The organism is Pseudomonas sp. LBUM1664 (genome assembly GCF_059695895.1).
This window is the reverse complement of the sequence record NZ_CP166791.1, coordinates 4,177,361-4,399,116: the sequence shown is the minus strand read 5'-3', so window position 1 is coordinate 4,399,116 and position 221,756 is coordinate 4,177,361. Positions and strand designations below refer to the sequence as shown.

At 59.9% G+C, this 221,756-nt stretch carries 232 protein-coding genes, 10 tRNA genes and 7 pseudogenes (3 of these 249 only partly in view); 148 read left to right on the top strand and 101 right to left on the bottom strand.

Annotation, left to right across the window (positions count from 1 at the left end; all coding sequences use genetic code 11):
* Positions 1-30 carry the 3' portion of a GlxA family transcriptional regulator gene (locus ACA047_RS20460; RefSeq protein WP_497352386.1) on the top strand. Its footprint begins 963 nt before the window's first position, so 30 of the gene's 993 nt are visible here — the last part of the coding sequence; its start codon lies off the left edge, out of view; its stop codon occupies positions 28-30.
* Here ACA047_RS20460 and ACA047_RS20455 read toward each other — a convergent pair.
* The 5 genes from ACA047_RS20455 to tam form a co-directional block, all read right to left on the bottom strand.
* Positions 1-901, bottom strand: partial view of an alpha/beta fold hydrolase gene (locus ACA047_RS20455; protein WP_497352384.1) — the 5' portion only. Its footprint begins 2 nt before the window's first position; 901 of the gene's 903 nt are visible here — the first part of the coding sequence; the start codon lies at positions 899-901; the stop codon is cut by the window's left edge — 1 of its three bases falls inside, at position 1. The two genes, ACA047_RS20460 and ACA047_RS20455, sit on opposite strands and share 32 nt — an antisense overlap.
* Before the next feature lie 28 nt (positions 902-929).
* Positions 930-1,307, bottom strand: coding sequence for a hypothetical protein (locus tag ACA047_RS20450; protein ID WP_497352382.1), 378 nt, complete (start codon positions 1,305-1,307; stop codon positions 930-932).
* Positions 1,308-1,578: 271 nt separating this feature from the next.
* Positions 1,579-3,402, bottom strand: a complete 1,824-nt coding sequence (locus tag ACA047_RS20445; protein WP_497352380.1) for a glycoside hydrolase family 15 protein — start codon at positions 3,400-3,402, stop codon at positions 1,579-1,581.
* Positions 3,395-4,195 (bottom strand): SDR family oxidoreductase, encoded by an 801-nt coding sequence (locus tag ACA047_RS20440; RefSeq protein ID WP_497352378.1) that lies wholly within the window; start codon positions 4,193-4,195, stop codon positions 3,395-3,397. The genes ACA047_RS20445 and ACA047_RS20440 overlap by 8 nt, the downstream gene beginning before the upstream one ends.
* Before the next feature lie 111 nt (positions 4,196-4,306).
* Positions 4,307-5,077: a trans-aconitate 2-methyltransferase gene (gene tam, locus ACA047_RS20435; RefSeq protein ID WP_497352376.1), complete on the bottom strand. Its 771-nt coding sequence runs from the start codon at positions 5,075-5,077 to the stop codon at positions 4,307-4,309.
* 145 nt (positions 5,078-5,222) lie between these two features.
* Between tam and ACA047_RS20430 the strand changes: the two genes are divergently transcribed.
* The 6 genes and pseudogenes from ACA047_RS20430 (at position 5,223) to ACA047_RS20405 (ending at position 12,486) form a co-directional block, all read left to right on the top strand.
* Positions 5,223-5,957 carry a thioesterase II family protein gene (locus ACA047_RS20430; protein WP_497352374.1) on the top strand — a complete coding sequence of 245 codons (735 nt, stop codon included), beginning with the start codon at positions 5,223-5,225 and terminating at the stop codon, positions 5,955-5,957.
* A 35-nt stretch (positions 5,958-5,992) separates the two neighbouring features.
* A pseudogene (locus ACA047_RS20425) lies at positions 5,993-6,110 on the top strand (hypothetical protein); the annotation flags it as partial.
* Between the two features lie 131 nt (positions 6,111-6,241).
* Entirely contained in the window at positions 6,242-7,576 is a 1,335-nt protein-coding gene (locus ACA047_RS20420) for a lysine N(6)-hydroxylase/L-ornithine N(5)-oxygenase family protein (RefSeq protein WP_497352372.1), read from the top strand.
* Positions 7,577-7,869: 293 nt separating this feature from the next.
* A complete protein-coding gene (locus ACA047_RS20415) occupies positions 7,870-11,142 on the top strand; it encodes a transporter substrate-binding domain-containing protein (RefSeq protein ID WP_497360464.1) in 3,273 nt (1,090 codons plus the stop codon).
* A gap of 180 nt (positions 11,143-11,322) precedes the next feature.
* On the top strand, positions 11,323-11,757 hold the full coding sequence (locus tag ACA047_RS20410) for a response regulator (RefSeq protein ID WP_497352370.1): 435 nt from the start codon (positions 11,323-11,325) through the stop codon (positions 11,755-11,757).
* Positions 11,758-11,871: 114 nt separating this feature from the next.
* Entirely contained in the window at positions 11,872-12,486 is a 615-nt protein-coding gene (locus tag ACA047_RS20405) for a response regulator (protein ID WP_497352368.1), read from the top strand.
* A 44-nt stretch (positions 12,487-12,530) separates the two neighbouring features.
* On the opposite strand, the gene ACA047_RS20400 is transcribed toward ACA047_RS20405, so the two are convergent.
* Positions 12,531-13,436 (bottom strand): LysR substrate-binding domain-containing protein, encoded by a 906-nt coding sequence (locus ACA047_RS20400; protein WP_497360462.1) that lies wholly within the window; start codon positions 13,434-13,436, stop codon positions 12,531-12,533.
* A 109-nt stretch (positions 13,437-13,545) separates the two neighbouring features.
* On the opposite strand from ACA047_RS20400, the gene ACA047_RS20395 reads away from it, so the two are divergent.
* The 3 genes from ACA047_RS20395 to ACA047_RS20385 all read left to right on the top strand — a co-directional run bounded on the left by ACA047_RS20395 (position 13,546) and on the right by ACA047_RS20385 (position 16,553).
* Complete coding sequence (locus ACA047_RS20395) at positions 13,546-14,412, top strand: pirin family protein (protein ID WP_497352366.1); 867 nt, start codon at positions 13,546-13,548, stop codon at positions 14,410-14,412.
* Positions 14,413-14,516: 104 nt separating this feature from the next.
* A complete protein-coding gene (locus tag ACA047_RS20390; RefSeq protein WP_497352364.1) occupies positions 14,517-15,959 on the top strand; it encodes a mechanosensitive ion channel domain-containing protein in 1,443 nt (480 codons plus the stop codon).
* A 153-nt stretch (positions 15,960-16,112) separates the two neighbouring features.
* Positions 16,113-16,553 (top strand): carboxymuconolactone decarboxylase family protein, encoded by a 441-nt coding sequence (locus ACA047_RS20385; protein WP_497352362.1) that lies wholly within the window; start codon positions 16,113-16,115, stop codon positions 16,551-16,553.
* Between the two features lie 12 nt (positions 16,554-16,565).
* Here the strand turns inward: ACA047_RS20385 and ACA047_RS20380 are convergent, their stop codons facing one another.
* Positions 16,566-17,330: an AraC family transcriptional regulator gene (locus ACA047_RS20380; protein ID WP_497352360.1), complete on the bottom strand. Its 765-nt coding sequence runs from the start codon at positions 17,328-17,330 to the stop codon at positions 16,566-16,568.
* Between the two features lie 95 nt (positions 17,331-17,425).
* On the opposite strand from ACA047_RS20380, the gene ACA047_RS20375 reads away from it, so the two are divergent.
* Entirely contained in the window at positions 17,426-18,547 is a 1,122-nt protein-coding gene (locus ACA047_RS20375) for an MFS transporter (protein ID WP_497352358.1), read from the top strand.
* Between the two features lie 78 nt (positions 18,548-18,625).
* Here ACA047_RS20375 and ACA047_RS20370 read toward each other — a convergent pair whose 3' ends face one another.
* Positions 18,626-19,777, bottom strand: coding sequence for an MFS transporter (locus ACA047_RS20370; RefSeq protein WP_497352356.1), 1,152 nt, complete (start codon positions 19,775-19,777; stop codon positions 18,626-18,628).
* 180 nt (positions 19,778-19,957) lie between these two features.
* Here ACA047_RS20370 and ACA047_RS20365 point away from each other — a divergent pair, with 180 nt between their 5' ends.
* Positions 19,958-20,950 carry a diaminopimelate epimerase gene (locus ACA047_RS20365; RefSeq protein WP_497352354.1) on the top strand — a complete coding sequence of 331 codons (993 nt, stop codon included), beginning with the start codon at positions 19,958-19,960 and terminating at the stop codon, positions 20,948-20,950.
* A gap of 73 nt (positions 20,951-21,023) precedes the next feature.
* Here the strand turns inward: ACA047_RS20365 and codA are convergent, their stop codons facing one another.
* The 5 genes from codA to ACA047_RS20340 all read right to left on the bottom strand — a co-directional run bounded on the left by codA (position 21,024) and on the right by ACA047_RS20340 (position 26,278).
* On the bottom strand, positions 21,024-22,271 hold the full coding sequence (codA, locus tag ACA047_RS20360; RefSeq protein ID WP_497352352.1) for a cytosine deaminase: 1,248 nt from the start codon (positions 22,269-22,271) through the stop codon (positions 21,024-21,026).
* Between the two features lie 14 nt (positions 22,272-22,285).
* Positions 22,286-23,557, bottom strand: a complete 1,272-nt coding sequence (codB, locus tag ACA047_RS20355; protein WP_497352350.1) for a cytosine permease — start codon at positions 23,555-23,557, stop codon at positions 22,286-22,288.
* 210 nt (positions 23,558-23,767) lie between these two features.
* On the bottom strand, positions 23,768-24,583 hold the full coding sequence (locus ACA047_RS20350; protein ID WP_497352348.1) for an alpha/beta fold hydrolase: 816 nt from the start codon (positions 24,581-24,583) through the stop codon (positions 23,768-23,770).
* Positions 24,584-24,758: 175 nt separating this feature from the next.
* Positions 24,759-25,115 carry a 6-carboxytetrahydropterin synthase QueD gene (gene queD, locus ACA047_RS20345; protein ID WP_003203918.1) on the bottom strand — a complete coding sequence of 119 codons (357 nt, stop codon included), beginning with the start codon at positions 25,113-25,115 and terminating at the stop codon, positions 24,759-24,761.
* A gap of 83 nt (positions 25,116-25,198) precedes the next feature.
* On the bottom strand, positions 25,199-26,278 hold the full coding sequence (locus tag ACA047_RS20340; protein WP_497352345.1) for a patatin-like phospholipase family protein: 1,080 nt from the start codon (positions 26,276-26,278) through the stop codon (positions 25,199-25,201).
* A 224-nt stretch (positions 26,279-26,502) separates the two neighbouring features.
* Between ACA047_RS20340 and ACA047_RS20335 the strand changes: the two genes are divergently transcribed.
* The 6 genes from ACA047_RS20335 to ctpM all read left to right on the top strand — a co-directional run bounded on the left by ACA047_RS20335 (position 26,503) and on the right by ctpM (position 32,533).
* A complete protein-coding gene (locus ACA047_RS20335; RefSeq protein WP_497352343.1) occupies positions 26,503-26,808 on the top strand; it encodes a PepSY domain-containing protein in 306 nt (101 codons plus the stop codon).
* Positions 26,808-27,119: a PepSY domain-containing protein gene (locus ACA047_RS20330; RefSeq protein ID WP_497352341.1), complete on the top strand. Its 312-nt coding sequence runs from the start codon at positions 26,808-26,810 to the stop codon at positions 27,117-27,119. The genes ACA047_RS20335 and ACA047_RS20330 overlap by 1 nt, the downstream gene beginning before the upstream one ends.
* Positions 27,119-27,787 (top strand): response regulator transcription factor, encoded by a 669-nt coding sequence (locus ACA047_RS20325; RefSeq protein WP_497352339.1) that lies wholly within the window; start codon positions 27,119-27,121, stop codon positions 27,785-27,787. Before ACA047_RS20330 ends, ACA047_RS20325 begins: the two co-directional genes overlap by 1 nt.
* Positions 27,784-29,097, top strand: a complete 1,314-nt coding sequence (locus tag ACA047_RS20320) for a sensor histidine kinase (protein ID WP_497352337.1) — start codon at positions 27,784-27,786, stop codon at positions 29,095-29,097. Before ACA047_RS20325 ends, ACA047_RS20320 begins: the two co-directional genes overlap by 4 nt.
* A gap of 269 nt (positions 29,098-29,366) precedes the next feature.
* Positions 29,367-30,683, top strand: a complete 1,317-nt coding sequence (locus ACA047_RS20315; RefSeq protein WP_497360460.1) for a Na+/H+ antiporter family protein — start codon at positions 29,367-29,369, stop codon at positions 30,681-30,683.
* 170 nt (positions 30,684-30,853) lie between these two features.
* Positions 30,854-32,533: a methyl-accepting chemotaxis protein CtpM gene (ctpM, locus tag ACA047_RS20310; RefSeq protein ID WP_497352335.1), complete on the top strand. Its 1,680-nt coding sequence runs from the start codon at positions 30,854-30,856 to the stop codon at positions 32,531-32,533.
* A 231-nt stretch (positions 32,534-32,764) separates the two neighbouring features.
* On the opposite strand, the gene trhP is transcribed toward ctpM, so the two are convergent.
* Positions 32,765-34,090 carry a prephenate-dependent tRNA uridine(34) hydroxylase TrhP gene (trhP, locus tag ACA047_RS20305; RefSeq protein ID WP_497360458.1) on the bottom strand — a complete coding sequence of 442 codons (1,326 nt, stop codon included), beginning with the start codon at positions 34,088-34,090 and terminating at the stop codon, positions 32,765-32,767.
* Positions 34,091-34,236: 146 nt separating this feature from the next.
* Between trhP and ACA047_RS20300 the strand changes: the two genes are divergently transcribed.
* Positions 34,237-35,298: an AI-2E family transporter gene (locus tag ACA047_RS20300; protein WP_497352332.1), complete on the top strand. Its 1,062-nt coding sequence runs from the start codon at positions 34,237-34,239 to the stop codon at positions 35,296-35,298.
* Here the strand turns inward: ACA047_RS20300 and ACA047_RS20295 are convergent.
* The 3 genes from ACA047_RS20295 to ACA047_RS20285 all read right to left on the bottom strand — a co-directional run bounded on the left by ACA047_RS20295 (position 35,295) and on the right by ACA047_RS20285 (position 36,080).
* A complete protein-coding gene (locus ACA047_RS20295) occupies positions 35,295-35,477 on the bottom strand; it encodes a hypothetical protein (RefSeq protein WP_186614868.1) in 183 nt (60 codons plus the stop codon). The genes ACA047_RS20300 and ACA047_RS20295 overlap by 4 nt on opposite strands.
* 88 nt (positions 35,478-35,565) lie before the next feature.
* Positions 35,566-35,760, bottom strand: a complete 195-nt coding sequence (locus tag ACA047_RS20290; protein WP_497352329.1) for a hypothetical protein — start codon at positions 35,758-35,760, stop codon at positions 35,566-35,568.
* A 244-nt stretch (positions 35,761-36,004) separates the two neighbouring features.
* Positions 36,005-36,080: transfer RNA gene (locus ACA047_RS20285), tRNA-Asn, on the bottom strand.
* A 233-nt stretch (positions 36,081-36,313) separates the two neighbouring features.
* Here ACA047_RS20285 and ACA047_RS20280 point away from each other — a divergent pair.
* Positions 36,314-36,541: a hypothetical protein gene (locus tag ACA047_RS20280; protein ID WP_497352327.1), complete on the top strand. Its 228-nt coding sequence runs from the start codon at positions 36,314-36,316 to the stop codon at positions 36,539-36,541.
* Positions 36,542-36,668: 127 nt separating this feature from the next.
* On the opposite strand, the gene ACA047_RS20275 is transcribed toward ACA047_RS20280, so the two are convergent.
* On the bottom strand, positions 36,669-37,865 hold the full coding sequence (locus ACA047_RS20275) for an amino acid aminotransferase (RefSeq protein ID WP_497352325.1): 1,197 nt from the start codon (positions 37,863-37,865) through the stop codon (positions 36,669-36,671).
* Between the two features lie 332 nt (positions 37,866-38,197).
* Between ACA047_RS20275 and uvrB the strand changes: the two genes are divergently transcribed.
* The 11 genes from uvrB (at position 38,198) to ACA047_RS20220 (ending at position 46,292) form a co-directional block, all read left to right on the top strand.
* Positions 38,198-40,213 carry an excinuclease ABC subunit UvrB gene (uvrB, locus tag ACA047_RS20270; RefSeq protein ID WP_497352323.1) on the top strand — a complete coding sequence of 672 codons (2,016 nt, stop codon included), beginning with the start codon at positions 38,198-38,200 and terminating at the stop codon, positions 40,211-40,213.
* Positions 40,214-40,457: 244 nt separating this feature from the next.
* On the top strand, positions 40,458-41,939 hold the full coding sequence (gene gltX, locus ACA047_RS20265) for a glutamate--tRNA ligase (protein WP_497352321.1): 1,482 nt from the start codon (positions 40,458-40,460) through the stop codon (positions 41,937-41,939).
* A 146-nt stretch (positions 41,940-42,085) separates the two neighbouring features.
* A tRNA-Ala gene (locus ACA047_RS20260) sits at positions 42,086-42,161 on the top strand.
* 79 nt (positions 42,162-42,240) lie between these two features.
* Positions 42,241-42,316: transfer RNA gene (locus tag ACA047_RS20255), tRNA-Glu, on the top strand.
* Positions 42,317-42,369: 53 nt separating this feature from the next.
* Positions 42,370-42,445 (top strand) — tRNA-Ala (locus ACA047_RS20250).
* A 77-nt stretch (positions 42,446-42,522) separates the two neighbouring features.
* A tRNA-Glu gene (locus tag ACA047_RS20245) sits at positions 42,523-42,598 on the top strand.
* Positions 42,599-42,781: 183 nt separating this feature from the next.
* Positions 42,782-43,321 carry a TetR/AcrR family transcriptional regulator gene (locus tag ACA047_RS20240; RefSeq protein ID WP_497352319.1) on the top strand — a complete coding sequence of 180 codons (540 nt, stop codon included), beginning with the start codon at positions 42,782-42,784 and terminating at the stop codon, positions 43,319-43,321.
* 28 nt (positions 43,322-43,349) lie between these two features.
* Positions 43,350-44,183: an alpha/beta fold hydrolase gene (locus ACA047_RS20235; RefSeq protein WP_497352317.1), complete on the top strand. Its 834-nt coding sequence runs from the start codon at positions 43,350-43,352 to the stop codon at positions 44,181-44,183.
* A 45-nt stretch (positions 44,184-44,228) separates the two neighbouring features.
* Positions 44,229-44,696, top strand: a complete 468-nt coding sequence (locus tag ACA047_RS20230; protein ID WP_497352315.1) for an acyl-CoA thioesterase — start codon at positions 44,229-44,231, stop codon at positions 44,694-44,696.
* 64 nt (positions 44,697-44,760) lie between these two features.
* Positions 44,761-45,720 (top strand): tRNA dihydrouridine synthase, encoded by a 960-nt coding sequence (locus ACA047_RS20225; RefSeq protein ID WP_497352313.1) that lies wholly within the window; start codon positions 44,761-44,763, stop codon positions 45,718-45,720.
* 119 nt (positions 45,721-45,839) lie between these two features.
* Positions 45,840-46,292: an Hsp20 family protein gene (locus ACA047_RS20220; RefSeq protein ID WP_497352311.1), complete on the top strand. Its 453-nt coding sequence runs from the start codon at positions 45,840-45,842 to the stop codon at positions 46,290-46,292.
* Between the two features lie 100 nt (positions 46,293-46,392).
* On the opposite strand, the gene ACA047_RS20215 is transcribed toward ACA047_RS20220, so the two are convergent.
* Complete coding sequence (locus ACA047_RS20215) at positions 46,393-49,671, bottom strand: EAL domain-containing protein (RefSeq protein ID WP_497352309.1); 3,279 nt, start codon at positions 49,669-49,671, stop codon at positions 46,393-46,395.
* A gap of 70 nt (positions 49,672-49,741) precedes the next feature.
* Entirely contained in the window at positions 49,742-50,632 is an 891-nt protein-coding gene (locus ACA047_RS20210; RefSeq protein WP_497352307.1) for a LysR family transcriptional regulator, read from the bottom strand.
* Positions 50,633-50,788: 156 nt separating this feature from the next.
* On the opposite strand from ACA047_RS20210, the gene leuC reads away from it, so the two are divergent.
* The 19 genes from leuC (at position 50,789) to ACA047_RS20115 (ending at position 69,816) form a co-directional block, all read left to right on the top strand.
* Positions 50,789-52,207: a 3-isopropylmalate dehydratase large subunit gene (gene leuC / locus ACA047_RS20205; protein WP_497352305.1), complete on the top strand. Its 1,419-nt coding sequence runs from the start codon at positions 50,789-50,791 to the stop codon at positions 52,205-52,207.
* 11 nt (positions 52,208-52,218) lie between these two features.
* Entirely contained in the window at positions 52,219-52,863 is a 645-nt protein-coding gene (leuD, locus tag ACA047_RS20200) for a 3-isopropylmalate dehydratase small subunit (RefSeq protein WP_497352303.1), read from the top strand.
* A gap of 155 nt (positions 52,864-53,018) precedes the next feature.
* A complete protein-coding gene (locus ACA047_RS20195; protein ID WP_497352301.1) occupies positions 53,019-53,783 on the top strand; it encodes a class I SAM-dependent methyltransferase in 765 nt (254 codons plus the stop codon).
* A 65-nt stretch (positions 53,784-53,848) separates the two neighbouring features.
* Positions 53,849-54,931: a 3-isopropylmalate dehydrogenase gene (gene leuB / locus ACA047_RS20190; protein ID WP_497352299.1), complete on the top strand. Its 1,083-nt coding sequence runs from the start codon at positions 53,849-53,851 to the stop codon at positions 54,929-54,931.
* A gap of 54 nt (positions 54,932-54,985) precedes the next feature.
* On the top strand, positions 54,986-56,098 hold the full coding sequence (asd, locus tag ACA047_RS20185) for an aspartate-semialdehyde dehydrogenase (protein WP_497352297.1): 1,113 nt from the start codon (positions 54,986-54,988) through the stop codon (positions 56,096-56,098).
* Positions 56,099-56,344: 246 nt separating this feature from the next.
* Positions 56,345-57,355, top strand: a complete 1,011-nt coding sequence (locus tag ACA047_RS20180) for an aspartate-semialdehyde dehydrogenase (RefSeq protein ID WP_497352295.1) — start codon at positions 56,345-56,347, stop codon at positions 57,353-57,355.
* Between the two features lie 209 nt (positions 57,356-57,564).
* The gene (locus ACA047_RS20175; RefSeq protein ID WP_497352293.1) at positions 57,565-60,162 is read left to right on the top strand and encodes a FimV/HubP family polar landmark protein; all 2,598 of its coding nucleotides are present in this window, start codon (positions 57,565-57,567) and stop codon (positions 60,160-60,162) included.
* A gap of 311 nt (positions 60,163-60,473) precedes the next feature.
* Positions 60,474-61,298 (top strand): tRNA pseudouridine(38-40) synthase TruA, encoded by an 825-nt coding sequence (gene truA, locus ACA047_RS20170; protein WP_497360456.1) that lies wholly within the window; start codon positions 60,474-60,476, stop codon positions 61,296-61,298.
* A 62-nt stretch (positions 61,299-61,360) separates the two neighbouring features.
* Complete coding sequence (locus ACA047_RS20165) at positions 61,361-61,984, top strand: phosphoribosylanthranilate isomerase (RefSeq protein ID WP_497352291.1); 624 nt, start codon at positions 61,361-61,363, stop codon at positions 61,982-61,984.
* 264 nt (positions 61,985-62,248) lie between these two features.
* On the top strand, positions 62,249-63,169 hold the full coding sequence (accD, locus tag ACA047_RS20160) for an acetyl-CoA carboxylase, carboxyltransferase subunit beta (protein WP_497352289.1): 921 nt from the start codon (positions 62,249-62,251) through the stop codon (positions 63,167-63,169).
* A complete protein-coding gene (folC, locus tag ACA047_RS20155; protein ID WP_497352287.1) occupies positions 63,166-64,473 on the top strand; it encodes a bifunctional tetrahydrofolate synthase/dihydrofolate synthase in 1,308 nt (435 codons plus the stop codon). The genes accD and folC overlap by 4 nt, the downstream gene beginning before the upstream one ends.
* Positions 64,457-65,101 carry an SPOR domain-containing protein gene (locus ACA047_RS20150; protein ID WP_497352285.1) on the top strand — a complete coding sequence of 215 codons (645 nt, stop codon included), beginning with the start codon at positions 64,457-64,459 and terminating at the stop codon, positions 65,099-65,101. The genes folC and ACA047_RS20150 overlap by 17 nt, the downstream gene beginning before the upstream one ends.
* Positions 65,102-65,190: 89 nt before the next feature.
* Positions 65,191-65,751, top strand: coding sequence for a CvpA family protein (locus ACA047_RS20145; protein ID WP_497352283.1), 561 nt, complete (start codon positions 65,191-65,193; stop codon positions 65,749-65,751).
* Between the two features lie 41 nt (positions 65,752-65,792).
* Positions 65,793-67,298, top strand: coding sequence for an amidophosphoribosyltransferase (gene purF, locus ACA047_RS20140; RefSeq protein WP_497352281.1), 1,506 nt, complete (start codon positions 65,793-65,795; stop codon positions 67,296-67,298).
* A gap of 57 nt (positions 67,299-67,355) precedes the next feature.
* Complete coding sequence (locus ACA047_RS20135) at positions 67,356-68,567, top strand: O-succinylhomoserine sulfhydrylase (protein ID WP_497352279.1); 1,212 nt, start codon at positions 67,356-67,358, stop codon at positions 68,565-68,567.
* Complete coding sequence (locus ACA047_RS20130; protein ID WP_497352277.1) at positions 68,564-69,337, top strand: SDR family oxidoreductase; 774 nt, start codon at positions 68,564-68,566, stop codon at positions 69,335-69,337. The genes ACA047_RS20135 and ACA047_RS20130 overlap by 4 nt, the downstream gene beginning before the upstream one ends.
* 103 nt (positions 69,338-69,440) lie before the next feature.
* A tRNA-Val gene (locus ACA047_RS20125) sits at positions 69,441-69,516 on the top strand.
* Positions 69,517-69,573: 57 nt separating this feature from the next.
* Positions 69,574-69,650 (top strand) — tRNA-Asp (locus ACA047_RS20120).
* An 89-nt stretch (positions 69,651-69,739) separates the two neighbouring features.
* Positions 69,740-69,816, top strand: a tRNA-Asp gene (locus ACA047_RS20115).
* 175 nt (positions 69,817-69,991) lie between these two features.
* On the opposite strand, the gene ACA047_RS20110 is transcribed toward ACA047_RS20115, so the two are convergent.
* On the bottom strand, positions 69,992-71,275 hold the full coding sequence (locus ACA047_RS20110; RefSeq protein ID WP_497352275.1) for an NAD(P)/FAD-dependent oxidoreductase: 1,284 nt from the start codon (positions 71,273-71,275) through the stop codon (positions 69,992-69,994).
* Between the two features lie 183 nt (positions 71,276-71,458).
* Here ACA047_RS20110 and ACA047_RS20105 point away from each other — a divergent pair.
* Positions 71,459-71,535: transfer RNA gene (locus tag ACA047_RS20105), tRNA-Val, on the top strand.
* 112 nt (positions 71,536-71,647) lie between these two features.
* On the opposite strand, the gene ACA047_RS20100 is transcribed toward ACA047_RS20105, so the two are convergent.
* The 5 genes from ACA047_RS20100 to ACA047_RS20080 form a co-directional block, all read right to left on the bottom strand.
* Positions 71,648-72,787 carry a tyrosine-type recombinase/integrase gene (locus tag ACA047_RS20100; protein WP_497352273.1) on the bottom strand — a complete coding sequence of 380 codons (1,140 nt, stop codon included), beginning with the start codon at positions 72,785-72,787 and terminating at the stop codon, positions 71,648-71,650.
* A complete protein-coding gene (locus ACA047_RS20095; protein ID WP_497352271.1) occupies positions 72,787-73,020 on the bottom strand; it encodes a hypothetical protein in 234 nt (77 codons plus the stop codon). The genes ACA047_RS20100 and ACA047_RS20095 overlap by 1 nt, the downstream gene beginning before the upstream one ends.
* Before the next feature lie 35 nt (positions 73,021-73,055).
* Positions 73,056-73,520, bottom strand: coding sequence for a hypothetical protein (locus ACA047_RS20090; protein ID WP_497352269.1), 465 nt, complete (start codon positions 73,518-73,520; stop codon positions 73,056-73,058).
* Between the two features lie 418 nt (positions 73,521-73,938).
* On the bottom strand, positions 73,939-74,250 hold the full coding sequence (locus ACA047_RS20085) for a hypothetical protein (RefSeq protein ID WP_497352267.1): 312 nt from the start codon (positions 74,248-74,250) through the stop codon (positions 73,939-73,941).
* Between the two features lie 46 nt (positions 74,251-74,296).
* Entirely contained in the window at positions 74,297-74,851 is a 555-nt protein-coding gene (locus ACA047_RS20080; RefSeq protein ID WP_497352265.1) for a hypothetical protein, read from the bottom strand.
* Between the two features lie 46 nt (positions 74,852-74,897).
* Here ACA047_RS20080 and ACA047_RS20075 point away from each other — a divergent pair, with 46 nt between their 5' ends.
* Complete coding sequence (locus tag ACA047_RS20075) at positions 74,898-75,431, top strand: hypothetical protein (protein ID WP_497352263.1); 534 nt, start codon at positions 74,898-74,900, stop codon at positions 75,429-75,431.
* Between the two features lie 90 nt (positions 75,432-75,521).
* Here ACA047_RS20075 and ACA047_RS20070 read toward each other — a convergent pair whose 3' ends face one another.
* Positions 75,522-76,160 (bottom strand): phiTE_072 family protein, encoded by a 639-nt coding sequence (locus ACA047_RS20070; protein WP_497352261.1) that lies wholly within the window; start codon positions 76,158-76,160, stop codon positions 75,522-75,524.
* Positions 76,161-76,207: 47 nt separating this feature from the next.
* Here ACA047_RS20070 and ACA047_RS20065 point away from each other — a divergent pair, with 47 nt between their 5' ends.
* Positions 76,208-76,855: an SLATT domain-containing protein gene (locus tag ACA047_RS20065; RefSeq protein ID WP_497352259.1), complete on the top strand. Its 648-nt coding sequence runs from the start codon at positions 76,208-76,210 to the stop codon at positions 76,853-76,855.
* On the opposite strand, the gene ACA047_RS20060 is transcribed toward ACA047_RS20065, so the two are convergent.
* Complete coding sequence (locus ACA047_RS20060) at positions 76,852-77,721, bottom strand: adenine nucleotide alpha hydrolase family protein (protein ID WP_497352257.1); 870 nt, start codon at positions 77,719-77,721, stop codon at positions 76,852-76,854. The genes ACA047_RS20065 and ACA047_RS20060 overlap by 4 nt on opposite strands.
* Positions 77,722-77,813: 92 nt before the next feature.
* Between ACA047_RS20060 and ACA047_RS20055 the strand changes: the two genes are divergently transcribed.
* Positions 77,814-78,002, top strand: coding sequence for a hypothetical protein (locus tag ACA047_RS20055; protein ID WP_497352255.1), 189 nt, complete (start codon positions 77,814-77,816; stop codon positions 78,000-78,002).
* Between the two features lie 385 nt (positions 78,003-78,387).
* On the opposite strand, the gene yejK is transcribed toward ACA047_RS20055, so the two are convergent.
* The gene (gene yejK, locus ACA047_RS20050) at positions 78,388-79,395 is read right to left on the bottom strand and encodes a nucleoid-associated protein YejK (protein WP_497352253.1); all 1,008 of its coding nucleotides are present in this window, start codon (positions 79,393-79,395) and stop codon (positions 78,388-78,390) included.
* 202 nt (positions 79,396-79,597) lie between these two features.
* On the opposite strand from yejK, the gene ACA047_RS20045 reads away from it, so the two are divergent.
* Entirely contained in the window at positions 79,598-80,167 is a 570-nt protein-coding gene (locus ACA047_RS20045; RefSeq protein WP_497352251.1) for a phosphatase domain-containing putative toxin, read from the top strand.
* Positions 80,168-80,406: 239 nt separating this feature from the next.
* On the opposite strand, the gene ACA047_RS20040 is transcribed toward ACA047_RS20045, so the two are convergent.
* The 10 genes from ACA047_RS20040 to ACA047_RS19995 form a co-directional block, all read right to left on the bottom strand.
* A complete protein-coding gene (locus ACA047_RS20040; RefSeq protein ID WP_497352249.1) occupies positions 80,407-80,640 on the bottom strand; it encodes a hypothetical protein in 234 nt (77 codons plus the stop codon).
* 69 nt (positions 80,641-80,709) lie between these two features.
* Positions 80,710-81,297 (bottom strand): hypothetical protein, encoded by a 588-nt coding sequence (locus ACA047_RS20035; protein ID WP_497352247.1) that lies wholly within the window; start codon positions 81,295-81,297, stop codon positions 80,710-80,712.
* A gap of 2 nt (positions 81,298-81,299) precedes the next feature.
* Positions 81,300-81,968 carry a lambda exonuclease family protein gene (locus ACA047_RS20030; RefSeq protein WP_497352245.1) on the bottom strand — a complete coding sequence of 223 codons (669 nt, stop codon included), beginning with the start codon at positions 81,966-81,968 and terminating at the stop codon, positions 81,300-81,302.
* Positions 81,965-82,945: a RecT family recombinase gene (locus ACA047_RS20025; RefSeq protein ID WP_497352243.1), complete on the bottom strand. Its 981-nt coding sequence runs from the start codon at positions 82,943-82,945 to the stop codon at positions 81,965-81,967. The genes ACA047_RS20030 and ACA047_RS20025 overlap by 4 nt, the downstream gene beginning before the upstream one ends.
* Before the next feature lie 55 nt (positions 82,946-83,000).
* Positions 83,001-84,140 (bottom strand): coiled-coil domain-containing protein, encoded by a 1,140-nt coding sequence (locus tag ACA047_RS20020; RefSeq protein WP_497352241.1) that lies wholly within the window; start codon positions 84,138-84,140, stop codon positions 83,001-83,003.
* Positions 84,141-84,182: 42 nt separating this feature from the next.
* Positions 84,183-84,332, bottom strand: a complete 150-nt coding sequence (locus tag ACA047_RS20015) for a hypothetical protein (protein ID WP_497352239.1) — start codon at positions 84,330-84,332, stop codon at positions 84,183-84,185.
* A gap of 79 nt (positions 84,333-84,411) precedes the next feature.
* Positions 84,412-84,549 (bottom strand): hypothetical protein, encoded by a 138-nt coding sequence (locus ACA047_RS20010; RefSeq protein ID WP_497352237.1) that lies wholly within the window; start codon positions 84,547-84,549, stop codon positions 84,412-84,414.
* Between the two features lie 214 nt (positions 84,550-84,763).
* Positions 84,764-85,009 carry a hypothetical protein gene (locus ACA047_RS20005; RefSeq protein WP_497352235.1) on the bottom strand — a complete coding sequence of 82 codons (246 nt, stop codon included), beginning with the start codon at positions 85,007-85,009 and terminating at the stop codon, positions 84,764-84,766.
* Positions 85,010-85,028: 19 nt separating this feature from the next.
* Positions 85,029-85,316, bottom strand: a complete 288-nt coding sequence (locus tag ACA047_RS20000; RefSeq protein WP_497352233.1) for a hypothetical protein — start codon at positions 85,314-85,316, stop codon at positions 85,029-85,031.
* Positions 85,317-85,554: 238 nt separating this feature from the next.
* The gene (locus ACA047_RS19995; RefSeq protein WP_497352231.1) at positions 85,555-85,761 is read right to left on the bottom strand and encodes a hypothetical protein; all 207 of its coding nucleotides are present in this window, start codon (positions 85,759-85,761) and stop codon (positions 85,555-85,557) included.
* A gap of 170 nt (positions 85,762-85,931) precedes the next feature.
* On the opposite strand from ACA047_RS19995, the gene ACA047_RS19990 reads away from it, so the two are divergent.
* Positions 85,932-86,468, top strand: coding sequence for a hypothetical protein (locus ACA047_RS19990; protein ID WP_497352229.1), 537 nt, complete (start codon positions 85,932-85,934; stop codon positions 86,466-86,468).
* Positions 86,469-86,997: 529 nt separating this feature from the next.
* On the opposite strand, the gene ACA047_RS19985 is transcribed toward ACA047_RS19990, so the two are convergent.
* A complete protein-coding gene (locus ACA047_RS19985) occupies positions 86,998-87,300 on the bottom strand; it encodes a hypothetical protein (RefSeq protein WP_497352227.1) in 303 nt (100 codons plus the stop codon).
* A gap of 48 nt (positions 87,301-87,348) precedes the next feature.
* The gene (locus ACA047_RS19980) at positions 87,349-87,840 is read right to left on the bottom strand and encodes an HNH endonuclease (RefSeq protein WP_497352225.1); all 492 of its coding nucleotides are present in this window, start codon (positions 87,838-87,840) and stop codon (positions 87,349-87,351) included.
* A gap of 436 nt (positions 87,841-88,276) precedes the next feature.
* Here ACA047_RS19980 and ACA047_RS19975 point away from each other — a divergent pair, with 436 nt between their 5' ends.
* Positions 88,277-88,594 (top strand): DUF1654 domain-containing protein, encoded by a 318-nt coding sequence (locus ACA047_RS19975; RefSeq protein WP_497352223.1) that lies wholly within the window; start codon positions 88,277-88,279, stop codon positions 88,592-88,594.
* Between the two features lie 49 nt (positions 88,595-88,643).
* Here ACA047_RS19975 and ACA047_RS19970 read toward each other — a convergent pair whose 3' ends face one another.
* The 5 genes from ACA047_RS19970 to ACA047_RS19950 form a co-directional block, all read right to left on the bottom strand.
* Entirely contained in the window at positions 88,644-89,147 is a 504-nt protein-coding gene (locus ACA047_RS19970; RefSeq protein WP_497352221.1) for a hypothetical protein, read from the bottom strand.
* A 538-nt stretch (positions 89,148-89,685) separates the two neighbouring features.
* Positions 89,686-90,192, bottom strand: coding sequence for a hypothetical protein (locus tag ACA047_RS19965; protein WP_497352219.1), 507 nt, complete (start codon positions 90,190-90,192; stop codon positions 89,686-89,688).
* On the bottom strand, positions 90,185-90,457 hold the full coding sequence (locus ACA047_RS19960; protein ID WP_497352217.1) for a hypothetical protein: 273 nt from the start codon (positions 90,455-90,457) through the stop codon (positions 90,185-90,187). The genes ACA047_RS19965 and ACA047_RS19960 overlap by 8 nt, the downstream gene beginning before the upstream one ends.
* Before the next feature lie 64 nt (positions 90,458-90,521).
* Positions 90,522-90,761 (bottom strand): hypothetical protein, encoded by a 240-nt coding sequence (locus tag ACA047_RS19955; RefSeq protein WP_497352215.1) that lies wholly within the window; start codon positions 90,759-90,761, stop codon positions 90,522-90,524.
* A 4-nt stretch (positions 90,762-90,765) separates the two neighbouring features.
* Positions 90,766-91,644: a LexA family transcriptional regulator gene (locus ACA047_RS19950; protein WP_497352213.1), complete on the bottom strand. Its 879-nt coding sequence runs from the start codon at positions 91,642-91,644 to the stop codon at positions 90,766-90,768.
* Between the two features lie 104 nt (positions 91,645-91,748).
* On the opposite strand from ACA047_RS19950, the gene ACA047_RS19945 reads away from it, so the two are divergent.
* From ACA047_RS19945 to ACA047_RS19900, 10 genes are all read left to right on the top strand, one after another.
* Positions 91,749-91,943, top strand: coding sequence for a Cro/CI family transcriptional regulator (locus tag ACA047_RS19945; protein ID WP_107323281.1), 195 nt, complete (start codon positions 91,749-91,751; stop codon positions 91,941-91,943).
* Positions 91,944-91,972: 29 nt separating this feature from the next.
* Complete coding sequence (locus tag ACA047_RS19940) at positions 91,973-92,173, top strand: hypothetical protein (RefSeq protein ID WP_497352211.1); 201 nt, start codon at positions 91,973-91,975, stop codon at positions 92,171-92,173.
* A 314-nt stretch (positions 92,174-92,487) separates the two neighbouring features.
* Positions 92,488-93,354 (top strand): BRO-N domain-containing protein, encoded by an 867-nt coding sequence (locus tag ACA047_RS19935; protein WP_497352209.1) that lies wholly within the window; start codon positions 92,488-92,490, stop codon positions 93,352-93,354.
* On the top strand, positions 93,351-94,181 hold the full coding sequence (locus ACA047_RS19930; RefSeq protein WP_497352207.1) for a DnaT-like ssDNA-binding domain-containing protein: 831 nt from the start codon (positions 93,351-93,353) through the stop codon (positions 94,179-94,181). The genes ACA047_RS19935 and ACA047_RS19930 overlap by 4 nt, the downstream gene beginning before the upstream one ends.
* Positions 94,178-94,891 carry a replication protein P gene (locus ACA047_RS19925; RefSeq protein ID WP_497352205.1) on the top strand — a complete coding sequence of 238 codons (714 nt, stop codon included), beginning with the start codon at positions 94,178-94,180 and terminating at the stop codon, positions 94,889-94,891. The genes ACA047_RS19930 and ACA047_RS19925 overlap by 4 nt, the downstream gene beginning before the upstream one ends.
* Positions 94,888-95,700 (top strand): hypothetical protein, encoded by an 813-nt coding sequence (locus ACA047_RS19920; RefSeq protein ID WP_497352203.1) that lies wholly within the window; start codon positions 94,888-94,890, stop codon positions 95,698-95,700. Before ACA047_RS19925 ends, ACA047_RS19920 begins: the two co-directional genes overlap by 4 nt.
* A 265-nt stretch (positions 95,701-95,965) precedes the next feature.
* Positions 95,966-96,436 carry a hypothetical protein gene (locus tag ACA047_RS19915; protein WP_497352201.1) on the top strand — a complete coding sequence of 157 codons (471 nt, stop codon included), beginning with the start codon at positions 95,966-95,968 and terminating at the stop codon, positions 96,434-96,436.
* Entirely contained in the window at positions 96,433-97,083 is a 651-nt protein-coding gene (locus ACA047_RS19910; protein ID WP_497352199.1) for a recombination protein NinG, read from the top strand. The genes ACA047_RS19915 and ACA047_RS19910 overlap by 4 nt, the downstream gene beginning before the upstream one ends.
* Entirely contained in the window at positions 97,080-97,625 is a 546-nt protein-coding gene (locus tag ACA047_RS19905) for a hypothetical protein (RefSeq protein WP_497352197.1), read from the top strand. Before ACA047_RS19910 ends, ACA047_RS19905 begins: the two co-directional genes overlap by 4 nt.
* Positions 97,626-97,830: 205 nt before the next feature.
* A complete protein-coding gene (locus ACA047_RS19900) occupies positions 97,831-98,028 on the top strand; it encodes a hypothetical protein (RefSeq protein WP_465159199.1) in 198 nt (65 codons plus the stop codon).
* A gap of 87 nt (positions 98,029-98,115) precedes the next feature.
* On the opposite strand, the gene ACA047_RS19895 is transcribed toward ACA047_RS19900, so the two are convergent.
* On the bottom strand, positions 98,116-98,343 hold the full coding sequence (locus ACA047_RS19895) for a DUF6555 family protein (protein WP_497352195.1): 228 nt from the start codon (positions 98,341-98,343) through the stop codon (positions 98,116-98,118).
* Between the two features lie 332 nt (positions 98,344-98,675).
* Here ACA047_RS19895 and ACA047_RS19890 point away from each other — a divergent pair, with 332 nt between their 5' ends.
* The 10 genes from ACA047_RS19890 to ACA047_RS19845 are packed head-to-tail and all read left to right on the top strand — an operon-like array spanning position 98,676 to position 105,167.
* Complete coding sequence (locus ACA047_RS19890; RefSeq protein ID WP_104902921.1) at positions 98,676-99,008, top strand: phage holin, lambda family; 333 nt, start codon at positions 98,676-98,678, stop codon at positions 99,006-99,008.
* A 57-nt stretch (positions 99,009-99,065) separates the two neighbouring features.
* Positions 99,066-99,296 (top strand): Acb2/Tad1 domain-containing protein, encoded by a 231-nt coding sequence (locus ACA047_RS19885; RefSeq protein WP_497352192.1) that lies wholly within the window; start codon positions 99,066-99,068, stop codon positions 99,294-99,296.
* On the top strand, positions 99,296-99,487 hold the full coding sequence (locus ACA047_RS19880; RefSeq protein WP_497352190.1) for a hypothetical protein: 192 nt from the start codon (positions 99,296-99,298) through the stop codon (positions 99,485-99,487). Before ACA047_RS19885 ends, ACA047_RS19880 begins: the two co-directional genes overlap by 1 nt.
* Entirely contained in the window at positions 99,484-99,735 is a 252-nt protein-coding gene (locus ACA047_RS19875; protein ID WP_497352188.1) for a hypothetical protein, read from the top strand. The genes ACA047_RS19880 and ACA047_RS19875 overlap by 4 nt, the downstream gene beginning before the upstream one ends.
* Before the next feature lie 9 nt (positions 99,736-99,744).
* Entirely contained in the window at positions 99,745-100,368 is a 624-nt protein-coding gene (locus ACA047_RS19870; RefSeq protein ID WP_497352186.1) for a putative metallopeptidase, read from the top strand.
* 32 nt (positions 100,369-100,400) lie between these two features.
* On the top strand, positions 100,401-100,877 hold the full coding sequence (locus ACA047_RS19865) for a DUF2280 domain-containing protein (RefSeq protein ID WP_497352184.1): 477 nt from the start codon (positions 100,401-100,403) through the stop codon (positions 100,875-100,877).
* On the top strand, positions 100,852-102,171 hold the full coding sequence (locus tag ACA047_RS19860; RefSeq protein ID WP_497352182.1) for a phage terminase large subunit family protein: 1,320 nt from the start codon (positions 100,852-100,854) through the stop codon (positions 102,169-102,171). The genes ACA047_RS19865 and ACA047_RS19860 overlap by 26 nt, the downstream gene beginning before the upstream one ends.
* A complete protein-coding gene (locus ACA047_RS19855) occupies positions 102,171-103,631 on the top strand; it encodes a DUF4055 domain-containing protein (protein ID WP_497352180.1) in 1,461 nt (486 codons plus the stop codon). The genes ACA047_RS19860 and ACA047_RS19855 overlap by 1 nt, the downstream gene beginning before the upstream one ends.
* Positions 103,549-104,661 (top strand): minor capsid protein, encoded by a 1,113-nt coding sequence (locus ACA047_RS19850; RefSeq protein ID WP_497352178.1) that lies wholly within the window; start codon positions 103,549-103,551, stop codon positions 104,659-104,661. Before ACA047_RS19855 ends, ACA047_RS19850 begins: the two co-directional genes overlap by 83 nt.
* Before the next feature lie 8 nt (positions 104,662-104,669).
* Complete coding sequence (locus ACA047_RS19845) at positions 104,670-105,167, top strand: DnaT-like ssDNA-binding protein (protein WP_497352176.1); 498 nt, start codon at positions 104,670-104,672, stop codon at positions 105,165-105,167.
* Here ACA047_RS19845 and ACA047_RS19840 read toward each other — a convergent pair.
* Positions 105,139-105,630: a hypothetical protein gene (locus ACA047_RS19840; protein WP_497352174.1), complete on the bottom strand. Its 492-nt coding sequence runs from the start codon at positions 105,628-105,630 to the stop codon at positions 105,139-105,141. The genes ACA047_RS19845 and ACA047_RS19840 overlap by 29 nt on opposite strands.
* A gap of 122 nt (positions 105,631-105,752) precedes the next feature.
* On the opposite strand from ACA047_RS19840, the gene ACA047_RS19835 reads away from it, so the two are divergent.
* The 15 genes and pseudogenes from ACA047_RS19835 (at position 105,753) to ACA047_RS19765 (ending at position 116,604) form a co-directional block, all read left to right on the top strand.
* Complete coding sequence (locus ACA047_RS19835) at positions 105,753-106,490, top strand: hypothetical protein (protein ID WP_497360454.1); 738 nt, start codon at positions 105,753-105,755, stop codon at positions 106,488-106,490.
* A gap of 3 nt (positions 106,491-106,493) precedes the next feature.
* A pseudogene (locus tag ACA047_RS19830) lies at positions 106,494-107,460 on the top strand (phage coat protein).
* A 51-nt stretch (positions 107,461-107,511) separates the two neighbouring features.
* Complete coding sequence (locus ACA047_RS19825) at positions 107,512-107,949, top strand: HeH/LEM domain-containing protein (protein ID WP_497352172.1); 438 nt, start codon at positions 107,512-107,514, stop codon at positions 107,947-107,949.
* 10 nt (positions 107,950-107,959) lie between these two features.
* Positions 107,960-108,337 (top strand): hypothetical protein, encoded by a 378-nt coding sequence (locus ACA047_RS19820; protein WP_497352170.1) that lies wholly within the window; start codon positions 107,960-107,962, stop codon positions 108,335-108,337.
* 2 nt (positions 108,338-108,339) lie between these two features.
* Positions 108,340-108,732 carry a hypothetical protein gene (locus tag ACA047_RS19815; RefSeq protein ID WP_497352168.1) on the top strand — a complete coding sequence of 131 codons (393 nt, stop codon included), beginning with the start codon at positions 108,340-108,342 and terminating at the stop codon, positions 108,730-108,732.
* A 1-nt stretch (position 108,733) separates the two neighbouring features.
* Entirely contained in the window at positions 108,734-109,390 is a 657-nt protein-coding gene (locus ACA047_RS19810) for a hypothetical protein (RefSeq protein ID WP_497352166.1), read from the top strand.
* Positions 109,387-109,806, top strand: coding sequence for a phage tail terminator-like protein (locus ACA047_RS19805; RefSeq protein WP_497352164.1), 420 nt, complete (start codon positions 109,387-109,389; stop codon positions 109,804-109,806). The genes ACA047_RS19810 and ACA047_RS19805 overlap by 4 nt, the downstream gene beginning before the upstream one ends.
* A 72-nt stretch (positions 109,807-109,878) precedes the next feature.
* Positions 109,879-110,526: a phage tail protein gene (locus ACA047_RS19800; protein ID WP_497352162.1), complete on the top strand. Its 648-nt coding sequence runs from the start codon at positions 109,879-109,881 to the stop codon at positions 110,524-110,526.
* A gap of 3 nt (positions 110,527-110,529) precedes the next feature.
* Entirely contained in the window at positions 110,530-110,910 is a 381-nt protein-coding gene (locus ACA047_RS19795) for a phage tail assembly chaperone (RefSeq protein WP_497352160.1), read from the top strand.
* Positions 110,911-110,957: 47 nt separating this feature from the next.
* Entirely contained in the window at positions 110,958-111,227 is a 270-nt protein-coding gene (locus tag ACA047_RS19790) for a DUF1799 domain-containing protein (RefSeq protein ID WP_122557064.1), read from the top strand.
* Positions 111,224-114,562 (top strand): phage tail tape measure protein, encoded by a 3,339-nt coding sequence (locus tag ACA047_RS19785; RefSeq protein WP_497352157.1) that lies wholly within the window; start codon positions 111,224-111,226, stop codon positions 114,560-114,562. Before ACA047_RS19790 ends, ACA047_RS19785 begins: the two co-directional genes overlap by 4 nt.
* A complete protein-coding gene (locus tag ACA047_RS19780; RefSeq protein ID WP_497352155.1) occupies positions 114,562-114,900 on the top strand; it encodes a phage tail protein in 339 nt (112 codons plus the stop codon). The genes ACA047_RS19785 and ACA047_RS19780 overlap by 1 nt, the downstream gene beginning before the upstream one ends.
* 9 nt (positions 114,901-114,909) lie before the next feature.
* Entirely contained in the window at positions 114,910-115,659 is a 750-nt protein-coding gene (locus ACA047_RS19775; RefSeq protein WP_497352153.1) for a phage minor tail protein L, read from the top strand.
* A gap of 2 nt (positions 115,660-115,661) precedes the next feature.
* Complete coding sequence (locus ACA047_RS19770; protein WP_497352151.1) at positions 115,662-116,426, top strand: C40 family peptidase; 765 nt, start codon at positions 115,662-115,664, stop codon at positions 116,424-116,426.
* Positions 116,427-116,451: 25 nt separating this feature from the next.
* The gene (locus ACA047_RS19765; protein WP_497352149.1) at positions 116,452-116,604 is read left to right on the top strand and encodes a hypothetical protein; all 153 of its coding nucleotides are present in this window, start codon (positions 116,452-116,454) and stop codon (positions 116,602-116,604) included.
* On the opposite strand, the gene ACA047_RS19760 is transcribed toward ACA047_RS19765, so the two are convergent.
* Positions 116,588-116,836, bottom strand: a complete 249-nt coding sequence (locus tag ACA047_RS19760; RefSeq protein WP_497352147.1) for a hypothetical protein — start codon at positions 116,834-116,836, stop codon at positions 116,588-116,590. The genes ACA047_RS19765 and ACA047_RS19760 overlap by 17 nt on opposite strands.
* A gap of 297 nt (positions 116,837-117,133) precedes the next feature.
* Here ACA047_RS19760 and ACA047_RS19755 point away from each other — a divergent pair, with 297 nt between their 5' ends.
* Positions 117,134-117,502, top strand: a complete 369-nt coding sequence (locus tag ACA047_RS19755; RefSeq protein ID WP_497352145.1) for a hypothetical protein — start codon at positions 117,134-117,136, stop codon at positions 117,500-117,502.
* A gap of 175 nt (positions 117,503-117,677) precedes the next feature.
* Here the strand turns inward: ACA047_RS19755 and ACA047_RS19750 are convergent, their stop codons facing one another.
* The 3 genes from ACA047_RS19750 to ACA047_RS19740 form a co-directional block, all read right to left on the bottom strand.
* The gene (locus tag ACA047_RS19750; RefSeq protein ID WP_497352143.1) at positions 117,678-118,400 is read right to left on the bottom strand and encodes an HIRAN domain-containing protein; all 723 of its coding nucleotides are present in this window, start codon (positions 118,398-118,400) and stop codon (positions 117,678-117,680) included.
* A 125-nt stretch (positions 118,401-118,525) separates the two neighbouring features.
* Positions 118,526-118,897, bottom strand: a complete 372-nt coding sequence (locus ACA047_RS19745) for a helix-turn-helix domain-containing protein (protein WP_497352141.1) — start codon at positions 118,895-118,897, stop codon at positions 118,526-118,528.
* A 5-nt stretch (positions 118,898-118,902) separates the two neighbouring features.
* Positions 118,903-119,205 (bottom strand): type II toxin-antitoxin system HigB family toxin, encoded by a 303-nt coding sequence (locus tag ACA047_RS19740; RefSeq protein ID WP_497360452.1) that lies wholly within the window; start codon positions 119,203-119,205, stop codon positions 118,903-118,905.
* Between the two features lie 117 nt (positions 119,206-119,322).
* Here ACA047_RS19740 and ACA047_RS19735 point away from each other — a divergent pair, with 117 nt between their 5' ends.
* Genes ACA047_RS19735 through ACA047_RS19725 form a run of 3 tightly spaced genes read left to right on the top strand, consistent with a single transcriptional unit; the run spans position 119,323 to position 120,647 of the window.
* Positions 119,323-119,724, top strand: coding sequence for a hypothetical protein (locus tag ACA047_RS19735; RefSeq protein ID WP_497352139.1), 402 nt, complete (start codon positions 119,323-119,325; stop codon positions 119,722-119,724).
* A 51-nt stretch (positions 119,725-119,775) separates the two neighbouring features.
* Entirely contained in the window at positions 119,776-120,384 is a 609-nt protein-coding gene (locus tag ACA047_RS19730; protein WP_497352137.1) for a tail assembly protein, read from the top strand.
* On the top strand, positions 120,381-120,647 hold the full coding sequence (locus ACA047_RS19725) for a hypothetical protein (RefSeq protein ID WP_497352135.1): 267 nt from the start codon (positions 120,381-120,383) through the stop codon (positions 120,645-120,647). Before ACA047_RS19730 ends, ACA047_RS19725 begins: the two co-directional genes overlap by 4 nt.
* Here the strand turns inward: ACA047_RS19725 and ACA047_RS19720 are convergent.
* Positions 120,604-120,849, bottom strand: coding sequence for a hypothetical protein (locus tag ACA047_RS19720; protein WP_497352133.1), 246 nt, complete (start codon positions 120,847-120,849; stop codon positions 120,604-120,606). The two genes, ACA047_RS19725 and ACA047_RS19720, sit on opposite strands and share 44 nt — an antisense overlap.
* Positions 120,850-120,979: 130 nt before the next feature.
* Here ACA047_RS19720 and ACA047_RS19715 point away from each other — a divergent pair, with 130 nt between their 5' ends.
* From ACA047_RS19715 to ACA047_RS19690, 6 genes are read left to right on the top strand one after another with little or no spacing between them, the layout of a single operon-like run.
* Entirely contained in the window at positions 120,980-124,543 is a 3,564-nt protein-coding gene (locus tag ACA047_RS19715; RefSeq protein ID WP_497352131.1) for a TipJ family phage tail tip protein, read from the top strand.
* 8 nt (positions 124,544-124,551) lie between these two features.
* Complete coding sequence (locus ACA047_RS19710) at positions 124,552-124,866, top strand: hypothetical protein (protein ID WP_497360450.1); 315 nt, start codon at positions 124,552-124,554, stop codon at positions 124,864-124,866.
* The gene (locus ACA047_RS19705; RefSeq protein ID WP_497352129.1) at positions 124,863-125,540 is read left to right on the top strand and encodes a hypothetical protein; all 678 of its coding nucleotides are present in this window, start codon (positions 124,863-124,865) and stop codon (positions 125,538-125,540) included. Before ACA047_RS19710 ends, ACA047_RS19705 begins: the two co-directional genes overlap by 4 nt.
* A gap of 21 nt (positions 125,541-125,561) precedes the next feature.
* The gene (locus ACA047_RS19700; protein ID WP_497352127.1) at positions 125,562-127,202 is read left to right on the top strand and encodes a tail fiber domain-containing protein; all 1,641 of its coding nucleotides are present in this window, start codon (positions 125,562-125,564) and stop codon (positions 127,200-127,202) included.
* 58 nt (positions 127,203-127,260) lie between these two features.
* On the top strand, positions 127,261-127,686 hold the full coding sequence (locus ACA047_RS19695) for a cell wall hydrolase (RefSeq protein ID WP_497352125.1): 426 nt from the start codon (positions 127,261-127,263) through the stop codon (positions 127,684-127,686).
* On the top strand, positions 127,683-128,195 hold the full coding sequence (locus ACA047_RS19690; protein ID WP_497352123.1) for a lysis system spanin subunit: 513 nt from the start codon (positions 127,683-127,685) through the stop codon (positions 128,193-128,195). Before ACA047_RS19695 ends, ACA047_RS19690 begins: the two co-directional genes overlap by 4 nt.
* A gap of 18 nt (positions 128,196-128,213) precedes the next feature.
* Here the strand turns inward: ACA047_RS19690 and ACA047_RS19685 are convergent, their stop codons facing one another.
* From ACA047_RS19685 to ACA047_RS19645, 9 genes and pseudogenes are all read right to left on the bottom strand, one after another.
* The gene (locus ACA047_RS19685) at positions 128,214-128,573 is read right to left on the bottom strand and encodes a response regulator (RefSeq protein WP_497360448.1); all 360 of its coding nucleotides are present in this window, start codon (positions 128,571-128,573) and stop codon (positions 128,214-128,216) included.
* Between the two features lie 1,031 nt (positions 128,574-129,604).
* Positions 129,605-131,152, bottom strand: a pseudogene (gene tnpC, locus ACA047_RS19680) (IS66 family transposase).
* An 81-nt stretch (positions 131,153-131,233) separates the two neighbouring features.
* Positions 131,234-131,569 (bottom strand): IS66 family insertion sequence element accessory protein TnpB, encoded by a 336-nt coding sequence (tnpB, locus tag ACA047_RS19675; RefSeq protein ID WP_201189253.1) that lies wholly within the window; start codon positions 131,567-131,569, stop codon positions 131,234-131,236.
* Complete coding sequence (tnpA, locus tag ACA047_RS19670; protein ID WP_207203826.1) at positions 131,566-131,898, bottom strand: IS66-like element accessory protein TnpA; 333 nt, start codon at positions 131,896-131,898, stop codon at positions 131,566-131,568. Before tnpA ends, tnpB begins: the two co-directional genes overlap by 4 nt.
* Before the next feature lie 324 nt (positions 131,899-132,222).
* Positions 132,223-132,432, bottom strand: coding sequence for a hypothetical protein (locus ACA047_RS19665; protein ID WP_497352121.1), 210 nt, complete (start codon positions 132,430-132,432; stop codon positions 132,223-132,225).
* A gap of 448 nt (positions 132,433-132,880) precedes the next feature.
* Positions 132,881-133,111, bottom strand: coding sequence for a hypothetical protein (locus ACA047_RS19660; protein ID WP_497352119.1), 231 nt, complete (start codon positions 133,109-133,111; stop codon positions 132,881-132,883).
* A 41-nt stretch (positions 133,112-133,152) separates the two neighbouring features.
* Positions 133,153-133,359: a hypothetical protein gene (locus tag ACA047_RS19655; RefSeq protein WP_497352117.1), complete on the bottom strand. Its 207-nt coding sequence runs from the start codon at positions 133,357-133,359 to the stop codon at positions 133,153-133,155.
* 585 nt (positions 133,360-133,944) lie between these two features.
* Positions 133,945-134,268: a DUF2388 domain-containing protein gene (locus tag ACA047_RS19650; RefSeq protein ID WP_497352115.1), complete on the bottom strand. Its 324-nt coding sequence runs from the start codon at positions 134,266-134,268 to the stop codon at positions 133,945-133,947.
* A 97-nt stretch (positions 134,269-134,365) separates the two neighbouring features.
* Positions 134,366-134,566 carry a hypothetical protein gene (locus ACA047_RS19645; protein WP_007895617.1) on the bottom strand — a complete coding sequence of 67 codons (201 nt, stop codon included), beginning with the start codon at positions 134,564-134,566 and terminating at the stop codon, positions 134,366-134,368.
* 1,101 nt (positions 134,567-135,667) lie between these two features.
* On the opposite strand from ACA047_RS19645, the gene ACA047_RS19640 reads away from it, so the two are divergent.
* A complete protein-coding gene (locus tag ACA047_RS19640) occupies positions 135,668-136,378 on the top strand; it encodes an AzlC family ABC transporter permease (RefSeq protein WP_497352113.1) in 711 nt (236 codons plus the stop codon).
* Positions 136,375-136,683, top strand: coding sequence for an AzlD family protein (locus tag ACA047_RS19635; RefSeq protein WP_497352111.1), 309 nt, complete (start codon positions 136,375-136,377; stop codon positions 136,681-136,683). The genes ACA047_RS19640 and ACA047_RS19635 overlap by 4 nt, the downstream gene beginning before the upstream one ends.
* A 62-nt stretch (positions 136,684-136,745) precedes the next feature.
* On the opposite strand, the gene ACA047_RS19630 is transcribed toward ACA047_RS19635, so the two are convergent.
* On the bottom strand, positions 136,746-136,952 hold the full coding sequence (locus ACA047_RS19630; RefSeq protein WP_497352109.1) for a hypothetical protein: 207 nt from the start codon (positions 136,950-136,952) through the stop codon (positions 136,746-136,748).
* Between the two features lie 443 nt (positions 136,953-137,395).
* Here ACA047_RS19630 and ACA047_RS19625 point away from each other — a divergent pair, with 443 nt between their 5' ends.
* Positions 137,396-137,959 (top strand): anti-virulence regulator CigR family protein, encoded by a 564-nt coding sequence (locus ACA047_RS19625; protein WP_497352107.1) that lies wholly within the window; start codon positions 137,396-137,398, stop codon positions 137,957-137,959.
* Between the two features lie 55 nt (positions 137,960-138,014).
* On the opposite strand, the gene ACA047_RS19620 is transcribed toward ACA047_RS19625, so the two are convergent.
* A complete protein-coding gene (locus tag ACA047_RS19620; protein ID WP_497352105.1) occupies positions 138,015-139,859 on the bottom strand; it encodes a sigma-54-dependent Fis family transcriptional regulator in 1,845 nt (614 codons plus the stop codon).
* A gap of 339 nt (positions 139,860-140,198) precedes the next feature.
* Here ACA047_RS19620 and ACA047_RS19615 point away from each other — a divergent pair, with 339 nt between their 5' ends.
* The 6 genes from ACA047_RS19615 (at position 140,199) to ACA047_RS19590 (ending at position 146,197) form a co-directional block, all read left to right on the top strand.
* Positions 140,199-141,293, top strand: a complete 1,095-nt coding sequence (locus ACA047_RS19615; RefSeq protein WP_497352103.1) for an ABC transporter ATP-binding protein — start codon at positions 140,199-140,201, stop codon at positions 141,291-141,293.
* Positions 141,293-142,402, top strand: coding sequence for an ABC transporter ATP-binding protein (locus tag ACA047_RS19610; RefSeq protein WP_497352101.1), 1,110 nt, complete (start codon positions 141,293-141,295; stop codon positions 142,400-142,402). Before ACA047_RS19615 ends, ACA047_RS19610 begins: the two co-directional genes overlap by 1 nt.
* On the top strand, positions 142,399-143,265 hold the full coding sequence (locus ACA047_RS19605; RefSeq protein WP_497352099.1) for a carbohydrate ABC transporter permease: 867 nt from the start codon (positions 142,399-142,401) through the stop codon (positions 143,263-143,265). Before ACA047_RS19610 ends, ACA047_RS19605 begins: the two co-directional genes overlap by 4 nt.
* A 10-nt stretch (positions 143,266-143,275) precedes the next feature.
* Positions 143,276-144,076 (top strand): carbohydrate ABC transporter permease, encoded by an 801-nt coding sequence (locus ACA047_RS19600; protein WP_497352097.1) that lies wholly within the window; start codon positions 143,276-143,278, stop codon positions 144,074-144,076.
* A 10-nt stretch (positions 144,077-144,086) separates the two neighbouring features.
* Positions 144,087-144,359: a DUF2160 domain-containing protein gene (locus ACA047_RS19595; RefSeq protein ID WP_497352095.1), complete on the top strand. Its 273-nt coding sequence runs from the start codon at positions 144,087-144,089 to the stop codon at positions 144,357-144,359.
* Between the two features lie 95 nt (positions 144,360-144,454).
* Entirely contained in the window at positions 144,455-146,197 is a 1,743-nt protein-coding gene (locus tag ACA047_RS19590; protein ID WP_497352093.1) for an ABC transporter substrate-binding protein, read from the top strand.
* A 142-nt stretch (positions 146,198-146,339) separates the two neighbouring features.
* Here the strand turns inward: ACA047_RS19590 and ACA047_RS19585 are convergent.
* From ACA047_RS19585 to ACA047_RS19505, 17 genes and pseudogenes are all read right to left on the bottom strand, one after another.
* Positions 146,340-146,432: pseudogene (locus ACA047_RS19585) on the bottom strand (alpha/beta hydrolase); the annotation flags it as partial.
* Between the two features lie 12 nt (positions 146,433-146,444).
* Positions 146,445-147,218, bottom strand: coding sequence for a carbohydrate deacetylase (locus ACA047_RS19580; protein ID WP_497352091.1), 774 nt, complete (start codon positions 147,216-147,218; stop codon positions 146,445-146,447).
* A complete protein-coding gene (locus ACA047_RS19575) occupies positions 147,190-148,368 on the bottom strand; it encodes a GNAT family N-acetyltransferase (protein ID WP_497352089.1) in 1,179 nt (392 codons plus the stop codon). The genes ACA047_RS19580 and ACA047_RS19575 overlap by 29 nt, the downstream gene beginning before the upstream one ends.
* A 5-nt stretch (positions 148,369-148,373) precedes the next feature.
* Positions 148,374-149,063, bottom strand: a complete 690-nt coding sequence (locus ACA047_RS19570) for an N-acetyltransferase (protein WP_497352087.1) — start codon at positions 149,061-149,063, stop codon at positions 148,374-148,376.
* Positions 149,060-150,964, bottom strand: coding sequence for a hypothetical protein (locus tag ACA047_RS19565; protein WP_497352085.1), 1,905 nt, complete (start codon positions 150,962-150,964; stop codon positions 149,060-149,062). Before ACA047_RS19565 ends, ACA047_RS19570 begins: the two co-directional genes overlap by 4 nt.
* Positions 150,965-151,137: 173 nt before the next feature.
* The gene (locus ACA047_RS19560; protein ID WP_497352083.1) at positions 151,138-152,442 is read right to left on the bottom strand and encodes an oligosaccharide flippase family protein; all 1,305 of its coding nucleotides are present in this window, start codon (positions 152,440-152,442) and stop codon (positions 151,138-151,140) included.
* Positions 152,439-153,443, bottom strand: a complete 1,005-nt coding sequence (locus ACA047_RS19555) for a polysaccharide deacetylase family protein (protein WP_497352081.1) — start codon at positions 153,441-153,443, stop codon at positions 152,439-152,441. Before ACA047_RS19555 ends, ACA047_RS19560 begins: the two co-directional genes overlap by 4 nt.
* Positions 153,444-153,455: 12 nt before the next feature.
* The gene (locus tag ACA047_RS19550) at positions 153,456-154,592 is read right to left on the bottom strand and encodes a glycosyltransferase (protein ID WP_497352079.1); all 1,137 of its coding nucleotides are present in this window, start codon (positions 154,590-154,592) and stop codon (positions 153,456-153,458) included.
* Positions 154,585-155,544 (bottom strand): glycosyltransferase, encoded by a 960-nt coding sequence (locus ACA047_RS19545; RefSeq protein ID WP_497352077.1) that lies wholly within the window; start codon positions 155,542-155,544, stop codon positions 154,585-154,587. The genes ACA047_RS19550 and ACA047_RS19545 overlap by 8 nt, the downstream gene beginning before the upstream one ends.
* Positions 155,541-156,911 (bottom strand): O-antigen ligase family protein, encoded by a 1,371-nt coding sequence (locus ACA047_RS19540; RefSeq protein ID WP_497352075.1) that lies wholly within the window; start codon positions 156,909-156,911, stop codon positions 155,541-155,543. The genes ACA047_RS19545 and ACA047_RS19540 overlap by 4 nt, the downstream gene beginning before the upstream one ends.
* Positions 156,908-158,008: a glycosyltransferase family 4 protein gene (locus tag ACA047_RS19535; RefSeq protein ID WP_497352073.1), complete on the bottom strand. Its 1,101-nt coding sequence runs from the start codon at positions 158,006-158,008 to the stop codon at positions 156,908-156,910. The genes ACA047_RS19540 and ACA047_RS19535 overlap by 4 nt, the downstream gene beginning before the upstream one ends.
* A complete protein-coding gene (locus tag ACA047_RS19530) occupies positions 158,005-159,597 on the bottom strand; it encodes a GumC family protein (protein WP_497352071.1) in 1,593 nt (530 codons plus the stop codon). The genes ACA047_RS19535 and ACA047_RS19530 overlap by 4 nt, the downstream gene beginning before the upstream one ends.
* Before the next feature lie 11 nt (positions 159,598-159,608).
* Positions 159,609-160,634, bottom strand: a complete 1,026-nt coding sequence (locus ACA047_RS19525) for a polysaccharide biosynthesis/export family protein (protein WP_497352069.1) — start codon at positions 160,632-160,634, stop codon at positions 159,609-159,611.
* Between the two features lie 20 nt (positions 160,635-160,654).
* Positions 160,655-161,299: a CpsD/CapB family tyrosine-protein kinase gene (locus ACA047_RS19520; RefSeq protein ID WP_497352067.1), complete on the bottom strand. Its 645-nt coding sequence runs from the start codon at positions 161,297-161,299 to the stop codon at positions 160,655-160,657.
* Positions 161,300-162,046: a sugar transferase gene (locus ACA047_RS19515; RefSeq protein ID WP_497352065.1), complete on the bottom strand. Its 747-nt coding sequence runs from the start codon at positions 162,044-162,046 to the stop codon at positions 161,300-161,302.
* Positions 162,043-162,207, bottom strand: coding sequence for a hypothetical protein (locus ACA047_RS19510; protein ID WP_497352063.1), 165 nt, complete (start codon positions 162,205-162,207; stop codon positions 162,043-162,045). The genes ACA047_RS19515 and ACA047_RS19510 overlap by 4 nt, the downstream gene beginning before the upstream one ends.
* Positions 162,204-163,568, bottom strand: coding sequence for a UDP-glucose dehydrogenase family protein (locus ACA047_RS19505; protein ID WP_497352061.1), 1,365 nt, complete (start codon positions 163,566-163,568; stop codon positions 162,204-162,206). The genes ACA047_RS19510 and ACA047_RS19505 overlap by 4 nt, the downstream gene beginning before the upstream one ends.
* A gap of 331 nt (positions 163,569-163,899) precedes the next feature.
* Here ACA047_RS19505 and ACA047_RS19500 point away from each other — a divergent pair, with 331 nt between their 5' ends.
* Positions 163,900-164,169: a hypothetical protein gene (locus tag ACA047_RS19500; RefSeq protein WP_497352059.1), complete on the top strand. Its 270-nt coding sequence runs from the start codon at positions 163,900-163,902 to the stop codon at positions 164,167-164,169.
* Between the two features lie 9 nt (positions 164,170-164,178).
* On the opposite strand, the gene ACA047_RS19495 is transcribed toward ACA047_RS19500, so the two are convergent.
* Positions 164,179-166,098, bottom strand: a complete 1,920-nt coding sequence (locus ACA047_RS19495) for an acyltransferase family protein (protein WP_497352057.1) — start codon at positions 166,096-166,098, stop codon at positions 164,179-164,181.
* A 248-nt stretch (positions 166,099-166,346) separates the two neighbouring features.
* Here ACA047_RS19495 and ACA047_RS19490 point away from each other — a divergent pair, with 248 nt between their 5' ends.
* The 4 genes from ACA047_RS19490 (at position 166,347) to ACA047_RS19475 (ending at position 170,779) form a co-directional block, all read left to right on the top strand.
* Entirely contained in the window at positions 166,347-167,015 is a 669-nt protein-coding gene (locus tag ACA047_RS19490; RefSeq protein WP_497352055.1) for an ABC transporter ATP-binding protein, read from the top strand.
* Positions 167,015-169,483: an ABC transporter permease gene (locus ACA047_RS19485; protein ID WP_497352053.1), complete on the top strand. Its 2,469-nt coding sequence runs from the start codon at positions 167,015-167,017 to the stop codon at positions 169,481-169,483. The genes ACA047_RS19490 and ACA047_RS19485 overlap by 1 nt, the downstream gene beginning before the upstream one ends.
* Positions 169,473-170,540 (top strand): lipocalin-like domain-containing protein, encoded by a 1,068-nt coding sequence (locus ACA047_RS19480; protein ID WP_497352051.1) that lies wholly within the window; start codon positions 169,473-169,475, stop codon positions 170,538-170,540. The genes ACA047_RS19485 and ACA047_RS19480 overlap by 11 nt, the downstream gene beginning before the upstream one ends.
* Before the next feature lie 65 nt (positions 170,541-170,605).
* Positions 170,606-170,779, top strand: coding sequence for a hypothetical protein (locus tag ACA047_RS19475; protein WP_497352049.1), 174 nt, complete (start codon positions 170,606-170,608; stop codon positions 170,777-170,779).
* Positions 170,780-171,301: 522 nt separating this feature from the next.
* Here ACA047_RS19475 and ACA047_RS19470 read toward each other — a convergent pair.
* The 7 genes and pseudogenes from ACA047_RS19470 to ACA047_RS19440 all read right to left on the bottom strand — a co-directional run.
* A complete protein-coding gene (locus ACA047_RS19470; protein WP_497352047.1) occupies positions 171,302-171,820 on the bottom strand; it encodes an Hcp family type VI secretion system effector in 519 nt (172 codons plus the stop codon).
* A 297-nt stretch (positions 171,821-172,117) separates the two neighbouring features.
* Positions 172,118-173,494: a 2-oxoadipate dioxygenase/decarboxylase HglS gene (gene hglS / locus ACA047_RS19465; protein WP_497352045.1), complete on the bottom strand. Its 1,377-nt coding sequence runs from the start codon at positions 173,492-173,494 to the stop codon at positions 172,118-172,120.
* Between the two features lie 87 nt (positions 173,495-173,581).
* The gene (gene glcF, locus ACA047_RS19460) at positions 173,582-174,802 is read right to left on the bottom strand and encodes a glycolate oxidase subunit GlcF (protein ID WP_497352043.1); all 1,221 of its coding nucleotides are present in this window, start codon (positions 174,800-174,802) and stop codon (positions 173,582-173,584) included.
* A 1-nt stretch (position 174,803) separates the two neighbouring features.
* Positions 174,804-175,862: a glycolate oxidase subunit GlcE gene (glcE, locus tag ACA047_RS19455; RefSeq protein WP_497352041.1), complete on the bottom strand. Its 1,059-nt coding sequence runs from the start codon at positions 175,860-175,862 to the stop codon at positions 174,804-174,806.
* Positions 175,862-177,361 (bottom strand): glycolate oxidase subunit GlcD, encoded by a 1,500-nt coding sequence (gene glcD, locus ACA047_RS19450; protein WP_497352039.1) that lies wholly within the window; start codon positions 177,359-177,361, stop codon positions 175,862-175,864. The genes glcE and glcD overlap by 1 nt, the downstream gene beginning before the upstream one ends.
* Before the next feature lie 82 nt (positions 177,362-177,443).
* The gene (locus tag ACA047_RS19445) at positions 177,444-178,373 is read right to left on the bottom strand and encodes an alpha/beta fold hydrolase (protein ID WP_497352037.1); all 930 of its coding nucleotides are present in this window, start codon (positions 178,371-178,373) and stop codon (positions 177,444-177,446) included.
* Between the two features lie 15 nt (positions 178,374-178,388).
* Positions 178,389-178,558: pseudogene (locus ACA047_RS19440) on the bottom strand (flavin-containing monooxygenase); the annotation flags it as partial.
* A 338-nt stretch (positions 178,559-178,896) separates the two neighbouring features.
* On the opposite strand from ACA047_RS19440, the gene ACA047_RS19435 reads away from it, so the two are divergent.
* Positions 178,897-180,135, top strand: a complete 1,239-nt coding sequence (locus tag ACA047_RS19435) for a M20/M25/M40 family metallo-hydrolase (protein WP_497352035.1) — start codon at positions 178,897-178,899, stop codon at positions 180,133-180,135.
* A 93-nt stretch (positions 180,136-180,228) separates the two neighbouring features.
* Here the strand turns inward: ACA047_RS19435 and ACA047_RS19430 are convergent, their stop codons facing one another.
* Positions 180,229-181,563 carry a substrate-binding domain-containing protein gene (locus ACA047_RS19430; RefSeq protein WP_497352033.1) on the bottom strand — a complete coding sequence of 445 codons (1,335 nt, stop codon included), beginning with the start codon at positions 181,561-181,563 and terminating at the stop codon, positions 180,229-180,231.
* Between the two features lie 130 nt (positions 181,564-181,693).
* Positions 181,694-182,506: an exodeoxyribonuclease III gene (gene xthA / locus ACA047_RS19425; RefSeq protein ID WP_497352031.1), complete on the bottom strand. Its 813-nt coding sequence runs from the start codon at positions 182,504-182,506 to the stop codon at positions 181,694-181,696.
* Positions 182,507-182,787: 281 nt separating this feature from the next.
* Between xthA and ACA047_RS19420 the strand changes: the two genes are divergently transcribed.
* The 7 genes from ACA047_RS19420 (at position 182,788) to ACA047_RS19390 (ending at position 193,799) form a co-directional block, all read left to right on the top strand.
* Positions 182,788-183,438 carry a GNAT family N-acetyltransferase gene (locus ACA047_RS19420; RefSeq protein ID WP_497352029.1) on the top strand — a complete coding sequence of 217 codons (651 nt, stop codon included), beginning with the start codon at positions 182,788-182,790 and terminating at the stop codon, positions 183,436-183,438.
* A 66-nt stretch (positions 183,439-183,504) separates the two neighbouring features.
* Positions 183,505-185,232, top strand: a complete 1,728-nt coding sequence (locus ACA047_RS19415) for an autotransporter assembly complex protein TamA (RefSeq protein WP_497352027.1) — start codon at positions 183,505-183,507, stop codon at positions 185,230-185,232.
* Positions 185,229-188,903: a translocation/assembly module TamB domain-containing protein gene (locus ACA047_RS19410; protein ID WP_497352025.1), complete on the top strand. Its 3,675-nt coding sequence runs from the start codon at positions 185,229-185,231 to the stop codon at positions 188,901-188,903. The genes ACA047_RS19415 and ACA047_RS19410 overlap by 4 nt, the downstream gene beginning before the upstream one ends.
* Positions 188,904-189,037: 134 nt before the next feature.
* Positions 189,038-189,511, top strand: a complete 474-nt coding sequence (locus tag ACA047_RS19405) for a MarR family winged helix-turn-helix transcriptional regulator (protein WP_497352023.1) — start codon at positions 189,038-189,040, stop codon at positions 189,509-189,511.
* Complete coding sequence (locus tag ACA047_RS19400; protein ID WP_497352021.1) at positions 189,508-190,980, top strand: efflux transporter outer membrane subunit; 1,473 nt, start codon at positions 189,508-189,510, stop codon at positions 190,978-190,980. Before ACA047_RS19405 ends, ACA047_RS19400 begins: the two co-directional genes overlap by 4 nt.
* Before the next feature lie 15 nt (positions 190,981-190,995).
* Positions 190,996-192,210, top strand: a complete 1,215-nt coding sequence (locus ACA047_RS19395; protein WP_497352019.1) for an HlyD family secretion protein — start codon at positions 190,996-190,998, stop codon at positions 192,208-192,210.
* Positions 192,211-192,269: 59 nt separating this feature from the next.
* Complete coding sequence (locus ACA047_RS19390; protein ID WP_497352017.1) at positions 192,270-193,799, top strand: DHA2 family efflux MFS transporter permease subunit; 1,530 nt, start codon at positions 192,270-192,272, stop codon at positions 193,797-193,799.
* A 49-nt stretch (positions 193,800-193,848) separates the two neighbouring features.
* On the opposite strand, the gene ACA047_RS19385 is transcribed toward ACA047_RS19390, so the two are convergent.
* Both ACA047_RS19385 and ACA047_RS19380 read right to left on the bottom strand, forming a co-directional pair.
* Entirely contained in the window at positions 193,849-194,613 is a 765-nt protein-coding gene (locus ACA047_RS19385) for a UDP-2,3-diacylglucosamine diphosphatase (protein ID WP_497352015.1), read from the bottom strand.
* Positions 194,610-195,113, bottom strand: coding sequence for a peptidylprolyl isomerase (locus ACA047_RS19380; RefSeq protein WP_497360446.1), 504 nt, complete (start codon positions 195,111-195,113; stop codon positions 194,610-194,612). The genes ACA047_RS19385 and ACA047_RS19380 overlap by 4 nt, the downstream gene beginning before the upstream one ends.
* Before the next feature lie 249 nt (positions 195,114-195,362).
* On the opposite strand from ACA047_RS19380, the gene ACA047_RS19375 reads away from it, so the two are divergent.
* The 3 genes from ACA047_RS19375 (at position 195,363) to ACA047_RS19365 (ending at position 199,049) form a co-directional block, all read left to right on the top strand.
* Positions 195,363-197,060, top strand: coding sequence for a glutamine--tRNA ligase/YqeY domain fusion protein (locus ACA047_RS19375; protein ID WP_497352013.1), 1,698 nt, complete (start codon positions 195,363-195,365; stop codon positions 197,058-197,060).
* Positions 197,061-197,081: 21 nt separating this feature from the next.
* Positions 197,082-198,464, top strand: a complete 1,383-nt coding sequence (gene cysS / locus ACA047_RS19370; protein WP_497352011.1) for a cysteine--tRNA ligase — start codon at positions 197,082-197,084, stop codon at positions 198,462-198,464.
* A 129-nt stretch (positions 198,465-198,593) separates the two neighbouring features.
* The gene (locus tag ACA047_RS19365) at positions 198,594-199,049 is read left to right on the top strand and encodes a DUF2214 family protein (protein ID WP_497352009.1); all 456 of its coding nucleotides are present in this window, start codon (positions 198,594-198,596) and stop codon (positions 199,047-199,049) included.
* A gap of 197 nt (positions 199,050-199,246) precedes the next feature.
* Here ACA047_RS19365 and csrA read toward each other — a convergent pair whose 3' ends face one another.
* The gene (csrA, locus tag ACA047_RS19360) at positions 199,247-199,441 is read right to left on the bottom strand and encodes a carbon storage regulator CsrA (RefSeq protein WP_497352007.1); all 195 of its coding nucleotides are present in this window, start codon (positions 199,439-199,441) and stop codon (positions 199,247-199,249) included.
* A gap of 247 nt (positions 199,442-199,688) precedes the next feature.
* Between csrA and ACA047_RS19355 the strand changes: the two genes are divergently transcribed.
* Positions 199,689-200,054, top strand: coding sequence for an SPOR domain-containing protein (locus tag ACA047_RS19355; protein WP_497352005.1), 366 nt, complete (start codon positions 199,689-199,691; stop codon positions 200,052-200,054).
* 77 nt (positions 200,055-200,131) lie between these two features.
* Here ACA047_RS19355 and ACA047_RS19350 read toward each other — a convergent pair whose 3' ends face one another.
* Positions 200,132-200,821 carry an endonuclease gene (locus ACA047_RS19350; protein WP_497352003.1) on the bottom strand — a complete coding sequence of 230 codons (690 nt, stop codon included), beginning with the start codon at positions 200,819-200,821 and terminating at the stop codon, positions 200,132-200,134.
* Between the two features lie 5 nt (positions 200,822-200,826).
* Positions 200,827-201,126 carry a DUF1654 domain-containing protein gene (locus ACA047_RS19345; RefSeq protein WP_134925028.1) on the bottom strand — a complete coding sequence of 100 codons (300 nt, stop codon included), beginning with the start codon at positions 201,124-201,126 and terminating at the stop codon, positions 200,827-200,829.
* 241 nt (positions 201,127-201,367) lie between these two features.
* Between ACA047_RS19345 and ACA047_RS19340 the strand changes: the two genes are divergently transcribed.
* From ACA047_RS19340 to ACA047_RS19305, 8 genes are all read left to right on the top strand, one after another.
* Positions 201,368-201,814: a hypothetical protein gene (locus tag ACA047_RS19340; protein WP_497352000.1), complete on the top strand. Its 447-nt coding sequence runs from the start codon at positions 201,368-201,370 to the stop codon at positions 201,812-201,814.
* 134 nt (positions 201,815-201,948) lie between these two features.
* Positions 201,949-202,905: a sugar ABC transporter substrate-binding protein gene (locus ACA047_RS19335; protein WP_497351998.1), complete on the top strand. Its 957-nt coding sequence runs from the start codon at positions 201,949-201,951 to the stop codon at positions 202,903-202,905.
* 58 nt (positions 202,906-202,963) lie between these two features.
* Positions 202,964-204,517: a sugar ABC transporter ATP-binding protein gene (locus tag ACA047_RS19330; RefSeq protein ID WP_497351996.1), complete on the top strand. Its 1,554-nt coding sequence runs from the start codon at positions 202,964-202,966 to the stop codon at positions 204,515-204,517.
* Positions 204,514-205,491 carry an ABC transporter permease gene (locus tag ACA047_RS19325; protein WP_053183546.1) on the top strand — a complete coding sequence of 326 codons (978 nt, stop codon included), beginning with the start codon at positions 204,514-204,516 and terminating at the stop codon, positions 205,489-205,491. Before ACA047_RS19330 ends, ACA047_RS19325 begins: the two co-directional genes overlap by 4 nt.
* A 3-nt stretch (positions 205,492-205,494) precedes the next feature.
* The gene (locus tag ACA047_RS19320; protein ID WP_497351993.1) at positions 205,495-206,514 is read left to right on the top strand and encodes a LacI family DNA-binding transcriptional regulator; all 1,020 of its coding nucleotides are present in this window, start codon (positions 205,495-205,497) and stop codon (positions 206,512-206,514) included.
* A gap of 24 nt (positions 206,515-206,538) precedes the next feature.
* Positions 206,539-207,453, top strand: coding sequence for a ribokinase (gene rbsK / locus ACA047_RS19315; RefSeq protein WP_497351991.1), 915 nt, complete (start codon positions 206,539-206,541; stop codon positions 207,451-207,453).
* The gene (gene rbsD, locus ACA047_RS19310) at positions 207,450-207,854 is read left to right on the top strand and encodes a D-ribose pyranase (RefSeq protein WP_497351989.1); all 405 of its coding nucleotides are present in this window, start codon (positions 207,450-207,452) and stop codon (positions 207,852-207,854) included. The genes rbsK and rbsD overlap by 4 nt, the downstream gene beginning before the upstream one ends.
* Before the next feature lie 30 nt (positions 207,855-207,884).
* Complete coding sequence (locus tag ACA047_RS19305; protein ID WP_497351987.1) at positions 207,885-208,913, top strand: nucleoside hydrolase; 1,029 nt, start codon at positions 207,885-207,887, stop codon at positions 208,911-208,913.
* Positions 208,914-208,961: 48 nt separating this feature from the next.
* On the opposite strand, the gene ACA047_RS19300 is transcribed toward ACA047_RS19305, so the two are convergent.
* Positions 208,962-209,159: a hypothetical protein gene (locus ACA047_RS19300; RefSeq protein WP_497351985.1), complete on the bottom strand. Its 198-nt coding sequence runs from the start codon at positions 209,157-209,159 to the stop codon at positions 208,962-208,964.
* 130 nt (positions 209,160-209,289) lie between these two features.
* Between ACA047_RS19300 and ACA047_RS19295 the strand changes: the two genes are divergently transcribed.
* Both ACA047_RS19295 and ACA047_RS19290 read left to right on the top strand, forming a co-directional pair.
* Positions 209,290-209,595 (top strand): hypothetical protein, encoded by a 306-nt coding sequence (locus ACA047_RS19295; protein WP_497351983.1) that lies wholly within the window; start codon positions 209,290-209,292, stop codon positions 209,593-209,595.
* A gap of 164 nt (positions 209,596-209,759) precedes the next feature.
* Positions 209,760-210,074 (top strand): I78 family peptidase inhibitor, encoded by a 315-nt coding sequence (locus tag ACA047_RS19290; protein ID WP_497351981.1) that lies wholly within the window; start codon positions 209,760-209,762, stop codon positions 210,072-210,074.
* Between the two features lie 68 nt (positions 210,075-210,142).
* On the opposite strand, the gene ACA047_RS19285 is transcribed toward ACA047_RS19290, so the two are convergent.
* Positions 210,143-210,355, bottom strand: a complete 213-nt coding sequence (locus ACA047_RS19285) for a cold-shock protein (protein WP_003179963.1) — start codon at positions 210,353-210,355, stop codon at positions 210,143-210,145.
* Positions 210,356-210,646: 291 nt separating this feature from the next.
* Positions 210,647-210,949 carry a hypothetical protein gene (locus ACA047_RS19280; RefSeq protein WP_497351979.1) on the bottom strand — a complete coding sequence of 101 codons (303 nt, stop codon included), beginning with the start codon at positions 210,947-210,949 and terminating at the stop codon, positions 210,647-210,649.
* A 373-nt stretch (positions 210,950-211,322) separates the two neighbouring features.
* Here ACA047_RS19280 and thrS point away from each other — a divergent pair, with 373 nt between their 5' ends.
* The 9 genes from thrS to ACA047_RS19235 all read left to right on the top strand — a co-directional run bounded on the left by thrS (position 211,323) and on the right by ACA047_RS19235 (position 218,787).
* Positions 211,323-213,245 carry a threonine--tRNA ligase gene (gene thrS / locus ACA047_RS19275; protein ID WP_497351977.1) on the top strand — a complete coding sequence of 641 codons (1,923 nt, stop codon included), beginning with the start codon at positions 211,323-211,325 and terminating at the stop codon, positions 213,243-213,245.
* On the top strand, positions 213,245-213,796 hold the full coding sequence (gene infC, locus ACA047_RS19270) for a translation initiation factor IF-3 (RefSeq protein ID WP_172604547.1): 552 nt from the start codon (positions 213,245-213,247) through the stop codon (positions 213,794-213,796). The genes thrS and infC overlap by 1 nt, the downstream gene beginning before the upstream one ends.
* Before the next feature lie 60 nt (positions 213,797-213,856).
* Positions 213,857-214,051 carry a 50S ribosomal protein L35 gene (gene rpmI / locus ACA047_RS19265; RefSeq protein ID WP_002553160.1) on the top strand — a complete coding sequence of 65 codons (195 nt, stop codon included), beginning with the start codon at positions 213,857-213,859 and terminating at the stop codon, positions 214,049-214,051.
* A gap of 28 nt (positions 214,052-214,079) precedes the next feature.
* Positions 214,080-214,436, top strand: a complete 357-nt coding sequence (rplT, locus tag ACA047_RS19260) for a 50S ribosomal protein L20 (protein ID WP_002553161.1) — start codon at positions 214,080-214,082, stop codon at positions 214,434-214,436.
* A 109-nt stretch (positions 214,437-214,545) separates the two neighbouring features.
* A complete protein-coding gene (gene pheS / locus ACA047_RS19255) occupies positions 214,546-215,562 on the top strand; it encodes a phenylalanine--tRNA ligase subunit alpha (RefSeq protein WP_497351974.1) in 1,017 nt (338 codons plus the stop codon).
* A gap of 36 nt (positions 215,563-215,598) precedes the next feature.
* Positions 215,599-217,977 carry a phenylalanine--tRNA ligase subunit beta gene (gene pheT, locus ACA047_RS19250; protein WP_497351972.1) on the top strand — a complete coding sequence of 793 codons (2,379 nt, stop codon included), beginning with the start codon at positions 215,599-215,601 and terminating at the stop codon, positions 217,975-217,977.
* 3 nt (positions 217,978-217,980) lie between these two features.
* Positions 217,981-218,283 (top strand): integration host factor subunit alpha, encoded by a 303-nt coding sequence (ihfA, locus tag ACA047_RS19245; protein ID WP_002553164.1) that lies wholly within the window; start codon positions 217,981-217,983, stop codon positions 218,281-218,283.
* Complete coding sequence (locus ACA047_RS19240) at positions 218,264-218,620, top strand: MerR family transcriptional regulator (protein ID WP_003179985.1); 357 nt, start codon at positions 218,264-218,266, stop codon at positions 218,618-218,620. Before ihfA ends, ACA047_RS19240 begins: the two co-directional genes overlap by 20 nt.
* Positions 218,621-218,710: 90 nt before the next feature.
* Positions 218,711-218,787, top strand: a tRNA-Pro gene (locus ACA047_RS19235).
* Positions 218,788-219,079: 292 nt separating this feature from the next.
* On the opposite strand, the pseudogene ACA047_RS19230 reads toward ACA047_RS19235, so the two are convergent.
* Positions 219,080-220,486: pseudogene (locus tag ACA047_RS19230) on the bottom strand (DEAD/DEAH box helicase); the annotation flags it as partial.
* Position 220,487: 1 nt separating this feature from the next.
* Here ACA047_RS19230 and ACA047_RS19225 point away from each other — a divergent pair.
* A pseudogene (locus ACA047_RS19225) lies at positions 220,488-221,597 on the top strand (efflux RND transporter permease subunit); the annotation flags it as partial.
* 29 nt (positions 221,598-221,626) lie between these two features.
* Here ACA047_RS19225 and ACA047_RS19220 read toward each other — a convergent pair.
* Positions 221,627-221,756 carry the final stretch of a LysR substrate-binding domain-containing protein gene (locus ACA047_RS19220; RefSeq protein WP_052965355.1) on the bottom strand. It continues 761 nt past the right edge of the window, so 130 of the gene's 891 nt are visible here — the last part of the coding sequence; its start codon lies off the right edge, out of view; the stop codon is at positions 221,627-221,629.

Genomic DNA, 221,756 nt, shown 5'->3' with positions numbered 1-221,756 from the left:
AGCCTTCAAGCAGATCCAGCAATGCCTTGAGTGTGGCCTCGGGGGCTTCCTGGGGAATGTTGTGGCCAACGCCGGCCAACATCCGGCGCTCGTAGAGACCGGTGAAATACTCGGCGTCTTCATCGTGTTCGGGGGCAGGTCCTACGCCATCATCGGCGCCGCACAAGGAAATGCTCGGCACGCTAATGGCCGGTTGCGCCGTCAATCGTTCCTCCATCCACGCCAGGGTCGGGTCACCCGGCGCGTACGTGAAACGATGGCGGTAGGAATGAATCACCACGTCGACAAAATCCGGGTTGTCGAAAGACGGGGCGCTGAGGGGATAGAGCGCCGCGCCGCGTTTCCAGGTTGGTGACCACAGGCGCCAGAGTAACTCACACAGTTCGCGCCGGTTTTGGGTCAGGCCTTCGACGCCGCGGGCGCAGTGGAAATAGTACTGGTACCACAGGCGATGTTCGGTTTGCGGATCCAGCGGTTGCGTTGATCGGGGAATATTCTGCACGTTGTAGCCGTCGCCGGTCACCAGGCAGCGAACGCGCTCGGGCCACAACGCCGCCACGATACACGCAGCCCGTCCACCCCAGTCGTAGCCGCACAACGCCGCTTGGGGGATGGTCAGCACTTGCATCAGGTCCAGCAGGTCCTGGGCCAACGCCGATTGCTGGCCAGAGCGCATGATGGTTGGGTTATTGAACCGGGTCGGGCCGTAGCCGCGCAGGTAGGGCACGATGACCCAGTAGCCGCGGCGGGCCAAGGCGGGCGCGATTTCGTCAAAAGCCCTGGGGTCGTAAGGGAAACCGTGCAGCAGGATGACCGGCTCGCCCGTGGCGGGGCCGTGTTCTTCGTAGGCGATACGCAGCCGCGGTGTCTGCGCGAAGTTGACCTTGGGGATTTGGTTCATCTCGGCCTCCGGCATCGCTCGGTTGCTGTCAGGCGGGTTCCTGATTCACGTATTTGGCCCGGTCCGGCGTGAAGGTCACGATCATGTTCGTGCTGGAGCAGGTGAGGGTGCGTTCCTGGGACAAATCGATGTCCAAGTCTTCACCGCGCAGGCCTTGCCATTGAGCGAGGTACTTGAGGCAGCCGAATTTTTCGCTTTTCTTCAGGCTGCGACTTACCCCCCCTTTCCAGCCCAGCACCGGCAACTCACCGGCCAGACAACGTTGCACCAGTTCGGGAAACTTCAGCGCCCGGTCGCGGCCGATTTCCCAGCATTTGATCAGGCCTCGGTCTTGGGCTTCCCAGAGGTCTTCGCGGGTCAGGCCTGTTCGGAGTGGGGTGGCGATGGGGCGTTTTATATGGGTCATGTCAGATCCTTGAGTCGGGTTTATCGGGCAGCTCCGCTGCACCCGTGAGTGAATCGATCTTAGGAGGGGTTTGCGGGACTGGCAACCTGTAAGGGGGTAGCGATAAATGGGGGGCGGATGCCAGGGATGCTTTTGTGGCGAGGGCGCTTGCTCCCGCTGGGTTGCGAAGCGACCCCCAGGCGTAGCCTGAAAGCATGCGACTGCTGCGCAGTCGAGCGGGAGCAAGCTCCCTCGCCACAGGGGACCGCGTTCAGGCTGAAGACAACCACGCTCAAGGCTCCCAATCATTTTTCTGCCCGCTCAATTTACGATCCAGGAAGCTCGCCGCGCTGATCAGCGCCAGATGGGTCAGGGCCTGCGGGGTGTTGCCCAGGTGGTAGCCGTGGCTGTCGAACTCTTCGGCGTATAACCCCACCGGGTTGGCGTAGCGCAGCAGTTGTTCGAATTCCAGTTGGGCTTTTTCCACGCGGCCGGCGCGGGCCAGGCATTCGACGTACCAGAACGAGCAGGCAGCGAATGAGCCTTCGATGCCGCTGAGGCCGTCGATGGGGCTGTCGTCGTTGCGATAGCGGTACACCATGCCGTCGCGCACCAGGCTTTTTTCAATGGCTTCCAGGGTGGAAAGCCAGCGTGGGTCGCGGGCGCTGACGAAACGCACCAGGGGCATCAACAGCATCGAGCCGTCGAGGGCGGTGCTGCCCAGGCGCTGGACGAAATGCTGGTGTTCCTCGTTCCAGAAATTTGTCCAGATGTCTTCGTAGATGGCTTGGCGGGTCTGGTCCCAACGGGCGAACGGCGCGGGCAGGGAGCGTTTGCCGGCCAGGCGGATAGCGCGGTCGACGGCCACCCAGCACATCAGCCGTGAATGCAGAAAGTGCTGCTTGTCGCCGCGCATTTCCCAGATGCCCACGTCCTTGTCCTGCCAGGTCTCGCACACCTGGCTGACCACCTCGACGGTGTGTTTCCAACCTTGATGGGAGATGGCTTCACCGTATTTGTTGACCAGGTACACCGCGTCCATCAGCTCGCCGAAAATGTCCAACTGCACCTGTTTGTAGGCCAGGTTACCGATGCGCACCGGCTGTGCATTGCCGAAGCCGCTCAGGTGCGGCAGCTCGGTTTCCGGCAGTTCCAGCCTGCCGTCCACGCCGTACAGGATGTTGAGTTTGGTCGGCTGATCACGGCTATCGCTGACCCGACCCCGCAGCCAGCGCATGTAGGCGTTGGCTTCCTCGACAAACCCCAGGCGCATGAACGCATAGACGGTGAACGAGGCGTCGCGGATCCAGGTGTAGCGGTAATCCCAGTTGCGCTCGCCGCCGCGTGTTTCCGGCAGGCCAAAAGTGGCGGCGGCGAGGATGGCGCCGTGTTTGCGCGAGGTCAGAAGCTTCAGCGCCAGGGCGGAGCGATTGACCATTTCTCGCCAGCGCCCCCGGTAGTTGGATTGCCTGATCCAGCCGCGCCAGAACGCCAGGGTCCGTTCCAGGCATAGTGCGCTGACGTCGCCCTGAAGCCGCGGGTCGTCGATGCCGCCAAGCAGGAACTCGGCGGTCTGCCCCTGTTCCAGGGTGAACTCGGCCACGGCCGCATGGCCATCCAGCGTCATGGCCTGATCGGAGCATAAGCGCAGGCTCGGTTGCCCCGGCGCTTCGAAACAGAGGTGGGTGCCGTCCTGGCGTGCGGTGGTGGCGGCTCGGGCGTAGTCGTGGCGCACCGCGCAGCGCATGCGAAACGTTGCACTGCCGACGGTCATGTGAACTTTGCGCATCAGCACCGGCAGATCGTCCTCGCTGTCGCCAATGGGCAGCAGGTCGGTGATGTCCACCACCGCACTGTCGCTCAGCCAGCGGGTTTGCAGCACGTTGGTGTCGGGCAGGTAGATTTGCTGGCGGCGGGCGTCAGGCAGGTCTGGGGCGAGTTGGAAGATGCCCGCCTGCGGGGTGTCCAGCAGCGCGCAAAAGATCGACGGGCTGTCGAATTCCGGCCAACAAAAAAAGTCGACGCTGCCCCGGTCGTTGACCAGGGCGGCGGTGCGCATGTCGCCGATGATGCCGTGGTTTTCGATAGGGCTTTGTGGTTCGTCGTGATCAGCCATTGCCGCGAAACCCCGGGTAAAGGCTCATCCCGCCATCGATGAACAACGTGGTGCCCACCACATAATCGGACAAGTCCGACGCCAGCCAGACCACCGCGTTGGCGACGTCTTCCACATCACCGACGCGACCGTAAGGAATCAACTCCAGCAGTTTTTGCCCCTGTTCGCCCTCGGTAACCTCATGGTTGATGGCCGTGCGGATGGCGCCGGGAGCGATGCTGTTGATGCGGACGCGCTGGTGGCTGGTTTCCTGGGCCAGGGTCTGCATCAGTTGATCGATGCCGCCCTTGGACGCGGCGTAATTGACGTGGCCGGCCCAAGGGATGCGCTGGTGCACTGAGCTCATGTGAATGATCTTGCCAGCGGCCCGGGACACGCCTTGGCGCACGCCCTGACGGGTGAAAATCCGCAAGGCGGCGCGGGCGCAGAGGAATTGGCCGGTGAGGTTGACGCCGATCACGGTGTTCCAGTCGTCCAGGCTCATGTCGACGGCGGCGGCGTCTTTTTGCAGGCCGGAGTTGGCCACCAGGATGTCCAGCGTGCCAAAGGCGTCCAGGGTCTGGGCGAACAGCTGTTCGACGTCTTGTTCCTTCGACACATCGGCACCGATGGCGATGGCGCGGCCGCCGTTGTCGTTGATCTCACCGGCCAGGTCTTTGGCCGGGCCGGCGCTGGAATGGTAGTTGAGCACGACGGCGGCACCGGCCGCCGCCAATGCCCTGGCCGAGCCTGCGCCGATGCCGGAACCGGCGCCGGTGACGAGGGCGACTTGCTGGGCGAGGGATATCTGCATGGGCTTAGCACCTTGTACGGGGGGCTTTACCTGCTGACTGGCGTGAGGCGTGGAGAGTTCACTTGGGTGAAACTGTCTTCACATTCCAGGCTTGTTTGGCCGATTATCGCCCTAGCGTGTCGCGACCATGAACACCCGCGGAAACGGCAGCAGCACCGTCCCGTCATCCAGGGCTGGATAAGCCTGTTCGACAGCCTTGAGATATTGCTCCAGATACTGCGCGCGCTGCGCCTCATCCAGCGGGTCGAGAAACGGCCGCAAGCCACTGCCCTTGAACCACTCCACCACGCCCGCAGCGCCACCGGCCAGTGGGTGATGGTAGGTGGTGCACCACACGTCGACGCGGGCGCAATGGGGCTTGAGGATTGAATAATAGGTGCTGGCATCCGCCACTTCTGTGCGGGTATCGGCTGCCCCGGCCAGTTGGCTGGCCCAAGGACCGTTGGCGGCGATTTCCCGCATCAAGCGGTGGGACGGCTGATGGAGGGTGTCGGGCATCTGGATCGCCAGGCTGCCACCTGGCGCGAGTTTACTCACCAGCGATGGCAGCAGGGTGGCGTGGTCGGGCAGCCATTGCAGCACGGCGTTGGCGAAGATCACATCGAACGGCCCGGGTTCGTTCCATCGGCCGATATCGGCGGTGTCGAACGCTACGGCGGGCAAGCGTTGGCGAGCGGCTTGGATCATGTCGCTGGAACTGTCCAGGCCACGCACCGTTGCACCGTTGAAGTGTTCCACCAGCAGTTCGGTGGAATTGCCGGGGCCGCAACCCAGGTCGATCACTGAGCGCGCCTCCACTGTGGAGATGGCGGCCAGCAGGTCCCGGGCCGGACGGGTGCGTTCCTGTTCAAACGTGACGTATTGCTGGGCAGACCAACTCATGGCGTTCTCCTTTGCGGTGGGCCGAGCCGAGAGGTCGCCATTATAAGGGGCGGGTGGCGGCATGGAACAAGTGCAGCGACTTTGACTAATTCGGCCTGTTGCAGCTTCGTTATCTTTCATACACGACCGATCGGAGAAAACCGCAGTGACCCAACTGACCCTGCTGTGCCTGCCGTATTCCGGCGCCAGCGCGATGGTTTACAGCCGCTGGCGGCGCAAGTTGCCCCAGTGGTTACAGGTGCAGCCGGTGGAGCTGCCGGGGCGCGGGGCGCGTTTCAACGAGCCGCTGCACACCGACATGGGCCCGTTGGCGATGCAATTGGCTCGGGAACTGCGACACTCGCTTGAGGCGCCTTACGCCCTGTTCGGCCACAGCCTGGGTGCGTTGCTGGCCTGTGAAATCGCCCATGCCTTGCGTGAGCTGGGTTGCCCGGAACCGGTGGCGCTGTTTGCCTCGGGCACCGCGGCACCGACGATGCGGGCCGATTACGACCGCGGCTTCGCCGAGCCGAAAAACGATGCCGAATTGATCGAACAGCTGCGCACCCTCAACGGCACCTGCGAAGAAGTGTTGGCCAATGAAGACCTGATGGCTTTGACCCTGCCGGTGTTGCGGGCGGATTTTCTGCTGTGCGGGCGCTTCCAGCCGCGGGTGCGACCACGGCTCAACTGCCCGGTGCATGTGCTTGGCGGCACTACCGACAAGGCCAGCACCGAGCAACTGATTGGCTGGAGCCGGGAAACCTCGGGCAGCTTCTCGGTGGACATGCTGGCCGGCGGGCACTTCTTTATTCATGAGCACGAGGCCAGGGTGCTACGGCTGATCAAGGATCAGTTGAGTGTGCATCATCGGCGCTTCGGGATGGCTATTGGCGCGTGAGCCCAACGGTCCTGGAGCTGCCGAGCGCATACCGAGTGGCTGAGCGCCTGGGTATTTCCCGGGCGCTGCTGGAAAAAACACATCGTCAACGCCATGAAGTATTGCCGCATTCGGGTGCGGCGGTGGGACGCTTGCCGGATGTCGTCACGCTGATCGGGCCGCGGTAAATTTTTCCCCATTGTCCTCGTTCCTCTTAACAGACGACTTGCCGGACTGCCAAAGGTCGGTCAGGTCACCACACGCTTTTCGCGCCCTGTTGAGGGCTTCTCCAGAGGACACTGGACATGACACAGGCAACCGCATCGCCCATCGTTCACGACTTGATCGGCATCGGCTTCGGCCCCTCGAACCTGGCGTTGGCCATTGCGCTGCAGGAGCGGGGCCCGGTTCAGGGCGAACTGGATGTGCTGTTCCTCGACAAGCAGGCCGACTACCGCTGGCACGGCAACACCCTGGTGACCCAGAGCGAGTTGCAGATTTCCTTTCTCAAGGACCTGGTGACCCTGCGCAACCCCACCAGCCCTTATTCGTTCGTCAATTACCTCAAGCACCATGGCCGTCTGGTGGACTTCATCAACCTCGGCACCTTCTATCCGTGCCGTATGGAGTACAACGACTACTTGCGTTGGGTAGCCGCGCAGTTCGCCGAGCAGAGTCGCTATGGCGAAGAAGTCCTGCGCATCGAGCCGGTGCTGCACAACCAGCAGGTCGAAGCCCTTCGGGTGATTTCCCGCGGCAGCCAGGGCGAAGAGTTCGTGCGCACCGCCCGTTCGGTGGTGGTCAGTGCCGGCGGTACGCCGCGTATTCCCGAGGCGTTCAAGGCCTTCAAGGATGACAGCCGGGTGTTCCACCATTCCCAGTACCTGGAGCGCATGGCGACCCAGCCGTGCGTGAACGGCCAGCCGATGAAGATCGCGATCATCGGTGGCGGCCAGAGCGCTGCGGAGGCCTTCATCGACCTCAACGACAGCTTCCCTTCGGTGCAGGTCGACATGATCCTGCGCGGCTCGGCCCTCAAACCGGCCGACGACAGCCCGTTCGTCAATGAAGTGTTCTCGCCGGAATTCACCGACCTGGTGTTCCAGCAACCCCACAGCGAGCGCGAGCGTTTGGTCAACGAATACCACAACACCAATTATTCGGTGGTGGACATCGACCTGATCGAACGCATCTACGGGATTTTCTATCGCCAGAAAGTCTCCGGCGTGGCCCGCCATGCGTTCCGTACCCTCACCACGATCGAGAAAGCCACGGCCACCGACGCTGGCGTGGAACTGGCGGTGCGCAATAACGCCACCGGCGAGTCAACCGTGCGCCGGTACGACGCGGTGGTGCTGGCCACCGGTTACGAACGGCAGATGCACCGCGCGTTGTTGGCGCCGCTTGCGCAGTACTTGGGGGATTTCGAGGTAGACCGCAACTACAAATTGATCACCGACGAGCGTTGCAAGGCGGCGATCTACATGCAGGGCTTTTGCCAGGCCAGCCATGGCCTGAGCGATACCTTGCTGTCGATCCTGCCGGTGCGCGCCGATGAGATCGCCGGCTCGCTGTATGAGCACGGGAAAAATCGCGGACAGGCCCACGCAGTACGCGACCTGAAGCTGGCCACAGCGTAGGAGCTGCCGAGCGAAGCGAGGCTGCGATCTTTCCCCTGACGCTTGAATCCCAAGCGAAAAGATCAAAAGATCGCAGGCTTCGCCAGCTCCTACGAATCCGCCCGCCAACCCGCCAGGAAATTCCTCAGAAACTTCCTATACTCATTTCACGCCTCTTGCATGTTTTACAGGCGTTTTGACGGTTCGCTGTTCCCTCGCTTTGGCAGCCGGAACCTATCAGCCGGTCACCCTGACTTGACGTGAAGTCGTTGGTGTTCCGGGCCGACTACGCCAAGCGAAACAACCTGATCCAAATGACGCTTTTACGCACAGGCCTGGCGGCGCTGTTGCTGGGCTCATTGAGTGTGGCGCCACAGGCTGGCGCGGTACCCGAGTCGCTGCACGTGCTCGGGCGCTCCAGTGTGAGCGACTATTCGGTGTCTTTGGAGGAAGCCGACTGGGCCTGGCTGCGTCACAAAGGCACGCTGCTGCTGGGCGCCTCGGCACCGGATTATTCACCTTTCGGCATGACCGGCAATGGCCGCGACTATGAAGGCCTGACCGCCGACTATGCCCAGTTGTTGGGGCAGTTATTGCACGTCCAGGTGCAGGTGCAGCGCTATCCGTCCCGTGCCGAATCGCTCCAAGCCCTGCGCGCCGGTGAGATCGACATGCTCGGCACGGCCAACGGCTTCGAGGCCAGCGAGCCTGGGTTGGCGATGTCCCAGGCTTACGCCGATGACCTGCCCACCCTGGTGGCCCGTGTCGACGACAGCCAGGACTTGCCCACGGACCTGGAGGGCAAGCGGCTGGCGATGCTTTATCACTACTTGCCGCCGGACACGGTCAAGGCGTTCTATCCCGATGCCTCCTTGCAGTTGTACCCCTCGACCTTGAGCGCCATCGGCGCCGTGGCGTTTGGCCAGGCCGACGTCTATCTGGGCGATTCCATCAGCTCCAATTACCTGATCAGCAAGAACTACCTGAACAATGTCCAACTGGCGGATTTCTCGCGCATGGAAGTGCAGCCGTTCGCCTTTGCGGTCAGTCGTGACAATGTGCGCCTGCTGCGCATGATCAACGCCGCGCTACAAGCCATTCCCGCCGGCGAACGCATGACCATCCTGCGGCGCTGGAGCGCTGGCGGCGCGAGCATGCCGGGTCAGCAAACGCTGCATTTCAGCGTCAATGAACAGCGCTGGCTGGATGCACATCCGCGAATCAAGGTGGCCATCAACGAAAACTTACTGCCGCTGACGTTCATCGATGAGCAAGGTCAGTTGCGCGGTATCAGCGCCGATGTACTGGCCAGGATCAGCTTGCGCACTGGCTTGAAGTTCGATATCCAGCGTGGCAACTCGGTTCAAGACCTGATCGAGCGGGTCAAGAGCGGCCAGGCCGACGTACTGGCGGCCTTCACACCCAGCACCGAGCTGGAGGATGAGTTGCGCTTTACCCGGCCGTACTTGACCAATCCGTTCGTGCTAGTGGCGTCTCTCAAGGCCAAGGCCCCGCTCACGCTGGACCAAATGGACGGCAAGCGGCTGGCACTGGTGCGAGGCAACGTGCTGCATGAATACCTGCTGGAACAATTCCCCCGGGTGCAGCTGGTACCGGCTGAAAACGTGCCCGACGCCATGGCCATGGTCGCTGCCGGCACGGTGGACGGCGCGGTCAATTCGCTGATCAGCGCCCGCTACCTGATCTCCCGTCAGTACCGTGACAAACTGCAAGTCACCAGTACCGTGGGCACCTTGCCGGCGCGTATTGCCCTGGCAACCAACCGGGGTGCGCTGGAGTTGTATTCGATCCTCGACAAGGCGTTGCTGAGCATTTCCCCTGAGGAAATGGACGAGCTGACCAACCGCTGGCGCAGTGAAGTGGTGATCGATGACAGCTACTGGCTGCGCAACCGCACCACCATCGTCCAAGGGTTTTCCATTGCAGCGCTGCTGTTGCTGCTGGCCTTTGGCTGGGTCGCTTACTTGCGGCGCCTGCTGGAGCAGTTGCGGCTGGCCAAGGAAAGCGCCGACGACGCCAATCGGGCCAAAACCACCTTTCTGGCGACCATGAGCCATGAAATCCGCACGCCCATGAATGCGGTGATCGGCATGCTGGAACTGGCCCTGAAAAAAGCCGAGCAGGGCGTCCCGGACCGGTTTGCCATTGAAGTCGCTTCGGGCGCCGCCCGCGACTTGTTGGGCTTGATCGGCGATATCCTCGACATCGCCCGGATCGAGTCAGGAAGGCTGTCGCTGGCGCCGCAGCGGGCCAACCTGCGGGAGCTGATCGAGTCGGTGGCGCGGGTTTTCGAAGGGCTGGCCCGGCAGAAACACCTGCGCCTGCAACTGGACCTGGACAGCGCGATCAACCAAGACGTATTGATTGACCCGTTGCGCTTCAAGCAGATCGTCTCGAACGTGCTGAGCAACGCGATCAAATTCACCGACCAGGGCCAGGTGCGCCTGAGTGTGCGAGCCGAACCAGCTCGTGCCGACGCGCGCCTGGGGATCTGTCTGCGAGTCGAAGACACCGGTAGCGGTATTTCGGTCGAGGACCAACGACGCCTGTTCAGCCCTTTTACCCAAGCCAGCAATGACACCCAGTCGGCCCGTAGCGGTTCCGGGCTGGGGCTGGTGATCAGCCGCACCCTGTGCGAAATGATGGGGGGCACCCTGACGTTGAGCAGTGTGTCGGGGGCGGGCACGCAGATCGAGATCCTGCTGAGCCTGCCCTTGCTCGCCGCTCTGACAGAAGCGCCGCTGGTCGAGGTCGAGGCGCTGATACCGGTCCGGGCGCTGAACATTCTGGTGGTCGACGACTACCCTGCCAACCGCCTGCTGTTGTCCCAGCAACTGAGCTATCTGGGGTATCGCGTCCAGGATGCAGAGGACGGTGTTCAGGGGTTGCGCGCCTGGCGCGCCGAACACTTTGATGTGGTCATCACCGACTGCAACATGCCGTTGATGAGCGGTTACGAACTGGCCCGCGCCATTCGCGACGAGGAGCGGGCGCGGGGCTTGTCGCCGGGCGTCATCCTGGGGTTCACGGCCAATGCCCAGCCCGAGGAAAAGCACCGCTGCGCCGAAGCCGGCATGGACGACTGCCTGTTCAAACCCATCAGCCTCAAGGAACTGAGTGCGCACCTGGCTTCGGTCGTGTCGGATCCCGTTGCGCCGCCCGACGACGTGGAGCCCCGCGCGTCCACCGACGATATGGACCTGACCAGCCTCGAGCAACTGACCGGCGGCGACACGGCCTCAATCAAGCAATTACTGGGGGAACTGATCAGCAGCAATGCCCAAGACGCCTCGCGACTGATGCGCTTGTTCACCCAGCACGATTTACCCGGGTTGGCGGACCTGGCGCATCGGATCAAGGGCGCGGCGCGGATCATCAATGCGCAAGGCCTGATCGCCGCCTGCGAGGCCCTGGAAAATGCTTGTCGGGGGCTCGACCCATCGTTGCTCGCCGAAGCGGTGGATGAGGTGCGCCAAGCCATGGAACACCTGGGCGACCGACTGGCGACCTATGTGGCGAGGGAGCTTGCTCCCGCTGGGCCGCGAAGCGGCCCCCTCGAGTCTTAGCGCGAATAGCCGCCGAGCTCGCCACAAGCTCTAATTCCCTTTAACTGATCGGCATTACGCCTTTTCCTCCGTTTTTTAGGAATCGTCCTACAGCGCCCCTCAAAACCTTCCTCTAGCCTGACGCCCCTTAACGTTCGCGAGCCGGTTCATACCTGTCGCGTTGCCATCGGGACGCCTGTCATGCCGAACAAAGCATTACGTATCATGATTGCCGACACACACCATCCTCATCGCGTAGAGCTTGAGCGCTTGTTCAATCAACAGGGCTATTTCCGGATTGCCCCCGTGAGTGATGTGCAGGAGCTGTTGACGTTGGTGGAGTACGGCAGCGAGCCGTTCGACCTGGTCGTGGTCAATGCCGGCCTGGCAAACGGGGCGTTGGATCTGCTCGGTTTTTTCCTCGATAACCCGCAGGTTCGGCACGGGATGATCTACAACTCGCCACAGGTCGGCCCGTCGTTGGTGACGGCCGCGCGTCGACCCAGCATGCACTTGAACCCTGCCCAACTGCCTGACCTCGCTTCACTTCGGCGCCTGATGGTGCAGGTTGATCATGAGGTCAGCGAGTCGACGCAACCCTGGGGAAGTTCTCTCAGGCGGGGCCACAGAGGTTGATACTGTCCGTTGGTCGGCACTGTCAGATCTGACAGGTGGCTTGGCCTATCGCTTGTGCAACATTCCGATGCATTAATGGCGTCGGCGTCGTTGGCATTCACCCGGGGAATTGCCTTGAAAGATATGTTGATCATAGATGACCACCCTGTCATACGAGGGGCATTGCGGCTTATTTGCCAGAACGAAGGGTTTACCCGCATCAGAGACGCCAGCGGCGTGATCGATGCCAAGGCCCTCATTAAAGAGGGGGTGCCAGACCTGGTGATCCTGGACCTGGTGATGAACGGTTTCGATGGGCTGGACCTGTTGGTCTGGATCACGGCCCAGTTCTCTAAATGTGGTGTGCTGGTGTTCACTTCCCAGGATGCGCAGCACTTCTGCAACCGTTGCATCTCGGCCGGGGCCAGGGGCTTTGTGACCAAGAAAAGCGACCTGAAGGAGCTGACCAAGGCCATCCATGCGTTGAAGTCCGGTTATTCCTATTTTCCTCAAATGCCCGTCAGGCTGGATCTTCACCAGCGCACTGAACAGCAGGCCCTGGAGAGCCTTTCCACCCGCGAGTTATCCATTCTTCGGATGCTGGCCATGGGCATGCGCGGCAAGGACATTGCCGAGGCCTTGTTCCTGAGTCCAAAAACGGTCAGCACCTACAAGACCCGCCTGTTGGAAAAACTCGGATTGAAATCACTGGTGGGCTTGTCGGATTTTGCCAAGCGCAATCATCTATGAATTCTTGCAAAGGCTCATCGCTGCTAAGACCATCTCCGCCCGGGTTAAGCCATATCACTCTGGCGGAATTCCTCGGCCAGAAAATCAATCAGGCTTCGAACCGACGGCAGCAACCCGCGACGTGAGGCAAAGATCGCATGAACGATCCCGCACTTTGGCGCCCAGCCCGGAACCAACTCCACCAGCCGTCCGGCAGCGAGGTCATCGCGCACCACCACGGCGGGCAGGTGGGCGATGCCAATCCCCGCCAACACGGCGTGACGCAGGGCCAGCAGGTCGTCGGTGACCATGCGCGGGGCATGGCGGATCAACGCGCTGGTGCCGTCCGGGCCGAATAATTCCCACTGATATTCACGCTGCGCCGCGCCCCAGTGCACGCTGGGCAAACCGTTGATATCAGCCGGGGAGGCCGGCGAGGACAAGCGTTCCTGGTAAACCGGGCTGCCCACCAGGCATTGGGTGCTGTTGCCCAGCACTTTCATCACCATGTCGGTGTTTTCCAGCGGCGGAAAACGCACCCGCAGCGCGATGTCGAAACCTTCATGGATCAGATCGACCCGGCGGTTGGTGCTCTCGATGAACAACTCCACGCGCGGGTACTGGAGCATGTAGCGGGTCAGCATCGGGCCGACCCAGCTGTTGAGCAGCGCCGTCGGACAACTGATGCGCACCAGCCCCTGGGGTTCGGAGCGGTTGCGTTCGATCACTTCGGCCGCACTCTCGGCCTCGACCCGCATCGCCAGGCAGCGCTGGTAGTAGGCCTGGCCTATTTCCGTCAACGAACAATGGCGACTGGTGCGATGAATCAACCGCACCCCAAGCCGTTCTTCCAATTGGGCGATGCGCCGGCTGAGCTTGGACTTGGGCATGTCCAGCGCCCGGCCGGCGGCCGCGAAACCACGGTGTTCGACCACTTGGGTGAAATAGTAAAGCGTGTTCAGGTCTTCGATGATCGTTCTCCTGGTAGAACGCTAAGGCTGATTTTTGCAGTCTAGCGCATCAAAGGTCCCGGTTTTAATCTGTGTCCATCGAATCGCAATACCAGATTGGAGACACAGCATGAAAAACATCATCGGCCTTTACACCAGCCCGCGGTCCCATTGGGTCGGCGACGGCTTTCCGGTTCGCACGCTGTTTTCCTACGACAACCTGGGCAAGCACATCAGTCCGTTCCTGCTGCTGGACCACGCGGCCCCAACCGAATTCTCACCCACCACCGAGCGTCGCGGTGTCGGCCAGCACCCTCATCGGGGCTTTGAAACCGTGACCATCGTCTACCAGGGCGAACTGGAACACCGGGACTCCACCGGCAGCGGCGGCAAAATCGGCCCCGGCGACGTGCAATGGATGACCGCCGCGTCCGGCATCATCCACGAAGAGTTCCACTCCGAAGCCTTCGCCCAACAGGGCGGGTTCATGGAAATGGTTCAGCTGTGGGTCAACCTTCCCGCCAAGGACAAAATGGCCCCGGCCGGCTACCAGACGATCCTCAAGGGCGACATTGCGAACATCGCCCTGAAGGACAACGCCGGCAGCCTGCGCCTGATTGCCGGGACCTTCGAGGGGCATCAAGGCCCTGCGAAGACCTTCACGCCCATCGACGTCTGGGACATTCGGTTGAACGCTGGAAAAAGCCTGACCCTCGACCTCCATGAGGGCCGCAACACCGCACTGGTGGTGCTGCGAGGCACGGTTCTGGTCAACGGTCGCGAGCGGGTCGAGGAGGGGCAGTTGGCCCTGTTCGACCGGGCCGGCGACCAGTTGAGCCTGCAAGCCAATAACGACGCGGTGGTGCTGCTGCTCAGTGGCGAGCCCATCGACGAACCCATCGTCGGCCATGGCCCGTTCGTGATGAACAGCGAGCAGGAAATCCACCAGGCCTTCAACGATTTCCACTCCGGGCGTTTCGGCCGGATGGACGACTGACGCGAATACCAGTCATCCCCGCTCCCACAGGGGTTTGCGGTGATCTCTACACAGTGTTCAATCTGTGCCAATCTTCGCCAATGTTCTTTCCTGGAGCTGTCCCGATGCTGTCTCTGATCACCGATCACCCGCTGCTCTGTGCCCTGGCGCTGCTTGTGCTCGACTTGCTGTCGTGGAGACTGGTCAGTGCGGATCGGACCTATTGGAAAATCGGCGGGCGGCTGGTGATTTTTTCGTTGTTCAGCGCGCTGCTGTTCAACGAAGGCCTCAACCCCATGGAGCCGGCGCAGTGGGTCGATGACGTGCCGCGACACCTGGCGGCCACCGGTCTGCAAATCGCCTGGTGGCTGTTCGCCGCGCGAACCCTGACGGTGATGATCGGCGCGGTGATGATGCAACGTGTCGGCCATACCGGGCGGTTGTTGCAGGATCTGCTCGGCGCGTTGATCTTCCTGATCGCCATCATCGCGGCACTGGCTTATGTGCTGGATTTGCCGGTCAAGGGCGTACTGGCGACGTCCGGCGCGATGGCGATCATCGTCGGCCTGGCCTTGCAGAGCACCCTCAGCGACGTGTTCTCCGGGATCGTGCTCAACACCACCAAGCCGTATCAACTCGATGACTGGATTTCCATCGACGGCACCGAAGGCCGGGTCACCGACATCGACTGGCGAGCCACGCGGTTGCAGACCGCCCAAGGCAGCATGGCGGTGATCCCCAACTCACTGGCGGCGAAGGCCAAGATCATCAACTTCAGTCGACCCAGCGATGTGCACGGGTTGTCCATCAGCATCCAGGTCAGCCCTCACGCGCGGCCACAGAACGTGATCGACGCGTTGGAGCGGGCGATGATCGGCTGTCGTTCTTTGCTCGCCAGCCCGGCCCCCTGCGTGACCCTCAAAAGCACCAGCAGTGACGGCGCGGAATACGAGATCAGCGGGTTCGTCGCGTCCATGGCCCAGAAGCGTGAGGTGCGCAACCAGCTGTACGACCTGGCGTTCCGGCATTTGCAGGCTTCGGGCATGAGCCTGTTGTCCACCAGCGAAAGCGCCTCGCCCATTGGTGTGTCGCGGCCCCGGGCGTTGCTGGAAAGCTCGAGCATTTTCTCCACCCTGCGCCAGGACGAGAAAGACACCTTCAGCCAGAACATGACGTTGCAGACATTCCGCGCCGGCGACATGATTTTGCCGGCCGGGGAGGTCAGCGATCACTTGTTCATCGTTGAATCCGGCGTGGTCAGCGTGACCCTGTTTCGTAACGGCCAGCCGTTCGAGGCCGGACGGATGGGGCCGGGTGAGGTCATTGGTGAAGCCGGGATCGTTTCCGACCAGGCCACGCTGGCGAGTTTTTCGGCCAAGACATTCTGCACCCTTTATCGCATCGAGCAGAGCTACCTCAAACCCTGCCTCGACGCCCGTCGCGACATCAACGACGCCATGAAAAACCTGCTGGACGTGCGCCTGCACCTCGCCCAGAACCTGACCCGCGACACCCCCAAACCGATCGCCAAGAGGCATTTTCTGCAATGGTTGCGCAGCCGGGCTTGACCGCTCTAGAGCAGGCACCTACCCCCACAAAGTAGATACCTAGTGTTCTCTACCAGCCTCCATTGGCCACCCAAACTTCCCAACAATTGGCTATTTGTCCAACGCCAGCGCAGGGCTAACGTAGCGCCACACCCCATTGTTCTGGAGTTCACCATGCAACCGCGTATCGATTTCTACACCGCTTCCCCTGACGCCTTAAAAGCCATGCTGGCCCTGGCAACCGCTGTCTCGAAACTGGGCTTGGAGAAATCCCTGCTGGAGTTGGTCAAGCTGCGTGCCTCGCAAATCAACGGCTGCGCCTTCTGCATCGACATGCACACCGCCGATGCCCGCAAGGACGGCGAGACCGAGCGTCGCCTGTACGCCGTGACCGCCTGGCGCGAAGCACCGTTTTTCACACCACGCGAACGTGCCGCGCTGGCCTGGACCGAGTCGCTGACACGCCTGAGCGACACCCATGCGCCAGATGCTGACTATGAACTGCTGAACCAGCATTTCACTCCCAAGGAAATGGTTGACCTGACCCTGGCGATCAACACCATCAATGGCTGGAACCGTCTGGCGGTGGGCTTTCGGAAAATGCCTGAGGAATGAGGCTGCGCGGCATCAGGCCAGATAAGCCCTTGGCGTGACACCGGTCATGTGTTTGAAAAAGGCGATGAAGGCGCTGTCGCTGGCAAAGCCCAGTTCAAACGCGCTGTAGCTCAGGCTACGACCGGTGGCGAGCAGCTCAATGGCGCGCATCAAGCGCCATTGCTGGCGCCACTGTTGATAACCCATGCCGGTGTCCCGTTGAAAAATCCTTCCGATGGTTCGGCCGCTGGCGCCGATTTGTCGCTCCAACCTATCCAGTGTCGGCGGTAAACGGTCCAGTGTCGCCAGCAGAGGTGCCAGGCGTTTGTCTTGAGGCAGCGACAGCAGCATCGGCTGTGGCGCCGCCTCGCGGATTTCGCTCAGGCACAACCCCAGCAAATGCGAGTTACGACCTTGCGCCCAGTCGCTGTCGAACGGCGCGTCGGTGATCGGTTCGAGTACGGCGCGCAGCAGCGGCGAGACGTCAATGATGCACACCTGTGACGGCAAGTCGGCGCATAGCGCTGCCGTCAGGTAGATCGATCGGTAATCCACGCTCTGTTGCATCACCGCGCGGTGTGGCGTCAGCGACGGAATCCAGGCGGCTCGCGATGGAGGCAGCAGGCACAACTGCTGCGCGAGGGTGATGCGCGCACAGCCTTGTCGTGTAAATAGCAGCTGCCCGCGCTGATGTTGGTGCAGGCCGGAGTCGTGATGACCCAATGTCGCCGCGATGCCGATAACCGGTGCGTCATGGCGGTCAGGGTCGAACCGGGCGTGGGAATCGAGCCAAGCCATAAGTTGTCCGATTTCAAGGATCAATTGTCAGACTTCGGATAATACGACAGTCATGGCTTCGTAGACTGCTCGCATCTCTTTGATCGAGCTTGCCCATGACTTTGCGACCTTTACTGAGCCTGTCGATTGCCCTGGTGATGTTTCCCCAAATTGCCCAGACCCTCTATAGCCCCGCATTGGGCGACATTAGCCTGGCCTTTGCCGTCAGCGCCGAAATGGCGGCGCAGATGCTATCCGTGTTTTTCCTCGGGTTCGCCCTGGGAGTGTTGGTGTGGGGGCGCGTCTGTGATCGCATCGGTCGTCGGCCCGCCATGTTGGGTGGGCTAGCGTTGTATGCGGCGGCGACGGTGTTGGGGTTGAGCGTCGACACCTTCAACGCCTTGCTGGCGGTCCAGGCTCTGGCTGCGTTTGGTGCGGCGGTCGGTTCGGTGGTCACCCAGACGGTTCTGCGTGATCGCTACCAGGGTGTGCAACTGGGCCAGATTTTCTCGGTGATTGGCATCGCCCTGGCGGCCAGCCCGGCGATTGGCTTGTTCAGTGGGGCCTGGCTCGTACGACTCTTTGGCTATCAAGGCGTACTCGGCGGCCTGTTGATGTTGTCGCTGATTCTACTGCTGTGGTGCGCACGATCCTTGCCCGAAACCCTGCCGGTCCGCCTCCCACCGCAACCCATGTCGAAGACGCTGTGGCGCATGTTGAAAGACCCGGCCATCTGGCGTTCGGCGTTTCTGGTGGCGGCCTTCAACGTTGCGCTGTTCAGTTACTACAACCTCGCTCCGTTCCAGTTTGAACGGCTCGGATTGAGCCCGGTTTTGTTCGGTTACAGCGGCGTGATTCTAGCGCTGGGTTCGGGCCTGGGGGCGTGGCTGAACAAGCGACTGCTTGCGCGGGGTTTTGACGGCCGTCAGTTATCGGCTATGGCGGCAGTGGTGCTGCTGATCGGTGGGGTGAGTGTTCAGGGCCTGCTCGGCAGTGGCGGCTTTGTTGTGGCGATGCTGTTGGTCGTGCTGGCGTTTGGTATGGCCATACCCAACGTGCTGGGCGCCGCGCTGGTTCGCTATGGTGACTGCCTGGGTACGGCCGGCGCGCTGTTTGGCTTGTTCTATTACGTATTGATCGGGGGGGCGTTGATGCTCGCTGCCTGGTGTCAGGCGCTGGGCTGGACCTTGATTATGTGCGGGATGCTGGCGGTGTGTTTGACGGTACGCCGGGCCTGAGCGTTTCGACGCCAAATCGCCGACGGGCAGTTCGCGACATGCCACGGTTTTGCAGGCTGACAAAGGGTTGCGGAAGGCTCAAACCTTCAACACTTTCCCGCTTATTGCCACCGCCACCAACGACATCGCAATCAACCCAAACGCAAAGCTCAAACTGCTGCCATGGGCGACAAACCCGATCATTGCCGGGCCGGCGAGGATGCCGGCATAGCCGATGGTGGTGATGGCCGGTACCGCGATGGCTTCAGGCATCAGGGTCTGTTTGCCGACGGCGGTGTACAGCACCGGCACGATGTTCGAACACCCGGCGCCCACCAACGCATACCCCAACAGCGCCGCTTGCCACATCGGTGCCAGGGTCGCCAGCAGGAACCCGGCGGCAGCGACTGCACCGCCGTAGATGATCACGCGTTTGGCGCCCAAGCGATGCACCACCGAATCACCGGTCAGCCGGCCGACGGTCATGGCCAGCGCGAACGCGGCATAACCCAGCCCGGCGTAGGCCGCCTCGACACCGCGCTCGGTGGTCAGGAACACGGCGCTCCAGTCCAGCACCGCGCCTTCGGCCAGGAACACGATGAAACACAGAATGCCGATAAACAGCACCACGCCGTGGGGAATGGCAAATGCCGGGCCCGAGCTTTCGCTGCCGTAGGGCAGCAAGTGCGGCGCAGCCTTGAACAGCGCCAGTAGCAACACGGCATTGACGACCAGCATCGCCGACAGCGGCGAAAGCCCCAGGCCGAGCAGGGCGCTCACTCCGGCCGCGCCAATGATCCCGCCGAGGCTGAACATGCCGTGGAAACCCGACATCATGGTTTTGCCACTGGCCCGTTCGACGATCACTGCTTGCAGGTTCACGGTCGAGTCCACGGTGCCGAGCCCGGCGCCAAACGCGAACAAGGCGGCCACCAGCCAGGGCAGCGACGTCATGGTCGCCAGCAGTGGCAATGCCAGGCAGATCAGGATCGTGCCGCCGCAGAGGACCCGCCGGCAGCCGAACCGCGCCGCCAGTGCGCCGGAAATCGGCATCGCCAGAATCGAGCCCACCCCCAGGCACAACAGCAGCAACCCGAGGGTGCCTTCGTCCAGGTTCGCCCGCACCTTGGCATATGGCACCAACGGCGCCCAGGCGGCGATACCGACACCGGCGATCAGATAGGCGATGCGTGTGGACATCTGTTCCAGGCGTCCGGGGATGAAGGTTGGCGCGGGCGTAATGGCAGTCATGAAACATCCTTTTGGCGCAGCGGTGCGGTGATGCGGGCAGGCCCCTATGCTTGCATATCCACTGACCGCACCGCGACCCCGAGGTGCCGGCCAAGGCATTTGTGTCGCGAGCAAGCTTTGCTCCCACAGCCTTTGGCAGCATAAAGTACCGGCTCTTGCTGGCTGATTCAGGGTGGGGCCATGACGCAGTTTTATGACGCGCGCGGCAATATTTATGGTGTTGTTTCACCGCAGCAGGTCCGTGCCCGTGGCATTGACTTGCCGCGCTCAGCTGCGCAAGCCGCGCAAACGCGCGAATCCTGGGCTACGGCTGCCGTGCATACCTTCTGCAGTTGGGCTGCGGGCGAAGTGCCGCCGGATGCCAAGGCCCATCGCAGCGATGGGTTGCTGATCGGCCCGTTCCAGAGCGAGGCGCCTTTTGATCTGCTGATCGTCAACACCGACGGTACCCTGGCCGAGCGCAGTGGCAACGGCCTGACGATTTTCTCCCAGGCCCTGCAAGAGCAAGGCTTGATGCCGGGTGATGGTGATTGCGTGTTGCAGGTTTATCACGACAAACACGAAGGCCTGTCACCGTTGCAAACTTCGGTTCGTGCCGCTGAGTTTGAGGGTGTGCAGGGTTTTTGGCTGGATCTGGGGCGACCGGCGTTCGGTCCCCAGGCTGTCGGTGCTCAAGACCTGGAAAAGGTGATTTTCAACCAGTGCGAAGTCAGTCGAGTGGCAGCGCTCCACGGGTTGAGCCCGGCGTGGGGCAACAGCCAGTTCGTGCGCATTGGCAATCCTCACTGTGTGACCCTGGTGAACGGCGTCGAGGCATTGCCGAGCAACCCGCAAATGCGTGCCACCGCGCTGTTGCAAAGCCTGACCCGTATCGCTTATGCAACGCCCGGTGGGGCCGGGATTCCGTGCCCGGCGGGTGTGAATCTGCAATGGGCCTGGCTTGAAGCCGAAGGGCGAATCGCTGCGCGGGTGTTTGAGCGGGGCGAAGGTCCCACCGCGTCCTCGGGCACCAGCGCCAGCGCGGTGGCCAGCGCCGCGTGGCGGGTGGGTTGGGTGTCGGCGGGGCCGGTGAGTGTCGTGATGCCCGGCGGTACTGCGCCGATCCTGCTGGAGGAGGAGTCTGGCGAGCTGGTACGGGTCAGCCTGTTCGGTACGGCGCGGCCTGCACCGTAGAAAATCTGGCAGTTCTGCGGCGCGGCCAATGACGTCTTCGCGAGCAAGCCCGCGTCCACAGGATGTGTGTGCCTCAGTCTAGCTGAGGCCCAAACTCCACCACCGGCATCTGCCGCTTCATCAACACTTCACCCTTGCGAATTGAGTAAAGCGGCAACCCTTGGCTGCGGATCACTTCGTAATCACTGTCGGCCGACAGGATCAGCAGGTTCGCCGGGCGGCCGGGCTCCAGCCCGTAGCGTTCGCCCAGGGCCATGGCCTTGGCGCTGTTGTCGGTAACCAGGTCCAGGGCGCTTTGCAGGTTGCGGTAGCCGAGCATGTGGCAGATGTGCAGGCCGGCTTCGAGTACCCGCAGAATGTTGCCGTTGCCCAGGGGATACCACGGGTCGACGATGGAGTCCTGGCCGAAGCACACGTTCATCCCGGCTTCGAGCAGTTCATTGACCCGGGTGACGCCGCGGCGTTTAGGGAAGTTATCGAAGCGCCCTTGCAGGTGGATGCTCTCGGTGGGGCAGGAGACAAAGCTGATGCCCGAGTGGCCGAGCAGACGGAACAGTTTGGCGCAGTAGGCGTTGTCGTAGGAGCCCATGGCCGTGGTGTGGCTGGCGGTGACCCGCGCGCCCATGTCGCGGCTGCGGGCTTCTTCGGCGAGCACTTCGAGAAAACGCGAGTGCGGATCGTCGGTTTCGTCGCAATGCACATCCACCAGGCAGCCGGTGCGTTCGGCCAGGTCCATCAAGAATTTCACCGAGCTGACACCCTGGTCGCGGGTGTACTCGAAATGCGGAATACCGCCCACCACATCGGCGCCCATGCGGATCGCTTCTTCCATCAGTTCGCGGCCGTTGCGGTAGGACTCGATGCCTTCCTGGGGAAACGCGACGATCTGCATGTCGATCAGGTGACGGCTTTCCTCGCGAACTTCCAGCATGGCCTTGAGGGCTGTGAGGTTGGGGTCGGTGACGTCGACGTGGGTGCGCACATGCTGGATGCCATGGACGGCGAGGGTCTGGATGGTTTTCTTGGCGCGAGTCTTGGTGTCTTCCTGGGTGATGGTGGCCTTGCGTTCGCCCCAGCACTCGATGCCCTCGAACAGCGTGCCGCTCATGTTCCAGCGCGGTTCGCCGGCGGTGAGGGTGGCGTCCAGGTGGATGTGTGGCTCGACGAAGGGCGGCACCACCAGATTGCCGCCCGCGTCGAGGTCTTCGAGCCCCAGGCTGGGCGCCTCGGTCTGGCGGGCGATGCTGGCGATCAGGCCGTTTTCCAGGTGCAGTTCATGCAAGCCTTCGCGGTTGCGCAGGCGGGCGTTGATGATGTGCATCAGGCGAGTCCTTTTCAAAGATCTTGTAGTGGTGCGTCGGCGGTGCGGGTACCCATTACGCCGATCAATAGCATATACGTTAGCGCGCCAGTGGCGATTCCTACCAGCGGCGCCACCCACGGCGAGTTGAACGCGGCGACGGTGCCAAGGCCATAGGCAAACAGCCCGGGCCAGTTGAAAGCCGGCAGTTGCGCCTCGGCCAGACGTGGATAGCGGCCGCGCCAGCGGAAAAAGAAATCAGCCATGATCACGCCGCCAATGGGCGGGATCACCGTGCCCAGCAGAATCAGGTACGGCACCAACAGATCGTACATGCCCAGCAGCGCCAGCAGCGTGCCGATCACCGCGCCGCCCAGGGTCACGATTTTGCGCCGACGGGTGCGCAGCAGGTTGCAGCCGGCCACGGCGAAGTTGTAGATGGTGTTGTCCTGGGTGCTCCAGATGTTGAGCAGCAGCATCGCCATCGCCGCCATGGCAAAACCCTGCAACAGCAGCACCTCGACCACGTCTGGTTGCTGATAGACGATGGCCCCGTAGGCGCCGATCAGCACCATCAAGCCATTGCCGAGGAAGAAGCCGATCAGGCTCGCCAGCACCGCGACCTTCGCCGAACGGGAAAACCGCGTCCAGTTGGTCGCCTGCGTGGCACCGCTGACGAAAGTGCCGAACACCAGCGTGATGGCCGTGGACCAATCGAGGCTGCCCGTAGGCACCACCGCCAGTAAGCCATCGAGGCCGCCGACCTTCACCGTCGCGACCCACATCGACAGCATCAGCAGCAACATCATGGCCGGCACCGCGATGTACGACAGGATTTCCAGCCCGCGATAGCCGACATAGGCCGTGGCACAGAATGCCAGGCCGAACAGCACCATCAGCCCTAGCACGGTGCCCTGGCTCAACTCGAAATACTTGCCCAATACCACCGCTGCAGTTGCGGTACCCCAAGCGTACCAGCCGATCTGGGTGAACCCCAGGATCAAGTCGCTGAGCTTGCTGCCTACCTCGCCAAAACAGAAACGGCCCATCAGCACCGAATTGAGCCCGCTCTTGAAGGCGATGTAACCCAGGCCCGCCGCGTAGAGGCCCAGCAGCAGATTGCCGATGACGATGACGGTGAGCATCTCGGCAAAACCGAACGCCACCCCCAGCTTGCCGCCGGCAAACATCGTGGCGGTGAAAAAGGTAAAGCCCAGCAGCACCATGGCCGTGGAGGCCAGGCCCTTGCGGGCATGCATCGGGACTTCGCTCAAGGGATAGTCGTTACCCGGATCGTTCTGAGTCATGTGGCGGTCCTTGCGGGAGGAGGGAGATAGCGCAAGCGTGCAGCGGCCGTGCCAAACGAGTGAACGCGAGGTTATTTATAGACAATCCGTGGGATTGGGTGGGCGAGGGGAGCGAAAGCGGTGCGGCGGTGGTTCAAGTTGGAACACAAATCTCACTGCATGTGAGGATCTCCTGTGGGGCAAGCCCGCCCCACAAGGGATACGGTTTCTTCAGGTCAAAAACCGCAACACCGCCGCCACGATGGCTTCTGGCGCGTCTTCCTGGACCAGGTGCCCAGCGTTAGGCACAGGGTGAAAGCGCGCGCCCGGAATCAGCTTTTGCAGGGCCTGGCCTCGTTCGATGGGGATCCACTGGTCGTCCTCGCCCCAAAGAATCTGCGTCGGGCAGCGCACAGTCGGGTACAGGCCTTCGACCTCGCGGGTGTAACGCTCGTCCATCTGCGCAATCTGCCGATAGAACGCCGCCTGACCCGTTTCGCCAAGCCACGGTTGTACGTAGGGCGCCAGTTCCGCGTCCGGGATATCCCGTTTGATGGCGCCGCGGATATAGGTCGGCACGATGGCCCGTTGAATGTAATCAGGCAGGCCACTGAAGGCCGTTTCATGCTGGCGCACGTGCTGCACAAAGGGTGAACCCCAAGGCGACAGGGCCACCGGATCGATCAGCGTCAGGCTGCGGTAGTTTTTGCCATTGAGCAGGTGCGCGCGCAGGACGGTAGCGCCGCCGAAGTCATGGGCCACCACGTCCGGACAGTCCAGGCCCCAGTGCTCCAGCAATTGCGCGAGCAGCTGGTTTTGCACGCCGAGAGACACATCAGCATCGGGTTGTGCGGATTGGCCATAACCCAGCAGGTCGAAGTAATGCACTTTGTGGGTGGCGAAGAACAGCGGGGCGATTCGGTGCCACACATAGGACGAGAAGGGTGTGCCGTGGACAAACACCAGCGGCGGGCCGTCACCGTGGACGGCGTAGCGAATCGGGTGCCCGTTGAAGTCGTATGCGTGATCCAGCGGCCAGTGGGTCATGATCGAAGCTCTGTCTGAAATGGCTCAGGGGATCATAGGCCAATACAGGCGAGACAGGAAAAACCCAGTTGTGGGAGTAAAACCTGTGGGAGCAAGGCTTGCCCGCGATGCAGGCGCCTCGGTTGCTAAGAGACCGCGTAATCTTCATCGCGAGCAAGCCTTGCTCCCACAGATCTTACTCGCCGTGATAGATGCAACCGCTGGTGCAAGTCTCATGGATGCGAATGGCACTGAGTTCCGGCAGCAGCGGCTTCAGCTCGTTCCAGATCCACTTGGCCAAGACTTCGCTGGTAGGATTTTCCAGGCCAGGGATGTCGTTGAGGTAGTTGTGGTCCAGGCGCTCGTAGAGCGGCTTGAAGATCGCCTTGATCTCCGAGAAGTCGCGGATCCAGCCGGTGTGCGGGTCGATGTCGCCGCTCAGGTGAATCGCTACTTTGAACGAGTGACCGTGCAGGCGGCCGCACTTGTGGCCGTCCGGCACGTGGGGCAGGCGGTGGGCGGATTCGAAGGTAAATTCTTTGAAGATTTCCACGGGTTCAGGCTCTTTAAGGTAGCGGTCGCGAAGCAGGCGGCGGAGTTTATCAGTTTGGTTCCGGCGTTGCGCGACCGTGCTGACTAAAGGGTCAGCAAACGCTCGCCCAGCCCACCACTGGCCGCAAGCTCGAGGAACTCGTCACCGAGTCGACGGCTTTCGTCCATCGCCGTGCGCCAGTATTTGCGGCGGCTTGGGTCATCACCCATGAAGCGCTTGAAGTCGTTACGGTCCGGCAGTTTGCCGAAGGGCAGGCGAGCCAGGTATTCGCGAGACGGCGCCAGCAACAGCACGTCCTGCAGGCGTTCGACGTTGCCCCGACGCCACGGCAGGCCCTTGTCGAACCAGCCGGGAATGATCCGGTCGGTGAAGTGTGGGTACAGCACGATGTCCTCGCCGCTGTAAGGCAGGTCAAGGTGGTAGTCCAGCAGGCCACCGTCGCGGTAGGTGCCGGCACCGGCGCCCGGCAGGTCGCGCACGCCTTCCATCACCATCGGGATCGAGCCTGATGCCAGCAGTGCCTGGCGCAGGTTGTTGGCCTGCAGCGGCACGAAGCGTGACGCAAAGTCATTCAGCGGATGTAGCGGTGGCGCCAGGCGCGGGTCGTGGACGATCAGCCGTTCGAAATGCCGTGACAACCGCGCGCGGCCTCGCAGGTTGTCGGCGATCACCGACGACAATCCCAGGCCCAGCCGCCCGCGATGATCCAGCGCCAGCAAACCGTGGCTTTTGACCACCATGATGTTGAGCCGGTAATGCGGGTTGTCGAGGATCGAGGCGTCGCGCCCTTCGAGCAGGTCATCAAGCATGCGTTGCGAACTCTGGCTGACTCCGGCCATGGTCACGCCTTTGGTAAAGCTTTGTTCGTTATACAAGGTGCCCAGGCGCCGGATCCCCTCGGCCGCATCCGGCAGGCAGGCGCTGGCGAAGCGCCAGGAACCCACCGACGCACCGATCAGTGAACGTTCCCGGGGCGCGGCGGGCAGCCACTCGCCGAACAGCGCCAAGTCCAGCCCCTGGATGCCCAAGGCCTTGGGGCCACCGGCGGCGCCCGGCAGGATGCCGACCTCAGCAGCGTTCAGGCCGCCCTTGCGAATTCGCGCAAAGGCACGGGGACCGGCCTTGAGGGTGAGGGCGGGAAACTTGATGTGGATGGCGGTCATACCGGTCTCGAATACGGGCAAGCGGCTGATTATAACGGCATCAAACCCCGTGGGAGCTTGCTCGCGATAGCGGTGCGTCAGTCTCATTGATGTTAACTGACAGACCGCAATCGCGAGCAGGCTCGCTCCCACAGGATTTTTGTCCCCGTGATGGCAATTCAGTTTCAGTTAAGTTCACCCCGATACAGTCCCCCCAGTGAAGACTTATGAAAAGGAGATAAACCATGAACCGCTTGCCTGCCTTTTTCATCGCGATGCTCATGGCCGTCAGTGGCCTGGCCCACGCACGAGACCTCGCCGACGACGAAGCCCGCAGACTGCAAGACGCTGGTACCATTCTGTCCGTTGAAAAACTCAATGCCGCTGCATTGGCCAAGCACCCTGGCGCTACCTTGACCGATAACGAGCTGGAAGAAGAGTACGGCAAGTACCGTTTTAAGGTGGATCTGCGCGATGCCAAGGGCATTGACTGGGACCTGGAACTGGACGCTGTCACCGGCATCGTGCTCAAGAATCATCAGGATACGTAATGAAGCTTAATTTATGCGCCCGCAGCCAATGGACGCTGGGGCTGCTGGCGTTCTGCTCGGTGGTCATGGCCCGCGACCTGGACCAGGACGAGGCCCTGCAATTGCGCCAACAGGGCGTGATCCTGCCGCTGGAGCAGTTGCTGCAACAGGCAATGGATCTGCACCCTGGCGCCAAACTGCTGGAGGCCGAGCTGGAGGAGAAACGCGGCGTCTATATTTATGAGGTTGAGCTGCTGGATACCGACGGCGTCGTGCGCGAACTGGACCTGGAGGCCGCGACCGGCCGTTTACTCAAAGATAAGGAAGACTGATGCGCCTGCTTCTGGTGGAAGATCACGTTCCCCTGGCCGACGAACTGATGGCCGGGCTTACACGACAGGGCTACGCCGTCGATTGGCTCGCCGATGGTCGCGACGCGGTGTATCAGGGCAGCAGCGAGCCTTATGACCTGATCATCCTCGACCTCGGCCTGCCGGGTGTGCCGGGGCTCGAGGTGCTGGCGCAATGGCGCGCCGGGGGCCTGAGCACTCCGGTGCTGATCCTCACCGCCCGCGGTTCCTGGGCTGAGCGTATCGAAGGTCTCAAGGCCGGAGCCGACGATTACCTGACTAAACCTTTTCATCCCGAAGAACTGCACCTGCGGGTCCAGGCGCTGCTGCGTCGCTCCCACGGCCAGGCCAACCAGCCGACGCTCCAGGCGGCCGGGCTGCATCTGGATGAAGGCCGGCAATGCGTGATTCGCGACGGTGCGGAGATCCAACTGACCGCCGCCGAATTTCGACTGTTGCGCTATTTCATGCTTCACCCCGAGCAAATTCTTTCCAAGAGCCATCTCGCCGAACACCTGTATGACGGTGAGACCGAGCGTGATTCCAACGTGCTGGAAGTGCACGTCAATCACCTGCGGCGCAAATTGGGGCGCAGCGTGATCGAAACCCGTCGCGGCCAGGGTTACCTGTTCGGCGGGCAGGCGCAGTGAGATCGATCCAGCGACGCCTGAGCCTGGGCCTGATCGGTGTGATGTTGGTGGTCGGTCTGGTCCTGGCGCAAACCAGTTTGTGGCTGTTCGAGCTGGGCTTGCAGCGTTACCTGGAAGCAGGGCTGCGCAACGACAGCGAGAACCTGCTGGTGGCCCTGGTGCGTGGCCCGCAGGGTTTGCAACTGGATGAGCGCCGCTTGTCGCCGGCTTATCAGCGACCGTTTTCCGGGCATTATTTCCGCATTGATTTTGCCGATGTGCACTGGCGTTCCCGCTCCTTGTGGGACCAGGAATTGCCCCGGCTCGACCATCCGGGCCTGCACAGCAACCTGCAGTTGGGGCCCGAGGGGCAGAAACTGCTGGTGCTGCGCACCGACTATCGGCGCCTGGGCCAGGCGATTTCCATCAGCGTGGCCCAGGACTACACGCCGGTGCGTGACAGTTTCCGGCGGATGCAGCAGATCGGCCTCGGTCTCGGGTTGGCGGGGCTGTTACTGATTCTATTGTTGCAGCGCATCACCGTGCGCCGCGCCTTGCGCCCGCTGGATAGGGCCCGGGAGCAGATTGCGCAGTTACAGCGCGGGCAGCGCTCGCAACTCGATGAACAGGTACCCCGGGAATTGGAACCGCTGGTGGCGCAAATCAACCATTTGCTGGCCCACACCGAAGACAGCCTCAAGCGTTCGCGCAACGCGCTGGGTAATCTGGGCCATGCCCTGAAAACCCCGCTGGCGGTGCTGCAGAGCCTGGCCTCGAACGAAAAACTCGATCCTTATCCGCAGTTGCGCAAGCTGTTGCTCGAGCAACTGGAACAGGTCCGGCAGCGCCTGAACCGCGAACTCAACCGCGCCCGGCTGTCCGGCGATGCCTTGCCCGGCGCGCACCTGGACTGCGATGCTGAACTGCCGGGGCTGCTGGCCACGCTGAACATGATCCACGGCGAACACCTGCAATTGAGCTACATCACCCCGCCAGGCTTGCACCTGCCCTGGGACCGTGAAGACCTGCTGGAGCTGCTGGGCAACCTGCTGGACAACGCCTGCAAGTGGGCAGACGCCGAAGTGCGCCTGACCGTGACCGAAACGGTCGAGGGTTTCAGCCTGGCGGTGGAAGACGACGGCCCAGGCATTCCCGAGGATCGCCGCGACCAGGTGTTCAGCCGGGGCACGCGGCTGGATGAGCAGACCGATGGACACGGCTTGGGGCTGGGCATTGTGCGAGACATCGTCGACACCTGGGGCGGGACGCTGGCGTTGCACGACAGCGAGTGGGGCGGGCTGAAGGTGCTGATCGAGTTGCCCAAGCGCTGAAGTGTGCACTAACCCTTTGTGGGAGGGCCACAGATCTTCAGTCTGACTTGGACCCCTGTGGGAGCTTGCTCGCGATGGCGTCGGGTCAGCCACATCAATGTCAACTGACAGACCGTTATCGCGAGCAGTCTCGCTCCTACATTGGTTTGTGGTGACTGCAAACCTTGTGAAAACCCGCTGTATGACGCTTGCAGCTTGCGGCCGCTTGCTGCAAAGTCGCGACCTTTTTGTCCGGTGGCTCTCCATCGCTGTGCTTTGAGGTAACGATGATAAATGCAGTAATTGCCGCGGTTGGCGTCATGCTGGTGCTCAGCCTGTCCCGCGTGCATGTGGTGATCGCGCTGATTATCGGCGCATTGGTGGGTGGCCTGACGGGCGGCCTGGGCATCGAGGCGACGCTCAAGGCGTTCAACGCAGGCCTTGGGGGTGGCGCGACGGTGGCGTTGTCCTACGCCTTGCTCGGCGCTTTCGCAGTGGCGATTGCCAAGTCCGGCATGGCTCACGCCCTGGCCGACAAAGCCCTGGCCTTGGTAGACCGCCAGGACGCCGCCGGTGGCTCTGGCGTCAAATGGGTTCTGATCGGCCTGCTGGGAGTGGTCGCGGTCGCCTCCCAGAATATTTTGCCGATCCATATCGCCTTCATCCCGCTGCTGGTGCCGCCGCTTCTCTATGTGCTGACCAAGTTGCAACTGGATCGCCGGTTGATCGCCTGCGTCATGACCTTCGGCCTGATCACGCCTTACATGTTCCTGCCGGTGGGCTTTGGCAACATCTTCCTCAACGAGATCCTGCTGGCCAACATCTCTCGTAGCGGTGTGGACGTCAGTGGCATCAACGTCACCCACGCCATGGGTATTCCGGCGCTGGGCATGGTGTTTGGCCTGTTGCTGTCGTTGTTCTCCTACCGCAAGAAACGCGTCTACGACCTGAAAAAAATCGCCCGGGTCGAGCAAGTGGCGGTGCGCTACAACCCGCTGAGCCTGATGGTGGCCGGGTTTGCGGTTGCGGCGGCGTTCGCGATTCAGTTACTGGTGGATTCGATGATCATCGGCGCCCTGGCCGGGTTCCTGATTTTTTCGTTATCGGGGGTGGTGCGCTGGCGTGAGGCCGACGACCTGTTCACCGAAGGCATGAAAATGATGGCGATGATCGGCTTCATCATGATCGCAGCCTCCGGGTTCGCCGAAGTGATGAAGGCCACCGGTGAAGTCCAGAGCCTGGTGGAAACCTCGGCGGCCTGGATCGGCCACAACAAGGGCGTCGGCGCGCTGATGATGTTGCTGGTAGGGCTGCTGGTGACCATGGGCATCGGCTCGTCGTTTTCTACGGTGCCGATCCTGGCGACGATTTTCGTGCCGCTGTGCCTGCAATTGGGCTTCAGCCCGCTGGCGATCGTCTGTATTGTCGGCACCGCCGGCGCCCTGGGCGATGCCGGCTCGCCTGCGTCGGACTCGACCCTGGGCCCGACTTCCGGCCTGAACATCGACGGCCAGCACCATCACATCTGGGACACCGTGGTCCCGACCTTCATCCATTACAACCTGCCATTGCTGGCGTTCGGTTGGGTAGCGGCTATGGTGTTGTAACTCAAGACCCAATCGCCTTCATCGCGAGCAGGCTCGCGATGGGGCCTGCAAATTCAGCGATCCTATTCACTGACCGCTCGCGCTAATCGTCTCACCTTGTCCTACAGTTTTGTCATGCCGTGCCGTTAATACAGCTAACCACGCCAATAACACCAACAAGAGTGAACAGCATGCGCCTGAGCCTGAAGGCTAAAGTCCTGTCCCTGGCAATACTGCCCGTATTGCTGTCCGCCGTAATCATCAGCTTGACCACGGCTTTCATCCTGGAGGAGCAGGCTAACAAAGAAGTCCAGCAGACTCGCGAGCGCTTGCTTGCCGACGCCAAGGCCACGCTACAGAACTACGTGGCGGTGGGACTGACCGCCATCAAGCCGCTGTACGATGCCGCTGCTGCGGGTGATACCGCGGCACGGGCCGAGGCGATCAAGCTGCTGTCGAGTGTCAGCTACGGCAAGGACGGCTACTTCTTTGGTTACGACTCCGAAACCGTGCGCCTGTTCAAGGCCAACAGCGCCGACGGCGTGGGCAAGAGTTTCAAGGACAACCGCGATCCGAACGGTGTCTACGTCAACCGCGACCTGGTGAAAGTCGCCAAGGAAGGGACCCACTATCTGGAATACAGTTCGCCACTGCCCAACAGCCAAGAGCTGGTGCCTAAGCTCGGCTACACCGAATACCTGCCCAAGTGGGACATGGCGGTCGGCAGCTCGGTGAACCTGGACGGCATCGAAGCCCAGGTGGCCCTGGTGCAAGCCAAGGTTCAAGAACGTCTGCAAGGTGTGGTGCTGAGCATTGTCGGTATCGCCGCCGTGGTATTGCTGGTGATTGCGGTGGTGGGGATGTTGCTGGCCAACGCCATCCTGCGGCCGCTGAACCTGATGAAAGACAATCTCGATGATATCGCAGCGGGCGAGGGCGACTTGACTCGCCGCCTGGCCATCACCAGTCAGGACGAACTCGGCCAACTGGCCGGCTCGTTCAACCGCTTCGTCGACAAGATTCACGGCCTGGTGCGGCAGATCACCGACATGACCTCGCAACTGACCGGGTTGGTGACGCAAGTTTCCGAACAGGCCCAGCGCTCCGAGCAAGCCATGGAGCGCCAGCGCCACGAAACCGATCAGGTCGCCACGGCCATCAACGAGATGTCTTCGGCGGCTCAGGAAGTGGCACGCAGCGCTCAGGGCGCCGCCGTCGCGGCCCAGCAGACCGACGAAGAAGGCCAGTCTGCCAAACGAGTGGTCGCCGGCAGCATCCAGCAGATTCATGCGTTGGTGAACGATATTCGCAGCAGCGGGGTGTCCCTGGACAGCCTGCAGCAGGATGTGGCCTCGATTGTCAGCGTGCTCGGGGTGATCCGTTCGATCGCCGAACAGACCAACCTGCTGGCCCTCAACGCCGCCATCGAGGCCGCTCGTGCCGGGGAGGCCGGGCGTGGTTTTGCGGTGGTGGCCGATGAAGTTCGGGCCCTGGCCAGCCGGACCCAGCAAAGTACCCAGGAAATCCAGGGCATGATCGACCGCCTGCAATCGGGTACCCATGCGGCGGTGGAAGCGATGCGCCGCTCCAGTGAAGCCGGCGAGGGCACTTCTGTGCGGGCCAACGAGGCCGGGGCGTCCCTGGACACCATGGCGCAGTTGATCGGCACCATCAATTCGATGAACGCCCAGATCGCCAGCGCTGCTGAAGAACAGACCGCCGTGGCCGAAGAAATCAACCGCAGCGTGCATCAGATCGCCGTGGCGGTGGACAGCGTTGCCGACGAAACCCAACTCGGCGCCCAGACCTCCCGCAGCCTGGCCGACCTGGGCCAGCGCCTGGGCAAACTGGTGGGGCAGTTCCGGATCTGATTCGTACAGGTTTCCCACGCAGGAGCGTGGGAATGATCAAGGCAAGGGAGCTGCCGAAGGCTGCGATCTTTCGCTCTCGATCCAGATGTTTTGCCTTGGGTAACCAGGCCCTATCGGGAAAAAAGGATCGCAGCCTTCGGCAGTTCCGGCCAAGGGTTGTAAGCCTATTAATGTAGGCGCTCAGAATCCGGTGTTAACCACCATTCCCACAGAGAAATAGCACTGCTGGCGCTATGGCTCCCCCACATCCCGCATCAACAATCCAAACCGTAGATCCACCGCATCCGGAATCGGCACATACACCACATGCCCATCTCCCGGCGCCACGTCGATGCTTTGGCCTTTGACGTTCTGCAACTGATGCAGGTCGAAGTGGAAGTTGCCCTTGGGGGTCATCAATTCCATGTGATCGCCCAGGGCGAAGCGGTTCTTGACCCGCACTTCGGCCAGGCGTTCGCGCCGCTCGCCGGTCAGCTCGCCGACGAACTGCTGGCGCTCCGATACCGAGCTGCCGTTCTGGTAGTTCTGATATTCATCATGCACATGGCGCCGTAGAAAACCTTCGGTGTAGCCGCGCTGGGCCAGGGATTCCAGGTTGGCCATCAGGCTGCGGTCAAACTCCCGGCCGGCCACCGCGTCATCGATTGCCTGGCGATACACCTGAGTGGTGCGTGCGCAATAGAAGTGCGACTTGGTTCGGCCTTCGATTTTCAAGGAATGCACGCCCATGCGGGCCAGCCGCTCCACGTGCTGCACCGCCCGCAGGTCCTTGGCGTTCATGATGTAGGTGCCATGCTCGTCCTCGAAGACCGGCATGGATTCTTCCGGGCGGTTGGCTTCCTGGAGCAGGAACACCTGGTCGGTGGGTGCGCCAAGGCCCAGGGTCGGCTCGGGTTGATAGGTGTGCACGATATCGCCCACGGTGTTTTCCACCGCTGGTTGCGCCGAGTATTTCCAGCGGCAGGCGTTGGTGCAACTGCCCTGGTTGGCGTCGCGCTTGTTCAGGTATCCCGACAGCAGGCAACGCCCGGAATAGGCCATGCACAGCGCGCCGTGGACAAACACCTCCAGCTCCATGGCCGGCACCTGCTCGCGAATTTCGGCGATTTCCTCCAGGGACAACTCCCGGGACAGGATGATCCGGCTCAAGCCCTGCTGTTGCCAGAACTCGACGCTGGCCCAGTTCACGGTGTTGGCCTGCACCGACAGGTGAATCGGCATCTGCGGGAAATGCCGGCGAACCAGCATGATCAGGCCCGGGTCGGACATGATCAGGGCGTCCGGCGCCATGGCGATTACCGGCTCCAGGTCTTTGAGAAAGGTACGCAACTTGGCGTTATGCGGGGCAATGTTCACCACCACATAGAAACGCTTGCCCATGGCCTGGGCCTCGCGAATGCCCAGGGCCAGGTTGGCGTGGTCGAATTCGTTGTTGCGCACCCGCAAGCTGTAACGCGGCTGGCCGGCGTACACCGCGTCGGCACCGTAGGCGAAGGCATAGCGCATGTTTTTCAGGGTGCCGGCGGGGGCGAGCAGTTCGGGGGCAACGAGGGGCATGGTGGCGTCGGATCGCAAAAAGCGGCGAGGGTACGCCACGGTCGGCCCGGCGGTATTGATCTGGATCAATGCTGGGCCGCAGATCAACGGCACTCCGGCAAGTCCTGGCTGACTAACCTTTATCGTGCCCCGGACATGGAAAGCAAATGAACCGAAAGAGTCTGCAATACAAATCCCAGATACTGCTGCTGATTATGGTCAGCATCGCCTTCATCTGGATCCTCTTGCCGTTCTACGGCGCGGTGTTCTGGGCGGTGATCCTGGGCATCGTCTTTGCCCCGATGCAGCGCCGCCTGCAATCTAAATTCGGCTGGCCGCGCAATGTCACCTCGCTGTTCACTTTGAGCATTTGCGTGGTGTGCGCGATTTTACCGGTGATCATCATCAGCACCTTGTTGGTCCAGGAAGGGGCAACGTTGTACAAGAGCCTGGAAAGCGGGGAGCTGGACATTGCCGATTACCTGGCTCGATTCAAGGACGCCCTGCCGCCGTACTTCCAGCACCTGCTGGACCGCTTCGGGCTGGGTAACCTGAATGGGTTGCGGGACAAGATCGTCAAGAGCGCGATGCAGGGCAGCGAATTCTTTGCCACCCAGGCGTTCAGTTTTGGCCAGGGCACGTTTCAGTTCCTGGTGAGTTTCTCTGTGATGCTTTATCTGCTGTTTTTCTTTTTGCGCGACGGCCCGGAACTGGTGCGCAAAGTGCGCATGGCCATTCCCTTGGCCGAGCACCAGAAGCGTCGCCTGCAGTTGAAATTCAACCGCGTGGTTCGGGCAACGGTGAAGGGCAACTTGCTGGTGGCGATCAGTCAGGGGGCTTTGGGCGGGCTGATCTTCTGGATCCTGGGAATTCCGACAGTATTGCCCTGGGCGGTGCTGATGGCGTTTCTATCGCTGTTGCCGGCCGTGGGTGCAGGCATCGTCTGGGTGCCGGTGGCGGTGTATTTCCTGCTTTCCGGGGCTATCTGGCAGGGTGTGGTGCTGACGCTGTTCGGGGTCTTCGTGATTGGTCTGGTGGACAATTTCCTGCGTCCGATTCTGGTGGGCAAAGACACGAAAATGCCGGACTACATGGTACTGGTCTCGACGCTGGGCGGGCTGGCGGTGTTCGGGTTGAACGGGTTTGTGATCGGGCCGCTGATCGCCGCGTTGTTCATGTCGTGCTGGGCGTTGTTTGTCGAAAGCACGCCTCGGATACAACTGCCTTAGGCCGTCAACACGTAGGGACCGATGCGTTGCGACAGGGCTTGGGCGGCGGGCAGAGAAGTCAGCGGGCCGCTGATGGTCACGCCGTCCTGCACCAGATACCAGCAGGCCAACAGACCGCGTTCCCTGAGCGGGGCGGGAACAGCACTGCCAATGACAGACATGATTTGAACCTTGGGCATGGGAACCTCCATCAATCGATGGAGTTACCTTACGACTCAGCCGGGGGGACGAAAAATCAACCGGCTCGATAGTAGGAATCGATGCCGCTCAGTCGACGACCAGGTCGAGCATGTGCACAACTTCGTGTTCGTTGAGTATGCCCTTGCGTACCAGGTTTTCCGCCAGCAGCGAAAGAAACTTGGCGCTGCGATGGCCTTCCAGGTGCTTGAGTTCAGTCAGCGCGTTGTACACCTTGCTGGAGGTGCACAGTCCGACAATGCGGTGGGGGTTTTGTGTTGGCATACCTTCGTCCTTGTTTTTATGGCTGTTGTTGGCGGACAGCGCGAGTTTGCGGCACTGTCATGACACCCACGTGACAGCTTGGGTTGTAGGAAAAAGAAAGCAGGATTCAGACCATAATGCCTTTTTGGCGCCGGATTATTGTTCCGGTAGCGATTTCGGGCAGGCTTACACAGCCATCAGCATGATTTTCGCCTACAAAAAAGCCCCTGAATCTTTCGATTCAGGGGCTTGATTTGCTGCTGTCTGGCTCCACGACCTGGACTCGAACCAGGGACCCAGTGATTAACAGTCACTTGCTCTACCAACTGAGCTATCGCGGAATGACGCGTATGTTACTGATTGGAAAAGAGAAGTCAAGCTTCTATTGCCGGGCGGCGGGTGTCTGATGCCCGTTGACGGTCAATCCACGATTGGCAGTTACCACAAGGGCAGGAGAGGGCTACCATGGTCCTCCGGAAGTGGCAGGATGCGCTGCCGGTCATTCGCCGAACAAGGTACGCGCCATGAACCACCTGTTACCGCTTCACACAGCCAGCCGCATCGAGGTGTCCCTATGAGCACCGCGCAGATCAGTTTGCCCAAGGGTGTGGGGCCTCACGCCGAGAAACTTTACGATGCCATCACCCAGGCCAGCACCGCCGATGAACTGAACCGTGCCGGTGGCAAGGCCGAAGGTTTTGTCCTGGGGCTGGAAAGCACCAAGGCTATCAAGAGTCAGGTCGCTGAATCGTTGTATGTCATCTACGACGATGCGGCGAACCAGCGGGCGACGGAGTTGTAGCTTCGACGAGAATGTTACGTCTAGTGCTTTTGTGGCGAGGGAGCTTGCTCCCTCGCCACAGGTTAGGCAGGCACAGGCCATAAAAAACGGGAAGCCATAGGCTTCCCGTTTTTCATTTCGCCGAGCTTCAGATCACCTGAACAATCGCCTTGGTCACTGCATCAATGTTGTTCTGGTTCAGCGCGGCCACGCAGATGCGGCCGGTGTCCAGGGCATAGATGCCGAACTCGTTGCGCAGGCGCATCACTTGTTCAACGGTCAGGCCGGAGTAGGAGAACATTCCGCTCTGGCGTGCGACAAAGCTGAAGTCGTGATGCGGAGCAGCCTTGGCCAGCATGTCCACCATCTGGTTACGCATACCGCGAATGCGCAGGCGCATTTCGGCCAGTTCCGCTTCCCACTGGGCCCGCAGTTCGGGGCTGTTGAGCACGGCGGCGACGATGCTGGCGCCGTGGGTCGGCGGGTTGGAGTAGTTGGTGCGGATCACGCGCTTGACCTGGGACAGCACGCAGGCACTTTCTTCTTTCGATTCGCTGACGATCGACAGGGCACCAACGCGCTCGCCATACAGGGAGAACGACTTGGAGAACGAGCTGGACGCAAAGAAGGTCAGGCCCGATTCGGCGAACAGGCGCACGGCCGCCGCGTCTTCTTCGATGCCATCACCAAAGCCTTGGTAGGCCATGTCCAGGAATGGAACGTGGTTCTTGGCCTTGACCACGGCCAGCACGTTTTTCCAGTCTTCCGGGCTCAGGTCCACGCCGGTCGGGTTGTGGCAGCAGGCGTGCAGCACAACGATCGAGCGATCGGGCAGGGCTTTGAGGTCTTCCAGCAGGCCGCTGCGGTTCACGTCATGGGTGGCGGCGTCGTAGTAGCGGTAGTTCTGCACTGGGAAGCCGGCGGTTTCGAACAGCGCGCGGTGGTTTTCCCAGCTTGGGTCGCTGATGGCCACGACAGCGTCAGGCAGCAGTTGCTTGAGGAAGTCGGCGCCGATTTTCAGTGCGCCAGTGCCGCCCACGGCCTGGGTGGTGATGACGCGACCGGAAGCGATTAGCGGAGAGTTCTTGCCAAACAGCAAGGTCTGGACCGCCTGGTCGTAGGCTGCAATGCCATCGATCGGCAGGTAACCACGGGAAACGTGCTGAGCCACGCGAATCGTCTCGGCTTCGACCACGGCGCGCAGGAGTGGAATGCGCCCCTCCTCGTTGCAGTAAACACCCACGCCCAGGTTGACCTTATTGGTACGGGTATCGGCGTTGAATGCTTCGTTGAGGCCCAGGATGGGGTCGCGTGGTGCCAATTCGACAGCGGAAAACAGGCTCATTATTGCGCGGCTCTGAATGGAGTGTGAGGGGGACGTGTCGCGCTCCAGCCGAATGCACTAGAGCGGTGCACAAACGGGGAGCTAGTATAAAGGCCATCACCGGACACGGCGACAGGCGATTCGACTTTTACGGTAAGTATTTCGATTTTTTTCGACCGTTAGTCCCCTCGCAGCGTCAAAGTCTTCAAGGCGTGTAGGACCTTCGTCTTGAAAGCGAAGGCATTCACCTCCACATTGTGTGCATCCCAGCTTTTTCCTCGGGCGACATCAGTCGTTTCGGTCTTTCTCATTCCTGTCGGCTGGCCGACAGGGGTGAACCCAGAGGTTATGTTATGTCTGAATTCCAGCTAGTTACCCGATTCCAGCCCGCCGGCGACCAGCCGGAAGCCATCCGCCTGATGGTCGAAGGCATCGAGGCCGGGCTGGCGCACCAGACGCTGCTCGGTGTGACTGGCTCGGGCAAGACCTTCAGCATCGCCAACGTGATCGCCCAAGTGCAGCGCCCGACCCTGGTGCTGGCGCCGAACAAGACCCTGGCGGCGCAGTTGTATGGCGAGTTCAAGGCGTTTTTCCCGAATAACGCGGTGGAGTATTTCGTCTCGTATTACGACTACTACCAGCCCGAGGCCTACGTGCCGTCGTCGGACACCTTTATTGAGAAGGACGCCTCGATCAACGACCACATCGAACAGATGCGACTTTCGGCGACCAAGGCGCTGCTCGAACGCAAGGACGCGATCATCGTCACCACGGTGTCGTGCATCTACGGTCTGGGCAGCCCGGAGACGTATCTGAAGATGGTGCTGCACGTGGACCGTGGCGACAAACTCGATCAGCGAGCCTTGTTGCGACGCCTGGCGGACTTGCAATACACCCGCAACGACATGGATTTCGCCCGTGCGACGTTCCGGGTGCGTGGCGATGTGATCGACATCTACCCGGCGGAATCGGACCTGGAGGCGATCCGCATCGAGTTGTTCGACGACGAAGTGGAGAGCATTTCTGCGTTCGATCCGCTGACCGGCGAAGTGATCCGCAAGCTGCCACGCTTTACCTTCTACCCCAAGAGCCACTACGTGACGCCGCGGGAAACCCTGCTGGGCGCTATCGAGGGGATCAAGGTCGAGTTGCAGGAGCGACTGGAATACCTGCGCTCGAACAACAAACTGGTGGAAGCCCAGCGTCTGGAGCAGCGGACCCGGTTTGACTTGGAGATGATCCTGGAGCTGGGCTACTGCAACGGTATCGAAAACTACTCGCGCTACCTGTCGGGCCGACCGGCGGGCGCGCCGCCGCCCACGTTGTATGACTATCTGCCGGCCGATGCCTTGCTGGTGATCGACGAGTCCCACGTCAGCGTGCCCCAGGTCGGCGCGATGTACAAAGGCGACCGTTCGCGCAAGGAAACCCTGGTGGAATACGGGTTCCGCCTGCCGTCGGCCCTGGATAACCGGCCGATGCGCTTCGACGAATGGGAAGGCGTGAGCCCGCAGACGATTTTTGTCTCGGCCACCCCCGGCAACTACGAGGCTGAGCATGCCGGCCGGGTGATCGAGCAATTGGTGCGGCCGACCGGGCTGGTCGACCCGCAGATCGAAGTACGCCCGGCGCTGACCCAGGTCGACGATTTGCTCTCGGAAATTAGCAAGCGTGTGGCGTTGGAGGAGCGGGTGCTGGTCACCACGCTGACCAAGCGCATGGCCGAAGACCTCACCGACTACCTGGCCGACCATGGTGTGCGGGTGCGTTACCTGCACTCGGACATCGACACGGTGGAGCGGGTCGAGATCATCCGCGACCTGCGCCTGGGCACCTTCGATGTGCTGGTGGGTATCAACCTGCTGCGCGAAGGCCTGGACATGCCGGAAGTGTCACTGGTGGCGATTCTCGACGCCGACAAAGAAGGTTTCCTGCGCTCCGAGCGCTCGTTGATCCAGACCATCGGCCGCGCGGCGCGTAACCTCAACGGTCGCGCGATTCTTTATGCCGATCGCATCACCGGCTCCATGGAGCGGGCCATCGGCGAGACCGAGCGCCGTCGCGATAAACAGATTGCCTTCAACCTCGCCAACGGCATCACCCCCAAAGGCGTGTTCAAAGACGTCGCCGACATCATGGAAGGCGCCACCGTGCCGGGCTCGCGCAGTAAAAAGCGCAAGGGCATGGCCAAGGCCGCCGAAGAGAGCGCCCGCTACGAAGCCGAACTGCGCTCGCCGAGCGAAATCACCAAGCGTATCCGTCAGTTGGAAGAGAAAATGTATCAATTGGCCCGGGACCTGGAGTTCGAAGCGGCGGCGCAATTGCGCGACGAGATTGGCAAGTTGCGGGAGCGGTTGTTGGCTGTCTGAGGTTTGCGGCGGCTGTAAGGGCCTCTTCGCGAGCAAGCCCGCTCCCACATGAACCAAGTTGCCTAAGTTGCACGCGGTCCCCTGTGGGAGCGGGCTTGCTCGCGAATGGGGCGCCTCGGTCTGGCAGACGGATCCTGGTATTAGCCCTACATCAGGTCCCTCTCACTGGAGCCCGCCCGCCATCGCCTGTTACCATTCGCCCCCTGTTTGATCTTTGCTTTTTATATTCTTTCCGAGACATGCCATGACCACCGTCCGCACCCGCATCGCGCCTTCGCCCACTGGCGATCCCCATGTCGGCACCGCTTACATCGCTTTGTTCAACTATTGCTTTGCCAAGCAGCATGGCGGTGAGTTCATCCTGCGGATCGAGGACACCGATCAGTTGCGTTCGACCCGTGAGTCCGAACAGCAGATTTTCGATGCCCTGCGCTGGCTGGGTATCAACTGGAGCGAAGGCCCGGACGTCGGCGGCCCGCATGGTCCGTACCGTCAGAGCGAGCGCGGCGATATCTACAAGCAGTATTGCCAGCAACTGGTGGACCTGGGGCACGCGTTCCCGTGCTTCTGCACCGCCGAAGAGCTGGACCAGATGCGCGCCGAGCAGATGGCCCGTGGCGAAACCCCGCGCTACGACGGTCGCGCGCTGCTGCTGTCCAAGGAAGAAGTCGCCCGTCGCCTGGCCGCCGGCGAGCCCCATGTGATCCGCATGAAGGTGCCGACCGAAGGCGTCTGCGTGGTGCCGGACATGCTGCGTGGCGATGTCGAGATCCCGTGGGATCGCATGGACATGCAGGTGCTGATGAAGACCGACGGCCTGCCGACGTACTTCCTGGCGAACGTGGTCGACGATCACCTGATGGGCATTACCCACGTATTGCGCGGTGAAGAATGGCTGCCATCGGCGCCGAAACTGATCCTGCTCTACGAGTACTTTGGCTGGGAACAACCACAGCTGTGCTACATGCCGCTGCTGCGTAATCCGGACAAGAGCAAGCTGTCCAAGCGCAAGAACCCGACCTCGGTGACCTTCTACGAGCGCATGGGCTTCATGCCCGAGGCGATGCTCAATTACCTGGGTCGCATGGGTTGGTCGATGCCGGATGAGCGCGAGAAATTCTCGCTGCAGGAAATGGTCGAGCATTTCGACCTGTCGCGGGTGTCCCTGGGCGGGCCGATCTTCGATGTCGAGAAACTGTCGTGGCTCAACGGCCAGTGGCTGCGTGACCTGCCGGTGGAAGAGTTTGCCGCCCGCGTGCAGAAGTGGGCACTGAATCCTGAGTACATGATGAAAATCGCGCCCCATGTGCAGGGCAGGGTGGAGACGTTCAGCCAGATCGCACCGCTGGCCGGCTTCTTCTTTGCCGGTGGCGTGACGCCGGATGCGAAGCTGTTCGAATCCAAGAAGCTCTCGGGCGACCAGGTGCGCCAGTTGATGCAACTGATCTTGTGGAAGCTCGAAAGCCTGCGTCAGTGGGAAAAGGACAGCATCACCGCAACCATTCAGGCGGTTGTCGAGCACCTGGAGTTGAAGCTGCGTGACGCCATGCCGCTGATGTTCGCCGCCATTACCGGCCAGGCCAGTTCGGTGTCGGTGCTTGATGCGATGGAAATTCTCGGGCCGGACCTGACCCGCTTCCGCCTGCGCCAAGCCATCGATCTGCTCGGTGGCGTGTCGAAGAAGGAAAACAAGGAGTGGGAAAAACTGCTGGGCGCGATTGCCTAAGCGGTCGAGGAGGCAGGACATACCCCGGTTTTCCGGGGTTTGTCGGTAAGTGATTGTTATCCCGGCAAAAAACTTTCAAATTTGTTAAAAATAAATTTGACAGCCCTCTGATACGCCCTTAAGATTCGCCCCGTCCTCAGCGATGAGGGGCTATAGCTCAGCTGGGAGAGCGCTTGCATGGCATGCAAGAGGTCGACGGTTCGATCCCGTCTAGCTCCACCAATTTACACTTCAAGGCCTGGCCACACGGGTCTTGAAGCGATCAACACTCAGCGTTGATCAGTTGTATAGAAGGGTTTGTGTCCCCTTCGTCTAGTGGCCTAGGACACCGCCCTTTCACGGCGGTAACAGGGGTTCGAGTCCCCTAGGGGACGCCAGTTTTACAGAAGCGATGTTGCAAGATGCCGCTCCGCCGCGAGGCGAAAAATCTGGGGCTATAGCTCAGCTGGGAGAGCGCTTGCATGGCATGCAAGAGGTCGACGGTTCGATCCCGTCTAGCTCCACCAATTTACAGGTTCAAGGTCTGGCCACACCGGCATTGAATCGATCAGTTCTCAGCGCTGATCAAGTACAGAAGGTTTGTGTCCCCTTCGTCTAGTGGCCTAGGACACCGCCCTTTCACGGCGGTAACAGGGGTTCGAGTCCCCTAGGGGACGCCACGATTACCCGCTCTGCGGGATTTTATAAGGGTCATTCAATTATTGAATGGCCCTTTTGTTTGTCTGGCGTTCGGCCAATTCCCTTATTCTCCTGAAAAGATGCTTCTGACCAGCGGTCTGAATTTCCGCTTGCAGAAAATTATTATGCATATAATATTTCAATCGTAATATTCGGAGGCGACGATGAGCGATAAAAAGGCACAAACCCGTGAGCGCATTCTTAAGGCCGCCAGCGCCGCGCTGATCCAGCGTGGTCCGGCCGAGCCGAGCGTGGGCGAGGTGATGGGTGCGGCCGGGCTGACGGTGGGTGGCTTCTATGCGCACTTCGAAAGCAAGGATGCCTTGATGCTGGAGGCGTTCAAGCAACTGCTCAGTCAGCGTCGCGGCTTGATCGCCGACATGGATGCCGGATTGAGCGGTGAAGAGCGGCGCACCCTGGCGGCGGCATTTTACTTGTCGCGCAAGCACCGTGACTCCACCGAACAAGCCTGTCCGATTCCGGCATCGATCGGGGAACTCGGACGGCTGCCGGATGAATTTCGTGAGGTGCTCAATGAGCATATCGAGCTGATGGTCGCGCAGTTGGCGGCCAGCCCGGAAGACGCCGACAAGGTGCTGGCGGACATCGCCTTGATGGTCGGTGGCCTGGCCCTGGCACGGGCGCTGGGCCCGGGGGAGTTGTCGGATCGTTTGCTGCGCGCTGCCAAGTCGGCGGTGCGATGAACTAAGGCGCAAGCCCTGGAGATGAGCAATGGACAGGTTGAGCTGGATTCGTGGCGTCAATGGCACGCTGGGCCGGTTGGCTCCACGGCTGGTGGCGAAGAAGATGCGGATGTTGTTCATGCGTCCCAGGAATTTGCAGCCACGGGACTGGGAACTGCCATTGCTGGCGACCTCCGAGCGCATCACCTTGCGTTTCGGTCTCTCGGCCTTGCGCTGGGGCAAAGGCCCGACCGTGCTGCTGATGCACGGCTGGGAAGGGCGACCCACTCAGTTTGCGGCGCTGATCACGGCGCTCGTGGGCGCCGGCTACACGGTTGTGGCGCTGGATGGCCCCGCCCATGGCCGCTCCCCTGGTCGTGAGGCGAATGTCTTGCTGTTCGCCAGGGCCATGCTCGAAGCCGCGGCTGAATTGCCGTCGTTGCAGGCGGTAATCGGGCATTCCATGGGGGGCGCCAGTGCCATGCTGGCGGTTCAGTTGGGGCTGCGTACCGAGACGCTGGTGAGCATCGCCGCACCCGCACGGATTCTCGGGGTCTTGCGCGGATTTGCCCGGCATATGGGCCTGCCGCCCAGGGCGCGTTCAGCGTTCATTCGCCAGGTGGAAAGCGATGTGGGTATGCCGGCCTCGAAGATGGACGTCTCGCATTATCAGTTGGATGTGCCGGGGCTGATCGTCCATGCCGAGGACGACACGTCGGTCTCGGTCGAGGAGTCGCAACGGATTCACGAAGCCTGGTTCGACAGTCGCTTGCTGCGGTTGTCACAGGGCGGGCACCAGCGGGTGCTGGCCGATCCTCGTGTCATTGATGGTGTGTTATCACTGCTGGCCGGGCGCAGCCTGCAAGCGCGGCAATCGGCCTGAGCATCCGTTACACTGCCTCGATCCAAATTCGACCGGGAGAGGGGCATGGGCTGGGATCGGGCAACGCCGTTCATCATTGATCTTCAAGTAAATGCCGAAGACATCGATGGGTTGGGCCACGCCAACAACGCGGTATACGTCACTTGGCTCGAGCGCTGTGCCTGGCGCCATTCCCAGCGCCTGGGACTGGATCTGGTGGAATACCGGCGGCTTGACCGGGCCATGGCGGTCGTGCGTCATGAAATCGATTACCTGGCGGCCGCCTATGAAGGCGACGAACTGCTATTGGCCACCTGGATCGTCGACTGGGACCAGCGGCTGAAGATGACCCGGCATTTTCAACTGATCCGTCCAAGCGACAACACCACCTTGTTACGCGCCCAGACCACTTTTGTTTGTATCGAACTGTCCACCGGCAGGCCCAAACGGATGCCGCCAGAGTTCATCGAGGGTTATGGCGCCGCGCTGAACCCTTGTGACAGCGAGTCCGTTCCCACCGGGGATGGGTGGTGAGTTCCGATGTGATGAGCAAAATCCGGTAAACTGCCGCACGTTTTTTCGTTGAGTGTGTTTTTCCATGCAAATTGCCCTGGCGCCCATGGAGGGGTTGGTCGACAACATCCTGCGGGACGTCCTGACCCGTGTTGGCGGTATCGACTGGTGTGTCACCGAGTTCATCCGCATCAACGACCGACTGCTCACACCGGCCTACTTCCACAAGCTCGCCCCGGAGTTGCTGACCGGCGCCCAGACTGCCGCCGGTGTGCCGTTGCGGGTGCAGTTGTTGGGTTCAGACCCGGTGTGCCTGGCGGAAAACGCCGCGCTGGCCTGTGAGCTGGGTTCGCAGGTCATTGACCTGAACTTTGGCTGCCCGGCCAAGACCGTGAACAAATCCCGGGGCGGGGCGGTATTGCTCAAAGAGCCGGAACTGCTCAACGAAATCGTCGAACACGTGCGCCGAGCGGTGCCCAGGCACATTCCTGTTACCGCCAAGATGCGCCTGGGGTTCGACAGCCCGGACGGTGCGCTGGTCTGCGCCACGGCCCTGGCCGAAGGGGGGGCGGCGCACATTGTGGTGCATGCGCGGACCAAGACCGACGGCTACAAGCCACCGGCCCACTGGGAGTGGATCCCGCGGGTTCAGGAGGTGGTCAAGGTGCCGGTGTTCGCCAACGGCGATATCTGGAGCGTGGAAGACTGGCGCCGTTGCCGCGAAATCAGCGGCGTCGAAGACATCATGCTCGGGCGCGGCCTTGTGTCCCGTCCTGATCTGGCCCGGCAGATTGCCGCAGCAAAGGCCGGTGAAGAAGTGGTCGAGATGTCTTGGGCCGAGCTGCAGCCGATGCTCCAGGACTTTTGGGTGCAGGTGGTCGAGCAACTGACGCCACGTCAGGCGCCAGGTCGATTGAAGCAGTGGCTGGCAATGCTGACCCGCAACTACCCCGAAGCGGTGGAGCTGTTTACCGCTCTGCGCCGGGAAACCGACCTGGACGCGGTGGGCCATTTGCTCGGCGTTCAACGCACCAAAGCGGCCTGAAAAAATTTCAAAAAAAGCTCTTGAAATGTTTTTGGCGGCCCCTAGATAGGGGTTACGCGATGCCGAATTCGGGTCGCGGAGACAAAAAACCTTGCTGAACTTTTCAGGAGATTTGAATCATGAGTACTGCATTTTCGTTGGCCCCTCTGTTCCGTTCCTCGGTGGGCTTTGACCGTTTCAACGACCTGTTCGAAACCGCTCTGCGCAACGAACCGGGCAGCAGCTATCCACCCTATAACGTGGAAAAATATGGCGATGATGAGTACCGCATCGTGGTTGCCGCCGCCGGGTTCCGGGAAGAAGACCTGGACCTGCAAGTGGAAAAAGGTGTGCTGACCATCAGCGGCGGCAAGCGTGAGGCCAGCAACGACAGCGTGACCTACCTGCACCAGGGCATTGCCCAGCGTGCGTTCAAGCTGTCCTTCCGGTTGGCGGATCATATCGAGATCAAGTCCGCCGGCTTGAGCAACGGTCTGTTGAGCATCGACCTGTTGCGGGTGATACCGGAAGAGGCCAAGGCTAAGCGCATCCCGATCAATGGGGTGCAGCAGCAACCCGCGTTGCAAAACTGATGCATCGCAACTGAAAAAGGGCGCCAATGGCGCCCTTTTTCATATCCCTCGCCACAACAATCGCCAGGCTTCACTTTTTCGCGCACGCGGTCCATCCCCATCACGGCAACAACCGCTCAAACGCATCCAGTGGCAACGGCCGGCTGTGCAGGTAGCCCTGGTACAAATGGCAATCGAGGCCCTGCAGGAATTGCAGTTGCTCCAGGGTCTCCACGCCTTCGGCAATCATTTTCAGGTTAAGGCTGCGGGCCATGGCGACGATGGCGCGGATGATTTCGGCGTCGTTGGGGTCGCTGGTGGCGTCGCGCACGAATGACTGATCGATTTTCAGCGTGTCCACCGGCAGGCGCTTGAGGTAGGTCAGCGACGAATAACCGGTGCCGAAGTCGTCCATGGCGAAGCTCACCCCCAGTTTCTTGAGCCGGCGCATTTTGCCGATGGTGTCGTCCAGGTTCTGGATCACGATGCCTTCGGTGATTTCCAGCTTCAACATGGAGCAGGGCAGGCCGTGGGTGGCGAGGCTGTTTTGGATGCGTTCGACGAAATCGCTCTGGCGGAACTGCCGCGGGCTGATGTTCACGCACAAGCTGAATTGCTGCGGATCGACCTTGCCCCTGGCGATCAGTTGCTTGAAGCCGTCGCAGGCTTCATCGAGGATCCAGGTCCCGACTTCCAGGATCAGCCCACTGTCTTCCAGCACTTTGATGAACTCGTTCGGCGACTGGGCCCCCAGTTCAGGGTGATGCCAGCGCACCAGGGCTTCGGCACCGATGATGCGGTTATCCCGAGCGTCGACCTGAGGTTGGAAATGCACGCTGAACTCGCCGCGGGCCAGGGCCTGGCGCAGGTCGGTTTCCATGCGCAGCCGTTCGCTGGCGGCTTTTTGCATGGTGGCATGGAACATCTGCGAGGTGTTGCGTCCCGAGTCCTTGGCGCGGTACAGCGCAATGTCGGCACGCTTGAGCAGGTCGGCAGGGGTGGAGCCATGGTCGGGAATCAGCGCCATGCCGATGCTCGGCGTGACTTGCAGCCGCTGGCCGTCGAGGAACATTGGTTCCGAGAGCAGGTCGCGCAGGGTGTCGGCCAGATGCTGCACTTGCGTGGTGACTTCGCAGCGGCTGCCTTCCAGGCCGCTGAGCAACACCACGAATTCGTCGCCACCCAGCCGCGCTACGGTGTCCTCCATGCGCACGCTGGCTTCCAGGCGCGCAGTGATGATTTTCAGCACCGTGTCACCCACCGGATGACCGAGGGAGTCGTTGATGTGCTTGAAGTGGTCCAGGTCGAGAAACAGCAGGGCGCCACGCAGGTTATGGCGCTTGAGCAGGGCGATCTGCTGGCTCAGCCGGTCCATCAGCAGTGCCCGGTTGGGCAGGTTGGTCAGCGGGTCGTGGTAGGCCAGGTGGCGGATCTGTGCTTCGGCGTTCCTTAGCAGGCTTACGTCCCGGGCAGTCAGCAGCAGACAGGCCGTTTCGTTGAGCGTAATGGGTTCGACCGAGACCTCCACGGTGAGAATCTCCCCACGCTTGTTGCGACCGAGCATTTCCTGATGGAGCACCCGGCCCTTGAGTTGCAGTTCGGCCAGCAAGGTCGTGCGCTGTTTTTCTTCGGCCCAGATTCCCACCTCATAAACCGTGTGCCCGATCACTTCGTCGGCGCGGTAGCCAGTCAGCCGGCAGAAGCCGTCGTTGACTTCCAGGTAGCGACCGCTTTCGCGCTCGGTGATGGTGATGGCGTCGGGGCTGGAGTGGAAAGCCTTGGCGAATTTCTCCTCGCTGGCCTTGAGGGCCGCTTCGGAGCGTTGTTGCTGAGTGATGTCCCGCAGGGTGGTGACAATGCAGGGCTGGTTGCCGACGTTGATCTGCCGGCTGGAGATCACGCAGGTCAGTGGATGGCCGTTTTTATGATGGACGACGATGGCCACGTTGTTCAGGGATCGCTCGCGGATCACCCGTTCAATGCGTTGCAGGCTGCTGCCGGAGGCATCCCAGAGGCCGATCTCGTCGGCGCTGCGGTCGATCACGTCGCTGGCCGCCCAGCCGAAGGTCTGGGTGAAGCTGGAGTTGATTTCGATGAACCGGCCACTGTCCTGATGCGTGACGCAGATCGGGTCGGGGCTGACCTGGAACAGGGTGGCAAATTTTTCTTCCGACGCCGCCAGGCTTTGTTCGCGTTCTACCTGGTCGGTGATGTCCAGCAAGGTGCCGGCCATACGTTGCGGGCTGCCGTCGTCGTTACGGTAGAGGCGGGCGCGGCTTTCCAGATAACGGGAGCTGCCGTCCGGCAGTTGTACGCGATAGGTCAACTGATAATTGCCCGCCGGGCCTTCGCGCAGGCTGCGGTAGGCATTGCGCATGTTGTTGCGCTCTTCCGTGGGCACCCCATCGAAAAACGAATCGAATGATTCGTGGAACGGCTTGGGCTCCAGGCCATGGAGCTGCGCGGCCCGGGCCGAGCCGTAGAGCATGCCACTGGGGATGTGCCAATCCCAGGTGCCCAGTTGCGCTGAGTTGAGGGCCAGGTCCAGGCGTTCCTGGCTGTCCTTGAGGGCCTGTTCGGCCAGTTTGCGTTCGGTGGTGTCGAGGAACGTGCTCAGCAGATAAGGCTGACCTTCCAGCTCGACTCTCTGGGAACTGAGAAGGCCACTGTGGATCTGGCCGTTGCTGGCCCGCAGTTCCACTTCCATGCTCGACAGTTCGCCCTTGGCCTTGATGGCCTCCACCAGTTTTACCCGCTGCCCGGGGTCGACCCACAAGCCCAGCTCCAGGGTGGTCCGACCAATCGCATCGTGCAATGGCCAGCCAAACAGGCTTTCGAAATACTGGTTGGCCTCGCTGATCAGCCCGTCTTCCTGACGCGTCAGCAGCACCATGTTCGGGCTCAGATGAAACAGTGTGGCGAAACGCTTTTCCGAACTGCGCAGCGCCTGCTCCCGCTCGCGCTGATGGGTGATCTCGCGGATCACCCCGATCATGCGGGGGCGACCGTGTTTGTCGGGCAGTACGCTGCCATTGATCTCCAGCCAGTGCTGGCTGCCGTCGGGCCAGACGATACGGTGGTGCATCGCCTGTTCCAGCGGCACACCGGCCACTGCCGCGTGAAAGGCGCGGATGGCTTTGTTCCGGTCTTCGGGCAGCAACAGGTCCAGGTAATCCACATCCGCCGGCAAGGGTTGGCGCGGATCGAAGCCGAACAGCGCCTGGGTGCCCCGGGACCAACTGATCTGCCCACTCTCGATGTCCCACGACCAGGCCCCCAGCCGTGCACCGTTCAGGGCGGCCAGCAACTGCGGCGCACTGTCCCAACTTTGCTCGGACCGTTTTGGGTCAAGCGCCTGAATGCGTGGCAGGGGGGGGAAATGGTCAGCGGGTTTGGGCATTATCTAAAGAGCCTTGGGCAGGTTTGGGCGTTAGGCACAGACGTAGCGGCTCTATTAGGAGTAGCACAACCTATGCCTTTGTCCCTGGCAGATCGATTTGTGCGTCCAGTAAGGACATGAAAGCCCGTGCAGCGTTCGACAACGTCCGTTCGGTATGCAAGATATAGCCTAGCTGGCGACTGAGCTGTATGCCCGGCAAAGGAATGCTTGCCACCTGATCATCGAGCATGGTGCGCGGCAGAACGCTCCAGGCCAGGCCGATGGAGACCATCATCTTTATGGTTTCCAGATAATTCGTGCTCATGGCGATGTTCGGCGTCAGGCCCTGGGCCTGGAACAGGCGTTGGACGATGTGGTGGGTAAAGGTGTTGCCACCCGGGAAAACCGCCGGATGCAAGGCAATGTCCGCCAGGCTGACTGCGTCGTTCTCCAGCAGCACATGTTCCGGGGCCACCACGAAATCCAGGGGGTCGTCCCACACCGGCGTGGCCCGCACCAGCGTGTGTGGTTCGGGAGCCAGGGTGATGACCGCCAGCTCCGCTCGGCCATGGAGGATTTCTTCGTAGGCCACTTCCGAATCCAGAAACTGAATATCCAGCGCCACCTGTGGGTAGCGTCGGGTGAACTCCCTTAATAAGGGCGGCAGACGATGCAGGCCGATGTGGTGACTGGTGGCGAGCGTCAGGCGCCCGGTCACTTCGCCGGTCAGGTTGGTCAGGGCGCGACGGGTGTCATCCAGCACGTTGAGGATCTGATAGGCCCGTGGCAACAGGGCCCGACCGGCTTCGGTCAGGCCCACTTCGCGGCCCAGCCGGTCGAACAGGCGCACCTTGAGCTGCTGTTCCAGCCCGGCGATGCGTTTGCTGATGGCTGGCTGAGTCAGGTGCAGGCGTTCACCGGCACCAGAGAAACTGCCTGTCTCGGCGATGGCAATAAAGGCATTGAGGTTGGCGAGGTCCATGGCAGTCTCGGTCAGATTCCAGTTGGTTATGCAAAGTATGAAAAATATGAATTTGAGTTATTTAATGTAACCCCATAGGATCAGCCTCACAAGCCAAGGGGTTATTGATTCCCTCAAGACCTGGGGCATAGAAACAAGCTGATGAGGAACCGTCTGATGGCCGGCAAAACGCTCTACGACAAGCTCTGGGATTCGCATTTGGTCAAGCAGCGCGACGATGGCTCGGCGCTGATCTACATCGATCGTCACATCATCCACGAAGTGACTTCGCCGCAAGCCTTCGAAGGTCTGCGTCTGGCCGGGCGCAAGCCTTGGCGCATCGATGCCAACATCGCGACCCCGGACCACAACGTACCGACCACGCCGGAGCGCAAGGGCGGCATCGAAGCCATTGCCGACCAGGTCTCGCGTTTGCAGGTTCAGACCCTCGACGATAACTGCGACGAATACGGCATCGTCGAATTCAAGATGAATGATGTGCGCCAAGGCATCGTCCACGTCATCGGCCCGGAACAGGGCGCGACCTTGCCTGGGATGACCGTGGTCTGCGGCGACTCCCACACATCGACCCACGGTGCTTTCGGGGCCCTGGCCCACGGCATCGGCACCTCAGAGGTCGAGCATGTGCTCGCCACCCAGTGCCTGGTCGCCAAGAAGATGAAAAACATGCTGGTGAGCGTCGAGGGCAAATTGCCGTTCGGCGTGACCGCCAAGGACATCGTCCTGGCCGTGATCGGCAAGATCGGCACTGCCGGCGGGAACGGCCACGCGATCGAGTTCGCGGGCAGCGCCATCCGCGATTTGTCCGTGGAAGGCCGCATGACCATCTGCAACATGTCCATCGAGGCCGGTGCCCGCGTTGGGCTGGTGGCCGCCGATGAAAAAACCGTGGAATACGTCAAAGGTCGCCCGTTCTCCCCGAAAGGTGCTGAATGGGACATGGCGGTCGAAGCCTGGAAGGACCTGGTGTCCGACCCCGATGCCAAGTTCGACACCGTGGTCGAACTCGACGCTACCCAGATCAAGCCGCAGGTCAGCTGGGGCACTTCCCCGGAAATGGTGCTGGCGGTGGACCAGAACGTGCCCGATCCGACCAAGGAAATGGACCTGGTCAAGCGTGACTCAATCGTCCGCGCACTGAAATACATGGGCTTGAGCGCCAACCAGGCGATCACCGACATTCAACTTGACCGCGTGTTCATCGGTTCCTGCACCAACTCGCGGATCGAAGACCTGCGCGCGGCGGCGGTGATCGCCAAGGGTCGCAAGGTGGCCTCGACCATCAAGCAGGCCATCGTGGTGCCGGGCTCGGGCCTGGTGAAGGCTCAGGCTGAAGCGGAAGGGCTGGACAAGATTTTCCTCGAGGCCGGTTTCGAATGGCGTGAGCCAGGGTGCTCGATGTGCCTGGCGATGAACCCGGATCGCCTGGAGTCGGGCGAGCATTGCGCCTCCACCTCCAACCGTAACTTCGAAGGGCGTCAGGGCGCCGGTGGCCGTACGCACCTGGTGAGCCCGGCCATGGCCGCGGCCGCCGCCGTCAACGGCCGTTTCGTCGACGTCCGCGAATTGATCTGAAGGAGCGCAGCATGAAAGCTTTTACCCAGCACACCGGTCTTGTCGCGCCTTTGGATCGTGCCAACGTCGACACCGACCAGATCATTCCCAAGCAGTTCTTGAAATCGATCAAGCGCACCGGCTTCGGTCCGAACCTGTTCGACGAGTGGCGCTACCTGGATGTGGGCCAGCCTTACCAGGACAACTCCAAGCGGCCGTTGAACAAGGATTTCGTGCTCAACGCCGAGCGTTATCAAGGCGCCAGCGTGTTGTTGGCCCGCGAAAACTTCGGTTGTGGTTCGAGCCGCGAACACGCGCCCTGGGCTCTGGAAGAGTACGGTTTTCGCAGCATCATCGCGCCGAGCTACGCCGACATTTTCTTCAATAACAGCTTCAAGAACGGTTTGCTGCCGATCATCTTGAGCGACGCTGACGTGGATGAGCTGTTCCAGCAGGTCGAGGCGAACCCGGGCTATCAACTGCAGGTCGACCTTGCGGCCCAGACCGTGACCCGTCCTGACGGCAAGGTGCTGAGTTTCGAGATCGACGCGTTCCGCAAGCATTGCCTGCTCAACGGCCTGGACGACATTGGTTTGACCCTGCAGGACGGCGAGGCGATTGCCACGTTCGAAGCCAAGCATCGGGCGAGCCAGCCTTGGTTGTTTCGGGATGCTTGATTGATTTGAGATTGATGTAAGTAGTGCTGGCCTCTTCGCGAGCAAGCCCGCTCCCACAGGGGGGTGTGAACGCCGCAAATCCAATGTGGGAGCGGGCTTGCTCGCGAAGATGGCAGTACTGACACCAAAAGACTACACCCCAAAAGGAAGTCCCCATGACCAGCACCGCCCACAGTCAGGTTGTACAAAAGCAATTCGGTGAACAGGCTTCGGCCTATCTGAGCAGTGCCGTGCACGCCCAGGGCACTGAGTTCGCGCTGCTACAAGCCGAGCTGACCGGTAGGGGCGATGCCCGTGTGCTGGACCTGGGGTGCGGCGCCGGTCACGTGAGTTTCCACGTGGCGCCGCTGGCTGGTGAAGTGGTGGCCTACGACCTGTCCCAGCAAATGCTGGACGTCGTGGCCGCGGCGGCGGTGGAGCGTGGTCTGGGCAACATCACCACAGTGCGCGGCGCCGCCGAGCGCCTGCCGTTCGCCGACGGTGAGTTCGACTTCGTGTTCAGTCGCTACTCGGCGCATCATTGGAGCGACCTGGGCCTGGCACTGCGGGAAGTGCGCCGGGTGCTCAAGCCGGGCGGGGCGGTGGCCTTCATTGATGTCCTGTCGCCGGGCACGCCGTTGCTGGACACGTACCTGCAAAGCGTCGAAGTGCTGCGCGACACCAGCCATGTGCGCGATTATTCGGCCGGTGAGTGGTTGCGCCAGGTCAGCGAAGCGGGGTTGCACACCCGAAGCACCACGCGTCAGCGCCTGCGTCTGGAATACCGCTCCTGGGTCGAGCGCATGCGCACCCCCGAGGTGATGCGTGCGGCGATTCTTGAGTTGCAGCGCTCGATGGGCGATGAAGTGCGTGAATATTTTGAGATTGAGGCCGATGGTTCGTTCAGTACAGATGTACTGGTGCTGTGGGCCGAGCGATAGCATTTTTCCCGGCCAGCCCAAGGTTAAAAAGCCTGGGGCGCGCCGACAGAGCAAATGAGGAAACCATGAGCAAGCAGATTCTGATTCTCCCAGGTGACGGCATTGGTCCGGAAATCATGGCCGAAGCGGTCAAGGTCCTGGAGCTGGCGAACGACAAGTACAGCCTGGGCTTCGAGCTCAGTCACGATGTGATCGGCGGCGCGGCCATCGACAAACACGGCGTGCCTCTGGCCGATGAAACCCTGGACCGTGCCCGCGCTGCCGATGCCGTGCTGCTGGGCGCCGTGGGCGGCCCGAAATGGGACAAGATCGAACGCGACATCCGCCCGGAGCGCGGCCTGCTGAAGATTCGTGCGCAGTTGGGCCTGTTCGGCAACCTGCGTCCGGCGATTCTCTACCCGCAACTGGCCGATGCCTCGAGCCTGAAGCCGGAAATCGTTTCGGGCCTGGACATCCTCATCGTCCGCGAACTGACCGGCGGTATCTACTTCGGCGCCCCGCGCGGTACCCGTGAGCTGGATAATGGCGAACGCCAGGCCTACGACACCCTGCCGTACAGCGAAAGCGAAATTCGCCGGATCGCCCGGGTCGGTTTCGACATGGCTCGCGTGCGCGGCAAGAAGCTGTGCTCGGTGGACAAGGCCAACGTGCTGGCTTCCAGCCAACTGTGGCGTGAAGTGGTCGAGCAGGTGGCCAAGGATTACCCGGACATCGAACTGAGCCACATGTACGTCGACAACGCCGCCATGCAACTGGTGCGCGCGCCGAAGCAGTTCGACGTGATCGTCACCGACAACATGTTCGGCGACATCCTGTCCGACGAAGCGTCGATGCTCACCGGTTCCATCGGCATGCTGCCGTCGGCCTCCCTGGATGCCAACAACAAGGGCATGTACGAGCCGTGCCACGGTTCGGCGCCGGACATCGCCGGGCAGGGCATTGCCAACCCGCTGGCGACCATTTTGTCGGTGTCGATGATGCTGCGCTACAGCTTCAACCGGGGCGACGTGGCCGATGCCATCGAGACGGCGGTCAGCGCAGTGCTGGACCAAGGTCTGCGCACGGGCGACATCTGGTCGGCCGGTTGTACCCAAGTCGGTACGCAGCAAATGGGCGATGCAGTAGTCGCCGCGCTGCGGAATCTGTAATCTTTCGGGCCCACCGCTCCGACGGTGGCCCACTTTTGTATAGGTGTAGTTGCGATGAAACGTGTAGGTCTGATCGGTTGGCGCGGCATGGTCGGTTCCGTGCTCATGCAGCGAATGCTGGAAGAGCAGGATTTCGATCTCATTGAGCCGGTGTTTTTCACCACCTCCAATGTCGGTGGCCAAGGCCCGTCCGTGGGCAAGGACACCGGTGTGCTCAAGGATGCCTACAGCATTGACGAGCTCAAGACCCTCGACGTGATCCTGACCTGTCAGGGCGGCGACTACACCAGCGAAGTCTTCCCCAAATTGCGTGAAGCCGGCTGGCAGGGTTACTGGATCGACGCCGCCTCCAGCCTGCGCATGCAGGACGATGCAGTGATCGTTCTCGACCCGGTGAACCGCAAGGTCATCGACCAGCAGCTGGACGCGGGCACCAAGAACTACATCGGTGGCAACTGCACCGTCAGCCTGATGCTGATGGGCCTGGGCGGCCTGTTCGAGGCCGGTCTGGTGGAGTGGATGAGCGCCATGACCTATCAGGCGGCTTCCGGTGCCGGTGCGCAGAACATGCGTGAACTGATCAAGCAGATGGGCGCGACCCACGCCGCCGTCGCCGATGAGCTGGCCAACCCGGCCAGCGCCATCCTGGACATCGACCGCAAGGTCGCCGAGGCGATGCGCAGCGATGCGTACCCGACCGAGAATTTCGGCGTGCCGCTGGCCGGCAGCTTGATCCCGTGGATCGACAAGGAACTGCCTAACGGCCAGAGCCGTGAAGAGTGGAAGGCCCAGGCCGAAACCAACAAGATCCTGGGTCGCTTCAAGAGCCCGATCCCGGTGGACGGCATCTGCGTGCGCATCGGCGCCATGCGCTGCCACAGCCAGGCGCTGACCATCAAGCTGAACAAAGACGTGCCGATCGCCGATATCGAAGGGCTGATCAGCCAGCACAACCCTTGGGTCAAGCTGGTGCCGAACAACCGCGAAATCAGCATGCAGGAGCTGAGCCCGACCAAGGTCACCGGCACCCTGAACGTACCGGTGGGCCGTTTGCGCAAACTGAACATGGGTTCGCAATTCATTGGTGCCTTCACCGTTGGCGACCAACTGCTGTGGGGCGCGGCCGAACCGCTACGCCGCATGCTGCGGATTCTGCTCGAGCGTTGATCGGTTGATGCTGTGAAAGAACCCGTGCCTTGTGAGAGGTGCGGGTTTTTTTATGCTGTCAGGGCAGATATCCGTGGCGAGGGAGCTTGCTCCCGCTCGGTTGCGCAGCAACCGCCAAAAATCTGGGGCCGCTACGCAGCCCAGCGGGAGCAAGCTCCCTCGCCACAAAGGTTCTGCTCGTTCAATTGCCTGCATACCTACCACCCGGTAAAGTGCCGCTCCCCACGTTTTACCTGAGGTAGACCCATGAGCCAGTCCTTTGATATTGCCGTGATCGGCGCCACCGGTACTGTCGGCGAAACCCTCGTCCAGATTCTCGAAGAGCGAGACTTCCCAGTTGGCAACCTGCACCTGCTGGCCAGCAGCGAATCGGCAGGAAGCTCGGTGATGTTTCGCGGCAAAAACGTGCGGGTACGAGAAGTCGACGAATTCGACTTCAGCAAAGTCCAACTGGTGTTTTTTGCCGCCGGCCCGGCGGTGACCCTGAGTTTCGCCTCGCGTGCCACGGCGGCTGGTTGCGCGCTGATCGATCTGTCCGGCGCGTTGCCGCCCGAACAGGCGCCGCAGATCGTGCCAGAAGCCAACGCCCAGGTGCTGGCCGGTTTGAGCAAGCCCTTTCAAGTCAGCAGCCCCAGCGCTTCGGCCACGGTGTTGGCGGTGGTGCTGGCGCCGCTGCACGAATACCTGGACTTGCAGCGCATCAGCCTGACCGCCAGCCTCGCCGTGTCCGCCCAGGGCCGCGCGGCCGTCAGTGAGTTGGCGCGGCAGACCGCCGAGTTGCTCAACGCCCGTCCGCTGGAGCCGAAGTTCTTTGATCGGCAGATGGCGTTCAACCTGCTGGCCCAGGTCGGCACCCCGGACGAGCAGGGTCATACGCAGCTGGAAAAGCGACTGGTTCGCGAGTTGCGCCAAGTGCTGAATCAACCTTTGTTAAAAATTTCAGTCACTTGCATTCAAGCCCCGGTGTTTTTTGGCGATAGCTTTAGCGTGACTGTGCAGTCTGCGCACGCCATCGACCTGGCGAAGGTCAATGCGGCCCTGGAAGCGGCGCCGGGTATCGAGCTGGTAGACGCGGGCGATTACCCGACCCCGGTGTGTGATGCAGTGGGGCAGGATGTGGTCTACGTGGGGCGTGTGCGCGGCGGCATCGATGACCCGGCGGAACTAAATATGTGGCTGACGTCAGATAACGTACGCAAGGGCGCGGCACTCAATGCTGTGCAGGTGGCTGAGTTGTTGATAAAAGACCTGCTGTAAAAGATACTTGGCAACAATTTGTCGAATGATTCTAGCTGAGCGCTATGCTTGGCCAGAGTGCTGAAGGCGAACCTCCCTCTGGGGGCTTTCCCGGGGCATGAGTGAAACGATCGCGCGCACCGTCGCTTCGGGGCTGCGCGCAATGCCTTACGGCAGCGGCATCAACACCTTCTCGCTGGCCGAGGAATGTTCAAACAAAGGAAGAGGCTATGGTTCAAGTTCGCAAACTGGTGTTAGCAATAGCGGCCGCCTCGGCGCTGTCCTCCGGTATGGCGCAAGCGCTCGGGCTCGGGGAATTGACCCTGAAGTCGACGCCGAACCAGCCCCTGGTCGCCGAGATCGAGTTGCTCGACGTCCAGCAACTGACCGCCGCCGAAGTTGTGCCGAGCCTGGCCTCGCCCGACGACTTCGCCAAGGCCGGAGTCGACCGCCAGGCCTTTCTCAACGACCTGACCTTCACTCCGGTGATCAACGCCAATGGCAAGAGCGTCCTGCGGGTGACGTCCAGCCGGCCGTTGTCTGAACCGATGGTCAAGTTCCTGGTGCAGGTGATGTGGCCCAACGGGCGTCTACTGCGCGACTACAGCGTGTTGCTCGACCCATCCAAGTTCTCGCCGCAGGCTGCTGACGCTGCCCGGGCGAAGCCACCCCAGGTGGTGTCCACGCCGGTCACGGGGGCTACCAAGCCGTCCCAATACACCACCACGCCGCGCGATACCCTGTGGGAAATCGCCGCCAAGGTGCGCAACGGCGGGTCGGTCCAGCAAACCATGCTGGCGATCCAGGCGTTGAACCCGAAAGCATTCATCAATGGCAACATCAACCTGCTCAAGACTGGCCAGGTGCTGCGCCTGCCGGATCCTGTGCAAAGTACCGCGTTGCCGCAACCCCAGGCCATCGCCGAAGTGGCGGCGCAAAATGCCGCCTGGCGCTCGGGACGTCAGGGCGTGGCGCGTGGCGGCCAGCAGCAGTTGGATGCGACCAAGCGTGGTGACGGCGCGCCAGCGCAGGCAGCCGGGCGCGATAACTTGAGCCTGGTGTCGGCCGAGTCGGCGAAGGCCGGCGCAAAGGGCAAGGGCAAGGGCGCTGCCGGCGATTCCCAGGCGCTGAGCAACAAGCTCGCGGTCACCCAGGAAAGCCTCGATTCGGCTCGCCGCGACAATGAAGAACTGAAAAGCCGCATGGCGGACCTGCAAAGCCAACTGGACAAGCTGCAGCGCCTGATCGAGCTGAAGAACAATCAACTGGCCAAGATGCAGGCCGAAGGTGCCGCTGTTCCACCGACTGGAGAGGCGCCTGCGGCGATGTCGGCGCAGTTGACCCCTGGGCCATCGGCACAAGCACCGACGACGGCACCAGAGGTGACGCCGCCTGTTGCTCCGGTCGAGCCAACGCCTGCGGCTTCCAATGAGCAAAAATACAACGACCTGCTGACCAACCCGGTCCTGCTGGGGCTGATTGGCGGCGGCGCGCTGGTCCTGCTGTTACTGCTGTTGTTGCTCGCCCGCCGCCGCAAGGCCCAGCAGGAAGCCGAGAGACACGTGCGCATGGCCCGAGCCCTTGAGGAGGAGGCCGACTTCTCCCCGGAGCTCGATTTGCCCCCGAGCAGCTTCGAGGGCATTGATGTACCCCCGCCAAGCGTAAAGCTTGAGCCCAAGCCTGCCCCAGCGCCGGTCCCCAAGCCGGCCCCGTTGGTTGCGCCTGTGATCGTCACGCCGCCCATCGCGGCGCCGTTGGTGGCTCCGGCCGCCGAGCGTTCCGACGACGTGCTGCCCCAGGCCCAGTCCCATATCGACCGTGGTCGCTTGAATCAGGCTGCCGACCTGCTTGAGCAGGGCATCAAGGCCGAGCCTCAGCGCAGCGACCTGCGCCTGAAGCTGATGGAAGTCTACGGCCAACAGGGAGACCGCGACGCCTTTGTCGCCCAGGAGCGTCAGCTGGTGGCCAATGGCGACAACTACGCTCAGGTCGAGCAGCTCAAAAGCCGTTTCCCAGCCATGGTGGTTGCCGCCACCGCTGGCCTGGCCGCTGCGACAGTGGCCGCTGAACTGGACGCGCAGTACGTCAAGGACCTGTTGGAAGACAAGCCCGCGACCGATGAAGAGCTGGACAACGCCTTCGACCTGAGCCTGGAGGATCTGGAAGCCTCGCCGGCCACGCCTGCACCAGAGCCCGTCGCCGAGCTGGACGCGTTCCCGGAAGACGATGACCTGAGTTTCGAGTCGGTGCTCAAGCAGCAGACCGAAGCCAACGAAAGCCTGGATGATCTGTCGGAGTTTGACCTGGACCTGGGCGCTGATGCCCCGGCTCCCGCCTTGGACGACGAAGACTTCCTGCTGGATCTGGATGACGACCTTAAGGGTCTGGATCTGGACGATGACATCAAGGGCCTTGACCTGGACTTGCCTGCGGCCCAGACGCCAGCCTTGACTGACACCCCGGCTGACGACCTCGAACTGCCGGCCGATTTCGATCTGTCCCTGGCAGACGAAATGGACGCACACGACAAGCCAAAGGATGCCTTCGAGTCCGAGCTGGAGGATGTCAACACTGAGCTGGATCGCCTGACCGACGACCTGAGCCAGCCGACCTTCACCGCCGAAGACGCCCTGGTGGGTGCTGAAGACGAACCGGACTTCGACTTCCTCAGCGGCACCGACGAAGTGGCGACCAAGCTCGATCTGGCCCAGGCCTACATCGACATGGGCGACAACGACGGTGCCCGGGATATCCTCGGTGAAGTCCTCAGCGAAGGCGATGCCACCCAGAAGAGCGAAGCACAGGAAATGTTGTCGCGTCTGGTCTGAGAGGATCGGGTTAACGAAAACGGCAGCCGATGAGGCTGCCGTTTTTGTTTGGGGCAGGGGAGGTAATGGCGTTTGGGCTGGCCCCATCGCGAGCAGGCTCGCTCCCACAACGGATTTGTGGTGAACGCAGGATCCATGAATACACCCGAGAATCCCTGTGGGAGCCGAGCTTGCTCGCGATGGCGTCAGTCCATTTGACACAGAGCCACCCGTTGCACTGGCATCCCACCCGGCGGGCCTTATAATGCCCGCCTTTGCGTACCTCAGCAGGCTGTAATTCCTTGGCAAACATAGACAACCCGGCCGCCGAAATGGCGGCCGACGGCTTTTTCCGAATCGCCTTGGGCGTTGAATACAAAGGCTCGCGTTATCGCGGCTGGCAGCGTCAGGCTTCCGGCGTATTGACGGTGCAGGAAACCCTTGAAAACGCGCTGTCCAAAGTCGCCGATTCGCCCGTGTCGCTGCATTGCGCCGGCCGTACCGATGCCGGCGTGCACGCCTGCGGCCAGGTGGTGCATTTCGATACCCAGGTCGAGCGATCAATGAAGGCCTGGGTCATGGGCGCCAACATCAACCTGCCCCACGATGTCAGTGTCAGCTGGGCCAAGGCGATGCCGGCGCATTTTCATGCGCGCTTCAAAGCCATTGCCCGGCGTTATCGCTATGTGATCTACAACGATCAGATCCGCCCGGCGCACCTGAACGAAGAGATCACCTGGAACCACCGCCCGCTGGACGTCGAGCGCATGGCCGAGGCCGCGCAATACCTGGTTGGGGTCCATGATTTCAGCGCCTTTCGCGCTGGCCAGTGCCAGGCCAAGTCGCCGATCAAGGAGTTGCATCACCTGCGCGTGACCCGTCACGGCAAGATGATCGTGCTCGACATCCGTGCCAGCGCGTTCCTGCATCACATGGTGCGCAACATTGCCGGCGTGCTGATGACCATCGGCGCTGGCGAGCGTCCCGTGGAGTGGATCAAGGAAGTGCTCGACAGTCGCATCCGCCGTTCCGGTGGCGTGACGGCGCACCCGTTTGGTCTGTATCTGGTGCAGGTCGAATATCACGACGAATTCGAGCTGCCACAGCGTTACATCGGGCCTCATTTCCTCACGGGCTTCTCGGAACTCGACGGCTGACGCCCTGCGCTGCATTTGCTACCATCCGGGACTTTCACGGACTTGCCTGAGGTTTAAACGACATGCCGGCCGTTCGCAGCAAGATTTGCGGGATCACCCGCGTCGAGGACGCGTTGGCGGCGGTCGAGGCCGGGGCCGATGCCATCGGGCTGGTGTTTTATGCCAAGAGCCCGCGAGCGGTGACGGTGCAGCAGGCGAGGGCGATCATTCAGGCCTTGCCGCCGTTCGTGACCCCGGTGGGCCTGTTCGTCAATGCCAGCCGTTGCGAGCTGGGCGAGATACTCGATGCGGTGCCGTTGGCCCTATTGCAGTTTCACGGCGACGAGACCCCGGCCGATTGCGAGGGCTGGCATCGTCCGTACATCAAGGCGTTGCGGGTCAAGGCTGGGGATGATATTGCGGCCGGTTGCGACGCCTTTGCCAGTGCCAGCGGCATTTTGCTGGACACCTATGTGGAAGGCGTTCCTGGCGGTACCGGCGAAGCGTTCGATTGGTCGCTGGTGCCCCAAGGCCTGAGCAAACCGATTATCCTGGCCGGCGGCCTGACGGCGCAAAACGTGGCTGAAGCCATTCGCCAGGTTCGCCCTTACGCGGTGGATGTGAGCGGCGGGGTGGAGCAGGGCAAGGGCATCAAGGATCCGGTAAGGATTCGCGCGTTTATGGCCGCTGTTCACAGCAGCCAGTAGTCAATGTGACGGCTGGCAGACTGCCGCCGTCCATACCTGCACTGTACAAAGCAGGCAGGCGCCGCCTCCGGGTGGGCCGATAGCGTAGTGGCAGTCGCGGTGCAGCGATTGCCGGGATGGCTGAGAACGTTAGGCTGCACGCAGGTCATGTTTCGCGCTGACCGTGGTGGCTTCTCGACCTCGCCGCACAATGAATTTAGCTCAAGGGCATACGCGGGGTCGCGAACCAAAGTGTTCGGGCCGCCGGTACTGGAGAAAGAAAGCATGAGCAACTGGTTAGTAGACAAACTGATCCCTTCGATCATGCGTTCCGAGGTGAAGAAAAGCTCGGTGCCTGAAGGTTTGTGGCACAAATGTCCATCCTGCGAAGCGGTGCTGTACCGTCCCGAGCTGGAAAAGACCCTGGACGTTTGCCCCAAGTGCAATCACCACATGCGCATCGGCGCGCGTGCCCGTATCGATATCTTCCTGGACGCCGAAGGCCGTGTTGAGCTCGGTGCCGACCTGGAGCCCGTGGACCGTCTGAAATTCCGCGACGGCAAGAAATACAAGGATCGCCTGACTGCGGCCCAGAAGCAGACCGGTGAAAAAGACGCCCTGGTGTCCGTGAGCGGCACCTTGCTGGGCATGCCGGTGGTGGTCTCGGCGTTCGAGTTCTCCTTCATGGGCGGTTCCATGGGCGCCATCGTTGGTGAGCGCTTCGTTCGCGCAGCTAACCATGCCCTGGAAAATCGCTGCCCAATGATCTGCTTCGCTGCTTCCGGCGGTGCGCGGATGCAGGAAGCACTGATCTCCCTGATGCAAATGGCCAAGACCTCCGCGGTACTGGCGCGTCTGCGTGAAGAAGGCATTCCATTCATCTCGGTGCTGACCGATCCGGTCTACGGCGGCGTTTCCGCCAGCCTGGCGATGCTGGGTGACGTGATTGTCGGCGAGCCGAAAGCCCTGATCGGCTTTGCCGGCCCGCGCGTCATCGAGCAGACCGTGCGCGAAAAACTGCCGGAAGGCTTCCAGCGCAGTGAGTTCCTGCTGGAGCACGGTGCAATCGACATGATCATCCACCGCCAGGAGTTGCGTCCGCGCCTGGGCAACCTGTTGGCTCAACTGATGGGCCTGCCGACGCCGAAATTCGTTGCCGCACCGATCGAGCCGATCGTGGTTCCGCCGGCGCCTGCTGGCCTATGACCCAACGTACCCTGGGCGACTGGCTTGCCTACCTCGAGCAGCTGCATCCATCGGCCATCGACATGGGGCTGGAGCGCTCGCAAGCGGTAGCGTCCCGCATGGGACTGGCCAAGCCGGCGCCTCGGGTAATCACCGTCACCGGCACCAACGGCAAGGGTTCGACCTGCGCCTTCGTGGCCTCTTTGCTGCGGGCCCAGGGGCTGAGTGTCGGTGTCTACAGCTCACCGCACCTGCTGCGCTACAACGAGCGGGTGCAAGTCAACGGCGTCGAAGCGTCTGACGCCGAGCTGTGCGAAGCCTTTGTCGCGGTGGAAGCCGGGCGGGGCGAGATTTCCCTCACCTATTTCGAGATGGGCACCCTGGCGGCGTTCTGGCTGTTCGCGCGCTCCGGTCTCGATGCCGTTGTGCTGGAAGTCGGCCTGGGTGGGCGGCTGGATACAGTCAACCTCGTGGATGCGGACATTGCGCTGGTCACCAGTATTGGTGTGGACCATACCGATTACCTGGGCGACACCCGCGAATCCGTAGCCTTCGAGAAGGCCGGCATCTTTCGCCAGGGCGCACCTGCACTCTGTGGCGACCTTAATCCCCCTCAGGCGTTGCTGGACAAGGTCCGCGAGTTGGCGTGCCCGTTCTTTCTGCGCGGGCGGGATTTCGATCTGGCAATGACCGAGCAGTATTGGCAATGGCGCGGCAGTGACGCCCAGGGCAACCCGGTGGAGCTGCGCGATCTGCCGCTGCTGGATTTGCCGATGGAAAATGCCGCACTGGCGCTTCAGGCTTACCTATTGCTGGGCTTGCCGTGGCACGCCGGGCAAATTGTCGAAGCGTTGCAGGCGACCCGCGTCGTCGGTCGTCTTGATCGTCGTCAGTTCGATTGGCAAGGCAAACGCCTGAATCTGTTGCTGGATGTCGGTCATAACCCCCATGCGGCGCAGTACCTGGCCGAGCGCCTGGCGCGGCGGCCGGTGGCGGGGCGGCGCCTGGCGGTGTTCGGGCTGTTGTCCGACAAGGATCTGGATGGCGTAGTCGACGCGTTGGATGCTAGTGTCCAGCACTGGGCGGTAACGCCGCTGGATTCGCCGCGCTCGCGTCCGGCTGCCGAGTTACAGGCCGCCTTGCAGCGTCGCGGTGCTTCGGTGCAAACCTACGGCAGCGTGGCCGCTGCGCTGGAAGGGCAGTGCGCCCTGGCGACAGCCGAAGACGAAATTCTGCTGTTCGGATCATTTTTTTGTGTTGCCGAGGCCCTTCAATGGCTGGCCCGGCGCTCCACGGAGGAGGCTGCAGATGGCATTGCTGGATAAAGCGTACAAGCAGCGCATGGTGGGCGCCCTGGTATTGGTGGCCCTGGCCGTGATTTTCCTGCCGATGCTGTTTTCCCGTCAGGATGAACAGCGCCAGATAACGGTCGAAGCACCGGCCGCGCCCCAGGCGCCGTCCGTGCCGGCTGTGCAGGTCGAGCCGGTGGCGGTGCCCGAGCCGCAGGCGCTGCCCCAGGAGCCGGTCCCGAGCGACGAGGAACTGGCCGAACAACCGGCGCCCTCCATGCCGATTACCCCTGCGCCTGCTCCAGCCGCACCGAGCAAGCCGTCAGTCGCCCCGGCTCCGGCAGCCAAGCCGGCCCCAACCCAGCCGATTACCGCCGCTACCACCAAGCCTGACACCACGCAAAGCCGCGTGGATGCCAATGGCCTGTCGGTCAGTTGGTCGGTGCAGCTGGCCAGCCTGACCAGTCGTGAAAGTGCTGAAAACCTGCAAAAAACCCTGCGCAGCCAGGGTTACAACGCCTACATCCGTTCCGCTGAAGGCAAGAATCGGGTGTTCGTCGGCCCGTTGATCGAGCGTGCCGAGGCCGACCGTCTACGCGACCTGCTCAGCCGTCAGCAGAACCTCAAGGGCTTTGTGGTACGTTTCCAGCCAGAGCGCGGTTAACAGCGATTTACCTGATTTGAATCACGCAGCTTACCGACAGCCCTGGGCTCTGCTAAAATGCGCCGCCTTATCCGTCTGTAGGCTGCACCGTGCCATTTACCTGGGTTGACTGGGCGATCGTTGCGATCGTCGCCATCTCCGCATTGATCAGTCTGAGCCGTGGCTTCGTCAAGGAAGCTCTCTCGCTGCTGACCTGGATCATCGCGGGAGTCGTGGCCTGGATGTTTGGTGGTTCGCTGTCCCAGTACCTCGCCGGATATATCGAAACCCCGTCGGCTCGCGTGATCGCGGGCTGTGCCATCTTGTTTATCGCCACCTTGCTGGTCGGCGCAATGATCAATTATCTGATCGGCGAACTGATTCGCGTCACCGGGCTTTCCGGGACGGACCGGTTCCTGGGCATGGCCTTCGGCGCGGCGCGTGGCGCGTTGCTGGTGGTCGTGGCCGTCGGGCTGTTGAGCCTGGGGCCGGTACAGCAGGATACGTGGTGGCAGGAGTCCCGGCTCGTGCCACAATTTCTATTGGTCGCAGACTGGTCCAAGAACCTGATTCTGGGTTGGAGCAGTCAGTGGCTTGCCAGCGGTATCAGCGTACCCGTTGAAATACCGTTCAAGGAACATCTCTTGCCGATGGCCAAAACGCCGCAGTAAGTGTTGTTCAGTTCAGATCCATTAAGTAGGGGTTGCGTCGCATGTGTGGCATCGTCGGTATCGTCGGTAAGTCGAACGTCAATCAGGCGCTGTATGACGCGCTAACCGTGCTCCAGCACCGCGGCCAGGACGCTGCCGGTATCGTGACCAGCCATGACGGCCGGTTATTCCTGCGCAAGGACAACGGCCTGGTGCGTGACGTGTTTCACCAGCGTCACATGCAGCGCCTGGTCGGCCACATGGGCATCGGCCATGTGCGCTATCCAACAGCGGGCAGTTCGACTTCGGCCGAAGCTCAACCGTTTTACGTCAACTCGCCGTACGGCATCACCCTGGCGCACAACGGCAACCTGACCAACGTCGAGCAGTTGGCCAAGGAGATCTACGAATCGGACCTGCGCCACGTCAACACCAATTCCGACTCGGAAGTAATGCTCAACGTGTTCGCCCATGAGCTGGCCCAGCGCGGCAAGCTGCAGCCTACCGAAGAAGACGTGTTCGCCGCCGTGACCGACGTGCACAACCGTTGCGTAGGCGGTTACGCGGTGGTGGCGATGATCACCGGCTACGGTATCGTCGGTTTCCGCGATCCCCATGGCATCCGCCCGATCGTGTTCGGCCAGCGTCACACCGACGAAGGCGTCGAGTACATGATCGCCTCCGAAAGCGTGTCCCTGGACGTGCTGGGTTTCACCCTGATTCGCGACCTGGCCCCGGGCGAAGCGGTCTACATCACCGAAGACGGCAAGCTGCACACCCGTCAGTGCGCGACCAACCCAAGCCTGACCCCGTGCATCTTCGAACACGTCTACCTGGCGCGTCCGGACTCGATCATCGATGGTGTCTCGGTCTACAAGGCCCGCCTGCGCATGGGTGAGAAACTGGCCGACAAGATCCTGCGCGAGCGTCCGGACCACGACATCGACGTGGTCATCCCGATCCCGGACACCAGCCGCACCGCGGCCCTGGAGCTGGCGAACCACCTGGGCGTCAAGTTCCGCGAAGGCTTCGTGAAGAACCGCTACATCGGCCGTACCTTCATCATGCCAGGTCAGGCTGCACGGAAAAAATCCGTACGCCAGAAGCTCAACGCCATTGAGCTGGAGTTTCGCGGCAAGAACGTGATGCTGGTGGACGACTCCATCGTGCGCGGTACCACCTGCAAGCAGATCATCCAGATGGCCCGTGAAGCCGGTGCCAAGAACGTGTATTTCTGCTCGGCGGCCCCAGCCGTGCGCTACCCGAACGTCTACGGCATCGACATGCCGAGTGCCCATGAGTTGATCGCTCATAACCGCACCACCCAGGACGTGGCCGACCTGATCGGCGCCGACTGGTTGATCTACCAGGACCTGGCGGACTTGATCGAAGCGGTCGGCGGCGGCAAGATCAAGATCGAGAAGTTCGACTGCGCGGTATTCGACGGCAAGTACGTCACCGGCGACATCGACGAGGCCTACCTGAACAAGATCGAAAACGCTCGTAATGATGCGTCCAAGGCCAAGACTCAGGCGGTCAGCGCGATCATCGATCTGTATAACAACTGATTAACGAACCGGCCCTGAGGGGCCGGTTTGCGTTTAACCGATTACAGGAGTGACAGCATGAGTCAGGATTGGGATGCCGGTCGGCTGGACAGCGACCTTGAAGGCGTAGCGTTCGATACCCTGGCGGTACGCGCCGGTCAGCACCGTACGCCGGAAGCCGAACATGGCGAACCGATGTTCTTCACCTCCAGCTACGTGTTCCGTACCGCCGCCGATGCCGCAGCACGGTTTTCCGGCGAGGTGCCGGGCAACGTTTACTCGCGTTACACCAACCCCACCGTACGGGCGTTCGAAGAGCGCATTGCCGCCCTGGAAGGCGCCGAGCAAGCCGTGGCCACCGCAAGCGGCATGGCCGCGATCATGGCCGTGGTGATGAGCCTGTGCAGTGCTGGTGATCATGTGCTGGTGTCACGCAGCGTCTTCGGCTCGACCATCAGCCTGTTCGAGAAGTACTTCAAGCGCTTTGGCGTGGAAGTTGATTACGTGCCCCTGGCGGACTTGTCCGGTTGGGACGCCGCGATCAAGGCCAATACTAAGCTGGTATTCGTCGAGTCGCCATCCAACCCGCTGGCTGAGCTGGTGGACATCGCCGCGCTGGCGCAAATCGCCCATGCCAAGGGCGCCATGCTGGTGGTCGATAACTGCTTCTGCACCCCGGCGCTGCAGCAACCGCTGAAGCTGGGCGCGGACGTGGTGGTGCATTCGGCGACCAAGTTCATCGACGGCCAGGGCCGTTGCATGGGCGGCGTGGTGGCCGGTCGTGGTGAGCAGATGAAAGAAGTGGTGGGCTTTCTGCGCACCGCTGGGCCGAGCCTTAGTCCGTTCAACGCCTGGGTCTTCCTCAAGGGCCTGGAAACCCTGGGCCTGCGCATGAAAGCTCATTGCGCCAACGCCCTGGCCCTGGCCGAGTGGCTGGAGCAGCAGGACGGCATCGAGAAAGTGCATTACGCCGGCCTCAAGAGCCATCCGCAACATGACCTGGCTGTGCGTCAGCAACGGGGTTTTGGCGCGGTGGTGAGCTTCGAGGTCAGAGGGGGCAAGGAGGGCGCCTGGCGCTTCATCGACGCGACCCGGCTGATCTCCATCACCGCCAACCTGGGTGACAGCAAAACCACCATTACCCACCCGAGCACCACCTCCCACGGCCGTCTGTCGCCGCAGGAACGTGAAGCGGCGGGTATCCGCGACAGCCTGATCCGCGTCGCGGTCGGCCTGGAAGACGTGGCTGACCTGCAAGCCGATCTGGCCCGTGGGTTGGCGGCCTTGTGATCGAGCTGGCAACGCCGCCCAGCGGCACCCATGGCCGGGTTGCACTGGTTACGGGCGCCGCTCGGGGTATCGGCCTGGGCATTGCTGCCTGGCTGATCTGTGAAGGCTGGCAGGTGGTGCTGACCGATCTGGACCGCGAGCGCGGCTCCAAGGTTGCTAAGACGTTGGGCGATAACGCCTGGTTCATCGCCATGGACGTGGCAGACGAGGCGCAAGTGGCCAGCGCTATCGCCGAGGTGCTCGGGCAGTTCGGGCGGCTCGATGCGCTGGTGTGCAACGCGGCCATTGCCGACCCGCACAACATCACCCTGGAAAGCCTGGATCTGGCTTACTGGAATCGGGTCCTGGCGGTGAACCTGGGTGGGCCGATGCTGCTGGCCAAGCATTGTGCGCCTTACCTGCGTGCCCACAACGGCGCCATCGTCAACCTGGCCTCGACCCGCGCCGCGCAATCGGAACCTGACACCGAAGCCTATGCGGCGAGCAAGGGCGGGTTACTGGCACTGACTCATGCCTTGGCGATCAGCCTTGGGCCGGAAATTCGGGTCAATGCCGTCAGCCCCGGCTGGATCGATGCTCGGGACCCGGTCCTGCGTCGTGCGCAGCCGCTGAGCGACGCCGATCATGCCCAGCATCCGGCGGGCAGGGTTGGCACGGTAGAGGACGTGGCGGCGATGGTGGCGTGGCTGCTGTCGCGCAATGCCGGCTTTGTCACGGGCCAGGAGTTCGTTGTTGACGGCGGCATGACCAAGAAAATGATTTATAAGTGAGGGCGGTCGCGCCCTTCGCTTGAAACTGTTTTGAAAAAACTTCAACCCTGCTATTGACTTAGCTTCGGTACCTGCGTAAATTTCGCGGCCTCAACGAAGCAAAGGGTGATTAGCTCAGCTGGGAGAGCGTCTGCCTTACAAGCAGAATGTCGGCGGTTCGATCCCGTCATCACCCACCATGTTTTTGAGAGTTTTGCGAAAGCAAAACGGAAGCTGTCAAAAGCCTCCACCGACGCGCAGCGGTAGTTCAGTCGGTTAGAATACCGGCCTGTCACGCCGGGGGTCGCGGGTTCGAGTCCCGTCCGCTGCGCCATATTTTCCGAAGCAGGTTTGCCTGGTTCGAGATTGAAATCCAAGGGTTTTGATCAGACGAGTTAACTGGACGCAAGTCCACAGCGATACGCAGCGGTAGTTCAGTCGGTTAGAATACCGGCCTGTCACGCCGGGGGTCGCGGGTTCGAGTCCCGTCCGCTGCGCCATATCTGCTTCGAGGCCCACTGAACGCCTTGAAGCTAAGAAGAAAGCCGAAAAGCTTCTTCTAGTCGATAGCAAAGACCCTGGTCGAAAGACCGGGGTTTTTTGTTTCTGTCGTTTGGCTTTTCCATCTTCCGCATCGCCCCCACTCATCGCGTGGGGGCTGGCGAATGGCGGGTCTCAGAACCCGAGCTTATCCCGCAACCCGTAATACCAGGCACCCATCGCCGCAAACGGCGTGCGCAACAGCTGGCCGCCGGGGAAAGGGTAGTGGGGCAGGTCGGCAAACGCATCGAAACGCTCGGCCTGGCCACGAAGGGCCTCGGCCAGGACCTTGCCCGCCAGGTGCGTGTAAGTCACGCCGTGGCCGCTGCAGCCTTGCGAATAATAAATGTTGTCACCCAGGCGCCCCACCTGTGGAAGACGCGACAGCGTCAGTAGGAAATTTCCGGTCCAGGCGTAATCGATCTTCACGTCCTTGAGCTGCGGGAACGCCTTGAGCATCTTCGGGCGGATGATCGCTTCAATATTCGCCGGATCCCGCGCGCCATACACCACGCCTCCGCCGAAGATCAGGCGCTTGTCACCCGTCAGCCGGTAGTAATCGAGCAAGTAGTTGCAGTCCTCGACGCAATAATCCTGAGGCAACAAGTTGCGAGCCAGCTCATCCCCCAGCGGCTCGGTAGCGATCACCTGGGTGCCGCAAGGCATGGATTTGGCTGCCAGCTCCGGCACCAGGTTGCCTAGATAAGCATTGCCGGCCACGATAATGAACTTGGCCCTGACCTTGCCCTGTGGCGTATGCACAACAGGGCTGGCGCCACGCTCAATGCGCACCGCCGGTGACTGTTCATAAATCACCCCGCCAAGGGACTCCGCGGCCGCCGCTTCGCCCAGCGCCAGATTGAGCGGATGAATATGCCCACCGCTCATGTCCAACATCCCGCCCACATACTGATCGCAAGCCACCACCTCGCGAATGCGGCGCTGATCCAGCAACTCCAGCTGGGTATGACCGAAACGCTCCCATAAACGCTTCTGGGACTCCAGATGGCCCATTTGCTTGGCGGTGAGGGCGGCGAATACACCACCGTCCTTCAAATCGCACTGAATCTGATACTTCGCCACCCGCTCGCGAATAATCCGCCCGCCCTCGAAAGCCATATTGCCCAGCAATTGCGCCTGCTGAGGCCCGACACTGCGTTCGATCACATCAATATCGCGGCTATAACTGTTAACGATCTGACCGCCATTGCGACCCGAAGCCCCAAAGCCCACCTTGGCCGCCTCAAGAATCGTGACCTTGAAACCGTTCTCCAGCAAAAACAGCGCAGAGGACAGGCCGGTGTAGCCAGCGCCGATCACACAAACATCGGTCTCAACGTCATCCTGCAGCGCCGGGCGCGACGGAACCGGGTTGGCTGACGCGGCGTAATAGGACTCTGGATACGGTGTGTTCGCCATTCTGCAACCTCTGTTTTATATTTTTTACGAATGCGCCGATCCTACCCGAGATAAAAATTGGCCGCCAGCCACCGCCAAATCTTCGTCGCATTGGCTAAATTAAATATTTTGCATATTCATAGGGTTAGGTGAAAAAAAGGTATTGACACCCCTTCGGAATTCCGTAGAATGCCGCCTCACAGCAGGCACGTAGCTCAGTTGGTTAGAGCACCACCTTGACATGGTGGGGGTCGTTGGTTCGAGTCCAATCGCGCCTACCAAACAAAATCCGCTCTGCTGGGCGGTCTAGAAGGGCTCACCGAAAGGTGGGCCCTTTTTTGCGTCTGGGGCTTGGGCAAACTTTGGGAATATTTTGGGCAAACGACCACCGGGTCATGCTTTCAGGTCGGCTTTCACCTTCATGTATACCACCGCCTCATCCCCGTGCCCGGCCTGGTAGTGCTCGGTCATTTTCACGTCGGCGTGACCCATCAGACTTTGAATGTACTCCTGCTCGAAGCCCTGTTGCTCGTATAGCCAAGCGCCTAGGGCACGGATCTCGTGAAAGGTCGGCCGCTCGCCTGCCGGGATGTCTGCGTAGGCCTTCGAGTCATCTCGCGCCTGGGCGAAACTCTTTGTCAGGTAGTCAGCCGTTACAGCGTTCCAATGAAGCTTCGCGTCGAGCTGTTCGCGCTTGCGTGCTTTCGGCGAATAGTGAATCAGATAGGGGCACACGACCGGTGAGCGCATGCATTCCGTTACTACTTCCCGCAGCGCCTGGCCCATAACGATCTCCAGGTGCACAGGCTTGCCATAGTTCTGCGTCTTCCCGGGCGACACCTTGATAGTATTCTGCTCGAGGTCCACGGCCGACTTCGGCCATATCACGATATCCTCCCGCCGCTGAAGACTCAGCAGCCCCAGCCGTATGGCGCGCTTGAGCCAGATCGGCGTACCCACGTAATTCAGAATCGTGTTCAGGCCCTCGACGGTGTGGCGCTGGCGCTTTTTCTCGGCTTCCTTCTTCACCAGGGTCAGTTCGGCGGAGTTGCGCTCGCACAGACCTTTGGCCACGGCGAAAGCGAAAATCTGAACGAGTAGCCCCCGGTGTTTCGTGTAGGCGTTGTTCTCGAAACCATCCAGGTACTCGGCCACCGTCAGCACATCCAACTGCCCCATCATCAGGTCGCCCAGATCCTCACGGTACCGGGCCAACTTGAACTTGATTTCCTTCAGTGTGCTCGCGGCGTAGGTCTTGGTGGTCAACCATTCCTTTTCGAAGCGCTCAAGGCAGCCGCTGAACTTCGGTGCGGCATCGCCAGTGATCATTGCCAGCAGCGAACCATCGTCGGCCAGCAGCGGAAGCAACTTGGCGTTAGCGGCATTTGCCAGCTTGATGGCCTCGGCCATCGGCTTGTTGATGCTGGTCTTCTTCCCAGTGATGGGGTTCTTGTACTGCCAGTATTTTCCGTTCGGGTACAGGTTCGCCGGCAGAGCTCGGTTCTTTACTGTTCTGGCGCGAGGGGGAGCCATCAGCCCACCTCCATCATCTTGGCAAGCAGTGGATCGTTCGAGCCCATTACCGCCGCCTGCAGGTCCACAAAGTACATCCCGCCTTTCACCTCTCCGATCACTTCGCCTTCCTCAATCCATTTTTTCAACTGTTGCACGCTCGGCTTGCCGCCGGCGTAGCGCAGCTTTCTGTACTCGCTCACCTCCATCAGGCGAGGGAGCTTTACTGTCATTTGGGCAATGACTTTTGCCATGATGATGCTCCGTGCCGCGTCGCGGCAGAAGGTGGTTATCGAGTGACTTTGGCGATTACCGCCTCGGCGTGAGCAAGGGCTGCGTGGTACTTGTCGAGCCGCGCCGCGCCGAGCTTTGCCAGTCCAACAAGACCGGTGAGGCTTTCGAGCAGTTCTTCCTGCATTGCGCGCTCCTCTCGGCCGATGTCCCAAAACCGCTGACCCCAGTGCCCGGCCGGCGGCGGGTTGGTGTTCTGCGCGCCGAGGGCCAAGGCCCCTACAATCGAATCACACAGGTCGCGCTTGTAGGCGTTGTCGCCGTAGATGCTGAGTCCCTGGCGGCGCAGGGCGTCGAGCGCGTTGTTCAGGTTTGCCTCGGGCGATGGCAGCACCAGGTCAAAGTCGGCCTTGCCCGGCCGGCAAACGATGAGAAACATTTCACAGTCGAGCGGCAGGTGTTGGGCAATATCGGAGATGGCCTCAATCGCTACTTCGCGCAGGGGGTACTTTTGATCGGACATACGGATTCCTCGCCCGTCGTTCACCGGCAGGCTGTAGGTGGATTGGGGTTAGGGTTTCTTGCGTTTTGGTGGGGAGGGCGGGAAGCCGAAGTACATGCGCCGCTTTCCGGTACCACCGCACTCGCGGCAACCGCCAGCTTTGTGGGTGGCATATCCGTGGCTACAGCTGGAGCAGTCACAGCTGCATCCCGAGCACTCGATGGTGCACTGGGCCTCTTGTTCGACTACACCGTCCCGGGTAATCAAGAAGCTGGAGCGTCGATCCAGGCGAAAGCCCGTGATTTTCTCGGCATCTTCATAAGTGGCAGGCTCCCTCCTAAACCCCCACTTCGCGGCTGGGTCATCAACGATGCGAGTTACCGTCCTCATGGCCTCGGCCCCTTCCAGACAAGCCAGGCCATGTAGAGCAGGGAGATGATCATGGCTTGACCCGCCGGGCCCACTGCACATACGGGCCGTCCTCGGTGTCGAAAATCCCGAGCAGGAACCACTCATACGCTGGCGGCGTTTCGGGTTCCCATCCTAGGCAGTGGTCGGCGTCGTCATCCCAATATGGATGGGCATCAATGTCGGATTCCATGTGCCAGCCGATCACTTTTAGACCTTGCGCGTCGAGCCACGCTTTGAAGGCCTCGATATTTTCGTCGAAGTCCGGGATGTCGGGATGATCCCACCAGCCGTTTTCATCGCGCACAACCTCTACAGGGCCAATCATCTTTACTTCAGGCATGACTTCGTCCTTGCCGCTATAGCGGCTGACTTTGAAGGGGAGGGGGTTACTGCTGAGGGTGACTCGCGTTCCAGAGCTCGAATGCTTCTTGCGTGGTGGCTGCAATGATCTTCTCGCCGCACACGTAGCAGCTGGCAACGCCGCCGGCTGCGCCGACATCGCCATGGCCTTTATGGCAGGGGTTCATGTGCCAGTCGTCATCGTTCTGCATTTCCGGGGCGGGCTGCTCGGTCGGTCTGAGGGCGGCGCGATGGCGTTGAATGGCATCACGCAGAACCTCCATGGACGGGATAGGCATTTCGCGCTCTGCCTCGATGAAGCATTCAAGGCGGAATAATGCAGACTCCAGAAGTTCATCCAGCTCATCAACCCGCTGATCCTGCACTGTGAGGCGCTGCTGGAGAGAGGCCTCGCGAGCTTTGATGTCTTCGAAGTGCAGCGCCAGGGTGCAAGCGAAGTCGCCGGCCAGGCGCTCACTGATGTACTGGCGGTAGTCGTGGCGCCTGAGGACGGTCTCGAACAGCCTGGCGATATACCCGCGCCCGCCGTCTGGCGTGTTCAAGTTGAATTGAGGCTCGGCCGGTTTGTTTTCTGTGGGCATGGGAATGCCTCCTCGATACAATTTCATCTCCACTCGGGAGACGATCATGGATAGGAACGAGCATTTAGGTTGGCTTCTGAACGATCTGATTTACGATTTGGTATCGCCGTCGAAAGTTCTTCGCGATTACCTGACGCAGTCCAACGTCAAGCCGGACAGCGATTTATTTCTCGCGATAGCTAGAATGACAAAAAGCTCAGCTATCCTCGCGCTTACGAAACTTCACGACGTTCTGAAAGACTATGGAAATGAGATTCGGGCTTATCCGGAAGACATTAGGGCTCAGGTGAAGCTGTTTCGTAAGTTCGCGGACGAGAAGCAACTTGTCCGGCTGCGAAACAAATTCATCGCCCATAATTTCGATGACTTCGAATCCTCCTCATACTCTGAAGGGGAAAAGCTTATGGATGCTTTATTCGGCCAGACTTTGTCTCAACATCTCGACTTCTTTGAATGGATTCATCCGGAGCATCCAGATCCCACGTTCGAGAAATACCATTTGTCATACCTCGTAACGCGGATGCGAGACCATGCGAAGACGATAGTAAAAATGACGCCCCGGTTACATCCGCCAAGCTAAAACCTGAGTCGCGCAGTCTGGCGACCATCGAGTGCAGGGGGAAGTCCATGTCCAGCATGTTGGTCATGGGACCGCTGAGGTAGATGCGCTTCATGCGGCCACCTGCTGCTGTTGGCGCAACGCTTGCTGGACGGCTTCGACAACCCGGCGCAGATACGTGAATTTGTGGTTCTCCTCGACCGCGTTCCCGTCGAGCGGGTAATGCCATTCCTCGCCGAACAGCTCCGTCAGCAACTCGCTTTGATGCCAGCATTCGCTGGCGCTCTCGATATTGCGCAAAACATCGATGTCGCACCAAAGCGAGCGCGCCTCTTCCTTGCTCAGCTCGCCCAGCTCCCAGTTGTGTCGCCCGGTCTGCTGCCGTCGGCGCTGGACGATGCATTTCTTGGCAAAAATGTGGAGCGCTTCGCCGCTGAACACGGTGGGGCTGATTCCGCGATCCAGGCAGTTCAGAACATAGTGCCAGTCGCATTTGGCGACAAACTCAGCGACGGTGCGCGGCCCCATGCCGCCCCAGTAGGCGTTCCAACTCCTGTCCCAACAGTTGATGGTGATCTTGCCCTGGGCGCTCTGGTAGTACGGGTCGGATTCTGTCGGGCAATCGCGGCGGCCGAAGTCCTCGAGGAACACGGTGATCGGGTCGAGCCGTGGAGCGCCGGTGATTACCAGCTTCGTTACTGTCGAGCGCTCAACCTTCAGCGGCTCGGCCGGTTTGTTTTCTGTGGGCATGGGGATACCTCGCGGATATGATGCGGGACTGGGAAAGGAGCTGCGAAATGGCGCAATCGGATAGTTTTAAAAATCTATATAAAAAGATGGATGCAACATCGAAAACGAGGTTTCACGCAGCGCGCAGGTTGAAGCTTCATGCCAAGCTTTCTACGTATACCGTCGTCGTTTTATCTTTGGTGCTGATTCTTGTGTCGCTGATGCAGGCTTATGATTTGGGAGTCAACATCACGAAGAAGGAAGTCGTTCTCCTCCAAGTGTTCGCCTCGATAGCGGTTTTGGTGTACTCGCTGCTTATGGAGAAAAACGATTTTTCAAGCCGTTCAGAGAAAATGTATTCGTGCGCTTCGAAGCTTGGAGAACTGAAACAAAAATCACACCCCAAGGCTAATGATGATGCCTTTGACAAAGACACGTATGACGCCTGCTGGAAGGAGTACCACGACGTACTAAAGCTCTATGAGACACACTCTAGCAACGATTTCAGAGGTGATTATTTGAGGGCGAAGCTGGAGATGCCGGAACATTACCCTATCGAAGGCCGGGCAAAGTTTTTCGCTGAATCGAAGGTTTGGTTTCTGTATTTGTTGGACTTTTTGGCCTATCCCATAGTTTTGGCTGTGCTTGTAACAGCGCTTTATTGGGTCTGGATTGGGTTTGGTTCGGCGCCTGTCGCACCACTCGCTGGCAGCTAATCACCACAAAAGCAGTCGATGTCTTCAGCGAGATAGTCGAAATCAAAGTCGGTCTGCCGGGATCGCTGCTCAGCAGACCAGCCCATCGTTTTATAGTCGACACGATCCTGCCGGAACACCTGGCCGAACCGCTCCTCAGTGCCTGACCACCAGATCACCCGCGACGGGTCATCCATGATGGTTTTGATCAGCTTGCCTTCGTTCTTCTTCCAGCACAGGTCGCAGTTGCCGAAGTCGGAATCCATTCCCAGATCGAAGGGCTGGGCCGCCCAGAACGCACCGACATCCTCCTTGGTGACACCAGCGGCATAGGACGGGCAGACGTTGTCCCAGCGGGTGCCGCCGCGATCATTAGCAGCCATCATGCGGTGGTAGCGCTTCGGTTCGTCGTACCTGATGCCGACGACGCAATCCCATTCGGTGTAGCCGAGGGCGCGCATGTGCTTCTCGCCGATCTTTACCTTCAGGTACGCGGTGCACATGTTGTTTGAGAAGTTCGGCAGCACCGGCGGCAGATTCTTCTCTGCTTTCCGGTAGGCAGCGTAATACTCGAGCATCATGGTGAAGGGCTCGCCGTTGCGGCTTGCCGTTTCGAAGTCGACCAGTTTGTACCAGGGCGCGTCGTCCGGCTGCCCATAAACCCGGCACCACTCCATCCATACGATGTTCACTTTCCAACGCTTGGCGATCTGGTCGATGAAGACCAGCGTTTCCTCGCGCTCCTTGCCTGTGTTCTGGAAGAACAGGTGCACGTCAGGCGGGAGGGTGCCGCCGTGTGCTTCGAGGATTTTGTAGACCATGTGCCCGCTGGTGCGACCACCACTGATGCCGATCTGAGCCGGGCCGGTGATCAGGTAGGGATTCATAATTGCTCCAGACAGCCGATTGCCTCGCCGGCTGGCGTGATTCGTAGTTAAGGGCTATGACTTGTTCAAACTCACACTGACCGGAGGCCGACATGAGACTGCAAAGCGACATAGATGCGCTCGCGGCAATAGAGGAAGACGCGAGAGCGATGCTGAAATGGGTAGGGCTGCCTGACGACACTCAGAAATTGGCGATGGTCGTGTTCCTTCGCCAGATCATTGATCTGGCGAACTACATTGCGTCGGCGGGGTTGCTTTATGAGGAGCTGGACTTCAGCTGATTCACAAGCAGCTCGCAGGTGCTGCGGCTGGCGTGATTCGAGTTTGTGGGCTATTGGTTGATGGCCGGTATGAGGCCGGAAGGAGATGTCTATGTGCGCAGAAGCAGTGGCACCAGTGCTTATCCCGAAGGAACTAACCCAGGGCAGAGAGGCATGGATTGACTATCCAGAAGGCGCCCAAAGTCCTGCCTTGCCTAAAACAGTGCGCGTACTCGTAGGCGGAGATGGGCGTTTTGAAGTCAAAGGCAACCTAAGCGGGCCTTTTCATAGCTGGGATGGCATTTATCGATTAGCCGCGGAGGTTGCCAACAACTGGTACGACCGAGAAGATGGCTAAGCTAGCGCCTCGCCGACCTCCGTTCAGAACGCGACGTTGCGGTGGGTGTCAGGCAGTTGCGCGCTTGAGCTGGTCGGTAAGCGCCACGGGTAGGCCGCGTAGGGTCAGCGTGCCACCTTTTTCATCGAACTCGATCTTCGACCCAAGCAGGTGTTGTTCGAAACTGATCGAAAGACCCTCGGCCCGGCCGGTGAAACGGCGGAATCTGTTGAGGGTCTTTTTATCGGCGGGGATGGTTGGTGACAGGCCATAGTCCTTGTTGCGGATAAAGTCGACGAACGCTTTCGGCTGGTCTTCGTCGATCAGTTCAGACAGTTCATCGAGGGTGATCGGCTCGCCCAGCTTGGTCTGGGCCATCGAGTAGCTGACCAGGGTGCTGGTTTTTTCGCGGGCTGACTCTTCGCCCAGATCTTCGCTTTCAACAAAGTCGCTGAACGCCTTGAGGAGGGTTCGGGTTTCACCTGGGCCGTCGATCCCTTCCTGGCAGCCGATGAAGTCGCGGAAGTACTCGCTGACCTTGCGACCCTGCTTGCCTTTGATATACGAGATGTACTGGCGTGACTGCGGGTTGTTCTTCCACTCGCTGAGGTTGATCCGCGTTGCCAGGCGTATATGGTCCAAGTCCAGGCGCTTGACCGTCATCAGACCCAGCTCTTCGGTCATGGTCACCGCCTCCGTTTCCTGCACCAAGGCAATGACCAGATATTCGGTCAGGCCTTGCTGGTAATGACAGAAGAGCGCGTGGCCGCCAGTGGTCAGGTTGGATTCTTCCATGAGCTTTGTCAGGTGCTCGACGGCAATGCAGCTGAACTTAAGGAAGCTGGAACCTCCGGCCAGGTACTTGCCAAGCCAACCGCTGAGTGGGTGCGCACCTGATTCCATATGAAAGAAGCCCCAGGCTTTGCCGGTGGTGGCGTTGTAGCTTTCGTTGAACTGGCTCATCAGATCATCGCGGGCCTGGCTCTCGACCTGCTCGGCGGCGCCGAGGAAAAGAACTGCAGGACTGCCGTCTGGCTTCTTGTCGATCTTATGGATTGCGCTGTGGAGTACAGGCATTGCGTTTACCTCAGATAGGCGCCGCCCTCCGTGATCGGATGCGACAGATGTGCTCTTGAAATACGTATCAGGCGACCAGTGGTCGATTTAGTTGCTTATAAATTTGACGTTGCAAAAAACCGTTTCTAGGCTGAGCTTCGACACCCGAAAATAACCAAGTGGTCTTTGATTTAAACTAATAAATTTAAAGGGAGTTAATATTATGGATGTTAAGGTTAATACGCTAAAAGGCTATGTTGGTAATATGCCAAGCGGTAGTGGGCATGTATTCGAAAACTGGGTCGCGTCGGCTGCTAATAGCACTAAGGTCTACAGAAGTTCGCAGCCTTATTATAATGGTGAGGACTCGGAGCAAGTGTTCGACCCAAATGCCGTAAAAGTTCTTAAGGATCACAGAATAAATCTTATTGTGAGTTTGAATCATAAAGGGCTAGCGAAAGGGCAGAAAGAGATTTTGGATGCTAATAAAATTTCCTATTGCTATCTGGGTGTCGAAGACTATCAAGCTCCGACAGTTGCACAGCTAGAAAAGGGTTGCCAGGAAATATCCAAAAATCTTAGCGCTGGCAATGCGCTGGTTTATTGCGGGTATGGCCAGGGAAGAACGGGAACTATGATGACTGCATATCAAATCTATAGCACTCAAAAATGCACTACAAAGCAGCTGGATGAGTTTATTAAAGCATCTACTGCTGAGACTAAAGAGCAGGAAGCTGCTCTTCGTAATTTCTATAAAAAGCTATACCCAAATAGTTCATTGTTAGAAGCTTGATCCCTAATACCACGCAGTGGTAATGATGTTTATTTGATCCGGATATATGGGTTTTTACTTGTATGTCTGGATCTTGATTGGAGGGTTGCTAAAGGAACAAGGTCTATGGGTGGGGCCTCTTTTTCAGCAATAATCTCGTCCCCAGGATCGCTCTTTAGCTCAGCCAGGCTCTCACTATTAAATTTCCGCGACACCTTTTCGGGTATCTCGCAAGGTGTCGTGACACACTTCAGCATCTGCTAGGCACTCTCGAAGTCGGCGGCGATCAGGTTTCTCAGCAGCCGCTGGTGGATGTCCTGCTGGTTGTTGATGCCGTGGGTCTTCATGACCCGCTGAAGGTCCGGCTTGAATACCCCGGCCACCTCAACCGTGAATTTCTCGATGCCCAGGGCAGAGGCCTTCGCCGCTGCTTTTTCGCGCTTGCGGCGTTGCTTGAGCGCTTCCGCCGTCGGCTGTTTCACTTCCTCGGCCATGGCCTGCTCCTTTGATGCCGCTGGCCGGCAAGTCCGGCCAAGTCTGTCGTTTGCGTTGTTGGGTGCGAGCTACTCGACGCATGAAGTACATCCGCGCCGCGCTTTCGGGTAGTCGATACCGTGCTCCTTCAGTATTCGCTCCAGGGTCTTGTTAGCGATGCCCAGCTTCCCACACGCCTGGCGCCGGGTGATGCCGATCTCCATAAAGGCCCTGATGCGCTCGGCGAACTTCGCGTCTCTGGCCCTCATTTGCTCGGTTCGATGGGCGTCGTTCGCACCGCCGCGCTCCGGCCGCTTGAAATTCAGGTCATGATCCTGAGCAATGTTGTAGAGCTGCCGCCGCCCGATGCCTAAGGCCTCCACAATCTCTGACTGAGTGTGCGTAGGCGCCATGCTTCGGATTTTCTCGGCCAGTTGCATGCGCTTCTGGTGGCGGATATCTGCCGGGGTGAGCGGTTTCGGCTCAACCTTGCGCCGAACGAATGGCTTAGGCGCCGGCGGCATCTGGTTGCTGTAGGTGATCGGTTTTGGCTTGTAGCCGATGGGCTCGGCCTCTTCGATCTTCCCGCCTGCGGCCAGGTACTGCTCAGCCTGCGCCGCCAGCTCTTCGCGTGCCGGCCGAAGGGCTTCGACCATGCTGAGGTGGTTGCTGATCATGATCAAGCTCCTAATCTATGGGCTTGCGCCCGCGCTTTGTCGGCGACCTCATCAACCATCCGGCCAAGCTCCAGATTGAACTGGACCAGCTCTTGATGAAGCATCGCGATGTACTCGTCATCGCGCTTAATGGTTTCGATGTACAGGCGGCAGTCTTCATCTTGGCGCGGATCGAATGACAGGAAATCCCACCATTCCCGGCCTGTGACGAACATGCAGCCCTGAACCTGCGGCTTATGTTCCTCGGGCATGCCTTCGAGCCAGGTGCGAACGTGGACGGCCTCATTGAATGGACATTTCGACTCAATGCCCCCGTCTTCACCAATCAAGCCGTCCGGCGAACAGCCCAACCAGTCATACTTTGGGTGGACCACAAAGCCCGACTTGATGACGTGATTTCCGGTCAGGATTTCGTAAAAGTCATGACTCGACTGCTCAACCTCGGTGCCCCAGGCCATCGACTTGCTGCTGACCGAATGTTTCGATCTGTTAGCCAGCCGTTCAAATGCCAGTTCGCGCATATAGGTGGTGCGGGCAGCAAGTGGTTTGCGCTTGCCGTGCTTGTCACGATCTCCCCAAGCAATCACATCCTTGAACCTGCTTGCTGTTAGGCGACCGCTGCGGTCTTGATGCCATTTTTCGGTGCGCTGAAGCTCTACAGGGGCACTCATTGATTGCCGTCCTGCAGATCGCTGCCGGCATTGGCGCTTGAGCCTTCGTTGAGGGTTGTGAACTCCGCCTCGATTGTCTGTGCAATCGACTTCAGCTCCCCGTGACGAGTCACGCCAATAGCGCCGCGCTGCTGCGGCTTGAGCGCTTTCCAGGCCTTTTCGTAACCCTCAATACCCTGCTCCTGAGCGATCTTTTTCAACTGCTCGAATAGGTCAGTGGTTGCGTCGGCTGTATCGCCCTGAGGAACTGACGCGGCGCCCACGTCCGCTGGCTTTTCGTTGGTAGATCTCGGGGTAACGTCTGTTTCAGGAAGCGCGTAGCCGTCGTCCAGCTCGTCGCGTGTGTACACGCCCAAGATCACGTCAGGGCAATACAGGCGAGCCCATTTTTTGAGGGCCAGGTACGCGATCTGCTGCTTTGGATCGTCCGCCCATAGCGTCGAGTTCCGTGTTCGCGCTTGAGTCATCAAGGTGGTCAGTTCGCGGGGAGAGTCCTCGCCCACGAACGTAGCCCAAACGCGGACCCCAAGCCCTTTCTCGTCGTTTATGTTCCAGTTTGGGACGCGGTATTTCTTCGGCTGCCCGTGGTCATCCACTTGCTTTTTGCTTTCGATTTCACGGAAGTTTCCAATGATCTTGTCCCAGTCGCCAAACCAGTCGTAATGGATTCGATCAAGGGTCGGCGCTCGCGTAGTGATGACCGCATTGACCAGCTGTGCTTCATAGCTGAGCTGGCCGCCGTTGACGATGAACGTCTTCTGCGCCACCTGGAAGGGGTTCATACCCCATTGCATGGACTGCATGATCACCGCCATGCAATCAGCAGTGTTGCCGTGAAAATGCTTCGGCAGGGTGGTTTTGCCGCCTGCCATGATGCCCGCGAGTTCAGTCATTGACTGCATGCTGTCGCGATTAAGGATTAGGCCCGTCGGGCTGGTGTCCATCGGTACGGTAGCAATCTGGGTTTGAGCGTTCATTCCAAACTCCATAGCCGACGACTTTGGTCGGCCTCCGGGGTGATTTTGTGGGTGATTAGAACGACAGGGTGCGCAGCCAGGCCGAAGCCTCGTCATTGGTGACGCAGAAGGCCATGGCCACGACCTCGACCACTTCGCTGGCGCTCGGCATGTTCGAGTCAGCGGATACTGCTGCTACTGGAGCTGGGTCAACTTCCGCCACAACTGCTGACGCTGCGTCGGCAACCACTGGAGCCGCAGCGACATCTGCAGCCGAAGCAGGTGCGGCAGCCAGTGCGCGCAGGCGGGCAAGCTCTTCTTGGTCGCGCTGGTATTGTGCGTCACGTTCGCGCTGCTGACGCTGCTGACGCTGCTGCGCTTCCATATCACGGCGCTGTTGATCCAATTCGTCTTGCTGTTGCTTCAGGCGACGACGGTCTTCCTCAGCGCGCTGCTTGCGCAGTTCTTCAGCTTCAGCGTCGGCAATGCGTTGCTTCTCGCGCAGCTCTTCAAGCTCTTTCTGTTGAGCCGCCAACTTGGTGGCAGCTTCTTCGCGGTCAACAGCAGACCTGTGCAGCGTTTCAAGCTGTTCAATAGCATTGTCGCGAGCAATCGTGCCTTCAGCTTCGAACTCGGCATATTCCTCTTGCAGGATTACCGACTCCTTGACGCTCTGCAGGATGCTCGCAACGTCGGCGGCGCTTCGACTTGCGTATGCAGCGGCGACGGAGCTGAATCGGGTAATTTTTGCCCGGATGGTTTCCACACGCTCGGCCTCGACACGCTCGCGCTCGGCCTTGGCGTCAGCTGCGCGCTTTTCTTCGGCCTTGATGGCTTCGTCGATAGGAGCCTCAATCGCCAGAACTCGATCTTTCAGTGCCTCGCCAAACTCTTTAACCTGGTTGACGCGAGCCTGGGCTTCTTTGACTTTCTGCTGATACGGAACGAGAGCTGTTTTGGTGGTGTTCGCTAAGGCGTAGCGCACATCGCGGATATCAACTCGAACTTCTTTCGCACTCGCCAAGCCCTCACTGGTGGAGCAATCGACGACGAGCTTCCCGTAACTGGTTTCCAAGCGGACGATCTGTTCCTCGTGCGGCCGATATTCGGCGATATCGGTGACGGCAACCGTTGGCGCCACAGAGTTGTTTGCGGCTTCAGCTACGTTCATTTCGATGGATTCCTGCAACGGTGCTTGTTGGGTTTTTGCGGACATGACTGTTCCTTGCCGCGTGGTGCGCAGCGATTGAATGATTGGTTATTGAGTGATGCGGTCGGCGAGGGCGCTGAGCAGCATCATGAAGGTGCAGAAGGTGATGGCCGAGAACGACCCGCGCCAGATCAGGATGCGCCTGGCGCGTTGCCTGGCGGTCACCGCAGCGCCCTGGACAGCTGAGGTGGCTGGCACACGCCGGTACGTTCCTGAACAACGGTGTAGGCCAGCATGGTCGTCAGTACGGCAGCAGCAGCGATCCAGTAGAGGGCTTTCATCGGAACAACCTCGCGATGAGCATTCCGCGCCGCGTCTCAATTTTGATGCGGACCGGCAAGTCGGCGACCAGAAAAAAGCCCTGTCGATGCAGGGCTTCCGTCATGGCTTTTGCGTTTCGAGCGATGATCGTCATACTGCCGCTCCTGGTAAGAGTTCGATGTACCGGGTTAACTCGGCAGCGCGAATTTGCTTGAGGTAGCAGTCGCGCTCGCTGCAGGTGATGGCAGACAGTTCCGCTGCCAGAAAGGCAGCCATGCGCGCTCTGTCTGCGGTTAGCACGGGAAGCAAGGATGTCGGGATAGCAGACAGTTCAAATTCAATGCGGTGAGTTGCAATGGAGTGAGCGTTCACGGTTTTTTTGCCTCCAGGCCCCAAAATTCAGCGATCTGATCCACGGCTGCGTTGATGCGAATCGCGAGAGCTTTCTTGTGTGCCGCTTCAAAAGCTCGCTGCTCATCCCTAACCTTGGCTTGAGCCTGCAAGGAGTCGTAATCGTGATAGATGTCTTTGTGGGTAGGCCGCGGGCGACCCATTTCGTCGAAATGCCGATCCCATGCCCTGGCCTGGGCACTATCTGCATAGCTGGTTGCCATGGTCGCCTCCAGGGTTGCGTTATTCGGTTCCTGTCAGCCACTCAGAGCCTTTAGCCTCGGAGAGCCACTGGCGAAGCGTGCCAAGTGGCCAGCCATCCTCGTCAGTCCACGGCTTGTCGAGAAGATCGCCGGATACTTCTTCGCAATCATTTGCATCGATATCATCGAAATCCCGCTCGCACGTCTCGGCGTGAAGTCTGATGGCTTCTTCGGCGGTGCTGGCTGCGTAGTAGTCGTGCTCTTCCACGATGAAAACGCGAAGCTGTTTGACGATCGGCTGACCGTCCAATGTCATCTGTTCGCTCATGGCGACCTCCAGTGTTTGGGGTTAGGCGGACTTGGTGTTTGCGATCTTGTTCCAGCGAACAACAACTGCTGATTCCGAACAGGCGTGCTGAACTTTGAATTCACACTCTCGGCACTGAACCCAACTTCCCCCTTGTGCGCTATCCACATCGAGGTCATCGCTATTGCACTCCGGACAAGGCTTAGGCTTTGGCTCGCTCATGACTCTCTCCATTCGTTGGTTCACCCGGTTAGGCGGGCTATTCGTGGTGACCTGTAAACGGGTTGAAGCGGTAAGCGCCGTCCTCGGATACAGCAGGGCGAACACCGTTTTCATCAGCGCCATCGGTTGTTTTAGGTTCGTCACAGTCGATGCAGTTGTCGCCTCGCTTGTCGTCCGCATGGATGACCCGGTTGCAGGTCAGGCAATGGCCGAACTCGGGAGGATCTGGTGGTTGGAAGTTCATGGTTCTCTCCTTTGGGTTCACCTGTATTCGTCAACACTCATGCCTCCCGCTGGTTGCCGATGGACGCGGGGTGAGTGCTGACGGGTAGAGGTGGGGAAGGTTGTTGGATGCAATGAACTACTGACGTCTATAGGCTTCTAAATTAATTCATCCATATTTGGTGAGCGGCTGTGTCTAAGATCATTACCGAGAAGACCAGTACGCATGAGTCTCTTCCGACTGAGGCATTAGTATTCGGAGCTCCGAAAGACCGTCTCGACTTCTATCGCCGAGAAATTCAGTACGAAACCACTCTGCTATCGAATCGAACAAATGCGAATCTGACGGCGCAATCGTTTTTGGTGATTGCGTTCGCATCCTCAATGGCCAACGTCAACCCGGAATGGGGCAAGATCTTCACTTTGGTTGTGCCTTTGCTGCTGGCGTTACTCGGAATTGTGAGTTCGCTGAATGCACGAACAGGGATTCGAGCTGCTTACGCAATAATTGATCACTGGCATTTCAAGCAAAGCAATCTTTTGCGCAGCGAGCCTGCAATGGGGCTTAACTATGATGATTCGCCCCTGTTCTGCGAAGCGGAATCCAGTCAAAAGGGGTATATCAAATCCCTTCAGTTCTCTATGAGAACCCCATGGCTTTTTGTGATTTTCTGGGTAGTTCTCGCAAGCTTTGGTATTTATATCCAGTTCTCGAATCCCGGTTTTTAAGTTGGGCTCGCCGCCTGGTGATTACCCAGTCGCGAGACTGGTGTGGCACCTGCTAATGCGCTCTTTTTGGTTTGATAGGGAAGGGTGCAGGCGCCCGGCACTGCCCGGGATGTGTCGAGTCTGGCCAGCTATGCCCTCGGACTCGCCTGCGGTGTTCGTCTTCGTTTTGGTTTGGCCTACCTTTCGGCTTATGCGCGGTGACATCGTCGACCCTGCTTCCCGCTGCCTGTCAGGGTGTTGGGTGCAGCCTTCAGGCTTGCTGCGCCACACAGGTGGATCGCTCAACTACTTCATGGCCGTATCTCCTAATCGAGGTTTCAACTGCGGCGGTGCGCTCTGGCAGTTGGGGGCAGGTGGGCGGTTATAGACCGCGATTTCATCCGCATCGGGGTGTGATCTGCATGACGTTTGCCCGACATTGCTCTCACGCAGCCTGACGGTACTCAGCTCACACTCCGATACGGCCTGGGCATGCCTTCCGGCGCCAGGGATCGGGCAGTTAACGACAGGCTGTCGTGGCGCTGGTTGTTCAGATGATCGCCGTCATGGTCTTGGAGCCGTCACCATGTTGGGTCGTAAACATCATCGGGGCTGGCCGGCCGCGGCGCCGAATAAAGGCATTTGCTTGGGCAAACAATTCGTTAGGAACGCCGTCGCCATCAGGCAACAAGGTGTTGCACACCAAGCCAGTGCAGTCCTCACCGTTCGGACCTTCTCCGTCATGCCCAATGGCAAAGCTGGCCATCATTGCAATGCCGTTTTCCTGACAGATTGCGATGATCTTCTGCATCAGAGGACTAATCTCTGCGTCGTAAATCTCTTCTTTGTTCATGACCTTGCTCCGGTTGTTTTCCCAATGCACCCGGGTAACCAGGTGCAGTTATTCGTGTCTGGCGAATTCACCGTGTAGCTGGGTTCGTAGTTTAATTGCGGCTGATTCCGCATCATCGATATCGATGTAGTAGCCGCCTTGGTGGATGATTCCCGCCGACCTTATCTGGACATGCCAGCGAGACATCGCGGCGCACCAGCTCACCCCCTTAACGCCAGAGCGATTCGATTTTCGAAGTGGTTGGTTCTGCTGGTTCTGGGAGTCGGTGCATACGCGCAAGTTGCTGATGGAGTTGTTCGCTCGATCCGCATCCACATGGTCGATAGGCCCGGTCGGCCATTCCAAATTGTGGATAAACCAGGCCAGCCTATGGGCGAGGTACTGAACGCCATCAATCTTTATGCGGGTATAGCCATTGCTTGATGCGCAACCTGCTGGGGATCCCGCAGCAGAACCATTCCTGCGCGCCAATTTCCAAAAAAACTGTCCGCTCCCAGGGTCGTACCGCAGCAACTCGTTCACTCTTTCCAGAGTCAGCATCTCTTTCGCCTCATCCGTTGATTTCCAATGCCGCCTCATCGAAGCGGCATCAGTAAATCTGTGGGTGTTTCATCTCCACCACGCGCATCGCCCGATTCATATCTCTGGCCAGGTCACACATTTCGTGTCCGGTGTTCTTCCTGGCTGGCTTGCGTGGTTTCGCGTACTCACATGTGGGAGTACGGCAGCTACCAGAGGCTGCATGGACGACGGTTTAGCTTTCTCACCACCGGGTTGGCCGGTACGTCGTTGGGTCACGTCAGAGTTTTAAAGAGCGGCGGGACTGTTGAGGCCCTGGCGAGTCGCTGTGGCGTCTCGATGGATGTAGTTAACCATCGGTATATTTTAACGTCAATACCGATAGTTAATTTATTTTCTCCTGCCGTGAGATATGCTCCGCAACAACTGGATATACGTACAGTAGCAGGGGAGTGGAATGGCAAAGGCGAAGAAGCAGTCGACACCGGAAAAAAAACAACAAATTAGCGGGATAGAGCGGCTTGGCCTACGCGTCTCATCGATGATCAATCACCCGGTGGCGCAGGCTCAGCGCTGGGTGACAGTCCATCGCCTGGAAACAGACGGAGACCGGGAGTGGGAAGAGGTGCTGAGTGTGATCGCTGATACCGACGAGCTTGAGATGACGCTCAATGACGACGGCAGCGTGACGGTGAGGTGGGAGCAGCAGGAGGTCCAGGCAACGGGGAGGGGAGAGGTAGAGTTTGAGCCAGAAGAAGAGGCGGCGCCGTTCTGACGGGCATGAAAAAGCCCGCGCTGGACGGGCTTAGATATTGATGAAAGGTCTAGTTTGAGAACTTCACCTCGGTCGCCAGGGCCTCTTTCGCTGCCTGGTATGCGGACTTAGCCTGTTGGTCTGTGGTGCGGTAGGGGCTCATGGTGGTTAGGTAAGCCGACCATTTCGCATACAGGTCCTTGCTCAATTCAGCTTGCTTAGCTGGCACCTTGGCTGCCTTCAGACGATTCACAGCCTCGTCGCCCTGAGACCTGGCATGCTTGAAACAATCCATTAGCGAGTTGCTGTACTCGGCGATCAGTGGGCGATTGCTATACCGAACCGCATAGTTCCCTGTCGTTGCCTCAAGGTCGCACTGCCATGCTGGGAGATCTAGCTGACGAGAAAAGTTGATTGCCTCAGGCGACTTCGGGTCATATTTGAAATCGATGGGCTTAAACGCGTGCGGCGCTTTGGCAATAGCTACAGGAGTTGGAGCCCTTTGTTGCGGCGCTACGCAGCCAGCTAAGGTCGTCGTCAAAGCAACAAGTAGAGTGCAGGTTTTCAAGCGCATGGTATCCCTCCCGTAATTGAGCCCGCACTTTATCATCCGTGGCTTACGGCCTCCATTGGTCTAAAGCCCGACTTGATACTCGCCATCACGACTACGCTGAATGAACCCATAACCGCGATAGAGGCCCCAATGAGAGAGGCGCAGCGAAGACTGACCTTGACAGCTTGGCGCGAGCTTTCTGCATTGGCTGGAAGTCGAATGGACGCAGAGGATAAATACTTCGAACTGCTGAGGCGGGCCGACGCCATGGAGCGAGCGTACCTCATCACCAGTGATGAGTGGAGAAGGCTTGTGCAGCACGCGGGAGCATTGCTTTGCAGCACTGCACATTGTATGGGCGGGCCGGGGTAGGCCAGAGACAAGAAGCCCGGCTCTGGTATGGCGTCATACGATTAAACCGCAGACAAAGAAAAGCCCGCGATGGGGGGTAGCGGGCTTAAAGGTATTATCGCTAGGAGCTGGAATGACTATAGGCGCCCGACTGTGAAAGCTATGTGAAAAGTCAGATACAAGAAGCCCGGCGCTGGGCCGGGCTGTTTTACGATCCAGATTTAACTGCGGGCGGTGAGGTTGTCGCCGGCGAGCTCTTGCTGGCTTCCGGTGTGACCGTTTCTGAAGTCGGTGTCGGCGCACTTTTGCCTAGCTGAAAAGCACTCAACATATTCGATGTGAGAGCCGTATTGAATCCAGCCACGCCGAGCACTATCGCGAGCACAGTCGAGACTGCAGTCACGATCAAAGTGGTTTTCATTGAGCTGATGCTAGTCTTCGTCTCCCCGTTGTCCTTGCCGATTTGTGCAAGAACACCGTCAAGGCGCTTATCTCGCTCAGTCTGAGCAGACAGAAAGCCTTCTATTTTCGCAGACACAGATTCCACTCGAGCATCCATCTTGGCCTCGATGGTCTCGATCTTTGCGTTGAATTCTTCGCGAGTTATGTCGTTCATGGCCTCAGTATGGCCGCTGGGTGTTGCTCTGTCATCCTTGACATATTTTGTCCTTGGGAGGTGAAGGTCGCCGAAAAGCCTACCGTCGTAGTTATTCATTTTTTTCTTTGCTCGGATTCTGGGCGACCCAGTCGGCTATAAATTTTGCTCGGTGCTCTCTCACGAATCCACAATTGCTGCATTCCAGGGCGAGATTATAAGCCGGCTCCTCACCAAAGGTGACCTGAAGCGGCATGAGAAAGACCTCTGTACTTTTCTCATCAGCAAAGGGAACAATCCACTTTGGATTGCCGCAGCAAGGACACTTTGCATTATCGGTTTTGTCTACCAAAAATCTGATGGCGTCTTCGAACAATATTTTCATCACAATCCTTTTTGATGCACTAAAAAATTAACCGCTACAGCACTCGCCACGCCAAACCACGCGCCTATTCAGGCTTGCTTCGATTTATCTGTCCGGCCTTCACCTCATCCGCATAACCCGCCAGCCTATCCTCGGTATCCGGAAAGCTCGCGATGATCGTGAGCAGCTCTCTGGCATCAGCCTCAAATCCTGCGTCGGACAGCCGTATCGCCATCTTCAGCAGATCGACGCCCGACCACTTGAGCAGGGCCGCAGCCTCTTTCAGGTCGCGGCGCAGTTGTTGGTTGGGTTTGGTCAGGGCCATGGCGTTACACCGGTTGTCCATTCCATACGTAAAGCACCCGAGCCAGGATGTGGGTGTCGTCCACTCGTATGTCCTCGGGGTCGTGGCGCTTGTTGTCCGAGATCATCTTGAAGCGATCCTTGCCTTTCTTTTGCAGGCGCTTCACGTACAGCATTTCGTCGTGGGAGAAGAGGTAGATACCGTCGCCTGTGAATTCCCGGATCGTGATGTCGACGAGCAGGGGGTCGCGATCCTTGATCGTCGGGGCCATTGACTGACCCCAGCCAGTGATCATTTTGAGGTGGAAGTGCTCTTTGAACGTGACGCCCATCTCGCGCAAATGTTTCGGGCTAACCCTTATGTCCTGAAGCATTTCCGGGTATTCGTGAGGGATCTGCCCGCCGCCCATTGCAGCGCGAACGTCGTAGTGCGCGATCCATACCTCGTCACCCACCGCACCAGGTCGGTAGTAGTCAATTTCGATAGCGTCGCCATCCTCAGCCTGGGCCACGGCCAGTAATCTTCTGCGAGCATCTTCAGAAAGATTCTTCCCGCCGCGACTTAGCATTTCTCGGACGACGTCGGCCGCTGTTCCGCCAAGCGTGTCGCTGACATTGTCCGCCCGCGCAACTGGCGCGCTGGTCAAACTGCGAATCTCTTTCGCCAGGCGCGGGCTGAACGCTTCTACCGGCTCCTGAATCATGCGGGCCAAAACCGCCGCAAACTGGGCGTTCAGCGGGTTGATTCCTTTGAAATACAGGTTCACCGCAGCGGGCGTCATGCCGGCCGCATCTGCAATTTTCTTCTGACTTAGCTTTAGCTCGTTTTTCTTTGAGAGAAACAGAGCGTGCGCGGCTTCGCACTCGGCCAGGCGGTCAGGAGGCAGGATTCGTTTTTTCGTCATCGCGCGAATGTATACCAACGGTTAAAAATAAGAAGAAACCATCGGTATTGATTAAAAATTAACAGATGGTTAATATCAGCCTCATCTACAACCGAGGCTTGATCATGAACGAGACCCCCCTCGACAAGTTTGTTGCTGAAAAAGGGCAGTCCGAAGCCGCGAGGCTTCTTCGTGTCACCGCCCCGGCAATCCACAAAGCGCTCATCGCGAAACGAGACATCCGCGTCTTGGAGCTGCCTGACGGCACCTTCCAGGCACAGGAGCAGCGCCCGTTTCCGTCCCAGAAATCCGCAGCTTAATCCAACTCAACAGCCAGGAGCATCGAAGCATGTACATGGACCCCAATCAAAAGCGCGCCATCGCGGTGAAGGTTCGATTTGAACCAGTGCTTGATCGGATTCTGCGTAAAGCCGCAACGAAAACTCGCATGCAGCACGCGACCTATCTCTACGAAATCGTCGAGTGGGCCGTGGCCAACGGCGTGATCGAAGAGCTGATGCAGGACAAACAAGAAGATATCGCGGGCTGAAGCCCCTTTGGAGGGCCGAATGACCGTAGAGCTTGAAAGGCTGCCTCCGCAGACGCGGCAGAAGGTAGAGGAGTTGATGCGAGTAAACGGCTGGAGCTTCAGTCGTGCCATCAATGAAATGACGGAAACCGCCATTGCCTGTGGCGCGCTTTCGGAGGTTGGAAGGAAGAAGGCCAAGGTCCTTCAACTGGTGACCCCAATGAGGGCCTCCGGCAGGGACTCTTAAGGGTAATCCAGAGGGCCTCTGCCAAATCCGAGACGAAAAAAAGCCGGGGTAGTGACCCGGCTCTCTTAAAACGCTTGTGGAGCAAATCATGCACCAATCCAACCAAACGATCAATACCCCGGCCAATGTCGCGACACGTTTTGCTGAATCTGAAAACGTGTCGCGGATTAAACCTGTCACTCCTTTCGACTTTCACGGCTTCCCTGTTCGGGTAATTGACGACGGACACGGTGAGCCTTGGTTCATTGCCAAGGACATCGCCGAAGCCTTGGGATACGCCAACACTTCGAAGGCGATCAACACTCACTGTAAAGCGGTCAATACCTGCCATACCGAAATGGGAGGTCAGGTCCGGGCAGTGCAGATCATCCCGGAGAGAGACCTTTACCGACTGGTGATGAAGTCCAAGCTGCCCGCTGCCGAGCAATTCGAAGAGTGGGTGGTGGGACAGGTACTGCCAGCCATTCGAAAGACCGGCTCCTATACGGCGCAGGAAACGAATAACTCCAAGGTCATCGGAGAGCTGGCGATCCTTGAATGCTTCGACCGCCTACTGAAGCCAGCGCCGTCCAGCAAGATGATGATGCTCGCCAAGATCGCCGCAAACAACGGTCTCGATGCCAAGTTTCTCCCCGGCTACGCCATCGACGCCGCGCCAGACGCCACCGGCGGCTCCTCGATGGAAACCAAGCCCATCACCGACCTAATCAAAGAAAACGGCATCGCCAGTACGGCGACAGCCTTCAACCGCCTGCTGGCTGCGAATGGCTTTATCAAGAAGTGTCAGCGCAATAGCACCAAGCGCGGAGTCGTCGACTTCTGGTCGGTGACTGATAAGGGCCTTCGCTACGGCAAAAACCTGACCAGCCCAAACAATCCACGCGAGACCGCGCCTCATTGGTACGTCTATCGCTTTCCTGAGCTTGCCGAGCTTGTCGGCAAAGGACGTCCATGATGGCCCGCATCCGCACTGTGAAGCCGGAGTTCTGGTCGAGCGAGCAGGTTATGTCCTGCCGCCCGATGGCCCGGCTGTTGTTTATTGGTCTCTGGAATTTCTGCGATGACGGCGGAAACCATCCGCTTGCACCGAGAACCATCAAGGCCCTGGTTTTCCCTGGCGACGACATCACCACTGAAGAGGTGAATGGCCTGCTCGGTGAGTTGGAAGGTGCTGAGCTGATCCAGAGCTACTGGGTGACCGGGAAGAACTACTTCCACGTCCGTGGCTGGAAGCACCAGAAAATCGAGAAAAAGAACTTCAAATACCCAGGCCCGCCGTCTGAATTCGACGACCAGTCGGAGAGTGGTCGCCGACAATTCGCCGAGGAGTCGTCGATTGATCGTCGACCGGTAGACCCCGGAAGGGAAGGGAAGGGAATAGGAGAAGATCAACACAACTCTCTATACGCGAGCGGTGAAAATTCGACCAATTCAGCCAGTGCAGATTTTGCACCAGTTGCCCCGGAGCCAATCGACCCAAAGTCTCCACGGGAAATGACCCTTGATTGGAAACCTGATCACAAGACCCTGAAGGCATACGCCTTCCGTATGGCTATGCCTGTCGAAGCGTTCACCGACGAAGCCACAGCCACGTTCGTCTGCCACTACTCGGCATCCGGCCGCATCGAGACCGAAGCGTCTTGGGTGAGCCTGCTGGTGAAGTGGGTGAAACGCGACACGGCATCTGCCAGCAACGTTCGCCAGTTCCCTGTGCGCCGCCAGTCAAACGAGCCTGACTTCGACAGTAGTACCTGGGCTGAAAACCTTGTGGTGAGCCCATGAAGCCCGTCAACCAGCTTATGGCAACCATGGGCAACCTGCCGCCAGCCAATCACGCCCAGACGCTCCAGGTGACGCCAGAGACGGCAGAAGTGGTGAACGGTCTGTTCCGCCGGCTGCGCGGGATCTTCCCGGCCTGGCGCCAAGCCTGGCCGTCCACGGAAGCCTTGGACGCTGCCAAGGCCGAATGGATCAAGGAGTTCGCCGCCGAGGGTATCCGCACCCTGGAGCAGATCGAGTTCGGTATTCAGAAGTGCCGCAAGCTGAAGAAGCCCTTCGCCCCGAGCGTGGGGGAGTTCATCGCCATGTGCGTGCCCAGCCCTGAGGACTTCGGCATGCCAGTTGCCGCTGACGCATGGCTTGAGGCTCTGCTGGGTACCTACAGCCACGAAGCGGTGAAGTTGGCCGCCGAAGCCACCGGCATCTTCGACCTGCGCGCCGCCAAGCAGGAGGACAAAAACCTGCGTGCCCGGTTCGAGCGCAACTACGAGGTAATCCTGCGCCGCGCCCAGGCCGGTCAGCCGCTCGACGGCAAGATCGCCACCGGCATAGGCCACGACAGCCAGAAAACCGAACTGCAGCTTGCCGAGGAATACGCCAACCAGCGCCAGGCCCGGCTACTGGAGATCCAGGCCATCCCATGCAGCGGTGCGGCGGCACGGGCGCAACTCATGGCCAAGTTTGGCAAGAAGACCAGGGAGCAACGGACATGACCGACAAAAACCGTAACGCATTCGAGGCGTACTTCCGCGCTTGCGCTATAGCGAATGGGCAGACTGAGGCTTCCATCGTTAAGGCGCTTGAGCGCGCCGAAGATGGCACGTACATGCGCGCCCTGGCCTATGACGGCTGGTGCTACTGGATGGCCGCGAAGGATTTCAAAGCAATCGATCCTCAAAGCAAGCCGAGTGCTTCGCGGGGCCTCGACGCGTATTACTACGGCTTCGCGCCCACCGGTTGCGACCTGATCGACTCTGTTCTTGAGTCGGTGGCGACTGCCGGTAGCGGCTACCACCACACAGAAGACTGGCGCGAAGAGTACGACGACGGTGGTTCGCCGCTGAGCAATATGCAGAAAGCTGCAGACGAGGCGGCGGCCGCAGTCCTGGCCCTGATCGCCGAGAACGAACGTCTTGTCCGCCGCGGCCAGATGCTTGCGGAGGTTGGTTGCGAGTATTGCGGTGGCAGCGGATGGGTTCACCGGATCGACGGGGAGTGCCTTGTGGCTTGTGATAGTTGCCCGGCTTACGAGCTGAACTGTGCCAAGCACGAGCTGAGCCAGCTCCAGGCCGAAGTCGCCGGCCTCAAGACCGGCTACGAAGCCTACGAGCGGGTGAATGCTGGGCTGAAGGCTGAGGTGGAGCGGCTGACCGCTCACATTGCCGATGGCATGGACTGTAAGGCCGTAGTGATTCAGGGAATGGCACGCCTAACAGCCGAGAACGAGGCGCTGCGCAAAGAGCGCGACAAGCTCGCCGAAGACAATCAGGGTCTGCTCGAAGACTTCGCGGGGTGCCTATGACTGACTTGAATCAACTTTCACCAGCGGCGCGCTCTGCTGCGATGCGCGGCGGTACTGCGGACTGGGGGCAAGTTGGCGGCCTACCTGAACAGATCCGGTACATGGAACTGCGACCAAAGCGTCCAGGGCGCAAACCCAAATGCCATTGTGGCTGCGGGACACCGAAAACACATCTTGGCATGGCCAATGGCGTTTGCTTAACGAGTGGCTGCGAGCTGTACGTCCGTCGTTGGGTGAAAACTGCTGGTATTCGGAGGGCGCAGCCATGACCGACAAAATCTCAGTCAACTGCCAGGCCAAACTCTCCGAGGCCATTACCAGCCTGACCGCGATGTACAAGGCGAAGAAATTCGTGGTGGTCTCCCTACGCCCAGGCAAGGACCGCACGCTCGACCAGAACGCCCTGTGGTTCGCGATGTACAAGCGCATCGCCGAGATGACCCAGATCGGCGACCCGGCCGATGCTCGCCGCTACTGCAAGCTGCACTTCGGCGTGCAAATTCTGCTGAACGAGGATTCGGGGTTCCAAGCAGCCTGGTACCGGGTCATGCGCCATCTGCCCTACGAGGAGAAGCTGGCTATGATGGGCGAGTGCAAGCTGTTCGGCCCTGACGGGTTTCCGGTCACCAGCCTGTTCAATCGCGCCCAGGGCATCCAGTACACCGACCGCATTGCCGCGTACTTCACCGGCCAGGGTGTTGTGTTCACCGATCTGCTGAGCGAGGAGGCGGCATGAGCCTTTCCGTCAAGCAGCCCCGCCCGAAGAAATGTCGGGTCGAAACATGCAGGGCCTCATTCGTCCCTCAGCGTCTCGGACAGGCCGTATGCAGCCCGACCTGCGCGATTCTCGATGCTGCCACGAACCAAGTGAATCAGCAGAAGGCACGAAAGTCCCTGGCCCAGGTCGAGCGCCGGGAGATCAAGGTCCGCAAGGAGAAGCTGAAGAGCAGGGCGGATCACCTGAAGGACGCCGAGAAGGCCGTGCGCGACTACCGGCGCACCTACGAGCTGAGCATCGGAAGTGGGTGCATCAGTTGCGGCGAATCGCAGGAGTCGATTCTGGCTGCCCAAGGCTGGAAGGTAGGCGGCGCATTCGACGGAGGGCACTTCATGGGCAAAGGCGCCCGCCCAGAGCTCAGGCTGACGCCGTCCAACATATGGCTTCAATGCAAAGCCTGTAACTCGGGCTCCTACATGCATGCACGCAAGGGCTACACCGTCTCCCAAGGCTTCCGGTCTGGGTTGATCGCCCGTATCGGCCTAGAGGCGGTGGAAGCGCTGGAAGCCGACCATGAGCCGCGCAAGCACACCGTCGAAGAATTGAAAGCAATCACCGCCGAATACCGGGCGAAGACCAGAGAACTGAAGAGGGCGGCAGCATGACCTATCGCAACGTTGTTTCAGCAGTAGTTCGGGCGCTGGCCGCCGAGACAATAACGTCCGCCGGCGGCTGCGACTTTGAGCCTAAGGTGCAATGCGCCAAACAGAAGGGGGAGATCGTCGGCAAGGAGGCGGCGTTTCTCCAGGACTGCTGGGTGTTCGGTAGGTTGCACAAATCGCTCACCCCAGCGCACTGGCGGGCGCTGGTGGCGAAGTACTCCACCCACGAAGAGCGCAAGCACGGCGCCATCCTGGAGCTGCTCAACTCGGTCCGCACGCCTGCGCCGAAACGCTTTCGGGAGTGTGCGGTACTGACCTGGGCCATTCCGCAGGTTGCAGGTGCAGAGGGCAAGCGTTCCGCCGCGGTGCTGCCGGCCGCCTGGTACGACATTACAAACTGGGACAACGACGGCAAACCGGAATCCACCCGCTACCGGTGGCGCTCGTCGATCCGAAAGGCACTGGATGACCAGGTGAACGAGGCGCTGACCGCTGCCCAGGAGCTGCTCGATGCGGAGGGGCTCATCGAAAGTTGCGCTGCGTAGCAGCTAGCCATTGCAATGAGTGAGAAAGTGAGAGAATATTTACCCATCCTGTCGATCTTGCGCGTTAGGGATTGACACTAAAAAGCCTCGCCACTGTGCGGGTTTTTTTGCTTTGCGCCGTTCGTCCAGTGTTCGGCACTCGCTGCGACCTGCCGACTCCCATGTTTAAGCGCGGATATTCCGAGCGTTTGAACGGAGAGTCAGCATGGACATTGATAAGAGTGCGCCAGGCAACATTTCTCAACAGGAAGTGACCCGCGGCACGGATAACGAGACAGGGCACGATCCGAGGCGTGACGAGGACAAGACTTCGCTGCCGCCCGACGACGATGCACCTCTTGAAGAGGATATGTCTGATGTGGACGCAGCCGATTCAGTAGCGAGCGAACACCCAGACAACTGATGAATTTCACGTCAACAAACCCGGCCACCGCGCCGGGTTTTTTATTCGCAAAATTTGCGTGTTAGAACTGCGGCAGCGCCCCCGGTTTTATCCGGCTTTATTCCAACGAACCTGCGTAACTCCCAGCTTGTCAGCAATTTTTAATATTGAGTCCCGAGACAGACCTATCGGTATCCAATATTCAGGGCCCTCACCGGCATGTCTTGCAGCCATGCGAATTGCATCGTCTTCGCTGAATGCCGTTGCACTCGTATAGAAGTGCTCTGGCTCCCCATTGCGTAGGTAATGGATTTTATAGGGTATTAAATTTGCCATTAGAGCCTCTTGGCCTAAGCCATACCCAAAAGGGTCGATCCTAGAAACTGGAATTCAGAGAGGTCTGTCGGATGGTGATACCGAGAGAAATCGTGATGCCTGAACTGCGGACGCTGCGTTATGTGATCCCTTTAAAGTTCGACTAATTAGCCCTCCAATCGTTCGATCTATCAATTTGATGCTCATTTTTGAGGCTTTAGCAGTCGCTGAGGTCCTTTCGTTTTCGGCCCCGCCACACCCTTTGCTCTTAGCTGGGAGTGCAGTTGGGGCTGATTCAAATCTGCAGGTCATGGCCTGTCATATTCATAACTCCCTGACGGGGAGGAACCGAGATGTCCAACATGCCAGACAAACCAGACACATGGGCGATTGCGCTTGCGTGGTTGAGCCAGCATTCGCCAATCCTCTATGCCGCTGCGCTGTCCTGCGCTATGGCCGTCCTGCGCATCACCTACGGCGGCGGCACACGGCGCCAGATGCTGGTGGAGGGCGCGATCTGTGGCGGCCTTACCTTGACCATCATCAGCGGCCTGGACTTCTTCGGTCTGCCCCAGAGCATGGCCACCTTCGCAGGTGGCTGGGTTGGCTTCTTGGGTGTGGAGAAGATCCGTTCGATTGCTGACAGGGTGACTGACTTCAAGCTGCCCAGTCGCAAGGTCGATTAATCCGCGCCACGTTTTCGAATGCGCCCAATCGTGGCGCGCAAACATGAGGAATCACCCATGGACAACCAGCACAAGAAGATCACCGGCTACCGCGACCTGACCCAGTCCGAGATCGACGGCATGAACTCCATCAAGGCGCTGGAGGCCGACACCGGAGAGCTGTTCAAGCAGGTCGGCCAGATTGAAGGTGTCGACCCTCGACTGCTGGCACTGGCTAAGACCAATCTGCAGCAGGGCTTCATGTGGTTCGTGCGCTCGATCGCCAAGCCAGCCGATCCGTTCAGCTGATGAACAATGTCACCCGCCTGCGCCACGCGCTCCCCATGGGCCAAGACATCAACACTGCGGTGACCACGCTCGACAAGGCCATCGCCGATGCGGTGGACACTGCCAAGGCTGCTGGGTTACCTCAAGGCCTGATCGTTGGCTTGCTCCACGGGCACGCCCATGCACAAACCCACCAGATGGTGCGCCAATGACCATGAAAGTAGTCGAGTTCAAGCGCGAGGGCTGGCGCGACGCAGCCAAGACCCTGCGCAAGATAGCTGACGACCTCGATGCCGGTGAGCATCCTGAGTGCACCGTAGGCGCCTTGACGCTGATCGGTGCGAAGGGAGAGGTGACCGTGTTCGGCCTCGGCCCTAAGTGCGACGACCTGCAGTGTCTGGGTGCAATGCGCCTGGGTGAGCAGAGGCTGATTGATGTGCTGCTCGACATCGAAGATTGAGGGTTGCGAATGGACAGGCCGATGCCACCCGAGTCGCTGCTCGAACTGTCTGACCTCGCCGACTTCGGCATCCGCCTGAAGCCCGCGCCTGAAGTGTTGGAATGGCTCCAAGCCGAGATCCTTGCCGACACCGGCAGCATTCACAACGAAGACCATGCCCATCTCCTGGATGCAGACATCCGGGTGATGTGGGCCTCGTCGAGTTTCGAGAAACAGGGGCGCACAGTCCTGGGCCAGGCTGAGCAAGTAGCATTACGCGCTGGTGGTTGGCAGAAGGCCCGGATGGAACAACAGATGGGTGACTGGTTCGGCGAAGTGCCGACCTACATCATCACTCTGGCTGCCGACTACTGCGCCCAATGCTCCGACACCGAATTCTGCGCCCTGGTTGAGCATGAGCTGTATCACATCGCTCAGGCGAAGGATCAGTACGGCGCACCCAAGTTCACCCAGGAAGGATTGCCCAAGCTTGAGATGCGCTCACACGACGTTGAGGAGTTCGTCGGAGTGGTCCGCCGCTATGGTGCGAGCCCTGACGTTCAAGCGTTGGTGGATGCTGCAAACAGTCCTGCTGAGGTGGGGAATTTGAATATTGCGAGGGCCTGCGGAACCTGTCTGCTCAAGTCGGCCTGATTCCATGACAGGTATTGACGGATGACAACCATATGGCAGTACTACGAAGCGAGGTTAAAGCCTTCATCGTTCAGGCTCTGGCCTGCTTCGATACGCCATCCCAAGTGGTAGCAGCGGTCAAGACGGAGTTCGGGATAGAGATAACCCGCCAGCAGTGCGAAACGCACGACCCAACAAAGTTTGCCGGGCAGAAGCTTGGCAAGAACTGGGTTGACCTGTTCCACGCTGCTCGCAAGCGATTCCGCGAAGAGACAACCGAAATCCCGATCGCCAATCGCGCTTACCGGCTTCGCGGCCTTGGGCGATTGGCGGAGAAGGCCGAGAACATGCGCAACCTGGCACTGACAGCTCAGTTATACGAGCAGGCCGCAAAAGAAGTTGGTGACGCCTACGTGAATCGCCGACTCGAACTTGAAAAGCCTCTGGGCTCCCACGCGGACCAGCAGCACGCCATTGCTGAGTACACCCTGGAGCCTGACGAGAATGTTCCCGCTACCCCGTACCTTTGATCCACCGGTAAAGCTGACGCCGAAGCAGGCGAACATTTACTGCTGGGGCTTCCAGCCTGAGGCGCGATTCCGCGATGCGGTGTGTGGTCGCCGGTTCGGCAAGACGTTCCTAGGCAAGGCTGAGATGCGCCGCGCTGCCCGGCTCGCTGCTGAGTGGGGAGTTAGTGTCGAGGATGAGATCTGGTATGGCGCGCCGACCTTCAAACAGGCCAAACGCGTGTTCTGGCGGCGGCTGAAGCAGGCCATCCCTGAAGCATGGCGTGCGCACCGCCCGAACGAGACGGAATGCTCGATAACGCTCAAGTCCGGCCACGTCATGCGCGTTGTTGGGCTCGACAACTACGACAACCTGAGGGGTTCCGGTCTGTTCTTCGTCCTGGTGGACGAGTGGGCCGACTGCCCGTGGGAGGCGTGGGAGGAAGTCCTGCGGCCGATGCTCTCGACCTGCCAATACACGATTCCAGGCATTGGCATGCGTAAAGGCGGTCATGCGCTGCGCATCGGCACCCCGAAAGGCTTCAATCATTGCTACGACACGTACCAAGACGGTCGGCCAGGTCATGAGCCTGACCACAAGAGCTGGCTCTATACCTCACTCGACGGCGGCAACGTCCCGGCTGATGAGCTGGAGGCGGCCCGGCGCAAGATGGACCCCCGAACTTTCCGGCAGGAGTACGAGGCCAGCTTCGAGAATTACCAGGGCGTCGTTTACTACACGTTCAACCGTGAGGCGAACCACACCAGCGAAACCATCAAGCGCGGCGAGGCGCTGCACATCGGCATGGACTTCAACGTCATGAAGATGGCGGCCGTAGTGCATGTCATCCGTGACGACCTGCCGCTGGCCCTCAGTGAGTTTTTCGATGTGCGGGATACGCCGGAGATGATCGAGAAGATTAAGCTTCGCTTCCCTGACCACAGCATTGCGATCTACCCGGACGCCAGCGGCCAGAACACCAGCAGCAAGAGTGCGAGCGAGTCGGACCTTTCGTTGCTCAAGAAGGCCGGTTTCACGGTGATCGTGGACTCGACCAATCCCGCGGTGAAGGACCGGGTCAACGCGATGTGCGCCATGTTCGCCAACACGTACGGCGAGCGCCGCTACCGGGTGAACGTGGACCAGTGCCCGAAGTACACGCAGTGCCTTGAGCGGCAGGTCTACAACGACAAGGGCGAGCCCGACAAGAAGGCCGGCTACGACCACCTGGTGGACGCTCCCGGCTACTTCATTGCCAAACGCTACCCGATCAAAACAAGCACAGGCGGAACGCGCCGCATTGGAGGATTGGCATAATGCCGGTGCAATCGACAAGCCCCGACTACGACGTGCACATCGTCGAGTGGGAAATGATGGACGACGCGCTCGAGGGCGAGTGCGCGGTCAAGCGCAATCCGCGCAACCTGCCCAAACCTAGCGGCATGACCGAGGCTGAGAAGCTCGACGGCGTGGGCAACAAGTACCTCTACGAGAACTACACGGCCAGGGCTCAATACGAGCACTGGGTGCGCGACTCGTTGCGGTCCATGATGGGCCTGGTCTCCCGGTTGATTCCGGAGATCGAACTTCCTGCGGGTATGCAGGGGCTGGAGGAGAGCGCCACATCCGACGGATTTGGGCTCAAGCAACTGTTCTTCCGAATAGTCCGCCAGGCTATTTCCCATGGACGGGTGCCGCTGGTAGTGAACATCGATGAGCGCGGTGAGCCATATTTCTCAACTTATGCCACTCGCAATGCCATCAACTGGAAGGTCGGCAGCCAGGGCGGGCGGCAGGACTTGATCCTGGGCGTGTTCCGCGAGTTCCGGGACGACAAAGAGGATGAGTATGACCACGACTGCAAGCTGGTCTTTCGCGTCTTCAAGATGATCGGCGACGTTTGCCACAGCGAAGTGCTGGGTGAGGTGGGCGAGGTCATCGAGGAGCTGAGGCCGCTTGGCACCACCGGCACTGATAACCGCCTCGTCAAAGGGCTTTCCTATCTGCCCGTGATCTATTGCGGCTCGACGGACAACTCGCCCGAAGTGGACGAAGTGCCGCTGCTGACCATGGCGCGCGCCGCGCTGAAGTCGTACCAGCTCAGCGCCGACTACTTCACGGCGTTGCACCAGACCAGCCACCCGCAACCGTGGGTTTCTGGGCTTGATGATTCGGTAGAGCTGAGTGTTACTGGCCCATCGGCCGCATGGGATCTTGGTCCAAATGGCGCATGTGGCTATCTGGAGTTCCAGGGCGCCGGCATTGAAGCTGTCCGCAAGGCCATGGACGATCAGAAGAACGCCGCGCTCGAGGCCGGCGCGAAGGTCATGGACGTAGGCGGCACGGAATCGGGCGAGGCACGAAAAACCCGTCAGAACGATCAGCACGCCACGCTGCACAGCATTGTCATCACCGTGGCCGAGGCGCTCGAACAGGCCTTGCGGTACGCCGCAGAGTGGAAGGGCTACGACCCCAAGCAGGTCACGTTCAAGGTGACGCCAGAGTTTGTGATGCCGGAGGTGGATGCCCAGGTGCTTGCCGAGCTGCTCAAGGGCGTTATGGCGGGCACGATCAGTGCTGACACGTACTGGCAGTACCTCACGACCGGCAAGCTGCCGGAGCGCCCATACAACGAAGAAGCCGACCTGATCAGCGACGAGCGAGAATCAGCCGGCATCAACTTGGACAAAGACGATGTCGACGACAAACCTGGCGCAGGCGGACAGCCAACTTCTGGAGCAGACGACCCGTCACTCGGTGATGATCGAGCGGCTTAAGGCCGGTGAGGTCAAGAAGTTTGAGAAGTACCTGCGCCAGATCGACAAGCTGGTGCGGGACCAGCTGACGCGCAAGGAGCTGACCACCTACAGCCGGGAGCGCCTAGAGCAGTTCCTGGCCCGGGTGGACGGCAAGCTTCTGGATATCTACAAGGCCTACGGCGACCTGGTGCAGGCTGACATGGTCGATATCGCACTGTATGAGGCGACCTTTGAGGCCAACAGCCTGAGCAATGCGCTGTCGATTGATGCCGTGGTGCCGACAAACACGGTCATCCGCGCTGCGCTGTTCTCCTATCCGTTGCAGGTGAAAGGCGTCGACGGCGGGAAGCTGTTGAAGAGCTTTGTCAGTGGATGGACTCGCACCGAGACGATGCGGGTCACGAATACCATCCGGCTCGGCTTCGGCCAGGGCCAGACCAACGCGCAGATCATCCAGGCGATTCGAGGTACTGCGGCGCAGAACTTCACCGATGGCGTCCTGGCGGTGAGCAACCGCAACGCTGCCTCTGTTGTGCAGACAGCAATCCAACATGTGGCCACGACGGCGCGGATGGAGACGCTGAAGGCTAATAGCGACGTGGTGCTTGGCTACCGCTGGGTATCGACGCTCGATCGCAAGACCTCGCAGCAGTGCAAGGGCCTGGATGGCATGCGCTTTGACCTGGGCAAGGGGCCGCTACCGCCGGCGCACATCAACTGCCGGTCAACTACTGTGCCGACAACAAGGCTTTCGGAACTGTTCGCCAAGGACGCCACGCGCGCTTCGGTGGGTGACAACGGCGGAGCCCAGGTCGACGCAGGGCTGAACTATTACGAGTGGCTGGCAACGCAGCAGGCGAGCTTTCAGGATCACGCCCTCGGGTCGGTTCGGGGTAAGTTATTCCGTGATGGCGGCCTGACGCCGGAGAAGTTCGCCAAGCTGCAGCTCGACAAGTCCTTCAAGCCGCTGACCCTTGCGCAACTGAAGGAGGCAGAGCCTGACATGTTCACTCGGGCAGGCGTTACACTCGGCGCTCCACCAGGTTGAGAAAGCCGATGCAGATCATCGTTGAGGACGGGAAGGGCAGACCTGACGCCAACAGTTTCGTGCCGCTGGAGAAGCTGACCTTCTACCGCGACTACTACGGGTTCCGGATACCTGAGGCTGAAGGTGATCAAGTCGAACTGCTGCTGCGCGCTGCGTCCGACATCAACGGTCGTCAGTGGAAGGGTAGAAAGGCCAATCCTGATCAGGCCATGGCCTGGCCGCGGTGTGACTGCAAGATTGAATACCAAACGCTCTCTGAGACATTCGTGCCCTTTGAGCTTGAATGGGGCCAGGTGCGGCTGGCGGTTGAGTTGTACGCCGCCGAGCATTGCTTCCAGATCGAAGAGCCGACTCATTGCATTGAGCCGAACGGCCGGCGTACGCGGCTCAACCGGGATACGCCCGGCCTGCGCATGCGGCCGCCGCCATACGCGCCTAGCAGGACGCAGTTTGCCGATTATCTGGTGATGCGCGGCCTCAGTATCGTACGAAGCCAGGTTCAGTAATGGCAGTAATCACATCGTCATCAAGGATTCGACCGCGATGGTATCGATGAGGTCTGTTTAGTCTTTCCAGTTCATCAAAGTGCCTCTTTGTGGCGTTTCTGTTGATGATGAACTGTTTATGAATGATCAGAAACTTATCGTGTGGCTCTGCTCTGGTATTGATCAGCTGGCTACCGGTGGTCACGAAGATTTCTACGTCGCACGGAGACTTGTCGCTGTTGATTTCTTCAAGTCGGCTGTAATGATGCGTCGTCGCGTCAGTACTCATGATGTACTCGCCGCCCTCTACAAAGCCCATATGCTCGAATTCTCCAAGCACATCGGTGCCCTGGAACATGAGAACGTGACCTTCATCGTGAGTACGCCCGACGATGAGTCCACCATCTCGACCGTCGACGATCCAACCGTTGATAAAGCTCCTGACGAACTCGTCCTGCGACATTGAATATCGTTCTTCGCTCATAACCGTTTTCCTTAGTTGAGTGATCAGCGGCCAGCAAACATTAGCAAAATTCCAAGCCTCGGCCATGCCGGGGTTTTTTTATGCCTGCAAAGCGGGCCGACCAAACCCAAGGGGTGCACCAAGTGGCAGACGAAAACCAGATTGATCTTGAAGACCCGGCCGTTCAGACCGCCATTGCAGCCGCTGTTGAAGCCGCGACTCAGGGTCTCAAGAACAAAAACACCGAGCTGCTTGGCTCGCTCAAAACCACCAAGACCGAACTGGAAGGCTTTAAAACCCAATTCGAAGGCCTGGATATCGACGCCGTGAAGGGGCTGCTGACCAAGGTCGGCCAGGATGAGGAAACGAAGCTGATCGCCGAGGGCAAGCTCGACGAGGTCATCACCCGTCGCACCGAGCGCCTGCGCACCGATTACGACAAGCAGCTGGCCGCCCAGAAGGCCCGTGCTGACAAGGCAGAGGCCTTTGCCGCGAAGTACAGCGACAAGGTGCTGGCCGACTCTATTCGCGCCGCAGCCATCAAGGCTGGTGCTCTCCCCGAGGCCGCCGAGGACATCATCCTGCGCGCCCGGGGCACTTTCAAACTCAGTGAAGACGGGGAGGCGATCGCCACCGACCGTGATGGCGAGGTCATCTACGGTAAGGACGGTAAAACGCCTCTGTCACCGCTCGAATGGGCGGAATCGCTGCGTGAAACAGCAACACACCTGTGGCCAAGGGCTCAGGGTACCGGGCAGACCGGTGACAACGGTGGCAAGGCTACCAAAAAGTGGGGGGAGCACACCGAGCAAGAGCGCGCCGCGCTGGCCCGGGACAACCCCGAAGCATACAAGCGACTCAAAGCCACTCAAGGAACCTAATCCATGGCCACTACTCAACTCGCCGACATCTTCGTCAGCGACTATTACGCCGACCTGGCGCCGGTCAATTCTCCTGAAAAGACCGCTGTTTTCGAATCGGGCATCATCGTTAAATCCCCTGAGCTGGATGCGATCGCCTCCAACGGTCAGGGCACTGCTGAGATTGCCTACTGGCAAGACTTGGACGCAGACGAAGAGCCGAACATCTCCAACGATGACCCGGATGATCTGGGTCTGGTCGGCAAGGCAGAAATGGGCAGCATGCGTGCGCGCACTCTGTACCTCAACAAAGCCTATGGCGTAGCCGACCTCACTACCGAATTGGCCCGCACCGAGCCAATGCAGCACATCCGTAACCGCTTCGGCACATCGCTGGCAGCGTTACCTGCTCGGCGCTGCTCGCGGCATCATCGCCTCGAACATCGCCAATAACGCAGGGGATATGGTCGTTGATGCTGGCGCAACCATCAGTGCCGGCGCTTTCCAAGATGCCGCTTTCACCTCTGGCGATGCTGCCGATGTCTTCTCCGCCATTGGTGTGCACTCGGTTGTCATGAACCAGATGGTCAAGCAGGACCTGATCGAGTATCTGCGCGACTCCGACGGCAAGATCATCCTGGCGACCTACCTGGGCAAGCCAGTGTTCATGGACGACAGCCTGGTATACGGGGCTGGTCGCTTCCTGTCCGTGTTCTTCGGTCAAGGCGCGTTCGGTTACGGCGAAGGCAACCCGGCGAACCCGGTTGAGCTGGAGCGCAAGCCTTCTGGTGGTAATGGCGGTGGCGCCGAGGTCCTCTGGGAACGGAAGACCATGATCTTGCAGCCGGCTGGTTTCAGCTGGAAAGGTGGCGAGAACCGCAACCTCAGCCCGACGGCGACCCAGTACGCGGCCGCAGCCAACTGGGAGCGCGTCTTCGACCGCAAGCAGGTTCCTTTCGCTGCCGTGATCAGTGGCACCGTCACCCCGTAACTCAGCCTCGGCAGGGCGCTTGATTGCGCCCTGGCCGACACGGAGAGAATCATGAAGGTTATTTACACCGACAAGTCCGGCAATGAGCCTGGGGTTTGCTATCGCCTGCTCAGTGAGTTCTTCGGAGTGATCAGCGCGGCGACTGATGTATTCGTCCAGGGTGATAATCCCAACATCATCGAGGCGTACAAGCGGGCAGGCATCAAGGTCACAGGAGCGGATGCTGATGGCCTGCGCCTCGACGGCCCGACTGTTGCTGAATACGTTGCTGCCGGCTACAAGGCTAGCGCCTATCCACCAGAGGGCTATGCCTCGCGCAGCACTCCCGAGGAAGTCGCGGACGTGTTAAACGCTGAGCAGGATCTGCCTGAAACCGACCCTCTGAAAATGAAGGTCCCTGAGCTGAAAGAGTGGTTGACCAGTAAGGGCATCGCTTTCGAATCATCCGCGCTGAAAGAAGACCTGCAGGCATTGGTGCCGAAGGAATAAGGACAAGCACATGACCGACTTCATCACCGTTGCCGATGTTGACGCCTTGTTGGGTCCTGACTGGGCCGGCACCGGTGATCCGGTCCTTGCTGTGGCTATGGCAAACGCCTGGCTCACGGCCAAGATTAATCGACCCGTTGCAGACCCGGTACCCGACGCGATCAAGCTGGCCGGCGCCCAGGTCGCCAAAGAAGCGGCGGCGGGCAAGCTGTACACGGCGACGCAGAAGGAAGTGCAGAGCACGACGGTCTCCGCGCAGACCGGGACGTCGGTGAGCAAGACCTACGTGTCTGGCTCTGCCGATCAGTCGGCGGGCGTTAACTTCGCTCTGGCCTTGCTGGCGCCTTGGATCAAGCGCTCCGGTGTGATGATGCTGAAAAGGACCTGACCATGGGCATGCGCGAAGAGATCCAGGCCGAACTGGCAGAAGCTTTCGACGACCCTGATGGCCTGGCTGATGCGGTCAAGCCAGTGGTAGGCGTACGCAAGGTGACGGGCGAGTATGACCCTGAGCTGGGGGGCGAAACGCCGGAGACCACAGTGACGTACACGGGGCGCGGCGTTCTGGGCAGCTACCTATCCAAGGAAATCGACGGCTCGCTCATCCAAACCACCGACAAGAAGCTGCTGGTGCTGCAAAACGAGCTATTCGTCTCGGAGGCAGGCGTACCGACGATGGTGCAAGCTGCTCCGGCCATTGGCGACATTATCAACGGCCTGCGGGTGATGAATGTGTCCGCCGACCCCGCAGACGCAACGTGGACGGCACAGCTGAGGAAATGACATGGCGAACAAATACGCGAGCATGAACGGCAGTTTCGCCGAGAACATCCGCGACTTCGCCGAGCGCGCCCAGGCCGGTATCGACTCCACAATCCGAGAAATCGTGATCGAGATCGGCAGCAGCGTTATCCGCATGTCACCGGTGGGCAATCCTGAGATCTGGGCGGCGAACGTCGTTCACCGCCAGGCAAACACCCGAGCTGCCGATGACTACGACTTCAAGGTCGCGGTTCGCAATACGATCATCAACCTCAACGAATCAAACTTCACGAAGGCCGGCAAGCTGCGGCGCGGCGTGAAGTACGCCAAGCCTCTGACCAAAACCGAGCGCGACCAGAACTTCAACGTGAACGGCTTGGTTGCCGGCAAGGACTATGTCGGCGGGCGCTTTCGGGGTAACTGGCAGTTTTCAATAGGCACACCAGCGGAAGGCACGCTTGATCAGGTGGATCCAGCCGGCGGCGTGACCCTGGCAAAATTGCGGCTGCAGGTCCAGGCGCTCACGGCGGGCGAGACTGCTTACATCGTGAACAACCTGCCCTACGGTGTTCCACTGGAATATGGCCACTCCAAGCAAGCTCCCGGCGGAATGGTCCGAATAACCCTGGCCCGCTTCCAGCAGATCGTCGACGAAGCCACAAGGAACAACCATGTATGAGTCATGCCATTATTGCCTCGATCTACGAGGCTAAGCTGCTTGCCTGGTGCAAGGCACGGGCGGAGCCGATCAAGGTTGTGTTCGAGAACGTCCAATATGACCCGGCGGACGGCGAGACCTACCTTCGGGCATTTGCGCTCCCAGGCGATACCGCGAGCAGCACGCTTGCCGGCGACCATCGCGCTTTCATCGGGGTCTACCAGGTCAGCATTGTGGCTCCGGCGAATTCCGGGAAGACAAAGACGAACCCGCTTGTAGCTGAGCTGACCGAACTGTTTCCGCTGTACGCGAGAGACACGAAGGCAGGCGTCACCGTCGTCACGATGTCACCCGTTGACCCTGGCCCTGGAATCCCCGATCCGCCTGCGTTCACCGTGCCTGTGTCGTTTGAATACAGAGCAGATATCGTCACCTGATTACGCCCGTTGGGCAAACCCCGAAACCCGCCTCTGTGCGGGTTTTGTCATTTCTGAAAAGAGGAAACACCCATGCAAATGCCCAACGGCGCCACTCTTGAGATCGCGTCCATCTACGGCACGGCGATCCCATTCACCGCTCTGACCAACGCCAATCCAGCCGTCGCGACCGCTGCGGCGCACGGCCTGGCCGAGGGCGACATCATTGCCGTAAATTCTGGCTGGACCCGCCTGGATGGTCGCGGAGTTCGAGTTGGGGAGATCGCCAGCGGCACGTTCGCGCTGGAGGGCGTCAATACGACCAGCATTCAACAGTATCCTGCGGGCTCGGGGATTGGTTCCGTTCGCGAGGTGACAGCCTTCACCGAGATCTCGCAGATTACTGAGATGAATTCCAGTGGTGGTGATCAGCAGTTCCTGACCTTCGGCTTCCTGGCTGACGACGATGATCGCCAGATGCCGACCACCAAGAACCCAATCACGCTGACATTCACGGTCGCTGACGATCCCTCCAAGCCATATGTGGCTGTATGCGAGGCGGCGGACGACGACAAGCAGGCGCGCCTACTCCGCCTGAACCTGCCGGGCGGCAGCAGCATCATTTACAACGGCTACGTGTCCATCACGTCGACGCCAACCATGTCCCGCAACAACCTGATGACCCGCGTTATCAGCTTGGCGCTGACAGGTCGTCCAACCCGTTACGCGGCTTCGGTGTAACTCATGGCCAAGTTCAAGTTGATTCAGAAGCCGACCTTCAAGGCGCCGGTGATGATCCAGCGGGCGGGCTACAGCGCCGAAAAGGTGGAGTTCGAGTTCAAGTATCTGGACCGTACCGCGCTGGCTGAGTTGTACACCGGTTGGAACGAGCGGCACGACGAACTGGGCAAGAAGGTCGGCGACATGGATCTCAAAGCTTTCACCGCCGCCCAGATCGCCCTGCAAGCCGACCAGCTGCTGGATGTGGTGGTGGGCTGGGATATTGAAGAGGAATTCACGCCTGAAAACGTGCGCATCCTCGTCAACTCGATCAACTCGGCCCCGAAGGCGGTGCTGAATGCCTACGCCGAAGCCTTCAGTGAGGCTCGCCTGGGAAACTCCTAAGCGCCTCCCGCGCCCTGTATGAGCCTGGGCCATCAGATGCAGACCTGATGGCCTTCGGTTTGTCTCGCCAAGACATTCCCGACAAGGAAGTTGGCATCTGGCCCGACAACTGGGATGCCTTCAAAGTCTTCGAGGCCATGAGCACCCAGTGGCGCACAGGCGCGTGCGGCGCAACAGGCATGGACTACAGCGTTCTTTCCGGCGTGATTCGGATGTGCGGCGTGCCGATCAGCCAGCGACAAACCATTTTCAGCGACTTCCGGCGTATGGAGGCTGAAGCCCTGCAGGTGATGGCGGAACAGAGAGAAAACAAATGAGCACCAACTTCGCTTCCCTGGGCATTGCGGTCGAGTCGTCGCAAGCCGCAAAGGCTGCTGATGATCTGGATAAGCTGGTTGACTCGGCAGAGGATGCCCAGAAGGCCATTGATGACCTGGGCAAAACCGGCGAGGGCCTGGCCAACACCGGCAAGAAGATTACACAGGCTGAAGCCGAGGTAGCGCAGGGGATCGACAAGTCCACGGTCGCCAGGGAGCGGCAGTCCGGGGCAAGCCGGAAGGCGACCGAAAGCGCTGCGGCGGAAATCACGGTTATCAGCCAGCTCGATAAGGCGATGACTGGCAACATCGACAGTATTGAATCGCTTGTGCAGGCCGAGGGGTTGCTGGAGCGCGCTCGCAAGGGCGGCCTGGTCACTATTGAGGAGCAGGCGAAGTACCAGGATCAGTTGGGCAAGGCCTACGACAAGATTGAGAAGGCCGAGGCTAAAGAGCTTGCCCAGAAACAGAAGCTGATTGAGGCGGAAAATCGCCAGATTGAGGCGCTAAAACGGACGGTCAACGGGATTGACCCCGTAACCGCAAAGCTGGCGAAGCTGGAGGCTCAGGAGAAGGCGCTAAATGACCTGCATAAGGCGGGGCAGATCGACGCGGAACGCTACAACGATGCGCTGGCGAAGATTGGTAAGGACCGATCTGGACTGACGGCAACAGAGACTGCCTTCGACAAATTGAAGCTTGGTACCCGCCAGGCGCAAGAAAACGTCATGCAGCTCACCAACGCCCTACAGTCGGGGGATTGGGGGAGCGGAGCACGCGCGGTTGCCCAGTTGGGGGCCGGTGCCGGAGCGTCGGCGAAAAGCATGGCCGCCATGTTGATACCTGCCGGCCTGTTGGTTGCTGTTCTCGGGTCTCTTGGTTACGCCTATCTCGATGCAATGAAGCAGGCGCGCGAGTTCAATGCTGCAATCAACGGTGGCTCGAACGACGCAGGGCAAACCATTGGCAGCTTGAAGGAGATGGCAGAGGGGGCCGGACGTGTAACCGGGAACCTATCAGGTGCACGGGAGGCGGTCGTATCGCTCGCCTCTGGAGCTGCCACCAGCGGCACGCAGATGCGCAATCTTGCGGAAGCCGCCGCGGCGATCAGCGAGATTACTGGGCAGGGCGCCGGCGAGCTTGCCAAGTCCTTTGCTACCGCCGGCGATACAGCCACTGAGGCCGCCGGCAAGATTAGCAGTCAATATGGCCTGCTGACGCTTGAGCAGTACCAGGTGATTAAGAGTATCGACGATCAGGGCGATCACCAGCGCGCACTTGATGTGTTGAGCGAAGACCTGAATCAGTCGGCCTTGGAGCGACTGAAGACATACCGCGCTTCACTTTCTGACGTCGAGCGCGACTGGGACGATATCAAGACCGCCATCAAAGGCGCCTACGCGGCCGTTCGGTCTGAAGTCTTTCCTGACCTGGCCAAGCAAATCGAGATCACTCAACGGGTACTCGACACGCGGAAGGGCGGCGGCATATCTGGTGCGATCTCCAACGGACTGAGCTCTCTCAACTCGGCGCTGGGACTGGGCACCGGTGAGCATGACGATTCAACGCCGGCGCTTGAGGCGAAGCTCGCAAGCCTCAAGGCTCGGCAAGCAGCGAGCGAAAGCCTTACGGCCTCTACCGGCGAAACAACACACGCGAACAAAGAGCTGATTGCCGCCCAGAAGGACTTGGACGCTCAACTCGACAACATCAACCCTTTGACCAAGCGTTCGTCAGAGCTGAAAAAGCTGAATGATCGTTTTACGACGCTGTACCAGAACGCTGAAAAAACTGGGCAGAAGTCGCCATTGCTGGACGGTGTCAGCTTCGATGGCAAGAAGTTCTCCGGCGGCGCTTACGACACACTGCTGAAGGGGCTGGAAGACAAAAACAAAGATCCGAAAGCCGCATCTACCCAAGTCGACCTGACCGCCTTCAACAGCGCCAAGAACAATCTGTCCGACATCGTCACTGACTACCGAAACGCCCAGAAGGAACTGGAGGCGCAACAGAAGGCCGGCGTGGTTTCGCTGTCGGACTATGCCAAGCAGCGGTCGACGTTGATTGCCCAGGAAAAGGACGATGTAACTGCGGCCTACCAGGCTGAGATTGATGCCCTGGAAGCGGCCAAGGCTAGAAAGACCACGACCGCAGCCCAGAGCATTCAGCTTGACCAGAAGATTGCCGACGCAAGACAGGCGATGATCAAGGCTCAGAAGGATGCCGATAGCCAGCAGGAAGTTCTGGCGACCGCCGAGAAGGGCCGCTTGGCGCAGATGACAGCCGCCTCTGAGGCATATGTAAATCAGCTGGAACATCAACGTGCCGCACTGGAGGCTTCTGGCTCCCGCGCAGCAAATGGGCTGGGCCTGGGAGACCGCCAAGCGGCATTGCAAGGCAACCTCGACGCCACTACGGACAAGTTCAACGACGAGCGCGCCAAGCTACTGGATCGACGCAAGACTGCACCCGACAAGTACAGCCAGGAAGACTACATGCGCGACCTGGCCAGCCTGGAGGATGCAGAGAGGAAGTACCGCGACACGGTGGTCGACAACTACGACAAGATGTCGACCGCCCAGGGCGACTGGCGTAGCGGGGCCACTTCGGCTTTCCAGAACTACCTGCAATCTGCCAACGATGTTGCTGGACAGACGAAGAGCCTGTTCACCAATGCCTTTTCCAGCATGGAAGACGCGGTCGTCAACTTCGCTGTGACTGGTAAGGGCTCGTTTTCGGACTTCACTAAGTCGATCTTGGAAGACATGGCACGGATCGCCACCCGACAAGCCAGTTCAGCGTTGTTGAGCAGTCTCGTCGGCGCGGCCACCAGCTACTTCACCGGTAGCGGTAGCGCAGCATCGGCGGGCTCAACCCAGGCCGGGTACTCCGGCGACCTCTCTGGATTCACCCCTGGCAGCATTCAGGCCAAGGGTGGAGCATGGTCATCAGGCGTGCAGATGTTTGCTAACGGCGGCGCGTTCACCAACAGCGTCGTCAGCACTCCTACCGCCTTCGGCATGGCCAACGGCAAGACCGGGATCATGGGCGAAGCCGGAGATGAGGCAATCATGCCGTTGACCAGAACCGCCGGCGGCGAACTTGGCGTGCGAGCTGTTGGATCTGGCAATAGCGGGGGAGGAGGGAATACCTACAACTTCCCGGTATCCGTGTCGGTTCAGACGTCAGGCGATGGCGGCGCGACCAGTACGGAGGACACAACCCAACTGGGCAAAGGCATTCAGCAGGCCGCCAAGGTTGAGGCTGAAGCGGCAATTGCCAAAGGCTTGCAGCCAGGTGGTTCTATCTGGCGCGTTATCAATGGGAGGGGTTAATGGCGATTGAAACTTTCATCTGGCCCACCCAGCACAGTGACGCACCCGAGATCACCTACCGGGTACGTACCGCTCAGTTCGGTAATGGCTACAAGCAGACCTCCGGCGACGGGCCGAACAATAAGGAGGACTCCTATCCCATTACCTTCAGCGGTTCGAAGGCCAGGGTGCTGGAGATCATGGACTTCCTCGACCGACACGCCGGCGCGAATGCCTTCCTCTGGACAACCCCGCTCGGTCAGTTAGGTCTGTTCACCTGCGTTAACCCAGTCCCAACCCCAGTCGGGGGCGGCGTTTTCAAGCTCACGGCCACCTTCACCCGGGCCTTCCAACCATAAGGGGCAATCATGCCGCTGATCAGTGACATCCAGGTTCTTGAACCTGGCAGCGAAGTGCTGCTCTTCGAACTGGACGGCTCCGACTATGGCGCGGACGTGCTGCGCTTCCATGGGCATGCGATCCCGCACACGGCGGCGGAGCTGATTGCCGCCGGCGCCGATGCCGACCAACTGCCGGCCAAATCAATCTGGTGGCAGGGTAACGAGTACGGCGCCTGGCCCATGCAGATTGAGGGCATCGAAACCAATGGCGACGGCACAGCTGTACGGCCAACTCTGTCGGTAGGCAACGTCAACGGCAGGATCACGGCTCTATGCCTGGCCTTCGACGACTTGCTCGAGTTCAAGCTGACGATGCGTCACACGCTGGGCACGTACTTGGATGCTGAGAATTTCCCCGGTGGGAACCCAACGGCAGATCCAACCCAAGAGACCATCGAGGTCTGGTACGTCGACCAGAAGACGAATGAGGACGGGGAGACGGTGACGTGGGAGCTTGTCAGCCCGGGCGACGTCGGTAATGAGTCAATCGGCCGTCAGGCCACGACACTTTGTCACTGGTGCCTCACCGGCGGTTACCGAGGGCCGAACTGTGGCTACACCGGGCCGTACGTCACAAAGGACGGCGTTGTCACGGATAACCCTGAGCTGGACGAGTGCGATGCCACTCTGGGCCGAGGCTGCATTCCTCGATTCGGCGATGGCAACCCGTTGCCGTTCGGCGGCTTCCCCGCTGTCTCCCTGATCGCCCGGAGCTGACCATGCGCAAACACATCTTGAGCGCGATCCAGGCTCATGCGGCGGCCGAGTACCCGAAAGAGTGCTGCGGGCTTCTGCTGGCCATGGGTCGCAAACAGCAATACTTCCCTTGCAAGAACACTGCGACTGAGCCGAGCGAAGAGTTTCGCATCGATCCAGAGGAATACGCAGCAGCAGAAGATCTGGGCGAGATCATTAGCATCGTCCACTCCCACCCGGACGCAACCAGCCGGCCATCGCCGCGAGATTTGGCGATGTGCGAAGCGACGGCCATGCCCTGGCATATCCTGAGCTGGCCGGAGGGCGACTTGCGGACGGTGGTGCCAACGGGCGATACGCCGCTGCTGAAGCGGCCCTTCGTCCACGGTGCCTGGGACTGCTGGCAGGTTTGCGCCGACTGGTACAAGCGCGAGTGGGGACTGGAGTTCGAAGCCTTCAAGCGCGCCGACGGCTGGTGGGAGAGCAAGGACAATACGAGCCTGTACGAGGCGAACTACGAGGCCGCCGGCTTCTACCGGGTCGATCAGCCGCAGCGCGGTGACATGATCGTGATGGAGGTGGGCAGGACGGTTCACCCGAACCACGCCGGGATTTTCCTCGGGGCCGATCCGTCGCTTCCTGGCGAAGATGCCGCGACCTTCGGCCCTGGGCCATTCCTCCTGCATCACCTGTACGGGCGGCCGAGCGAGATCATCGTTTTTGGCGGGCCGTGGCTCGACCGGACGCGCCTGATCCTCAGGCACAAAAATGCACACCAAGCCACATGACGCGGCATAGCCGCAGGAGAAATACATGCAAAAAAAAGAGGTTGTGCGTTCGAAAGGTAAGCCGGACAACGCGGAATTGGTATCCAACACTGCCCTACGTGACGATTGGAGGGTGGTCATGGCGAGCCACCCCCAAACCGGTTTCTATTACGCGGCCGGCATCAAGCTCGACCGGTAATTGCCAGAGACAGGTTATCGAGGTAGCTATCGTGCAATGCTTTATCGATACCCTCGTAACTTTCGGCCTTCAAATTTTTAAGGTCTTGGGAAATTGCGTTCGCTATTGCGTCATTGCCAGATGCCAAGCGCCGTCCGAGTATTGCTGCAGCATTCATGTTGAACACAATTGCCGTTTTCAGTGCTAGCTCCAGCTCGGCAAGACGCTGATCTACTGTTTTTTGCTCGCTCACATCGACCTCCTAGGTCATAAACGCGCCGAAATTGGCGCAATCCCAGTCCTTGGGCTTGCAGGCGAAGGACTGGGAAATCCATTGCGTGGAGGCAGGAGGCTACTACGGAGGGTGGCTTGGCGTTACTGGTTTTATATCCACGGTGGGGGCGCCCCCCCGGTTGCCAAATCTTGAGGGTGGTCTATGTTCTTTGGGTGATGTTCAAAGCGCGCATTAGATATGCATTAGCTAATTAACGCCCGCTTCGATCGTATTAATGAGATGTTTCAGGCCGATTCGAAAATCAAGGAAGTTAAAATGGCTTATCGAATGAAAGTTTCCCATTGGATGTCTCTGTCTGAGAAGTTACAAATCGCAGGTATGGAGTATCTATTCAAGCCTGGAGATAACAATGGGTTCATATACGAGAAGGGTACCGTTGATGGGCTGGAGAAATTTCATATACATACAATTGAGCAGCTTGACCAGGACACGGATGAAATGGTTTTTCAGCGTCTTTTACCTAAAAGTAGCAACTCCCGAGTTGGTCAAGAAATGATTGACCTTGCAACAATAAATTCGGAAGGTTGGCATGCTGCCTGCCATGGCATGAACTCCTCAACTCTCAGGGCGGTCATCGCGTTAAGTGCTATTTTTATTTCTTATGGTTTGAAACAACCAGCATAATCGCCGAAAGGAAATGCAGGTAATTGCCAGGTCACTTTTTCGTTTCTGTCCGGTGGATGCTACATTGCCCGCATCTTCAACAGGAGTGACCCAATGAGATTTTCGTAGGCGCGGTTGCGCGCTTGAGCAAGATGAGGAGGCGCTAACCCCACAGGCCGGGTCGTTGCTTTTCTGCTTAGGATTTCGGCAGGCTCAGCAACACGCCAACCATCGGGCGATCTCCCCAGCCACCAGAAAGTTTGGCTTTGGTTTGGAATCTCCAAACGCCGGCGACGCCCATGTCGGCGACCTGTTGATGGAAATCTGCTGCTGCGTCGCGCGGTAGATATCCGACCTTCGAGCCTTCGATATAGACAGCGCAAGCGTTATGGTCGTAGGGGTTATCCGGCTCGGCAACAATGTCCGCCACGAAGTCATTGTCAGTTGCCATGTGCCGACCGTTACGTAATTTTCGAAGGGCTGGCTGGTAGTGGGATTCACCAACGACGTCGAATGCACACGCATGTCCACCAGTAATCTTTCCGGTTAGCGGTGGCAGATCTGCCTCAGGTGGAGTGGCATTCTTGGCGCGCTTCTTTTTCGGTTCCGCTGCTACAGGTTCAGCTGGCGGTTTTCGCGGCGCTGCAGTTGACCGTAGAGCCTGGATATCGGAAGTTCGATCTCCCGAAGGTTGAGGGTGTTGAGCGTTGGCGGTGGCGGCCAACCTGACGGCCCTTGCGTGACCTATCTTTAGGAGTCGAGTCAGCTCGTATGGCGTTTTGGGGCCGGTAATGGCTACCAGGTTCTTGGCTTCCACGAGTAAGTCGTCGTCCAGATCATCAGTTGGCGAGCCGGGGGCCGAATCGGCAGCTGTTGGCGAGCTTGAGCTCAGCGAGAAGATACGTCTCCACCACGACATTCAACGCTCCTTTTAGCGGTCCGGCATGCGGTCGCAAAAAGCTCGGCTGGCCGGGCTTGAGTCATTCGATTAAGTTGAGGGGTATTGACAATGGCAACCCCCCCTCTCTTATTCGTCGGCTGGTGTCAGGCGACTTTTACTGGCCTTATCAGGCTTTCAGCTGGAATGCCGAACATATCGTGAAGCTTCCAAATCATAGGCAAAGTCAAAGAGCGCTTGCGATTTAGAACCTCGTATACGCGGTTTGTTTTGCCGATAGCGGGGGCCAGGTCGGCCGCAGTGAGGCCGGATTGCTCCATGCGAAATTTGATGGCTTCAATTGGGTCTGGCAAATCAACCGGGAAGTGCTTGGTTTCGTAGGCCTCGATCAGAGTGATCATGACTTCGAAAGCATCGCCTTCCGGGGTGCCAAGCTCAGGCTCATTCTCGAACAGAGGAGAAATCTCTTTGAGAGCTACTCGGTATTCTTCATCGGTGCGGATTGGGCGAATGTTCATAATGGTTACTCCATCTCCACGGTGTTTGCGTCGATCTTGTCGTACTGCTGATGAGTCCCGACAAACTTGATGTACACAGCGCCGAAGCGGTAGGCAATGGCGACCACGAGACGGTAGTCGTTACCCTTGATGTTGAATACCACGCGGCGACTCTTGAGAATGCTTGCGTTACCGTATTGCGCCTTGATGTCGCTTGGGCTGGTCCAGGTGGCTTTCTTGGCATCGTCAAGCCACGCCTTAAGCTGCTGCTCGGAATCTGGGTATCTCTCCCAGAAGGCTTTCAGATGGCTGATGGCGATAATTCTCATGGGTGAGAATATAGTCCCATGGTGGGACTTGTGCAAGCTTTCACAAGCAAAAGCTTGCAGCCCTGCCGGGCGTCCTGTTTCTGATATCTTGGCGCCATCTTCCACAGGAGTGACCCCATGAGATTTTTCGTAGGCGCGGTAGCTGTTGCTTTGCTGGCGGGGTGTGCGACTTCGCCAGTATCGGCCGATAAAGCCGACCCAGTCCCAAGCGGTAGGCTTTATGCCTTCAGTGGGAAGTCCGAGTCGCTGCTGCTTGTAACCCGCGACAGCGGCCTTTATGGGGCTGGATGCAACTACCGGCTTTACATTGATGGGACCCTGGCGGCGGAATTCGCTTCAGGCGAAGTAGCCCGGTTTGGGTTAAAAGCGGGCACGCACATCCTTGGCGTGAAGCCTAGCGCTGCCTGCGGCGGGTGGGGTTTGGTCGAGCGTGAGGTCGATGTAAAGGCCGGCGAAACGATCAGGCGCCGAATTACGCTTTCGGGTGACTCATTCGATATTTCACCAACGGCTATTTGAAACCATTCTTCAGGCCCGCTTCGGCGGGCTTTTTTGTGCTCGGAGGAAAACATGGCTGCCCTGGCTATTGCGTACAACCCAATGACTACGATCCTTCTATCAGGGTCGCTGGCAAAGAAATTCGGCCGAGCTCATTGCCGACAAATAGATAGTCGGCAGGTTTGGGAGGCTTTCAGGGCGCTGAAAGCGACCGTTGAGGGTTTCGAAGATGAAATCCGACGGCTTGACCGGCTCGGCATGCGATTTGCCATATTTCGAAATAGGAAGAATGAAACTGTAGACGCGTTTGATTTAGGCGGTACCCGAGAGATTAGAGTCGTCCCAGTGGTCTCCGGCAGTAAGCGCGCAGGACTGATGCAGACGATATTAGGTGTAGTGCTGATCGCTGTCGGCTTCTTCGCCTACGGCTCAACAACCGCCCAAGGTGCGGCGCTTATAGCAGGCGGTATAGCCTCAACCGCTGGCGGCGTAATACAGATGCTGAGCCCGCAGCAGAGCGGCCTATCTCAGAGCGCGTCCCCCGACAACGCACCGTCCTACGCCTTCGGCAGCGCCAAGAACACCACGGCCAGCGGCAACCCTGTCCCCATCTGCATCGGCGAACGCCGGTGGGGCGGCATGATCATCAGCGCGAGCATTTATGCGGAGGATAAGACGTGACCGAAGTTACCTACAGCATCACGATCCACGACCTGCAACGGCTTGAAGGCGGATTGATTTGCGGCGACGAAGCGGTGGTTGCCGTTCTGGATAATGGGCATGAGATCCATCGAGAGCGTTTCATTGGCAAATGCACATCGCCAAGCGGCTATACGCGGAAGTACCACGGCAAGCCTGGTCTTACCGCCGCTCTGATCTCTGGCAGCTGCCGCATGGGTTTCAGTTTGAGTGACCCGCCAAAGGCTGCTCCCCGCCACCCATAAAATCGTCCGAACCCAGCCGGTGAGAACCGTATTCGACTCGATACCCCGGGCCGCGAGATGCCGCTTCTGACTCGGCCGCATCCTTTGAAGCATAGATATCGACGAACCGCCATGGTGAGTTTTGCACGACACCCCAACCCAATACCCAGCCTGCTTTATCTGGGTCTTTCGGAAGGTTTTTAGCGAGGCTTCTGATTGACATGACCGCTCCTTGGTTTTGAGAAGGCATAACGCTACTACCGCATTGAGGCCGAGCGTTACTGGCATTTCATCCACCCTGGACAGATACCCACACCGCCCATGAGGCGGTTTTTTTTCGCCTGGAGGAAAGCATGGGCGCAGCACAGAAGATCGACATCAGCGGCGAGAAGAGCGGCAGCAGCAAGACTAAATCGCCGGTAGAGGCCAGCGACAACCTGCGCTCTACCAACGTTGCGAAGCTGCTCATTGCGGTCGGCGAGGGCGAGTTTGAAGAAGCACCCACCGCGGCGAACATCTACCTCGACAACACCCCGATCAACGACGCCAGCGGCAACGTCAACTTCCCCAACGTGAAATGGGACTGGCGCTCGGGCTCCGTCGACCAGACCTACATCCAAGGGATCCCGTCCGTTGAAAACGAGACGTCCCTGAACATCGAGCTTCGCAGCGATACGCCGTGGGTTCGGTCGGTCACGAACATCCAGTTGTCGGCGGTGCGAGTTCGGTTCGCCTGGTCAGCCCTTCAGCGGCAGGACGACGAAGGCAACATCGGCGGCTATCGCATCGAATACGCAATCGACGTGGCCACTGATGGCGGCGCCTACCAGCAGGTGCTGAGCGAAGCCGTGGACGGCAAGACGACCACGCGTTACGAGCGCTCCCGCCGCATCGATCTGCCCGAGGCCACCAGCGGCTGGCAGATCCGTGTCCGCCGTATCACCCCCAACCAGAACAGCAACAAAATCGCTGACACCATGCTGATCGCGGGTTTCACCGAGGTGATCGACGCGAAGCTGCGTTACCCGAACACCGCGTTGCTCTATATCGAATTCGACGCCGAGCAATTTACCAACATTCCGGCCGTCACCGTGAAGTGCAAGGCGCGGAAGTGGCAGGTCCCGAGCAACTACGACCCGATCAGCCGCACCTACACCGGCACCTGGGACGGCAGCATGAAGTTGGCCTGGACCAACAATCCGGCATGGATCACCTACGGCATTTGCACCGAGGACCGTTTCGGCCTGGGCAAGCGCATCAAGTCGTTCATGGTGGACAAGTGGGAGCTGTACCGGATCGCCCAGTATTGCGACCAACTGGTGCCAAACGGTCTGGGTGGGACTGAACCGCGTTTTCTGTGCGACATGAACCTGCAGGGCAAAGCCGATGCCTGGTCGTTGCTGCGTGATATCTCCGGCATCTACCGGGGGATGACTTATTGGGCCCAGGGTCAGTTGATCATGCAGGCAGACATGCCGCGTGCTCAGGACTTTGACTATGTCTTCACCCGGGCGAACGTCATTGACGGGAAATTCTCGTATGGCAGCGCCTCAGCGAAGACCCGGTACACCCGGGCTCTGGTCAGTTATGACAACCCGGCGAACAACTACGACACTGACGTCATTCCGTTCGCCGACCTGGACCTCCAGCGTCGTTTTGGCGACAAGCCAACCGAGCTGAGCGCCATTGGCTGCACCCGCGCTTCTGAGGCCCAGCGCCGTGGTAAGTGGGCGATCCTGAGCAACAACCTCGACCGGACCATTTCGTTCAAGACCGGCATGGAGGGTGTGATCCCTCTGCCGGGCCACATCATCCCCGTGGCTGACTCGCTGCTGGCTGGGCGGGAGGTTGGCGGCCGGATCTCTGCCGTCGCCGGTCGTGTCGTGACACTGGACCGTGACACCCAGGCCAAGGCGGGCGACCGCCTGATCATCAACCTGCCTGGCGGACGCGCTGAAGGGCGCACCGTTCAAAGCGTGGCCGGCCGCGCCGTGACTGTGACGGTCGCCTATAGCGAAACGCCGCGGGCGCAGCTTCAGTGGGCGCTCGACGCTGATGATCTGGCGATTCCGCTTTACCGGGTACTGACGACCAAGCGCACCACCGAGGGTGATTTCGAGATCTCTGCGCTGCAGTACGAGCCGAGCAAGTTCGCCTTCATCGACACCGGGGCGCGACTGGAAGATCGGCCGATCAGTGTGATTCCGATCACCGTTGTTCCGGCGCCGACCAGCGTCACCATCACATCGAACTCCGTTGTGTCCCAGGGCATCGCCGTCGCCACTATGACCATCACCTGGCCTGCCGTTCAGGGGGCCGTGGCCTATGACTTGGAATGGCGCAAGGACAGCGGCAACTGGATCAAGGTCCAGCGCACGGGCACCACCGGTGTCGACGTGGTCGGCATCTACGCAGGCGCCTATGTGGCCCGCGTGCGTGCGGTGAGCGCTTTCGACATCTCGTCGATCTGGCGCAACTCCGTACTGACCAATCTCAAGGGCAAGGAAGGCCTGCCGCCGGCTGTCACCAGCCTGACGGCAACTTCGCTGCTGTTTGGTATCAGGTTGAAGTGGGCGTTCCCTGCGGGCGCAGCGGACACCCAGCGTACCGAGATCTGGTACGGCCCGACCAATGTCCTGGCGAACGCCACGAAACTGGCCGATCTGGCTTACCCCCAGAGCGACTACAGCATGCAGAGTTTGCTGGCAGGCGTGACGTTCTTCTTCTGGGCGCGTCTGGTGGACCGGACCGGAAACATTGGTCCCTGGTATCCAGTTGGCAATGGGGTAATGGGCCAGGCCAGCTCTGAGGCTGGGCCGATTCTTGACTTGATCGCCGGTCAGATCGGCGAAACGGAGCTGGGCCAGGATATCGTCGATAAGATCAATCTGATTCCAGGCCTTCAGGAGCAAATCGATGTGCTCGACGACATCCTGCTCTATGACCCTGACAAGCCCTATGTAAAAAATGACATCGTTCGTCAGGGTCAGCGGCTGTACCAAGCGCTATCCGCCGTACCGATCAATACGCCTCCGCCAAACGCCACCTACTGGCTGGACGTGGGCCAGTCGGTCGAGACGGCCAACGGCCTGGCGCAGCAGGTTGCGACCAATACCGCTGACATCAGCGAAATCGACGGAGTTGTAACCGCCCAGGCCACGGCCTTCGAGGCGCTGCGCGCTTCCTCTCGCGACGACAACGGGGAGGGCGACCTGGCCGACGCGATTAAGGGGTGGATCAGCACGGCGGCAATCGCCCAGGAAACCAGCGTTCGGGCTTCCGAGAGTGAGGCAACGGCCCAGCGGCTGACCACATTCGATGCGCAGATCGGGCAAAACGCCGCGAACCTCACCACGCTTGAACAGGTGGTGGCCACAAACGAATCGGCTACTTCGACGAAGATCGATCAGCTGAGCGCAACGGTAGGCAGTAACTCTGCGACGATTCAGCAAACCGCGCAGGCCCAGGCGTCTACTGATGGAAAGCTGTCGACGATCTGGTCCGTGAAGATGGAGCTTTCTTCGAGCGGGCAAAAGTATGCAGCTGGATTCGCATTGGGGCTCGAAACAGGGCCTGGGGGAACAACTTCAAACTTTGTGGTGAGAGCAGACACGTTCGCAGTTATGAACCCCAACGCTCAGAACCCTGAGTTATTTTTTGCGATAACTGGCGGTCAGACTTTTGTTCGCTCTGCCTTCATCGAGAACGGCAGCATCACGATGCTGAAGATCGGCCAGTACCTGCAATCCGACAACTACGTGGCCGGCTCGCAGGGCTGGCGCCTGGATAAGGCTGGAAACCTGGAGTTCAACGGTCCGGCCCCGGGTGGTGGGCGCCTGACGATGACCAATCGCGCCATCAAGGTCTATGACCAAAACGGCGTCAAGCGGGTACAGCTTGGAGATCTCGACGCATGAGTCATGGGATGCGGATATGGGGCGCAGATGGTGCGCTCCAGCTGGATGAAAACTCATTCACGATGCGGGTGGTGCTTTCAACGCTGGTCACGTTTCCAGATAGCACTAAGGCGATACAGTCGTTCTCTGTCCCAGGCTGCACCCCTAATAACTCGGTGGCAATCGTTATACCAAACGGCTCTTACAATCAGAGCACCGCTTATCAGTTTGAAACGGAAATGGTTACGGGGGAGGCGCGTGTTTATAACTACACGCGCACCTTTGAGGCCAGTCTTTCTACATCAGGAACCATGCGGCTCATGGTTATAAGGTTTGCCACATGACGTACGGCCTCACTTTTACAAACAACAGTAACGAAGTAGTTATTGATTCTGAATTCGCGAGGCTAAACGTTATTTGTAGTGGGCGTTATGCTCCGACTGAAGAGTTCAATCTTGGCTCAACAACTAATTTTCCTATGGTTATCACAAGTGTTGAACCGCCGCTTGTGTTCTGTAGGCCAGATAGTGGCGGCGCCGCTGGCCTCACAGCAATGCAGGTTAATGGGTCCGCTGGGAATTGGACGGGTTTCTATGTTCGGGCCTATAGCGACTTGACGGCTGAACCAAACGGCAGATACTTCGCTGCCACCTTCGGCGCCCAACCGGTAGCGTCTTTCGGCATGAGGCTTTGGGATGGATCGTCGAAACTGTTGTTCGATTCAGGAACTCCGAGCGCTCTCTTCGTAAGGGCGTTTCAAAGTTGGACTTATCAAAGAAACGAGCTGACTGATACAGGAACATATCGAAATTTCTACACTATCCTGTTTTCCTTTCCCGAGAATGAATACCTGCTGATCAATACTTTCAGCATGAGGATGGTGACCGGGGCAGGATCTGGACGAAGCGTGAAAACGTTGTGGGATTTTCCAAATGGAGTCCTATACGCCGTAACTGATGGGTCTTCAAATCCATTCGCCTTTTTCATGCCCGCCGTTTTCGCAAAACTTACCGCTTAATTAATTTCAAAGGAATAAACCATGCCCTGGTACAAATCGGGAACGGTCTCTGTCACCCTGAATTCCAATGTCGTTACCGGCTCAGGAACTGCGTTTATTGCGAACTGCCGCGTCGGCGATGCATTCCGTGGCCCAGATGGCCGGTGGTATGAAGTCACCAACGCGTCGAGCAATACGGCGCTTTCCATCGATCCAGCATACCTTGGTGCAACCGTGTCCGGCGGCGGTTACGCACTGGCGCCAATGCAGGGCTACGTCAAGGATTCTGCGGATGCGTTGCGGGCGCTGGTCAACACCTGGGGGGCGCAGCTCGCAGCCCTGGGCACCACGGGCAACTATGATGTCCTGCCGGTGAGCAAAGGCGGCACCGGTGGCACGAGCCAACCCACTGCGCGCAGCGGCCTTGGTCTTGGAAATGCCGCTGTTGCGACTTTGCAAACCAGCCCGTCGGACACCACGGCAGGCCGGCCTATGACGCCTGGAGCCTTTGGCATTGGGGGGGCGACAATACCGATCCTAGAATCCGACCTTGATGTCGAACGGGTGAATGGTCGCTACAACGTTCAGGCGAGCAATGCGGGTAAACTCCCGGTAAACGCAAACGGATACCTTACGCACTGGAACAACCCTAGTACGGGCTACGCTTTCCAGACATTCAGGCCGGTGACCGGAACACGGGAGTACACAAGAACACAAGTCGCAGGTACTTGGGGCGCCTGGGTTATTGATGCTCAAGGTGTAGTGCCTGTAGTTCAGGGTGGTACCGGTGGTACCGATCAAGCCACTGCTCGTACTGGTCTAGGGTTGGGAACCGCGGCTACGCAGAACACTGGTACCTCCGGCGCGACAGTCCCACTGCTAAACGGTACCAATAGCTGGAGTGGTGCCCAAACATTTTTAGGGGTCAATACTTTCGGGGCCACAGGTGCAGCACCCGTAATGGGCGTACAAGTTTCGTCTACTCAAGGCCGCATATACATGATGCAAGAAACAGCCCTGAGTATGCTAGCGTCCGTAAACAGCCCCAACTCTGCTTTCCAGCCCCTGAAGATAGCCAGCAACAATACTTTCCCACACGCGGATAACTACGCAAACTTCGGGAATGGAACGTTCAGATGGGCTGGTATATTCGCCGCATCAGGCACAATCAACACTTCGGACGCCCGGGAGAAAACGGAAGTCGCCCCGCTCACCGAAGCAGAGTTGTCTGCCGCTAAGGTATTGGCAAAAGAAGTCGGCACTTATAAGTGGCTGGCCTCTATCGACAGTAAAGGCGATGAAGCGCGCATGCACGTCGGTATGACCGTGCAGCGCGTAATGGAAATAATGAGTTCGTACGGGCTTAACCCGCTTGAGTACGCGTTTATTTGTTACGACGAGTGGCCAGGAAGGGAAGAGCTGTTTACTGAGACCGCAACTGGAAACGTGTATTTCCAAGGAGAATTGGTGGCGTCTGACGTTGACTTATCCACCTTTGAACCGTACGCAAGTGACGATGCGTACACGTGGGAAGAGACGTCGCGAGTAAAGCTGGTAACGCAGGAAGCTGCACCAGCTGGTAATAGGTACGGCTTCCGTTACGACCAACTAGCCCTTTTCATTGCCCGTGGACAGGAAGAGCGCATAGCTCGCCTTGAGGCGCGGCTGATTCCTGCCGCGTAAACGATCCACCGTATGACGGCCCGCCATCGAGCGGGATTTTTTTGCCTGGAGAAAAGTGATGACTGCAACCGAGAAGGACCGCGACATCCTCGCGCGCACGCTGTACGGCGAGGCCAGGGGGGAGGGATTGGCCGGCCAGATCGCCGTGGCCTGGACCATCCGCAACCGTGTGTTCGACGGCAAGGATAAGTCCTGGTGGGGAGAGGGCTACGCCGGTGTATGCCTGAAGCCGTACCAGTTCAGCTGCTGGAACAAGAACGACCCGAACTATCCCTACCTGAGTGGCGCGAAGGAAATCCCACCGAAGCAGTTCGCCCAGGCCCAGCGAGCGGCCGACCTGGTGATCTCCGCCGCCGAGCCAGATATGACTCGCGGGGCGACCCACTATTACGCGACCACCATGCCGAAGCCGCCGGCCTGGACCAAGGGCGCCACGCAAACCTTGCGTCTGGGCAATCACATCTTCTTCAAGGATGTGCCATGAGTCCCGCGGCGCTGAAGGCGCTGGCCGTTGGTGTGCTGGTGCTCCTGCTACTCGCCGTGGGCGTGACCTGGAAGGTCCAGGACTGGCGATACGGCAAGCAGTTGGCAGAGCAGGCCGGCCTGCACCAATCCGACCTCGACAAAATCAGCAGCGCGGCCGCCGCCCAGGTCCAGGCGGAGCAGGGCAAGCGACTGGCGCTGGAACAGCGGCTGTCGACCAGCGAACAAACCCACCACAAGGAACTGAGCGATGCTCAAAATAATCAGGCTCGCCTCCGTGATCGCCTTGCCACTTCTGATTTACGGCTGTCAGTCCTCCTCGACGAGGATTCAGCCGGTAGCAACGCAGTGCCTGCCACCACCAGCACCGGCGGCGTGGTTCATGGAAGGGCAAGAGCCCAACTTGACCCAGCGCATGCTCAACGAATTATCGCCATCACCGACGACGGCGACCGGGGGCTGATCAAGCTGGCGGCGTGCCAGGCGTATGTGAGGGAGCTGTACAGGTAATTTGGCCGAGGAACCACGCTATAGCAGGGATTCCTTCAGTCCTAGCACTGGGGGGCGGCTGGCGAAGAGAGCAATTGCGATGCTCGACTCTAACTGATCCAGCGTGAAGGGTTTATGCAGATAAATCGCGGACGGTGGGATTTCCGTTTCATTTATGGGATAGCCAGAAGTGAGAATCGCAGGTGTAGATGGCCAGGTCTCTTCTATTGCGCGAAGGAATTCAGACCCTGTCATCCCTCCAGGGAGCCCGTAGTCCGCAATGATCAGAGCGCAACAACCTTTGATCTTTTTGAGGTGCGTCAGTGCTGAGACTGCATTGTCGAAAACGACCGAGGAAAAGCCAATCTCAGTTAGTATTTCCTCTAAAAGCGTCTGGATCAGTGTATGCGTCCGGGCATCCCGTCTTGCACCCTGGGAGAGCAGGAAAACAGAGGTAACACATGGGTCAGTTCGTATAATTACATTAGACGGTGTTTTAACTGATTTCTGTCCCCCAAATTTGGCACTGATTCGAGAGTGTTTTCAGCCACCCTCCATCGGTTTGCCGGAATTCAATTGGCCATGTTTTAGCTTTGGCTTGGCCCCCCTTGCGTGACCAGGCAACCGGAGCCCCATGCTGGTTTGACCAGTGCAGGCGTGAATGAACCTGAATTGGGTCCATGTGCGCCACGACAATATCGCCTTCGGTGCGATATGAGTGCTGATCTGGGTTGTGTCGGGGCGTTAGGGGTGGCGTCCGGGTTGAGATGGTGTGGCGTAGGTGCGTCTACGGTGCTTTCAGTTGAAAGTCGTCGAGAAATAGACGGTGTTTTTTAGGTGCGGATTAGGGCTCGCTGAGTGCTCAGTGGGTGCTTATAAGGGTTGGGTGAGTGTGGTGCGGGGCGTTCCTGGGTTTATATGGATCGGTGATGGTGCCGGTCGGGGCAGAGCGCGCACCCAAAGCACCCAAACTGCCAAGAAGGATGTTGACGGAGGGAAGCCTGCTCGGTTCCCTCCGAAAATAGCTGAGTTGTCCGAGAATTTTGCGGAACAGTTTCGTGTGTCGATCATCACGAGAGGCGACACGTTGCTGCACCTGATTGACCACTACATACGGCGAACCTTCGACAACGGGCGGAGGATGCCGCCTCAAGTTTGCAAAAGGCTATCGACCTCTTCCCCGTTGTTAGCGAAGGGCTTCGCTACCCCGTCAAGGTCACCAGGAGCGCCGGGAAATCTCTACCTTGCGCTCAGAAGCAAAGGTGGTGGCACAGACTCGTTGGCCTGGCTGATGGAAATCGAAACGGGGCAGCTATCCGCATATTGATTCCATTGATTGGCCAGGCGGGTGCAGAACAGATGCTCGATGCGCTGAATAAAGTGCAGGAGGTTTCGGATGAAAGTGCGGCCGGGCATACCGTCTTGCGCAACTAAACCGGTTGCCATCTATGCGGCAGCAGTTCGGCAATCGCACTCGCCCGCTGCGTCGGCAGGCGCGTGAGGACGTCCTTCAAATAAGCATACGGATCATGTCCGTTGAGCCGTGCCGATTGGATCAAGCTCATGATCGCGGCTGCACGTTTGCCACTGCGCAGTGACCCAGCGAACAGCCAATTTTTGCGACCTAACGCCCATGGCCGAATCTGGTTCTCGGCCCAATTATTGTCAATGGGTACGGCACCGTCATCGAGATAGCGCGACAGCGCCGTCCAACGTTTGAGGCTGTAATCCAGAGCCTTGCTAATAGCCGAGCCGTCGTGCACGAGCTGGCGCTGGGCGATCATCCAGGCATGCAAAGCGTCCATCACCGGTACGGCTTTTTCTTGCCGTATTCGGCGGCGTAAATCCGGTTCCAGGTCGCGGACTTCATGCTCTATTTCGTACAGCCGCTGGATGTACCTCAAGGCCTGCTCGGCAAGCTGGCTCTTGTTGGTGGCGTGCAGCTCGAAGAACTTGCGCCGCGCATGAGCCATGCAGCCGATCTCGGTCACGCCGAGTTCAAAGCTGGCCTTGTAGCCGCCAAAATCATCTCAGACCAGCTTGCCCTTCCAGTCTTGCAGGAAGTTGCGGGCGTGTTCTCCGGCGCGGCTAGGGCTGAAGTCGTAAACCACCGCCGCCAATTCCGAGAACTGGCTGGTGGCGTAGGCCCAGACATAGGCTCGATGGGTTTTCTTCGCACCCGGCGTGAGCATCTGCACCGGCGTTTCATCGGCGTGGATTACGCCATGTTCGAGGACAGTATTACGCAGGGCATCGACCAGCGGCTGTAACTGCACGCCACAGTTGCCGACCCATTGCGCCAGGGTCGAACGCGCGATAGCCAAACCGGCTCGACCAAAAATCGATTCCTGGCGATAGAGCGGTAGATGGTCGGCGAACTTCGCGATCATGACGTGGGCCAGCAGCCCCGCGGTCGGGATGCCTTTGTCGATGACCTGCGCCGGAACCGGTGCCTGGATCAGGGTTTCGCACTGATCGCAGACCCACTTGCCACGGATGTGCCGCTCAACGGTGAACACGCCCGGCGTGTAGTCGAGTTTCTCGCTGACATCCTCGCCGATACGCTTGAGAGCGCAGCCGCACTGGCAATGGCTGTTGTCGGGTTCGTGGTGGATCAGAGTGCGCGGAAACTGCGGCGGCAAGGCGGTGCGTTTAGGTTTTTGCCGAACCTCGGTCGAAGCGGGAGCAAGTTTCAGCGCTTCAAGTTCAGCCTCGATGGCCGCAATGTCGGTGTCGATCAGGTCATCGAGCAGGCTGGCTTGATCCGGGCTCAGTTGCTCGCTGCGCTTGGCAAACTTGAAGCGCTTGAGTTGCGCAATCTCGTGGGTCAGCTTTTCGATAACCGTTTGGTCGCGGTGGATCTTCTTACCCATTGTCTCGATTTTCTGATCGAGACTCTCGACACGCTGCATCAACTGCGCCGCCAGAGCACGCAGTTGTTCAGGGTTTAGTTGGTCGAGATTGGGCAGTGAAGTCATGCCGCCGATTTTGCCAGAGCAGGCTAAAACCGACGATAGGCTCATCGGACAATTGCACGGCCTGGGTGGCCATGGCAGGTGTTATACGATGGAAATCGCGCTGCCAGGCCCGACTCTTTGCCAAGGCAAACCCAGCACCAGGGCATGTAGCTGTTCGGCACCCAATTCTATCTGAGAGCCGTGTCGAGAACCCGGCCAGAAGAACTTGCCTTGATGCAGGCGGCGCGCTACCAGCCAGATACCCAACCCGTCGTGCACCAGCACCTTGATGCGCGTGGCGCGGCGATTGGCAAACAGATAAGCACAGTGCGGCTGCGCCGCACCGAACACTGCAACCACCCGCGCCAGCGCGGTTTCGGTGCCGGCGCGCATGTCCATCGGCTCGGTGGCGAGCCAGATGGAGTCGATGCGGATCATCGCAACAGGTCTCGCAGAAAGGTGGCGCAGGCAGCGGCGCTTTCGGTCGGCCAGTTCACTTTCACGGTGCCGCGCGGGTGTGGGATTTCGAGGCAGATAGTCGATGACGCGGCTTGCGAATTTGCTCCGGCTAACTGCAAGGGCAGCGGAATGAAAGCAGGTTGCAGCGCCATGGCTTTCTGCGTTTGCACTCGAATCCATTTATGGACGAGGTTCGCGTTGAGGCTGTGGCTCAGCGCAACGCTGGCAATCGAGGCCCCGGGCTGGGAGCACTCTTGAATGACCTGGGCCTTGAAGGATTTGGAGTAGGAACGGCGTTGTGGCTGCATGAAAGACCCGCTTAAAAGGCTAGAAATGGTGTCCACTTAAATCAGGTGGACACCATCGCCTTTGGCGTCGGGGTCAGGAAGGTGTGTTGGCCGGACGCATACGGATCAGTGGATTGTCTTCAACGACAATTACGTCTCCAGAGGCATGCTGTAGCTCATTCCAATTTACCTTCATCCCAAGGATTCCTTCTCCAACTGTCCTGGATTGAGATTTTCCAGTGTAAGCGCTTTTAAGCGGCGGGATAGGGGGCTTTCTGACGAGTTGGTGAGGATGCAGAGAAATACCGTTTGGGTAGCCAATGTGCCAGCTTTCGCCTATTGCGGTCACTCCGGTGTCATCAGGACCGCAAGCGCCATCTTGATGAACTCCTCGTTCTTATCGATGGTGTTCAGGGCGCCCCGCACGTTGTCGGCGACCTCGGCGGAGCCATGCTGCCCCACCCAGTTGGAAAGCTCCATGACGGCCGCCTCAAGGGCAAGCTGGTTCTCGTTGATTTTGTAGAGCAGGGAAGGGAGCAGGTCTGAGTTTGGCATAGACGATTCCTCCGTGGATGAAGAATAGCGTAGCAGTGCAGGGGTGGGATGTTCGGTCGGCAGGACGCCGGGGGAGGGCGCTAAATCTGTCTAATACCAGCTCTGCCTTGCTCGGTTTTATTGGTCCGAAAGGCGCTTAAATCGTGGTGGCGTTTTAGACAATCTTCAATGCATACCCTTGAAATACGTGACCTGTAGGCCTTTTCCGCTTCTACTGCTGCATTACTGAGGTGTGATCTTGTGCTGGACTTTCGTTCGGTAGGACGCCGGAGATGGCTGGGCCAATTTATCGGGGAATGACGGAGTGCAGCGGGGAATCCTTGGGGCCGGGCCTTTGAATTCAAAGGCCGATCCCCCGGGAGAACCCATGTAGACGTCATAATTGAATGTCGCGTCTACTCACTCGAAGGGGTGTAGTCGACCTCAAGCTAAACCACCAAAGCGTGATTCAGCGTGATTCTGATTTTACCGGTTGTCCACATTTTCTACATGTTGCTTGAGTTATGTTTGGTTCCGTTTTACCGCCACCGGACCAGCTTGTTTCAAAATGCTGAAAATCTACTCTGCTCTGCCAATACGAGCCACCCCAGCCAGAGCCCTTATCAAGAACTTTCTGTTCTTCCTCAATTCGGCAGCCTTCACATGTAAGTTTGTGAATTGTTTGGTCGATGACTCCCATGTTTTCTCCTTGATTTCTTAACTACTATTGGCCGATTGCAGTCACTCTGGCGTCATCAGGACCGCTAGCGTCATCTTCATGAATTCCTCATTTCGGTCGATTGCGTCCAGGGCGCTGCGAACGTTGTCGGCGACATCCGCCGCGCCGCGCTGCTCAACCCAATTCGTGAGTTCCATGATGGCGGCTTCCAGGGCGCGCTGGTTCATTGAGCTTGAACAGCAGGGAGGGAGTAGGTCTGGATTTGGCATGAGCTTTTCCTCCGTGGACGAGGAAAGCGTAGCAGTCGGTAAGCTAGTCTGGATGGGGGTTATTCAGTCGGCAGAAAGCCAGGGAAGGGGGAACCACTGTAGGAATATACAACGCTAAGCTATTGATTCTTATAGGGTGATATGTCGGTTTTCAACCTGTCGTAAAACTACTATTTTCCTTTATAGATCAATTGCTTGCGTAGGTTTCGTGGTCACCTTGACATGGTGGGGGTCGTTGGTTCGAGTCCAATCGCGCCTACCAAACAAAATCCGCTCTGCTGGGCGGTCTAGAAGGGCTCACCGAAAGGTGGGCCCTTTTTTGTTGTCTGCGATTTGCAAAACTTTTGCAAAACCCCACCTCACAACGCCAATTCGGCGCCCAGCCGCCTTTCGGCAAGCTTGGCTGTACGCTCCTCCTGTGCCAGCCATGCCAGATCTACGTTATTCCACTGGCCGGCAAGTCCAGCCAGGTCTGTCATTTGCGTTGTTGGCTGCCTGGCGCAAACTGCGCAGGAACCAGGAATCCGGATAGATGCCCAGAAGCGGCTCGAGGGCGGGGCGTAGAGAAATCCGGAAGGAGAGCGCTCAGTAAGACGACACTATCGCCAAGGCCAGCTGCTGATCAGTCATGTGCGGCTGACTATAGGTCGACTGATAGTACCGAACTGCTTGCTCAAATTGAGAGCCACGGATCTCGCCATCTGAGCCTATGAAGGCAAGCGAATCAGCCTTGGCAGGCTTGAAGTTTTTTGCAGCTAGCGCAGAAAGTCCGGTTGTTCCTGAAAGGAGGAATGTTGGAGCCAGCGTTATCATCATCATCGAGTTTTGATACGAGCCCTTATCTTCTGCAACGGCTTGAGCGCTGGTCAATGCCAGGATGGCAATACCCAGTGTTTTCAATGAATCCATTCCTAACTGCTTCCCTGAGGCTTGGTTTTGACGGCGCAACGATAGCAGAGTAGGGCACCTATCAGAACCAAGAGTCCGACGCTGGGCCGGGCACGTTTCAATGAAGAACCCTGCGGCTCTCTCCAATCCTAATCCGATCGAGCGCCCTGTTTAAAGCATCTAAGGCATCGAGTAGGGCTTTCGCCTCAGCTTCCCGACCATCGCCCCAGAGGCGCTCGGCCATTTTGTTCAGTGCCTGGATAGAGCGCTCAATGTCAGCAGCTGTCGCTGCTTTGCTTTCCTGATGTTTCTTTGGCATTGATCAACCCTTCCTCGGGGCATTGCTTCATTGCTTGTTCACCCTGGCGCCGAAGTCAGCATCTGTGCTTCAAGTGCGATGCCTGTTTTTACGAAAGGTAATCTTCAGCCAAGAATTAATGAGTCCTCATCGAATGAGCTTATTGATGAGGTCGATAGAGAGAGTAGGCTTCGCGAAATTCGCGTGAGTAATTTTAGGAAGTTGCTCGACGTTATCTCTGTACTTAAACCAACGGGTGGAACTCTTGTAGATGTTGGCTGTGTGCATGGCTGGTTTGTAGAAACAGTCATGCCTAAATTTGACGTACTTGGAATTGAGCCAGATGTGGGGGTATTTAAATCCTACGCTGGGGGAGCTGGGAACTCTATCGAAGGTCGTTATCTATTGCATGATCGCTGCATCTCTGCCGATTCTGCGTCTCCTGCCAAGCGACATTATCTACATCGTTGCCGAAAAGGCGTAGGGCGTCCACCAGCCCCAAAACAGGGCCGCTTCGCGCCCCAGCGGGAGCAAGCTCCCTCGCCACGGGTTATTGCTCGCCGCTATTGCTCTTAACTGACCGGAATGAGTCTGTATGCTGGGCTTTTTTTTGTTTCTGCCTTACGCCTCCGGCTTGCCTGGAGGCGCGCACCTGGCATGAAATTTTTCCTGTTTTGATCAACCCAACAGACCCCGATAGAGGTCGTCATTGGTCGGCTATTCGTCTAGAACGGGGGGTTTGGGCGTCTCAAGGGTTGCCTCACAGGTTTATGGCGACTACCCTGAAAATGTTCGGATTGTTACAAACAATTTTCGGTGTGACGATTTAAGGTCAACCAACTTAAGGACGAGGTGAAAAATATGTTTTCTCATGAGGGCATTGCGATAGAGGTGTTGCTGTTCATTTTCGGCTCGGTTGGATTGCTTTTGGTGCTGTGGTTTTTTCATGCCTACTTTGAGCGAAAATCTAAAAAAGTTGTAAAAAAACAATATTATCGTAGTCAGAACGGTTAAGTGTTGAGTCGACGGGGGGGGCGAAGCCCATGCCAAGGTTTCTCCCGCAGACGCCAAGGCCGCATACTGTCGGCCTTTTCCACGGCCGATATTTTAAGAGGCGATGTCTTGTCGAACGTTGAACCGCATCTGCATGAATTGAAGCTGGATCACATTTATGACGGTTTCAAACAGCTAATCCCCATTTCGCTTTTTGTCATTGTGTTCGGGGTCGCTTTTGGTTTGGCTGCTGCGCAAACAGGTTTGAGTGATGTGTCAGCCGTTCTCATGAGCACCTTGGTATTCGCTGGTGCCTCACAATTTGCCGCGCTGGATTTGTGGGGCCAGCAAGTACCGATCGTTCCGCTGATCATCACTGTGTTCGCCATCAATGCCCGGCATCTGTTGATGGGCGCGACGCTCTACCCTTGGTTACGGGAGTTACCGGTGGCTAAACGCTACGGCGTGATGCTGGTTGTCTCGGATGCGAACTGGGCCATGGCGATGCAGGCATTAAGCCGTGGGAAGCCGGGGCTTGGGCTTTTGTTCGGGGGAGGTCTTGCGCTCTGGTTAGCCTGGATACTGGGCAGTTGGCTGGGGCTTCATTTTGGCAGTGCCATTAAAAATCCCGTCAGTTTCGGGCTCGACATGGTGATGGGGTGTTTCTTGTTGGCGATGGTCGTGGGTGGGAAGAAGAACCTGCGCATGTTCATTATCTGGACGGTGGCGGCCTGCTCTTCGCTGATGGCTTACTGGTATTTGCCGGCGAACAGTCATGTCGTGGTTGGCGCTTTGGCGGGCGGTATTCTGGGCGCAGTGTGGATGGAGAAGAAACAATGACTATCGAGACGGCAGGTTATGGCACGCTGGTCATCATATTGATCATGGCCATCGTGACACTGGCGACTCGGTGGGGTGGCGTTTTCGTGATGTCGTTCGTGCCAATCAACTATCGGGTACAGCAGTTCATCACCGCCATGTCTGGCTCGGTATTGGTGGCAGTCCTGGCCCCGATGGCGGTTAAAGGTGATAACGGCGCTCGGCTGGCGTTGCTGGCCACGGCAATCATCATGTTGATACTGAAAAAGCCTCTGCCAGCGATTGCGGCCGGAATACTTGCAGCCGCTTTAGCCAGGCAATTTTGAAACGCGAGTCATCTCGAGTCGCCCGCTCACAAGCGGGCGATGAGTTCCAATCAACGCTCAGGTCAAAAATTCAGAGCAACTGCCTCCCCGAACGAGTGATCCTGTACCCCGGCCATAAAGTGCAGCGGCATCTCCTGTTTCGACTCAACCGGCGTCATTTCAAAACTGCCAACTATCTGGCCGTGAAGTGCACTCAACCGGGTCGACTCCTCTTCCTTTGCCTTTGCCATTCTCGCGTGGTTCGCTGCGATTTCGTTGAGAGTTGACACGGTACATCTCCGTTTGCTGACCAAGCATTGATTAATTTGTCGCCGCGTCAGAATTACGTTGTTCTGGGCTGCTAAGACAGGCCAGTGCAAACCCTAAGCCAGACGTGGCCGCGTAATACTCGCTGCGGCTCACAGCCGACGAATGGCGGCGCAGAGCGTTCATCAGGCGCCCAGACACTCAACGACAGCGGCAACGTTTCAACGATGCCTCAAGAATAAGTCACTGATAATACAAGCCGACACACCCGAATCCGGGGGCGGCCAGCCGTGAGAGGAACATTGAAATGAAAAAGGCCAGGTAATCCTTGCGCATAGGGCTCATTGATAGCGTTTTTTACAGAGCGGGCATCTGGGCAAATGAGCGACGTGCAACATGATATGGAACTAATATCACCGGCAGCCTCTATATTCGCAGGGATATCCCTTTTTTGAGAGAACCACCAATGTTCAAATCGCGCTCGTTGATTGCTGCGGTTACCTGCTTCGCCCTTGTGGCGGGGTCGGCGTCTGTTGTTGCAGACCCGGGTAACGGCAATGGAAACCCTGAATACGATCAAGGTCAGGGTCCCGGTCAAGGTCCTGGGCAAGGTCAGGGGCAAGGTCAGGGGCCTGGACAAGGAGGCAAAGGTGGGCCGGGCAACCAGGGTGGTCAAGGAAATCCCGGCAATATGGGTCACCAGGGCGGCAAGGGTAACGGCCCCGGTGGCGGTGGCGGCGGGGGTGATCGGCATAACGGCCCCAGTATCGACCGGGGCGGCGTTGTCGGCATGATCGGCGGCCATCGTGATTATTGGAAGCCCGGCCCGCCGCTGGCGCCGGGTGTCCGGAAAAACCTCGTTCGCGGCAAGCCGATGCCACCAGGTATCGCCAAGAGGCTGGACCGGCGCATGCTGGGGCAGTTGCCGCACTACGATGGTTACGAGTGGCGCCAGGCGGGCCCTGACTTGATTCTGGTGGCGATCACCAGCGGCATCATCTATGAAGTGTTTAGCGGTGCCTTCAATTAAGTAAGACACCGTTCAAGTGATGCACACAGCAGCCTCTTCGGAGGCTGTTTTTGTATCAGTTTTCGAGCTGTCGCAGACGCTTGTACAAGGTGTTTCGGCTGACTCCCAGCCGTCGCGCCAGGTGCGAAATATTCCCGCCCACCGCTTGCAATTGGCGGTTCAGATCCTCGGCATCGTTTAGGTCCACCGTCAGCGGCTCGGGCGTTTCCAACGGTTCCATTTCAAGGTCGACAAAGAAATCATCGGGCAAGTGTTCTGGGCGGATAGGCTGTTCCTCGGCCATCGCCAGGGCCACTTGCAACACGCTGCTGACCTGCCGCAGGTTGCCCGGCCACGGGTGGCGTTCGAACAGTTCCAGTACCTCGCGGCTCAGGCCGGCCCATTGGGTCGGTTCGCGGTGGTGTTCCCAGAGGCGTTTGAACAGGGCCTGCTTGTCGCTGCGTTCGCGCAGGGGCGGCAGTTCCAGAGTCAGGCCGCCGATGCGGTAGTAGAGGTCTTCGCGGAACCGGCCCAGTTGCACCTGTTCGCGCAGCGAGCGGTTGGTGGCGGAGATGATGCGAATGTCCACCGGGAACAGCTCGGCGCTGCCCACCGGTTGCACGCAACGCTCCTGCAATACCCGCAGCAGCCGGGCCTGGGTCGGCAGGGGCATGTCGCCGATTTCATCGAGGAACAGCGTGCCGCGGTCGGCCTTGCGAATCAGGCCGATGCTGCCTTTCTGGTTGGCGCCGGTGAAGGCGCCTTTTTCGTAACCGAACAATTCCGATTCCACCAGCTCGGCGGGGATCGCCGCGCAGTTGACCGCAATGAACGGCTGCTTGCAGCGGGAACTGGCCTGGTGCAAGGCTTTGACGAACACTTCCTTGCCTACGCCGGTCTCGCCGTGGATCAGCAGCGGGATGTCCTTTTCCAGTAAACGCTCGGCCTGGCGCACGGCTTTTTCCACGCGGCTGTCGCCGAAGTGCAGGGTGTTGAGGCTGATGACGTGGCTGGCGGGAGTCGGCGCGGGCGCTGGTTCAGTGAAGACGCGCGCCTTGATCGACACCAGGTTCGGGCGCCTGAGCACGCACTGGAAACGATTGCTCCCGGCCGCTTGCAGGGCGAACGGCAGGCCGTCGGGCTGGTTCAGCAGCTCCAGCAACGAGACCTTGAACAGGCTCTCGATGCTGATCCGCGACAGGCTCAGGCCCAGCAGGTTGTCGGCCCGGCGGTTGGCTGAGAGGACCTGACCGCTCTCATCGAAAATCAGCAGCCCGGCCCATTGGCTGTCGAGGTTGTTCAAGCCGGTGTTGAAGGTCAGTTGGAAGTGTTCACCGCGAAACAGGTTGAGGATCAGCCGGTTCTCCACGGTCTGGCTCATCATCTTAACCATGCCCAACGTATGGGAGGGCGGCAGGTAGCTGTCGCTGGAGACGTCCAGCACCGCGATGACCTTGCGCTCGACGTCGAAGATCGGCGCGGCGGAGCCGGTCATGAAACGGTTGGCCTTGAGGAAGTGTTCGTCGTGCTCGATGTGCACCGCCTGCTCACAGGCCAGTGCGGTGCCGATGGCGTTGGTGCCGGTGCAGCGCTCCATCCAGCTCGCCCCGGCGCTGAAGCCATGGGCCAGTTTCGGCTCGATGAAACGTTGAGTGCCCCAGGAAGTCAGCACCTGGCCCTGGTTGTCAGCCAGCATGATCAGGCAATTGGAATTACTGAGGATGTTCTCGTAATACGGCAGGACTTCCTGGTGGGTGGTCTGCACCAGTGAATGCTGGCTCTCCAGCAACTGGGCGATGCCTTCGGCGGGCAACTGATCAAAGGCCGGCGGGCTCTGATGGCTCAGTCCAAAAGCGCGACAACGGGACCAAGAGGCTTGGATGATGGCCTCGTGGGACAAGGCTGGAGCAGGTGCGGCCATGGGGCACTCTCGCAGATGCTGTTTTTATTGTTGTGATAAGTCTCGCACATTACTCCTTGTGCTGGGGCAGGCCTAAATCCACTTAAAGCACAGACCTTTGTGGGAGGAACCAAGTCAGGCTAGCCGAAAACATCCATTCAGTGTTGTTCAAATTTGTTCATTGTCAAGTTGTTCACTGTTCAATTGTTCATTTCTGGTTGTTCACTTCTGTTCATCAACGAATGTCAATTTTCCTGAAAATGAAATAAAAGCCAGCCTTATCAATGGCTTGTGATTTATGGCACGGCTTTCGCTTTGAAGCTCGGGTCGCTTGACTCCAAATAATAAAAAGGCCGAGCCATGTCATTAAAGCTTGAGCACATCTGTCGCACCGTCGAAGGCCAGACCTGGGTCGACGATGCCAATCTGAGTTTCGAACCCGGATCCTTCAACGTTCTGTTGGGCCGCACGCTGTCCGGCAAGACCAGCCTCATGCGGCTGATGGCCGGACTGGACAAGCCCGATAGCGGTCGCATCCTGATGAACGGCGTCGACGTCACCCAGCGCCCGGTGCGGCTGCGCAATGTGTCGATGGTCTATCAGCAGTTCATCAACTACCCGACCATGACCGTTTTCGAAAACATCGCCTCGCCGCTGCGCCAGGCCGGTGTGTCCAACGAGGTGATCCAGAGCAAGGTGCTGGAAACCGCCAGGATGCTGCGGATCGAGAAATTCCTGCAGCGCCATCCGCTGGAGTTGTCCGGCGGCCAGCAGCAGCGCACGGCCATGGCCCGGGCGCTGGTCAAGGACGCTGAACTGATCCTGTTCGACGAGCCGCTGGTGAACCTGGACTACAAGCTGCGCGAAGAGCTTCGCCAGGAAATGCGCGAACTGTTCCAGGCGCGCCACACCATTGCCGTCTACGCCACCACCGAGCCCAACGAAGCCCTGGCCCTGGGCGGCACCACGACGATTCTGCATGAAGGTCGGGTGATCCAGAGCGGCAAATCGTCTTCGGTGTATCACCAGCCGCAAACCGTGCTGGCCGCCGAGCTGTTTTCTGAACCGCCCATCAACCTCATGCCGGGACGCATCGTCGGCAATGAAGTCAGCTTCGCCAATTTCGTGCACTTCCCGCTGAACGTCGACCTGCGTCCAGTGGGCGAGGGCGAGTTCCGCTTCGGTGTGCGCCCCAGCCATATCTCCCTGGTGCCGAGCAACGACGACGACCTGGAACTGGCGGTGACCGTCGAGGTGGCGGAGATCAGCGGCTCGGAAACTTTCCTGCATGTGCGCAACGAGCATTTCCTGCTGGTGCTGCATTTGCCTGGCGTGCACGAGTACGACGTGGACGCGCCGATCCGCATCTACATTCCGACCCATAAACTGTTTGTCTTCGATGCTCAAGGCAAGCTGGTCCAGGCCCCGAGCCTGCGTATTGCGAGGGTTGCCTGATGGCTGAAATTCGTTTGCAGAACCTCGCCCACAGCTACACCAGCACCCCGGCGGGCCCAGAGGATTACGCAATCCGCGAGATGAACCACATCTGGGAGCAGGGCGGCGCCTATGCATTGCTCGGGCCCTCGGGTTGCGGGAAATCCACCTTGCTCAACATTATTTCCGGACTGCTCAGCCCCTCCGAAGGGCAGGTGATGTTCGACAGCAAAGTCGTCAACGACCTGACCCCGGAGCATCGCAACATTGCCCAGGTGTTTCAGTTCCCGGTGGTGTACGACACCATGACGGTGTTTGACAACCTGGCTTTCCCGCTGCGCAACCAGGGCATGGCCGAGGCGAAAATTCGCACCAAGGTGCAGGAAATCGCCGAAGTCCTGGACTTGCAGAGCCTGCTGGACAGAAAGGCCCGCAACCTCACCGCCGATGAAAAACAGAAAGTCTCCATGGGCCGTGGGTTGGTGCGCGACGATGTGTCGGCGATCCTGTTCGATGAACCGCTGACGGTGATCGACCCGCACCTGAAATGGAAACTGCGGCGCAAGCTCAAGCAGATCCACGAGCAGTTCAACATCACCATGGTCTACGTCACCCATGACCAGTTGGAGGCGTCCACCTTCGCCGACAAGATCGCGGTGATGTATGGCGGCCAGATCGTGCAATTCGGCACGCCCCGGGACTTGTTCGAGCGCCCGAGCCACACCTTTGTCGGCTATTTCATTGGCAGCCCGGGGATGAACCTGATCGAGGTCACGGCGCAACCCGGTGGCGTCGGTTTCGGATCGACCCATTTGCCCCTGTCCTCGACCTTGCAACAGCGCATCGTCGAGGCTCAAGGCAAGAGCCTGAAGGTCGGTATTCGTCCGGAGTTCGTTCACGTCTGGGACGGGCCTTACGACGACGCGATGCGAGCCGACGTCGTACATGTCGAAGACCTGGGCACCTACAAGATCCTGACCCTCAAGCTCGATGGTGCGCCGATCAAGGTGCGTCTGGCCGAAGACAAACCGGTGCCGGAAGGCACGGCATACATCAGTTTCCCGGCCCAATGGCTGATGGTTTATGCCGACGAATACTTGCTGGAACCGTTGAACGAGGTGCAGCCATGAACAAGGTGCAGAACAACAAGGCCTGGTGGCTGGTGTTACCGGTGTTTTTGCTGGTGGCCTTCAGTGCGGTGATCCCGATGATGACCGTGGTCAACTATTCGGTGCAGGACATCTTCGACCAGTCCAGCCGCTACTTCGTCGGCGCCGACTGGTACAGGCAAGTGCTGCTGGATCCACGGCTGCACGACTCGCTGTTGCGCCAGTTCATCTACTCGGCGTGCGTGCTGCTGATCGAAATCCCCCTGGGCATCGCCATCGCCCTGACCATGCCGACCAAGGGCAAATGGTCGTCCCTGGTGCTGATCATCCTGGCGATTCCATTGCTGATTCCATGGAACGTGGTGGGCACTATCTGGCAGATTTTCGGCCGCGCCGACATCGGTCTGATGGGCTCGACGCTCAACGCCATGGGCATCAACTATAACTATGCGGCCAACACCATGGACGCCTGGGTCACGGTGCTGGTGATGGACGTCTGGCACTGGACTTCGTTGGTCGCGCTGCTGTGCTACTCGGGGCTGCGGGCGATTCCGGATGTGTATTACCAGGCCGCGCGGATTGACCGGGCTTCCAGCTGGGCGGTGTTCCGGCACATCCAATTGCCGAAGATGAAGAGCGTGCTGCTGATTGCCGTGATGCTGCGCTTCATGGACAGTTTCATGATCTACACCGAGCCGTTCGTGCTCACGGGCGGCGGGCCGGGTAACGCCACCACGTTCCTGAGCCAGACCCTGACGCAGATGGCCATCGGCCAATTCGACCTGGGCCCGGCGGCAGCGTTTTCCCTGGTGTACTTCCTGATCATTCTGTTGGTGTCGTGGCTGTTCTACACCGCCATGACTCACTCCGACGCCAACCGTTGAGGCCCGCACGATGAGCAAGAAAAAGCTGATTCCGTTGCTGATCTACATTCTGTTCCTGCTGGTGCCCATTTACTGGCTGCTGAACATGTCGTTCAAGAGCAACACCGAGATCCTCGGCAGCCTGACCCTGTGGCCCCAGGATTTCACTTTCCATAACTACAAGGTGATCTTCACCGACCCGAGCTGGTACACCGGTTATCTGAACTCGCTGTACTACGTAAGCCTGAACACGGTGATTTCCCTGAGCGTGGCACTGCCGGCGGCCTATGCGTTTTCCCGCTATCGGTTCCTGGGAGACAAGCACCTGTTCTTCTGGTTGCTCACCAACCGCATGGCGCCACCTGCGGTGTTCCTGTTGCCGTTTTTCCAGCTGTATTCGTCCATCGGGTTGTTCGACACCCACATCGCCGTGGCCCTGGCCCATTGCCTGTTCAACGTACCGTTGGCGGTGTGGATCCTCGAAGGCTTCATGTCCGGGGTGCCGAAAGAAATTGACGAGACTGCCTACATTGACGGCTACAGTTTTCCCAAGTTTTTCGTGAAGATTTTTATCCCATTGATCGGCTCCGGCATCGGTGTCACGGCGTTTTTCTGCTTCATGTTTTCCTGGGTCGAACTGTTGCTGGCCCGGACGTTGACCTCGGTGAATGCCAAGCCGATCGCGGCGGTCATGACCCGTACCGTGTCGGCATCCGGTATCGATTGGGGCGTGCTGGCGGCAGCGGGGGTGTTGACCATCCTGCCGGGCATGCTGGTGATCTGGTTCGTTCGCAACCACGTGGCCAAGGGCTTTGCCCTGGGCCGGGTCTGAGGAGTCGATGATGGAATGGATGAACTGGACCGCCCCCACGGCGGCCTTCTTTGGGGGCATCGCCTTGCTGTTGGCAGGCATGACCACGTGGGAACTGCGTTCGCCGAGCATCCCTCGGCGCGGTTTCTTGCCGATTGTCACCACCCGTGGCGATCGGTTGTTTATCGGTCTTCTCGGTAGCGCCTACTTGCATCTGCTGGTAATCGGCGTGACCGACTGGAGCATCTGGATAGCGTTCGCGTTGTCTTTGGTGTGGCTGTTGGCAGTGATGCGGTGGGGCTAAGTGGCCTGTGTGGCTAATTCGTGCACTCAAATTAACCGTACAGGCCACGTCGAAGGTTCGACGATCAGGCTCTTAAACCCAAACAGGAGGTCTCTATGTTCGATAAAAACAATAAGCTGCGACATAGCGTTTCATTGGCAGCGATGCTGGCACTCAGCGGGCTGAGTGCTGCGGCCTGGGCCGACGCCTATGAAGACGCGGCTAAAAAATGGATCGGCAGTGAATTCAAGCCGTCGACCCTGACAGCTGAGCAGCAGCTCGAAGAACTGAAGTGGTTCATCAAGGCGTCCGAGCCGTTTCGCGGTATGAAAATCAACGTGGTGTCGGAAACCCTCACCACTCACGAATACGAGTCCAAGGTGTTGGCCAAGGCCTTCGCCGAAATCACCGGGATCCAGCTGACCCACGACCTGCTTCAGGAAGGCGACGTGGTGGAGAAGCTGCAGACCCAGATGCAGTCGGACAAGAACATCTACGACGGCTGGGTCAACGACTCGGACCTGATCGGTACACATTTTCGCTACGGCAAGACTGAATCGATCACCGACCTGATGGCCAACGAAGGCAAGGCCTACACTTCGCCGACCCTGGACATCAAGGACTTCATCGGCATCTCCTTCACCACTGCGCCGGACGGCAAGATCTATCAACTGCCTGACCAGCAGTTCGCCAACCTGTATTGGTTCCGCGCCGACTGGTTCGAGCGTCCGGACCTGAAGGCCAAGTTCAAGGAAAAATACGGCTACGAGCTGGGTGTCCCGGTGAACTGGTCGGCCTATGAAGACATCGCCAAGTTCTTCTCCGAAGACGTCAAGGAAATCGACGGCAAGCGTATCTACGGCCACATGGACTACGGCAAGAAAGATCCATCCCTGGGCTGGCGCTTCACCGATGCCTGGTTCTCCATGGCCGGTGGCGGCGACAAGGGCTTGCCCAACGGCTTGCCGGTGGACGAGTGGGGCATTCGCGTCGAAGACTGCCACCCGGTCGGCTCCAGCGTGACCCGCGGCGGCGATACCAACGGCCCTGCGGCCGTGTTCGCAACCACCAAATACGTGGAATGGATGAAGAAGTATGCGCCACCGGAAGCGGCGGGCATGACCTTCTCTGAATCCGGCCCGGTGCCGTCCCAGGGCAACATCGCCCAGCAGATTTTCTGGTACACCGCCTTCACCGCCGACATGACCAAACCGGGCCTGCCCGTGGTGAACGCCGATGGCACGCCGAAATGGCGCATGGCGCCTTCGCCACGCGGTCCGTATTGGGAAGAGGGCATGAAGCTGGGGTATCAGGACGTGGGTTCCTGGACGTTCATGAAGTCCACGCCTGAGAAACAGAAACTCGCGGCTTGGCTTTATGCGCAGTTCGTGACCTCGAAAACCGTGTCGCTGAAGAAAACCATCGTCGGTCTGACGCCGATTCGTGAGTCGGACATCAACTCCCAGGCCTTGACCGACCTGGCGCCGAAACTCGGTGGCCTGGTGGAGTTCTACCGCAGCCCGGCCCGTGTGCAATGGACCCCGACCGGGACCAACGTGCCGGACTATCCGCGTCTCGCGCAGCTGTGGTGGAGCCACATCGCCGAAGCCGCCAGTGGCGAGAAGACTCCGCAACAGGCGCTCGACGGCCTGGCCAAGGATCAGGACGCGATCATGACCCGCCTGGAACGCTCCAAGGCCCAGGCCACCTGCGCCCCGAAAATGAACCCCGAGCGCGACGCGCAATACTGGTTCGACCAACCGGGCGCACCGAAACCGAAACTGGCGAACGAGAAGCCTAAAGGCGAAACGGTGAACTACAACGAACTGCTGAAATCGTGGGCGGCGGCACGCAAGTAAACGCCCGAACGACGAAACGCGAACGGCACCGAAAGGTGCCGTTTTTTTGCCTGCACTGTGGCAAGGAATTGGAGTTGAACACCCCGAAAAACTGTGGGAGCGAGCCTGCTCGCGATGACGGCAGCACATTCAAGACCGATGCAAGCTGACCCACCGCTATCAACTGGCCGATCAAATTCCAGCGAACTTCATGCAAGTAGAGAATCGTCGGTGCATTTTTGCGTTCGGCCGGCCACTGCAAATCCTCTTATTCGGCCAACACCAGCCCCGCGTTGCTATACGCCACCTTCGGCACGCCCGCCAGGCGCTTGTGCAGCACTTGGGTGAGTGAGGTCCCTGAGGCCAGGCTGAGATCGCCAAAATCCCCGTCCAGTTGCGATGGATGAGTAATCACTTCAAGCGAGCCGTGTTCCGGTGGTGCGGCGTGCTGCAGGTCGGCGGGTGTGCAGACGTAATCGGCTGTCGAACCACACAGATGGCGCAGGCGACGGTTGAGCAGAGTCTTGAAGAGGCGCTTGGGCATGGTCAGGTTGGCCCCCAGGTTACGCGCCAGTCGTAAGGGCACGCGGTGCCGGGCGGCGAAGCGGGCCACCAGTTCGCCGATGGGCCAGATGTTGTGCACGTGTTGATGGGAGTCGAGATGGCTGGGGCGCAGGCCGTGGTCCAGGCAGCGTTGCCATTGGGCTTGGATTTCGTTTTGCAGGGCCGTCAGGTCCTTTGCGCCGAGGCGTAAACAGTAACGCGACACGTTGAGGTCGAACTCGCCGTTGGCATTGCAAAACGCCGGTCGTGATGCGATCGCTTGGCTCAGTGGTGCGCCGTAGGTGAGGTTCAAATGCAGGCCGACGCGCCCATTGAGCAGCGGCTGCCGGGCCAGCTCACAGGCTTGCTCAAAAGCCGGCATGTTGGCCATGACCGTGGCAGAACTGATCACGCCTGCCTCGAAGGCCCGCAGGATCACTGCATTTTCGCTGAGGTTGAGCCCGAAATCGTCAGCGTTGACTATCACTTGGCGAGGCATACACGTTCTCCGGGCTCTCGAGGATAGAGGATGAAACCGTTGTCGCGGTTGGTTCGCTTGGACGCTTGCCACGCCATGGCTTGAGGCTTTTCCATAGCCGCAAGGCGAACCCCAGCGCCAGGCCACTGGGCTGCCACGAATAAAAACTCCAGCGCCAGTGCTCCAGTTGTCCGGTCATGCGTTCATGTAACTGGTGGCTGGAATTCTCCAGGCTGACCCGCGACGCATCAACCCAATGCCAGTTGTGGTCCAGCCCCCAGCGAATCCATTCTTCGAGCAGTACTCGGCCGCTGCCCAGGTCGGCATGCTGCGGCAGGAACGCCAGGTTGTAGTCGTACAGCCGTCCCTGGTCCAGCAGGCCCAGGCGGTAGCTGATGCAGTGTCCTTCCAGCTCCATCATCACCACCCGCACCAGGCCTTTGTCGGCGAGGGCGGTGAAGGCGTGGTTCATCCATTGCCGACGCCTGGGATCGGCGAAGATGCCGACGCCTTCTTCACCTTTCCAGCTGGCGGCCTCGACTTCGGCAAGGGTTCGCAACAGCGGCCCCATGCTGATGCCATCTGGCGTCACCCGGCGGATCTGGGCACCGCATGCGGTGATCCGTTTGCGTGCCCGACGCAGCTTGTAGCGCGGCGCGCCGGAGATTTCCTGACGGTCACTGTCGCTGATCAAATGCACTGGCACCCGGCAACTGAGCCGCCGTTCCCCAGTGGAACTCAACGCCATCCAGGCGCTGAGAGCGCTTTGCTCACCGACCGGTTCGGACACTTCATTCAATTGAAGCAACGCGTGGGGCAGGTGCTGACGGATCTGCATCAGCGCCTGGCGCATGTCGTCGGCGTCCAGTCGCACCAGCAATGCGATGCGGTCGGCCATTGGATAGCCCAAATGACGTAACACCCGAAACCGCAGCCCTCCGATACGTTCACGACCCGATACCAACGGCAGGCACAGGCGCAGCGTCTGGTCTTGCCAGCCGAGCAACACATGCAGTTGCTGATCGGGCAGCAGCGCAAACTCCGCCGCTTGCAGCCAGGCCAGGGTGTTGAACGGCGTTGTATCGGCCACTTGGGTTCGCAGCTGCTCATAAGCCGTTATCGGAAACTGCGCCGCGCTCAAGGAACGGTGCCACTGGAATCGGATCGCCATCGGCATCAGTCCGTCGTAGCTGTTGCAGCCGGCGGTGCCGGTTTGCGAAAGATGTCCAGTATCGAGCCGGTGTAGAGGGTGTTGCGGAAAAAGCGCCAGCGGCCAAACAGGCAATACACATGGGTGATCTGGCCACGCTCCAGATAGTCCATGCGCAGGTGCATCTTGACCGCTGCAATGTTCTGTCGATCGCAGACATCGACTACTTTATTGCAGCCCTTGTCCGCCATGATTTTCCATAGGTCCAGTTGCATGATCTCCGACATCCGGGTGCCCCAGTAGGCATGCATCACTTCACCGCCGAACTCGAAAAATTCCCCCGGCTTGATCGCAAACCGACAGCGGTAGAAATGGCGGTCGAAATAATCGCGGGTGCTACCCAAGATAAAGACCACGGTATCGCCCTTGTCGTCCAGGTACATGATCCCGGTGTGGCCTTCGGCAGCCAGTTCGCGCATGGTTTCGACGCGGTCGCCAAAGTGGGTGGCGAAGGCATCGGCGTTGTGAGTGGTGATGAATTCGCGGCGCAACGGTGAGTGGGGTTTGAAGTCGTGCGGTCGCAGCGGGCTGACCAGATCGCGCTCGAACCACACCAATTGTGAGTGGGAAAATACGAAGCGGTTGAACAACTGTTTGAGGACGGTGCGCAAGCCTTTCTTCTGAATGCGATCAAGCAGTTTTTGTAGAAGGTTCATGGCGCTACTTCCTGACGGGCGGTTTGGGGGAAAAGAAGGGGCCATGACGTACTCCAACTCAGGGCAAACAGGGTTTCCCCTGGCAGGAAAAAACGGATCTGTCCGTCTTTGCAGATGAACGGAGCGCTACGGCTGTGGTTGTCCGGGCCGAAATACACCAGGTCGACCGGTTCCTGCGGGCAGAGCGCGCCGTCGAGGCTGACCTCTTGCGTACGAGTGCCTTTGTTCACGCCCAGCAGGCTACGTCGTGTGCCAGTGGCCATGGCCAATACGTCGACTTCGAAGGCATCGTTATCCAGGCGCAGTACCTGGTCGAGCCAGTGCTGCTGGATGAATTGCTGGGCCAGGCCCACCGGTTTGAGTTCGAAGCGCTCGTTTGCCAGGACGCGAATCATGCCCTTGGGGTAGTCCGTTTCGTCGGCGGCCATGAACCAGTTGAGCATGTCCAGCAGGCCGTCGGCAGAGGCATTGATCACCACGGACGTCCACCACAGGGCTGCGTAGTGGGTTTCTTGGTCGTAGGGGCTCAAGCTTGAGCCGCTGGACATGTTGGTCTGGTCCAGCAGCAAGGCCTTGCGCGGCCGGCCCTTGTTATCCAGGCCCACCAGGCCGGCGGCCCGGCGCACGCTGGAACGGTAGGTTCGGGTGGCCAGCAGGTCGCGGACCATCCATTCATGCCAGGCCAGGGCGTCGATCTGGTTGCCGGATTTGGCCAGCAAGCGCCGCGCCCAGTCGATGCCGCGCCTGTTGGCGGCGTGTTCGGCAAAGGGGCCATTCATGAATCGGGAACTGGCCGGTATGACGATGCGAACCCCTGCGCGGGCGTTGGCGGGGTTGGCGCGGACCTGGCCGACCATGCTGTCGAACAGTTGCTGGTAGCTGGCGAAGTCGGCGTAGTTGAGATTCGGCTCATCGGCGAAACTGAGGTAGTGGATACCTCTGCCGCCCAGCGCGCGAGTCGACGCGAGCCAGGCCTGCAAACCTTTATTGCTAATCCGGTCGGCCCGCAGGTCGGCCTTGCGTTGGCTGCCGGCCAGCAGGGTGATGTCCCGGGTGATGCCGAAACGGTCCTGATACAGACGCCGGAAATGATCTTCGTAGTTTGGCCTGTCGGCGGTGATATCGACCACGCTGTAATAAACAGCCGCCTGGGGTTTAAGGGCATCGAGTGCGGCGTAGCTCGACGGCGGAGGCATCTCGTAGGGAAGGGCGATTCCCAGCTTTGGTGTCGGTCCGAGAACATTGCTGTAGAGAGTCAGATGGGTCTGCCCCGGGTTCTGGCGCAGCGGTTGCAGTTGCGCCGGGTCCTGGGCGAACAGGTTGGCGGTGCCGTCCAGCCAGAAAGCAGCCTTGCCATTGCCCTGTAAGTGGAGGCGCCAGATTTGCTCGACGTTGGCGACGGGCAGTGCCACTTGATCGAACTGCCAATAGGCAGGATACGGCTTGAGGTCCAGTTGCAACTGTTTGCCGTCTGCCACGCGTTGGGCTTGCAGGCCTTGCACACCGCCGTGGAACTTGCCCGCCAGCACTGCCCGCTCGCCCGCCGCGATCTTGAAATACAGCGCATCGCCGTCACGGGCTTCGACACTGAAGTGCACCTTGGCCGGAGCGAACAGGGCCAGGGTGTGCGCATCGTGCTCGACGGTGTAGCGGCGGAAACTGTAGCCGGGAATTTCCAACCGATAGCTGGCGGCCCCTGGTAGCAACGGCCACTGCTGTTCGCCACTTTCCTGGGACGCCTTGATCAAGCGCTCACCCGCCAGGCGCCCTTGGCCGTCCAGCAGGTACAGGTGTTCTGCGTTGGCGTCGGCCTGCCAGACCGGCACCCAGCGCACGGTCACGCGGTCGGGGCGGTCGGTCTGCAGGTACAGACTGCCGTCGCGAATGCCCGCCCATTCCATGGATGCGCCATGGGCCGAAGAAGCCAGGCCCCAAAGGCACAGGCATGCGCCCAATGTCCACCACTGCCTGCCCTTCTGTGTCCAGGTCGATCTCATCGAGAGCAGGCTCGCTCCCGCAGGGTCAGGTGATTTCCTTGTGCTGGCGATGGCGGGTTGACGAGTGATATAGGCATTCATGTGGATTTCCCCTGCAGAATTTTGCGCATTGGCAACAGGTCGCTGGGCAGGATGATCAGCGTCTTCCACAGCGCCACGCCACTGAGGTGGCAATACATCGCCAGCATCGCCAGGGTCACCCCTAGATAGGCGATCGAAGAGGCGGCGGCGGCTCCGACGATGCCGTAGCGTGGAATCAGGATCAGGTTCAATGCCAGGTTCACTAACGCGCCCCAACCCATCAGCAACGAAACACTGCCGGGCCGGTTTTTACCCAGCAGATCCAAGCGCAGGATGCTCGCGTAGCACAGCCCGAACAGCCCCGGCAGCAGCGCCAGCAAGGCGGGATAAGCCGGTTGGTAGGCGACGCCGAACAGCGTGACGATCAGCCATTCACCAATCAGTGCCATGCTCAGGCAGGCGGCGAGCATCACCGTGGCGGTCAGGCGCAGGGCCATGGGGGTCAGGCGCTTCATTTCGGTTTCTTGTTGCAACAGGCGTTTCATCAGCGGCGTGGTGACGGCTTCTGGCACGATCAACAGCAGTTCGGCGGCGGCGCTGGCCATGGCGTAGTGACCCAACGCGGTGCTGCCCAGCAGGGCGCCGATGAACAGGTAGTCTGAGCGCAGCATCACTTGCTGGAACAGCAGGTCCGGATGGCTGCGGGCACCGTAGCGCAGCAGTTCGCGCTGGCTGGAGCGATCCCATTGCAGGGTCACCTCCTGATTGCGTCGCAGCCAGACCCAACCGGCCAGCACCACCAGGCTCAGGCCCGCCAACCAACTGATCAGCGCTGCTTCCAGGGCTTCGTCTTTCCACATCCAGAACAACGCCAGGAACAGCACCAGCGGCGCCAGGGACTCCATCAGCCGCAAGGCATTGAAGGCCACCACGCCGCCGGAAGCATTATGCAGCGTCAGCAGGCCGCTCTTGAGCACGGCCAACGGTACGGCCAGCAATAGCAGCCAAGCCAACAACCCCAACTGTGTGGTGATGTCCAGTTCACCGCCGAACTCGCGCACCAGCGCCACCAGCAGCACCGTCAGTAAACCGGCCAACAGGCAACCGAATACCAGCACTTGGCTGAGCAGCAGCCCCATCGAGCGCTGCTGCGCTGCCTGATAACCCACGGCGGCATTCAGGCCGCCGCTGGTGCCGGCGCTGATCAGGTCAGGCAGGGCGCTCAGCAATGCAAACAGCCCGCGTTCGCTGGGCCCCAGAATCCGTGCCAGCAACACGTTGCGCAGCAGGCGCACGCCGATCATCGCCAGGCGCGTGCCCACGCTCAGCACCAGGTGTTTGAGGTACTGGCCGCGGCTCATGGGCGTGCTCCTCGGCGAATGCGCCAGGCCAGCAACTCTGGGTAATGGGCGCTGCGTTGACTGACGCCGAAGCGCGGCAGGTTCAACGGATCGCCGTCGTTGCGATACAGCCCGGTCTCGGCGCCCAGGGCAAAGGGAAAGCCGTGGGCCGCCACCTGCTGGCGAACCCGGGCGTCGTGATTGCCGTTGGGGTAGCAATACACCGGCAGCGGTTGCGCGCAGCCGTTTTCCAGGGCCGCGCGGCTGCGGGTCAGTTCTTCGTGCAGGTGCTGGTCGTCCAGCCCGGTGAGAATGGCGTGGCTGGCGCCGTGAGGGCCGAAGCGGATCAGTCCGGAATCTTCCAGCATGCGTACCTGAGACCAGTCCAGCGCTTGAGGTTGGGCGGCAGCCGGGCAGACTTTGGTGAGGTCGTTCAAGACCTGCGGTTCGAGGGTCTTGAGGCTTTGCAGGTAGTGCACCAGCGACAGGCTGCGACGATGGACATCCAGGTCGTCGAGCATCACCGGTAACGGCCTGCCGATGTGTTGCAAGTGCTCGATCAGCGTATACCGCGCCGCTTTGCCGTGGCTGCCCCAGAGGGTCTCGCCGATGCTTTCCCACCAGAAGTGCTGGCGGCTGCCGATGAAATCGGTGGACAAAAAAATACTCGCCGGCACCTGGTATTGGCGCAGCAAGGGAAAGGCGTTCATGGCGTTGTCGCGCCAGCCATCGTCGAAGGTCAGGGCTACCCGTGGGCGGTCCGGAACGCTTTCGGGATCGGCCAGCAGCAGGGTCATCAGGGGCACGCATTCGAAATGCCGCAGCAGCCAGATCAGCAAGTGCTCGAAGGCTTCGGGGCCCACGCACAATTCGTTGCGATGGGGCAGTTCGGCGGCGCGATCGTTGCTCAGGACCCGGTGCAACATCAGGATCACACCGCTGCCACGTAACGGGTTGCGGCCCAGGGGGGTGTTCAGGTACAGCCAGCCGCCGGTGCGCTTGAAGACGTGTTTGATTGACATCGGCCATCCTCCTTAACGGTTCTGCTCGGGGTTCCATTGGCTGTAACGCTGGCCCCGCAGGAACTGCCACAGCCCGATGCTCATGCCCGCCAGCGTGACCAGGACGAACGCGGCCAGGCGAAAGGGCTTGGGCAAACGGTGACCCACGTCCATCAGCCCGGCCAGCGCCATGGCGTAACCGAGCAGTTGCGCCACCAGGCTCAGGCGATAGAACCCATGGGCGTTCCACAGCCATGCATTGCTGAGCAACAGCGGCAGCAGCAACACCGGCGTCAGGCGGCGAATCAGTTTGTGGCTGATCAGCCCGATGGCGTAGAGCCCGTAATGCAGGGGATTGAGCAGTTCCCGGCGCTGGGCCAGGCTTTGCAGCCCACCGACGGTGACCCGCTGGCGCCGGCGAAACTGCTTGTCGGCCTCGTCCACACCCTGGTCGGTCACCCGGGCCCGTGGCGCATAGACGATGGACTTGCCCGCCGCCGGCGCGCAGGTGCTGAGGAAAAAATCGTCGTTGACCTGCGCCGGTATTGGCTCAAACAACGCCCGGCGCAGGGCCAGCAGGGCGCCGTCGGCAGAGACCAGGCAATCGGTACGGCTCTCCACCCCACGCAGCCAACCTTCGTAATGCCGATACAGGCTGTCGCCCAGGCTCAGGCCCTTGCCCGGCACAGGGATTTCCATGTGCCCGGCACAGGCGCCGACTTCCGGATCGCCCAACGGCGCGAGCAAATGGCCGAGGGTATCGGCGGCCCATTGGTTGTCGGCGTCGGTGAACACCAGGATTTCGCCGCGGCTGTGGGTCACCGCTGTATTGAGGGTGGCAGCCTTGCCTTGGCGTGGCAGGTCGAGCACGGTGATGCGCGGATCGATCACCTTGCGCGCGCAGGCCACCGTGTCGTCACTGGAACCGTCGCTGGCAAGAATGATCTGCAGCGAGCGCGCCGGATAATCCTGGGCCAGCAAGGTGTGCAGTTTCGCTTCGATGTGCCGCGCCTCGTTGTGCGCGGCGATGACAATGCTGATGTCCATCGGCAACGCCACGCCGTAGCGCCGGACCGGAAACAGCGGCATCAGCAGGCTTAACATCAGGGGATAACCGAGGTAGGCATACACCGGCAGCAACAGGCACAACCAGTAGATGAGTTTAGCCACGGGCAGGTCTCCTGATGTTCCAATGACAAAAGTTGAGAAGCAAAGCCGCGCCGGTCAGGTGCAGTCGTATTCCATGCAAGGCCCACAATTGCAGCGTCAGGCGCGGGTCACGCCGACTTTGGCGCGAGCTGAGGAGGAGGGGCGGCAACGAGGTGATCAGCAACAGCATCAGGCCAGGGCGCGGGTGGCCCTGAAGCAGGGCGAGCAGTGCAAGAAGATCCAGCCCCCAGGTGCCGATGGACAGCGCCGGAAAACGCAGCAGGCGCAGGCTCGGGCCGTGGCTGCGCAGCAATTGCAGATGGCTGCCCTGGCGCCACAATTCCTTGCTTATCCACTCGCGCCAACTGCCTTCATAGCCCCAGTGCAGGGCCACGCTTTCATTGACCAACAGCAATTGCGCACCGGCCTTGCACAGGCGCAGGGAGAGATCTTTGTCTTCGCCGGTGCGCAGGGTTTCGTCGAAGCCGCCGACCCGTTCAAACCACGAACGATGCATTAACAGATTGGCGCTGGGCAGCCACTGCACTCGGTGCAAGCGGTGGGAACCCGGACGCTGGCTACGCCGCTGCCAGGCTTCGGCGAACCACGGTGCCTGCTTGGGGGTGTCCAGGTCCAAGGCCAGCACATCGCCCTGGTGGCCCTCCAGTTCCAACAACAGCTTGAGCCAGTTGGCGGGCATTTCTATGTCGGCGTCGATGAACGTCAGCCATTCACCGCTGGCGCTGGCTGCACCGCGGTTGCGCAGGGCGCCGATGTGCACGCCGGGCACGATCAGCACCCGAGCTCCCAGTTCGCTGGCGATTCGCGGGCCATGGTCGTCGGACCCGTTGTCCACCACGATCAACTCGCATTCCAGTTGCGCCTGGCGGGCGGCTTCTTGCGCCGCCAGCAGCGTACGGCCGATGTGCCGGGCCTCGTTGTACATTGGGATCACAATGCTGACGCGGCTCATGGGCGGGGCCCCCGTGGCTCGGTCTGTTCGGCTTCGTTGCGTAACACGCTGGTGAGGGCGAGCGTGATCCACAGCAACTTATGGTTCTGGGCGCTGAGGAACATCAAGAACAGCGTCAGCGACAGGAAACTCACGCCCAGGTGCGTCATCAGGTCCGCCTGCACCCAGTCCCGGCGCTGCAGCCAAAGCCGGCGAGCGCGTAGCAGGTTGTACAGGCCCAGGCCAAGCATGCCGACGAACATCAGCCCGCCCGGGATGCCGATTTCACTGAAGATTTCCAGGTAGGTGTTATGGGCCTGGCGATACAGATTCTCCGGCTTGCCATTGACCGAGAACGTCTTGGCGTAGCCGGTGGGTGCGTAGTGCTGGGGAAAAGTCCCCGGGCCCGTGCCGAGCACCGGGTTTTCGCGGATCATCTGGCTGCCGACCACGATGTACGAGGCGCGGCGGCCCAACGACTCATCCTTGCGGGCAGTGGCGCCGGCACTGAGGAAACTCAACGATTCGATGTGCGCCACATAGCTGGCCGGCATTACCGCGATCACCAGGGGAATCGCGATCGTCAGCCCAAGCATGGCAAAGCCCAGATGCCGTGGTCGGATACGTGGCAGTTGTGCGCGATAGTGATAGAGGCCGATCAGCAGGCTGAGCAACAGCACCACCAGCCCGGAACGCGAGTCGGTCTTGATCATGCCGCTGAGTAACAGAATTAAACATCCGCCCCAGAACAACCGGTGCAACAGGTTCCGGCTGCGCACCACTAGCAGCAGCGCCAGCGGCACGGTAAAGGCAATCAGCAGGGCAAAGGTGTTCGGGTCTTCCAGCAGGCCGGACGCACGGCCCTGTTCCTGGTATTTGGTCGAAAACATCGCTAGCAAACAGGTGGTGGTAACGCTCAACGTCAGTAGACGACAGAACATATCCAGATTCAGTTCGCGACCGACCAGCAGGGTGATCACGAACAGAATCAGCCCCACCCCTAATTCGCGAAATTGAGTCAAGGACTCGCCCATGTCCTCCGACAGCAACAAGCTCAGGCCATACAGCGTCATGAAGCCGATCAGCGGGCGCCAGATATTGCTGCGCAAGCGCGCCCCGGGAATCTGGTGCAAGGACAACTGCAGCATCAGGATCAGCACCATTGCCAGGCCGAAGAACTTGTTGGCGGAAAAGGCGCTGCCCGTGAACAGACCTTCGAATGGCACCATCGCAGCGATGCCCAGCAAGCCCCAGCCGGGCTTGCGATACAACACGGCGACGCCCACCAGGCCCAGCACCGCCCCCGGCGCCAGGTACGGATAAGGGCTGGCCAGCAACATCAGGCAGACCAGGCCCAGCAGACTGACAATCGAGAGCGGGACAATCATGAGTGAGCCTCCCGTGCCGTGCGGATGTAGAGCTGCGACCAGCGTTCGGCCAGCGCTCGAAGGTCGTAGCGGTCCCGTTGGGTGCGGCGAGCGTTGTCAGCCAGGATTCGCGCCAGGGCCGGTTCGCTGAACAGCGTTTCGATCTGCGCAGCCAGTCCGGTGCTGTCGGCCGGTGCCGCGAGCAGGCCGTTGTGGCGGTCCTGCAGTACATCGGGAATGCCGCCGACGCTGAACGCCACCACCGGCACACCGGCTTGCATGGCCTCGAGCAGAATCATTGGCGTGCCTTCGGTACGTGAGCTGATCACCAGTGCATCAAGACTGCGCCACCAGGCGTTCATGTCGGTCTGATAACCGGGCAGTACGATGCGCCGTTGCAGTCCGGTTTCGACAATGCGCTTGAGCAGGGCCTGGCGTTCCGGGCCGTCGCCGAGCATCACCGCGTGCAGCGATGAATGTCGCTGGCACAGGGGAATCATGGCGTCGAGGAACAGATCCGGACCTTTTTCACTGCTCAAACGGCCGACGTAGCCGACCCGCCAGCGCTGCCCGTCGTCGCGATGGACCAGCGGTGCCGTGGGCGTCGGCAGGCCGTTGGGGATCACATCGAGTTTTTCCGCCCGTACACTGGCCTGGCGGTGCAGCGCGGCGATGCTTTCGGCCACGCAGACCACCCGCTTGACCGATGCGGTGCGGCACAGTTGCAGGCTCAGCCACGTGTAGAAACGCTGCTTGGGGCTGCGCGGCGTAAAGCCGTGTTGGGTAATGACCAGTGGCAGGCGCAGCAGCGTGGCAGCGGCCCAGCCGAACAACAGGCCTTTGAAGTTGTGGGTGTTGATCAGTGGCCGCTGGTCCCGTCGTCGGCGCAAGTGCCGCAACAGTTCGGCCCAACTGTCGCAGTGGTGGCAATCGACCCCGGCCTGGCGAAAGCGCGTGATCAAGTCCGGCGGCGCCGCCAGGAACAGCACCAGGTGCTGCCCCGGCGTGGCCTGGCAATGATCGAGCAACATCCGCTCGGCCCCATAGAAACCGCCGCTGTCGAGCAAATGAATGATCGACGGGACGCTGCTGTGGGGCGGGCCGAAGGGGGCGTTCAATTGCGCACCCAATGGACAAGACTGGGCAGGCTCCAGTTGCGGTGTGGGTTGGTTTGGTCGGGGGACTGTTCGTTGATCACCAACAGCACCGGTACATCCAGTTGCTGGCCAATCTGCGCCGGATGTTTGAAGCGATGGTCAAAGAACTCACGCACGTAGACCAGGGCGATCGCCAGCAGCAAACCGCTGAACAGGCCGAACGCAATGATCAGCATCGGCTTGGGAAATGCCGGGGCGGTCGGTTCGAACGGCGGGCTCAAGATCCGGGCGTTGGACAGATCGTTGTCCAGCGAACGGGCGGTGCTGGCTTCGGCGAACCGTTGAGCGTAGGTGGAGAACGCTGCATGCAGGGCGTCGATCTCGGTGTCCATCTGCCGCAGTTTGCTCTGGGTTTCCTGCAACTGATGGATGCGTTCCTTGAATGCCGCGATGCGCTCGGTCTTCTGATCGATCACCGAGCTGACCACTGCCAGGTCATTGCTGCGTTCCTGGATCCGGTTGCCCACTACTTTCAGGAACTGTTGGCGGGTCCGGCCAATTTGTTCCCGGGCCAGGAGCATCGGTTCGCTGCCGGGCTGGAAGATCGCCAGGTCATTTATGTAGTGGCTGACCTGGCCGGTCAGTTGCTCACCCAGTTGTTTGATTTCCCGGTCTTCGAAGGCAATGTTGTCCACGGTGGTGGTGAAGGTGAAAGGGAAGGTGTAGTCGGCGCCCCGAGAGCTGTTCGCCGCCGCCAGGCTGGTCTTGAGGTAATCGAGCCAGCGCTGGCTTTGCAGCAGGCGATCCTGGTACTGGTTCAGGGCCTGCTCTTCGGTGTTGATGGCATTGAGGCGGAAGGTGATTTCTTCTTTGGGGTCAGACGAGCTGGCGCCTTCAAGCAATGCCAGGCGCGAGCTTTCCAGGCCGTCGAGGCGCGTCTGGTATTGGGTTTTCTTCTGTTCGTAGAAGGCCTGCGGTAGATCAATCGATTGCAGGTTCTGGCGGCCAGTGAGGTAGTTCTGCAGCAGTTGCGCCACGAAGCGGGTGCCCTGGGCCGGGTCGCCGAAGCTATAGACGATGGAAATGACGTTGGAGCCGGGCAGGGTCTCGATCTTCAGGTTCTGGATGGCTTCTTCGGTCAGTGTGTCGAGCGTCGTGTCGCGCACCGGATCGACCTCCAGTCCCAGGCTATCGCGCAGCGGGTTGACGACATATTTGCGCAGCGGCGTGGTGATGTAGCGACTGAGCGGATCGCCCACCCATTTGTCGAAGATACCGGGGCTGGGGGTGTATTCGTCCTCCTCGCGCAGGGCGCTGATGGTCTGCCGGACCAGTGCCGGCGAGCGCAGGATATTGGTCTCGGTTTCCATGTCCGCCAGCGACGGTGGAATGAAGGTGGCATTTTCCTGGTTCAGCGACGTGGTGGCGTCGCCCTGGGAGAGTTTTTTCGACTGCACGATGACCTGGGCGGTGATATCGAAGCTCTGCTTGAGCATCAACGGCAACACCAGGGCGATCACGGCGAAGATCAGGAAGATGCGCTTCACCCATTGCTTATTGGCGAAGAAAATCCTGAAGAACTCATGCAGATAGTTTTCCTTGGGGTTCATGATCCGTCTCCTCAGTTGTTGTCGCCGCCTTTGTTGTCGACGCGGTAGCTGAAGCTGAGCCCCATGCCCTGGAACAGCACCACGTCGGCCAGTTGCCGGGCCAGTTCTCCGGCGCTGGCAAGTTTTGTTTTGGGCACGTAGAGCATGTCGTCCGGTTGCAGGTAGGCGATTTGTGTCGCGTCACCGCCCAGCGCTTTCTCCACGTCATAGTTGCGCGCTTCAACCTGATTGCCGTTGCGGCGCATGATCACCACCGAGTCGAGCCGCGCCTTGATGTTCGAACCACGGGCCATGGTCAGTGCTTCAAGGACCGAGACCGGTCGCCGGATCGGATAGGAGCCGGGTTGGGCGACTTCGCCGAGTACAAAAATTTCGTTGCCGGCGGTGGACTTGAGCAGCACGTCGACGGTCATGTGCCCCGGCAGTTGGGCGTAGCGCTCATTGAGGAAGGTTTCCAACTGATTGACGGTCATGCCTTGCAGCGGCACGGAGCCGATTTCGGGAAAGCTCGCATAACCGTCGTTGCCCACGATGATCTCCCGGCCCATGCCGGTAGCCGGATGGGTCAAGGTGTTCTTGAGGTTCGTCTCGTAGGTCAGCGGGCTGGTCACCAGCACCGTCAGTTGGTTGCGATTGGGCTGAAACAGCATTTTCTGATCATAGGCACGCTGCACCGCCAGGCGGGCTTCGTCAGTGGTCAGCCCGGCGACCTTTACCGAGGTGTTGGCTCCCGGCAGTTCGATGGTGCCGTCGGGCAGCACCAGTTGCGTGCCGTTGAGCTGGCTGGCGGCGGTGAAGTTCAGGGCAACCTGGTCGCCCTGCTGCACGCGATAGGCCTGGGAGCCGCTGGTACTGATGTGAAAGATCACATCCAGCACGTCCTGGGGCCGCAGGGTCTGTTCGACCCGTGGCATGTCGGTGGCCTGGGCGTTGGCCGATGCGGCCGTGAGGATCTGCACCGGCATCGAGCGGGTGTCGGTGTTGCTGGAGCAACCGGCAAGCGGCAGCAACAGCAGGACAAGCAATCTGGCGTTCATCTCGTCATCCTTTTGCAGGCTTACAGGTTGTTGTAGAGCCACTTGGGCATGTAGTACTTGCGGCGGTTGAACACGCTGCCCACCACTTTTGCTCCGGCCTGGGACAGGCGCTGACGGGCGGCCTGGGCCACTTCCCAGCGGGTGTCCTCGCCGCAGACCACCAGCACCACGCCGTCCGCCTGAGTACTCATGACCAGGGTGTCGGAGGCCGAATACACCGCGTCGGCGTCGATCACCACAAAGCGGTACTGCGCCGCCAATTGCTTGAACAATGGGCGCATTCGCTCGGGGCTCAGGCGTTCGGCATTGCGGCCCAGGCGGCCATGGGGCAGCACGTCGAAGGGCAGGCTGGAGCTCTGCACCAGGCAATCCTGCAGCAAGGGTGGCGTGACGCTGTTGAACAGCAGATCGCTGAAACCGCGTTCCTTGTGCAGCGACAGTTGCTGGCTGAGGTTGTGGGGTGATTGGCTGGCGTCCACCAGCAGCACCCGGCCACTGCTCATTTGCGCCAGTTGGCTGGCCAGTGCCATGGCGCTGGTGCTGGTTCCGGTGCCGGTGTTGGCGGCCGTCAGAAGAAGGATCCGCAAAGAAGGGTCGAGCACGGTCGAGGTCAGGTTGGTCTCGCTCGGGCTTGCGATGGTCAGGATATTCGTTGAACCGTCCATTTAACTCGCTCCGTGGCCGCTGAACACTTTGAAAGGGGTAATCATCAGGATCTTCAAATCCAGCAACAGGCTTTGTTGGGCGATGTAGCTGAGGTCCAGTTGCACGCGCTGGTCGAAGTCGATATTGCTGCGTCCCGAGATCTGCCACAGGCCCGTCAGGCCGGGGTAGATGCTCAGGCGTACAAGGTGGTTGTCCTTGTAGCGATAAGCGTTGAACGAGGTCGGTCGCGGGCCCACCAGGCGCATGTCGCCGATGACCACGTTGATCAGGTTCGGCAGTTCGTCGAGGCTGCTGCGGCGCAGGAACCGGCCGATGGGGGTAATGCGCGGGTCGTTGTCGATCTTGAAATCGATGGCATCGACGCCGTGCTTGTTGAGATGGCGCAGCGACTCCTTGAGGGCCTCGGCGTCGGCAACCATGGTGCGGAACTTGTACATGCCGAAGACGCGGCCGCGGTAACCGGTGCGCTTCTGCACGAACAGCACCGGGCCGGGGCTGGAGAATTTGACCAGCAGTGCCAGACCCAGCAGCAGCGGGCAGAGCAGCAGCAGAGTCGCCAGTGCGCCGAGGCAGGCCACCACCCGGTTGGTGCGCGAGACGGTCCAGGGGCGACCGCCGTCGCGACCGGTTAACCAGCCACGGCCTTGGCGGTGGATGGCCGCGTCCAGGCGTCGGCGATGCTCGGGATCGACACGTTTGTCGCGTCCGAAGACGTTGATCGGAATGTCTTGCTCATGGCGGGTCATAGACTCCTCCGCTGAAGTTCAGCCGCAAGCGGCGCGTGGGCGTTAGGCAGTGAGTAGTAATCGAGGAACCAGTCGATGAAGCAGCCCAGGCCGTGGTGCGGCAACCGCAGCACGCAATGGGCACCGATGAAACCGGTCGCGCCGGTCACCCGGATAGTCACGCCTGGGGCCCTGGCACAGGGGGGGCTGGCATGGTGTGCGGCAGGCCGATGCCGCGATACAACAGCCCGGCGGCAGCCACGTGTTCGGGGTTGTACAAGTTGCGGCCATCGATGATGACCCGGGCGCGCAATTTGTTGGCCAGTAGGTCCAAGTCCACCACGCGAAAGTTTTTCCACTCAGTGCAGATCACCAGGGCATCGGCGTCTTCCAGGGTGTCATCGCGGGTCGCGCACAGGTTCAGGTCTTTGCGATAGCCGTAGAGGCGCCGGCATTCGGACATGGCTTCCGGGTCGTAGGCCTGCACCCGGGCACCTTCACGCCACAGCGCTTCCATCAGGTAACGGCTGGGGGCTTCGCGCATGTCGTCGGTGTTGGGTTTGAAGGCCAGGCCCCAGATGGCAATCGACTTGCCGGCCAGACCGTCAGGGAACTGCTGCGTCAGTTTCTCGAACAGGATGTGCCGCTGGCTGTCGTTGATGTCGGTGACGCTGCGCAACAGGCGCAGCGGCATGCCGTTTTCTTCGGCGGTGTGCAGCAAGGCGCGCAAGTCCTTGGGAAAGCACGAACCGCCGAAGCCGCAGCCGGGGTAGATGAAGTGATAACCGATGCGCGGGTCCGAGCCGATGCCCTTGCGCACCGCTTCGATGTCAGCGCCCAGCCTTTCAGTGAGGTTGGCCAGTTCGTTCATGAAACTGATGCGAGTGGCAAGCATGGCATTGGCGGCGTACTTGGTCAGTTCCGCGCTGCGGTTGTCCATGAACATCAGCTTTTCGTGGTTGCGGCAGAAGGGGGCGTAGAGCTCGCTCATCTGATCGCGGGCCAGCGGGTCAGCGGTGCCGACGATGATTCGGTCCGGGCGCATGCAGTCGGCCAGGGCGCTGCCTTCCTTGAGAAACTCGGGGTTGGACACCACGCGCACGGTGAGTTTTTTCAGCCCCCGGCGCTCAAGGACCTGGCGAGCGCATTCGGCCACTTTGTCGGCCGTGCCCACCGGCACCGTGGACTTGATGATCAGGGTGCGGTCGCTGTCCATGTAATCGGCGATTTGTCGGGTAACCGCCAGCACATGGCTCAGGTCTGCCGAGCCGTCTTCATCGGCGGGGGTGCCGACGGCGACGAAAATCAGTTCCCCATGGTTAACCGCATCGCTGGCCTGGGAGCTGAACAACAATCGCCCGGCCTTGATGTTGTCTTCGAGTAACCCAGACAGCCCCGGCTCGCTGATGGTCGGTACCGCTTGCTGCAGTTGCCGGATCTTGTTCGGGTCGATGTCGATGCACAAAACGCGATGGCCGACATCAGCCAACGCGGCGGCCTGAATCAGACCTACATACCCTGTACCAAATACGCTCACGTCCATTTTCGGCGCGCCTCGTAAACCGATTGATGTAACTCGGGTGAAACTGTTCAGAGGGGTATAGCGCAGCTTCAAAAAAACGTGTCAGCAAACTGACAGTTGTCATTGTTTCCAAAACTCGACTCGACTGGGCCTTTTGATATCAAGTCATTGACAGACTTGGATAAGTGCCGTTTTTAAAGGGCTATGGCGGGGTTTAAATATACGATGAACGGTATTTATCCATAGATTTTTACGTTTTTGATGCGTCAAATGTGTCATTTTCGGGGTAACTTTTTTTTGACGCGTTGGCCGTTCGTCCCCCTTTTCTGCGCCTTGGAAACCTATTGTCAGTTTGCGCAAACAAACCTCTCTCCAACGCCGCTATACCGTCGAAAGGCATGACCCGATACGTCAAGGAATTGCCGTTGGTGCTGTCCCGGGGGAGTACGACCCGGCTGGAATCGAAGCGATTTATGGCAAGTCTTCAAGCCAGTCGACCGAAGACGCCTTCACCTTCAACCACCGTTTTAATGTGCGGCTAGGCGTGACGCCCGAATGGAAATACATCGGTCTGAAGCGCATTGCCATGCTGGCGCAGGCCGAGAGGGCGCAGGGGCGGTAATGAGGCCTTCTACTTCGCCGTAGCGATTGGCCCGGGTTGCGCAGGGTCGTGCAATAGCGAAACGCCCTGATTGCGCAACGTGTAGCCAATGAAGCGTGAGCCCACATCATTCAAGTGCGCGTCATCCCGGTACAGCAACTGTCCGTCAATGATCGGGCTGCACAGGCCTGCCGGGCATATCACTTGATTGGGATCGATAAAGCGCACCTGGGTTAACCTGGCCCGTATTCCCGCCCAGTAAGGCGCGGTGATATCCAGCGGGGCCGAGCATGGGCGAACGATGCCGAACATCAAGCGGCGCACGGGACAAGTCGCGGCCTTGGCGATGTTCTGGTTGCTGAGAATCACGATGACCTGGCCGCTGTTGTCCGCCACCCGCTTGATGCTCGCTTCGACCTTATCCCCGGCCGCCGCATCCTTGGGCCAGGCCCCGGCCAGCACAACGTAAGCGTAGTGGTTCTGCTCGATCAGCCCCAACACCCGTTTGTTGCGCTCCACACAATGGGCGGCGTACACCGTCGACATCCCGGTGGTGTAGCCGAAGATCGGCGGACAGGCATCCAGGGTGTAGTCCATCAGCGTGATGCCATTGGGTTGGGCCAGAATGTCGACCATCCCGGTGAAGTGATTGGCGAACGAATCCCCGACCATAATGCCGTCAAGCTGCTCTTTGCGCGCGCCGAGGTGGCAATCCGGATTGGGCTCGGTACCGTACCGTGCATTGGGCATGTGGCAGCCGTTGCGAAGCTTGTTCGGTTCCACCAGGGTCATTGCCTCAAGCGTCGACACTTCAGGCGCAAAGCGCTGGGGGAAACCGTTCAATTGCAGGCTCAGCGCCGCCAGCACGCCCAAGCCAAGGGTCGGGAGCATGAAGCGACGGGTCAGCACGTGCGAAAACCGCAACTGCGCCCCGTTTCGTCGAAAAGGGATCTCGACATAACGCCAGGACCACCAGGACAGCGATGTCGCCACCACCACCAGCCATAGCCCCACGGCAAGCGTAATCTCGATGCCCAGATAATTCAGGTAGGCGATCAATGGCCAGTGCCATAAGTAAAGGGAGTAAGAAATCAGGCCGATGAACACCATGGGGCGGTTGGTCAACAGACGGGAGCGAGAGTGACTGCTGCCGGCCAGGATCAGCAGCGCCGCACCCAGGCAAGGTATCAAGGCGTTGAGGCCGGGGAAGGGTGCGCTCGGATTCAGGGCAAACAAGGACCAGCCGATCAATCCATAGCCGAGCAGTGCACAGCGCTGGGATGCCTTCTTGCCGAGCCAGTGTGGCTGATAAAGATAGATGCCCAGCGCGCCACCCAGCATCAGCTCGAAAAAGCGCGTGGGCAGCAGGTAATAGGAGGCCGTGGCAAAGACGTTGGTGGCGTATTCGGAAACACCCACGGCCGCCACGATGCCGACACCCAGCACGGGCAATACATAACGCGGCGCCAGGCGATAAAGCAGCACGAGCAGCAGCGGCCAGATCACGTAGAACTGCTCTTCAATACCCAATGACCAGGTATGGAGCAGCGGGGCTTCGCTGGCGTCCGAGGCGAAATAGTTTCCGTACTTCACCCAAATGTAAATATTCGAGAGTCCCAGCAGCGAGAACAGCGCGCTGACGTTGAGCCGGGTCAGGTCGGCCGGAGAAAGGATGAAGGCCCCGGCGACCACGCTCGCCAGCAACACGGTCGCCAAGGCGGGAATGATGCGGTTGATGCGACGTTGATAAAAACGTTTCAGCGAAAAGGTGTGGTGCTTGATCTCGGCATACACCTGGGACGTGATGAGAAACCCCGAGATGACAAAGAAAATATCGACGCCAACGAACCCGCCTGGCAGCAGGCTGGCGTTGAGGTGATGGATGAGCACAGCGACTACCGCAATGGACCGGAGCCCATCGATATCGGGGCGATACTGGGTTTGAGACATGTCGGTGATCACCTTGAAGGGGGAGCAATACATGTTCGTCATAATAATGACGATCTCGCCGACATCATGTTAACGGCTTGTTCTTCTCGTTGATTAATAGCTGTAAATTGACTATGCGCAAGGCGGGCGCGCCAACAAGACATGGCGTGCGACGAAAGGTGTGAATCGTTCGCGCAGGCTCATTCCTCGCTCGGTCGGTCACCCAACTCCGCTATCCTGAGCGGCACGTTTATCCATCGAGCCTCTTCATGCTTGAAGTCCGCGACGTTTTTAAAAGCTATGCCACGCCTCAGGGCCCGTTGCCGGTGCTGCAAGGCGTCGACCTGACGCTGCCCCCCGGCAGCAGCCTGGCGCTGATGGGGGAGTCCGGCAGTGGCAAAAGCACATTGCTGCACCTGGTCGCCGGGCTGGACAAGGTCGATGGCGGCAGCATCCGCTGTGGCGAATATCGGCTCGATGGCATGAGTGAAAGCCAACTGGCGAACTGGCGACGTACGGAAATCGGCTTGGTGTTCCAACAGTTCAACCTCATCAGCAGCTTGCCGGTGGAAGACAACCTGGCGTTCCAGGCGCGGCTGTGCGGTCGTTATGACCCTGCCTGGCAGGCCCATCTGGTGCAACGGCTCGGGCTTTCGGACCTGCTGCGACGGTATCCCGAGCAGCTTTCCGGCGGGCAGCAGCAACGGGTGGCGCTGGGGCGGGCGCTGGCCTCGCGACCGCCCTTGTTGTTGGCCGACGAACCCACCGGCAGTCTCGACGAAGCCACCAGCGACGAAGTGTTGCAACTGTTGCTGGAACTGCTGGACGGCAGCTCCACCAGCCTGCTGATGGTGACCCACAGTCCCCGAGTAGCGGCCCGCCTGGCCCATCGCGTGGTGTTGCAGCGCGGGCGTCTGGCCCAGATGGCACAGGGGTGATGATTTTTCGCCAGACGCTCAAGGCGCTGCTCAGTCATTGGCGCCAGCACCCGGTGCAGTTTTTCAGCGTATTGACCGGGCTCTGGCTCGCCACCAGCCTGCTCACCGGCGTGCAGGCGCTCAACAGTCAGGCTCGGGACAGCTACGCCCGGGCCAGTCAGCTTCTGGGCGGCGAACCTCAGGCCAGCCTCAGTGCCCCCGGTGGCGGCACCTTCCCTCAGCAATGGTTTGTCGATCTGCGTCGTCAGGGTTGGCCGGTGTCGCCGGTGTTGCAGGCCCGGGTGATGCTCAAGGGGCACGAAGACCAGCGCTTGCAACTGATGGGCGTCGACCCGGTGTCGCTGCCTCCCGGTGCAGCGTTGGCGGGGCAGGTGCGTGAGATGAGCGAGGTGGTGGAGTTTTTCACTGACCCCGGCCGCACCTGGATCGCCCCGCAAACCTTGCAAGCCTTGGGGCTGGGCGAGGGCGACCGGCCCCAGACGGTCGATGGGCAACCACTGCCACCCCTGCATACTCAGATGGACATGGCGCCGGGCGTGCTATTGACGGACATCGGTTTTGCCCAGCAGGTGCTCGGGCTGCCTGACCAGCTGTCGCGGTTGTTGCTGCCCGCCACCTTCACCGCGGCCTTGCCGGAGGCGTTCAACGGTCAGCTGCAATTGAAACGCGCCGATGAAGAAAACAACCTGTCGCGCCTGACCGAAAGTTTTCACCTGAATCTTGATGCACTGGGGTTTTTATCTTTCGTGGTGGGGCTGTTCATTGTCCACGCCGCCATCGGCCTGGCCCTGGAACAACGCCGCGGTCTGCTGCGAACCTTGCGCGCCTGTGGCGTCAGTGCGCGGGTGTTGATCACCAGCTTGGCCTTTGAGCTGGGCGCGCTGGCCTTGCTGGGCGGGATCGCCGGGGTGCTCAGCGGCTATTGGCTGGCGAGCCTGTTATTGCCCGATGTCGCGGCGAGCCTGCGGGGTTTGTACGGCGCCGAAGTGGCCGGGCATTTAAACCTCAGCCCGGCGTGGTGGCTCAGCGGTGTCGGCCTGAGCCTGCTTGGCGCGCTGCTCGCCGGGGCCGACAGCTTGCTGCGGGCGGCGCGTCTGCCCTTGCTGGCGCTGGCCAATCCCCAGGCCTGGCATCAGGCCCATGCACGATGGCTGCGGCGTCAGGGTTGGGTGGCGACATTGGCTGCGTTGATCGCTGCGTCGGCGTTGATTTGGGGCGACAGCCTGGCCAGCGGTTTTGTCTTGATGACGGCGTTGTTGCTGGGTGCGGCGCTGGCCTTGCCGGTGTTGCTCAACAGCGCGCTGAACCTGCTGTTGCGCCGCAGTCGCTCGGTGCTCGGGCAATGGTTTCTCGCCGATTGCCGCCAGCAATTGCCGACATTGAGCCTGGCGCTGATGGCGTTGCTGCTGGCGCTGGCGGCAAATATTGGCGCCGGCAGCATGACCGCAGGTTTTCGCCAGACCTTCAGTGACTGGCTCGAACAACGACTGACCGCCGAACTGTACATCACCCCGCAAACCCCGGCCCAGGCGGTCGAGTTGCACGCCTGGCTCCGGCAACAACCAGCGGTTACTGCCATAGTCCCCATCTGGCAGGTATCGATCCCGTTGCAAGGCTGGCCGACGGATATCCACGGCATCATCGATCACCCTACCTATCGCCAGCATTGGCCGTTGCTGGAATCGGCCAGCGACAAACCCTGGGAGCAACTGGCTAGCGCCGACACGCTGATGCTCAGCGAACAACTGGCCCGACGCCTCAAGGTCAATGTTGGCGATCAGTTGGCCGTCCCGACGCCACAGGGGCCGTGGACACCGCGCATCGTTGGGGTCTATGCCGACTACGGCAATCCCAAGGGCCATGTGCTGGTCAACGCCGACCACTTGCTGGCGCACTGGCCGCAATTGACGCCGTATCGTTTCAACCTGCGGATCGAACCGTCCGCCATCGCGCCGATGCTGACGGCGTTGCAAAGCCGATTCAATCTGGATGACAGCCGCATCGTCGATCAGGGCCGGCTCAAAGGCTGGTCGACCCAGGTGTTCGAGCGCACGTTTGCCGCCACAGCGGCCCTCAACAGCCTGACGCTGGCCGTGGCCGGGGTGGCGTTGTTCATCAGCCTGCTGACCCAAAGCCAGAGTCGCCTCGGCCAGTTGGCGCCGCTGTGGGCATTGGGGGTGACGCGGCGGCAGTTGATGTTGCTCAACCTCGGTCAGACCTGGCTGCTGGCGCTGTTGACCCTGGTGCTGGCCTTGCCGTTGGGCATCGCCCTGGCCTGGTGCCTGGACGCGGTGATCAATGTGCAGGCCTTCGGTTGGCGCCTGCCGTTGCGGGTATTCCCGCTGCAGTTGGCGCAATTGCTGGCCCTGGCGATGCTCGCCACGCTGCTGGCGTCGGCCTGGCCGCTGTACGCGTTGTACCGCACGCAGCCGGCGGATTTGCTGAGGACCTTTGCCCATGAAGATTAGAGTCGGCCTGATGCTGCTGGCGTTGCTCAGCGGTTGTGATAAACCGCCGCCGCAAAAAGGCTTTGCCGGCCTTGGCGACCAGGCCGTCGCCTTCACACCGGTGGTGCCGGGGCGGGTGTTCAGCTTTCCCGCCGATCACGGCATCCATGAGGGGTTTCGCATCGAGTGGTGGTACGTCACGGCTAATCTCAAGGACGCCGAGGGCCGTGATTTTGGCGTGCAATGGACGTTGTTTCGCAGTGCCTTGAACGCCGCCCCCCAGGCTATCGGCTGGCACAACCAGACGATTTGGCTCGGTCATGCCGCGGTCACCTCCGCCACCGTCCATCACGCTGCCGAGCGCTACGCACGGGGCGGGGTGGGGCAGGCCGGCGTGCAAGCGATGCCTTTCGACGCCTGGATCGACGACTGGCGGTTCGGCACTCAAGCTTCAGGGGGCGATCCGTTGGCGGATATGCAGCTCAAGGCCAGGGACTCACACTTCAGCTATGCGTTGCGGCTCACTTCGACCCGTCCGCTGGTGTTGCAGGGGGATAAAGGCTTCAGCCAGAAATCCGCAGAGGGCCAGGCATCGTATTACTACAGCCAGCCGTTCTTCCAGGCCAGCGGCCATCTGGAGATCGATGGCCGGCGGTACTCGGTCAGCGGCCCGGCCTGGCTTGATCGCGAATGGAGCAGCCAGCCCCTGAGTGCAAACCAGACCGGGTGGGACTGGTTCTCCTTGCACCTGGACAGTGGGGAACACGTGATGCTCTACCGCATGCGCCACAAGGACGGCGCGCCGTACCTCACGGGCACCTGGATCGATGCCCAAGGCCAGGCGCAAGCCTTGCACGCCGGGGAGATCAGCCTCGTGCCACTGGACACCGCCACGGTTGCCGGGCGTTCGATGCCGGTGCGCTGGTCGATCAAAATCCCCGGCAAGCAGCTCGACATCATCACCCACGCCCTGAACCCCAACGCCTGGATGAACTTGCGCATTCCCTATTGGGAAGGGCCGGTGCAACTGAACGGCAGCCACGGCGGCAACGGCTACCTGGAGATGACTGGCTACTGAGAGTCGCCGGAACTCCCCGCGAGCGTCAGCCCTCATACCTTATGAATGCCTCGCAGGAGTCCGCCATGAAGCACCGCCCCGATCAAGCGCCGCAAAACCCCGACGACCCAGCCTTGCCCGGCGAGGTGGAGCGCGACAACAACGCCCTGCGCCCCAACGACCCAGCCAAGCGCAAACAGCAGCAGGGTGACCCTGAGGCGGGAGAGACCGATGCGCAGAAAACCGGACGGCGTGGCTGATGTCAGCCATACCCACTGGTATTTAAAAGAGTTATTACTCTAATTTGCCGACCCATGTTACATGACGCGGCTGACAGTTTTTGTACTGTTTTGTTTTATTTGTATAATTATTTGTATAAATATTTTCATGTATGAAAGTTTGTCTAGGCCCGTGGAAGGGCCCTGGCTCCGGTTCGGTCGCGCGGCGGCCATTCGTTTTCAGAGTTGCTTCGCAAGCCAATGGATGCGGGCGTTCTTCGCCACCGTCCCGATTCATAAACGCCATGTAGTTGTACGAGTATGTAAGTGTTAAGTCACCGCTAATAACTACGACCAAAGATTAATAATTATTTAATTGGATAGGCGGACACCGTCTGTAAGTTGCACTATTATTGCTCCCGTTCGCCCAGTGTCAGGCTCTTTACCAGTGCAGGGAATGCCGAGGCCGTCGCACTGGGCGAACACCTCTGTGGATCAATAACTACCCATTGTTTTCATGCATCGGCCAGCAGAGCTGACCGACGCATGAACGGCTGTCCCGACTTAACCGGCGACTGGCGAACGCCAGTCATCGGAGCCCGAAGTACCGCTGACTTCGTGCGTCCAGGTGATCTTGCGGTAGGTGAAGTGCACATCTTCCAAGTGGGTGAAGTGCGCGTTCGCCGGGTCCTGGCAGTTGAGCATGTAGTCCTTCATATCGACGATGATCGCGTCCTCCAGTGTGGTGGTGTAGTAGTGCTCCTGGGTGCCGGCTGCCGAAGTGCGATACCACTGGATTTCAACTTTGGTCAGGCGTTCACCGCAGGTCAGGGCTGCCAGTAGCAGTGGCGAGGCCTTGTCGAATACCTTGGTGATGATCAGGGGTTTGTGCACGCGCTGGCCGGTTGGCTGGCCGGACTGAGGGTCGCGCGGGATGATCACCTGGTGCTCGAAGCCTTGCACCATGACCTGGTCTTCATGACCTTCCTGATAGGTGTTGCCCACCGAGTCGGCGGTAAACGCGCCGGCAGTGATCAGACCTTGTTTGGTGCCTTCGATGGACATATACGCGGGGGTAGCCAATGGATGCTCTCCTTCCTGGATAATTAAAGGCCTGGGACGGGGAATCGTCCCGAGGTGACCTTATCGTTATCAAGAGCTGTGCCATTCTAGTAAAAACGTTATATATCAATTAGTTAATTGATATTTTTACAGGTCGTTGCTGCAAATAGAGAGAATGCGCACAAGGGGTTGCGCAGTGTCTCTGATCCCTTTGCGCACTGGTCAGGCGCCGCGGCCCGTGGACAGCGCGGCTTGATGGGGAGACGTTGCGGCAAGTCTATTGCGCAATTTCTTGCCGATTCGGCCTACGGATTGCCCCTACGTGCCCAACGCAGCCGTGCATTCATCGATGGAGCGCTGTTGCGTTTCGACATACAGCTGCAGCTCATCAATCGTCGCTCGCCCCAGCGCCTCTTCAAAGGCCTGGCGATTGGACTGCCCGGCATAATGACTCTGGGCGGCATCGCCGAGGTTGGACTGGAAGATGCCGGCGGCGCTGACAGGCAGGAAATCTTCGTACACCAAGGGTTCGGCACGCAGGTATTGCTGCTCCAGCAGGCGTTCCAGCGAGGCCGGTTGCGCGATTGTGCCCTTGGCGGCGAGGCCCTTTTGGGTGACGAAATAGCGGAAATACGCCAGTGATTGTCGGCGCAGCTCATCGTGGCTATCAGGGAATTGGGAGAAGTGTTCGGCCATCAGCCTGTTGTAGCGCTCGGCGTTGGCTTCGTTGGGAAACTCTCCCAAGGCATCCCGCGCGGCGTTCAGCAATTGGTCGTACAGCGCGCGGCCCTTGGGCGTAAGGGCCGCGCCCCGTTGCTCGATTTCACCGAAGCGGGCGCTGTGGCTGCCTTGGGATTGTGCTTGGTCGGTGAACGCGACAGGCTCGTCGAGCGCCTTGAAGCTGGTCTGGCGCAGCAGGATGGGGCAACGGCGGCGGGGCGGGCCTTCAATCACGGCTTTGGGGGTGATGCCGTGCACGGGCATTTGGGCCTGGACGATGTCGATGTCCAGGGTGCGCGGCGTCAGGTGATTGATGTGTGGGCCCTTGAAAGCCACCACGTCTGCGATCAGGCGATGCTGGGCGCTCAGCTGGCGGTACTGCTCGGCCGTGACGGTGGCACTGTGGTGCCAGCGAAAGGTCTCCAGGGCTTGTTGGACGAAGTCTTCGGCTTGTGGCTCGTTCAACCCGCCCTGGCGTTCGGCGAGGTCGATGAGCTGAAGGGCGGAGGGGGTGAAGATCTGCCGTTTATCCAGCACCGACTCGGCAAAGGCTCGAAGTTCGTCGCTCTCGATCAGCTCCAGGCGCAGCAGCGAGGTGAACACCCGGAACGGGCTGACCTGCAGAGCGGTTTCATGCACGGCGCGGAACGCCGTGGAATGCACCGGCACCCCGGCTGGCGTGAGGTCGTAGTAGCCCACCGGCTGCATGCCCATGACCACAAACAGGCGGCCCAGGGTTGCCAACTCTGTGGCGGTGCCGACGCGGATCGCACCGTGACGCTCCAGGTCCAGGCGCTGAAGTTCGCCAGTGCTGCGCAGGTGTTCGGCCAGTGGCCGATCTTCTGCCAGCACCTGGGCGTTGGTCTGCTCCACCAGCTTCATCAGTGCGCCGTACAGCGGCACCTCGTCGCGGTACATGTCGGACATCGCTCTGGAGAAGCGTTGGCGGATCAGGTCGGGGCTGACGAAGCGCATGGTAAGAGTTCCTGGTTCGGGCTGCGGAAAGTTGAACGAAAGATCGCAGCCTTCGCAGGTGCCGACAAACGAAGAATCTTCAGGACTTCATTCTGCCAGGGACTGATCCACCAGCTCGATCCAGTGCTGCACGGACGTGCGACCGGCGCCGTTGAGGTGGTTCTGGCAGCCGATGTTGGCGGTGACGATCAACTCCGGCTGGCCGCTTTCCAGCGCATTGAGGCGGTTGTCCCGCAGTTGTCGCGCCAGGGTCGGCTGGGTCAGCGAATAGGTGCCGGCCGAGCCACAACACAAATGGCTGTCGGGCACCTCGGTAAGGTTGAAACCCAGCCGCGTCAGCAAGGCTTCGACGCTGCCGCCGAGTTTCTGCGCGTGCTGCAAGGTGCAGGGGCAATGGACGGCAATGCGCTGATTCTTGGCTGCGCAGATCTGTTCCAGCGGCTCGCTGCCCAGCACTTGCACCAGGTCCAGCGCGCGTTCGCTCACCTGTTCCGCCTTGGCGGCGTAGGCCGGATCCTGTTCCAGCAGGTGCCCGTAATCCTTGATGAATGCGCCACAGCCGCTGGCAGTCTGGACGATGGCTTCGGCGCCATTGTTCAGGTGCGGCCACCAGGCGTCGATGTTGCGTCGGGCACGGTCCAGCCCGGTCGACTGGGCGTCGAGGTGATAGTCCAGGGCGCCGCAGCAACCGGCCGCATCGCTGGGAATGACGCTGATGCCGAGGCGGTCCAGCACTCGAGCTGCAGCGGCATTGGTGTTGGGTGAAAGGCCCGGTTGTACGCAGCCTTCGAGCATCAGTACGGTGCGAGCATGACGAGCTGCCGGGCGCTCGCTGCGCGGTGCTGAGGTTCGCGGCAACTTGGCGTTCAGGTTCGCCGGCAGCAGCGGATGGAACACGGCCCCCAGGCGCAGCAGCACCTTGAATCGCTCGGGGCTGGCGGCCAGGCTCCGTAGGCCGAGGCGCAGCGCCCGCTGGCCGACCGGGCGTGGCACGGCTTCATCGACCACCGCCCGGCCGATGTCCAGCAGGTTGTGATAATCCACCCCGGACGGGCAGGTGGTTTCGCAGTTGCGACACGACAGGCAACGATCCAGGTGCAGTTGGGTGCTGGCCGTCGCAGGCTGGCCTTCGAGTACCTGCTTGATCAGGTAGATGCGCCCCCGCGGGCCATCCAGTTCATCGCCCAGCAATTGGTAGGTGGGGCAGGTGGCATTGCAAAAGCCGCAATGCACGCAGCTGCGCAGGATCCGTTCGGCTTCTTCGGCGCGGGGCAGGTGGCTGGCTTTTTCGCTGAAACGGGTTTGCATGCTAAAACTCCGGGTACATGCGGCCGGGGTTAAACAGCCCCAGAGGATCGAGCTGGGCCTTGAGTTGACGGTGGTAGCGCAGCAGCGCCGCGGCCAGCGGCTGGAAAGGTGTGTCGGTTGCGCCGTGACAGTAGCAGGTGGCATGACCACCCACTTCATGGGCCAGGGTTTGCACGGTGTCGGCGTCGGTTTTCAACCAGCGTTGCGCGCCGCCCCAATCGATCAGTTGCGCGCCGGGCAGGTCGAGCGGGCCGGTGTGAGTGGGCAGCGACAGGCGCCACAGGGGCAAGCCTTCATCGAAGAACCCCAGGCGATGTTCATTCAGCGCCGTCCAATATTGATCGTCGATCACTTCGCCGCCGAAACGCTGGTGGGCGGCGCTGACCGAGCCTTCGCCGCCTTCCAGGCGCAGATGCAAGCAGTCGCCGTCATGGCTGGCCGCGCTGATGGGCAAGGGTTGCCGGCCCCATTCGGCGAGTTTCTCCAAGGCCTCGGCGCTGTCGATTTCCAGGCGAATACTCAGGCTGTGACGGGGCTTTGGCAATACTTTCAAGGAGACTTCGGTGATCACCCCCAGGCAACCGAAACTGCCGGCCAGCAGGCGCGACAGGTCGTAACCGGCGACGTTTTTCATCACTTCGCCGCCGAAACGCAGCAGCGTGCCGTGGCCGCTGATCAGGCGCGTACCCAGAACGAAGTCACGCACCGAACCAGCCCAGGGACGACGCGGGCCCGACAGCCCGGCGGCAACCATGCCGCCCACCGTGGCGTCGTCGCCGAACGCTGGCGGCTCGCATGGCAGGCGCTGCCCGGCGGCGTTCAGGGCCGCGAGTAATTCACGCAGCGGGGTGCCGGCACGGGCGGTGACGACCAGTTCGGTGGGGTCATAGTGGACGATGCCGCGATGCACGCGGGTATCCAGCACCTCGCCAGCTACTTCGCGCCCCAGGAAGGCCTTGCTGTTGGCGCCCTGGATGCGCAGCGGTGTGGCGTCGGCCCGGGCGCGATTGACCTGTTCCAGCAGCAGGTCGCTGGCGTCGCGGTCGACTTCGCCGATCATCAGAAACGCTCCAGTTCAGGAAACGGCAACTGCCCGCCATGAATGTGCATCGCACCGAACTCGGCGCAGCGGTGCAGGGTGGGGATGTTCTTGCCGGGGTTGAGCAGGCCTTGGGGGTCGAACGCTGCTTTTACCGCGTGAAACAGGTTCAGTTCGTCGCTGTTGAACTGGGTGCACATCTGATTGATTTTCTCTCGGCCAACGCCGTGCTCGCCGGTGATGCTGCCGCCCACCTGGACGCACAGTTCGAGGATCTTGCCGCCCAGGCTTTCAGCGCGCTCCAGTTCGCCGGGTTGATTGGCGTCGAACAGGATCAGCGGGTGCATATTGCCGTCGCCTGCGTGAAACACGTTGGCGACCCGCAGGCCATGCTCGGCGCCGAGGCTGGCGATGCGCTGCAATACCTCGGGCAAGGCGCGCCGGGGAATGGTGCCGTCCATGCAGTAATAGTCCGGCGCCAGGCGGCCCACCGCCGGGAATGCGTTCTTGCGTCCGGCCCAGAACCGCAGGCGCTCGGCCTCGTCCCGAGCCTGGCGTACCTCGGTAGCACCGGCCAGTTGCAGCACCTGGCGGACCCGTTCGCAATCGTCATGGACATCGGCTTCGACCCCGTCCAGTTCGCACAGCAGAATCGCTTCGGCATCCACTGGGTAGCCAGCGTGGATGAAATCCTCGGCGGCGCGGATCGCCAGGTTGTCCATCATTTCCAGGCCGCCAGGAATGATGCCGGCGGCGATGATGTTGGCCACGGCCCGGCCGGCCTTGTCCACCGAATCGAAACTGGCCAACAGCACGCTGGCGACCTGGGGCCGGGGCAACAGTTTTACCGTCACCTCGGTGATCACCCCCAACAAGCCTTCGGAGCCGGTGAACAGCGCCAGCAGGTCCAGGCCCGGCGAGTCCAGGGCCTCGCTGCCCAGGGTCAGGCGTTCGCCTTCGATGGTGAGTATTTCCAGCTTCAACAGGTTGTGCACCGTCAGGCCATATTTGAGGCAATGCACGCCCCCGGCGTTTTCCGCGACATTGCCGCCGATGGAACAGGCGATCTGCGAGGAAGGATCGGGCGCGTAGTACAGGCCGAACGGTGCCGCCGCTTGGGAGATCGCCAGGTTGCGCACGCCGGGCTGAAGGCGTGCGGTGCGGGCGTTGGGGTCGATGTGCAGGATCTGGTTGAAGCGCGCCATCACCAGTAGCACGCCGCTTTCCAGGGGCAGGGCGCCACCGGACAAACCGGTCCCGGCGCCCCTGGCCACCACCGGCACGTTCTGCCCGTGGCACAGCTTGAGCAGCGCCTGTACCTGCTCGACTCGCCGTGGCAACACCACCAGCATGGGCGTGGTGCGATAGGCCGACAGCCCGTCGCATTCGTAAGGCTTGAGGTCTTCCTCGCGATGCAGGATTTCCAGGTCTGGAATGTGCGCTTGCAAGGCCTTGAGCAGCGCCTGTTTGTCCACCTTCGGCAAGGGGCCGTCGAGGTGTTCGTCGTAGAGGATGTTCATGGGGCAAACCTCTGAAGATACTGAGTCGTGGCGAGGGAGCAAGCTCCCTCGCCACGGATTCATTTCATTCCTTGCCTCACAGTCATTGCTCCAGCCCCTTGAGGAATTCGCGATACAACGCTGCGGTTTTCCCCGGTTTTTCAACCATGGGCATGTGACCGACCCCCTCCCAGATTTCCACCCGCAAATCCGTGATGCCCTTGCTCCACACCGGCACGCTGCTGACGTCAATCAGCCGGTCTTTGCGGCCCCAGAGCAATAACGATGGGGCGCGAATATCCGCCAGGCGTGGCTCCATCGGTGGGCTGGCGCGAAAGTCCACGAAGATCTCCGCCAGTTCCTCCCGACGCTGTTCGTAGCGCTCGGCCAATGCCGCCAGCACGACGCTCGGCACCCAGGGCGGCGAGGCCATCGTCATCGCGTAAAACGGCGCGAAATCATCCCGCGAATGCACCAAAAACGGGTTATGGCCGGCCGCCAGGTGGCGTTCCATGTCGCTGGGTTGGGGCGCGGTGACGCCGGCCGGGTCGATCAGTGCCAGGGTCAGTATCCGCTCCGGCGAAGTGGCCGCCAGCCAGGCCGCGAGGTAACCGCCCATGGAGTTGCCGATCACATGGACCTTGTCCAGGCCGCAGGCGTCGAGCAACTCGATCACGCGCCGGGCCTGGGTCGGGATGTCATAACCGCCACCCGCCTTGAAGCCGGTTTCGCCATGGCCGGCGAGGTCGGGAACCACCACCCGGTAGTCACCGACAAAATGCCGGGCAAAGCGCAGCCAGAGGTTTTTGTCGGCGCTGTAGCCGTGCAGCATCAGTATGCTGCCGGACGCCTCATAAGGCCCGCCTTGCCAGGTGGACACGGTCATCTCACTGATGGGCACCGTGATTTTGTGCAACCGGTAGAGGCGCGCCTCCAGGGCCATGCTCATGTCGTACAGCACATGGCCGATGCCTGGATACGTCAGCCAGCTCCAGGCGATAAACACGGCGAGGACCACCCACAACACCAGCATGTTTTACCTCCAGGGTCAGGACAGAATGTGATCGGCCAGCCTGAACCGACGGGTCAGGTAGTGATAAGTGAAGCTGAAACCCGGGAACATCGCGTGACATGGCCGCTTTTGCTTTGATACCAGCTGTGACAGCCGCCGGACTTCCATACGGTGTGTTGCATTTCCCGGTGGATCATTTCGGCGTAGCGGTGCAGTTCCTCCTGCTTGGCGAACATCCGGTTCCAGTCTCTGCGGTGGTTATTTGCCGATCCTCTGTGTGAGGTATAGCCAAAATCCAAAGAGAACCTGTGTTTGAAAGGGAATAAATACCCTTTCATCGAGTACTGGTTATTTGATGCTGCCCTGATGGACTGCCAGCAACCCATCCCGGCACCCTGGGTCGGCAAAAACGCGAGTTGCTGGCCGTGAGTCGTACCGACAGCCTGACCGGGTTGCTCAACCATGGCGCCTGCGATCTAGAGCCTTGGATCATTGTCAGGTAGGGTGCCAAGGCACTCTCTCGATACGGAACAAGGATGAAGTCATGACGAATACCGCTCTTCGCTCCCGTCTGGCCGTCAGTCTCGGCCTGAGTCTGGCCCTCGGTGCCTTCGCGCCCGTTGCTTTCGCAGAGCCCCACCAGCAGGTCCTGGCCGATTCCGAGCAGTACAAGGGCGAGGCCCTGAAACTGCTCGAACGGCTGGTCAATATCGACTCCGGCTCCGGGTATGTGCCGGGCCTGACCCAGGTCGGTGACATTGCCATCGATGAATTGAAGCAGCTGGGTGCCACCATCGAGCAGGTGCCCAACTCGGACGGCAGCCAGCATATCCTGGCGACCCTCAAGGGCACCGGTAAGGCGAAAATCCTGCTGATGGCCCACATGGACACGGTGTTCAAGGAAGGCTCGGCGGCTGAACGTCCATTCCATATCAAGGACGGACGGGCCTACGGGCCGGGCGTGATGGACGACAAGGGCGGCATCGTCGCTGGGATCTATGCGTTGAAAGTTCTCAAAAACCTGGATTTCAAGAACTACGCGCAGATTACCTTCCTGCTCGACGCCAGCGAAGAAACCGGTTCGGACGTGGCCACCGACCTGATCAAGAAAACCGCCAAGGCCCATGATGTGACCCTCAACCTTGAACCGGGACGCCCAGCCGACGGCCTGGTGGTGTGGCGCAAGGGCAGTGCCACGGCGCTGGTGGAGGTCAAGGGCAAGGCAGCCCACGCCGGTGTTGCGCCGGAACTGGGGCGCAATGCGGCGATGGAAGCGGCGCATCAGATTTTGCAACTGGGCAAACTTGGCGACGCAGAAAAGAAAACCACCATCAACTTCACCGTGCTCAAGGCTGGTGACCGGACCAACGTGATCCCCGATCAGGCCATCGCCAAGGCCGATGTGCGGGCGGCGGTACCGGAAGAGTTCGACCGCATCGAAAAAGACCTGGCCCGGGTGTCGAAGGACAAGCTGATCGCCGACACTGAAGTCACCACCAGCCTGCAACGGGGCTTGCCGCCGATGCCGCAAACGGCGGAATCGGATCGATTGATGGCCATGGCCCAAGGCATCTACGGCGAGCTGGGGCGCAAACTCACCGAAGAAGGCAGCGGCGGCGCGGCGGATGCCAGCCTGTCGGCCGGGGTCGGCACGCCGACGCTGGACGGCTTCGGCATCGTCGGCGGCAACATCCATACCCCTGAGGAATATGCCGAAGTAGAGAGCGTGGTCCCGCGGATTTATCTGCTGTCGCGGATGATCATGGAGCTCGCTGGGCGGTAATAGCAGCTCAGTACCAAACCCTGTGGCGAGGGGATAAATCCCCTCGCCACGGAAAGTTGTGCTGTGCCGCTTGAGCACATGCTTGCATGCGCCTTAATAAACCCAAACCTCCACCCGCCGATTCCTGACCCTTCCTTCATCCTCACTGTTGGCAGCCACTGGCATCAGGGCGCCGAACCCGCGCACTTCCCGCAGCACCACGCCGTTCTTGACCAGTTCACGCCGTACCGCCATGGCCCGTAACTTGGACAAAAGGTCTGCTCGCGCCGGATCGTCCTTGACGTCGCCAAAGCCTACCAGCGTCACGCGCCGGTCGGTTTTGCCGTGCTGCTTTATGTAGTCGAGCACGCGGCTCAGGTCCTGATGGGCCTTGTTGTCGAGGTTGGCGCTGCCTTCTTCGAAACGGAAATTCACCGACAAGCGTTGGGCATGGCGGCTCAGGGACTGATAACCCTCGGGCATCAGCGCATTTGGCGTGACGGTCATGGCCTGGACGGTTTGTGCGATAAACCCGTTGGCCGCGACGATGGCCTGGCCCTTGCCGCTTTGGGTGAATTCAATCAGCGCCTCGGCCCACGGATTTCTTTCCAGGGGTGGCAAATAAAAGAACAACCGGCGGGACAAGGGGTAATCCTCGGTGGCGATCAGGTTGTTCAACGGCAACATGGGTTGGGAATCGCCGTCGACGATAGCCAAGGCCTTGGCCTGGCGCACGTAGGGCAAACCGATGAAACCGATGCCTTGGGGGTCCTGGCTGACGGCGTCGGACAACTGTTCGCTGGATTCAAAGCGCCGGGCTGTAGGATCCAGCCGTTTCCCTTGTCGGTTGAGCACCAATTCCTTGAAGGTATCGTAGGTGCCGGACTGCTCATCCCTGGCATAGAGATGAATCGGCCCGCCAACGCTGCCCACTGCTTCCCAGGTTTTCGCCTCGCCGCTGAATATCTTGGCCAGTTTTGCGGTATCGATCTGACGCAACGGGTTCTGCGGATGAAGAATAATCGCCAGGCCATCGATGGCGATGACTTGCTCGGCCTCGGGACTTTTCAGATCACCCAGAGCTATCAATTCCTTCAGTTCGCTGTCCTTGATCGGCCGGGAGGAGGCGGCCATGTCGGCATTGGCCTGCTTGAGGGCGGCGAACCCGGTGCTCGATCCGTGGGCCGCAATGTCGATTTGCACCCGCCGGCCGTCGGCGGTTTGCCCGACGATCCGCTGCTCATTGTCCTGGCCGGTGATTTCGGCGCGCACCTTGAGCAACCCCTGGTCTTCCATCAGCCCCCTGACCAAGGCCGGCCCCAGTGTTGCGCCGATGGTGTTGGAGCCTTGAAGGCGCAGGGCAGGGCCTTGTTCGGGAACCGGCAAACCGCTGGCCGATGCCGCGAACGGCAACCAGAGGCCCACGAAAAAACCAATCCACAGCCGCATGCCGGCACCTTCTAAGCCCAAGGAAGTGCCGGAAGATTAAGTCAGTCAGGTTACTGAAACATGACAGGACTGAGACCTGTCACTCGCAGCTCATCGCAAATCCCACAGGGGATGGATATATGCCTTGGGATCAGCTCAATTGCAGCCAGATCGGCGCATGGTCCGAAGGTTTTTCCATGCCACGCAACTCATAGTCGACGCCGGCATCCTTGACCCGTGGCAGCAAGCCATGGGAGGTGAGGATCAGGTCGATGCGCAGGCCGCGCTTGGGCTCGTCCTCGAAACCGCGGCTGCGGTAGTCGAACCAGCTGAAGCGGTCGGTGACGTCCGGGTTCAGGTGGCGGAAGCTGTCCACCAGGCCCCAGTTTTTCAGACGGGCCATCCACTCACGCTCTTCCGGCAGGAAGCTGCATTTACCGGTTTTCAGCCAGCGCTTCATGTTGTCCGGGCCAATGCCGATGTCGCAGTCTTGCGGCGAAATGTTCACATCGCCCATCACTACCACGGGCTGGTCGTTGCTGAAGCGGCTTTCCAGCAGTTGCTGCAAATCGCTGTAGAAACGCTCCTTGGCCGGGAACTTGGTCGGGTGATCGCGGCTTTCACCTTGTGGGAAATAACCGTTCATGATCGTTACCGGCACGCCGTTGGCGTCGGCGAACGTGCCCCAGATAAAGCGCCGTTGGGCGTCTTCATCGTCGCCCTCGAAGCCTTTGTGCAGGCTCAGCGGTGCCTGACGGGAGAGCAGGGCAACACCGTAGTGGCCCTTTTGCCCGTGGTAATGCACGTGGTAACCCAGGGCCTGAACCTCGGCCAGGGGGAATTGGTCGTCGTGGACCTTGGTTTCCTGCAGGCCGATCACGTCCGGCTGATGCTTCTCGATCAGCGCCGCCAGCTGATGGGGGCGAGCGCGCAGCCCGTTGATGTTGAAGGAGACGATCTTCATGGTCGGCTGTCCTAGCAAAACTGCGATGCTAGCTGACATGTCCGAACTGAGCCAGCGTGGCAGTAGGACAAATGCGCTGCTAATGTCCTGTGGCGAGGGGATTTATCCCCGCTGGGCTGCGAAGCAGCCCCAAAACCAGACGCCGCGATGCAACAGAGGAATCGCGTCAGCCAGTTTACGACTGCTTCGCAGCCGAACGGGGATAAATCCCCTCGCCACAGGGTTCTTACTGTGCTGACTAGCTTAGGCCTTACCGAGCCTCGCCCAGGAGATCTACCGCCATGCCTGAAACCGCTACCGCCATCGCCGATGTCCATATGCTCGACAGCGGTTATTCCCGTGAAGCACGTTCGTTGCTGTACCAAGCCTATCGCCATGAGCCGACGTTCAGCTTCCTGTTCGAGTCCGAGCGTCCCGGTTATGAACATCGGGTGCGAGCCACGGTGCGCGAGTTGGTCAAACAGCACTTTCTCCAGGATTTACCGGCCATCGGCCTGCTGGTCAACGACCGCCTGATCGGCATCGCCTTGATCGCCCCACCTCAGCGACGATTGGGCATTACTGAAAGCTGGGCCTGGCGCCTGCGCATGGTGTTGAGCACCGGTTTTCGCTGCACCCGGCGGTACCTGGATTATCACGCAGCGGTGCTGGCCTGCCTGCCGTCGGATTCTGTCCATGTGTTGCCACTGTTGGGGGTTCATCCCCAATTCCAGGGCAAACACTTTGGCGAACAATTGCTCGAAGCGGTACACAACTGGTGCGCGGTGGACGAGAACTCCCAAGGCGTCGTGCTAGACACCGGCAACCCGCGTTACCTGGAGTTTTATAAACGCCAGGGCTATGAGGAAATTGGCGAGATTGCCGTAGGGCCTGTTCGCGAACATGTGTTTTTCCACGCCAACCCTCAAGTATTGCAAAGCGCAACGGCGTAATCCGGCGAAACTTTTGACACACGTCCGGCTCTATCAGGCTCCTAAGCTCGTGATAGCATCCGCGCCATGAATCTCCCAGGACGAATGACCAGTGGCGCGCTCTTGCTGTCCCTCAGCTGCGCGGCGTTGGCACAAAGTGAATTGGATGTACGAGTCAAGCCGTCCAACGACGAACTCAAGGCCAACGTAGAAGGTTATATCGGCGGCGTGGGCGATCGTGACGAAGAGGCCTTGCTGCGCTTCAGTCATGGCGCCGAGGAGCAGGCGCGCAAAGCCGCCCAGGCGTTGGGCTACTACCAGCCGCAGATCAGCAGCGAGGTCAAGGGGGGCAAGGACCCGCGCCTGGTATTGACCATTGACCCCGGCGAGCCCGTGCACTTGCGCAATGTCACTGTGCGCATCGACGGCCCGGCGGCTTCCCTCAAAGCCTTTCGCATCCCCGATAACGCCGCCCTCAAGCCTGGCGCGGTGCTCAATCATGGGCGCTACGAAGACGCCAAGCGGCTGATCCAGAACCAGGCCTCGCGCTATGGTTTTTTCAGCGGGCGATTCGTCAGCCAGAAGCTGTTGGTGGACCCCCAGGCTGGTATCGCCGACATCGAGTTGATCTACGACAGCGGCCCGCGCTATGCCCTGGGCCCGGTGAGCTTCGAGGGTGACACGCCGTTCGACGAAGAGCTGCTGCAGCGCATGGTGCCGTTCAAGGCTGGCGCGCCGTATGACTCCGAACTCATTGCAGAACTCAATCAAGCCCTGCAATCGAGCGGTTATTTTGAAGGCGTGCGGGTCGATGCAGCGCCCACGGCAGCCACCGACAACGTGATCCCGGTGGCGGTCAAACTCGACACCCGCAAGCCACGCACCATGGGCCTGGGCCTGGGTTTTTCCACCGACGTCGGGCCACGGGCCAAAGCCAACTGGACGCGCAACTGGGTCAACGCCCAGGGCCACAGTTATGGCTGGGAGACGGAAGTGTCCGCGCCTCGGCAGAACGTCGGCCTGTGGTACGACGTGCCGCTGGACCCGCCGCTGACCGACAAAATGCGCTACGCCGGCGGTTATCAATATGAAGAGCTGGCCGACACCGACAGCCTCAGCAAACTGCTGACCGTGGGCCCCGAATGGCACAGCAAGTTGCCCAGCGGCTGGCAACGGGTGGTGTCGCTCAAGTGGCAGCGCGAGGAATACCGCCTCGGTGACGATTCGGGCCTGAGCACCTTGCTGATGCCCGGTGTCAGCTATTCCTACCTGCGCAGCGACAACCGCATCGACCCGCACAACGGTTACCGTCTGCAGTTCGACACCAAGGTCGCCAAGGAGGGGCTTGGCTCGGACAACAACCTTTTATATGGCACCGCGATGGTCAAGGGCCTGACCACCGTGTTCGACAAACATCGCCTGCTGGCCCGGCTCCAGGTCGGCGGCAGCGCCACCAATGGCTACAAATCCGTTCCGCCGTCCCTGCGCTTTTTCGCCGGTGGCGATCAGAGCGTGCGCGGTTACGACTATCAGAGCCTGTCGCCGGAAAACTCCGATGGCGATCGTGTCGGCGGTCGCTACATGGTCGCCGGCAGCGTCGAGTATCAGTATTCGGTCGCGCAAAAGTGGCGGGTGGCGACCTTCATCGACCAGGGCAACTCCTTTAACACACTTGAACTGCCGAGCCTCAAGACCGGCGTGGGCATTGGCGTGCGCTGGGTTTCGCCGGTGGGCCCGATCCGCCTCGATCTGGCCCATGCGATGGACGATGACGGTGGCATTCGATTGCACTTTTCCATGGGGCCAGAGCTGTGAGTCGTGGTTTGAAAATAACATTGCTGGCGATCGGTACGTTGCTGGCGGTGGTATTGCTGGCCTTGAGCGTCGTGCTCGGCACTCAAGTTGGCAGCCGCTGGGCCATCGGCCTGGTACCGGGGCTGACCGTGGAGAATTTCCAGGGTCGGTTGGGTGGGCAGTGGAGCGCCGACCACGTGGTTTGGCAGCAGGCCAGCCGTCGCGTGGAGCTCGACGGGGTGATATTCGCCTGGTCGCCGCTGTGCCTGACACGCATGACCCTTTGCATCGAACAACTCAAGGCCGACAAGGTCAGCCTGCAATTGCCACCGTCTGCCGACGAATCCAGTAGTGGCCCGATCACCTTGCCGGACCTGAACCTGCCGCTTGCCATTGAGCTGGGCGAAGTGCAGATCGGCAGCTTGTTGGTCGACGGCAGCGAGCAGTTCAAGGGGCTGCAATTGGCGGCCCACTGGACCGCCCAGGGCCTACAGATCGACTCGGTGCAGTTGCAGCGCGATGCGCTGAGCCTGAAATTGTCCGGCTTGCTGAAGCCCGGCGGCGACTGGCCGCTGAAGGCCGAAGGCCGATTGACCTTGCCAGCTCCGGGCGCCACACCTTGGGCGCTGGACCTGAAGGTCGACGGAGATTTGCTCAAGACCCTCAACCTCAACGCCGACAGCAGCGGTTACCTGCAAGGCCGGTTGGTCGGTGAGCTGCAACCACTGGCGGACAACTTGCCGGCCAAGGTGCGCATCACCGCCGACGGCTTCAAGGCCAGCGCCGATCTGCCCGACACCCTGTTGCTCAATCAGGTGGAGCTGACCGGCGAAGGCGATCTGAAAAGCGGCTATCAACTGCTCGGCAAGGCAACGCTGCCCGCCGAAAAAGGGCCGGTGGCGTTGCAGCTGCAAGGCCAGGTGGATGCCAACGGTGCGCAGATCGCCGGCCTGGACCTTAACGCCAGCGATCAGCAAAGCCTGAAACTCACCGGCCAGTTGGATTGGCGCGAAGGCCTGAGCGCCGAAGCGAAAGTCGCCTGGCTGGATTTTCCCTGGCATCGCCTCTATCCATTGATCGACGAACCGCAGGTGACGCTGCGCAGCTTCAATGGCGAAGTGTCGTACACCGATGGCAAATACCTGGGCAATTTCCAGGCTGCGCTGGACGGCCCTGCCGGAGCATTCAGCCTGGGCGGCCCGTTCAGTGGTGATCTGACGCACATCTTTTTACCCGAACTCAAACTCGCGGCCGGGCAGGGCAAGGCTGAAGGGCACCTGAGCTTGCAGTTTGCCGACGGCATCGCCTGGGACACGGCGCTGGAACTGTCGGCCATCAACCCGGCGTATTGGCTCGGCGAACTTCCCGGCACTCTGGCCGGGCCGTTGCGCAGCAAGGGCTCGATGAAAAATGACACTCTTAATCTCGACGCGAACCTGGATCTCAAGGGCAAATTGCGCGGCCAGCCGGCGCTGTTCCAGGCCACGGCCGCCGGCGCCGACGAGCAGTGGAACCTCAGTGCGCTGGACATTCGCCTCGGTGATAACCGCATCAGCGGCACCGCCAGCCTGCAACAGAAACTGACCGGCCAGATCGACATCAAGCTCTCGCGCCTGGCCCAGCTCTGGCCGCAATTGCGCGGCCAACTCATCGGCCGTATCGACGTTGCCGGGACCCTCAAAGCGCCACAAGGCAAGCTCGGCCTGCAAGGCACACAACTGGCGTTCCAGGACAATCACCTGCAAAGCCTGAACCTGGACGCGGCCCTCGACAGCGCGCAACGGGGGAAAGTCCATCTCAAGGCCAGCGGCATCCAGACCGGCGACACCTCACTGGGGGCCTTGACCGTCAGCGGGCAGGGCGACATCAAGCAGCAAAAGTTGACGCTGGACCTGCAAGGGCCGCAACTCGAAACGAACCTGGTGCTCGATGGCGCTCTCGATCAGGGCAACTGGCGCGGACGCTTGGCCAGCGGCGACGTGCAGGCCGGTGGTCAGGCCTGGCGCCTGCAAGCCCCGGCAAAACTGGAGCGTCTGGCCAATGGCACGCTCAACGTCGGCGCCCACTGTTGGCGTTCCGGCCAGGCCAGTCTGTGTGGCGAAGACCAGCGCCTGATGCCGGAGCCGAAGCTGCGTTATCGCCTCAAGCAATTCCCCATTGAAAGCCTGGCCCAGTGGATGCCCAAGGATTTTGCCTGGCAGGGCCAGCTCAATGCTGATCTGCAATTGGACATGCCGGCCAGCGGCCCGAATGGGCGGATTGTGGTGGACGCCAGCGGTGGCACCTTTCGCATTCGCGACAAAGGCCAATGGCTGGATTTCCCATACCAGGCCTTGACGCTGAACAGCCGCCTGACCCCCCAACGCATCGACACGGACCTGAATTTCGCGGGTGCCAGACTGGGCGAGCTGATGCTCCAGGCGCAGATCAATCCGCTGCCGGCCAGCAAGCCCCTCAGCGGCTCGTTCCGCCTGACCGGCCTGGACCTGTCCGTGGCCCGGCCGTTTGTGCCGATGGTGAAAACCCTCACGGGCCATCTGAACGGCAGCGGCACATTGTCCGGTGGTTTGCTCGCACCTCAGGTCAACGGCAACCTGGTGCTCAGCGACGGCGAAGTGTCCGGGCCGCAACTGCCGCTCAGTCTCGAAGCCCTGCAGGTGCGGGCGATGATTACTGGCGAAACGGTGCAACTCAACGGTGACTGGAAAAGTGGCAAGAGCGGGCAGGGCAGCCTGGCCGGACGCATCGCCTGGGGCGAAGCCCTGGCCATGAACCTGGCCCTCAAGGGTTCGCAACTGCCGGTCACGGTAGAACCTTATGCGGTGCTGGAGGTGGCGCCGAACCTCAACATCACGATGCAAGGCGAACGGCTTTCGATTGCTGGCAAGGTCCTGGTGCCCAAAGGCGAGATCACCGTGCGCGACCTGCCGCCGTCCACCGTCAAGCTATCGGACGACACGGTGATCGTTGGCCACCAGACCGAAGAGGGCAAGACGCCGGTGTCCATGGCGATGGACGTCGACGTGATCGTGGGTGAGGACAAACTCGCGTTTTCCGGGTTCGGCCTGACCGCCAATGTGAAAGGCCAGGTTCATATCGGCGACAACATGGACACCCGCGGCGAACTCTGGCTCAACGATGGCCGTTATCGGGCCTACGGGCAACGGCTGACGGTGCGTCGGGCGCGACTGCTGTTTGCAGGGCCCATCGACCAGCCTTACCTGGACATCGAAGCGATCCGCGAGACCGACGACGTGACCGCCGGCATCCGCTTGAGCGGCAGCGCCGAGCAGCCGACCACGCAAATCTTCTCGGAACCGGCCATGAGTCAGGAGCAGGCGTTGTCCTACTTGATGCTGGGTCGACCGCTGAGCACCACGGGGGAGGACAACAATATGCTCGCCCAGGCGGCACTGGGCCTGGGGCTGATGGGCAGTTCGGGCGTGACCACCAGCCTTGCCAGCGGCCTGGGGATCCAGGATTTCCAGCTCGACACCCAAGGCAGTGGCGATACCACCAGCGTGGTAGCCAGCGGCGACCTGTCGGAAAAACTCAGCCTGCGCTATGGCGTTGGCGTGTTCGAACCGGCCAGCACCATTGCGCTGCGCTACAAACTCAGCAAGAAGGTCTACATCGAAGCCGCCAGCGGCGTCGCCAGCTCGCTGGACATCTTCTACAAGCGCGATTTCTGACTCTCCCCAAAACCCACATTTTGTTACGCGCTCGTCTGGTTATGTATAGCCGGCTAACTATTTATTTGACATTTGCTGCCTAGGCAGTAATATCTCGACATACATTAACTGCCTAGGCAGCAATTGGTGGCCAGATGAAGCATTTCACCCCAGACGAATTTCACAAATGCCATCTCGGCATGCTGCTCGGCCGCGCCGCGGTGCTCAAGGACCGGATCATCGATACCCACATGGAGCCCGTCGGCATCACTGCCGCGCAGTTCAAGGTGTTGATCATCATGGCTCAACACGGCATCGATACGCCGGCCGAGCTCTGTCGGTACCTGTCCCTGGACAGCGGTTCGATGACGCGGATGCTCGATCGACTGGAGCAGAAAGGGTTCCTGGTCCGCCAACGCTCTGCACAGGACCGCCGGCAAGTGCGGCTGGTGCTGACCGAAGCGGGGCAGGTCCTGGCGGATCGCCTGCCGTACATCGGCTCCGATGCCATGAACCAGTTGGCCAGTGTCATTAGCCGCGAGGAGCTGCAAACCCTCGAACAGATTCTCAAGAAAATTCTGCTCGCCGCCGGTGATCCAATCACCGTGTTGCGATTGGGGGAGAAATGAAGCGTAAAACCTTGTGTACCCGATTGAGCCTCGTACTGCTGGCCATGAGTCTTGCCGGTTGTGCCAGCTACAGTGGTCTGAAGACCGAAGGTGTGAACCTTGAGGCCCAGAGCCTCAAGGCCGGGCAATCGCTCAACGGTGTCAAGCTGTCGCCCGCCTCGTGGCCGAAAAGCGACTGGTGGAATAGCCTCGGCGATCCGCAACTCGACGGCCTGATTCGCGAGGCCCTGCGCGACAGTCCGGACATGCAGATCGCCAGCGCCCGGGTTCATCAGGCCAGTGCCGCTGCCTACGCCGCCGACGCGTCGCGCATGCCTACCCTGGATGCCAGTGGCGGCGTTAGCCGTGCGCGCCTGTCCCGTGACCAGGACTATATGGGACGCAGCGGAGTGCACAGCGCGCTGCGTACGCTGGGGGTGGATTTCAATTACAACTTCGACCTCTGGGGCGGCCAGCGTGCGGCCTGGGAAGCCGCCCTGGGCCAGGCCCGTGCCGCCGAGATCGACCGTCAGGCCGCGCAACTGACCCTGGCCGCCGACGTGGCTCGGGCCTACAGCGACCTGGGCCAGGCCCACATCATCTATGACCTGGCCTCTGAGGACCTCAAGCGCACCCGGCAGATGCTCGACCTGGGCAAGCGTCGTCTTAGTGCCGGGATCGACAGCGAGTATCAGTTCCAGCAGACCGAAAGTCTGGAAGCCAGCGCCGATGCGACCCTGATCGACGCACAGAAGCGCCTGCAAAGCGCAAAAATCGCCCTGGCGGTACTGCTGGGCAAAGGCCCGGACCGCGGCAATGAAATCGTCCGGCCCAACGTGCTGCAAGCCAGCGCTGTCGCCCTGCCGTCGAATCTGCCGGCGGAGCTGTTGGGCCGTCGTCCGGACTTGATCGCGGCGCGCTGGCGGGTCGAGGCGGCGAGCAAAAACATCGAGGCCGGCAAGACGAACTTCTACCCCAACCTCAACCTGAGCGCGGCGGCGGGGGTACGGTCGCTGCTAGGTGATGCGATGTTCGGTCAGGCCAGTCGCTTCTTCAACGTGGGGCCGACGGTGTCGCTGCCGATTTTCGACGGCGGACGCTTGCGAGCGGACCTGGATGCCCGGGACGCCGATTACGACCTGGCGGTGGCGCAATACAACAAGAGCCTGGTCACGGCCCTTGGGGATGTCAGCGACACCATCAACCAGTTGCGTGACATCGCGCGGCAGATCGACGCCCAACAACATGCCACCGATATCTCCCAGAACTCCTATGACACCGTGCTCCAGCGCTATGGCTCTGGCATCGGCAATTATCTGGACGTGCTGAGTATCGAGCAGCAACTGCTCCAGTCCCAGCGTCAACTGGCGACCCTGAATGCCGAGCAGATCGATTTGTCGATCCAGCTGATGCAGGCCCTGGGCGGTGGTTTCGAGACCGACGCTCTTGCTTCGGCCAAACCGGCCGCCACCACCGCACCGACTTACTGATTCGAGGTACTTGTCATGGCATCTGCCGAAGAGACTCAATCCCAAAACACTCAACCCGACAATGCTTCGGCTGACAGCAATCCACGCAAACGCAAGGTGATGCTGCTGGCGCTGACGGTGGTGGTTATTCTCGCCGGCCTGGGCGTCTGGGCCTGGCACGAACTGTATGGTCGCTGGAGCGAAAGCACCGACGACGCCTACGTGAACGGCAATGTGGTGGAAATCACGCCGCTGGTTACCGGCACCGTGGTGAGCATCGGCGCCGACGACGGTGACCTGGTGCGTGAAGGCCAGGTATTGGTGCAGTTCGACCCGAACGATGCCGAAGTCGGGCTGCAAAGTGCCCAGGCCAACCTGGCCCGCACCGTGCGTCAGGTGCGTGGCTTGTACAGCAACGCCGACGGCCAGCGGGCGCAAGTCAGTGCACAAGAAGCCGAATTGCAGAAGGCCCAGGACAACTACAACCGACGCAAGAACCTGGCGGCCGGCGGGGCGATTTCCCAGGAAGAGTTGTCCCACGCCCGGGACGACCTGACCTCGGCGCAAAACGCCCTGACCAATGCCAGGCAACAGTTCAAAACCATCAGCGCCCTGGTGGACGACACCGTGGTGTCGTCCCACCCCGACGTGCAGTCCGCCGCCGCGCAAGTGCGTCAAGCCTACCTGGCCAACGCCCGCAGCACCTTGATCGCCCCGGTCACTGGCTACGTGGCCAAGCGCACCGTGCAGTTGGGCCAACGGGTGCAGCCGGGCACGGCGCTGATGGCGGTGGTCCCGCTGGATCAGTTATGGATCGACGCCAACTTCAAGGAAACCCAGTTGCGTGACATGCGCATCGGCCAGCCAGTGGACATCGAAGCCGACCTCTACGGCAGCGACGTGAAGTACAGCGGCACCATCGACAGCCTCGGCGCCGGGACCGGCAGTGCGTTTGCCTTGCTGCCCGCGCAGAACGCCACCGGTAACTGGATCAAGATCGTTCAGCGGGTGCCGGTGCGCATTCATGTCAATGCCCAAGAGCTGGCCAAGCATCCACTGCGGGTCGGCCTGTCGACCCAGGTCGAGGTCAACCTGCACGACCAGAGCGGTCCGGTACTGGCCCAACAGCCACCGCAGAAAGCCTCGTTCAGCACCCAGATTTACGACCGGCAACTGGCCGATGCCGACGCGATGATCGCGCGCCTGATCCACGAAAACAGCAGCGCCATGGGCAAGACGGTCCAGCGCTGAACACCTGTGGGAGCAAGGCTTACCCGCGATTGACCACCTTCGCTTCATAGGATTTCGCAATGAGCAATAACGCGTCTTTTGCGCCGCCCAGCCTGTTGCTCAGCACCATCGGGCTGTCGCTGGCGACGTTCATGCAAGTGCTCGACACCACCATTGCCAACGTCGCCTTGCCGACTATTTCCGGCAGCCTGGGCGTCAGCTCGGAGCAGGGCACCTGGGTGATCACCTCGTTTGCGGTGAGCAACGCCATCGCGTTGCCACTGACCGGTTGGTTGAGCCGCCGGTTTGGTGAGGTGAAGCTGTTTTTGTGGGCAACGATGCTGTTCGTGCTCGCCTCGTTTCTATGCGGTATTTCCACCTCGATGCCGGAGCTGATTGGTTTTCGCGTGCTTCAGGGGCTGGTGGCCGGGCCGTTGTACCCGATGACCCAGACCTTGCTGATTGCCGTGTACCCGCCGGCCAGGCGCGGCATGGCCCTGGCGTTGCTGGCGATGGTCACGGTGGTGGCGCCGATTGTCGGGCCGATCCTGGGCGGCTGGATCACCGACAGCTACAGCTGGCCGTGGATCTTCTTCATTAACGTGCCCATCGGGATTTTCGCGGTGATGGTGGTGCGCCAACAGCTCAAGGCGCGGCCGGTGGTCATCAGCCACCAGCCGATGGATTACGTGGGGTTGATCACGCTGATCATTGGTGTCGGCGCACTTCAGGTGATCCTCGACAAGGGCAATGATATGGATTGGTTCGAATCAAATTTCATCATTGTCGGTGCGGTGATCTCAGTCATTGCCCTGGCGGTGTTCGTGATCTGGGAAATGACCGACCGCCATCCGGTGGTCAATCTTCGGTTGTTCGCCTATCGCAACTTTCGCATCGGCACCATCGTGCTGGTGGGGGGCTACGCCGGGTTCTTCGGCATCAACCTGATCCTGCCGCAGTGGCTGCAGACGCAGATGGGCTACACCGCCACCTGGGCCGGGTTGGCAGTGGCGCCCATCGGTATCCTGCCGGTCCTGATGTCGCCCTTTGTTGGTAAATACGCCCACAAATTCGACCTGCGCCTGCTGGCCGGGCTGGCGTTCCTGGCCATGGGCTTGAGCTGCTTCATGCGCGCCGGGTTCACTAACGAGGTGGATTTCCAGCATATCGCTTTGGTGCAGCTGTTCATGGGCGTCGGCGTGGCACTGTTCTTCATGCCGACCCTGAGCATCCTGATGTCGGACCTGCCGCCCCACCAGATTGCCGACGGCGCGGGGCTGGCGACGTTCTTGCGCACCCTGGGTGGCAGCTTTGCCGCGTCCCTGACCACCTGGATCTGGATCCGCCGGGCCGACCAGCACCATGCCTACCTGAGCGAAAGCATCAGTACCTTTGATCCAGCCACCCGCGAGGCGCTCAACCAGCTCGGCGGCGCGAGCGCACCGGCCTATGCCCAGCTTGACCAGATCCTCACCAGCCAGGCGTACATGCTCTCCACCGTGGATTACTTCACGCTGCTGGGTTGGGCGTTCATGGCGTTTGTTGTGCTGGTGTGGTTGGCAAAGCCGCCGTTTGCGGCGAAGGCGGGGCCTGCCGCCAGCGGCCATTGAGTCAAACACAACCTCCTGTGGGAGCGAGCCTGCTCGCCCCCACAGGGATCTAGGTTGGGTTGGGTATTGTGTCGGGCGCCGGTAACGGCGGCGGGGCAAAACCAAACGGCGCCAACGCAAAGCCCTGTTCATCCACCTGCAACGCCCACCCCTGTTTATCCCAATCCCCCAGCACAATGCGCCGGGCGGCGTGTTCGCCCAGTTGCAGCTTATGGATGGCGGGACGGTGGGTGTGGCCGTGGATCAAGGTCTTCACGCCGTACTCCTGCATGATCCGCGGAATCTCTTCTGGCGTGACGTCGACGATGTCATTGGCTTTCATCCGCGTCTGCGCGCGGCTTTCGCTACGCAGTTTGCGCGCCAGTTTGCGGCGGCTGCCCAACGGCAGGTTGCGCAGGATGAACAGCGTGACCGGGTTGCGCAGCCAGCGCCGCAACTTCATGTAGCCTTCGTCGCGGGTGCAGAGGCTGTCGCCGTGCATCAGCAGCACCGGTTCGCCGTTGAACTGCACGACACTCGGCTCCTTGAGCAGGGTGCAGCCGGCCGCTTTGCAGAAGGCCTGCCCCAGCATGAAGTCGCGATTGCCGTGCATCAGGAAGATGGCCGTGCCACTGTCGCTCAATTCGCGCAGGGCCTGGCAGATGGAACGCTGGAACGGCGTCATGGCATCGTCGCCGATCCACGCTTCGAAAAAGTCGCCCAGAATGTACAACGCTTGCGCCGAGCGGGCGCGTGTGGCGAGTAAATCCAGAAACGCCCGGGTAATGTCCGGGCGTTCCTCTTCCAGATGCAAATCTGAAATCAGCAGTATCACTCAATGATCTCGGCTTTCTCGATGATCACGTCGTCTGCCGGGACGTCCTGGTGGCCAGCCTTGGAAGTGGTGGAGACACCTTTGATCTTGTCGACCACATCGGTGCCTTCAACCACTTTGGCGAACACTGCGTAGCCCCAGCCCTGGGTGGTTTTGCTGCTGTGGTTCAGGAAGCTGTTGTCTGCCACGTTGATGAAGAACTGCGCGGAAGCCGAATGCGGCTCCATGGTGCGAGCCATGGCAACGCTGTACTTTTCGTTCGGCAGGCCGTTGTCGGCTTCGTTCTGGATGCTCGGGCGCTTGTCTTTCTTTTCTTTCATGCCCGGCTCGAAACCGCCGCCCTGGATCATGAAGTTACCGATGACACGGTGGAAAACGGTGTTTTCGTAGTGGCCGGCCTTGACGTATTCGACGAAGTTGGCAACGGTCAGCGGCGCTTTCTCGGCGTTCAGTTCCAGGACGATGTCGCCGTGGTTGGTGGTCAGTTTGACTTGGGTCATGATCGGTACTCTTTCAAGGAATTCGTGGGTTTCGGGGCGTTGATGCCCGCAACCGGTCTGGCTGTTATCGGCCAGGCTGGGCAGTTTAGCGCGCCAGGCACGAATTTCGAGGCTGTTTTTCATCTGGCCGTCGATTAAATTCAATCGTTTACCGGCCTGGCCTGTCAGGTGCTTGACAGCATCGGCTATGATACGGGCTTTGATTTATCAGGCCGCACCCGGCCGCGCACTTGTACGTTCAAGGATCCTATGAGCAAGCCCACTGTCGACCCTACCTCGAATTCCAAGACCGGCCCGGCTGTACCGGTCAATTTCCTGCGCCCGATCATCCAGGCGGACCTGGATTCGGGTAAGCACACACAGATCGTCACCCGTTTCCCGCCGGAGCCCAACGGCTACCTGCACATCGGTCACGCCAAGTCGATTTGCGTGAACTTTGGCCTGGCCCAGGAGTTTGGTGGCGTCACGCACCTGCGTTTCGACGACACCAACCCGGCCAAGGAAGACCAGGAATACATCGACGCGATCGAAAGCGACGTTAAGTGGCTGGGTTTCGAATGGTCCGGTGAGGTGCGCTACGCTTCGCAGTATTTCGACCAGTTGCACGACTGGGCGGTGGAGCTGATCAAGGCCGGCAAGGCCTACGTGTGCGACCTGACCCCCGAGCAGGCCAAGGAGTACCGTGGCAGCCTGACCGAGCCGGGCAAGAACAGCCCGTTCCGTGATCGCTCCGTGGAAGAGAACCTGGACCTGTTCGCCCGCATGCGCGCCGGTGAATTCCCGGACGGTGCACGGGTGCTGCGTGCCAAGATCGACATGGCCTCGCCGAACATGAACCTGCGCGACCCGATCATGTACCGCATCCGTCACGCCCATCACCACCAGACCGGTGACAAGTGGTGCATCTACCCCAACTATGACTTCACCCATGGCCAGTCGGACGCGATCGAGGGCATCACCCACTCGATCTGCACCCTGGAGTTCGAAAGCCACCGTCCATTGTATGAGTGGTTCCTCGAGCACCTGCCGGTGCCGGCGAACCCGCGCCAGTACGAGTTCAGCCGTCTGAACCTGAACTACACCATCACCAGCAAGCGCAAGCTCAAGCAACTGGTGGACGAGAAGCACGTCAACGGCTGGGACGACCCGCGCATGTCGACGCTGTCGGGTTTCCGGCGTCGTGGCTACACGCCAAAATCGATCCGCAACTTCTGCGAGATGGTCGGCACCAACCGTTCCGACGGCGTGGTGGACTTCGGCATGCTGGAATTCAGCATTCGTGACGACCTGGACCACAGCGCCCCGCGCGCCATGTGCGTGCTGCGTCCGCTGAAAGTCGTGATCACCAATTATCCGCAAGACCAGGTCGAGACCCTCGAGCTGCCGCGCCACCCGAAAGAAGACATGGGCGTGCGCGTCCTGCCGTTCGCCCGGGAAATCTACATCGACCGTGAAGACTTCATGGAAGAGCCGCCAAAAGGCTACAAACGCCTGGAACCGGCCGGCGAAGTGCGCCTGCGCGGCAGCTACGTGATCCGCGCCGACGAAGCCATCAAGGACGCCGACGGCAACATCGTCGAGCTGCGTTGCTCGTATGACCCCGACACCCTGGGCAAGAACCCGGAAGGTCGCAAGGTCAAGGGCGTGATCCACTGGGTACCGGCCGCTGCCAGCATCGAGTGCGAAGTGCGGTTGTACGATCGCCTGTTCCGTTCGCCGAACCCGGAGAAGGCCGAAGACAGCGCCAGCTTCCTGGACAACATCAACCCTGACTCCCTGCAAGTACTCACGGGTTGTCGTGCCGAGCCTTCGTTGGGCAACGCACAGCCGGAAGACCGTTTCCAGTTCGAGCGCGAAGGTTACTTTTGCGCGGATATCAAGGACTCGAAACCCGGTGCTCCGGTATTCAACCGTACCGTGACCTTGCGCGATTCCTGGGGTCAGTGATCAAGTCTTAAGGGAAACCCTGTGCTTACGATCTACAACACGCTCACCAAGAGCAAAGAAGTCTTCAAACCGCTGGATGGCAACAAGGTACGCATGTACGTCTGCGGCATGACCGTGTACGACTACTGCCACATCGGGCATGGTCGCAGCATGGTCGCCTTCGACCTGGTGACCCGCTGGTTGCGTTTCAGCGGTTACGACCTGACTTACGTGCGCAACATCACCGACATCGAAGACAAGATCATCAACCGTGCCCGGGAAAACGGTGAGCCTTACGATGCGCTGACCGAACGCATGATCGCGGCCATGCACGAGGACGAGGCTCGCCTCAATATCCTCAAACCGGACCTGGAGCCCCGTGCCACGGACCATATCCCTGGCATGCTGAGCATGATCCAGACCTTGATCGACAAGGGTTATGCCTACGCACCGGGCAATGGCGACGTGTACTACCGTGTCGCCAAGTTCATGGGCTACGGCAAGCTCTCGCGCAAGAAGATCGAAGACCTGCGCATTGGCGCGCGCATCGAAGTCGACGAGTCGAAACAGGACCCGCTGGATTTCGTGCTATGGAAAGCCGCCAAACCGGGTGAGCCGAGCTGGGAGTCGCCGTGGGGCGCCGGGCGTCCGGGCTGGCACATCGAATGCTCGGTGATGTCCACCTGCTGCCTGGGCGAGACCTTCGACATTCATGGCGGTGGCAGTGACCTGGAATTTCCGCACCACGAGAACGAAATCGCCCAGAGCGAAGCCGCCACCGGCAAGACCTACGCCAACGCGTGGATGCATTGCGGCATGATCCGGATCAACGGCGAGAAGATGTCCAAGTCCTTGAACAACTTCTTCACCATCCGCGACGTGCTCGACAAGTACCACCCTGAAGTCGTGCGTTATCTGCTGGTGTCGAGCCACTATCGCAGCGCCATCAACTACTCGGAAGACAACCTCAAGGACGCCAAAGGCGCCCTGGAGCGGTTCTATCACGCGTTGAAAGGCCTGCCGAATGTGCCAGCCGCCGGTGGCGAAGCCTTCGTTGCACGCTTCACCGAAGTGATGAACGACGACTTCGGTACGCCGGAAGCGTGTGCGGTGTTGTTCGAGATGGTGCGCGAGATCAACCGCCTGCGTGAGAGTGATCTCAATGCAGCGGCGGGCCTGGCGGCGCGCTTGAAGGAACTGGCCAGCGTACTGGGTGTGTTGCAGCTTGAGGCTGACGATTTCCTCCAGGCCGGTGCCGAAGGTCGTGTGGATGCCGCTGAGGTCGAGGCGTTGATCCAGGCGCGCCTGACTGCTCGGGCCAACAAGGACTGGGCCGAATCGGACCGCATTCGCGACCAGCTCACCGCCATGGGCGTGGTGCTGGAAGACGGGAAGGGCGCAACGACCTGGCGTCTGGCTGACTGAGTCTTTGCGCAATACCAACTGTGGGAGCGAGCCTGCTCCCACATTTTTTCGGGGTCCTGCCTGCCGATCGTGCTTTTATGATCTAGTACTGTCAGGTCGATTCGACGTTCTTTCTGGCAGGAGTTTTCCATGTTGGCTCATTGGTCTCTCGCGGCAATTCATCTTCTGGCGTTCGCCTTGGGGTTCTGGGCGGTGCTCACGCGCGGCACGGCACTGCGACGCCTGGCAGGCGGCATGGATGCGGTTCGAAACGTGCTGATGGCCGACAATCTATGGGGCATCTCGGCGCTCGTTCTGCTCGTGACCGGTGGGATGCGTGCTTTCGGCGGGTACGAAAAAGGCTCGGACTATTACCTGCACCAACCGCTGTTTCACCTGAAGATGACTTTGTTCCTGCTGATCCTGTTGCTTGAAATCGCGCCGATGATCACCTTGATCAAATGGCGGATAGCGCGGGGCAAAGGGGCGGCGATCGATGCTTCAAGGGCCGCTCTGTTTGCACGGATCAGCCACATCGAAGCCTTGCTGCTGGTATTGATGGTGGTTGCCGCCACGGGGATGGCCCGGGCTGTAAGCTTGGGCTGACCGGTCACGAACGCCTGCTTCGTCGCCATTAAAACGAAACGTCTGACAGCCATGCTACGAGCCATGCCATTAGTATCGGTTTCATGGGCTGGACGAAAAATCAAAAGGCGGGGGTGGAGCAGGGGGCGTGGTCGGCCTGAATCTTTAGCCAGCCATTGCGAAGATGCAAACGGGCTGGCTACGGACTGCTGCAAGGCTCAGGGAATTTGCGGCTTGTCGGGGGCAGTAAGGCCCGCCTGAATACGCTGATAAATCTCTTCGCGATGCACCGCAACGTTTTTCGGGGCGTTGATACCGATACGGACTTGTTGACCGCTAACGCCCAGAATGGTGATCGTGATGTCGTCACCAATGTTTATGCTTTCACCGACTTTGCGGGTGAGTATCAGCATGGTGTTCTCCTTGATTGCTTTATAGGGCACCTGATTCAGACAGTGCAGATGTCGGTACTGCTTACAGATTAGTGCTAAGTGTCACAATGTGGGTGCCTCTTTCTGACGTGCAGACGCAGCATTAATTCCCAGGGTGCGACTATACAGAGACGCCGGCCAGGATTCTCGTGTTTTGAGTATTGTTTACGGCGTTCTTGGCGGGTGTGAGTGCTAAAATCTGCGCTTCATGTCTTCCGGGGGAAACGTTGTGCGTAAATTGGCTTGGGTTATTGCGGTATTGGTGCTGGCAGGGTGCGGCGAAGGGCGTGATGTCCAAGCACCGAAGCCGAAACCGGCCGTGACCTCCGCACCGGCAGCCGCTGCTGCGCCGCAATGGGGTGTCGAAGTTCGAGGCGAGACTCCGCAGGCTGTCAGCGACCTGACCGCGTGGCTGCTTGAGCACAGTTTCATGTCGAACGTGGTGAGGGAAAATGGCAAGGATCGGGTTTTGGTCGGTCCTTTAAGCTCCAAGGCTGAAGCCCAAGCAAAGCAGGAAGAAGTCACTGCGGCTCTGGCTCGAGCGAAAAAGCGCAACATCGAATTGCAGGTGGTGGATTACCCCACGGCTCAATAGCCCGGCAGAACGATTCCCGGCAGAAAAACAAAAGGCCCTGGACGCTGAAGTCCGGGGCCTTTGAGTGTCCAGTTCGATCAACCGCAGGCCTTCATGTCCACTGGGCCTACAAACTCGTTTCCACGGCCCATGACACACGCCACACTCTGGTTGCGCTGGCGTTCCCAGCGCTCTACCGGATAGGTCTTGTCCCAGGCCTCATACAGGCGCCGGTCCTGTTGCGAGAGGCGCAGGCCGTATTGTTTGCTCATGTAGAAATACGTCCGGGCGATCATTCCTCGAATGGAAGGGCGGGGCATGACTTTCTTGGCCTTGAAATCCACCTGGGTCAAACATGAGCCGTACTGGCCCTTCTGCACCGGCAGCCAGCCGAAGCTGAAATTGCTGCGATCGCCATTCACTTCCCCGATGCTTGGCACCAGGTTGTGAAGGTCGGCCTCGGCCCGTTGATAGATCGGGTCGTAGCGGGTGCAGTTTTTGCGACCCCCTTGTTGCCAGCATTGGCGCTGATGACCGATCTGCCACGCCGGAACGATATGTTCCCACTCGATGCGGGCGGCGCGATTGGCATTCTTGCGGGGTACATAGCCGCACGCTGCCAGGTTCACGCGATTGCCGGTGTATTTGCAGCCACAGTAAAACTCGGTGGATTGTGGCGCGTAGAGTTTCCAGGCGACTTTCTTGGCTTCGTTGAAGGTGCGCGGAGCACCGGCCTGTGCCCCCACGGCAACGAATACAAGCAATAAAGCAAAACAGCGAACGCTCATCAGGCTCAATCTTCCTTTGGCACAACCCAGAAAACCTGCACACCGCCATCGTCGCGATAGGCGAGGGTCACGTTGTCGTTCTCGTCGATTTCTTCCAGGAGGCGCTCCCACTCATCCACCGGCTCGTCGGGAAGACGGAAGATCAAGGCTGCCTTGGCTTTTTGGGCCGTGGGCGAGTTGATGATTTTCGAGACCCTCAGACCGAGTCGCGTATAGGAATCTAAAGGGGTAGTTGCAGCGGAGGGCGTGGCCACAGGGTTATCCTTATTAAGCTGTACGTGTATACAGTATTTAACCGTAGGCATTTACGCAACTGCTTAAAATTCAAGAAAAACGTCTGACAGCACTTTTTCTATTTTGATGTAGGAAAAATGATTTTTTTATCAGGGAGAAGCAACAGGCGAGTCATCCGTTCTGCAGCCTCTGTTTTACCGAGCGCATTGGCAATCTGATACGTCGTGCAGCAGAAGGGGCAAAGCGGTGGCTAAAGAAAGTGCCGGAGCGGACGATGATCCTTGTAGGAATCCAAACTCATGGAGCTTTGATATGTCGCTTTCCGTCGGCCTTCCCAATGCGGCAGCCGTTACCATCGGTGGCAAGTCCGCCGCCACGCTCAATGCCTTGAGTGAGTCCAGCACCGAGTCAGCCGATGAGGCCTTGGGCGAAACGCAAGAATCCGGCAAGGTTCGCACAGGCGTAGGTCCCGAAGCCGGAGGCAAGGCGCAGAAGAGCGGCAGCACCCAGAGTATTGCCGTGCAGGTGTTGCTCAAGCGCATGCAGGAGCTTCAACAACAGCTCAGAGAGCAGCAACAGCAATTGGCTTCTGCACAGGCACGCACCTATTCAACACCAGAAGCCAAGGCTACGGCGGTCATGGCGATTCAAGGACAGATTGCTGATACCACTGGCGCGCTGGCGCAGGTTACCGGTAACCTGATCACGCAACTGGCCAAGGAATCCGATTCGGGTGCACTGGTCAATACGACGGCCTGACCCTCTGACGTTTTGGGTGAAATCAGAACGTTGACAAATCCGCTAACCCTTACCATAGTTCACTCCACGCAAACGTTTGCGCGGCGTTCCGTGCAATGATTTGCTCACAATAATCATAAGATCGGAGTGAACCCATGAAGTTGCCATTCGCTGGACGCCTTCTCGCTGTTGCCATGCTCGCGGCCGCATCCGCTGCGTTGCCTTTCTCCTCGGCGCTCGCCCAGACCGCTGAAAAACCCAAGGTCGCCCTGGTCATGAAATCTTTGGCCAACGAATTCTTCCTGACCATGGAAGACGGGGCCAAGGCCTATCAGAAGGAACACTCCGCCGATTTCGACCTGATCTCCAACGGGATCAAGGATGAAACCGACACCGCCAACCAGATTCGCATCGTCGAGCAGATGATCGTGTCCAAGGTGGATGCCCTCATCATCGCGCCCGCGGACTCCAAGGCCATGGTGCCGGTGATCAAGAAAGCCGTCGACGCTGGCATCACGGTGATCAACATTGATAACCAGCTCGATCCGGCCGTGGTCAAAAGCAAAAACATCAACGTTCCGTTCGTAGGCCCAGACAACCGCAAAGGTGCGCGACTGGTGGGTGAGTACCTGGCCAAGCAGCTCAAGGCCGGTGACGAGGTTGGCATCATCGAAGGCGTGTCCACCACCACCAATGCCCAGGCGCGGACCGCAGGCTTCAAGGATGCAATGGAAGCGGCGCAGGTCAAGGTCGTCTCCCTGCAATCCGGCGACTGGGAAATCAACAAGGGCAATCAGGTTGCCGCCTCGATGCTCAGTGAATACCCGAACATCAAGGCCCTGCTGGCCGGTAACGACAGCATGGCGGTTGGCGCGGTATCGGCCGTGCGGGCTGCCGGCAAGGCAGGCAAGGTGCAAGTGGTCGGTTACGACAACATCAATGCCATCAAGCCCATGCTCAAGGATGGTCGTGTCCTGGCAACCGCCGACCAGTTCGCAGCCAAACAGGCTATTTTCGGCATCGAGACTGCCTTGAAGATCCTCAAGGGTGAAGCCGTCGACAGTGGTACTAACGGCGTTATCGAAACTCCGGTCGAGCTGGTTACCAAATAGTTATCCTGGCGACACAACGGCGCTCGCCCATCCGGGCGAGCGTATGGAGAGTTTTTTTATGTCTGTTTTCGACCCGAACGCTGTCCTTTCTGTCAGCGGCATCGGCAAGACCTATGCCCAGCCAGTACTGACCGGCATCGACCTGACGTTGATGCGCGGTGAAGTGTTGGCGCTGACCGGTGAAAATGGCGCCGGTAAAAGCACTTTGTCCAAGATCATCGGTGGGCTGGTGACACCGACGACCGGGCAGATGCAGTTTCAAGGAAAGGATTATCGTCCCGGCAGCCGTACCCAGGCTGAAGAGCTGGGCGTGCGCATGGTGATGCAGGAACTCAACTTGCTGCCGACCCTTTCTGTGGCCGAAAACCTGTTCCTCGACAACCTGCCCAATCACGGCGGCTGGATCAGCCGCAACCAATTGCGCAAAGCGGCGATCGAGGCGATGGCCCAAGTGGGGCTCGATGCAATCGATCCCGACACTCTGGTCGGTGAGCTGGGCATCGGTCACCAGCAGATGGTCGAGATCGCCCGCAACCTGATCGGCGACTGCCATGTGCTGATTCTCGACGAGCCGACCGCCATGCTGACGGTCCGGGAAGTCGAGATGCTCTTCGAACAGATCACCCGCTTGCAGGCTCGGGGCGTGTCGATCATCTACATTTCCCATCGCCTCGAAGAACTGGCGCGAGTGGCCCAACGCATTGCAGTACTGCGCGACGGCAACCTGGTCTGTGTCGAGCCGATGGCCAACTACAACAGCGAGCAACTGGTGACGCTGATGGTCGGGCGGGAACTGGGCGAGCACATCGACCTTGGCCCGCGCCAGATCGGCGCCCCGGCACTGACCGTTACAGGCCTGACCCGTTCTGACAAGGTCCGCGATGTGTCCTTCGAAGTACGCAGTGGCGAGATCTTCGGTATTTCCGGCTTGATCGGGGCAGGGCGCACCGAATTGCTGCGGCTGATCTTCGGCGCCGATGCGGCCGACAGTGGCACCGTGGCGCTGGGTTCGCCGGCCAACGTCGTCAGCATTCGCTCCCCGGCCGATGCGGTGGCCCACGGCATTGCGTTGATCACCGAGGACCGCAAGGGCGAAGGCCTGCTGCTGACCCAATCCATCGCTGCCAACATTGCCCTGGGCAACATGCCGGAGATTTCCAGCGCCGGTGTCGTCAATGGCAGCGAGGAACTCGCGCTGGCACAACGGCAGATCGACGCCATGCGAATCCGCAGTTCCAGCCCGACACAGTTGGTGTCCGAGCTGTCGGGCGGTAATCAACAGAAAGTCGTGATCGGTCGCTGGCTCGAACGCGATTGCTCGGTATTGCTGTTCGACGAGCCGACCCGTGGCATCGATGTCGGCGCCAAATTCGACATTTATGCGCTGCTCGGTGAGTTGACGCGCCAGGGCAAGGCGCTGGTCGTGGTTTCCAGTGACTTGCGCGAACTGATGCTGATCTGTGACCGTATCGGCGTACTGTCCGCCGGGCGCTTGATCGACACCTTCGAGCGCGACAGCTGGACCCAGGATGACTTGCTTGCCGCCGCATTTGCCGGCTACCAAAAACGTGATGCGTTGCTCAACGAAGCAGCGCCAAGGGATCTTTCATGAAAACCGCATCTGCCGTCGGTAAATCGAGTGGCAACTTCTATGGCCTGGGCACTTACCTGGGCCTGGCCGGCGCCCTGCTGGCCATGGTCGCGCTGTTCTCGACCCTGAGCAGCCATTTCCTTTCCTATGACACCTTCAGCACCTTGGCCAACCAGATTCCAGACCTCATGGTGCTGGCGGTCGGCATGACCTTCATTCTGATCATTGGCGGTATCGATCTGTCGGTGGGGTCGGTGCTGGCGCTGGCGGCCTCGACGGTGAGCGTGGCAGTTCTTGGCTGGGGCTGGAGTGTCTGGCCGTCGGCATTGCTCGGCATGGCCGTGGCGGCGCTGGCGGGTACCGTCACCGGTTCGATTACCGTGGCGTGGCGTATTCCATCGTTCATCGTCTCCCTCGGCGTGCTGGAAATGGCCCGAGGCCTGGCGTACCAGATGACCGGGTCCCGCACGGCCTACATCGGGGACTCCTTCGCCTGGCTGTCGAACCCGATCGCCTTTGGCATTTCACCCTCGTTCATCATTGCCTTGCTGGTGATCTTCATCGCCCAGGCTGTGCTGACCCGTACTGTGTTCGGTCGCTACCTGATTGGCATCGGCACCAATGAAGAAGCGGTGCGTCTGGCCGGTATCAATCCAAAGCCCTACAAGATCCTGGTGTTCAGTCTGATGGGATTGCTGGCCGGTGTGGCGGCGCTGTTTCAGATTTCTCGCCTGGAAGCGGCGGACCCGAACGCAGGCTCGGGGCTCGAGTTGCAGGTCATCGCCGCAGTGGTGATCGGCGGCACCAGCCTGATGGGCGGGCGCGGCTCGGTCATCAGCACCTTCTTTGGCGTGCTGATTATCTCCGTGCTGGCGGCAGGCCTGGCGCAGATCGGCGCCACCGAACCGACCAAGCGCATCATTACCGGCGCGGTGATCGTGGTTGCAGTGGTGCTCGATACTTATCGCAGCCAGCGCGCCAGTCGGCGGGCCTGAACCATGGCGACGATCAAGGATGTAGCGGCGCTCGCGGGGATTTCCTACACGACCGTGTCCCACGTAGTAAACAAGACGCGGCCCGTCAGCGAAGAAGTGCGGCGCAAGGTCGAGGCGGCGATCGAGCACCTCGATTACGTGCCCAGCGCCGTGGCTCGCTCGCTCAAGGCCAAGACCACCGCGACTATCGGTTTGTTGGTGCCTAACAGCCTCAACCCCTACTTTGCCGAATTGGCCCGGGGTATCGAGGATCATTGTGAGCGCAACGGCTATTGCGTGATCCTGTGCAACTCCGACGACAACCCGGACAAGCAGCGCAGTTACCTGCGGGTGCTGCTGGAAAAACGCATCGACGGTCTGATCGTCGCATCCGTCGGCGGCGATGTTGGCCTGGCCGAGGGGCTGGCCAATGTGCGTACGCCCATGGTCATCGTCGACCGCGGGCTCGACAGCGTCGACGCGGACCTGGTGCGCATTGACCATGAGTACGGCGCGTACCTGGCGACCCGGCACCTGCTGGAGCTGGGCCACCGCGATATCGCCTTTATCGGTGGCCCGGCGGACACCAGCGTGGCGCAAATGCGTCTGGCCGGTTACTGCCGGGCTCTGAAAGAGGCGGGGATCGAACTGCCTGTCGAGCGCATGCTTGAAAGCGATTTCACCAGCACTGGCGGCTACCGCGCAGCGGCCAAACTGCTTGAGCATCAACCGCCCAGCGCCATTTTTGCGGCCAACGACATGATCGGCATTGGTGTGCTGCGTGCCGCCGCCGAGCGCAACGTGCGTGTGCCCAGCGAATTGTCGGTCATTGGTTTCGATGACATTCAAATGAGCCGTTATGTCTACCCAGCGCTGACGACGGTGGGGCAGTCGATCCTGCAACTCGGCGAAATGGCGGCTGAAGTGCTGTTGCGGCGGATCGCCACGCCGGGGCTTGCCACCGATCAAAGGATCGTCACGCCCAGCATTGTCTTGCGAGAGTCGACTGCACCGCTGTCTGGTACTTTCGCTCAATACCGCTGAAACCGAATTGATGAGTAATGATGTATGCCAGCAAAAGTAGTGGTAGTAGGCAGCCTGAACATGGACCTGGTGACCCGTGCGCCGCGTCTGCCCCGGGGCGGTGAAACGCTGATCGGTGAATCGTTCTCCACCATCGCGGGCGGTAAGGGCGCCAACCAGGCCGTGGCCGCCGCACGCCTGGGGGCGCAGGTGTCCATGGTCGGTTGCGTGGGCAGTGATGCCTACGGTGAACAGTTACGCGGGGCGCTGCTGGACGAGGGCATCGATTGCCAGGCAGTCAGCGTGGTGGATGGCTCCAGCGGCGTGGCGCTGATCGTCGTCGATGACAACAGCCAGAATGCGATCGTTATCGTTGCCGGTGCCAACGGCGTGCTCACCCCTGATGTCCTGGACAGCTTCGACGAGGTGCTGCAAAGCGCCGATGTCATCATTTGCCAACTTGAAGTGCCGGACGCCACCGTCGGTCATGCGCTCAAGCGAGGCCGCGAGTTGGGCAAGACCGTCATCCTGAACCCGGCGCCGGCCTCCCGGGCGTTGCCGGCTGACTGGTACGCCTATGTCGACTATCTGATCCCCAATGAAAGCGAGGCGGCGGTCCTGAGCGGGCTGGCGGTGGACTCCCTGGAAACCGCCGAAGCCGCCGCGACGCAATTGATCGCCACCGGTGCCTGCAAGGTGATCGTGACGCTGGGCGCCCAGGGGCTGATGTTCGCCAACGGTTCGAGCTTCGAGCACTTCCCGGCGCCGCTGGTCAAGGCTGTAGACACCACGGCGGCAGGCGATACTTTTGTCGGCGGGTTCGCGGCAGCCCTGGCCAGTGGCAAAACCGAGGTCGAGGCGATTCGTTTCGGTCAGGTCGCCGCTGCGCTGTCGGTCACCCGCGCGGGGGCGCAGCCCTCCATTCCCACCTTGCTTGAAGTACAGGCTTTCAAATCATGAAAAAGACACCGTTGTTGAATGTGGCACTGTCGCGACTGATCGCCTCTCTCGGCCATGGCGATAAGGTAGTCATCGGTGATGCGGGCCTGCCGGTGCCGCCTCAGGTCGAGTTGATCGATCTGGCCCTGACCCATGGCATTCCTGATTTTGTCAGCACCTTGAAGGTGGTGCTCAGTGAAATGCAGGTCGAAAGCCATGTGCTGGCTGAGGAAATCTTCGATAAACAACCGTTGGCCCTGACGACACTGGAGACCCTGCATGCCGAAGGTGCACTGGGGGCGCGGGCGTTGGTCAGCCACGAACAGTTCAAGGCCCTTAGCCGAGAAGCTCGGGCGATTATTCGCACGGGAGAGTGCTCTGCGTACTGCAACATTGTGCTGATCGCTGGAGTAACGTTCTAACCCTGTTAACCCTGCACAAGGAATGCGCCCATGCACCGCTATGCTCAGAAAATGCATCAACTGTTCCGGAGTCTGCTGCTTTTGTCACTGATCACTGCTACGAGCGCCCAGGCGGCGGAAAAGATCGACCTGATCATCGACACCGATCCGGGTGCCGACGACGTGGTTGCCCTGTTGTTTGCCCTGGCGTCCCCTGAAGAGCTGCATATTCGCGCGCTGACCACCGTCGCGGGCAATGTGCGCCTGGACAAGACGTCCCGCAACGCGCGTCTGGCCCGGGAGTGGGCGGGGCGTGAAGAGGTGCCGGTATACGCTGGTGCGCCGAAACCGATGATGCGCACCCCCATCTACGCGGAAAACATCCATGGCAAGGAAGGCCTGTCGGGTGTCACCGTGCACGAGCCGAAGAAAGGGCTGGCCGAGGGCAATGCCGTCAACTACCTGATCGACACCCTCAAGGCGGCCAAACCCCACAGCATCACTATCGCCATGCTCGGCCCGCAGACCAACCTGGCCCTGGCGCTGATCCAGGAACCGGGCATTGTCCAGGGCATCAAGGAAGTGGTGATCATGGGCGGTGCGCACTTCAACGGCGGCAACATCACGCCGGTGGCCGAATTCAATCTGTTCGCCGATCCACAAGCGGCCGAGGTGGTGGCCAAAAGCGGTGTGAAGCTGACGTATCTGCCGCTGGACGTGACCCACAAGATCCTCACCAGCGAGGCTCGCCTGAAGCAGATCGCGGCCCTGAACAACAATGCCAGCAAGCTTGTGGGCGATATTCTCAACGAATACGTCAAGGGCGACATGGAGCATTACGGGATGACGGGCGGGCCAGTGCATGATGCTACGGTGATTGCCTACCTGCTCAAGCCGCAGTTGTTCACCGGTCGTTCCGTCAACGTTGTGGTGGACAGTCGCGAGGGCCCGACTTTCGGGCAGACCATCGTTGACTGGTACGACGGCTTGAAGGCACCCAAGAATGCGTTCTGGGTGGAGAACGGTGATGCGCAGGGTTTCTTTGACCTGCTGACCGAGCGTCTGGCGCGGCTCAAGTAAACGCTCTTGCAGCAAACCCGCAGGCCCTGGTTTGCGGGTATGTGAGCTTCAATCAACGGCTTCAGTGGTGCTCGGGTATCGCTCGAATGCCTGCTTGATGAAGTTCTGGGCGGCCTTTGTCCCCAACTCCCTCACTAACAGCTCTATACCGAGGATTGCCAGTTCCTCCGGGTTGCTAGGGCTGTAGGAGCTATGGCCCTCTGACCATTTGGCATTGATGGTGGCTTCGATGCTGACGATGCTCATGGTAGGGCTCGCGAGTTGGGAGGACTGTAGGCTGAGTTAACCATTTTTGGCTCAGGTTTGGCACTGCCACTTAGGCATCAGGGGAGGGCTGTGCGACACTTGTTTTTTGATTTTTTGAAGGAGTCCCGCAGTGCAGATCGACTTGAACGCTCCCGGCGGGCTAACCCTCGAAGCAGTGCGTCAGCTATTGGCTTGTGCCAGTGACGAGGAGCACACCCAACTGCGAGTAACCAAGGCTGGTATCGCCTATTTGTCTTCGGGCGTGGTGGGTGGCGTTGACATCGATGGTTTGCTTTTCCGGCTGGAGACGTGGGCAAAAGGTTCGGGATACGTCGGACGGGTCGCTGCCAGTGACGAGGTCTGGGTCATGCAGATCTACAATGCGCTGAAAGAGAACTGGCCGAATCCACCGTTTGATTACATTGACGTTTACTGAGCACCGTTCATATTCAGTCACGATTCATGTCTGAACAGGGATGTCGGGCTCAGGCAAACTGCGGTTTTCCGGGAGGAGGGCAGGTTGATAGCCCTTGTCTTGAAACCAAGCTCCGTTTGGGCTGTCGCACGCTCTCTGTTTATTTATCAAAAAAAGGAGGCTTCATGCCTTGGAAGCTCGCGTCATTGAGTACTTTGCTGGCCGCCGCGCTCTTGAGTGGTTGCAGCAGCACCTCTGAATCGACCCCAGACCCCGTGGCGACCGAAACTGGTCACAGCCGCTGCGACGCAAAGGCTGCCGAGTTCGTCATTGGCAAGCAGGCCTCGCCGCAATTGCTGGAACAAGCCCGCACCCGTTCCGGCGCGCAGAATGCCCGGATCCTCAGGCCCAATGACATGGTGACGCTTGAGTACCGCTCCGATCGCCTGAATCTCAATACCGATGCCAACCTGGTGGTCAATCGAGTGAACTGCGGCTGATCCTCGGTTTTCAATCGCCCATAAAAAACCCCGTCACATGGACGGGGTTTTTTTAGCGCGCCGAGAAATTACTCTGGGCGAACTTGTGCAGCTTGCATACCCTTTTGGCCTTTCTCAGCCACGAAGGAAACGGTCTGGCCTTCTTTCAGGCTTTTGAAACCGTCGCTTTCGATAGCTTTGAAGTGTACGAACAGGTCGTCACCGCCACCTTGAGGAGTGATGAAGCCGAAGCCTTTTTCATCGTTGAACCATTTAACGGTGCCGGTTTGGCGATTAGACATGGTGTATCTCCAAGAAACATATATTTTCAGTGTACTGTGCTGCTCAGGCCAACTGGGCACACCCGGGTATCATAGTCGAATTGTTCGATTTGGGAGCCCCCCTGGCGTGCTGTTTGCCATTCACTCGTGTTTTCTTTACCTCCTTGATTAGCTGAAAGGCCCGGTTTTAAAGGCTTTCAGCTGAAAGTAAAGGCGATAAAAAAAGCTGTAAAACCTGCAAAAATTGTTTAAAAAAGGCCTTTTCAGGCGCTTTTTACGGGGCGCAAAGGGTGCAAGCACCTGGCCCGATCACTATTTTTTCACTTTCGCGTCGGCCTTGCAGCTAGCGATTTGAGTCAGTGCCTTTTGCTTCAGCGCATCGCTCGCCTTGTTATCCATCAAAGCCTGGATATCACTCGCCGGATAGGATTTGATGGCGTCGGCGCCACAGGCGCAATGGGCTTTGGCAGCCGCCGCGCCGATCTGCGGGGTTGCCGCCTCGGTGCATTGGGCCATGTATTTCTCGCGCTCGCCTTTAGGCCAGTCGGCGTGGGCGGCCAGCGGGAGCAGCAGGGCGAGGGGGGCGACTACTGCGAGTAATGTATTCAGACGCATGCTGAGATGCTCCTTTCGGGTCGATGTCTCGTTATCTGAGGCGTTGCGGGCGCTTCAGTTCAGCACTCTGGCATAAAAACTGTGGATTTACGCCTGCTTCAATCCGGACGCGGCGATGACCGTTCATCTGTGCTAGCATGCTGGGCTCGGGTATTTTTAGGCGCCGGATGACTACAGGTCCCGGTAGCGGCAAATATTCGAATAACCCTGATTTGAATCCCAGTCACTCTGGTTCGGTTTTCCCGGTTGGCCGCAAGGCTCCTGCCGCTGTAAGGCAGGCGTTCGTCATTGAATGGCCTGGACTGGATCTTGTACTGGCTCATCCCAACCCACGTGACCTTTGGTAGGGGTCACCACTAGGAGAGGAGGCGCCATGCCAACTATTACTCTTCCCGACGGCAGTCAACGTTCATTCGATCACCCGGTTTCCGTAGCCGAGGTCGCCGCATCCATCGGCGCGGGCCTGGCCAAGGCCACCCTGGCCGGCAAGGTAAACGGCAAGCTGGTCGACGCCGTTGACGTCATCAACAGCGACGCCACGCTGCAAATCATCACGCCCAAGGATGAAGAGGGGCTGGAGATCATTCGCCACTCCTGCGCGCACTTGGTCGGCCATGCGGTCAAGCAGCTGTATCCAAGCGCGAAGATGGTCATCGGGCCGGTCATCGATGAAGGCTTCTATTACGACATTGCCTTCGAGCGTCCTTTCACGCCGGAAGACATGGCCGCCATCGAACAGCGCATGCAGCAGCTGATCGAGAAAGATTACGACGTCATCAAGAAAGTCACTCCGCGCGCCGAAGTCATCGAAGTGTTCAAGGCCCGTGGTGAAGATTACAAGCTGCGTCTGGTGGAAGACATGCCGGACGAGCAGGCCATGGGCCTGTACTACCACGAAGAATACGTCGACATGTGCCGTGGCCCGCACGTGCCGAACACGCGCTTCCTGAAATCCTTCAAGCTGACCAAGCTGTCTGGCGCCTACTGGCGTGGCGATGCTAAAAACGAGCAGTTGCAGCGCGTCTACGGCACAGCCTGGGCCGACAAGAAGCAGCTGGCCGCCTACATCCAGCGCATCGAGGAAGCCGAAAAACGCGATCACCGCAAGATCGGCAAGCGCCTGGGCCTGTTCCACACCCAGGAAGAGTCCCCGGGCATGGTGTTCTGGCATCCGAACGGCTGGACCCTGTATCAGGTACTCGAGCAGTACATGCGTCAGGTCCAGCGTGAAAACGGCTACCTCGAGATCAAGACGCCACAAGTGGTGGACCGCAGCCTGTGGGAGAAATCCGGGCACTGGGCCAACTACGCCGACAACATGTTCACCACTCAGTCGGAAAACCGCGACTACGCCATCAAGCCGATGAACTGCCCATGCCACGTGCAGGTGTTCAACCAAGGCCTGAAAAGCTACCGCGAGCTGCCGATGCGTCTGGCCGAGTTCGGTGCGTGCCACCGTAACGAGCCGTCGGGTGCGCTGCACGGCATCATGCGCGTGCGTGCGTTTACCCAGGACGATGCGCACATTTTCTGCACCGAAGAGCAAATGCAGGCTGAATCCGCTGCCTTCATCAAGCTGACCATGGACGTCTACCGGGACTTCGGTTTCACCGAAGTCGAAATGAAGCTGTCCACTCGTCCGGAAAAACGCGTCGGCTCCGACGAGCTGTGGGATCGCGCCGAAGCGGCGCTGGCTGCCGCCCTCGATAGCGCGGGCCTCGCGTACGATCTGCAACCGGGCGAAGGGGCTTTCTACGGTCCGAAGATCGAGTTCTCGCTCAAAGATTGCCTTGGTCGCGTGTGGCAGTGTGGTACCCTGCAGCTCGATTTTAACCTGCCGATCCGTCTGGGCGCCGAATACGTGTCCGAAGACAACAGCCGCAAGCACCCTGTCATGCTTCACCGCGCGATCCTCGGTTCTTTCGAGCGGTTTGTCGGGATTCTGATCGAGCACTACGAGGGTGCGTTCCCTGCGTGGTTGGCGCCGACTCAGGCAGTGATCATGAATATCACTGATAAACAGGCAGATTTTGCCGCCGAAGTCGAAAAAACTCTCAATCAAAGCGGATTTCGTGCCAAGTCCGACTTGAGAAATGAAAAGATCGGCTTTAAAATCCGCGAGCATACTTTGCTCAAGGTTCCCTTTCTCTTGGTTATCGGAGATCGGGAGGTCGAGATGCAGACTGTCGCTGTGCGTACTCGTGAAGGTGCTGACCTGGGCTCGATGCCCGTCGCCGAATTCGCTGAGTTCCTCGCGCAAGCGGTTTCCCGGCGTGGTCGCCCAGATTTGGAGTAATTATTATTAAGCGTGAAATGAGACAAGATAAACGAGCTGCACCGAAAGCCCCGATCAACGAGAATATCTCGGCACGCGAGGTTCGGTTAATTGGCGCTGACGGCGAGCAGATTGGCATCGTCTCGATTGATGAAGCGCTTCGTATTGCTGAAGAAGCCAAGCTTGATCTGGTAGAAATTTCCGCAGACGCAGTCCCACCTGTTTGCCGGGTGATGGACTACGGCAAATCGATCTTCGAAAAGAAGAAGCAGGTTGCGGCGGCGAAGAAAAACCAGAAGCAGATTCAGGTAAAAGAAATCAAGTTTCGTCCAGGGACGGAGGAAGGGGATTACCAGGTAAAACTGCGCAACCTGGTACGTTTCCTGAGTGATGGGGACAGGGCCAAGGTATCCTTGCGATTCCGCGGCCGTGAGATGGCCCACCAGGAGCTGGGGATGGAACTCCTCAAGCGGGTTGAAGCTGACCTGCTCGAGTACGGTTCGGTCGAACAGCATCCTAAGATGGAAGGACGCCAACTGATCATGGTCATCGCCCCGAAAAAGAAGAAGTAATCAACAGGGCACGGCAGGCCTTGCGATTATGTTTATCAACTGAATGCGGAGTATCCGAACATGCCAAAGATGAAGACTAAAAGTGGTGCTGCTAAGCGGTTTCTGAAAACTGCTAACGGTATCAAGCACAAGCACGCTTTCAAGAGCCACATTCTGACCAAAATGTCGACCAAGCGTAAGCGTCAACTGCGCGGTAGCAGCTTGCTGCATCCGTCTGACGTGGCAAAAGTCGAGCGCATGCTGCGCCTTCGTTAATTTTGATCAAGAATAGAGGAAGTAACTCATGGCTCGTGTAAAGCGTGGCGTCATTGCCCGTAAACGTCACAAAAAAATTCTGAAACTTGCTAAAGGCTACTACGGCGCGCGTTCCCGCGTATTCCGTGTTGCCAAGCAAGCGGTAATCAAGGCAGGCCAATACGCCTACCGTGACCGTCGTCAGAAAAAACGTCAGTTCCGCGCTCTGTGGATCGCTCGTATCAACGCTGGTGCTCGTGTTAACGGTCTGTCCTACAGCCGTTTCATCGCTGGCCTGAAAAAAGCGTCCATCGAGATCGACCGTAAGGTTCTGGCTGATCTGGCAGTGAACGAAAAAGCGGCGTTTGCTGCGATTGTCGAGAAAGCTAAAGCCACCTTGGCTTAAGTACCCCCGACAGTCACCTGGGCTCACCTCTGTGGGCCCAGGTGTTAAACGTCTTAAATAGGGGAAGAGCCTTCAAGCTCTTCCCCTATTTTGTATCTGGAGTCTGTACATGGAAAACCTGGATGCGCTGGTCTCTCAAGCACTAGAGGCTGTGCAAAGCGCTGAAGATATCAATGCCCTGGAGCAAATCCGGGTTCAATACCTTGGCAAGAAGGGCGAGTTGACTCAGGTGATGAAGACCCTGGGGAACCTGCCGGCCGAAGAGCGTCCGCAGGTCGGTGCGCTGATCAACGTTGCCAAGGAGCGTGTCACAGAGGTCCTTAATGCGCGCAAGGCGTTGTTCGAGGAGGCGGATCTGGCTGCCAAACTCGCCGCCGAGTCCATTGACGTGACCCTGCCTGGCCGTGGCCAGACTTCCGGAGGCCTGCACCCGGTGACCCGGACCCTGGAACGCATCGAGCAGTTCTTCACTCACATCGGCTACGGCATTGCCGAAGGCCCTGAGGTCGAAGACGATTACCACAACTTCGAAGCGCTCAACATCCCAGGCCATCACCCGGCCCGTTCGATGCATGACACCTTCTATTTCAACGCGAACATGCTGTTGCGCACCCATACCTCGCCGGTACAGGTCCGCACCATGGAATCGCAGCAGCCGCCGATCCGCATCGTCTGCCCAGGCCGTGTGTACCGTAGCGACTCCGATATCACCCACTCGCCGATGTTCCACCAGGTCGAAGGCCTGCTGGTTGATCGCGACATCAATTTCGCCGACCTGAAAGGGACTATCGAAGAGTTCCTGCGGGTGTTCTTTGAAAAAGAACTGGCTGTACGTTTCCGACCGTCCTACTTCCCGTTCACCGAGCCATCCGCTGAAGTCGACATGGAATGCGTGATGTGCAGCGGTAAAGGCTGCCGCGTCTGCAAGCAGACTGGCTGGCTGGAAGTCATGGGCTGCGGCATGGTTCACCCTAACGTGCTGCGTATGTCCGGGATCGATCCGGAAGAGTTCTCGGGCTTTGCTTTCGGCATGGGCGTCGAGCGTCTGGCCATGCTGCGTTACGGCGTCAATGACTTGCGCCTGTTCTTCGACAACGACTTGCGGTTCCTTGCGCAATTTCGCTAGGTCGCGGGCCCGTAACGAATCTAATAGGAGAGCAGGATGAAATTCAGTGAACAATGGCTGCGCGGCTGGGTAAGCCCGCAGGTAAGCCGGGACGAGCTGGTTGCTCGCCTGTCGATGGCCGGTCTTGAGGTCGATAGCGTTACGCCGGCCGCCGGTGAATTCAGCGGTGTGGTCGTGGGCGAGGTGCTGAGCACCGAACAGCATCCAGACGCTGACAAGCTGCGGGTTTGCCAGGTCAGCAATGGCGCGGAAACCTTTCAGGTAGTCTGCGGCGCGCCAAACGTGCGCCCGGGCCTGAAGATCCCGTTCGCCATGATCGGCGCCGAACTGCCGGGCGACTTCAAGATCAAGAAAGCCAAGCTGCGCGGCGTCGAGTCCAACGGCATGTTGTGCTCCCAGGTCGAACTGCAGATCGGCGAAGGCAACGATGGCCTGATGGAACTGCCGGCCGATGCGCCGGTTGGCCAGGACATTCGTGAGTACCTGAGCCTGGACGATGCAAGCATCGAGGTCGACCTGACCCCGAACCGTGGCGATTGCCTGTCCCTGGCCGGCCTGGCCCGTGAAGTCGGTGCGTTGTATGCCGCCCCGGTGGCACGTCCTGCGGTCGCGACCGTGCCGGCGTTGCATGATGAAGTGCGTTCGGTTGAAGTCCTGGCGCCGTCGGCTTGCCCGCGTTATCTGGGCCGGGTGATCCGTAACGTCGATCTGTCCAAGCCGACCCCGCTGTGGATGGTCGAGCGCTTGCGTCGCGCCGACGTACGCAGCATCGACGCTGCCGTCGACATCACCAACTACGTGATGCTGGAGCTGGGTCAGCCGTTGCACGCGTTTGACCTTGCCGAAATCAACGGTGGCATCCGCGTGCGCATGGCCGAGGAAGGCGAGAAGCTGGTACTGCTCGACGGCCAGGAAGTGACCCTGCGCAGCGATACGCTGGTGATTGCCGACCATTCCCGTGCGCTGGCCATTGCCGGTGTGATGGGGGGCGAGCACAGCGGCGTCTCGAAGGCGACCCGTGATGTGTTCCTTGAAAGCGCCTTCTTTGATCAGATTGCCGTGGCTGGCAAGGCCCGCTCCTATGGCCTGCACACCGATGCCTCGCACCGTTACGAGCGTGGCGTGGACTGGCAACTGGCCCGTGAAGCCATGGAGCGCGCCACTGGCCTGCTGCTGGAAATCACCGGCGGCGAAGCCGGCCCGATCATCGAAACCGTCAGCGAACAGCACCTGCCTAAGATTGCACCGGTCACGCTACGTGCCCAGCGCATCAACCAGATGCTTGGCATGGAGATGGACTCGGCCGAAGTCGAGCGTCTGCTCAGCGCCCTGGGCCTGAACATCAGCGCCGATGGGGCAGGGCAGTGGCGTGTCGAAGTGCCAAGCCACCGCTTCGATATCAGCCTGGAAGTCGATCTGATCGAAGAACTGGCCCGTCTGTATGGCTACAACCGTCTGCCGGTTCGCTATCCGCAGGCTCGCCTGGCCCCACAGGCCAAGGCTGAAGCGCGTAGCGATCTGCCGGAGCTGCGTCGACTGTTGGTGGCCCGTGGGTATCAGGAAGCGATCACCTACAGCTTCATCGATCCGAGACAGTTTGAACTGTTCAACCCGGGTGTTGAGCCGCTGTTGCTGGCCAACCCGATTTCCAACGACATGGCGGCCATGCGCTCGTCCCTGTGGCCAGGCTTGGTCAAGGCGCTTCAGCACAACTTGAACCGCCAGCAGGATCGCGTCCGTCTGTTTGAAAGCGGCCTGCGCTTCGTCGGTCAGCTGGAAGGCTTGAAGCAAGAGCCGATGTTGGCCGGTGTCGTCTGCGGTAGCCGTCTGCCGGAAGGTTGGGCGCAAGGTCGCGACGTAGTGGACTTCTTCGACGTCAAGGCTGATGTGGAAGCGGTGCTGGGCTTTGCCGGTGCGCTCGACGCGTTCACCTTCGTGCCAGGCAAGCATCCGGCGCTGCACCCGGGGCAGACCGCGCGCATCGAGCGAGACGGGCGTGAAGTCGGCTATATTGGTGCGATTCACCCTGAACTGTCGAAAACCCTGGGTCTTGATCGTCCGGTGTTCGTCTTCGAGCTGGTTCTGGGCGAAGTGGCGCAGGGGAAAATGCCGAAATTCCAGGAGTTATCGCGCTTCCCTGAAGTGCGTCGTGATCTTGCGTTGCTGGCCGATCGCGACGTTGCTGCCAGCGCTGTATTGGACGTAATTCGTGAAAATGCAGGCGAATGGCTGACGGACCTCAGGCTATTTGACGTGTATCAGGGTAAAGGCATTGATCCGCATAGAAAAAGCCTTGCAGTTGGCTTGACCTGGCAGCATCCATCGCGCACTCTTAATGACGATGAGGTGAATACCGCAACGCAAAATATCCTCACCTCGCTCGAAAACAGGTTGAACGCCACGCTAAGGAAGTGACGTATGGGGGCTCTGACGAAAGCTGAGATGGCGGAACGTCTGTATGAGGAGCTGGGCCTGAATAAACGGGAGGCCAAAGAATTGGTCGAACTGTTTTTTGAAGAAATCAGGCACGCTCTGGAAGACAACGAGCAGGTCAAATTGTCCGGTTTCGGCAATTTCGACCTTCGGGACAAACGCCAGCGGCCTGGCCGCAATCCGAAAACGGGGGAAGAAATCCCGATCACGGCTCGCCGTGTGGTCACCTTTCGTCCAGGGCAGAAGTTGAAGGCCCGAGTTGAGGCTTATGCTGGAACCAAGTCATAACGACGAACTACCCGTCATCCCGGGCAAACGCTACTTCACCATTGGTGAAGTCAGCGAGCTGTGTGCCGTAAAACCGCACGTGCTGCGCTATTGGGAGCAGGAGTTTCCTCAACTCAACCCGGTCAAGCGCCGCGGAAACCGCCGTTATTATCAGCGCCAAGACGTGCTGATGATCCGGCAGATCCGCGCGCTGCTGTACGACCAGGGGTTCACCATCGGTGGAGCGCGCTTGCGCCTCTCCGGTGATGAGGCCAAAGACGACACAACCCAGTACAAACAAATGATCCGCCAGATGATCGCCGAGCTTGAAGATGTGCTGGTGGTGCTCAAGAAATAAATTTCTGCTTTTAAATACTTCCAGTTTTCAAAAGCTTGCGATATATTCCTGAGCGTTCCGTTGAGAAGCGGAACAAGATTCACGCCTAGTCGGGGCGTAGCGCAGTCCGGTAGCGCACTAGCATGGGGTGCTAGGGGTCGAGTGTTCGAATCACTCCGTCCCGACCATATAATTCAAGGGGTTGCGAGATTTTACCTCGCGACCCCTTTTTATTTTAAAGCGTTTTTACCCCTACAAAACGACTGGCTCTGGGTGGAATCTTCAACTGGTACGAAGGCCAGAGTTCGTTCCACATCCCAAGCCGTATCAGGCAGTCCAAAACATTTCGCCGTCATAGAATTCCTTTCATCGGATGCCATAGGCTCTACAACATCTCAGCGCGAGACAGGCTGCTGTTGGTTCTCCCCTAATTTCGTATAAAGCCTAAAAGTAGGACTTAATGCGGCCGTTTTGTCATGCCTAGCTGTCGGCGGTCATCTGGGAATGAGCCGGTAGCAGATCAATAACGTCACAGAAGAGTTTCCGCTGCTTCCAGTCATTGCGATCGCCAATCACGTACAAGCGACGCTTGGCCCGGGTGGCAGCGACGTTGAGCAGGTTGGGCTTGGAAACTGCCCATTCGCGAACGCCGCCGTTTTCGCTGCTCTCACCCAGGACAAGGATGATCACTGCAGCCTCCTTACCTTGCATGGTGTGAATCGTGCCGCGCACGATCTTGGTATGTAATCGATCCTTGAGCTGGTTGCGCACGTCCTGTAAGGGCGTGATAACTGCGATGCTATCTAGCGGCACACCGTCGCCATCAAGCAAGGCCAACAGACGTTCGAGCGCCTTGCCTTCATTGTCGACCCAATTGCCAGAAGAGCGGCCACTGGCGTCCACCCAGCCGGTGAGTAGGCGGGCCGGAGTTTCTTTGGCGGGTGAGGGCGCGATGGTGCCATAGACCATGGCTCCGTCGTAGGCGATGCGATTAGCCAGGTCGAACATCGGTTTGTCACAGCGACGGTGCACTACCAGCGGCAGGCCGACCCAGCATTTCCTGTCTTAAGGACCAGCCATGCGACCCCAAGGGGTGGCTTGATCAGCTAAGGTCTGCGCGGACCGGCGATTGGGCAGCCAGTGAGCGTCGACTTGATAGCGGGTACGCATGTGTTCGAGTACGGCATCGGATACGGTGGCGATCGGCTCCAATTGTAGCGGATCACCGACTAGCACTGCCCGGCGTGCGCGCCATAGGGCGCCCACCGCAGCCTGCGGTGTAGCCTGACCGGCTTCGTCTACCAGCAGCCAGCCAATCTCCCCGCAGCCAAGGCTACCGAAGGAGCGGGCGAGCGAGGCGAAGGTACTGCTGAGCACCGGCACTACCATGAACAGCGAGGCCCATGCCGAACGCACTACGGCCTGGGATACGCCGCGGTAACGACTACCGGTGAGGGTGCTGGAGATGAAGTCCAAGTTAGCGCGCAGGCGCGAGGCTTCGATCTGGAAGAAGACGCGGTGCAGCTTGAGCGCTTCGATGAATACCCTCGCCCTGGCTTGGCGCCAGCCTTCGACTATCCAGGGTTCGAGTAGCTCGATCTCGCTGCCTCTGCCTTGTTCGAGCCAGACTTGCAGGTGTTTGGCCTGGCCAGCCTGGGCAATGCTGCGAGCCTTGTCGATCTGCAGAGAGGCGTGGAGCACGGCTTCGTTGATCTCCTGTTCGTCCGTAGCCAATTGTTGATTGAGTTCAGTGAGCCGGCCGACGACGCGCTGCACTTGGCGTTGGATACTATGAGCGCTATCGAGCAAGCGTTGCCGGGCCGTCCACGTTCGATGAGCCTCCCAGAGGCTGAATAGGTTGGCGAGAAACCTCGGCTTTTTTCTCAGGTTGCGGCTGCAGGACCTGACGGGGCAGGGGCATGACGCGCTCTTGCAGGCCCGCACTCGATTACTGGACGCGGCCAAGGCATCCCCGGTGATTGACTATCTGATGGAGGATGGGCTGGCAGATGCGCCGCAAATCAACGTCAGCATTGATCGGGAAAAGGCCGAAGCGCTCGGCGTCAGTTTTGATGTGATCAGTTCAGCGTTGTCCTCAGCGCTGGGCTCGGAGCAAATCAACGAATTCGCTAATCAAGGCCGCATGCAACGGGTGATCGTTCAGGCCGACGGCAGCAGTCGGCAGACGCCTGAAGCATTGCTGCGCCTGCAAGTCCCCAACCGTCAGAACCGCCTGGTACCGCTGGAGGCGTTTAGCCGTTTTGAGTGGCAGGTCGGCCCCCTGCAGATTGCGCGTTACAACGGTTCGGCGTCGTTGCGTTTTTCCGGTGACGCCGCGCCGGGATACAGCACCGGGCAGGCGATGGAAGAACTGAAGAACATCGCCCGTCAACTCCCCGCCGGCTTCAGTCTGGAATGGGCCGGGCTGTCGCTTCAGGAACAGCAGGCCAGCGATCAGGTGCCGCTGTTGGTGGGGTTGTCATTGGTTGTGGTGTTGCTGGTCCTGGTGGCGTTATACGAAAGCTGGACCATTCCCTTTGCGGTATTGCTGATCGTGCCGGTCGGTATGTTCGGTGCAGTGGCTGCGGTGACGATCATGGGTATGCCCAATGACGTGTATTTCAAGGTGGGGCTGATCACGATCATCGGTCTCTCGGCAAAGAATGCGATTCTCATCGTCGAATTCGCCAAAGCGTTGCATGCTCAGGGCGCGCCCCTCGCACAGGCGGCGGCCCAGGCTGCACGCTTGCGGTTCCGCCCCGTCATTATGACCTCGATGGCCTTTATTCTCGGCGTGGTCCCGCTGGCGGTGGCCTCCGGGGCCGGTGCCGCCAGCCAACGGGCAATCGGTACCGGCGTGATCGGTGGCATGCTTGCGGCAACGCTGCTCGGTGTCTTGTGGGTATCGGTGTTCTTTGTCTGGGTACTGTCCATGGCGAGTCGCTTGCGAACGCGCCGTGCCCTGTTCACCGAAACAATAATCGAGAAGGGTGAGTGATGACCGCAGCTAACGCCGCGCCGCTTTCACTAGATCGTTTCCCGTGCTTCTTCCTGAATCCATTCCACGAACGCCTTGATCTCAGGCCTCTGCACGGCCTCCGGCCGAGTGACGACGTAATACGCAAATCTTGCTGGCCAAGGCTTGTCCATCACTTGC

Excerpts from the sequence above, each read along its gene's own strand:
- ACA047_RS20450 (WP_497352382.1), bottom strand. The coding sequence starts at position 1,307 with ATGACCCATATAAAACGCCCCATCGCCACCCCACTCCGAACAGGCCTG.
- ACA047_RS20445 (WP_497352380.1), bottom strand. The coding sequence starts at position 3,402 with ATGGCTGATCACGACGAACCACAAAGCCCTATCGAAAACCACGGCATC.
- ACA047_RS20440 (WP_497352378.1), bottom strand. The coding sequence starts at position 4,195 with ATGCAGATATCCCTCGCCCAGCAAGTCGCCCTCGTCACCGGCGCCGGT.
- tam (WP_497352376.1), bottom strand. The coding sequence starts at position 5,077 with ATGAGTTGGTCTGCCCAGCAATACGTCACGTTTGAACAGGAACGCACC.
- ACA047_RS20420 (WP_497352372.1), top strand. The coding sequence starts at position 6,242 with ATGACACAGGCAACCGCATCGCCCATCGTTCACGACTTGATCGGCATC.
- ACA047_RS20415 (WP_497360464.1), top strand. The coding sequence starts at position 7,870 with ATGACGCTTTTACGCACAGGCCTGGCGGCGCTGTTGCTGGGCTCATTG.
- ACA047_RS20410 (WP_497352370.1), top strand. The coding sequence starts at position 11,323 with ATGCCGAACAAAGCATTACGTATCATGATTGCCGACACACACCATCCT.
- ACA047_RS20395 (WP_497352366.1), top strand. The coding sequence starts at position 13,546 with ATGAAAAACATCATCGGCCTTTACACCAGCCCGCGGTCCCATTGGGTC.
- ACA047_RS20390 (WP_497352364.1), top strand. The coding sequence starts at position 14,517 with ATGCTGTCTCTGATCACCGATCACCCGCTGCTCTGTGCCCTGGCGCTG.
- ACA047_RS20385 (WP_497352362.1), top strand. The coding sequence starts at position 16,113 with ATGCAACCGCGTATCGATTTCTACACCGCTTCCCCTGACGCCTTAAAA.
- ACA047_RS20380 (WP_497352360.1), bottom strand. The coding sequence starts at position 17,330 with ATGGCTTGGCTCGATTCCCACGCCCGGTTCGACCCTGACCGCCATGAC.
- ACA047_RS20375 (WP_497352358.1), top strand. The coding sequence starts at position 17,426 with ATGACTTTGCGACCTTTACTGAGCCTGTCGATTGCCCTGGTGATGTTT.
- ACA047_RS20370 (WP_497352356.1), bottom strand. The coding sequence starts at position 19,777 with ATGACTGCCATTACGCCCGCGCCAACCTTCATCCCCGGACGCCTGGAA.
- ACA047_RS20365 (WP_497352354.1), top strand. The coding sequence starts at position 19,958 with ATGACGCAGTTTTATGACGCGCGCGGCAATATTTATGGTGTTGTTTCA.
- codA (WP_497352352.1), bottom strand. The coding sequence starts at position 22,271 with ATGCACATCATCAACGCCCGCCTGCGCAACCGCGAAGGCTTGCATGAA.
- codB (WP_497352350.1), bottom strand. The coding sequence starts at position 23,557 with ATGACTCAGAACGATCCGGGTAACGACTATCCCTTGAGCGAAGTCCCG.
- ACA047_RS20350 (WP_497352348.1), bottom strand. The coding sequence starts at position 24,583 with ATGACCCACTGGCCGCTGGATCACGCATACGACTTCAACGGGCACCCG.
- ACA047_RS20340 (WP_497352345.1), bottom strand. The coding sequence starts at position 26,278 with ATGACCGCCATCCACATCAAGTTTCCCGCCCTCACCCTCAAGGCCGGT.
- ACA047_RS20335 (WP_497352343.1), top strand. The coding sequence starts at position 26,503 with ATGAACCGCTTGCCTGCCTTTTTCATCGCGATGCTCATGGCCGTCAGT.
- ACA047_RS20330 (WP_497352341.1), top strand. The coding sequence starts at position 26,808 with ATGAAGCTTAATTTATGCGCCCGCAGCCAATGGACGCTGGGGCTGCTG.
- ACA047_RS20325 (WP_497352339.1), top strand. The coding sequence starts at position 27,119 with ATGCGCCTGCTTCTGGTGGAAGATCACGTTCCCCTGGCCGACGAACTG.
- ctpM (WP_497352335.1), top strand. The coding sequence starts at position 30,854 with ATGCGCCTGAGCCTGAAGGCTAAAGTCCTGTCCCTGGCAATACTGCCC.
- trhP (WP_497360458.1), bottom strand. The coding sequence starts at position 34,090 with ATGCCCCTCGTTGCCCCCGAACTGCTCGCCCCCGCCGGCACCCTGAAA.
- ACA047_RS20300 (WP_497352332.1), top strand. The coding sequence starts at position 34,237 with ATGAACCGAAAGAGTCTGCAATACAAATCCCAGATACTGCTGCTGATT.
- ACA047_RS20295 (WP_186614868.1), bottom strand. The coding sequence starts at position 35,477 with ATGCCCAAGGTTCAAATCATGTCTGTCATTGGCAGTGCTGTTCCCGCC.
- ACA047_RS20290 (WP_497352329.1), bottom strand. The coding sequence starts at position 35,760 with ATGCCAACACAAAACCCCCACCGCATTGTCGGACTGTGCACCTCCAGC.
- ACA047_RS20280 (WP_497352327.1), top strand. The coding sequence starts at position 36,314 with ATGAGCACCGCGCAGATCAGTTTGCCCAAGGGTGTGGGGCCTCACGCC.
- ACA047_RS20275 (WP_497352325.1), bottom strand. The coding sequence starts at position 37,865 with ATGAGCCTGTTTTCCGCTGTCGAATTGGCACCACGCGACCCCATCCTG.
- uvrB (WP_497352323.1), top strand. The coding sequence starts at position 38,198 with ATGTCTGAATTCCAGCTAGTTACCCGATTCCAGCCCGCCGGCGACCAG.
- gltX (WP_497352321.1), top strand. The coding sequence starts at position 40,458 with ATGACCACCGTCCGCACCCGCATCGCGCCTTCGCCCACTGGCGATCCC.
- ACA047_RS20240 (WP_497352319.1), top strand. The coding sequence starts at position 42,782 with ATGAGCGATAAAAAGGCACAAACCCGTGAGCGCATTCTTAAGGCCGCC.
- ACA047_RS20235 (WP_497352317.1), top strand. The coding sequence starts at position 43,350 with ATGGACAGGTTGAGCTGGATTCGTGGCGTCAATGGCACGCTGGGCCGG.
- ACA047_RS20230 (WP_497352315.1), top strand. The coding sequence starts at position 44,229 with ATGGGCTGGGATCGGGCAACGCCGTTCATCATTGATCTTCAAGTAAAT.
- ACA047_RS20225 (WP_497352313.1), top strand. The coding sequence starts at position 44,761 with ATGCAAATTGCCCTGGCGCCCATGGAGGGGTTGGTCGACAACATCCTG.
- ACA047_RS20220 (WP_497352311.1), top strand. The coding sequence starts at position 45,840 with ATGAGTACTGCATTTTCGTTGGCCCCTCTGTTCCGTTCCTCGGTGGGC.
- ACA047_RS20215 (WP_497352309.1), bottom strand. The coding sequence starts at position 49,671 with ATGCCCAAACCCGCTGACCATTTCCCCCCCCTGCCACGCATTCAGGCG.
- ACA047_RS20210 (WP_497352307.1), bottom strand. The coding sequence starts at position 50,632 with ATGGACCTCGCCAACCTCAATGCCTTTATTGCCATCGCCGAGACAGGC.
- leuC (WP_497352305.1), top strand. The coding sequence starts at position 50,789 with ATGGCCGGCAAAACGCTCTACGACAAGCTCTGGGATTCGCATTTGGTC.
- leuD (WP_497352303.1), top strand. The coding sequence starts at position 52,219 with ATGAAAGCTTTTACCCAGCACACCGGTCTTGTCGCGCCTTTGGATCGT.
- ACA047_RS20195 (WP_497352301.1), top strand. The coding sequence starts at position 53,019 with ATGACCAGCACCGCCCACAGTCAGGTTGTACAAAAGCAATTCGGTGAA.
- leuB (WP_497352299.1), top strand. The coding sequence starts at position 53,849 with ATGAGCAAGCAGATTCTGATTCTCCCAGGTGACGGCATTGGTCCGGAA.
- asd (WP_497352297.1), top strand. The coding sequence starts at position 54,986 with ATGAAACGTGTAGGTCTGATCGGTTGGCGCGGCATGGTCGGTTCCGTG.
- ACA047_RS20180 (WP_497352295.1), top strand. The coding sequence starts at position 56,345 with ATGAGCCAGTCCTTTGATATTGCCGTGATCGGCGCCACCGGTACTGTC.
- ACA047_RS20175 (WP_497352293.1), top strand. The coding sequence starts at position 57,565 with ATGGTTCAAGTTCGCAAACTGGTGTTAGCAATAGCGGCCGCCTCGGCG.
- truA (WP_497360456.1), top strand. The coding sequence starts at position 60,474 with ATGGCGGCCGACGGCTTTTTCCGAATCGCCTTGGGCGTTGAATACAAA.
- ACA047_RS20165 (WP_497352291.1), top strand. The coding sequence starts at position 61,361 with ATGCCGGCCGTTCGCAGCAAGATTTGCGGGATCACCCGCGTCGAGGAC.
- accD (WP_497352289.1), top strand. The coding sequence starts at position 62,249 with ATGAGCAACTGGTTAGTAGACAAACTGATCCCTTCGATCATGCGTTCC.
- folC (WP_497352287.1), top strand. The coding sequence starts at position 63,166 with ATGACCCAACGTACCCTGGGCGACTGGCTTGCCTACCTCGAGCAGCTG.
- ACA047_RS20150 (WP_497352285.1), top strand. The coding sequence starts at position 64,457 with ATGGCATTGCTGGATAAAGCGTACAAGCAGCGCATGGTGGGCGCCCTG.
- purF (WP_497352281.1), top strand. The coding sequence starts at position 65,793 with ATGTGTGGCATCGTCGGTATCGTCGGTAAGTCGAACGTCAATCAGGCG.
- ACA047_RS20135 (WP_497352279.1), top strand. The coding sequence starts at position 67,356 with ATGAGTCAGGATTGGGATGCCGGTCGGCTGGACAGCGACCTTGAAGGC.
- ACA047_RS20110 (WP_497352275.1), bottom strand. The coding sequence starts at position 71,275 with ATGGCGAACACACCGTATCCAGAGTCCTATTACGCCGCGTCAGCCAAC.
- ACA047_RS20100 (WP_497352273.1), bottom strand. The coding sequence starts at position 72,787 with ATGGCTCCCCCTCGCGCCAGAACAGTAAAGAACCGAGCTCTGCCGGCG.
- ACA047_RS20095 (WP_497352271.1), bottom strand. The coding sequence starts at position 73,020 with ATGGCAAAAGTCATTGCCCAAATGACAGTAAAGCTCCCTCGCCTGATG.
- ACA047_RS20090 (WP_497352269.1), bottom strand. The coding sequence starts at position 73,520 with ATGTCCGATCAAAAGTACCCCCTGCGCGAAGTAGCGATTGAGGCCATC.
- ACA047_RS20085 (WP_497352267.1), bottom strand. The coding sequence starts at position 74,250 with ATGCCTGAAGTAAAGATGATTGGCCCTGTAGAGGTTGTGCGCGATGAA.
- ACA047_RS20080 (WP_497352265.1), bottom strand. The coding sequence starts at position 74,851 with ATGCCCACAGAAAACAAACCGGCCGAGCCTCAATTCAACTTGAACACG.
- ACA047_RS20075 (WP_497352263.1), top strand. The coding sequence starts at position 74,898 with ATGGATAGGAACGAGCATTTAGGTTGGCTTCTGAACGATCTGATTTAC.
- ACA047_RS20070 (WP_497352261.1), bottom strand. The coding sequence starts at position 76,160 with ATGCCCACAGAAAACAAACCGGCCGAGCCGCTGAAGGTTGAGCGCTCG.
- ACA047_RS20065 (WP_497352259.1), top strand. The coding sequence starts at position 76,208 with ATGGCGCAATCGGATAGTTTTAAAAATCTATATAAAAAGATGGATGCA.
- ACA047_RS20060 (WP_497352257.1), bottom strand. The coding sequence starts at position 77,721 with ATGAATCCCTACCTGATCACCGGCCCGGCTCAGATCGGCATCAGTGGT.
- ACA047_RS20055 (WP_497352255.1), top strand. The coding sequence starts at position 77,814 with ATGAGACTGCAAAGCGACATAGATGCGCTCGCGGCAATAGAGGAAGAC.
- yejK (WP_497352253.1), bottom strand. The coding sequence starts at position 79,395 with ATGCCTGTACTCCACAGCGCAATCCATAAGATCGACAAGAAGCCAGAC.
- ACA047_RS20045 (WP_497352251.1), top strand. The coding sequence starts at position 79,598 with ATGGATGTTAAGGTTAATACGCTAAAAGGCTATGTTGGTAATATGCCA.
- ACA047_RS20040 (WP_497352249.1), bottom strand. The coding sequence starts at position 80,640 with ATGGCCGAGGAAGTGAAACAGCCGACGGCGGAAGCGCTCAAGCAACGC.
- ACA047_RS20035 (WP_497352247.1), bottom strand. The coding sequence starts at position 81,297 with ATGATCAGCAACCACCTCAGCATGGTCGAAGCCCTTCGGCCGGCACGC.
- ACA047_RS20030 (WP_497352245.1), bottom strand. The coding sequence starts at position 81,968 with ATGAGTGCCCCTGTAGAGCTTCAGCGCACCGAAAAATGGCATCAAGAC.
- ACA047_RS20025 (WP_497352243.1), bottom strand. The coding sequence starts at position 82,945 with ATGAACGCTCAAACCCAGATTGCTACCGTACCGATGGACACCAGCCCG.
- ACA047_RS20020 (WP_497352241.1), bottom strand. The coding sequence starts at position 84,140 with ATGTCCGCAAAAACCCAACAAGCACCGTTGCAGGAATCCATCGAAATG.
- ACA047_RS20010 (WP_497352237.1), bottom strand. The coding sequence starts at position 84,549 with ATGACGATCATCGCTCGAAACGCAAAAGCCATGACGGAAGCCCTGCAT.
- ACA047_RS20005 (WP_497352235.1), bottom strand. The coding sequence starts at position 85,009 with ATGGCAACCAGCTATGCAGATAGTGCCCAGGCCAGGGCATGGGATCGG.
- ACA047_RS20000 (WP_497352233.1), bottom strand. The coding sequence starts at position 85,316 with ATGAGCGAACAGATGACATTGGACGGTCAGCCGATCGTCAAACAGCTT.
- ACA047_RS19995 (WP_497352231.1), bottom strand. The coding sequence starts at position 85,761 with ATGAACTTCCAACCACCAGATCCTCCCGAGTTCGGCCATTGCCTGACC.
- ACA047_RS19985 (WP_497352227.1), bottom strand. The coding sequence starts at position 87,300 with ATGAACAAAGAAGAGATTTACGACGCAGAGATTAGTCCTCTGATGCAG.
- ACA047_RS19980 (WP_497352225.1), bottom strand. The coding sequence starts at position 87,840 with ATGCTGACTCTGGAAAGAGTGAACGAGTTGCTGCGGTACGACCCTGGG.
- ACA047_RS19975 (WP_497352223.1), top strand. The coding sequence starts at position 88,277 with ATGGCAAAGGCGAAGAAGCAGTCGACACCGGAAAAAAAACAACAAATT.
- ACA047_RS19970 (WP_497352221.1), bottom strand. The coding sequence starts at position 89,147 with ATGCGCTTGAAAACCTGCACTCTACTTGTTGCTTTGACGACGACCTTA.
- ACA047_RS19965 (WP_497352219.1), bottom strand. The coding sequence starts at position 90,192 with ATGAATAACTACGACGGTAGGCTTTTCGGCGACCTTCACCTCCCAAGG.
- ACA047_RS19960 (WP_497352217.1), bottom strand. The coding sequence starts at position 90,457 with ATGAAAATATTGTTCGAAGACGCCATCAGATTTTTGGTAGACAAAACC.
- ACA047_RS19955 (WP_497352215.1), bottom strand. The coding sequence starts at position 90,761 with ATGGCCCTGACCAAACCCAACCAACAACTGCGCCGCGACCTGAAAGAG.
- ACA047_RS19950 (WP_497352213.1), bottom strand. The coding sequence starts at position 91,644 with ATGACGAAAAAACGAATCCTGCCTCCTGACCGCCTGGCCGAGTGCGAA.
- ACA047_RS19945 (WP_107323281.1), top strand. The coding sequence starts at position 91,749 with ATGAACGAGACCCCCCTCGACAAGTTTGTTGCTGAAAAAGGGCAGTCC.
- ACA047_RS19940 (WP_497352211.1), top strand. The coding sequence starts at position 91,973 with ATGTACATGGACCCCAATCAAAAGCGCGCCATCGCGGTGAAGGTTCGA.
- ACA047_RS19935 (WP_497352209.1), top strand. The coding sequence starts at position 92,488 with ATGCACCAATCCAACCAAACGATCAATACCCCGGCCAATGTCGCGACA.
- ACA047_RS19930 (WP_497352207.1), top strand. The coding sequence starts at position 93,351 with ATGATGGCCCGCATCCGCACTGTGAAGCCGGAGTTCTGGTCGAGCGAG.
- ACA047_RS19925 (WP_497352205.1), top strand. The coding sequence starts at position 94,178 with ATGAAGCCCGTCAACCAGCTTATGGCAACCATGGGCAACCTGCCGCCA.
- ACA047_RS19920 (WP_497352203.1), top strand. The coding sequence starts at position 94,888 with ATGACCGACAAAAACCGTAACGCATTCGAGGCGTACTTCCGCGCTTGC.
- ACA047_RS19915 (WP_497352201.1), top strand. The coding sequence starts at position 95,966 with ATGACCGACAAAATCTCAGTCAACTGCCAGGCCAAACTCTCCGAGGCC.
- ACA047_RS19910 (WP_497352199.1), top strand. The coding sequence starts at position 96,433 with ATGAGCCTTTCCGTCAAGCAGCCCCGCCCGAAGAAATGTCGGGTCGAA.
- ACA047_RS19905 (WP_497352197.1), top strand. The coding sequence starts at position 97,080 with ATGACCTATCGCAACGTTGTTTCAGCAGTAGTTCGGGCGCTGGCCGCC.
- ACA047_RS19900 (WP_465159199.1), top strand. The coding sequence starts at position 97,831 with ATGGACATTGATAAGAGTGCGCCAGGCAACATTTCTCAACAGGAAGTG.
- ACA047_RS19895 (WP_497352195.1), bottom strand. The coding sequence starts at position 98,343 with ATGGCAAATTTAATACCCTATAAAATCCATTACCTACGCAATGGGGAG.
- ACA047_RS19890 (WP_104902921.1), top strand. The coding sequence starts at position 98,676 with ATGTCCAACATGCCAGACAAACCAGACACATGGGCGATTGCGCTTGCG.
- ACA047_RS19885 (WP_497352192.1), top strand. The coding sequence starts at position 99,066 with ATGGACAACCAGCACAAGAAGATCACCGGCTACCGCGACCTGACCCAG.
- ACA047_RS19880 (WP_497352190.1), top strand. The coding sequence starts at position 99,296 with ATGAACAATGTCACCCGCCTGCGCCACGCGCTCCCCATGGGCCAAGAC.
- ACA047_RS19875 (WP_497352188.1), top strand. The coding sequence starts at position 99,484 with ATGACCATGAAAGTAGTCGAGTTCAAGCGCGAGGGCTGGCGCGACGCA.
- ACA047_RS19870 (WP_497352186.1), top strand. The coding sequence starts at position 99,745 with ATGGACAGGCCGATGCCACCCGAGTCGCTGCTCGAACTGTCTGACCTC.
- ACA047_RS19865 (WP_497352184.1), top strand. The coding sequence starts at position 100,401 with ATGGCAGTACTACGAAGCGAGGTTAAAGCCTTCATCGTTCAGGCTCTG.
- ACA047_RS19860 (WP_497352182.1), top strand. The coding sequence starts at position 100,852 with ATGTTCCCGCTACCCCGTACCTTTGATCCACCGGTAAAGCTGACGCCG.
- ACA047_RS19855 (WP_497352180.1), top strand. The coding sequence starts at position 102,171 with ATGCCGGTGCAATCGACAAGCCCCGACTACGACGTGCACATCGTCGAG.
- ACA047_RS19850 (WP_497352178.1), top strand. The coding sequence starts at position 103,549 with ATGTCGACGACAAACCTGGCGCAGGCGGACAGCCAACTTCTGGAGCAG.
- ACA047_RS19845 (WP_497352176.1), top strand. The coding sequence starts at position 104,670 with ATGCAGATCATCGTTGAGGACGGGAAGGGCAGACCTGACGCCAACAGT.
- ACA047_RS19840 (WP_497352174.1), bottom strand. The coding sequence starts at position 105,630 with ATGAGCGAAGAACGATATTCAATGTCGCAGGACGAGTTCGTCAGGAGC.
- ACA047_RS19825 (WP_497352172.1), top strand. The coding sequence starts at position 107,512 with ATGAAGGTTATTTACACCGACAAGTCCGGCAATGAGCCTGGGGTTTGC.
- ACA047_RS19820 (WP_497352170.1), top strand. The coding sequence starts at position 107,960 with ATGACCGACTTCATCACCGTTGCCGATGTTGACGCCTTGTTGGGTCCT.
- ACA047_RS19815 (WP_497352168.1), top strand. The coding sequence starts at position 108,340 with ATGGGCATGCGCGAAGAGATCCAGGCCGAACTGGCAGAAGCTTTCGAC.
- ACA047_RS19810 (WP_497352166.1), top strand. The coding sequence starts at position 108,734 with ATGGCGAACAAATACGCGAGCATGAACGGCAGTTTCGCCGAGAACATC.
- ACA047_RS19805 (WP_497352164.1), top strand. The coding sequence starts at position 109,387 with ATGAGTCATGCCATTATTGCCTCGATCTACGAGGCTAAGCTGCTTGCC.
- ACA047_RS19800 (WP_497352162.1), top strand. The coding sequence starts at position 109,879 with ATGCAAATGCCCAACGGCGCCACTCTTGAGATCGCGTCCATCTACGGC.
- ACA047_RS19795 (WP_497352160.1), top strand. The coding sequence starts at position 110,530 with ATGGCCAAGTTCAAGTTGATTCAGAAGCCGACCTTCAAGGCGCCGGTG.
- ACA047_RS19790 (WP_122557064.1), top strand. The coding sequence starts at position 110,958 with ATGGCCTTCGGTTTGTCTCGCCAAGACATTCCCGACAAGGAAGTTGGC.
- ACA047_RS19785 (WP_497352157.1), top strand. The coding sequence starts at position 111,224 with ATGAGCACCAACTTCGCTTCCCTGGGCATTGCGGTCGAGTCGTCGCAA.
- ACA047_RS19780 (WP_497352155.1), top strand. The coding sequence starts at position 114,562 with ATGGCGATTGAAACTTTCATCTGGCCCACCCAGCACAGTGACGCACCC.
- ACA047_RS19775 (WP_497352153.1), top strand. The coding sequence starts at position 114,910 with ATGCCGCTGATCAGTGACATCCAGGTTCTTGAACCTGGCAGCGAAGTG.
- ACA047_RS19770 (WP_497352151.1), top strand. The coding sequence starts at position 115,662 with ATGCGCAAACACATCTTGAGCGCGATCCAGGCTCATGCGGCGGCCGAG.
- ACA047_RS19765 (WP_497352149.1), top strand. The coding sequence starts at position 116,452 with ATGCAAAAAAAAGAGGTTGTGCGTTCGAAAGGTAAGCCGGACAACGCG.
- ACA047_RS19755 (WP_497352145.1), top strand. The coding sequence starts at position 117,134 with ATGGCTTATCGAATGAAAGTTTCCCATTGGATGTCTCTGTCTGAGAAG.
- ACA047_RS19750 (WP_497352143.1), bottom strand. The coding sequence starts at position 118,400 with ATGTCGTGGTGGAGACGTATCTTCTCGCTGAGCTCAAGCTCGCCAACA.
- ACA047_RS19745 (WP_497352141.1), bottom strand. The coding sequence starts at position 118,897 with ATGAACATTCGCCCAATCCGCACCGATGAAGAATACCGAGTAGCTCTC.
- ACA047_RS19740 (WP_497360452.1), bottom strand. The coding sequence starts at position 119,205 with ATGAGAATTATCGCCATCAGCCATCTGAAAGCCTTCTGGGAGAGATAC.
- ACA047_RS19735 (WP_497352139.1), top strand. The coding sequence starts at position 119,323 with ATGAGATTTTTCGTAGGCGCGGTAGCTGTTGCTTTGCTGGCGGGGTGT.
- ACA047_RS19730 (WP_497352137.1), top strand. The coding sequence starts at position 119,776 with ATGGCTGCCCTGGCTATTGCGTACAACCCAATGACTACGATCCTTCTA.
- ACA047_RS19720 (WP_497352133.1), bottom strand. The coding sequence starts at position 120,849 with ATGTCAATCAGAAGCCTCGCTAAAAACCTTCCGAAAGACCCAGATAAA.
- ACA047_RS19715 (WP_497352131.1), top strand. The coding sequence starts at position 120,980 with ATGGGCGCAGCACAGAAGATCGACATCAGCGGCGAGAAGAGCGGCAGC.
- ACA047_RS19710 (WP_497360450.1), top strand. The coding sequence starts at position 124,552 with ATGCGGATATGGGGCGCAGATGGTGCGCTCCAGCTGGATGAAAACTCA.
- ACA047_RS19705 (WP_497352129.1), top strand. The coding sequence starts at position 124,863 with ATGACGTACGGCCTCACTTTTACAAACAACAGTAACGAAGTAGTTATT.
- ACA047_RS19700 (WP_497352127.1), top strand. The coding sequence starts at position 125,562 with ATGCCCTGGTACAAATCGGGAACGGTCTCTGTCACCCTGAATTCCAAT.
- ACA047_RS19695 (WP_497352125.1), top strand. The coding sequence starts at position 127,261 with ATGACTGCAACCGAGAAGGACCGCGACATCCTCGCGCGCACGCTGTAC.
- ACA047_RS19690 (WP_497352123.1), top strand. The coding sequence starts at position 127,683 with ATGAGTCCCGCGGCGCTGAAGGCGCTGGCCGTTGGTGTGCTGGTGCTC.
- tnpB (WP_201189253.1), bottom strand. The coding sequence starts at position 131,569 with ATGATCCGCATCGACTCCATCTGGCTCGCCACCGAGCCGATGGACATG.
- tnpA (WP_207203826.1), bottom strand. The coding sequence starts at position 131,898 with ATGCAGCCACAACGCCGTTCCTACTCCAAATCCTTCAAGGCCCAGGTC.
- ACA047_RS19665 (WP_497352121.1), bottom strand. The coding sequence starts at position 132,432 with ATGCCAAACTCAGACCTGCTCCCTTCCCTGCTCTACAAAATCAACGAG.
- ACA047_RS19660 (WP_497352119.1), bottom strand. The coding sequence starts at position 133,111 with ATGGGAGTCATCGACCAAACAATTCACAAACTTACATGTGAAGGCTGC.
- ACA047_RS19655 (WP_497352117.1), bottom strand. The coding sequence starts at position 133,359 with ATGCCAAATCCAGACCTACTCCCTCCCTGCTGTTCAAGCTCAATGAAC.
- ACA047_RS19650 (WP_497352115.1), bottom strand. The coding sequence starts at position 134,268 with ATGGATTCATTGAAAACACTGGGTATTGCCATCCTGGCATTGACCAGC.
- ACA047_RS19645 (WP_007895617.1), bottom strand. The coding sequence starts at position 134,566 with ATGCCAAAGAAACATCAGGAAAGCAAAGCAGCGACAGCTGCTGACATT.
- ACA047_RS19635 (WP_497352111.1), top strand. The coding sequence starts at position 136,375 with ATGACTATCGAGACGGCAGGTTATGGCACGCTGGTCATCATATTGATC.
- ACA047_RS19625 (WP_497352107.1), top strand. The coding sequence starts at position 137,396 with ATGTTCAAATCGCGCTCGTTGATTGCTGCGGTTACCTGCTTCGCCCTT.
- ACA047_RS19620 (WP_497352105.1), bottom strand. The coding sequence starts at position 139,859 with ATGGCCGCACCTGCTCCAGCCTTGTCCCACGAGGCCATCATCCAAGCC.
- ACA047_RS19615 (WP_497352103.1), top strand. The coding sequence starts at position 140,199 with ATGTCATTAAAGCTTGAGCACATCTGTCGCACCGTCGAAGGCCAGACC.
- ACA047_RS19610 (WP_497352101.1), top strand. The coding sequence starts at position 141,293 with ATGGCTGAAATTCGTTTGCAGAACCTCGCCCACAGCTACACCAGCACC.
- ACA047_RS19605 (WP_497352099.1), top strand. The coding sequence starts at position 142,399 with ATGAACAAGGTGCAGAACAACAAGGCCTGGTGGCTGGTGTTACCGGTG.
- ACA047_RS19600 (WP_497352097.1), top strand. The coding sequence starts at position 143,276 with ATGAGCAAGAAAAAGCTGATTCCGTTGCTGATCTACATTCTGTTCCTG.
- ACA047_RS19595 (WP_497352095.1), top strand. The coding sequence starts at position 144,087 with ATGGAATGGATGAACTGGACCGCCCCCACGGCGGCCTTCTTTGGGGGC.
- ACA047_RS19590 (WP_497352093.1), top strand. The coding sequence starts at position 144,455 with ATGTTCGATAAAAACAATAAGCTGCGACATAGCGTTTCATTGGCAGCG.
- ACA047_RS19580 (WP_497352091.1), bottom strand. The coding sequence starts at position 147,218 with ATGCCTCGCCAAGTGATAGTCAACGCTGACGATTTCGGGCTCAACCTC.
- ACA047_RS19575 (WP_497352089.1), bottom strand. The coding sequence starts at position 148,368 with ATGGCGATCCGATTCCAGTGGCACCGTTCCTTGAGCGCGGCGCAGTTT.
- ACA047_RS19570 (WP_497352087.1), bottom strand. The coding sequence starts at position 149,063 with ATGAACCTTCTACAAAAACTGCTTGATCGCATTCAGAAGAAAGGCTTG.
- ACA047_RS19565 (WP_497352085.1), bottom strand. The coding sequence starts at position 150,964 with ATGGAATGGGCGGGCATTCGCGACGGCAGTCTGTACCTGCAGACCGAC.
- ACA047_RS19560 (WP_497352083.1), bottom strand. The coding sequence starts at position 152,442 with ATGAGCCGCGGCCAGTACCTCAAACACCTGGTGCTGAGCGTGGGCACG.
- ACA047_RS19555 (WP_497352081.1), bottom strand. The coding sequence starts at position 153,443 with ATGTCAATCAAACACGTCTTCAAGCGCACCGGCGGCTGGCTGTACCTG.
- ACA047_RS19545 (WP_497352077.1), bottom strand. The coding sequence starts at position 155,544 with ATGAGCCGCGTCAGCATTGTGATCCCAATGTACAACGAGGCCCGGCAC.
- ACA047_RS19540 (WP_497352075.1), bottom strand. The coding sequence starts at position 156,911 with ATGATTGTCCCGCTCTCGATTGTCAGTCTGCTGGGCCTGGTCTGCCTG.
- ACA047_RS19530 (WP_497352071.1), bottom strand. The coding sequence starts at position 159,597 with ATGAACCCCAAGGAAAACTATCTGCATGAGTTCTTCAGGATTTTCTTC.
- ACA047_RS19525 (WP_497352069.1), bottom strand. The coding sequence starts at position 160,634 with ATGAACGCCAGATTGCTTGTCCTGCTGTTGCTGCCGCTTGCCGGTTGC.
- ACA047_RS19520 (WP_497352067.1), bottom strand. The coding sequence starts at position 161,299 with ATGGACGGTTCAACGAATATCCTGACCATCGCAAGCCCGAGCGAGACC.
- ACA047_RS19515 (WP_497352065.1), bottom strand. The coding sequence starts at position 162,046 with ATGACCCGCCATGAGCAAGACATTCCGATCAACGTCTTCGGACGCGAC.
- ACA047_RS19505 (WP_497352061.1), bottom strand. The coding sequence starts at position 163,568 with ATGGACGTGAGCGTATTTGGTACAGGGTATGTAGGTCTGATTCAGGCC.
- ACA047_RS19495 (WP_497352057.1), bottom strand. The coding sequence starts at position 166,098 with ATGTCTCAAACCCAGTATCGCCCCGATATCGATGGGCTCCGGTCCATT.
- ACA047_RS19490 (WP_497352055.1), top strand. The coding sequence starts at position 166,347 with ATGCTTGAAGTCCGCGACGTTTTTAAAAGCTATGCCACGCCTCAGGGC.
- ACA047_RS19485 (WP_497352053.1), top strand. The coding sequence starts at position 167,015 with ATGATTTTTCGCCAGACGCTCAAGGCGCTGCTCAGTCATTGGCGCCAG.
- ACA047_RS19480 (WP_497352051.1), top strand. The coding sequence starts at position 169,473 with ATGAAGATTAGAGTCGGCCTGATGCTGCTGGCGTTGCTCAGCGGTTGT.
- ACA047_RS19475 (WP_497352049.1), top strand. The coding sequence starts at position 170,606 with ATGAAGCACCGCCCCGATCAAGCGCCGCAAAACCCCGACGACCCAGCC.
- hglS (WP_497352045.1), bottom strand. The coding sequence starts at position 173,494 with ATGCGCTTCGTCAGCCCCGACCTGATCCGCCAACGCTTCTCCAGAGCG.
- glcF (WP_497352043.1), bottom strand. The coding sequence starts at position 174,802 with ATGCAAACCCGTTTCAGCGAAAAAGCCAGCCACCTGCCCCGCGCCGAA.
- glcE (WP_497352041.1), bottom strand. The coding sequence starts at position 175,862 with ATGATCGGCGAAGTCGACCGCGACGCCAGCGACCTGCTGCTGGAACAG.
- glcD (WP_497352039.1), bottom strand. The coding sequence starts at position 177,361 with ATGAACATCCTCTACGACGAACACCTCGACGGCCCCTTGCCGAAGGTG.
- ACA047_RS19445 (WP_497352037.1), bottom strand. The coding sequence starts at position 178,373 with ATGCTGGTGTTGTGGGTGGTCCTCGCCGTGTTTATCGCCTGGAGCTGG.
- ACA047_RS19435 (WP_497352035.1), top strand. The coding sequence starts at position 178,897 with ATGACGAATACCGCTCTTCGCTCCCGTCTGGCCGTCAGTCTCGGCCTG.
- ACA047_RS19430 (WP_497352033.1), bottom strand. The coding sequence starts at position 181,563 with ATGCGGCTGTGGATTGGTTTTTTCGTGGGCCTCTGGTTGCCGTTCGCG.
- xthA (WP_497352031.1), bottom strand. The coding sequence starts at position 182,506 with ATGAAGATCGTCTCCTTCAACATCAACGGGCTGCGCGCTCGCCCCCAT.
- ACA047_RS19420 (WP_497352029.1), top strand. The coding sequence starts at position 182,788 with ATGCCTGAAACCGCTACCGCCATCGCCGATGTCCATATGCTCGACAGC.
- ACA047_RS19415 (WP_497352027.1), top strand. The coding sequence starts at position 183,505 with ATGAATCTCCCAGGACGAATGACCAGTGGCGCGCTCTTGCTGTCCCTC.
- ACA047_RS19405 (WP_497352023.1), top strand. The coding sequence starts at position 189,038 with ATGAAGCATTTCACCCCAGACGAATTTCACAAATGCCATCTCGGCATG.
- ACA047_RS19400 (WP_497352021.1), top strand. The coding sequence starts at position 189,508 with ATGAAGCGTAAAACCTTGTGTACCCGATTGAGCCTCGTACTGCTGGCC.
- ACA047_RS19395 (WP_497352019.1), top strand. The coding sequence starts at position 190,996 with ATGGCATCTGCCGAAGAGACTCAATCCCAAAACACTCAACCCGACAAT.
- ACA047_RS19390 (WP_497352017.1), top strand. The coding sequence starts at position 192,270 with ATGAGCAATAACGCGTCTTTTGCGCCGCCCAGCCTGTTGCTCAGCACC.
- ACA047_RS19380 (WP_497360446.1), bottom strand. The coding sequence starts at position 195,113 with ATGACCCAAGTCAAACTGACCACCAACCACGGCGACATCGTCCTGGAA.
- ACA047_RS19375 (WP_497352013.1), top strand. The coding sequence starts at position 195,363 with ATGAGCAAGCCCACTGTCGACCCTACCTCGAATTCCAAGACCGGCCCG.
- ACA047_RS19365 (WP_497352009.1), top strand. The coding sequence starts at position 198,594 with ATGTTGGCTCATTGGTCTCTCGCGGCAATTCATCTTCTGGCGTTCGCC.
- csrA (WP_497352007.1), bottom strand. The coding sequence starts at position 199,441 with ATGCTGATACTCACCCGCAAAGTCGGTGAAAGCATAAACATTGGTGAC.
- ACA047_RS19350 (WP_497352003.1), bottom strand. The coding sequence starts at position 200,821 with ATGAGCGTTCGCTGTTTTGCTTTATTGCTTGTATTCGTTGCCGTGGGG.
- ACA047_RS19345 (WP_134925028.1), bottom strand. The coding sequence starts at position 201,126 with ATGCCTACGGTTAAATACTGTATACACGTACAGCTTAATAAGGATAAC.
- ACA047_RS19340 (WP_497352000.1), top strand. The coding sequence starts at position 201,368 with ATGTCGCTTTCCGTCGGCCTTCCCAATGCGGCAGCCGTTACCATCGGT.
- ACA047_RS19335 (WP_497351998.1), top strand. The coding sequence starts at position 201,949 with ATGAAGTTGCCATTCGCTGGACGCCTTCTCGCTGTTGCCATGCTCGCG.
- ACA047_RS19330 (WP_497351996.1), top strand. The coding sequence starts at position 202,964 with ATGTCTGTTTTCGACCCGAACGCTGTCCTTTCTGTCAGCGGCATCGGC.
- ACA047_RS19325 (WP_053183546.1), top strand. The coding sequence starts at position 204,514 with ATGAAAACCGCATCTGCCGTCGGTAAATCGAGTGGCAACTTCTATGGC.
- ACA047_RS19320 (WP_497351993.1), top strand. The coding sequence starts at position 205,495 with ATGGCGACGATCAAGGATGTAGCGGCGCTCGCGGGGATTTCCTACACG.
- rbsK (WP_497351991.1), top strand. The coding sequence starts at position 206,539 with ATGCCAGCAAAAGTAGTGGTAGTAGGCAGCCTGAACATGGACCTGGTG.
- rbsD (WP_497351989.1), top strand. The coding sequence starts at position 207,450 with ATGAAAAAGACACCGTTGTTGAATGTGGCACTGTCGCGACTGATCGCC.
- ACA047_RS19305 (WP_497351987.1), top strand. The coding sequence starts at position 207,885 with ATGCACCGCTATGCTCAGAAAATGCATCAACTGTTCCGGAGTCTGCTG.
- ACA047_RS19300 (WP_497351985.1), bottom strand. The coding sequence starts at position 209,159 with ATGAGCATCGTCAGCATCGAAGCCACCATCAATGCCAAATGGTCAGAG.
- ACA047_RS19290 (WP_497351981.1), top strand. The coding sequence starts at position 209,760 with ATGCCTTGGAAGCTCGCGTCATTGAGTACTTTGCTGGCCGCCGCGCTC.
- ACA047_RS19285 (WP_003179963.1), bottom strand. The coding sequence starts at position 210,355 with ATGTCTAATCGCCAAACCGGCACCGTTAAATGGTTCAACGATGAAAAA.
- ACA047_RS19280 (WP_497351979.1), bottom strand. The coding sequence starts at position 210,949 with ATGCGTCTGAATACATTACTCGCAGTAGTCGCCCCCCTCGCCCTGCTG.
- thrS (WP_497351977.1), top strand. The coding sequence starts at position 211,323 with ATGCCAACTATTACTCTTCCCGACGGCAGTCAACGTTCATTCGATCAC.
- rpmI (WP_002553160.1), top strand. The coding sequence starts at position 213,857 with ATGCCAAAGATGAAGACTAAAAGTGGTGCTGCTAAGCGGTTTCTGAAA.
- rplT (WP_002553161.1), top strand. The coding sequence starts at position 214,080 with ATGGCTCGTGTAAAGCGTGGCGTCATTGCCCGTAAACGTCACAAAAAA.
- pheS (WP_497351974.1), top strand. The coding sequence starts at position 214,546 with ATGGAAAACCTGGATGCGCTGGTCTCTCAAGCACTAGAGGCTGTGCAA.
- pheT (WP_497351972.1), top strand. The coding sequence starts at position 215,599 with ATGAAATTCAGTGAACAATGGCTGCGCGGCTGGGTAAGCCCGCAGGTA.
- ihfA (WP_002553164.1), top strand. The coding sequence starts at position 217,981 with ATGGGGGCTCTGACGAAAGCTGAGATGGCGGAACGTCTGTATGAGGAG.
- ACA047_RS19240 (WP_003179985.1), top strand. The coding sequence starts at position 218,264 with ATGCTGGAACCAAGTCATAACGACGAACTACCCGTCATCCCGGGCAAA.